At 66.0% G+C, this 225,778-nt stretch carries 212 protein-coding genes, 9 pseudogenes and 1 riboswitch (2 of these 222 running past the window's edge); of the genes and pseudogenes, 109 read left to right on the top strand and 112 right to left on the bottom strand.

The features are described from left to right. A protein-coding gene (locus tag QF031_RS02070; protein ID WP_307423429.1) for a glycoside hydrolase family 15 protein crosses the window boundary here: on the bottom strand, positions 1–1,494 show its 5' portion. The gene continues 315 nt to the left of window position 1, outside the view; the window shows 1,494 of its 1,809 coding nt (coding positions 1–1,494); the start codon lies at positions 1,492–1,494; the stop codon falls past the left edge of the window. Between the two features lie 63 nt (positions 1,495–1,557). Here QF031_RS02070 and QF031_RS02065 point away from each other — a divergent pair, with 63 nt between their 5' ends. Continuing rightward, positions 1,558–2,289 carry a DUF72 domain-containing protein gene (locus QF031_RS02065; protein ID WP_307423426.1) on the top strand — a complete coding sequence of 244 codons (732 nt, stop codon included), beginning with the start codon at positions 1,558–1,560 and terminating at the stop codon, positions 2,287–2,289. A gap of 32 nt (positions 2,290–2,321) precedes the next feature. Next, entirely contained in the window at positions 2,322–3,434 is a 1,113-nt protein-coding gene (locus QF031_RS02060; RefSeq protein ID WP_307423423.1) for an App1 family protein, read from the top strand. Between the two features lie 18 nt (positions 3,435–3,452). Here the strand turns inward: QF031_RS02060 and QF031_RS02055 are convergent, their stop codons facing one another. From QF031_RS02055 to QF031_RS02040, 4 genes are all read right to left on the bottom strand, one after another. After that, the gene (locus tag QF031_RS02055) at positions 3,453–5,015 is read right to left on the bottom strand and encodes a glycoside hydrolase family 1 protein (protein WP_307423420.1); all 1,563 of its coding nucleotides are present in this window, start codon (positions 5,013–5,015) and stop codon (positions 3,453–3,455) included. Positions 5,016–5,110: 95 nt separating this feature from the next. After that, complete coding sequence (locus QF031_RS02050) at positions 5,111–5,488, bottom strand: hypothetical protein (RefSeq protein ID WP_307423417.1); 378 nt, start codon at positions 5,486–5,488, stop codon at positions 5,111–5,113. Positions 5,489–5,592: 104 nt separating this feature from the next. After that, a complete protein-coding gene (locus tag QF031_RS02045; RefSeq protein ID WP_307423413.1) occupies positions 5,593–5,970 on the bottom strand; it encodes a J domain-containing protein in 378 nt (125 codons plus the stop codon). Positions 5,971–6,036: 66 nt separating this feature from the next. Further along, complete coding sequence (locus QF031_RS02040) at positions 6,037–6,462, bottom strand: Hsp20/alpha crystallin family protein (RefSeq protein WP_307433075.1); 426 nt, start codon at positions 6,460–6,462, stop codon at positions 6,037–6,039. A gap of 141 nt (positions 6,463–6,603) precedes the next feature. Between QF031_RS02040 and QF031_RS02035 the strand changes: the two genes are divergently transcribed. Beyond that, positions 6,604–6,921 (top strand): MerR family transcriptional regulator, encoded by a 318-nt coding sequence (locus QF031_RS02035; protein WP_307423410.1) that lies wholly within the window; start codon positions 6,604–6,606, stop codon positions 6,919–6,921. Positions 6,922–7,007: 86 nt separating this feature from the next. On the opposite strand, the gene QF031_RS02030 is transcribed toward QF031_RS02035, so the two are convergent. The 4 genes from QF031_RS02030 to QF031_RS02015 all read right to left on the bottom strand — a co-directional run bounded on the left by QF031_RS02030 (position 7,008) and on the right by QF031_RS02015 (position 11,506). Next, positions 7,008–7,805 (bottom strand): phosphatase PAP2 family protein, encoded by a 798-nt coding sequence (locus QF031_RS02030; RefSeq protein WP_307423407.1) that lies wholly within the window; start codon positions 7,803–7,805, stop codon positions 7,008–7,010. A gap of 181 nt (positions 7,806–7,986) precedes the next feature. Next, positions 7,987–9,891, bottom strand: a complete 1,905-nt coding sequence (locus QF031_RS02025; RefSeq protein ID WP_307423404.1) for a S8 family serine peptidase — start codon at positions 9,889–9,891, stop codon at positions 7,987–7,989. Positions 9,892–10,001: 110 nt separating this feature from the next. Beyond that, positions 10,002–10,868 carry an NAD-dependent epimerase/dehydratase family protein gene (locus QF031_RS02020; RefSeq protein ID WP_307423401.1) on the bottom strand — a complete coding sequence of 289 codons (867 nt, stop codon included), beginning with the start codon at positions 10,866–10,868 and terminating at the stop codon, positions 10,002–10,004. Positions 10,869–10,912: 44 nt separating this feature from the next. Next, complete coding sequence (locus tag QF031_RS02015) at positions 10,913–11,506, bottom strand: adenylate kinase (RefSeq protein WP_307423398.1); 594 nt, start codon at positions 11,504–11,506, stop codon at positions 10,913–10,915. Between the two features lie 257 nt (positions 11,507–11,763). On the opposite strand from QF031_RS02015, the gene QF031_RS02010 reads away from it, so the two are divergent. Both QF031_RS02010 and QF031_RS02005 read left to right on the top strand, forming a co-directional pair. Next, the gene (locus tag QF031_RS02010; protein WP_307423395.1) at positions 11,764–12,507 is read left to right on the top strand and encodes a GAF and ANTAR domain-containing protein; all 744 of its coding nucleotides are present in this window, start codon (positions 11,764–11,766) and stop codon (positions 12,505–12,507) included. A 68-nt stretch (positions 12,508–12,575) separates the two neighbouring features. Further along, positions 12,576–12,986 carry a response regulator transcription factor gene (locus QF031_RS02005; RefSeq protein ID WP_307423392.1) on the top strand — a complete coding sequence of 137 codons (411 nt, stop codon included), beginning with the start codon at positions 12,576–12,578 and terminating at the stop codon, positions 12,984–12,986. 86 nt (positions 12,987–13,072) lie between these two features. Here QF031_RS02005 and QF031_RS02000 read toward each other — a convergent pair whose 3' ends face one another. Then, positions 13,073–13,909, bottom strand: a complete 837-nt coding sequence (locus QF031_RS02000) for an alpha/beta fold hydrolase (RefSeq protein ID WP_307423387.1) — start codon at positions 13,907–13,909, stop codon at positions 13,073–13,075. A gap of 161 nt (positions 13,910–14,070) precedes the next feature. Here QF031_RS02000 and QF031_RS01995 point away from each other — a divergent pair, with 161 nt between their 5' ends. Both QF031_RS01995 and QF031_RS01990 read left to right on the top strand, forming a co-directional pair. After that, a complete protein-coding gene (locus QF031_RS01995) occupies positions 14,071–14,448 on the top strand; it encodes an ArsR/SmtB family transcription factor (protein WP_307423385.1) in 378 nt (125 codons plus the stop codon). 248 nt (positions 14,449–14,696) lie between these two features. Further along, positions 14,697–15,554, top strand: a complete 858-nt coding sequence (locus QF031_RS01990) for a cation diffusion facilitator family transporter (protein WP_370874551.1) — start codon at positions 14,697–14,699, stop codon at positions 15,552–15,554. 60 nt (positions 15,555–15,614) lie between these two features. On the opposite strand, the gene QF031_RS01985 is transcribed toward QF031_RS01990, so the two are convergent. The 3 genes from QF031_RS01985 to QF031_RS01975 all read right to left on the bottom strand — a co-directional run bounded on the left by QF031_RS01985 (position 15,615) and on the right by QF031_RS01975 (position 19,079). Continuing rightward, positions 15,615–16,799 carry a fatty acid desaturase family protein gene (locus QF031_RS01985; protein ID WP_307423379.1) on the bottom strand — a complete coding sequence of 395 codons (1,185 nt, stop codon included), beginning with the start codon at positions 16,797–16,799 and terminating at the stop codon, positions 15,615–15,617. Between the two features lie 13 nt (positions 16,800–16,812). Further along, positions 16,813–17,910, bottom strand: coding sequence for a ferredoxin reductase (locus tag QF031_RS01980; protein WP_307423376.1), 1,098 nt, complete (start codon positions 17,908–17,910; stop codon positions 16,813–16,815). Between the two features lie 143 nt (positions 17,911–18,053). Continuing rightward, positions 18,054–19,079, bottom strand: coding sequence for an LLM class flavin-dependent oxidoreductase (locus QF031_RS01975; protein WP_307423373.1), 1,026 nt, complete (start codon positions 19,077–19,079; stop codon positions 18,054–18,056). A 54-nt stretch (positions 19,080–19,133) separates the two neighbouring features. Here QF031_RS01975 and QF031_RS01970 point away from each other — a divergent pair, with 54 nt between their 5' ends. The 4 genes from QF031_RS01970 (at position 19,134) to QF031_RS01955 (ending at position 21,649) form a co-directional block, all read left to right on the top strand. After that, positions 19,134–19,493 (top strand): YnfA family protein, encoded by a 360-nt coding sequence (locus QF031_RS01970; RefSeq protein ID WP_307423369.1) that lies wholly within the window; start codon positions 19,134–19,136, stop codon positions 19,491–19,493. Positions 19,494–19,578: 85 nt separating this feature from the next. Further along, positions 19,579–20,781 (top strand): L-2-hydroxyglutarate oxidase, encoded by a 1,203-nt coding sequence (gene lhgO / locus QF031_RS01965; protein WP_307433071.1) that lies wholly within the window; start codon positions 19,579–19,581, stop codon positions 20,779–20,781. A 126-nt stretch (positions 20,782–20,907) separates the two neighbouring features. Next, positions 20,908–21,312, top strand: a complete 405-nt coding sequence (locus QF031_RS01960) for a YidH family protein (RefSeq protein WP_307423366.1) — start codon at positions 20,908–20,910, stop codon at positions 21,310–21,312. A gap of 4 nt (positions 21,313–21,316) precedes the next feature. Beyond that, entirely contained in the window at positions 21,317–21,649 is a 333-nt protein-coding gene (locus QF031_RS01955; RefSeq protein ID WP_307423363.1) for a DUF202 domain-containing protein, read from the top strand. Here QF031_RS01955 and QF031_RS01950 read toward each other — a convergent pair. Next, a complete protein-coding gene (locus tag QF031_RS01950; protein ID WP_307423360.1) occupies positions 21,646–22,044 on the bottom strand; it encodes a hypothetical protein in 399 nt (132 codons plus the stop codon). The genes QF031_RS01955 and QF031_RS01950 overlap by 4 nt on opposite strands. Before the next feature lie 84 nt (positions 22,045–22,128). Here QF031_RS01950 and QF031_RS01945 point away from each other — a divergent pair, with 84 nt between their 5' ends. The 3 genes from QF031_RS01945 (at position 22,129) to QF031_RS01935 (ending at position 24,800) form a co-directional block, all read left to right on the top strand. Continuing rightward, the gene (locus QF031_RS01945; protein ID WP_307423357.1) at positions 22,129–22,365 is read left to right on the top strand and encodes a DUF2630 family protein; all 237 of its coding nucleotides are present in this window, start codon (positions 22,129–22,131) and stop codon (positions 22,363–22,365) included. Further along, the gene (locus QF031_RS01940; protein ID WP_307423355.1) at positions 22,365–23,159 is read left to right on the top strand and encodes a carbon-nitrogen hydrolase family protein; all 795 of its coding nucleotides are present in this window, start codon (positions 22,365–22,367) and stop codon (positions 23,157–23,159) included. Before QF031_RS01945 ends, QF031_RS01940 begins: the two co-directional genes overlap by 1 nt. A gap of 321 nt (positions 23,160–23,480) precedes the next feature. Beyond that, complete coding sequence (locus QF031_RS01935) at positions 23,481–24,800, top strand: ammonium transporter (RefSeq protein WP_307423351.1); 1,320 nt, start codon at positions 23,481–23,483, stop codon at positions 24,798–24,800. Between the two features lie 6 nt (positions 24,801–24,806). Here QF031_RS01935 and QF031_RS01930 read toward each other — a convergent pair whose 3' ends face one another. Further along, on the bottom strand, positions 24,807–25,433 hold the full coding sequence (locus QF031_RS01930; protein ID WP_307423348.1) for a PadR family transcriptional regulator: 627 nt from the start codon (positions 25,431–25,433) through the stop codon (positions 24,807–24,809). Between the two features lie 179 nt (positions 25,434–25,612). Here QF031_RS01930 and QF031_RS01925 point away from each other — a divergent pair, with 179 nt between their 5' ends. Together QF031_RS01925 and QF031_RS01920 are read left to right on the top strand one after the other, a co-directional pair. Continuing rightward, positions 25,613–27,784 carry a transglycosylase domain-containing protein gene (locus QF031_RS01925; RefSeq protein ID WP_307423344.1) on the top strand — a complete coding sequence of 724 codons (2,172 nt, stop codon included), beginning with the start codon at positions 25,613–25,615 and terminating at the stop codon, positions 27,782–27,784. A gap of 20 nt (positions 27,785–27,804) precedes the next feature. Beyond that, a complete protein-coding gene (locus QF031_RS01920; RefSeq protein ID WP_307423341.1) occupies positions 27,805–28,029 on the top strand; it encodes a hypothetical protein in 225 nt (74 codons plus the stop codon). Here QF031_RS01920 and QF031_RS01915 read toward each other — a convergent pair. The 3 genes from QF031_RS01915 to QF031_RS01905 all read right to left on the bottom strand — a co-directional run bounded on the left by QF031_RS01915 (position 28,026) and on the right by QF031_RS01905 (position 29,628). Continuing rightward, on the bottom strand, positions 28,026–28,619 hold the full coding sequence (locus QF031_RS01915) for a J-domain-containing protein (protein ID WP_307433068.1): 594 nt from the start codon (positions 28,617–28,619) through the stop codon (positions 28,026–28,028). The two genes, QF031_RS01920 and QF031_RS01915, sit on opposite strands and share 4 nt — an antisense overlap. Before the next feature lie 166 nt (positions 28,620–28,785). Continuing rightward, positions 28,786–29,283 carry an SRPBCC family protein gene (locus QF031_RS01910; RefSeq protein ID WP_307423338.1) on the bottom strand — a complete coding sequence of 166 codons (498 nt, stop codon included), beginning with the start codon at positions 29,281–29,283 and terminating at the stop codon, positions 28,786–28,788. Between the two features lie 12 nt (positions 29,284–29,295). Then, the gene (locus QF031_RS01905; protein WP_307423335.1) at positions 29,296–29,628 is read right to left on the bottom strand and encodes an ArsR/SmtB family transcription factor; all 333 of its coding nucleotides are present in this window, start codon (positions 29,626–29,628) and stop codon (positions 29,296–29,298) included. A gap of 101 nt (positions 29,629–29,729) precedes the next feature. Between QF031_RS01905 and QF031_RS01900 the strand changes: the two genes are divergently transcribed. Beyond that, positions 29,730–30,458, top strand: a complete 729-nt coding sequence (locus QF031_RS01900; protein ID WP_307423332.1) for a Type 1 glutamine amidotransferase-like domain-containing protein — start codon at positions 29,730–29,732, stop codon at positions 30,456–30,458. A 58-nt stretch (positions 30,459–30,516) separates the two neighbouring features. Here the strand turns inward: QF031_RS01900 and QF031_RS01895 are convergent, their stop codons facing one another. Beyond that, on the bottom strand, positions 30,517–31,251 hold the full coding sequence (locus QF031_RS01895) for a GAF and ANTAR domain-containing protein (RefSeq protein ID WP_307423329.1): 735 nt from the start codon (positions 31,249–31,251) through the stop codon (positions 30,517–30,519). 412 nt (positions 31,252–31,663) lie between these two features. Between QF031_RS01895 and QF031_RS01890 the strand changes: the two genes are divergently transcribed. The 4 genes from QF031_RS01890 (at position 31,664) to QF031_RS01875 (ending at position 34,284) form a co-directional block, all read left to right on the top strand. Then, entirely contained in the window at positions 31,664–31,915 is a 252-nt protein-coding gene (locus QF031_RS01890; RefSeq protein ID WP_307423326.1) for a hypothetical protein, read from the top strand. Then, positions 31,912–32,676 (top strand): GAF and ANTAR domain-containing protein, encoded by a 765-nt coding sequence (locus tag QF031_RS01885; protein WP_307423323.1) that lies wholly within the window; start codon positions 31,912–31,914, stop codon positions 32,674–32,676. Before QF031_RS01890 ends, QF031_RS01885 begins: the two co-directional genes overlap by 4 nt. A gap of 226 nt (positions 32,677–32,902) precedes the next feature. After that, the gene (locus tag QF031_RS01880) at positions 32,903–33,097 is read left to right on the top strand and encodes a hypothetical protein (RefSeq protein ID WP_307423321.1); all 195 of its coding nucleotides are present in this window, start codon (positions 32,903–32,905) and stop codon (positions 33,095–33,097) included. Between the two features lie 146 nt (positions 33,098–33,243). Next, a complete protein-coding gene (locus tag QF031_RS01875) occupies positions 33,244–34,284 on the top strand; it encodes a nitronate monooxygenase (RefSeq protein ID WP_307423317.1) in 1,041 nt (346 codons plus the stop codon). Positions 34,285–34,386: 102 nt separating this feature from the next. Here the strand turns inward: QF031_RS01875 and QF031_RS01870 are convergent, their stop codons facing one another. Further along, positions 34,387–35,427: an NAD(P)-dependent alcohol dehydrogenase gene (locus tag QF031_RS01870; RefSeq protein ID WP_307423312.1), complete on the bottom strand. Its 1,041-nt coding sequence runs from the start codon at positions 35,425–35,427 to the stop codon at positions 34,387–34,389. Between the two features lie 204 nt (positions 35,428–35,631). Between QF031_RS01870 and QF031_RS01865 the strand changes: the two are divergent. Then, positions 35,632–36,524 (top strand): annotated as a pseudogene (locus tag QF031_RS01865) (helix-turn-helix transcriptional regulator). 29 nt (positions 36,525–36,553) lie between these two features. On the opposite strand, the gene QF031_RS01860 reads toward QF031_RS01865, so the two are convergent. Both QF031_RS01860 and QF031_RS01855 read right to left on the bottom strand, forming a co-directional pair. Next, positions 36,554–36,961, bottom strand: coding sequence for a VOC family protein (locus QF031_RS01860; RefSeq protein ID WP_307423309.1), 408 nt, complete (start codon positions 36,959–36,961; stop codon positions 36,554–36,556). A 57-nt stretch (positions 36,962–37,018) separates the two neighbouring features. After that, positions 37,019–37,762, bottom strand: coding sequence for a hypothetical protein (locus tag QF031_RS01855; RefSeq protein ID WP_307423307.1), 744 nt, complete (start codon positions 37,760–37,762; stop codon positions 37,019–37,021). Positions 37,763–37,886: 124 nt separating this feature from the next. Between QF031_RS01855 and QF031_RS01850 the strand changes: the two genes are divergently transcribed. Then, complete coding sequence (locus QF031_RS01850; protein ID WP_307423304.1) at positions 37,887–38,309, top strand: universal stress protein; 423 nt, start codon at positions 37,887–37,889, stop codon at positions 38,307–38,309. Between the two features lie 79 nt (positions 38,310–38,388). Here QF031_RS01850 and QF031_RS01845 read toward each other — a convergent pair whose 3' ends face one another. The 6 genes and pseudogenes from QF031_RS01845 to ilvD form a co-directional block, all read right to left on the bottom strand. Then, on the bottom strand, positions 38,389–38,784 hold the full coding sequence (locus tag QF031_RS01845; protein ID WP_307423300.1) for a (R)-mandelonitrile lyase: 396 nt from the start codon (positions 38,782–38,784) through the stop codon (positions 38,389–38,391). Between the two features lie 42 nt (positions 38,785–38,826). Further along, positions 38,827–40,056, bottom strand: coding sequence for an MFS transporter (locus tag QF031_RS01840; protein WP_307423297.1), 1,230 nt, complete (start codon positions 40,054–40,056; stop codon positions 38,827–38,829). A gap of 70 nt (positions 40,057–40,126) precedes the next feature. Beyond that, positions 40,127–41,024, bottom strand: a pseudogene (locus QF031_RS01835) (DUF817 domain-containing protein). Continuing rightward, the gene (locus QF031_RS01830) at positions 41,017–41,835 is read right to left on the bottom strand and encodes an oxygenase MpaB family protein (RefSeq protein ID WP_307423294.1); all 819 of its coding nucleotides are present in this window, start codon (positions 41,833–41,835) and stop codon (positions 41,017–41,019) included. Before QF031_RS01830 ends, QF031_RS01835 begins: the two are co-directional and overlap by 8 nt. Positions 41,836–41,925: 90 nt before the next feature. Then, the gene (locus QF031_RS01825; protein WP_307423292.1) at positions 41,926–42,687 is read right to left on the bottom strand and encodes a hypothetical protein; all 762 of its coding nucleotides are present in this window, start codon (positions 42,685–42,687) and stop codon (positions 41,926–41,928) included. Positions 42,688–42,806: 119 nt separating this feature from the next. After that, positions 42,807–44,666 (bottom strand): dihydroxy-acid dehydratase, encoded by a 1,860-nt coding sequence (ilvD, locus tag QF031_RS01820; RefSeq protein WP_307423290.1) that lies wholly within the window; start codon positions 44,664–44,666, stop codon positions 42,807–42,809. Positions 44,667–44,751: 85 nt separating this feature from the next. Here ilvD and QF031_RS01815 point away from each other — a divergent pair, with 85 nt between their 5' ends. Beyond that, entirely contained in the window at positions 44,752–45,588 is an 837-nt protein-coding gene (locus tag QF031_RS01815; protein ID WP_307423287.1) for a helix-turn-helix transcriptional regulator, read from the top strand. Here QF031_RS01815 and QF031_RS01810 read toward each other — a convergent pair. From QF031_RS01810 to QF031_RS01800, 3 genes are read right to left on the bottom strand one after another with little or no spacing between them, the layout of a single operon-like run. Next, on the bottom strand, positions 45,585–46,811 hold the full coding sequence (locus QF031_RS01810) for an amidohydrolase (protein WP_307423285.1): 1,227 nt from the start codon (positions 46,809–46,811) through the stop codon (positions 45,585–45,587). The two genes, QF031_RS01815 and QF031_RS01810, sit on opposite strands and share 4 nt — an antisense overlap. 44 nt (positions 46,812–46,855) lie before the next feature. Then, positions 46,856–47,803: a polysaccharide deacetylase family protein gene (locus QF031_RS01805; RefSeq protein ID WP_307423282.1), complete on the bottom strand. Its 948-nt coding sequence runs from the start codon at positions 47,801–47,803 to the stop codon at positions 46,856–46,858. A 55-nt stretch (positions 47,804–47,858) separates the two neighbouring features. Further along, entirely contained in the window at positions 47,859–49,418 is a 1,560-nt protein-coding gene (locus tag QF031_RS01800) for a purine-cytosine permease family protein (RefSeq protein ID WP_307423280.1), read from the bottom strand. Positions 49,419–49,525: 107 nt separating this feature from the next. Between QF031_RS01800 and QF031_RS01795 the strand changes: the two genes are divergently transcribed. Beyond that, positions 49,526–51,145, top strand: a complete 1,620-nt coding sequence (locus tag QF031_RS01795) for a PucR family transcriptional regulator (RefSeq protein WP_307423278.1) — start codon at positions 49,526–49,528, stop codon at positions 51,143–51,145. Positions 51,146–51,200: 55 nt separating this feature from the next. Here QF031_RS01795 and QF031_RS01790 read toward each other — a convergent pair whose 3' ends face one another. The 12 genes and pseudogenes from QF031_RS01790 to QF031_RS01735 all read right to left on the bottom strand — a co-directional run bounded on the left by QF031_RS01790 (position 51,201) and on the right by QF031_RS01735 (position 64,336). Continuing rightward, positions 51,201–52,037, bottom strand: a complete 837-nt coding sequence (locus QF031_RS01790; protein WP_370874468.1) for an IclR family transcriptional regulator — start codon at positions 52,035–52,037, stop codon at positions 51,201–51,203. A 73-nt stretch (positions 52,038–52,110) separates the two neighbouring features. Next, positions 52,111–53,367, bottom strand: a complete 1,257-nt coding sequence (locus QF031_RS01785) for an aminopeptidase P family protein (RefSeq protein WP_307423274.1) — start codon at positions 53,365–53,367, stop codon at positions 52,111–52,113. 105 nt (positions 53,368–53,472) lie between these two features. Then, a pseudogene (locus QF031_RS01780) lies at positions 53,473–54,844 on the bottom strand (MFS transporter). A gap of 282 nt (positions 54,845–55,126) precedes the next feature. Beyond that, complete coding sequence (gene fdxA / locus QF031_RS01775; RefSeq protein WP_307423268.1) at positions 55,127–55,447, bottom strand: ferredoxin; 321 nt, start codon at positions 55,445–55,447, stop codon at positions 55,127–55,129. 5 nt (positions 55,448–55,452) lie between these two features. Then, positions 55,453–56,922, bottom strand: coding sequence for an aldehyde dehydrogenase family protein (locus QF031_RS01770; RefSeq protein WP_307423266.1), 1,470 nt, complete (start codon positions 56,920–56,922; stop codon positions 55,453–55,455). Positions 56,923–56,951: 29 nt separating this feature from the next. Continuing rightward, positions 56,952–57,753: pseudogene (locus tag QF031_RS01765) on the bottom strand (SDR family oxidoreductase). After that, entirely contained in the window at positions 57,753–58,703 is a 951-nt protein-coding gene (locus QF031_RS01760; RefSeq protein WP_307423264.1) for a dihydrodipicolinate synthase family protein, read from the bottom strand. Before QF031_RS01760 ends, QF031_RS01765 begins: the two are co-directional and overlap by 1 nt. A 75-nt stretch (positions 58,704–58,778) precedes the next feature. Further along, positions 58,779–59,582 carry an enoyl-CoA hydratase-related protein gene (locus QF031_RS01755; RefSeq protein WP_307423262.1) on the bottom strand — a complete coding sequence of 268 codons (804 nt, stop codon included), beginning with the start codon at positions 59,580–59,582 and terminating at the stop codon, positions 58,779–58,781. Beyond that, the gene (locus tag QF031_RS01750) at positions 59,579–60,832 is read right to left on the bottom strand and encodes a CaiB/BaiF CoA transferase family protein (protein ID WP_307423258.1); all 1,254 of its coding nucleotides are present in this window, start codon (positions 60,830–60,832) and stop codon (positions 59,579–59,581) included. The genes QF031_RS01755 and QF031_RS01750 overlap by 4 nt, the downstream gene beginning before the upstream one ends. After that, positions 60,829–62,226 carry an FAD-dependent oxidoreductase gene (locus QF031_RS01745; protein WP_307423255.1) on the bottom strand — a complete coding sequence of 466 codons (1,398 nt, stop codon included), beginning with the start codon at positions 62,224–62,226 and terminating at the stop codon, positions 60,829–60,831. The genes QF031_RS01750 and QF031_RS01745 overlap by 4 nt, the downstream gene beginning before the upstream one ends. Positions 62,227–62,236: 10 nt before the next feature. Continuing rightward, on the bottom strand, positions 62,237–63,568 hold the full coding sequence (locus tag QF031_RS01740) for an MFS transporter (protein ID WP_307423253.1): 1,332 nt from the start codon (positions 63,566–63,568) through the stop codon (positions 62,237–62,239). 162 nt (positions 63,569–63,730) lie between these two features. Beyond that, on the bottom strand, positions 63,731–64,336 hold the full coding sequence (locus tag QF031_RS01735) for a helix-turn-helix domain-containing protein (RefSeq protein WP_307423250.1): 606 nt from the start codon (positions 64,334–64,336) through the stop codon (positions 63,731–63,733). A gap of 158 nt (positions 64,337–64,494) precedes the next feature. On the opposite strand from QF031_RS01735, the gene QF031_RS01730 reads away from it, so the two are divergent. Genes QF031_RS01730 through QF031_RS01720 form a run of 3 tightly spaced genes read left to right on the top strand, consistent with a single transcriptional unit; the run spans position 64,495 to position 68,233 of the window. After that, positions 64,495–64,977 (top strand): hypothetical protein, encoded by a 483-nt coding sequence (locus QF031_RS01730; protein WP_307423248.1) that lies wholly within the window; start codon positions 64,495–64,497, stop codon positions 64,975–64,977. Then, the gene (locus QF031_RS01725; protein ID WP_307423246.1) at positions 64,974–66,722 is read left to right on the top strand and encodes a DUF5671 domain-containing protein; all 1,749 of its coding nucleotides are present in this window, start codon (positions 64,974–64,976) and stop codon (positions 66,720–66,722) included. Before QF031_RS01730 ends, QF031_RS01725 begins: the two co-directional genes overlap by 4 nt. 50 nt (positions 66,723–66,772) lie before the next feature. After that, positions 66,773–68,233, top strand: coding sequence for a hypothetical protein (locus QF031_RS01720; RefSeq protein WP_307423244.1), 1,461 nt, complete (start codon positions 66,773–66,775; stop codon positions 68,231–68,233). Between the two features lie 329 nt (positions 68,234–68,562). Here QF031_RS01720 and QF031_RS01715 read toward each other — a convergent pair whose 3' ends face one another. The 5 genes from QF031_RS01715 to QF031_RS01695 form a co-directional block, all read right to left on the bottom strand. Continuing rightward, on the bottom strand, positions 68,563–69,267 hold the full coding sequence (locus QF031_RS01715; protein WP_307423240.1) for an SOS response-associated peptidase: 705 nt from the start codon (positions 69,265–69,267) through the stop codon (positions 68,563–68,565). A 159-nt stretch (positions 69,268–69,426) separates the two neighbouring features. Then, entirely contained in the window at positions 69,427–69,675 is a 249-nt protein-coding gene (locus QF031_RS01710; RefSeq protein WP_307423236.1) for a hypothetical protein, read from the bottom strand. A 72-nt stretch (positions 69,676–69,747) separates the two neighbouring features. Further along, positions 69,748–71,688: an ATP-binding protein gene (locus tag QF031_RS01705; RefSeq protein WP_307423233.1), complete on the bottom strand. Its 1,941-nt coding sequence runs from the start codon at positions 71,686–71,688 to the stop codon at positions 69,748–69,750. A gap of 91 nt (positions 71,689–71,779) precedes the next feature. Next, positions 71,780–72,187 (bottom strand): SRPBCC family protein, encoded by a 408-nt coding sequence (locus QF031_RS01700; RefSeq protein ID WP_307423231.1) that lies wholly within the window; start codon positions 72,185–72,187, stop codon positions 71,780–71,782. Continuing rightward, positions 72,184–72,498, bottom strand: a complete 315-nt coding sequence (locus QF031_RS01695; protein ID WP_307423228.1) for an ArsR/SmtB family transcription factor — start codon at positions 72,496–72,498, stop codon at positions 72,184–72,186. The genes QF031_RS01700 and QF031_RS01695 overlap by 4 nt, the downstream gene beginning before the upstream one ends. 155 nt (positions 72,499–72,653) lie before the next feature. Here QF031_RS01695 and QF031_RS01690 point away from each other — a divergent pair, with 155 nt between their 5' ends. Next, entirely contained in the window at positions 72,654–73,610 is a 957-nt protein-coding gene (locus QF031_RS01690; RefSeq protein WP_307423225.1) for a zinc-binding dehydrogenase, read from the top strand. Positions 73,611–73,974: 364 nt separating this feature from the next. After that, a complete protein-coding gene (locus QF031_RS01685; protein WP_307423221.1) occupies positions 73,975–74,823 on the top strand; it encodes a LysM peptidoglycan-binding domain-containing protein in 849 nt (282 codons plus the stop codon). Between the two features lie 38 nt (positions 74,824–74,861). Here QF031_RS01685 and QF031_RS01680 read toward each other — a convergent pair whose 3' ends face one another. Continuing rightward, entirely contained in the window at positions 74,862–75,170 is a 309-nt protein-coding gene (locus tag QF031_RS01680) for a hypothetical protein (RefSeq protein ID WP_307423218.1), read from the bottom strand. Between the two features lie 198 nt (positions 75,171–75,368). Between QF031_RS01680 and QF031_RS01675 the strand changes: the two genes are divergently transcribed. From QF031_RS01675 to QF031_RS01660, 4 genes are all read left to right on the top strand, one after another. Further along, the gene (locus tag QF031_RS01675) at positions 75,369–76,739 is read left to right on the top strand and encodes a pectate lyase family protein (protein ID WP_307423215.1); all 1,371 of its coding nucleotides are present in this window, start codon (positions 75,369–75,371) and stop codon (positions 76,737–76,739) included. Further along, positions 76,739–78,610: a pectinesterase family protein gene (locus QF031_RS01670; RefSeq protein ID WP_307423211.1), complete on the top strand. Its 1,872-nt coding sequence runs from the start codon at positions 76,739–76,741 to the stop codon at positions 78,608–78,610. The genes QF031_RS01675 and QF031_RS01670 overlap by 1 nt, the downstream gene beginning before the upstream one ends. A gap of 97 nt (positions 78,611–78,707) precedes the next feature. After that, entirely contained in the window at positions 78,708–79,067 is a 360-nt protein-coding gene (locus QF031_RS01665) for a VOC family protein (RefSeq protein ID WP_307423208.1), read from the top strand. Positions 79,068–79,156: 89 nt separating this feature from the next. After that, the gene (locus QF031_RS01660; RefSeq protein WP_307423205.1) at positions 79,157–79,453 is read left to right on the top strand and encodes a DUF427 domain-containing protein; all 297 of its coding nucleotides are present in this window, start codon (positions 79,157–79,159) and stop codon (positions 79,451–79,453) included. A gap of 82 nt (positions 79,454–79,535) precedes the next feature. Here QF031_RS01660 and QF031_RS01655 read toward each other — a convergent pair whose 3' ends face one another. The 3 genes from QF031_RS01655 to QF031_RS01645 form a co-directional block, all read right to left on the bottom strand. Further along, positions 79,536–79,880 carry a hypothetical protein gene (locus QF031_RS01655; protein ID WP_307423202.1) on the bottom strand — a complete coding sequence of 115 codons (345 nt, stop codon included), beginning with the start codon at positions 79,878–79,880 and terminating at the stop codon, positions 79,536–79,538. A gap of 121 nt (positions 79,881–80,001) precedes the next feature. Continuing rightward, positions 80,002–80,136 (bottom strand): hypothetical protein, encoded by a 135-nt coding sequence (locus tag QF031_RS01650; protein WP_307423199.1) that lies wholly within the window; start codon positions 80,134–80,136, stop codon positions 80,002–80,004. Between the two features lie 257 nt (positions 80,137–80,393). Further along, positions 80,394–81,305, bottom strand: a complete 912-nt coding sequence (locus tag QF031_RS01645) for a patatin-like phospholipase family protein (protein ID WP_307423196.1) — start codon at positions 81,303–81,305, stop codon at positions 80,394–80,396. 190 nt (positions 81,306–81,495) lie between these two features. On the opposite strand from QF031_RS01645, the gene QF031_RS01640 reads away from it, so the two are divergent. Both QF031_RS01640 and QF031_RS01635 read left to right on the top strand, forming a co-directional pair. After that, a complete protein-coding gene (locus QF031_RS01640; protein WP_307433065.1) occupies positions 81,496–81,969 on the top strand; it encodes a GNAT family N-acetyltransferase in 474 nt (157 codons plus the stop codon). A gap of 140 nt (positions 81,970–82,109) precedes the next feature. Further along, on the top strand, positions 82,110–82,634 hold the full coding sequence (locus tag QF031_RS01635; protein WP_307423193.1) for a flavodoxin domain-containing protein: 525 nt from the start codon (positions 82,110–82,112) through the stop codon (positions 82,632–82,634). A gap of 96 nt (positions 82,635–82,730) precedes the next feature. Here the strand turns inward: QF031_RS01635 and QF031_RS01630 are convergent, their stop codons facing one another. The 4 genes from QF031_RS01630 to QF031_RS01615 all read right to left on the bottom strand — a co-directional run bounded on the left by QF031_RS01630 (position 82,731) and on the right by QF031_RS01615 (position 86,976). Beyond that, positions 82,731–83,186, bottom strand: coding sequence for an SRPBCC family protein (locus tag QF031_RS01630; RefSeq protein ID WP_307423191.1), 456 nt, complete (start codon positions 83,184–83,186; stop codon positions 82,731–82,733). 176 nt (positions 83,187–83,362) lie between these two features. Beyond that, on the bottom strand, positions 83,363–84,421 hold the full coding sequence (locus QF031_RS01625; RefSeq protein ID WP_307423189.1) for a hypothetical protein: 1,059 nt from the start codon (positions 84,419–84,421) through the stop codon (positions 83,363–83,365). Between the two features lie 26 nt (positions 84,422–84,447). Next, a complete protein-coding gene (locus QF031_RS01620) occupies positions 84,448–85,311 on the bottom strand; it encodes a phosphatidylinositol-specific phospholipase C/glycerophosphodiester phosphodiesterase family protein (RefSeq protein ID WP_307423186.1) in 864 nt (287 codons plus the stop codon). Positions 85,312–85,527: 216 nt separating this feature from the next. Next, positions 85,528–86,976, bottom strand: coding sequence for an HNH endonuclease signature motif containing protein (locus tag QF031_RS01615; RefSeq protein ID WP_307423184.1), 1,449 nt, complete (start codon positions 86,974–86,976; stop codon positions 85,528–85,530). A 306-nt stretch (positions 86,977–87,282) separates the two neighbouring features. Between QF031_RS01615 and QF031_RS01610 the strand changes: the two genes are divergently transcribed. Next, positions 87,283–88,386, top strand: coding sequence for a type I restriction endonuclease (locus QF031_RS01610; RefSeq protein ID WP_307423181.1), 1,104 nt, complete (start codon positions 87,283–87,285; stop codon positions 88,384–88,386). A 105-nt stretch (positions 88,387–88,491) separates the two neighbouring features. Here the strand turns inward: QF031_RS01610 and QF031_RS01605 are convergent, their stop codons facing one another. The 3 genes from QF031_RS01605 to QF031_RS01595 all read right to left on the bottom strand — a co-directional run bounded on the left by QF031_RS01605 (position 88,492) and on the right by QF031_RS01595 (position 92,768). Then, positions 88,492–88,800, bottom strand: a complete 309-nt coding sequence (locus QF031_RS01605) for a hypothetical protein (protein WP_307423179.1) — start codon at positions 88,798–88,800, stop codon at positions 88,492–88,494. A 186-nt stretch (positions 88,801–88,986) separates the two neighbouring features. After that, on the bottom strand, positions 88,987–91,038 hold the full coding sequence (locus QF031_RS01600) for an ABC transporter ATP-binding protein (RefSeq protein WP_307423177.1): 2,052 nt from the start codon (positions 91,036–91,038) through the stop codon (positions 88,987–88,989). Beyond that, entirely contained in the window at positions 91,035–92,768 is a 1,734-nt protein-coding gene (locus tag QF031_RS01595) for an ABC transporter ATP-binding protein (protein WP_307423175.1), read from the bottom strand. Before QF031_RS01595 ends, QF031_RS01600 begins: the two co-directional genes overlap by 4 nt. 413 nt (positions 92,769–93,181) lie before the next feature. On the opposite strand from QF031_RS01595, the gene QF031_RS01590 reads away from it, so the two are divergent. Further along, positions 93,182–94,231: an MFS transporter gene (locus QF031_RS01590; RefSeq protein ID WP_307423172.1), complete on the top strand. Its 1,050-nt coding sequence runs from the start codon at positions 93,182–93,184 to the stop codon at positions 94,229–94,231. Here the strand turns inward: QF031_RS01590 and QF031_RS01585 are convergent. Continuing rightward, positions 94,185–95,276: an SDR family oxidoreductase gene (locus tag QF031_RS01585; protein WP_307423169.1), complete on the bottom strand. Its 1,092-nt coding sequence runs from the start codon at positions 95,274–95,276 to the stop codon at positions 94,185–94,187. The two genes, QF031_RS01590 and QF031_RS01585, sit on opposite strands and share 47 nt — an antisense overlap. Before the next feature lie 325 nt (positions 95,277–95,601). Here QF031_RS01585 and katG point away from each other — a divergent pair, with 325 nt between their 5' ends. Continuing rightward, positions 95,602–97,896 (top strand): catalase/peroxidase HPI, encoded by a 2,295-nt coding sequence (katG, locus tag QF031_RS01580; protein ID WP_307423164.1) that lies wholly within the window; start codon positions 95,602–95,604, stop codon positions 97,894–97,896. Between the two features lie 68 nt (positions 97,897–97,964). Here katG and QF031_RS01575 read toward each other — a convergent pair whose 3' ends face one another. Continuing rightward, positions 97,965–99,170 carry a GAF domain-containing sensor histidine kinase gene (locus QF031_RS01575; protein WP_307423161.1) on the bottom strand — a complete coding sequence of 402 codons (1,206 nt, stop codon included), beginning with the start codon at positions 99,168–99,170 and terminating at the stop codon, positions 97,965–97,967. Positions 99,171–99,275: 105 nt separating this feature from the next. Here QF031_RS01575 and QF031_RS01570 point away from each other — a divergent pair, with 105 nt between their 5' ends. Beyond that, on the top strand, positions 99,276–99,794 hold the full coding sequence (locus QF031_RS01570) for a GNAT family N-acetyltransferase (protein WP_307423160.1): 519 nt from the start codon (positions 99,276–99,278) through the stop codon (positions 99,792–99,794). Positions 99,795–99,830: 36 nt separating this feature from the next. Beyond that, complete coding sequence (locus QF031_RS01565) at positions 99,831–100,139, top strand: antibiotic biosynthesis monooxygenase family protein (protein WP_307423156.1); 309 nt, start codon at positions 99,831–99,833, stop codon at positions 100,137–100,139. 180 nt (positions 100,140–100,319) lie between these two features. Here QF031_RS01565 and QF031_RS01560 read toward each other — a convergent pair whose 3' ends face one another. The 4 genes from QF031_RS01560 to QF031_RS01545 form a co-directional block, all read right to left on the bottom strand. Next, positions 100,320–100,505, bottom strand: coding sequence for a hypothetical protein (locus QF031_RS01560; protein ID WP_307423154.1), 186 nt, complete (start codon positions 100,503–100,505; stop codon positions 100,320–100,322). Positions 100,506–100,588: 83 nt separating this feature from the next. Further along, entirely contained in the window at positions 100,589–102,202 is a 1,614-nt protein-coding gene (locus tag QF031_RS01555; protein ID WP_307423150.1) for an AMP-binding protein, read from the bottom strand. An 84-nt stretch (positions 102,203–102,286) separates the two neighbouring features. Then, a complete protein-coding gene (locus QF031_RS01550) occupies positions 102,287–102,946 on the bottom strand; it encodes a response regulator (RefSeq protein WP_307423147.1) in 660 nt (219 codons plus the stop codon). Then, positions 102,943–104,253: a sensor histidine kinase gene (locus tag QF031_RS01545; RefSeq protein WP_307423144.1), complete on the bottom strand. Its 1,311-nt coding sequence runs from the start codon at positions 104,251–104,253 to the stop codon at positions 102,943–102,945. Before QF031_RS01545 ends, QF031_RS01550 begins: the two co-directional genes overlap by 4 nt. A 164-nt stretch (positions 104,254–104,417) precedes the next feature. Here QF031_RS01545 and QF031_RS01540 point away from each other — a divergent pair, with 164 nt between their 5' ends. Both QF031_RS01540 and QF031_RS01535 read left to right on the top strand, forming a co-directional pair. Next, complete coding sequence (locus QF031_RS01540) at positions 104,418–105,521, top strand: FtsX-like permease family protein (RefSeq protein WP_307423140.1); 1,104 nt, start codon at positions 104,418–104,420, stop codon at positions 105,519–105,521. Positions 105,522–105,553: 32 nt separating this feature from the next. After that, positions 105,554–106,234: pseudogene (locus tag QF031_RS01535) on the top strand (ABC transporter ATP-binding protein); the annotation flags it as partial. A gap of 11 nt (positions 106,235–106,245) precedes the next feature. Here QF031_RS01535 and QF031_RS01530 read toward each other — a convergent pair. Continuing rightward, positions 106,246–106,998 carry a ZIP family metal transporter gene (locus QF031_RS01530; RefSeq protein ID WP_307423138.1) on the bottom strand — a complete coding sequence of 251 codons (753 nt, stop codon included), beginning with the start codon at positions 106,996–106,998 and terminating at the stop codon, positions 106,246–106,248. 199 nt (positions 106,999–107,197) lie between these two features. Between QF031_RS01530 and QF031_RS01525 the strand changes: the two genes are divergently transcribed. The 5 genes from QF031_RS01525 (at position 107,198) to QF031_RS01505 (ending at position 112,842) form a co-directional block, all read left to right on the top strand. Beyond that, the gene (locus QF031_RS01525) at positions 107,198–107,674 is read left to right on the top strand and encodes a sensor histidine kinase (RefSeq protein ID WP_307423136.1); all 477 of its coding nucleotides are present in this window, start codon (positions 107,198–107,200) and stop codon (positions 107,672–107,674) included. 144 nt (positions 107,675–107,818) lie between these two features. After that, the gene (locus QF031_RS01520; protein ID WP_307423134.1) at positions 107,819–107,986 is read left to right on the top strand and encodes a hypothetical protein; all 168 of its coding nucleotides are present in this window, start codon (positions 107,819–107,821) and stop codon (positions 107,984–107,986) included. Positions 107,987–108,122: 136 nt separating this feature from the next. Then, positions 108,123–110,765, top strand: coding sequence for an exo-rhamnogalacturonan lyase family protein (locus QF031_RS01515; protein WP_307423131.1), 2,643 nt, complete (start codon positions 108,123–108,125; stop codon positions 110,763–110,765). A 248-nt stretch (positions 110,766–111,013) separates the two neighbouring features. After that, entirely contained in the window at positions 111,014–111,745 is a 732-nt protein-coding gene (locus QF031_RS01510; RefSeq protein WP_307423129.1) for a polysaccharide deacetylase family protein, read from the top strand. 137 nt (positions 111,746–111,882) lie between these two features. Further along, positions 111,883–112,842 carry an SRPBCC family protein gene (locus QF031_RS01505; protein ID WP_307423128.1) on the top strand — a complete coding sequence of 320 codons (960 nt, stop codon included), beginning with the start codon at positions 111,883–111,885 and terminating at the stop codon, positions 112,840–112,842. An 84-nt stretch (positions 112,843–112,926) separates the two neighbouring features. Here the strand turns inward: QF031_RS01505 and QF031_RS01500 are convergent, their stop codons facing one another. Both QF031_RS01500 and QF031_RS01495 read right to left on the bottom strand, forming a co-directional pair. Beyond that, on the bottom strand, positions 112,927–114,939 hold the full coding sequence (locus tag QF031_RS01500) for a rhamnogalacturonan lyase (protein WP_370874466.1): 2,013 nt from the start codon (positions 114,937–114,939) through the stop codon (positions 112,927–112,929). Between the two features lie 331 nt (positions 114,940–115,270). Continuing rightward, positions 115,271–115,750 (bottom strand): Lrp/AsnC family transcriptional regulator, encoded by a 480-nt coding sequence (locus QF031_RS01495; protein WP_307423125.1) that lies wholly within the window; start codon positions 115,748–115,750, stop codon positions 115,271–115,273. A gap of 83 nt (positions 115,751–115,833) precedes the next feature. Here QF031_RS01495 and QF031_RS01490 point away from each other — a divergent pair. The 3 genes and pseudogenes from QF031_RS01490 (at position 115,834) to QF031_RS01480 (ending at position 118,332) form a co-directional block, all read left to right on the top strand. Further along, a pseudogene (locus QF031_RS01490) lies at positions 115,834–116,936 on the top strand (histidinol-phosphate transaminase). Beyond that, positions 116,933–117,622 (top strand): YitT family protein, encoded by a 690-nt coding sequence (locus QF031_RS01485; RefSeq protein ID WP_370874465.1) that lies wholly within the window; start codon positions 116,933–116,935, stop codon positions 117,620–117,622. The pseudogene QF031_RS01490 and the gene QF031_RS01485 overlap by 4 nt, the downstream one beginning before the upstream one ends. 68 nt (positions 117,623–117,690) lie before the next feature. After that, positions 117,691–118,332 carry an NADPH-dependent F420 reductase gene (locus tag QF031_RS01480; RefSeq protein WP_307423120.1) on the top strand — a complete coding sequence of 214 codons (642 nt, stop codon included), beginning with the start codon at positions 117,691–117,693 and terminating at the stop codon, positions 118,330–118,332. Between the two features lie 72 nt (positions 118,333–118,404). Here QF031_RS01480 and QF031_RS01475 read toward each other — a convergent pair whose 3' ends face one another. Continuing rightward, complete coding sequence (locus QF031_RS01475; protein WP_307423118.1) at positions 118,405–119,319, bottom strand: hypothetical protein; 915 nt, start codon at positions 119,317–119,319, stop codon at positions 118,405–118,407. A gap of 157 nt (positions 119,320–119,476) precedes the next feature. On the opposite strand from QF031_RS01475, the gene QF031_RS01470 reads away from it, so the two are divergent. Beyond that, positions 119,477–119,827 carry a hypothetical protein gene (locus QF031_RS01470; RefSeq protein ID WP_307423116.1) on the top strand — a complete coding sequence of 117 codons (351 nt, stop codon included), beginning with the start codon at positions 119,477–119,479 and terminating at the stop codon, positions 119,825–119,827. Positions 119,828–119,884: 57 nt separating this feature from the next. Here the strand turns inward: QF031_RS01470 and QF031_RS01465 are convergent, their stop codons facing one another. The 3 genes from QF031_RS01465 to QF031_RS01455 form a co-directional block, all read right to left on the bottom strand. Further along, positions 119,885–120,817: a threonine/serine dehydratase gene (locus tag QF031_RS01465; protein ID WP_307423114.1), complete on the bottom strand. Its 933-nt coding sequence runs from the start codon at positions 120,815–120,817 to the stop codon at positions 119,885–119,887. Between the two features lie 2 nt (positions 120,818–120,819). Then, positions 120,820–121,095, bottom strand: coding sequence for a hypothetical protein (locus QF031_RS01460; protein ID WP_307423111.1), 276 nt, complete (start codon positions 121,093–121,095; stop codon positions 120,820–120,822). 97 nt (positions 121,096–121,192) lie between these two features. Further along, positions 121,193–122,131 (bottom strand): LysR family transcriptional regulator, encoded by a 939-nt coding sequence (locus tag QF031_RS01455; protein WP_307423108.1) that lies wholly within the window; start codon positions 122,129–122,131, stop codon positions 121,193–121,195. 238 nt (positions 122,132–122,369) lie between these two features. Here QF031_RS01455 and QF031_RS01450 point away from each other — a divergent pair, with 238 nt between their 5' ends. The 4 genes from QF031_RS01450 to QF031_RS01435 all read left to right on the top strand — a co-directional run bounded on the left by QF031_RS01450 (position 122,370) and on the right by QF031_RS01435 (position 127,339). Next, positions 122,370–123,488 (top strand): PrpF domain-containing protein, encoded by a 1,119-nt coding sequence (locus QF031_RS01450; protein WP_307423105.1) that lies wholly within the window; start codon positions 122,370–122,372, stop codon positions 123,486–123,488. Between the two features lie 10 nt (positions 123,489–123,498). Next, positions 123,499–125,004 carry an SLC13 family permease gene (locus QF031_RS01445; RefSeq protein WP_370874464.1) on the top strand — a complete coding sequence of 502 codons (1,506 nt, stop codon included), beginning with the start codon at positions 123,499–123,501 and terminating at the stop codon, positions 125,002–125,004. Positions 125,005–125,160: 156 nt separating this feature from the next. After that, complete coding sequence (locus tag QF031_RS01440; protein WP_307423103.1) at positions 125,161–125,745, top strand: dTMP kinase; 585 nt, start codon at positions 125,161–125,163, stop codon at positions 125,743–125,745. 106 nt (positions 125,746–125,851) lie between these two features. Further along, positions 125,852–127,339 (top strand): cation:dicarboxylate symporter family transporter, encoded by a 1,488-nt coding sequence (locus QF031_RS01435; protein ID WP_307423100.1) that lies wholly within the window; start codon positions 125,852–125,854, stop codon positions 127,337–127,339. A 75-nt stretch (positions 127,340–127,414) separates the two neighbouring features. On the opposite strand, the gene QF031_RS01430 is transcribed toward QF031_RS01435, so the two are convergent. Then, entirely contained in the window at positions 127,415–128,302 is an 888-nt protein-coding gene (locus QF031_RS01430) for a hypothetical protein (protein ID WP_307423098.1), read from the bottom strand. A 167-nt stretch (positions 128,303–128,469) separates the two neighbouring features. Here QF031_RS01430 and QF031_RS01425 point away from each other — a divergent pair, with 167 nt between their 5' ends. Next, positions 128,470–129,669, top strand: a complete 1,200-nt coding sequence (locus QF031_RS01425; protein WP_307423096.1) for an N-acetylglucosamine-6-phosphate deacetylase — start codon at positions 128,470–128,472, stop codon at positions 129,667–129,669. A gap of 80 nt (positions 129,670–129,749) precedes the next feature. After that, positions 129,750–131,279 carry an HNH endonuclease signature motif containing protein gene (locus QF031_RS01420; RefSeq protein WP_307423093.1) on the top strand — a complete coding sequence of 510 codons (1,530 nt, stop codon included), beginning with the start codon at positions 129,750–129,752 and terminating at the stop codon, positions 131,277–131,279. A gap of 32 nt (positions 131,280–131,311) precedes the next feature. Here QF031_RS01420 and QF031_RS01415 read toward each other — a convergent pair whose 3' ends face one another. From QF031_RS01415 to QF031_RS01400, 4 genes are all read right to left on the bottom strand, one after another. After that, positions 131,312–131,743 (bottom strand): MBL fold metallo-hydrolase, encoded by a 432-nt coding sequence (locus tag QF031_RS01415; RefSeq protein WP_307423089.1) that lies wholly within the window; start codon positions 131,741–131,743, stop codon positions 131,312–131,314. After that, a complete protein-coding gene (locus tag QF031_RS01410; RefSeq protein ID WP_307423086.1) occupies positions 131,713–132,138 on the bottom strand; it encodes an MBL fold metallo-hydrolase in 426 nt (141 codons plus the stop codon). Before QF031_RS01410 ends, QF031_RS01415 begins: the two co-directional genes overlap by 31 nt. Before the next feature lie 129 nt (positions 132,139–132,267). Next, positions 132,268–133,146 (bottom strand): Rieske 2Fe-2S domain-containing protein, encoded by an 879-nt coding sequence (locus QF031_RS01405; RefSeq protein WP_307423084.1) that lies wholly within the window; start codon positions 133,144–133,146, stop codon positions 132,268–132,270. 116 nt (positions 133,147–133,262) lie between these two features. Next, positions 133,263–133,562, bottom strand: coding sequence for a putative quinol monooxygenase (locus QF031_RS01400; protein ID WP_307423081.1), 300 nt, complete (start codon positions 133,560–133,562; stop codon positions 133,263–133,265). 305 nt (positions 133,563–133,867) lie between these two features. Here QF031_RS01400 and QF031_RS01395 point away from each other — a divergent pair, with 305 nt between their 5' ends. After that, a complete protein-coding gene (locus QF031_RS01395; protein WP_307423078.1) occupies positions 133,868–134,356 on the top strand; it encodes a hypothetical protein in 489 nt (162 codons plus the stop codon). Positions 134,357–134,425: 69 nt separating this feature from the next. On the opposite strand, the gene QF031_RS01390 is transcribed toward QF031_RS01395, so the two are convergent. Both QF031_RS01390 and QF031_RS01385 read right to left on the bottom strand, forming a co-directional pair. Next, positions 134,426–135,445, bottom strand: coding sequence for an Lrp/AsnC family transcriptional regulator (locus QF031_RS01390; protein WP_307423075.1), 1,020 nt, complete (start codon positions 135,443–135,445; stop codon positions 134,426–134,428). After that, positions 135,432–135,671, bottom strand: coding sequence for a hypothetical protein (locus QF031_RS01385; protein WP_307433579.1), 240 nt, complete (start codon positions 135,669–135,671; stop codon positions 135,432–135,434). Before QF031_RS01385 ends, QF031_RS01390 begins: the two co-directional genes overlap by 14 nt. On the opposite strand from QF031_RS01385, the pseudogene QF031_RS01380 reads away from it, so the two are divergent. Continuing rightward, a pseudogene (locus QF031_RS01380) lies at positions 135,582–136,804 on the top strand (M20 metallopeptidase family protein). The gene QF031_RS01385 and the pseudogene QF031_RS01380 sit on opposite strands and share 90 nt — an antisense overlap. Positions 136,805–136,869: 65 nt before the next feature. Beyond that, positions 136,870–138,156 (top strand): MFS transporter, encoded by a 1,287-nt coding sequence (locus tag QF031_RS01375; protein ID WP_307423072.1) that lies wholly within the window; start codon positions 136,870–136,872, stop codon positions 138,154–138,156. A 77-nt stretch (positions 138,157–138,233) separates the two neighbouring features. Here QF031_RS01375 and QF031_RS01370 read toward each other — a convergent pair whose 3' ends face one another. Together QF031_RS01370 and QF031_RS01365 are read right to left on the bottom strand one after the other, a co-directional pair. Beyond that, complete coding sequence (locus QF031_RS01370; protein ID WP_307423069.1) at positions 138,234–139,016, bottom strand: MBL fold metallo-hydrolase; 783 nt, start codon at positions 139,014–139,016, stop codon at positions 138,234–138,236. 54 nt (positions 139,017–139,070) lie between these two features. After that, positions 139,071–139,937, bottom strand: a complete 867-nt coding sequence (locus QF031_RS01365) for a hypothetical protein (RefSeq protein WP_307423067.1) — start codon at positions 139,935–139,937, stop codon at positions 139,071–139,073. Between the two features lie 194 nt (positions 139,938–140,131). Here QF031_RS01365 and QF031_RS01360 point away from each other — a divergent pair, with 194 nt between their 5' ends. The 7 genes from QF031_RS01360 (at position 140,132) to bcp (ending at position 147,558) form a co-directional block, all read left to right on the top strand. Further along, on the top strand, positions 140,132–140,932 hold the full coding sequence (locus QF031_RS01360) for a hydroxypyruvate isomerase family protein (protein ID WP_307423063.1): 801 nt from the start codon (positions 140,132–140,134) through the stop codon (positions 140,930–140,932). Continuing rightward, on the top strand, positions 140,821–141,846 hold the full coding sequence (locus QF031_RS01355; RefSeq protein ID WP_307423059.1) for a 2-hydroxy-3-oxopropionate reductase: 1,026 nt from the start codon (positions 140,821–140,823) through the stop codon (positions 141,844–141,846). The genes QF031_RS01360 and QF031_RS01355 overlap by 112 nt, the downstream gene beginning before the upstream one ends. 152 nt (positions 141,847–141,998) lie before the next feature. Further along, on the top strand, positions 141,999–143,789 hold the full coding sequence (gene gcl / locus QF031_RS01350) for a glyoxylate carboligase (RefSeq protein ID WP_307423056.1): 1,791 nt from the start codon (positions 141,999–142,001) through the stop codon (positions 143,787–143,789). Positions 143,790–143,791: 2 nt separating this feature from the next. Next, positions 143,792–145,000 carry a glycerate kinase gene (locus QF031_RS01345; RefSeq protein WP_307423053.1) on the top strand — a complete coding sequence of 403 codons (1,209 nt, stop codon included), beginning with the start codon at positions 143,792–143,794 and terminating at the stop codon, positions 144,998–145,000. Further along, positions 144,993–146,336: an allantoinase AllB gene (gene allB / locus QF031_RS01340; RefSeq protein ID WP_307423050.1), complete on the top strand. Its 1,344-nt coding sequence runs from the start codon at positions 144,993–144,995 to the stop codon at positions 146,334–146,336. The genes QF031_RS01345 and allB overlap by 8 nt, the downstream gene beginning before the upstream one ends. A gap of 10 nt (positions 146,337–146,346) precedes the next feature. Then, positions 146,347–146,997, top strand: a complete 651-nt coding sequence (locus QF031_RS01335; protein ID WP_307423048.1) for a winged helix-turn-helix domain-containing protein — start codon at positions 146,347–146,349, stop codon at positions 146,995–146,997. 81 nt (positions 146,998–147,078) lie between these two features. Next, the gene (gene bcp / locus QF031_RS01330) at positions 147,079–147,558 is read left to right on the top strand and encodes a thioredoxin-dependent thiol peroxidase (protein ID WP_307423046.1); all 480 of its coding nucleotides are present in this window, start codon (positions 147,079–147,081) and stop codon (positions 147,556–147,558) included. 66 nt (positions 147,559–147,624) lie between these two features. On the opposite strand, the gene QF031_RS01325 is transcribed toward bcp, so the two are convergent. Then, the gene (locus QF031_RS01325; RefSeq protein ID WP_307423044.1) at positions 147,625–149,019 is read right to left on the bottom strand and encodes an MFS transporter; all 1,395 of its coding nucleotides are present in this window, start codon (positions 149,017–149,019) and stop codon (positions 147,625–147,627) included. 57 nt (positions 149,020–149,076) lie between these two features. Continuing rightward, on the bottom strand, positions 149,077–149,280 hold the full coding sequence (locus tag QF031_RS01320) for a hypothetical protein (RefSeq protein WP_307423041.1): 204 nt from the start codon (positions 149,278–149,280) through the stop codon (positions 149,077–149,079). 166 nt (positions 149,281–149,446) lie between these two features. Between QF031_RS01320 and QF031_RS01315 the strand changes: the two genes are divergently transcribed. Further along, complete coding sequence (locus QF031_RS01315) at positions 149,447–150,019, top strand: GNAT family N-acetyltransferase (RefSeq protein ID WP_307423038.1); 573 nt, start codon at positions 149,447–149,449, stop codon at positions 150,017–150,019. A gap of 229 nt (positions 150,020–150,248) precedes the next feature. On the opposite strand, the gene QF031_RS01310 is transcribed toward QF031_RS01315, so the two are convergent. Further along, positions 150,249–150,530 carry a hypothetical protein gene (locus QF031_RS01310; protein ID WP_307423035.1) on the bottom strand — a complete coding sequence of 94 codons (282 nt, stop codon included), beginning with the start codon at positions 150,528–150,530 and terminating at the stop codon, positions 150,249–150,251. Between the two features lie 244 nt (positions 150,531–150,774). Here QF031_RS01310 and QF031_RS01305 point away from each other — a divergent pair, with 244 nt between their 5' ends. From QF031_RS01305 to QF031_RS01270, 8 genes are all read left to right on the top strand, one after another. Continuing rightward, on the top strand, positions 150,775–151,887 hold the full coding sequence (locus tag QF031_RS01305; protein WP_307423032.1) for a PP2C family protein-serine/threonine phosphatase: 1,113 nt from the start codon (positions 150,775–150,777) through the stop codon (positions 151,885–151,887). Next, a complete protein-coding gene (locus QF031_RS01300; protein ID WP_307423029.1) occupies positions 151,884–153,842 on the top strand; it encodes a glycosyltransferase family 2 protein in 1,959 nt (652 codons plus the stop codon). The genes QF031_RS01305 and QF031_RS01300 overlap by 4 nt, the downstream gene beginning before the upstream one ends. Beyond that, positions 153,842–154,174, top strand: coding sequence for an STAS domain-containing protein (locus QF031_RS01295; RefSeq protein WP_307423025.1), 333 nt, complete (start codon positions 153,842–153,844; stop codon positions 154,172–154,174). The genes QF031_RS01300 and QF031_RS01295 overlap by 1 nt, the downstream gene beginning before the upstream one ends. Beyond that, the gene (locus tag QF031_RS01290; protein WP_307423023.1) at positions 154,167–154,592 is read left to right on the top strand and encodes an ATP-binding protein; all 426 of its coding nucleotides are present in this window, start codon (positions 154,167–154,169) and stop codon (positions 154,590–154,592) included. The genes QF031_RS01295 and QF031_RS01290 overlap by 8 nt, the downstream gene beginning before the upstream one ends. Positions 154,593–154,763: 171 nt before the next feature. Continuing rightward, on the top strand, positions 154,764–155,261 hold the full coding sequence (gene uraD, locus QF031_RS01285) for a 2-oxo-4-hydroxy-4-carboxy-5-ureidoimidazoline decarboxylase (protein ID WP_307423021.1): 498 nt from the start codon (positions 154,764–154,766) through the stop codon (positions 155,259–155,261). Continuing rightward, positions 155,258–155,596 (top strand): hydroxyisourate hydrolase, encoded by a 339-nt coding sequence (gene uraH / locus QF031_RS01280; protein ID WP_307423018.1) that lies wholly within the window; start codon positions 155,258–155,260, stop codon positions 155,594–155,596. Before uraD ends, uraH begins: the two co-directional genes overlap by 4 nt. Positions 155,597–155,678: 82 nt before the next feature. After that, positions 155,679–156,488 (top strand): IclR family transcriptional regulator, encoded by an 810-nt coding sequence (locus tag QF031_RS01275; protein ID WP_307423015.1) that lies wholly within the window; start codon positions 155,679–155,681, stop codon positions 156,486–156,488. 344 nt (positions 156,489–156,832) lie between these two features. Beyond that, the gene (locus tag QF031_RS01270) at positions 156,833–158,767 is read left to right on the top strand and encodes a BCCT family transporter (protein ID WP_307423012.1); all 1,935 of its coding nucleotides are present in this window, start codon (positions 156,833–156,835) and stop codon (positions 158,765–158,767) included. A 96-nt stretch (positions 158,768–158,863) separates the two neighbouring features. Here the strand turns inward: QF031_RS01270 and QF031_RS01265 are convergent, their stop codons facing one another. Beyond that, positions 158,864–159,145, bottom strand: coding sequence for a hypothetical protein (locus QF031_RS01265; RefSeq protein WP_307423009.1), 282 nt, complete (start codon positions 159,143–159,145; stop codon positions 158,864–158,866). Positions 159,146–159,275: 130 nt separating this feature from the next. Beyond that, positions 159,276–159,956, bottom strand: a complete 681-nt coding sequence (locus QF031_RS01260) for a GntR family transcriptional regulator (RefSeq protein ID WP_307423006.1) — start codon at positions 159,954–159,956, stop codon at positions 159,276–159,278. Between the two features lie 123 nt (positions 159,957–160,079). On the opposite strand from QF031_RS01260, the gene purU reads away from it, so the two are divergent. From purU to QF031_RS01220, 8 genes and pseudogenes are all read left to right on the top strand, one after another. Beyond that, entirely contained in the window at positions 160,080–160,985 is a 906-nt protein-coding gene (gene purU, locus QF031_RS01255) for a formyltetrahydrofolate deformylase (RefSeq protein ID WP_307423004.1), read from the top strand. 50 nt (positions 160,986–161,035) lie between these two features. Beyond that, positions 161,036–163,528: a GcvT family protein gene (locus tag QF031_RS01250; protein WP_307423002.1), complete on the top strand. Its 2,493-nt coding sequence runs from the start codon at positions 161,036–161,038 to the stop codon at positions 163,526–163,528. A gap of 4 nt (positions 163,529–163,532) precedes the next feature. Further along, positions 163,533–164,159, top strand: coding sequence for a cyclodeaminase/cyclohydrolase family protein (locus QF031_RS01245; protein ID WP_307422999.1), 627 nt, complete (start codon positions 163,533–163,535; stop codon positions 164,157–164,159). Then, positions 164,156–165,061, top strand: coding sequence for a bifunctional 5,10-methylenetetrahydrofolate dehydrogenase/5,10-methenyltetrahydrofolate cyclohydrolase (locus tag QF031_RS01240; protein WP_307422997.1), 906 nt, complete (start codon positions 164,156–164,158; stop codon positions 165,059–165,061). The genes QF031_RS01245 and QF031_RS01240 overlap by 4 nt, the downstream gene beginning before the upstream one ends. A 156-nt stretch (positions 165,062–165,217) precedes the next feature. Then, the gene (locus tag QF031_RS01235) at positions 165,218–166,570 is read left to right on the top strand and encodes a molybdopterin molybdotransferase MoeA (RefSeq protein WP_307422994.1); all 1,353 of its coding nucleotides are present in this window, start codon (positions 165,218–165,220) and stop codon (positions 166,568–166,570) included. Positions 166,571–167,021: 451 nt separating this feature from the next. Next, entirely contained in the window at positions 167,022–167,147 is a 126-nt protein-coding gene (locus QF031_RS01230) for a hypothetical protein (RefSeq protein ID WP_307422991.1), read from the top strand. A 22-nt stretch (positions 167,148–167,169) separates the two neighbouring features. Further along, positions 167,170–168,582 (top strand): MFS transporter, encoded by a 1,413-nt coding sequence (locus QF031_RS01225; RefSeq protein ID WP_307422988.1) that lies wholly within the window; start codon positions 167,170–167,172, stop codon positions 168,580–168,582. A 255-nt stretch (positions 168,583–168,837) separates the two neighbouring features. Further along, a pseudogene (locus tag QF031_RS01220) lies at positions 168,838–171,346 on the top strand (GcvT family protein). Between the two features lie 183 nt (positions 171,347–171,529). Here QF031_RS01220 and fdhA read toward each other — a convergent pair. The 6 genes from fdhA to QF031_RS01190 form a co-directional block, all read right to left on the bottom strand. Continuing rightward, positions 171,530–172,744 carry a formaldehyde dehydrogenase, glutathione-independent gene (fdhA, locus tag QF031_RS01215; protein WP_307422985.1) on the bottom strand — a complete coding sequence of 405 codons (1,215 nt, stop codon included), beginning with the start codon at positions 172,742–172,744 and terminating at the stop codon, positions 171,530–171,532. Positions 172,745–172,874: 130 nt separating this feature from the next. Continuing rightward, positions 172,875–174,275: a ferredoxin reductase gene (locus QF031_RS01210; RefSeq protein WP_307422982.1), complete on the bottom strand. Its 1,401-nt coding sequence runs from the start codon at positions 174,273–174,275 to the stop codon at positions 172,875–172,877. Further along, positions 174,272–175,576 (bottom strand): aromatic ring-hydroxylating oxygenase subunit alpha, encoded by a 1,305-nt coding sequence (locus QF031_RS01205; protein WP_307422980.1) that lies wholly within the window; start codon positions 175,574–175,576, stop codon positions 174,272–174,274. The genes QF031_RS01210 and QF031_RS01205 overlap by 4 nt, the downstream gene beginning before the upstream one ends. A 353-nt stretch (positions 175,577–175,929) precedes the next feature. Continuing rightward, positions 175,930–178,284: an FdhF/YdeP family oxidoreductase gene (locus QF031_RS01200; RefSeq protein ID WP_307422976.1), complete on the bottom strand. Its 2,355-nt coding sequence runs from the start codon at positions 178,282–178,284 to the stop codon at positions 175,930–175,932. A 103-nt stretch (positions 178,285–178,387) separates the two neighbouring features. Further along, positions 178,388–179,008, bottom strand: a complete 621-nt coding sequence (locus QF031_RS01195) for an MBL fold metallo-hydrolase (RefSeq protein WP_307422974.1) — start codon at positions 179,006–179,008, stop codon at positions 178,388–178,390. Beyond that, the gene (locus tag QF031_RS01190) at positions 179,005–180,111 is read right to left on the bottom strand and encodes an S-(hydroxymethyl)mycothiol dehydrogenase (RefSeq protein WP_307422972.1); all 1,107 of its coding nucleotides are present in this window, start codon (positions 180,109–180,111) and stop codon (positions 179,005–179,007) included. The genes QF031_RS01195 and QF031_RS01190 overlap by 4 nt, the downstream gene beginning before the upstream one ends. 321 nt (positions 180,112–180,432) lie before the next feature. On the opposite strand from QF031_RS01190, the gene QF031_RS01185 reads away from it, so the two are divergent. From QF031_RS01185 to purM, 3 genes are read left to right on the top strand one after another with little or no spacing between them, the layout of a single operon-like run. Beyond that, positions 180,433–180,747 (top strand): hypothetical protein, encoded by a 315-nt coding sequence (locus tag QF031_RS01185; RefSeq protein WP_307422970.1) that lies wholly within the window; start codon positions 180,433–180,435, stop codon positions 180,745–180,747. 57 nt (positions 180,748–180,804) lie between these two features. Beyond that, positions 180,805–182,475, top strand: a complete 1,671-nt coding sequence (gene purF, locus QF031_RS01180; protein ID WP_307422966.1) for an amidophosphoribosyltransferase — start codon at positions 180,805–180,807, stop codon at positions 182,473–182,475. Then, positions 182,472–183,617, top strand: coding sequence for a phosphoribosylformylglycinamidine cyclo-ligase (gene purM / locus QF031_RS01175; protein WP_307422965.1), 1,146 nt, complete (start codon positions 182,472–182,474; stop codon positions 183,615–183,617). The genes purF and purM overlap by 4 nt, the downstream gene beginning before the upstream one ends. Positions 183,618–183,689: 72 nt before the next feature. Here the strand turns inward: purM and QF031_RS01170 are convergent, their stop codons facing one another. After that, on the bottom strand, positions 183,690–184,463 hold the full coding sequence (locus QF031_RS01170) for a VOC family protein (protein ID WP_307422962.1): 774 nt from the start codon (positions 184,461–184,463) through the stop codon (positions 183,690–183,692). 163 nt (positions 184,464–184,626) lie between these two features. Then, positions 184,627–184,860, bottom strand: a complete 234-nt coding sequence (locus tag QF031_RS01165; protein WP_307433055.1) for a DUF3073 domain-containing protein — start codon at positions 184,858–184,860, stop codon at positions 184,627–184,629. A 270-nt stretch (positions 184,861–185,130) separates the two neighbouring features. Between QF031_RS01165 and QF031_RS01160 the strand changes: the two genes are divergently transcribed. Further along, on the top strand, positions 185,131–185,811 hold the full coding sequence (locus QF031_RS01160; protein WP_307422959.1) for a septum formation family protein: 681 nt from the start codon (positions 185,131–185,133) through the stop codon (positions 185,809–185,811). A gap of 42 nt (positions 185,812–185,853) precedes the next feature. Here QF031_RS01160 and clpB read toward each other — a convergent pair whose 3' ends face one another. The 5 genes from clpB to QF031_RS01135 all read right to left on the bottom strand — a co-directional run bounded on the left by clpB (position 185,854) and on the right by QF031_RS01135 (position 191,960). Then, complete coding sequence (gene clpB / locus QF031_RS01155; RefSeq protein ID WP_307422957.1) at positions 185,854–188,496, bottom strand: ATP-dependent chaperone ClpB; 2,643 nt, start codon at positions 188,494–188,496, stop codon at positions 185,854–185,856. Positions 188,497–188,681: 185 nt separating this feature from the next. Beyond that, positions 188,682–189,752, bottom strand: a complete 1,071-nt coding sequence (locus QF031_RS01150) for a sulfate/molybdate ABC transporter ATP-binding protein (RefSeq protein WP_307422954.1) — start codon at positions 189,750–189,752, stop codon at positions 188,682–188,684. Continuing rightward, positions 189,749–190,504: an ABC transporter permease gene (locus tag QF031_RS01145; RefSeq protein WP_370874550.1), complete on the bottom strand. Its 756-nt coding sequence runs from the start codon at positions 190,502–190,504 to the stop codon at positions 189,749–189,751. The genes QF031_RS01150 and QF031_RS01145 overlap by 4 nt, the downstream gene beginning before the upstream one ends. Before the next feature lie 188 nt (positions 190,505–190,692). After that, the gene (modA, locus tag QF031_RS01140; protein WP_307422948.1) at positions 190,693–191,553 is read right to left on the bottom strand and encodes a molybdate ABC transporter substrate-binding protein; all 861 of its coding nucleotides are present in this window, start codon (positions 191,551–191,553) and stop codon (positions 190,693–190,695) included. Beyond that, positions 191,550–191,960, bottom strand: a complete 411-nt coding sequence (locus QF031_RS01135; RefSeq protein ID WP_307422945.1) for a TOBE domain-containing protein — start codon at positions 191,958–191,960, stop codon at positions 191,550–191,552. The genes modA and QF031_RS01135 overlap by 4 nt, the downstream gene beginning before the upstream one ends. A gap of 118 nt (positions 191,961–192,078) precedes the next feature. Between QF031_RS01135 and QF031_RS01130 the strand changes: the two genes are divergently transcribed. Together QF031_RS01130 and QF031_RS01125 are read left to right on the top strand one after the other, a co-directional pair. Further along, complete coding sequence (locus QF031_RS01130) at positions 192,079–192,948, top strand: DUF4031 domain-containing protein (RefSeq protein WP_307422943.1); 870 nt, start codon at positions 192,079–192,081, stop codon at positions 192,946–192,948. After that, positions 192,945–193,754 carry a 2-phosphosulfolactate phosphatase gene (locus QF031_RS01125; protein ID WP_307422940.1) on the top strand — a complete coding sequence of 270 codons (810 nt, stop codon included), beginning with the start codon at positions 192,945–192,947 and terminating at the stop codon, positions 193,752–193,754. Before QF031_RS01130 ends, QF031_RS01125 begins: the two co-directional genes overlap by 4 nt. A gap of 14 nt (positions 193,755–193,768) precedes the next feature. Here the strand turns inward: QF031_RS01125 and QF031_RS01120 are convergent, their stop codons facing one another. Both QF031_RS01120 and QF031_RS01115 read right to left on the bottom strand, forming a co-directional pair. Then, complete coding sequence (locus QF031_RS01120; protein WP_307422937.1) at positions 193,769–194,185, bottom strand: YccF domain-containing protein; 417 nt, start codon at positions 194,183–194,185, stop codon at positions 193,769–193,771. A 128-nt stretch (positions 194,186–194,313) separates the two neighbouring features. Continuing rightward, positions 194,314–194,925, bottom strand: a complete 612-nt coding sequence (locus tag QF031_RS01115; protein WP_307422933.1) for a phosphoribosylanthranilate isomerase — start codon at positions 194,923–194,925, stop codon at positions 194,314–194,316. A gap of 105 nt (positions 194,926–195,030) precedes the next feature. Here QF031_RS01115 and QF031_RS01110 point away from each other — a divergent pair, with 105 nt between their 5' ends. The 9 genes from QF031_RS01110 to QF031_RS01070 all read left to right on the top strand — a co-directional run bounded on the left by QF031_RS01110 (position 195,031) and on the right by QF031_RS01070 (position 201,650). Continuing rightward, positions 195,031–195,600 carry a HutD/Ves family protein gene (locus QF031_RS01110; RefSeq protein WP_307422930.1) on the top strand — a complete coding sequence of 190 codons (570 nt, stop codon included), beginning with the start codon at positions 195,031–195,033 and terminating at the stop codon, positions 195,598–195,600. 70 nt (positions 195,601–195,670) lie between these two features. After that, a riboswitch (guanidine-III (ykkC-III) riboswitch) is annotated at positions 195,671–195,736 on the top strand. A gap of 9 nt (positions 195,737–195,745) precedes the next feature. Then, on the top strand, positions 195,746–196,069 hold the full coding sequence (locus QF031_RS01105; RefSeq protein WP_307422927.1) for a DMT family transporter: 324 nt from the start codon (positions 195,746–195,748) through the stop codon (positions 196,067–196,069). Next, positions 196,069–196,449: a DMT family transporter gene (locus tag QF031_RS01100; RefSeq protein WP_307433052.1), complete on the top strand. Its 381-nt coding sequence runs from the start codon at positions 196,069–196,071 to the stop codon at positions 196,447–196,449. Before QF031_RS01105 ends, QF031_RS01100 begins: the two co-directional genes overlap by 1 nt. A 13-nt stretch (positions 196,450–196,462) precedes the next feature. Continuing rightward, a complete protein-coding gene (locus QF031_RS01095; RefSeq protein WP_307422924.1) occupies positions 196,463–197,089 on the top strand; it encodes a nucleoside/nucleotide kinase family protein in 627 nt (208 codons plus the stop codon). A 31-nt stretch (positions 197,090–197,120) separates the two neighbouring features. Next, positions 197,121–198,134 (top strand): aldo/keto reductase, encoded by a 1,014-nt coding sequence (locus tag QF031_RS01090; protein WP_307422921.1) that lies wholly within the window; start codon positions 197,121–197,123, stop codon positions 198,132–198,134. Positions 198,135–198,177: 43 nt separating this feature from the next. Beyond that, positions 198,178–198,495: a putative quinol monooxygenase gene (locus tag QF031_RS01085; protein ID WP_307422918.1), complete on the top strand. Its 318-nt coding sequence runs from the start codon at positions 198,178–198,180 to the stop codon at positions 198,493–198,495. A gap of 4 nt (positions 198,496–198,499) precedes the next feature. Continuing rightward, positions 198,500–199,150: an MBL fold metallo-hydrolase gene (locus tag QF031_RS01080; protein ID WP_307422915.1), complete on the top strand. Its 651-nt coding sequence runs from the start codon at positions 198,500–198,502 to the stop codon at positions 199,148–199,150. 48 nt (positions 199,151–199,198) lie between these two features. Then, complete coding sequence (locus tag QF031_RS01075) at positions 199,199–200,314, top strand: permease (RefSeq protein WP_307422913.1); 1,116 nt, start codon at positions 199,199–199,201, stop codon at positions 200,312–200,314. A gap of 133 nt (positions 200,315–200,447) precedes the next feature. Then, positions 200,448–201,650 (top strand): IS30 family transposase, encoded by a 1,203-nt coding sequence (locus QF031_RS01070; RefSeq protein WP_307422911.1) that lies wholly within the window; start codon positions 200,448–200,450, stop codon positions 201,648–201,650. 71 nt (positions 201,651–201,721) lie between these two features. Here QF031_RS01070 and QF031_RS01065 read toward each other — a convergent pair whose 3' ends face one another. Beyond that, entirely contained in the window at positions 201,722–203,599 is a 1,878-nt protein-coding gene (locus QF031_RS01065; RefSeq protein WP_307422909.1) for a DEAD/DEAH box helicase, read from the bottom strand. A gap of 318 nt (positions 203,600–203,917) precedes the next feature. Between QF031_RS01065 and QF031_RS01060 the strand changes: the two genes are divergently transcribed. Next, a complete protein-coding gene (locus QF031_RS01060; RefSeq protein ID WP_307422906.1) occupies positions 203,918–204,706 on the top strand; it encodes an SAM-dependent methyltransferase in 789 nt (262 codons plus the stop codon). Positions 204,707–204,709: 3 nt separating this feature from the next. Here the strand turns inward: QF031_RS01060 and QF031_RS01055 are convergent, their stop codons facing one another. Together QF031_RS01055 and QF031_RS01050 are read right to left on the bottom strand one after the other, a co-directional pair. Then, on the bottom strand, positions 204,710–206,182 hold the full coding sequence (locus tag QF031_RS01055; RefSeq protein WP_307422903.1) for an MFS transporter: 1,473 nt from the start codon (positions 206,180–206,182) through the stop codon (positions 204,710–204,712). Between the two features lie 8 nt (positions 206,183–206,190). After that, positions 206,191–207,537, bottom strand: a complete 1,347-nt coding sequence (locus tag QF031_RS01050; RefSeq protein WP_307422901.1) for an MFS transporter — start codon at positions 207,535–207,537, stop codon at positions 206,191–206,193. A gap of 138 nt (positions 207,538–207,675) precedes the next feature. On the opposite strand from QF031_RS01050, the gene QF031_RS01045 reads away from it, so the two are divergent. Then, complete coding sequence (locus tag QF031_RS01045) at positions 207,676–208,173, top strand: hypothetical protein (RefSeq protein WP_307422899.1); 498 nt, start codon at positions 207,676–207,678, stop codon at positions 208,171–208,173. Between the two features lie 165 nt (positions 208,174–208,338). Beyond that, positions 208,339–209,301: a tRNA (guanosine(46)-N7)-methyltransferase TrmB gene (gene trmB, locus QF031_RS01040; RefSeq protein WP_307422898.1), complete on the top strand. Its 963-nt coding sequence runs from the start codon at positions 208,339–208,341 to the stop codon at positions 209,299–209,301. Here trmB and QF031_RS01035 read toward each other — a convergent pair. Beyond that, positions 209,284–209,730 carry a hypothetical protein gene (locus QF031_RS01035; protein ID WP_307422896.1) on the bottom strand — a complete coding sequence of 149 codons (447 nt, stop codon included), beginning with the start codon at positions 209,728–209,730 and terminating at the stop codon, positions 209,284–209,286. The genes trmB and QF031_RS01035 overlap by 18 nt on opposite strands. A 5-nt stretch (positions 209,731–209,735) precedes the next feature. Next, positions 209,736–211,091, bottom strand: coding sequence for a hypothetical protein (locus QF031_RS01030; protein ID WP_307422892.1), 1,356 nt, complete (start codon positions 211,089–211,091; stop codon positions 209,736–209,738). A 440-nt stretch (positions 211,092–211,531) separates the two neighbouring features. Here QF031_RS01030 and QF031_RS01025 point away from each other — a divergent pair, with 440 nt between their 5' ends. Further along, positions 211,532–212,350 (top strand): DUF1206 domain-containing protein, encoded by an 819-nt coding sequence (locus QF031_RS01025; RefSeq protein ID WP_307433049.1) that lies wholly within the window; start codon positions 211,532–211,534, stop codon positions 212,348–212,350. Between the two features lie 27 nt (positions 212,351–212,377). Next, positions 212,378–212,893 (top strand): SRPBCC family protein, encoded by a 516-nt coding sequence (locus tag QF031_RS01020; RefSeq protein WP_307422890.1) that lies wholly within the window; start codon positions 212,378–212,380, stop codon positions 212,891–212,893. Here QF031_RS01020 and QF031_RS01015 read toward each other — a convergent pair. Both QF031_RS01015 and QF031_RS01010 read right to left on the bottom strand, forming a co-directional pair. Further along, a complete protein-coding gene (locus QF031_RS01015) occupies positions 212,890–213,543 on the bottom strand; it encodes an anti-sigma factor family protein (RefSeq protein ID WP_307422887.1) in 654 nt (217 codons plus the stop codon). The genes QF031_RS01020 and QF031_RS01015 overlap by 4 nt on opposite strands. Beyond that, on the bottom strand, positions 213,540–214,040 hold the full coding sequence (locus QF031_RS01010) for a sigma-70 family RNA polymerase sigma factor (protein WP_307422885.1): 501 nt from the start codon (positions 214,038–214,040) through the stop codon (positions 213,540–213,542). The genes QF031_RS01015 and QF031_RS01010 overlap by 4 nt, the downstream gene beginning before the upstream one ends. A 199-nt stretch (positions 214,041–214,239) precedes the next feature. On the opposite strand from QF031_RS01010, the pseudogene QF031_RS01005 reads away from it, so the two are divergent. Continuing rightward, positions 214,240–214,810, top strand: a pseudogene (locus QF031_RS01005) (COG4315 family predicted lipoprotein). Between the two features lie 14 nt (positions 214,811–214,824). Here the strand turns inward: QF031_RS01005 and QF031_RS01000 are convergent. The 3 genes from QF031_RS01000 to QF031_RS00990 all read right to left on the bottom strand — a co-directional run bounded on the left by QF031_RS01000 (position 214,825) and on the right by QF031_RS00990 (position 217,097). Further along, positions 214,825–215,643 carry a hypothetical protein gene (locus QF031_RS01000; RefSeq protein ID WP_307422882.1) on the bottom strand — a complete coding sequence of 273 codons (819 nt, stop codon included), beginning with the start codon at positions 215,641–215,643 and terminating at the stop codon, positions 214,825–214,827. Further along, on the bottom strand, positions 215,636–216,214 hold the full coding sequence (locus QF031_RS00995; RefSeq protein WP_307422879.1) for an RNA polymerase sigma factor: 579 nt from the start codon (positions 216,212–216,214) through the stop codon (positions 215,636–215,638). The genes QF031_RS01000 and QF031_RS00995 overlap by 8 nt, the downstream gene beginning before the upstream one ends. Before the next feature lie 169 nt (positions 216,215–216,383). Then, positions 216,384–217,097 carry a protein tyrosine phosphatase gene (locus tag QF031_RS00990; RefSeq protein ID WP_307422876.1) on the bottom strand — a complete coding sequence of 238 codons (714 nt, stop codon included), beginning with the start codon at positions 217,095–217,097 and terminating at the stop codon, positions 216,384–216,386. A 297-nt stretch (positions 217,098–217,394) separates the two neighbouring features. Between QF031_RS00990 and QF031_RS00985 the strand changes: the two genes are divergently transcribed. Then, entirely contained in the window at positions 217,395–220,868 is a 3,474-nt protein-coding gene (locus QF031_RS00985; RefSeq protein ID WP_307422874.1) for a DEAD/DEAH box helicase, read from the top strand. Between the two features lie 63 nt (positions 220,869–220,931). After that, positions 220,932–221,975: a glycoside hydrolase gene (locus QF031_RS00980; protein ID WP_307422871.1), complete on the top strand. Its 1,044-nt coding sequence runs from the start codon at positions 220,932–220,934 to the stop codon at positions 221,973–221,975. 164 nt (positions 221,976–222,139) lie between these two features. Here the strand turns inward: QF031_RS00980 and QF031_RS00975 are convergent, their stop codons facing one another. Beyond that, entirely contained in the window at positions 222,140–223,432 is a 1,293-nt protein-coding gene (locus tag QF031_RS00975; protein ID WP_307422868.1) for an ammonium transporter, read from the bottom strand. Between the two features lie 417 nt (positions 223,433–223,849). Here QF031_RS00975 and QF031_RS00970 point away from each other — a divergent pair, with 417 nt between their 5' ends. After that, positions 223,850–225,778, top strand: the 5' portion of a protein-coding gene (locus QF031_RS00970; protein ID WP_307422866.1) for a discoidin domain-containing protein. Its footprint extends 1,584 nt past the window's final position; the window shows 1,929 of its 3,513 coding nt (coding positions 1–1,929); its start codon is at positions 223,850–223,852; its stop codon lies off the right edge, out of view.

The raw sequence follows: 225,778 nt of genomic DNA, 5'->3' as shown, positions 1-225,778 counted from the left end.
GTACCGCAGCACGAATCCGTCCTGCGTCAGCTCCCGTTGAATGGCCTCGATGGTGCCTATGACCCTGGGGTCATCGTTGGGCAGGAATCCCACCCTGGGAATCAGCAGCAGGCTTGCATCGAGCTCCGGGCGGCCGTAGGACTGGACAAACGTATTGCGCCCGGCGTCGAAACCGTTGGCCATGATGTCCTCGCGGATCTGGTCCCGCAGCGCCTCCCAGCGCTCCACCGGACCGGGCAGGCCGGATTCCCGGACGCCCTTCACCATGCGGTCCGCCGCCACCCATGCCATGACCTTGGAATGGGTGAAGTGCCGGCGGGGCCCCCGCATCTCCCACAGTCCGTTGTCCGGCTGGTCCCAGATGGTTTCGAGGTGCTCCATCAGCGCAATCTGCACATCCCAGGCCTCGTCAGTGTGCTTCAGTAGCGAGTTCCGGGTCAGCGCCAGGCAATCAAGGACCTCGCCCCACACATCCAGCTGGAACTGTTCGGCCGCCGCGTTTCCGATCCGGACGGGTGCTGAGTTTTCGTAGCCCTTCAGCCAGGGCAGCTCCATCTCCGGCAGCCGCCGCTCGCCGTGGATCCCGTACATGATCTGCAGGTCGGCGGGGTCGCCGGCAACCGCCCGGAGCAGCCAGTCCCGCCACGCGGCGGCCTCGGCGGTGTACCCGGCGGCCAGCAGCGCCTGCAGGGTCATGGCGGCATCCCGCAGCCAGCAGTACCGGTAGTCCCAGTTGCGCTGCCCGCCGGGCTGCTCGGGAAGCGACGTGGTAACGGCGGCCACGATCCCGCCGGTCGGGGCGTAGGTCAGCGCCTTGAGCGTTATCAGCGAGCGCACCACCGCCTCCTGGTACTTCCCCCTGACCGTGCACTGGGAGGACCATCCCCGCCAGAACTGGAAAGTGCTGTCCAGAACGTCCTCGGCCTCCACGGTGACCGGCCGGCCTACATGGCTCGGTGCCCAGGTGAGCACGAACGGGACCTTCTCGCCGGCGTTGACCGTAAAGTCGCTGACGGTGTGCATGTTTTCGCCGTGCAGGGGTGCGGGGGTGACAAAGTAGACCGCATCCGGGCCCGCGATGGCATGCAGCCCCCGTTTGTCCTTGCGGACCCACGGAATGATGTGCCCGTAGTCGAACCTCAGGATCAGCTCGCCATGCATCTTGACGCTGCCGCTGACGCCCTCCACGATCCTGACGATGTCAGCCACGGAGTCGCGGGGCGGCATGAACTCGGTGACCCGGACGGTTCCGTCCGGTGTGTCCCACTCGGTGTCCAGGACCAGGCTGCCGTCCCGGTAGCTGCGCCGGGTACATACCCCTCCGCCAGCCGGCGCCAGCAGCCAGCGGCCGGCGTCGGGGGTGTCCAGCAGCGCGTTAAAGCACGCGGGGGAATCGAACCGCGGCAGGCACAGCCAGTCGATGGAACCTTCCTTGCTGACCAGGGCCCCGGTTTGAAGGTCCCCAACTACCGCATAATCCTCAATTCGCGCCATGACATTACCCTGCCATACAGCGCCCCGAACGGAAGGGGAATGTCCGGGTGTAGCCTGAGGCAAATGGCAATCCATATCGGTACCTCCGGCTGGAGTTACGACCACTGGGAGAACGTGCTCTACCCGCCCGGGCTGCCCGTCCGGGACCGGCTCCAGTGCTACGTCGCCACGTTCAGCACGGTTGAATTGAATGCCAGCTTCTACCGGTGGCCGCGGGACACCACTTTCGCCGGCTGGAACAGACGCTTGCCGCCCGGTTTCAGCATGTCAGTCAAGGCTCCCCGTGGATTGACCCACTCCCGCAAGCTCTACTCGCCTGAGGTCTGGGTGGAGCGCATCGTCCGGTGCTGGCACGAACTTGGGGACAAACGGGCCGTGCTCCTGGTCCAGCTGCCGCCCCAACTGGAGCGGGACGATGCGAGGCTGGACTACTTCCTGGGCGTGGTGCCGTCCTGGATCAGGGTTGCCGTCGAGTTCAGGCACGCCAGCTGGGACTGCCCAGAGGTATATGCCCTGCTGGAGCGCCACCAGGCGGCGTACTGCATCATGAGCGGGGCAAACCTGCCCTGCATCCTGCGGACCACCGCGCCGTTCACGTACGTCCGCCTGCACGGCCCGGACCAGGAACACCTGTACGGCGGCTCCTACTCCGACGCCGGCCTCCACTGGTGGGCGGAACGGATCCGGGAATGGGACGGGGCCGGCGTGGACGTCTACGCCTACTTCAATAACGACGGCGGCGGAAACGCAGTGCGTAACGCCCAGACCCTGCGCGGAATCCTGGGCAACGGCTGATAGCGGCTGCCGCCCTGTGGCAGAGTGGTTCCATGGACACGGCTCCGCAGAACCCCGCCCAGGAAAAGGCCCGCCTGCCCCGGCAGAACACCATGGGCCGCGCCGCGCTTTCGGGAAGCCAGTTCTTCCGGCTGGCACACCGGCTCTCCGACGCGGTTAACGATGTCCGGATCCAGCTCGCCAAGCGGTGGAAGTTCGTGCCGCAGACCATCGCCTACCAGGGCTACGGTTCCACCACGCGGGTGCGGGTGTTGGGGCGGGTGCTGCTGACGCAGAAGCCGCTTCCCGGCAGCCGGGCGGAACACGAGGCAAGAAACGGCACCCAGAACGTCCGGGGCTGGCGCGCCTTCACGGGGGTGCCGCTGCAGTACAGCGACGTCGAAATCACCATTGGCGACGTCGTCACCCCCGTGACGGCGGACCGGGGCGGGCTGATTGACACCGAGGTGGACGTCCAGCTCTCCCCCGGCTGGCACACCGCCGTCCTGCGCGCCGAGGGAACGGAGCCGGCGGAGGCGCTGATCCAGGTAATTGCCCCGGGTGAGAAATTCGGAATCGTCTCCGATATCGACGATACCGTGATGGTGACCGCGCTGCCCAGGCCCTTCCTGGCACTGTGGAATACGTTTGTGCTCAGTGAACGGGCCCGCATGGCCACCCCCGGCATGGCCGTGCTGCTGGACCGGCTCACCATCGAGCACCCGGACGCGCCGGTCATCTACCTGTCCACCGGACCATGGAACGCCGCCCCAACGCTGGCACGGTTCCTGACCCGCAACATGTATCCCAAGGGCGCGCTGCTGCTGACGGACTGGGGGCTGACGCAGGACCGCTGGTTCCGCAGCGGCCAGGACCACAAGCACCGCAACCTGGAGAGGCTGGCGCAGGAGTTTCCGGATATGCGGTGGCTCCTGATCGGCGACAACGGCCAGCACGACGAAGCCATTTACTCCGCCTTCGCGGCCGGGAACCCGGACAAGGTTGCGGCCATCGCCATCCGGCAGCTGTCCGTCAGCGAGTCGGTATTCGCCGGCGGCCACTCCGAAGACGGCGACCACACCACGTCCAGGGTGCCGTGGATCTACTCCCCCGACGGCGCCGGCATCGCAAAGCAGCTCGCCATGCTGGACCTGCTCCGGGGCTGACCCGGCCGCCCTCGGTTGCTAGGCGCTGGCACCCAGCGCCGCGCCGCCGTCGGGCGCTTCAGTGGGCTCTGCGCCTTCCTCGGCCAGGACATCCGGGACCACCGCCTGGGCGATGGCAAGGTCAGCTGCTGCAGCGAGGTCGCGTTCCTCGATGAGCTCCTGGAACCAGAAGAAGGATGCCTTGGGCGTGCGCTCCAGCGTCTCGAAGTCCACGTGCAGAAGGCCGAACGGCTGATTGTAGCCGGCGGACCACTCGAAGTTGTCCAGGAAGGACCACACGTAATAACCGCGCAGGTCCATGGACTCCGCCACGCCCCCGGGCGCCGTGGCCCGCAGCGCGGTTTCCAGATGGTCGGAGAGGTACTTCAGCCGGCGCTCGTCCGGGATGAAGCGGGTGTTGGTGGACTTGTCGCGGACGATGATGTCCTCGAAGCTCGCTCCGCCCTCGGTGATGATTACGGGAGGGAGGTTGGGGTACCGCTCCGCCATCTCCTTCAGCGCCACCGCCATGTACTCCGGCTTGACCGGCCAGCCGTAGGACGTGATGTCGGCTTCCGGCCAGGCTTCCACGTGGAACGGTGTTGTCCCGCTGCCGGTTGCGCTGAGGTCGCTGCCCATCGCCTCGGCCATGCTTGACGGTACGGTGCCGCCGCCGGGTCCCGCCGCCACCTTGGTGGGCATGTAGTAGTTGAGCCCGTAGAAGTCCAGGGGCTGGGAAATGATCTCCATGTCCTCTTCAGGATGTTCGAAAGAACTGAAGAACTTGGCGGCACGGATCAGGTCAGGGTATTTGCCCGTGAGGACGGGGTCCGCGTAGAGCCTGTTCTGGCCCAGGTCCATGATTCCGGCGCTGATCCTGTCCAGCGGGTTGATCGAGTTCGGGACCATGGGCGAGTACACGTTGGTCATCCCGATCTCGCCCGGCACCTTCGCCGCGCGCAGGGCCTGGACGGCGAGCCCATGGCCCAGCAGCTGGTGGTGGACGGTGGGGAAAGCGCCCAGGGCCAGCTCCTTGCCGGGCGAATGCAGGCCAAATGCATAGCCGTTGGCGCTCACTGTTGCCGGTTCGTTGATGGTGACCCACCGGGCCACCCTGTCCCCGAACGCCTCGGCCACCAGCGCCGCGTAGTCGCCCAGCCGGTACGCCATGTCGCGGTTCATCCACCCGCCGGCCTCATCCAATTCCAGGGGAGTATCCCAGTGGTAGATGGTGGCCATGGGCGATATCCCGTTGGCCAGGAGTTCGTCCAGGAGCCTGTCGTAGAACGCCAGGCCGGGGGCGTTGGCCGGGCCGGTGCCGCCCGGCTGGATGCGCGGCCAGGAGAAGGAGAACCGGTAGGAGTCCACGCCAAGCTGTTTCAGGAGGGCCACGTCCTGCGGCATCCGGTGGTAGTGGTCTGTGGCCACCACCGGGCTGTGGTCCTCCACAATGGCGCCGGGCTTGGCAGCGAACCTATCCCAGCCCGCGGGCCCGCGGCCGTCCTCCTCCAGCGCCCCTTCGATCTGGAATGCTGCGGTTGCGACGCCAAGGGTGAATCCCGGAGGGATGAGTGCTGCCAGGTCCTTGGCGGTGATGTGCATAGCGGTCCAGTCTTTTGCTCACGGTGGTTAGGTACGTCCCACAATCTCACAGCGGCGGGCGGCTGACGAGCAGCAACTCCGTAACCGCTTCGCGGCTACTGCGAGCCGAAGAGGAACTCCTTGGCGTGGGCCACTGCCTTGCGGAAGGCGTCATTGCGCAGGGTCACCAGGTGCTCGGTGTCGCCGTCGGATGGCTCCAGGTAGCCGGTGTAGCCGGGCCGCAGGACCCAGATGTCCCCCGACGGCGGCAGGTAAAACACGCCGAACGAACGTTGCTGCCGCTCCTCGGTGGTCCAGACCGGGACCACCGCCAAGGCGGCACCGGTTTCCGGGTTGATCCACTGTGCCCGCGGCAACGGCTGTTCATGCGCCTCGGGATCCAGGAAGGGCGCGGTCCCGGCGCCCCACCGCTGCTCAAATCGTTCGTGGAATGCCGGGATCAAGTGTGAATCGTAGCGCCGCCACTCGCTCATGCAGTGTTCCGCCTCCTTGGATGAGTACTTGTTTGGGTGATGGCCCTGTTTGGGTGATGGCCCTGTTTGGGTGTGCCTGCATGGATTAGGGTCACACGGCGCGCTCAGGACCAGGGCCCGCTTTCCCACCGCACCGGAGTGATGCGGATGGCGGGCCCGGATGGTCCGGCGGTGCCGCGGACTTTCCGTACGGGAATGCTGGTGGCCGCCGCTGCAGGCAGGCTCCTGTCGTACGCGGCACGCCGTTCCGGGTCCCGGAGCACGTTGAACGCCTGCATGATCCGCAGGAGCTCGTCCCCCGGTGCGGAATCCGTGGTGTTCGCCGGCTTTCCCCCCTTCCATTGCGCGCCCCCGGGCGCGTGGCCGCCGTCCATGTCCGGATGATGGCTGCGCATCAGTGCCCGGTACGCGTGGGAAATCTGCTGCCGGGTGGCGTCCCGCCCCACCCCCAGGATGGTGTAGTAGTCGGGATTGTCAGTCATTCCAGCCTCCCTGTTCCGCGCTGCGCCCCTGCCGGAAAGGCAGGGCGCAGGCCGGAAAGCGTGGACCTAGGTACCGATCTGGTGCATGTCGCCCTGCTGGGTCTGGATCTCGATCTTGCGCGGCTTGGCCTGCTCGGCCACCGGAATCCGCAGGGTCAGGACGCCCTGCTCGTAGCTGGCCTTGATCTTCTCCGTATCCAGGGTGTCGCCCAGGATCAGCTGGCGACTGAACACACCGCGCGGGCGCTCGGACGCCACCAGCTCAACATTGGGCTGGGCAGGGTCCTGGCGCTCCGCCCGGACGGTCAGGACATTCCGCTCAACGTTCAGGTCCAGGGAGTCGATCTTCACGCCGGGAAGATCGAACGCCACCACGAATTCGCCATCCTCCTGCCAGGCGTCCATGGGCATGGCCGCCGGGCGGGCTGTGGTCCCGAAGACCTGCTGCGTGAGCCGGTCCAGCTCACGGAACGGGTCAGTACGCATCAACATCATTTCCCACTCCTTCAGCTTCCAGGTGTTGGATCTGCGCCTATCCGCCACCCCTTAATCTATGGTGGTGGACATAGATTTTTTATAGCACTCGTGGGAAACTGAAGCAAGACGCCGGACGGACAGAATTTGGGAGAACACATGGCAGAACCTGCTGCAGGACACGGTGGCCGCTCCCCCGGCTCAAGGGCCCTGTACGCCATCTCGGTGGCGGCTGAGCTTACGGGAACCGGGCAGCAGAACATCAGGCTCTATGAGACAAAGGGCCTGCTGACTCCGTCGCGTACCGCCGGGGGCACCCGCCAGTACAGCGATGACGATATTGCGGTGCTGCAGCGGATCGGCGAACTTCTTGAAGAGGGGCTGAACCTGGCCGGCGTTGCCAAGGTACTGGAGCTGGAGGCAGCAAACGTCAAGCTTCATCGTGCCCTGAAGCGTGCCCGCTCCCGGCCCCAGTAGCGGGCCTGGCCCCAGTAGCGGGTCGCGACCGCAAGGACAGGCGCGGCGACCCAACCGGCCCAGACTGAAGTTCCCGGGCGGCCGTATCACTCCCGGGGTGATTCGGCCTTTGACAGCTCTCCGGTGATGCGTTCCCCGGGGATCCTGGCTGTCCGCCAGGTATCCAGGGCGATGACGCCGCCCAGGATGAGCAGCGACAGGGAAAACGATGCCAGGGTGTCGGTGGGCCAGTGGTAGCCCAGGTACAGGCGGCTGGCGATCGCGAGGAGGATCCCGATCCCGGCGCCGATGAATCCGAAGACGGCAGCCCGGGGGTTTCTGCGCCGGGAGAAGATCAGGTAGGCGCCCACCAGCAGGAAGTCGCAGGCTCCCAGCACATGCCCGGAGGGGAAGGAAAAAGTCTGGTCCGCACCGAACAGCATCTGGTCCACCGGCGGCCGTGAGCGCTGGACGATGTGCAGGACGATCTGCGAGATGATCACCCCGGTCAGCATGGCGGACGCCAGCAGGATGGGGCGCCAGGCGTGTTTGGCCGCGAACCCCCAAATGAGGATCACCACCAGCACGATGATGGGCAGTGCGATGGGGCCAAAGAACACCGCCAGGAAAATCATGATGGCGGTCATTGCTGCTGACCGCGTTGTCAGGAGCCAGTCGTGCACGGGATGGTCTGCAACGGAAAGCCCTTCGGACTGCACCACGCTGGCCAGCGTGGCGATGAAGAGGGCCAGCCCCACCACGGCAAGGATCACCGACGTACGGTAGAGGCGGCGCCGGTCAGCAGGGTCAATGTAGCGCTCCTCCACCACGAACTTCTCGTGGAAGGTATGCCACCTGCCGGTGCCTTCTCCCGTGACAGCGGAACCTGCTGATTTCTGTGCCAATGTGCTGCCCATCCCTGTGCCCAGTAGACCGCATGCCGACTTTGCATGCCGTGGTGAATGCCTAGGCTGAAGATTATCCCGGCGAAGGGCACTTCACTCCATCAAGCGGCGGAACGCAACGGCGCCCGTCCCGGAGCGGTGGTCCAGGGCGGGCGCCGCAGCAGGTCCGGCAGGTTGGCAGCTAGAACGAGCCGGTGGTGAACTGCCCGCTTCGGGAGGCGAGCGGGTTTCCGGCCAGATCCCGGATGCCGGTGGCGCCGCCGGTCAGCGTCACGGTGTACCTGGTTTTCGCGGCCAGTGCTTGCTGGGGATCGAGGATCCACTGGTTGGTGGTGCCGTTGCGGTAGACCGACGCTGCCACCACTGCCCCTGTGGAGGCGTTTTTCAGGGTGAGTGTGGTGGTGCCGACACCCTGGACCGCTTCGCTGAAGGTGGCGCTGACGTTGCTGCTCCTGCGGACCAGGAGGGCATTGTTGCCCGGGCTGTAGCTGGTGACCGTGGGCGCGGGACCGGTGGTGAACGTCCAGCTCGTGGTGGTCAACGGCGTGCCCGCCGCATCCCGGATGGCTGACGTTCCACCCACCAGGGTTGCGGCGTAGGTGGTGTCGGCGGCCAGGTTTGCGGCCGGGTCAAGGGTGGCAGTCCTGGTGGTGCCGTTGTAGCTGACGGCGGCGGTGATGCTGCTGCCGGCAGCATTCCTCAGGACGAAGGTCCCCGCGGACACGCCCTGCACGGAAGTGCTGAACGTGGCCGACACGTTAGTGCCCACCGCCACCGCCGTGGCCCTACCGCCCGGCGCAACGGACGCGAGCGTCGGAGCGGGAGCAGGCGCAGGCGCCGGAACAGTTGCATCTGCGCCCGAATACAGCAGGCGGTTCGGGGTCCCGGCAGTGGCCCCGGTAATCACTCCGGGCGTGGCATTGGACACCAGGGCAGCGGCTACCTCGGCCGGCGTCAGTGCCGGGTTCTGGGACAGCAGGACGGCTGCGGCCCCGGCGGTGTGCGGGGCGGCCATCGAGGTTCCGGACATGGATGCCGTGGCAGTGGTGGAGGTGTAGTAGTCGGAGGTGATGCCGACGCCGGGAGCATACAGGTCCACGCAGGATCCAAAGTTGGAGAAGGACGCCTGCTTGTCGGAGGAGTCACTGGCCGCCACGGTGACCGCGCCGGGCACGCGGGCGGGGGATGCGGTGCAGGCGTCGACAGCGGAGTTGCCGGCGGCAACCACGGTGGTGACGCCGTCGTCCAGCACCGCCTGGATGGCGGTGTCCACTGCGGTGCTGGCGGCTCCGCCCAGGCTGAGGTTGGCTACCGCCGGCGTTCCGGCGGTGTGGTTTGCAGCGACCCAGTCCAGGCCCGCTATGACGTCCGAGTTGTAGCCGGACCCGCTGCAGTCCAGCACCCTGACCGGCACCAGGGTGGCGTTTTTGGCCACGCCGTACGCGGCGCCCGCCACCGTTCCGGCCACATGGGTGCCATGGCCGTTGCAGTCAGTGGTGCCGTTGCCGTCCGCCACGGCGGTCCAGCCGGCAGCCACCCTGCCGCCGAAGTCGGTGTGCGAGGCAAGGATGCCGGTGTCCACCACGTAGGCCGTCACGCCGGCGCCGGCGGTGGTCCATGAGTAGGAACCGGAGAGGGGAAGCGCCCGCTGGTCGGCGCGGTCCAGGCCCCAGGGGGCGGGCTGCTCGGTGGCGGATACCGTGATGGGGACGTCGGGCTCGACGGACAACACCTTCCCGGATTTGGCAAGGGCGGCCGCCTGGGCAGGGTTGGCGGTGACAACGGCGCCGCGGACTGCGTGCTCGAAAGTACGTCCGACGGCGATGCCCTGGGCGCGCAGCCCGGTCACCTCGGCGGCGACGTCGGCAGTCCGCGCGTACTGGACGATGTAGCGGCCGGTGGCGTTGCCGGCTCCGCCGGGAGTGGCAGGTGGGGCAGCGGCTGCGGGCAGGGACGCGGCGGAAAGGGCGACGGCGGAGAGCAGCGCCGTGAGGGCATGCAGCAGGAAGGATGGGGTACGAATTTTGGGGTCCTCGTGGTGGCTTGGCTGCCGGCTCTGACCGGGACTCGTCCAGGGAAGCGGCAAACGGTGGCTGTCCCAAAAGGATAGGAGCCGGAAGCGCTGGGCTTCCGGCTCCTTGGATGATCCTGGGCCAACTCTTGGGGATTCCTGCGGGCTGGCGTTTGTTTCTGCTTTTATCCGGCGTTGGAGACCGCGGCCACGTGGTTCCGCCAGCTGTGCTCGGGCTCGAAATTCAGCAGGCGGCGGGCTTTGTCGATGGACAGCATGGTCTCGTGCTCGCCCAGGTCCTTGGTGACTTTGACACCGGGAAAGACCTCGGCCGCCAGGCTGGCGCTTGACCGGCTCATGACGGTATCGGCGTTGGCGATGATGAAGGCTTCGAACCCCGGCTTGGCGTTTTCCAGCGCCCGTGCCACGGCCTGGGCACCGTCCCTGCCGTCGATGTACCCCCACAGGTTCCACTTCCGCAGTGTGGCGTCCGCGTCGAAGGAGGGGAACTTAGCGTAGTCGGCCTCGTCCATGACGTTGGAGAACCGCAGCCCCGTAATGCTCAGCTCAGGGTCCCACCTGGTCATTTCCACCGCCATCTGCTCTTCCAGACGCTTCACCAGGGAGTAGGTGCTTTCCGGCCGCGGCGGGTATTCCTCGTCCACCGGGATGTACGGCGGATCGATGTCGAACGGCAGTCCCAGCACTGTCTCGCTGGAGGCGTACACCACCTTCTTGATGCCCGCGCGGCGCGCAGCCTGGAACACGTTGTAGGTGGACAGCATGTTGTTTTCGAATGTTGCTGCGTCCGGAAGGATGCCCGGGGCGGGAATGGCACCAAGGTGCACCACGGCGTCGAACCCGGCATGCCGGTCATCAACGCCCAGCAGTGCGTCCACCACCTGGCCGTAGTTTCGCAGGTCCACCACCAGCAGCTCCGGGCTGCGGGCACCTACGCGGTCCAGGGTGAGGACCTGGTGGCCGTCGTCGGTGAGCCGGCGCACCACGTGCCGCCCCAGTTTTCCATTTCCGCCTGTAACGGCAATTCTCATCAGGGTTTCCTTCTGTTCGAGTGCTTTTCCGTGCGGTGTTCAGGTCAGGACGGGGAACGCGGGGCTTTCAGGAATTGTTCGACGGCGGCGATCGCCAGGCCGGTAATGGCTCCCGGGTCGCCGCTGCCGTTGACGGACACCAGGATGCCCCGGCCCGCGTACACCGAGACTACTTCATGCGTTTGCCGGTGGTAGAGGTCCAGCCGGCGCCGGAAGACGTCGATGGTGTCATCCGTGCGCCCTTGGTCCAGGGCGCGGCGGTGCATCCGCTCCTCCAGTTCAGCATCCGGCGCCTGCAGTTCAATGACGGCATCCAGTGCATGCCCCTGGGCTGCAAGCATGGCGTCGAGTTCGGCTGATTGCTGCGCTGTCCGCGGATACCCGTCCAGCAGGAAGCCCTGCAGTGCATCGCTGTCAAGGAGGCGGTCCTTTACCAGCGCGTTGGTGAGGTGGTCCGGTACGAAGTGGCCGCCGTCGAGGTACCTTGCGGCCTGGTTCCCGAGCTCCGTTTGCCGGCTGACGTTGTTCCGGAAGATGTCCCCGGTGGACACGGCGGGCACCCCGAAGTGGCGCGCGATTTGGCCGGCCTGCGTTCCTTTGCCGGAGCCTGGTGGGCCGATGATGAGGAGCCTGGTCATGTTCCTGCCCTTCCCCGAGGCGATACCCGCTTCATTGTGCCGGGTCGCCCCTTCCGGCGCCAGCATTCGCCACCATGCGGCCCTGCCCGTTGTGGGGCCAGGTTGGGCGGCGGAATGTATATAATCTGGATATCGGTTTAGCAGCAGGCCGTTGGAAAGTTCGTCGATCCAGCGACCATCACCGGCTCCCCGCCCAGTTGCGGGGCGTTTGTGTGTTGCAGGCTCGTTTTGACCTGAACGAATGGCACCAAGAAACCGTGGCCAGCAAGTCAATAGCAAAAACCGATACATCCATTACCGAGCACCTGCATGAACTGGTGCTCAACAGCCCCGACGTTGAGGACTTCCTTACCGAGCTGGCGCATGTGTCCGCACGCAACCTCTCCGAGCCGGGCGATGCAATGCTGTGCGCCATCACCCTGCTCCGGCAGCGTAAAACGGCGACCATCGCCAGCAGTAGCCAGGAAGCAAAGTCCATCGGCAGGCTTGAGCACAGCTTCACTGAGAGCCCCAGCCTGGCAGCAATCACCGGCCAGGAGACTGTCTATGCCCCCGACCTCGGCGAGGACGACCGCTGGCCGGAATACTCCAAAGCCGTAATGGCGCAGGGGGTTCGGTCGGTCGCGGCGATGCCCTTCCGGCTGGAAGGCGAAACCAAGGCCGCACTGCTGCTGTATTCCTGCCGCCCCCACCGGTTTGAGGACCGCGTACTGAAGTTCGCCGAGGATTTCGTCAGCCAAACCTCGCTGGCGCTCCGCCTTGCGGTGCGGTTTGCGCACTACAGCGAAACAGCCGCGAACCTCCGCGCCACGCTGGAGTCCCGCACGGTCATTGATATGGCTGTCGGAATCATCATGGCCCAGAACCGGTGCAGCCAGCAGGACGCGTTCGACATCCTGAAGACTGCGTCGAGCACCCGCAACACCAAACTGCACGACGTGGCCGCTGCAGTGGTGAACGCCCTGGGCCAGGGACCTGCGCGTACACACTATGACGGTTAGGGCGGCGGCCTGCTGCGAAGCGTTCCGCCGCCAGTAGACTGGTGCCAACTTTTCGCCGGGGGGCTTGAATGGAACAGCAGCGTGTTTGCCTTGTCGTGGAGGATGACGACGATATCCGGGGACTGATCAGTGTGATCCTGTCCCGCGCGGGCTTCGATGTCCTGCCCGTGGGAACGGGGGCAGAGGCCATTGCTGCCGCTGCTGATCCCCCCATCGCCCTGGTCACCCTGGACCTTGGCCTGCCGGACATGGACGGGCACGTGGTGGCCCGCGCCATCCGTGCGCTCAGCACCGCTCCCCTGCTGTTCCTGACCGCCCGGTCGGAGCAGGATGACGTGCTGGCAGGCATGGCGTCAGGGGCCGCAGGCTACCTCACCAAGCCTTTCCGCCCCGGGGAACTGAAGGAGCTCGCCGGGCAGCTGTGCCCTGCGGCGGCTGTTTCACGGGAGCCACATACACCGGGCAAATCCCACTGCTGAGCTGGCCGCCGGGACATGATCCGTAACTCCCGGCAGAGGTGACGCGTCCGACGGCGGCCCGTGCCGCCGTCGGACGCGCACGGGTGCTACTTCGAAAGGAACTTCAGCAGTACTTCGTTCACTTCTGCGGCGTGCGTCCACAGCAGGCCGTGCGGCGCGCCTTCGATCTCCACGTATTCTGCAGTGGGCAGTGCCTTGGCGAACAGGCGGCCGGTGGAGTCGATGGGCAGGATGTTGTCCGCGGTGCCGTGCACGATCAGGGCCGGGACATCGATCTTGGGGATGTCCTGGCGGAAGTCCGTGAGCCAGGTGGGCTGGGCGGCAACGGAGGCCGTGGCGCCTCCACCCGTGGCCACGTTCCAGCTGGCGTTGACCGCTTCCTGGCTCAGGCGCGGGGTCCCCAGGAACGTTTCGGAGTTGTAGAAGTTCTTGAAGAACTCGGTGAAAAAGGCATAGCGGTCGGCCGTGACCGCTTCCGTGAGTCCGTCGAACACCTCCTGCGGGACGCCGTCGGGGTTGTCATCGGTTTGGAGCAGATAGGGCTCCAGCGAGCCCAGGAACGCGGCGCGGGCCACCCGTCCGGAGCCGTAGGTGCCAAGGTATCGGCCCACCTCGCCGGTTCCCATGGAGAAGCCGACGAGTACCACGTCGTTCAGGTCCAGGGCGGTAAGCAGGGTGTTGAGGTCCGCCGCGAAGGTGTCGTAGTCGTAGCCCTCGGTGGGCTTGCTGGACTTGCCGAAACCGCGGCGGTCGTACGTGATGACGCGGTAGCCCGCAGCCAGGAGGGCTGCGGTCTGCTTTTCCCAGGAGGAGCCGTCCAGGGGGTAGCCATGGATCAGCACCACGGGCTGGCCTGAGCCGTGGTCCTCGTAATAGAGCTCGATGTCGGTGCTGTTCTCAGTACCTACGGTGATGAAAGCCATCGGGGCGAATTCCTTTCGAGACTGACCAGGCGGCAGGCAGAGTGCCGTGCCGTGCACGTCCTACTCTAGGGTGCCCGGCTGCCCGTGGGCAGGCGGTAATTTGACGACGGCGGCACCCGCCGCTGTGCGCCCCCAGCCTGACAATGTGACAATATATGCGCATGAATGCAGATAACAGTGCTTGCTCGCTGGGAACGGACAGCCAGTACGTGGAACTGGCCGTGGAGGTGTTCGCCATGCTCGCGGACGCCACCAGGGTTCGGATCATCCTGGCGCTGCGGGATGGCGAGATGGCGGTGGGCGCACTGGCGGACGTTGTGGGCAAGTCACCCGCCGCCGTGTCCCAGCACCTGGCGAAAATGCGCCTGGCCCGGATGGTGTCCACGCGGCAGGACGGGACGCGTGTGCTCTACCGGCTGGAAAACGAGCATGCACGGCAGCTGGTGGCGGATGCGATCTTCCAGGCCGAACACGCCCTTGGCGGAGAGCCAGCACACCACCGCATCACCAACCATTCTGCGCAAAGGAGTGCCTCATGAGCGGGCCGCACCAGGAGTCAACGCATACCCACAGCCACGCCCATGCGGAGGGGCACGGCGGGCACGACCACGGTCATGAGCACCCCCACGAGCATGACCACGACCACCCGCACGACCACGGCCATGAGCACCACCACGACCATGACCACGACGGGCACGGCCACCATCACCATTCGGGTTTCAAGGGCTGGCTGTTCGAACTGTTCGTTCCGCACACGCACGATGCCGCCGATTCCATTGACGACGCCATGGAGGCCAGCAGCGAGGGCATCCGGGCGCTGAAGATCAGCATGTTCCTCCTGCTGGCCACCACCGTGCTGCAGTTCGTAGTGGTCCTGTTCAGCAGTTCAGTGGCCCTGCTGGCGGACACCATCCACAACTTCTCCGACGCCCTGACAGCTGTGCCCCTGTGGGTTGCCTTCATCCTGGGCCGACGGGCAGCCACCCGCCGGTACACGTACGGTTACGGCAGGGCGGAGGATCTGGCCGGCCTGTTCATCGTGGCAGTGGTGGCCCTCTCCGCCGTCGTTGCCGGCTGGCAGTCCGTGGACCGGTTGATCAATCTCCAGCCGCTGCAGAACCTGGGCTGGGTCATGGCCGCAGGACTGATCGGCTTCGCCGGAAATGAGGCGGTGGCCATCTACCGCATCCGGGTGGGCCGCAGGATCGGTTCCGCGGCGCTGGTTGCCGACGGCGTGCATGCCCGGACGGACGGCTTCACGTCACTGGCGGTGGTGATCGGCGCCGTCGGCGTCATGCTCGGTTTTCCGCTGGCGGACCCGATCGTGGGGCTGGTCATCTCCGCAGCCATCATGGTGCTGCTGTGGGGCACTGTCCGGAGTATCGGACGGCGGCTTATGGATGGCATCGAACCGGAGCTGGTGTCGCGTGCCCAGTCCGCGCTGGAGGGGACGCCGGGCGTCCTCGGCGTCCAGCACCTGCAGCTGCGGTGGTCGGGCCACCGGCTGCAGGGCTCGGCACGCATAGAACTGGCAGACACAGAGTTGTCGCAGGCTGAGGAGGTCCTTGACCGCGCCGACCACCGGCTTCGGCAGGCACTGCCCAAGCTGGACCATATGCTCCTGGCTCCCGGCACCCGGCGGTAGCGCGACGCAGAAGTGACCCGGCCGAGGCCGGGTCACTTCTGCGTTGTGAGGATTCCGGGCCTAGGCCCGGGCAGTCTTACCAGGCAGGGCCAGCTTGAAGACCTTGGCCCACGAGGAACCTACCTGCTTCAGCAGCGGCCCCGTGGTGTACTTCAGGCCGTAGCGCTGGCAGATCTCGCGGACCCTGGGTGCCACCTCTGCGTACCGGTTGGAGGGCAGGTCCGGGAAGAGGTGGTGCTCAATCTGGTGGGAGAGGTTGCCGGTCATCAGGTGCATGAACTTGGAGCCTGAGATGTTGGCGGACCCGATCATCTGGCGCACGTACCAGTCGCCGCGGGTTTCGCCGTCCACCATTTCCTCCGTGAAGGTGTCCGTTCCTTCCGGGAAGTGGCCGCAGAAGATGACCGCGTGTGCCCAGACGTTACGCACCGCGTTCGCCGTGATAGTGCCGAAGAGGGCCTGCTTGGCCGAGCCGGTCATCATGGCCAACGCGGGCGTGGCGGCGTAGTCCTTGGTGAACTGGGTGACAACCTTCTTGCCCAGGGCCTTGAGGTCCTTGAGGAGGGCCTCCTTGGATTTGGTGCCTTCTTTGTACTCGGTCAGCTCGAGGTCATAGATTGCGATGCCCCACTCGAAGACCGGGGCCAGGATGGCGTTGAACAGCGGGTTGGCCAGGTTGATGGGCTTCCACGGCTGCTGCTCGTCCATGCGCAGGAGGTTGTATCCGACGTCGTTGTCCTTGCCCACCACGTTGGTCCAGCGGTGGTGCAGGTCGTTGTGGGTGTGCTGCCAGGACCGCGACGGCGTGACGAAGTCCCATTCCCAGGTGGTGGAGTGGATGTCCGGGTCCCGCATCCAGTCCCACTGGCCGTGCAGGATGTTGTGGCCCAGTTCCATGTTTTCCAGGATCTTGGCCAGGCTCAGCAGCGTGGTGCCCGTGACCCAGGCGGCTTTGTTCTTTCCCACCAGCAGGGCAGCACGGCCGGAAAGTTCCAGGCCGCGCTGGATCTTGATCATGCGGCGGATGTAGGCGGCGTCTTCCGCGCCGCGCTTGCCCAGGATCTCGTCCCGGATGGCGTCGAGCTCACGGCCCAGCTCCGCCACCTGTTCGTCGGTGAGGTGGGCGGCAGCCGGCGGCCGGACGGTGGGACTTCCCGATTCGGCCAGCTTTCCGGGACGCGTCCTGGAGGTGCCGGCGTTGGCACCTGCGGCGGCAGTGGTATTTGCGGGTGAGATGACAGACATACGGTGCTGCTCCTCAGAGTTCGAGGTTGACGGGTCCGGCGGCTGCCGAGACACACGTTTGGATCAGTTGGCCGGGTTCGCCGTGGATTTCGCCGGTGCGGAGGTCGCGGACCTGCCCGGCCAGAAGCGGGGTGAGGCAGCTGTGGCAGATACCCATGCGGCATCCGCTGGGCATCAGCACCCCGGCGTCCTCGCCGATGTCCAGGATGGGGGTGTCGCCGTCGGCCTCCACCTCCCGGTCGCTGGCTTCAAAGGTGACCAGGCCGCCGTCGTGCCCAACTCCGGCGTTGAAGGTGGTGTTGAAGCGTTCGATCATCAGGTTGCCGGCATCGCCGGCCACCGCGACGTCGGTGCCGGGGGCGCGCGTGGTCAAGGCCGCGCGCTTCCACAACGCCTCGGCGTCGTCCAGGAAGCTGTCCGGGCCGCAGGCGTAGGCCGCCCGTTCCTTCCAGTCGGGGCAGATCTCGTCCAGCTCGCGGGTGCTGGAGAAGTCCATCCGGCCCTGTTCACCGGTGTACCAGTGCGCCAAGCGGAAGTTGGGGAACTGGTCGGCGAGCTCGGCAAGTTCCTCACGGAACAGGCTGTCGCCGGGCGTGCGGGCTGAATGGACCAGCACGACGTCGGCATCGGGACGCCGCGGCACAAGGGTGCGGATCATGGACATCACCGGAGTGATGCCGCTGCCGGCGGTGACCATGAGGAGGGGGCGCGGATGCTCGGGAAGCACGAAGTCACCCTGCGGCGGGGCTAGGAACAGGACATCGCCGGGCTTGGTGGTACGCACCAGGGTGCCGGAGACCGCGCCGACGTCCGTGACGGTGATGGCGGGGTCCTTGCCCGCCGGGGCGCTGAGGGAGTACGACCGCCAGTGGCGGACCCCGTCGAGTTCGACGCCGATGCGGGCCCACTGTCCTGCAAGGTGGGCCTTCCATCCGCGGCCGGGGCGGAAAAAGATGGTTGCCGACTGGGCGGTCTCCTGGACCACCCGGGTAACCACGCCGCGCAGCTGCCGGGCGGAGTAGACAGGGTTGAACAGGGAAAGAACGTCTTCAGGCGTCAAGGGCGTGGTGAGGACTGAGGCCGCCTGGGCCAGCTGTCGTAGCCGGATCATGCGTTAAAGCCTAGGGCGGCGCGAGCCATATTTCTCTCTCTCCGTCATATGACCGTTCAGCAGTCACAGTGTAGTTGGGTGCACGAAGCCCCCACACGCACCTTAATAGTAACGGTTAGGTCTCACAAAAGGTTCCCAGCGTTCTATCGGCTCCATCCCAGGGCGGGGGCCACGTGGTCCGCGATATTGCCCAGCAGCTTGGCGTTGAAATCCACGCCGAGCTGGTTCGGAATGGTCAGCAGCAGGGTATCCGCCGCCTGCACTGCAGTGTCGGCCGCGAGCTGTTCCGCCAGGAGGTCGGGCGGGCCCACGTAGCTCTTGCCAAACCTTGCGGTCGTGCCGTCGATGATGCCTACCTGGTCGCGGCCATCACGCAGGACGCTGCCCGCGAAGTAGTACTTGTCCTCTTCATCAACGATCGGAAGGACGCTGCGGCTGACCGAGACGCGCGGGGTGTGGGAATGTCCTGCCGCGGCCCAAGCATCCCTGAACAACTGGATCTGTTCGGCTTGGAGTTCGTGGAAGGGAACCCCGGTGTCCTCAGTGAGCAGGGTGGAGCTCATCAGGTTCATGCCCAGTTCCGCGGCCCACACAGCCGTTTTCCTGCTGCCCGCACCCCACCAGATCCGTTCCGTCAGGCCCGGTGACTGGGGCTGGATGGGGAGGAGGCCGGAGGCAGCGCCGGCAAAACGTGGATCAGCCTGGGCAATGCCTGCTCCAGCGATGGCTTTACGGAAGACCTCCGTGTGGCGGCGGGCCATGTCCGCATCCGTCTCTCCCGGCTGCGGACGGTAGCCAAATGCTGATGCGCCTTCCCGGGCGGGCTCGGGTGAACCACGGCTGATGCCCAACTGCAGCCTGCCGCCGCTGATCAGGTCCGCCGCCGCGGCCTCCTCCGCCATGTACAACGGATTCTCGTAGCGCATGTCGATCACCCCGGTGCCGATTTCGATCCGGCTGGTGCGGGCCGCGATGGCTGACAGGAGGGGGAAGGGCGATGCCTGCTGCCGGGCGAAGTGGTGGACACGGAAGAACGCCCCGTCCACCCCCAGTTCCTCAGCGGCCACGGCCAGTTCAATCGCCTGGAGAAGGGCGTCCGCCGCCGTCCTGGTTTGGGAACCCTGGCCGGGACCCCAATGGCCAAATGAAAGGAATCCAATACGCTCCATACCTCCCCCAACTGTCCTGCCAGTGGCGGCATTCCCGGCTGGCATGATGGCTGCGTGGGCATTCCGGAAGACACCGTCAACATTTTCAAGACCATCGTGCTGTTCGTGCTGGCCGCCGCCGTGGAAATCGGCGGGGCCTGGCTGGTGTGGCAGGCCGTGCGCGAGGGCAGGGACTGGTGGTGGGCGGGGCTCGGCGTGATCGCCCTGGGCGCCTACGGCTTCGTGGCCACCCTCCAGCCCGACGCGCATTTCGGCAGGATCCTTGCCGCCTACGGTGGAGTGTTTGTGGCGGGGTCTCTGGCTTGGGGAATGGCCTTTGACGGCTTCCGCCCGGACCGGTGGGACATCGCCGGGTCGCTGGTCTGCCTGCTTGGCGTTGCCGTGATTATGTTTGCCCCGCGGAGCGGCGCCTAAAGCAGCCGGGCGGCTGATAACCAGCCTGACCGCCTAAAGCAGCCGGGCGGTGGCTAAGATCGAGCCACGACGAAAGGCGGAAGCTGTGGAGCGGGCGGATTACTGCGTTATTGGCGGCGGAATTGTGGGCCTGGCTACCGCCTACCAGCTGTTGCGGAAACAGCCCGGGGCCTCGCTGGTCCTGCTCGAGGCCGCCGAAACGCCGGCTTCGCACCAGACGGGGCACAACAGCGGGGTTATCCATTCCGGAATTTACTACGCCCCAGGCAGTCTCAAGGCGCGGTTCAGCAAGGCCGGGGCCCAACAGACCAAGGACTTCTGCCGGGAGCACGGCATCAGGTTCGCCGAGCCAGGCAAGCTGCTGGTGGCCACGTCGGCCGTGGAGCTGGCCCGGCTGGACAACCTGGAGGCACGCGCGGCCGTCCACGGTTTGGACTGCGAGCGCCTTGACCAGGCGGAACTAACCCGGCGCGAGCCCAATGTTTCCGGCCTGGGCGCACTGTTCATTCCCAGCACGGGCATCGTGGATTACCAGGAAGTGGCGCGCAGGCTGGCGGAACTTATAACGGAGGCCGGCGGACGAGTCATTACGGGAGCCAGGGTGACCGCCATCGCGGAACATGCCGACCACGTGGAAGTGGGCGCCGGCCAGGAACGCTATTCCTGCCGGCAACTGGTGGCCTGCGCCGGCTTGCAGTCGGACCGGCTGGCGGAGCTGGCGGGCATGGCAATCGACGTCCAGATCATCCCCTTCCGCGGCGAGTACTTTGAGCTGCCGGCGGCCAAATCAGACTACGTGCGCCACCTTATCTATCCGGTGCCTGACCCGGACCTGCCCTTCCTGGGCGTGCACCTGACGCCGACTATCAACGGCGGCATCACCGTCGGCCCCAACGCGGTGCTGGGCCTGGCCCGTGAGGGGTACCCCAAGTTTTCCGTGGATCTAAAGGACGTCGCCCGCTATCTGCGGTTCCCCGGGCTGTGGCAGGTGGCAAGGTCCAACGCCGCCACCGCCGTGCGTGAGGCCAGGAACTCGTTGTTCAAGGGCAGCTACCTGCAGGAGTGCCGCAAGTATGCGCCGGGCCTGGCCAAAGCGGATCTGCAGCCGTACGAGGCCGGGATCAGGGCGCAGGCCGTGCGCCGGGACGGAACGCTCCTCCATGATTTCCTGCTGGTCGAGACGGACCGAATGATCCACGTGTTGAATGCGCCGTCGCCGGCTGCCACCGCTGCCCTGCCCATCGGCGAACATTTGGCGGAAAGGGCCTTGCTTCGCCACGCGGCATGAGGATGGAAGCCTCTCCGCTTGTTTGGGGGGCCAAACGGAGAGGCTGGAACCAAACTATTAGCAAGCATGCTTAGTTTTCAAATCCACCGTCGGGCCTGGCACTACGGCCGCGGCTAAACTGGCCCGGTGATCAACAGTGAGCAGCCGTCCAGGCCAGCGGTCCCACCCTCGCGCGGAAGAATCGCCGAACGGCTGCTGCCGGGCGGCGAGGAACCGGACCCGCGTTTCACCCTTGCCAACGAGCGCACCTTCCTGGCCTGGATCCGCACCTCACTCGCGCTGCTGGCGGGCGGCATCGCCATCGAGGCGTTTACGTCCGGCGTCTTCATCGAGCCGGTCCGCAAAGGCCTGGCCGTCCTCCTGCTGCTGTTGGGAATGATGCTCAGTGGCGGTGCGGCCGTGCGCTGGCTTCGGGTGGAGCGGAGCATGCGCAACAAAGCCCCGCTGCCGCTGCCGCTCTTTGTGCCCCTGCTGGCCGGGGCAGGAGCGCTGGCCGCCGCCGTCGTACTGGTCTTTACCCTCTGGCGCTGACGCCGTGGCATCCCGCATCCCCGGCCCCCATGGTGATCCCGGCCTGCAGCCCGAACGGACCGCCCTTGCCTGGGGCCGGACCATGTTGGCCCTGGTAACGGCGAGCGCCTTCTTCCTGCGCTGGCTTCCCACGTACGGCGCGCCCATCCTGATGCTGCCGGTTGTTTCCGGCGGCGCAGCCCTTGCCATTTACCTCACCCAGCGCCGTCGATACCAGGCGAGGTCCCACGGCCTGGCCAGCGAGAGCATCGAAGCGGACCTGCCGGCGGTGCTGTGGACCGCTGTCGCGGGAGTTGCCCTGGGGGTACTGGGCATCGTTGTTGTCTTCGTCAGTTAGAACATCGGCAGGACGAAGCCGGCCAACAATGCCACCGAGCCGATCGCGGTCAGGCAGCGGCCAAGGACGGAGGCAGTCCTGCCTGCTTCCTCCGGCGTGGCGGTCTGCCACTGTGTTGGGCGCTTGGGGTGGTAGTAGATGGGCAGCGTATCCCCCACCGCCATGTCCCTGATGTCGTAAGGGGACATGGGTGCGTTATGCACCTGGTGCTTCCGGTCGAACCAGCGGAACCCCACCCCGGTGGAATCCGAGTACACCACGGCCTCGGCCACGTCCCATGGATGGACGTAGCGGCGCAGGAACCCGGTGTAAAAAAGGAGTCCCAGGCCGGCGGGCAGGCACAACCAGGTGAGCACTTCCAGGATGGGTCCTGCCATATCGAGCGCAGTGGGCATGAAGTGATGGTACAGCGCGGGGACTGGTGGCTTCAGCACCTGATACGTACCCTGAAGGAGACCGGACCGGAGTAAGGGGAAACCATGAATGATCAGGATATTTTGACGCACATCCAGGCCCTGGTGGAGGAGGAGCACTCGCTGCGCGAGGGCACGGGCGAAGGAGAGGCGCCGGACCAGGCGCGGCTCAAGTATGTGGAAGAAAGCCTTGACCAGTGCTGGGACCTGCTGCGCCAGCGCCGTGCCAAGAAGGAGTTGGGCGAAGACCCGGACGACGCCGAGGCCCGTCCCATCAGTGAAGTTGAGGGCTACAGGCAGTAATGCGTATCGCAGTAGCGCAGATCATCAGCGGCGCCGACACCGCCGCCAACCTTGAACTGGTGTGGGACTACGCGGCCCAGGCAAAGAATGCCGACGCGCAGTTGGTGGTCTTCCCGGAGGCGACGATGCGCGCCTTCGGCCACCCCCTGAAGGACGTCGCCGAGCCCCTTGACGGCCCCTGGGCCAGCGAGGTCCGCAGGATTGCCAAGGAACTGGAAATCACCATCGTGGCCGGCATGTTCACGCCGGGCCAGGACGGCCGCGTCCGCAATACGCTGCTCGTCACCGGCCCCGGGGTGGACGCTTCGTACGACAAGGTGCACCTTTTCGACGCCTTCGGCTTCGCGGAATCCAGGACCGTGGATGCAGGGGAAGCGCCGGTGACCTTCGAACTGGACGGGACCGTCTTCGGTCTGGCCACCTGCTACGACGTCCGCTTCCCGGGCCTGTTCACGGCCAATGCCACGGCAGGGGCCCAGGTGAACATTGTGTGCGCTTCCTGGGGTGCGGGCCCGGGCAAGGACGAGCAGTGGGACCTGCTGGTCCGTGCCCGGGCGCTGGACAGCACCACCTTTGTGGTGGCGTGCGGCCAAGGTGACCCCGAAACCGTCGGTGCAGGCCCCGCAGGAACAGCACCCACAGGGATCGGGCACAGCGCGGTGGTCACACCCCTGGGCAAGACCTTGGTGGCCCTGGGCGGAAAGCCCGAACTCGCCGTCGTCGACATCGATCCCTCAACTGTGGACGACGTCCGCGCCAAGCTGCCAGTTTTGGCCAACGCGCGCAGGTTCTGACGCCGGTGAAGCGTCGTTCATGGCGCCGAAACAGAAGAGACACAAAGTGCGACGACGTTCCTCACCTTCAGCGGGCCGCTTGGCCCGTCGGCACGGGGAAGTGGAGCCGTACGCGCCTTTCGTGGGCGACTGCAGTGAGGTGCTGTTTACATTTCCGAAACATGTTCGATACGTGAACTTCACGCCGGAGCGGCTTGTGTAACGTGTGCGCAACTTTAAGCGGCATTGGCTGAAACACGCCGCGCCAAAAATGGATCCCGGGGGAAATACTCCGGGATCCATTCGGGTCCCGCACCACGTTCGTTGCGAAGGGACCTACCGGTGGAAATCACTGCCCAACACGTCTGGCTGATGATTTCGGCCGCAATGGTACTGCTGATGACCCCCGGGCTTGGCCTCTTCTACGGCGGCATGACCCGTGCCAAGGCCGCCCTCAACATGATCATGATGAGCTTCATCTCCGCAGGGATCGTTGGCGTTGTCTGGGTTCTCTGGGGTTACTCGATGACCACCGGCACCGGTGTCCTGGGTCTTTTCGGCAATCCTTTCGCGAGCTTCGGCCTGCAGAACCTGATGGGCTCGCCGGACCTCCTCAAAGCCGGTTACAGCGCGACCTTCGCCATCATCACCGTGGCCCTGATCAGCGGCGCCATCGCCGACCGTGCAAAGTTCGGCGCGTGGGCCCTGTTTGTACCAGCGTGGATCACGGTGAGCTACTGCCCGCTTGCCTACATGGTCTGGGGTGGCGGACTGATGAGCGCCGGCGGCGCAGTGACCCAAATCTTCGGCCAGGTCATCGACTTCGCCGGCGGGGCCGTCGTCGAAATCAGCTCAGGAACGGCAGCGCTGGTGCTCGCCGTCATCGTGGGCCAGCGCCACGGCTTCGCGAAGGACCCCAACCACCGGCCCCACAACCTGCCCTTCATCATGCTGGGCGCCGCACTTCTCTGGTTTGGCTGGTTCGGTTTCAACGGCGGCGCAGCAACCAGCGCCGAACAGGCCGGGCTCATCTGGATCAACACCCTGGTAGCCCCTTCTGCAGCCATGTTGAGCTGGCTGGTGACCGAAAAGGTCCGCCACGGGCACCCCACTTCCCTTGGCGCTGCCTCCGGCGTTGTTGCCGGCCTGGTGGCCATCACCCCTTCGTGCGCCAACATCAGCCCGGTGGCAGCAATCGGCCTGGGCCTGGTGGCGGGAGCGGCCTGCTGCGTGTTCGTGGACCTGAAGTACCGCTTTGGCCTGGATGACTCCCTTGACGTGGTGGGCGTCCACCTCGGCGCGGGCCTGATCGGCACCCTCTCGCTCGGCTTCATCGCCCTCCCCGAGGACGGCCAAGGCGGGGGCCTCCTCTATGGCGGGGGCGCCCAGCAGCTCATCGCCCAGTCAGCCGCCGTCGTCATCACCCTGCTGTTGTCCGGAATCGGGACGGCGGTCATCGCCCGGGTCATCAACAAAACCGTCGGCTTCCGCGTCAGCCACGAGGCCGAGACGGCCGGCGTGGACCTCTCCGAGCACGCCGAGACTGCCTACGCGTTCGGGGAGATCGGTGCAGCCTTTAACCCCCTGCGCCAGGCCGCCGCCCACATCCCCACCGCTTCGGTACACGCGACGCGGCCCGCCAAGGAAGACTCCTTCGCGTAGCAGCAGCTAGTCCGCAAGGATCTTGTAAAGCGCGCGCCGCGCTTCATCCATCTTCTGGATGGCGGCAGCCCGCTGTTCCTCTGATACTCCGCTGCGGAACTGGTGGATGGCACCCATCAGTTTGCCAATGCTCTGGTGGAAGTCCCTGTCGGCACTGTCCGGTTCGGCGTTCCATGCGTTCTCCATCTCCTCAGCGTGCTCGGCAACGTAGGCCTTGCCCGCGTCCGTCAGGACGAACTCGGTTCCGCGGCCCTCGCTGAGGGCCTCGATCAGGCCTTCGTCCACCAACTGCTGCAGGGTGGGGTAGATGGAGCCGGGGCTGGGCCGCCACATTCCGCCGGTCTTGGCGGCGATGGTCTTGATCAGTCCGTAACCATTCGAGGGCGCCTCCGCCAGCAGCGAGAGGATGGCCGCGCGGACATCACCACGGCTGGCCCGCCGGCCACCGCGCCCGAAGCCAGGGCCAAAACCCGGACCAAATCCTGGGCCGAAACCTGGACCAAAACCCGGACCGAACCCAGGGCCGAAGCCGGGACCCCTGTGCCCGTGCGGACCTTTGCGGCCCCTGCCCCGCTCGAACCGTCCCCCGCCGAACTCAGGGCCGGGATTCTTGTCATCAATCATGCCTTTCATGGTGGCATCGTCCTTTCATTAATGCGGTAGTCGCTGCATATTCAGCGATACTTAAAAGATATATCGGTAACTATCGCTGGTCAACGGCCTGGCGTGACCAAATCCTGACCTTTCGGCACCTGTTTCTACCCATGGCAGGAGCGTATTCTGATCCCACCTTCGAGGACGAGGGCTGAGGAATGGCGAAGAAGCGGCAACGCAGGAGTGGTTTCAATGCGGCCCTGGGGAGGATCCTGGGGTTCCTGGCGGCAAGTGTAATGTGCGGGGTCCTGGTGGCCAGCCTGGTGGTCCCGGCCGTCGCGGCCGCAGGGATGGGGGTCAGTTCGTCCATCGGCTTCTTTGAGAAGCTGCCGGGAGACCTTACGGTACAGCCGCCGTCACAGGCCGCGAAAGTCCTCACCGCGGACGGCCAGCAGATCGCCACCTTCTATGCGGAGAACCGGGTGCGGGTCCCGCTGGACCAGATGTCGCCTTTCATCAAGGACGGCATCATCGCCATTGAGGACAGCCGGTTCTACGAGCACGCCGGCGTTGATCCACAGGGGATACTGCGGGCGGTGGTGTCCAACCTGACCAAGGGCGGCGAGCAGGGCGCGTCCACCATCACACAGCAGTACGTAACCAATGTCCTGAACGAGGCACAACTGTCCCAGGACCGGCCTGACGCCGTGGTCCTGAACGGGCAGAAGACACTCGGGGACAAGCTGCGGGAAATGAAGCTCGCCATCACACTGGAGAAGAAGTACAGCAAGGACCAGATCCTTGAGGGCTACCTCAACATCGTGTTCTTCAGCAGCAACGCGTACGGCATTGAAGCCGCAGCCCGCCACTTCTTCAGCACCACCGCGAAGGACCTCACTCTCCCCCAGGCAGCCTTGCTGGCCGGCGTGGTTAACAGTCCCACCCTCTACAACCCTGCCACCAACCCGGACAAGTCCATCGTGCGGCGCAACCAGGTCCTTGGCGAGATGCTCCGCCTGGGCAAGATCACGCAGGCCCAGCACGACGAGGCTGTGGCCACCCCCATCCAGCTGAAGATCAGCCCCCAGCAGCAGGGCTGCGCCAATGCGGCCATGGCCCCATACTTCTGTGACTACATCTCCCACCTGATCCTGAACAATCCCGCGTATGGCCCCACCGAGGCTGAACGTGAGCGGCGCCTGTACCGGGGCGGCCTCACCATTGTCACCACCCTGGACAGCAGGCTTCAGGGCGCCGCCCAGGCACAGGTAGACGGGACGGCCGGGGCCAACCCGGACCGCTGGGCGGCGTCACTGTTGAGCATCCAGCCCGGCAGCGGCAAGATCCTGGCGATGGCCCAAAACACGGTGTTCCTGCCGCAGCCTGGAAAGTTCGACACCAACCTGAACTTCAACGTGGATGCGAAGGACGCAAAGGGGAACGACCTGAACGGTGCGGGCGGCTTCCAGCCCGGGTCCACCATGAAGCCCTTCACATTCGCCGAGTGGTTGAACGAGGGCAAGACGCTCACTGCCGAGGTGGACGCTTCAAAGCGGGTTTATCCGCTTGGGTTCCCCTGGAAGGACAGCTGCGGAAAGGTGCTTGGGGCCTACAGTACGGCGCAGGCAAACCCTGCCCTTGGCGCTGCAGATGACCTGCAGAATGCCGAAGACGGGTTCTACCGGCGCATGCCCGTCAATTACGGCCTCTACAACTCGATCAACACGGCCACCTTCGCGTCGGCCGCCCAGCTGGATTTCTGCGGCATCCAAAAGATGGTTGATGCCGTCGGCCTGCACAGCGGCCTGGACAGCTCCCCCGTGAACATGCACCAGCTGGGCAACCTGCTCGGCGGCACGGGCGTCGCTCCGCTCACCCTGGCAAACGCCTTTGCCACCTTCGCCACGGACGGCCGCTACTGCGCTCCCATCGCGCTGGTTGATGTGACGGATGCAGCCGGGGCAAAGCTTCCCGCCCAGCCCACGGACTGCCACGACGCCGTCAAACCCGATGTGGCCCGCGGGGTCAACTCCGTGCTGCAGGACGTTTTGAAGAAGGGTTCGGGCGTCTGGATCAACCCGAAAGTCCAGGACAAGGTTCCCACCGCCGCCAAGACCGGTACCTCCAACAACAACGGGTCCACCTGGGTGGTGGGGTACACCACCGGCCTGGTCACCGCGTCCTTCTTTGGCGACGCGCTGGAAGGCCAGAAGCGGGCAGGCCAGAACGTGACCATCAACGGCACCTTCTACCCGCGGCTGGACGGGTACATGATTGCCGGCCCGCAGTGGGCCAACTACATGCTCAAGGTGGCGCCGCTCTATCACGCAGGCCCCTTTGCACCGCCTCCCGCTTCGATGATCGGCCCCAACCCGAATTACAAACCGTAAGCATCGACAGATGGCGCGCGATGGACCACGCCGTCCACGGATTCTGGGCTGTTCAACTCAGGGCAACGGTCCACCCCCGGCCAGCCCAGCCAAAGCCAGCCAACCCCCAGCTCGCCGGCACGTTGCTGCTCAAGTGGCACTTCCACCCGGACCATTGGGGACAGGGCTTGCGCCACCGGGGACAGACAGACCAGTACTACAACGCCGTATGCGAGCTGTATGAGGGCCTCAACTCCAGTTCCTAGCCCGTCCCCTTCCAAAGCCGTTTCCACCAGGAGCGCTCCGGCTCCGGCACGGCAGGAGCCTCCTCGACCCGGGCCGCACGCCGCCCGCGCCAGCGCTGCACTTCCTCCTCCACGTCACGGGTCTTGGTGATCACCGGAGGTCCGCCCTGCAGCTGGCGGCGGGCGTCGACCACCCGCCGGTTGAAGTCCTGGAGGAGGTCCCGGACCTGCTGCTCCGTGTACTGGGCATCCAGCTTGGTGTCAAGTTCGGCGTCCTCGCTGCGGAGCAGGATGGCCGCCGGGCCCAAACCGCTGATGTTCTCGCGCTGGATCAGCCCTTTGACCCACCAGTCGGGGTCGTAGGATTCCCCCAGCCCGGGAATCGGCTTGCCCGCATACTTGAGGTTGTCGAATTTGCCCTGTGCCATGGCGTCCCGGACCAGGTATTCCGCGCGGGCGGCGTCGTTGACTTTTTTGCGTTTCTCCCGTTCCTGCGCGTCAAGGTCATCCAGCGCGGCTTCCTCCTCGGCGCTGATGCCGGCACCGCGGTAGGAACGCAGCTCGGCTGCCCGCTCCAGCCGCTTCCGGAAATCCCCTGCGCCGCCGCCCATTGCTGCCACCGCCTTCCCTCGCTTGGTCCCACCTTCCAGTATTCAGGGCACGGCTGACACGTTCAACGCCTCAGGTGAGGGCACGACGGCGGGACGTCCCGCCGTCGTCGGCTCACCTGGCGCTGTGGAAAGGTTGGCTGCAAGGTTCCCTGCTGATGCTGGGGAATCAGGCGTTCGCGTGTTCGGCGAGGATGCTGTCGATCTGGCCGATAGCCTCCTTCATGCCCTCCTCCATACCCATCTCAATCATTTGTTCCAGCTGTTCCTCGGATTCGAAGATGGACTGGATGGTCATACGGGTGCGCTCCCCCAGAGGTTCGAGGGTGACGGTGGCATGGGAGGTGCCGTACTCGCCGGTGGGATTGCCGTCGTTGTCGGCGAACCCGTCGTTGAACTGCAGCTTCCGCGGAGGCTCGATGGAGGTGAATTCCCACCAGCCGTGGGCCTTGTCCCCTTCGGGCCCGGTCATGTAGTAGCTTGCGCGGCCGCCCGGCACGAAGTCATGCTTGTAGAACGTGGCGGGATAGGTGGGCGGCCCCCACCAGCGCTCCAGCTGGCGCGGGTCCTCCCAGAGCTGCCAGACGCGCTCCACCCCGGCGTCGAACTCGGCCACCAGGGTGAGGCTCAGCGCCTCGGGGTTCTTGTTGGAACTGATGACTGTCATGGCAATGCCTTCCTAACCTTCAGTGAGAATCCGGGCTATCCGGTCGGCCCGCTGCCGCCAGATTTGTTCATATTCGTCGAGCAACCGCCGGGCTTCCTGCACTCCTTCGTGGTTGCCCCGCACGATCTGCTCCCTTCCGCGCTTTTCCTTGGTGACCAGGGATGCGCGCTCCAACACCGCCACATGTTTTTGTACGGCGGCAAAACTCATGGCGTAGAGGGCTGCGAGACCCGAGACGGAGTACTCCCCCCCGGTGACCCGGCGGATAATGTCCCGGCGTGTGGAATCGGCCAACGCCTGGAAGAGGCGGTCTGTTTCGGTTTCGCGGAGCTGATCTACAACCATTTGGTTGTAGATTAGTCCCGCCACGGGCATGCGTCAATGGTTTTTGACGGGGACGCGCCCCCTGCGTGGAAGACTGTGGCCGTACCGGTATCTTGGGGCGCATGAGCATCTATCTCGCCGGGGCAGGCCCGGATGCGCTGGCTTTTCCGGACGTCTTTGACAGGTTCGCAACGGACGTCCGGGAGCGTGCAGGGCAGGGCCAAACTGCCCGCGTTGCCATCGCAGTGCACCACCAGGGCGGAAACCTGCAGGAGATCTTGAAGGGTTACGCGGAACCCCTGCACGCCAGGATCAATTGCGAAGCTGTGGCTGTTTCCCTGGAGCCGGGCAGGCCGGCTGATCCGGCCGCGTTTGAAGGCGTTCATGGCATCGTGGTGGGCGGCGGTTTGACGCCCGGCTACTGGGAGGGCCTGCGCCCTGCAGCCAGCGCCATCTCCAGTCTGGCCACTGCCGGCTTACCGTACCTGGGGTTTTCCGCCGGGGCCATGGTTGCGCCGCGCCTGGCGCTGATCGGCGGATACCGGATCAACGGGGTGGAGGTTTGCGGGGAGGAGTGCTCCGAAGGCCTGGATCCGGTGGATATGCGCGAGGGACTGGGGCTGGTCCCGTTCGCGGTGGACGTTCATGCTGCCCAGGCCGGCACGCTGAGCAGGGCCGTGGGAGCCGTGGCGGCTGGCCTGGCGGAGCGGGTCGTCGCCGTCGACGAGAACACAGCGGTGGTGCTGGAATCAGTGGGAGGCGAGGGTTACGGGGTGATCGGCACCGGCAACTGCTGGGACATTTGCCGTGAAGGCGGGACCGCCGTCGTGTCCGTCCGGACGGCTGGCTGATGGCCCCTCTTCCCTGATCGGTCCTCTTGGCCCTGCCGCATAGCCAGGGAGGTTTGGGTCAGGAATCGAAGTGGGTCTGGACGGTGCTGCCGGACAGTTGCTCGATCAGCTCTTTCGCGACGTCCCGCAACTTTCGGTTGCGGTTGCTGGAGACCTTGGTGAGGATCGCCATGGCCTGCTCCTGGGAACACCTGTTCTGCGCCATGATCACGCCGCAGGCCAGGTTGATTGCGGTCCTGCTTTCCAAGGCAGCTTCGAGGTCATCTGCCCGGTTTTGGGCGGTGTCGATGCGGACGGAGAGGTGCAGGGTGTTGTGGGCAGCTGCGGCGAATCCTACCGCCTTGTCGTAGACGTCGGCGGTAAAAGCACCAGGTCTGGTGGCGAAGAAGTTCAGGGCAGCACGTGCGTCACCGCTGATCTCCAGCGGCACACCCAAGGTGCTGTGGACGTTATGCCCCATCAGCTGTCGGTTCAACGGTGGCCAGCGCGGGTCCTTGCTGACATCGTCAATAATGACCGGAGTCATCTCCTGCAGGGCCCTTATGCACGGACCATCGCCCACAGCCTGCTCGATATGGTCAAGCTCGACGGCGCGTTCGCTGCTGCCGGCCGCGGTAGCGGGACGTCGGCGGAGCTTCAGGGTAACGGCGCACTCGATCGCATCACCGGCGGCTTCAGATACTGCCGCCGCCGCCAACCCTGACAGTCCGGACAGGAATTCAACGGCATTCCCGGCACCCACCAGGAGGTCCTGGAGGTCCTGGTTGTTCTCGTTGTCGGCAGCATTCAACATGGGTTACATCATACGGACCCCCGCCCCCCAGGGTCAGCCTTGCCGCAATTACTTGCCGCGGCACCAGCAGCACCGGTAACGCCGGAGCAGCAGTCAGTGCGTCGAAACCAGCATTCCAGAAAGTCGCTATATCAGAAATGGGCAGAACCGCGTAGTGTCAAAGGTAGGAGATTTCGGGATGGGGGACAGGGTCCGGAGGTTGAATGCACCGGCCGTCCCGCGCCAAGAGCGGCGGCCACCAGTCGGGATCCGCAACTCCGGGCGTAATCAGGGATCGAGGCCTCATGGCCGCAAACCATCCACCACCGGTCTTTGACGAGCGCCGAGACTTTCTGCCAGAGGGCGCCTTCATCCTCCACGGCACCGCGTTACGCCAGCCTCCGGCTGAGGCCGCCCCCGCGGAGGGAAGGCTATGAACGCCGACTGGACCGGCGGCCCGGACAACCTGCTGGAGGCAGACGAGCAGCGGCGGGCAGTGGCCCAGCGTTTCCGCCAAGGGGAGGTCCCGCTGATCAAACTGTGGACGTATTACTACGGTTTGGGCGGTGATGCCGACGAGATGTCGCTGGACGCCTACCTCAACGAGGCCCTTCACCTGCCGGCCGCTCAGGTGGGGCTGATCTCCACTGCCATGACCGAATTAAGCTCGGATGGGGACGAATGACCGGCAATGAGGGCCCGGCCCGGAATCTTGACGGCCCGGCGTCGCCAGCAACCGCTCCCCCGTTCGAACAGCTGGTGTTGGAAAGCCGGGACATCCAGGCGTTCCTCACGGAGTTGGCCATCCTGGCGTCTTCGCGGCTTTCCGCCCCGGGCAACACCATCCACAGCGGGGTCACCGTCCTGCGACACAGAAAGCCCGAGGCGGTGGCCGCAAGTGATGCCGCGGCCAAGGCGCTCGACGAGCTGCAGAACGGATTTGGCCAAGGCCCCTGCCTCACCGCCCTCCGGCGTAAGACCACACTCCTGGTTCCCGACCTGGCTGCCGAGAGCCGCTGGCGGCCCTACCTCCGAACCGCCATGGAGCATGGCGTGTCGTCAATCCTCGCGGTCCCGCTTAATCTTGCAGGGGATGCCGAAGCTGTGTTGAATTTCTACTCGGGTTGCAGCAACGGGTTCACCAGCGAGGATGTGGCAACGGCGGAGATGTTCGCAGGGCAGGCCGCGAGTTCCCTGCGGCTGATCCTGCGGATCACGCAGCTCAGCGAAGCCAGGAACGATCTGTCCGCCGCCATGCAGTCCCGCACCGTGATTGACATGGCCATCGGGGCAATCATGGCCCAGAACCGCTGCGACCGGGACACCGCCTTCAACATCCTGACCCGCACCTCAAGCGCCAGGAACGTCAAGCTTCGTGAGGTGGCCGCAATCGTCATCACGTCCATTTCCGGTGAACGAGGGATCGGCACGCACATCGACGAGTAGCCGTGGTCCCGCTCACACGTGACGAGATTCACGTGCAATAAAAGCCGCATTTGGTTGAGTACTCCCGTTCCGCATGGGCACTATTGATGGGCAGGGCCGGAAACCATCCGCCCTAAACATCCTGGTGACGCAACGAGGCCCACCGGTGAGCGCAGGCCACCGACCCTCCGAGCGCGGACAGGCCACCGCCGGCGAGAAAACCGGCCAGACAGGAAAGTACTGAACAATGACGTTTAACACTGCCGAATCCGTGACGCTGAAAATCTGGGACCGGGCGTCGCTCCATGAGACCCTCGATTCCGCGGTCTCCGACCTCTCCTCGCGCCACAACACCACCACCTGCCGCATCGCCGTCACCTGCAGCGGGCCCAACACCTTCACGCTCAGCGTGCGCGGGGACCAGCCGGCGCTGGCGCTGTAAGCAGCCCCACTAAAAGGACGCGGACGACGGCGGGACCCACCCGCCACTGTCCGCGTCCTTTTTGCTGCCAACTGACCTGCCACATCGAACGGAAACGCCGACCGGCGTAGCATTCGTCAGGTAGGCGCGGAAGGACGGGGAGACAGATGGATAGGGTGCAGCACCAGGCCAACAGGTTCAGTCCCGACTCCTTGGCGTTGCCCGTCATCCAGGCACCGATGGCGGGCGGACCCTCCACCCCGCACTTGGCGGCAGCGGTCAGCTCCGCCGGCGGGTTGGGCTTTCTTGCGGCGGGCTACAAGAGCGCCGCAACCATGCGTGCAGAGATCGGGACCGTCCGGTCGCTCACAAGGCAGCCCTTCGGCGTCAACCTGTTTGTGCCGCAGCCGTCAGTCATCAGCCCCGAAGACCTTCAGCGGTATGCCGCTTCCCTGGCCCCGGATGCTGAACGTTTCGGAGTGAGCCTGGGAGAGCCGAAGCATGACGATGATGGCTGGGACCAAAAGCTCGAAGCAGTACTGGAGCTCGCACCGGCTGTTGTTTCCTTCACCTTCGACTTCCCGGAATCGGCCGTGGTGGACGAACTCCACCAGCGCGGGGTGTACGTGATCGCCACGGTCACCGGCCGGGAAGAAGCCCTTAGGGCGCTGGCGGCGGGCGCCGACGCCCTCTGCGTGCAGGGCCCCGAGGCCGGCGGCCACCGCGGCACCTTCACGGCCGATGCACCCCCTCCGCTGGTGCCTCTTCACGGCATCCTGGGAGAGCTCTCCGACCTGGAGGTGCCCCTCATCGCGGCCGGCGGCATCGCCACTGCCGAGCACACCCGGGCTGCGCTCGCCGTTGGCGCCGCAGCAGTCCAGGCGGGAACCGCGTTCCTTTGCGCTGATGAAGCCGGTACCAAGCCCGCGCACCGGACCGCGTTGTCGTCGTCGGAGCGTTTCACCACTACGGCCATCACCCGCGCCTTCTCTGGCCGCAACGCGCGAGGCCTGCACAACGAGTTCATGCGCCGCCATGACGGCGACGCCCCTTACGGTTACCCGGAAATCCACCACCTCACCACTCCCCTGCGCGCCGCATCCGCGGCCGCCGGGGAGCCGGACTGGCTGAACCTGTGGGCTGGCATCAATTACCGGAACTGTGCGGAGGGACCGGCTGCATTGATTCTGAAAAGCCTCGCCCCGTAAAGGCTTGGCACGTACGGCTTGGCCCGCCGTCGTCCGCTTGTTAAAGCCCGACGGCGGACCGGCCCCCCTGTGGGAACCGGCCCGCCGAACGTTGGCGGTGCCTTAGAGGGTGGCGGTGTCGATCACGAACCGGTACCGGACGTCCGAGGCGAGGACGCGCTCGTAGGCATCGTTGATCTTCTCAGCCGGGATGACCTCAATTTCTGCGCCCAGGCCATGCTCGGCGCAGAAGTTGAGCATCTCCTGGGTTTCACGGATGCCGCCGATCATGGAGCCGGCGAAGGACCGGCGGCCGCCGATCAGTGCGAAGGCGTTGACGGGAAGCGGCTCGGCGGGAGCGCCGACGTTGACCAGTGCGCCGTCGAGCTTCAGCAGGCCCAGGTAGGAGCTGATGTCGAGTGAGGCGCTGACGGTGTTGATGATCAGGTCGAAGCTGCCCGCGAGCTCGGAGAAGGTGTTCTCGTCGCTGGTAGCGAAGTAGTGGTCAGCGCCCAGCTTCAGGCCGTCTTCCTGCTTCTTCAGGGACTGGGACAGGACGGTAACCTCGGCACCCATGGCGTGCGCCTGCTTGACGGCCATGTGGCCCAGGCCGCCGAGGCCGACGACGGCAACGTTCTTGCCCGGGCCGGCACCCCAGTGCCGCAGCGGGGAGTAAGTGGTGATGCCGGCGCACAGCAGGGGTGCGGCGACGTCGAGTTCGATGCCCTCGGGGATATTCACGACGAAATCTTCAGTGACCACCACGTGGGTGGAGTAGCCGCCCTGGGTGATGGTGCCGTCGCGGTCAACGGCGCCGTAGGTGCCAACGTTGCCCTTGAGGCAGTACTGTTCCTCGCCCTTCTGGCAGTTGACGCACTCCTTGCAGGAGTTGACCATGCAGCCAACACCAACGCGGTCGCCTACTTTGTGCTTGGTCACCTCGGAGCCAACCTCGGTGACGATGCCGGCGATTTCGTGGCCGGGAACCAGAGGGTACTGCTGCGGGCCCCAGTCACCGCGGACGGTGTGGATGTCCGAGTGGCAGATGCCGGCGAACTTGATATCGATCAGGACATCGTGCGGACCCACTTCGCGGCGCTCGATGGTGGTTGCCACCAGGTCCTCCGTGGCGGACGGGGATGCATAAGCCTTGACGGTAGTCATGGTTCTCCTGTGATCTGTTGGGGGGACTTTTAAAGGTTACCGGGGTTGTTCGGGGCAAACCCCGGAAACGGCTGGGCAAGGGTGGTCCTGTTGTGCCTGGTCTTCTGAGTCCTACCTTTGGCGGACTCCATGTGGAGGGTCCTGCTGTAACTGGTTCTGGCAGAACCTCCTTAGCGTTGCACCGATCGTCGTAACGTGTTCCGTATGGATAACCGAGCCGAGGTCCGGCAGTTCCTGTCCTCCCGCCGTGGCCGCATCACACCTGAGCAGGCAGGGATCGAGCCGTACGGCGGCCGCCGCCGGGTGCCGGGGCTGCGGCGCGAGGAAGTGGCGCGGCTGGCAGGCGTCAGCGTGGACTACTACACACGCCTCGAACGTGGAAACCTCAGCGGTGTTTCGGAAAGCGTGCTGGACGCCATCGCCGGTGCCTTGGAACTGGACCGGGCCGAGCACGACCACCTCTATGACCTGGCCCGGGCAGCCAACACCTCGGGCCGAAAACGTGCCGCGAGCGCGGCCGGTTCCACACCATCCAAGGTCCGGCCGGAGCTGCAGTACCTCCTGGACGCCATCACGGAGGCCCCGGCCTTCATCGGCAACAACCGCCTGGACATCGTGGCCGCCAACACCCTTGGCACGCCCTCTACGCGGACATGTACCGCACCCCGTCCCGGCCGGCCAACCACTCCCGGTTCATCTTCCTGGACCCCCGCGCGCACAATTTCTACACGGACTGGGACCGGGCCGCCAACACAAATGTGGCCATCCTCCGGCGGGAAGCCGGCCGCAATCCGCACGACAAGGGCATTGCCGAACTCATCGGGGAACTGTCCATGCGCAGCGACGAGTTCCGCACGCTGTGGGCTGCGCACAACGTCCGGCGCCATTACGCCGGGACCAAGTTCTTCCAGCACCCCGTTGTGGGACTGCTCGAGTTGAACTACCAGGTCCTCGGGCTGGAAGAGGACCCGGGGCACACCCTCACCGTCTATCCCGCCACCCCCGGCAGTCCCTCCGAGGAAGCCCTCAAGCTCCTGGCCTCCTGGGCCGTCACCGAGAACATTGTGGAAACGGCGCAGGCCAAGGTGGCTGGCTAGCAGGCTGTTTGGGCCGGTGCCGCCTGGCTTCAGGCGTCGGCGCCGGGCTCATAGCCGATGAGCCAGTGGAGCCCGTAGCGGTCGATGACCTGGCCGTCGGAGGCGCCCCAAGGCTTGGGGGCAAGGGGGTCCACCACCCGGCCGCCGGAACTGAGTTTGTTGAACCACTCGTGGAGGATTTCAGGTTCAGCGGTACCCAGCAAGGACAGCATGACGCCTTCAAGCCGGACGCTCGTGCCGCCCGGCGGGGTATCCGAGCCCGCCAAGGCAACGGTGCCGCTGAGTTCGCCGTGGGCTATGGCATCCGGAGGGCCATCCGTCCGGCCGAAATCCTCATTTGTGTGGAGGGAAAGCTCGCCGCCAAAAACAGCTGCGTAAAAGCCCAGCGCCTCACGCGCCGTGCCCGGAAAGCTGACATAAACCTGAGGTGCGGTCATTCGGCCAGCCTACAGAGGCCTTGGCATGGCGGCCTCCTTTAGGAGGTGGGGAGGCTGCTAAACGTTCGACGGCGGCCCAGGCGGCTCAGCGTCTGCCCTCCGTCGTCCTGCCAGCTCGCCGAAACGATCGACGGCCTGCTGGGCGTCACGGTACAGGGCGGGATCTGACCAGGGTGCACGCGCCCAGGCGCCCACGGCGGACAGGGCCCCGGCCAGCACAGTGGCAGGATCCTGTCCGACGGGCATTCCTTGTGCCAGGATCGCTTCCCGGTCCCTGGCCAGGGTGTCCGCCATGGTTCTGGTGCTGACCCGCTGCCAGACGTCAGAGATGCCATCCACATCCACCAGCCGCTCCCGGAGTGGCCAGTTAGCGACAAAGCGTGCCACCCAGGCCTGGTGCCGCTGCCTGTAGTCCCTTATGAACCGCCGCCTCGTCCAATTCGGGTAGGCGGTCAACACGAGCACGCATGGGACGAGGACCGCCAGCACTGCCAAGGCCCCGGCCGCTTGTCCTGCGTCCCCGTTCTGAACAGCATCGCTGTAGAGTCCAAGCATCACTCCACCGGTAATGCAGCCCAGGATCCAGGTGACGCCCAGGATCGTGCTGCGACGTCCCTGCGCCTTGGTGGGGTGGAGGGCCGGAGCCGGTTCGGCGGCAGCAAGCGCCCTGGCTTCAGTAAGGCCGGTGTTCAGGAGTTTGCTGGTGCCCGCGCCGGGAAGGCCTGATTTGTCCGGCACGTCCACATAGACCGGCGGCAGGCCCGTCAGGTCCTGCAAAGCGTGGTTGGTTATCGCACCCATATTCCCCCATTACCCCGGTACCGACTCGCCTCCGAGAGTCTACGGTTAGCCGGGCACCACGAGGGTAATCCTTAGACTGACCAGTGCATGTTTTATGCCCGGACTGATGGAGGAGTGAAAGAAGATGAGTGGAGTAGTTGTTGTAGGTGTGGATGCAAGCCCGTCCGCACGGAAGGCTGCAGAAGTGGCGTTGGACCTCGCTCAGTCGCTCGGAGCGTCACTCCATGTGGTGACCGCCTTTGAGTTGGAGAATGCCGAAACCTTTGGCGTGGGCTCGGACAAGGTGAGGATCTCCAACGCCGACAGCTCGGAGATGGTGGCCAAGTCCCTGGGAGGTTCCCGGCCCGGAGTGGAGATCACCCACTTCGCAGCACGCGGCAAGCCCGCGGATTCGCTGATCAAGGAGGCCATCCGCCTGGACGCCCGGGTGATCGTGGTGGGCAACCGCAGGATGCGCGGTATCGGCCGGCTCCTGGGCAGCGTCGCCAACAGCGTGGCGCACAACGCCCCGTGCGATGTGTACATCGCCAACACCTACGAGGACTGAGCCGACGCCTCAAGAAGGTGGGCGGACGACGGCGGGACCTCCCGCCGTCGTTCGCCCACCTTCTGCTTTGGCTGTGTGGTCAGGCGCCGTACTCCTCGTCGGTGACGTGGTCGAGCCAGGTCACAACCTGCCCGTTCCCATCGGCTTCCTGCATGGCGACGTGTGCCATGAAGCGCTCCGGGGCGGCACCGTGCCAGTGCTCCTCCCCCGGCTCGATGTAAACCACGTCGCCGGGACGGATCTCCTGGACATCCCCGCCGCGCCGCGCCACCAGCCCGATGCCATCGGTGACGTAGAGGGTCTGGCCCTTGGGGTGGTGGTGCCAGGCCGTGCGGGCACCGGGGGCAAACCGGACGTGCGCACAACCGATCGCTGACTGCTCATCGGGGTTCCGGATCCCATCGATCTGCACTGTTCCGGTGAACCATTCCTTCGGCCCGGCCCCGGTCTGCCCGCCGCTCTTCGTGTACTTCATGTTCTCCTCCTGCTATCTCTTATTGGCAAAATCTGTGGTTGCTCACGCGGTCTTGCCTGTGACCCGCGCTGTCACGAACGCGAGGACAGACGCGGCCGCGAGTACGGCTGCACCCACCAGGAAGGCGCCGCCATAGCCGGCGGAATCGAACAGCACGCCGCCCAGGGTTGATCCGACGGCGATCGAGGTTTGAACCACAGCAACCATCAGGCCCCCACCGGCCTCAGCGTCGTGCGGCATGGCCTTCGCGATCCAGCTCCACCAGCCGACGGGCGCGGACGTGGCCAACAGGCCCCACAGACCCAGGAGAACCACGACGGTGGCCAACCAGCCGCCGGTGGGAACGAGGACAGCGGCGATGACCGCCATAAGCGCGGGAATGATGACCAGCGTCCGATACAGACCCGTCCCCAGGAACCGGCCAATCAGCATGGTGCCGGCAAAACCCGCCGCACCGATGACCAGCAGGACCAGGGACACGGTGGCCACGTCGACGCGGGTCACCGTTTCCAGGAACGGGCGGACGTAGGTGAACAGAATGAACTGCCCCATGAAGAAGGAACCACAGGCTGCCATGCCCCACGCGACCGGTGCGCTCCTGAGCTCCCTGAAGATCCCGAAGACACTTCCGGACGCCTGGGTGCGCTTCTCCGCCTTCATCGAGGGCAGGCTGATCCACTGCCACACCAGAGCGAGCACGGCCACCGGCACCAGGCAGAAGAACGCACCGCGCCATCCGATGACAGAACCCAAATAACTTCCCAGCGGCGCAGCCAGGACCGTGGCGAGGGCATTTCCGCCATTGAAGACCGCCAGGGCACGCGGCACCTGGTGGGCCGGCACCAGACGCATGGCGGTCGCGGCCGACATTGACCAGAATCCCCCGATGACCACACCAATGAGGGCGCGGCCGACCATGAAGAGCAGGTACCCCGGCGCCGCGGCCACCAATGCCCCGGAAACCGCCATCAGACCGGTGAGGCCCAGCAACAGGGTCCTGCGGTTCAAGTTTCGGGCAAGCGTGGAGACTGACAGGCTGGTCAGGACGGCAAAGACACCGGAAATCGCGATTCCCTGCCCCACCATTCCCTCGGAGACCTGGAGTTCGGCGGCCATCGGCGTGAGCAGGCTGACGGGCATGAATTCGGAGGCTATCAGCGCAAAGACGCAGAGCGACATGGCGTAAACGCCGCCCCAGTTGGCCGGGTGGTGCCCGGGGCGGACGGTTTCCTGGGGCGCACTGGTACTGGTGACGGTTGTTTCGGAGGCCATGTCCTCCATCAAACAGGGCCCTCAAAGTCCTAGCGAGGGCCCTGCTGAAACGGGTTTTGCCAGGACCCCCTTACGGCAGCAACGCTCCGGACGGAACCTCCCGGCGTCGTGCGTTGCCTTTTGCCGGCGGCTGCGGCTTGTACACCCACGCCACCAGCACCACGGAGATGATCATCAGCAGGAACCAGGCCACCAGTTTCTCCAGGCCCACGGGGTGCCAGCCGCCAACTTGGCTGGGGTAGAGCCAGGCGCCGGACCAGGTGGCGATGTTCTCGGCGAGCCAGATGAACAGCGCCACCAGCAGGAACGAGACCGCCAGCGGCATCCGGAACTCCCGCCGGAACACGCGGAAGTGCATGACACACCGGCCAAAGATCACCACGACGGCGGCGAGCAGCACCCAGCGCAGGTCCCAGATGTAGTGGTGGGTGAAGAAGTTGGCGTAGATCGCCGCGGCGAGGATGGCGGTGACCCAGCGCCGGGGGTACGCCGCGAACCGCAGGTCGAAGAGCCGGTAGACGCGCACCATGTACGAGCCCACGGCGGCGTACATGAACCCGCTGAAGAGCGGCACGGCGCCGACACGCAGGAACCCTTCGGCCTCGTAGGACCAGGAACCCATGTCCGTCTTGAACAGCTCCATCACCGTCCCCACCAGGTGGAACAGGACAATGACCCCGCAGCTCCCGCAGGGTTTCAAGTTTGAATGCCACCATCAGGATTTGGATTACGACGGCGGCGATGGTCAGGAAGTCGTTTCGCGCCAGCCCGGCGGAGTCCGGGTACCAGAGCCTGGCCGCCATCAACACAGCCAGGAGTGCGACACCGAAAATGCACGCCCAGCCTTGCTTGAGGCCGAAGACCAGGAACTCGGTGAGTTTGGCCCTGGCACCGCCGGCAGGGGCCGTAGCCAGGAAGCGGCGGGCGCGTTCGTCGATCCGCTGCTCCACGGGGGTTGAGCTAAGCACTGATCCCCTGACGCTGGCTTGGGTGGCGGTTCCCCCGCAGGTCCTTTTCCAGTTCCGCCAGGCAGTAGTCCTTGAACCAGTGCCTGATGCCCTGCGGGAGCCTGGGGTAGGCCACCGCAAGGATGCGCCATGTCCGGTCGAACCTGCGCTGCTGGCGGTCACTCCAGGCAAGCCCATAGTCAGTCCGCAGCTGGGCGGGAAGGAGCCCGGCGGTGAGGAACCTCGCGAAAGGCATGATGGCGCGGTACCAAAGTGCTGTGTGCCTGGGAAAAAGCAGGCCGCGTCCAACGCGCACCCCTTCTTCGTCGGCATGGAGGGCGGCGAGCTGCTCCTCCCAGTACCGGCCGAACTCTGCCCTGTCCTTCGGCCACATGTCCGGCGGAAGCTGCAGGGCGGTCCCGATCCGTGCATAGTCCTGGTACATCGCGTCTGCGGCGTCGTCGTCGAGCGGGCCGCGGATCTTCTCGGTGATGGTGCGCGCTGTGTCGTAGAGCGTGGCCGCTACCCAAAGCTGCAGCGCAGGCTCGTAGGCGTTGTAGCCGCCGGTGGATTCATCGGCAGTACGGCGCACCGGCACGTGGGCCTGGTTCACCCGGCGGCGGACTTCCCGGGCCTGTTCCTCGGTTCCGTACATGATGGCGTAGACGTAGGTGAGCGTTCCCTTCAACCGGTTGACGGGCCGTTCGGTGAACGTGCTGTGTGCCGCCACGCCGCGACCGACGGCGGGGTTGGCAAGCTGCAGCAGAATAGCCCTTCCTGCCCCGGCGAGCAGGATGCCTTCCGCCCGATAATCGGCAACCCGCTGCACCATGTGAACAGGCTACCGGAGGGGCCGGACGGTGGGTGGGGCCCTTCGGCCCGTTGCCCTTCCGCCCTGCCGCGGTTAGCGGTCCGTCATTTACTACCCATGCCCGCGTGCGGGCCGCAGCGAGGTGATCATCTGCTTGATGTCCGCGAACTCAGCAGTATCCCGGTACTTCCTTGCCTGCTCAAGGTAGGGCAGCGACGGGTCGCCGGGCGTGGTGTTGTTGGAGGGGTCGTAGAACGCGCCGAACATGGCAGCGTTCGGCGGCCACCTGAAGAACTGGAAAATGGGGCAGGCGTCCGGCCCGCCTGGCACCGGGCCGGAGGTGATGCCGTAGCCTGCCGCCGGGGTGTTGGGCGGACCCGGGGTGGCGGCGTTCCCGCGCGTCTCGAAAATGAACTGCGGCACCGCACCGTCCTGGGCCAGCGCCGGGATGTCCGCGCTGTCCAGGACTTCGTACGGGTACCTCTCGGTGCACGTGGATCCGGTGGCCATGTTGGTGCGCAGCGTCGCCATCACCTTTCCGGCCTGGTTCCGGACCTCCGCGAACGCCCCGCCTCCTTCGGCCAGTTCCCCTGCCGGATCCTTGACGCTCCATGCGGCCGGCAGGTCGAACGCCATGGTGCCGTCCGCCGTCGTAAACGTGGTCCACTCAGCCGCGGAAGTACTGGCCGGCCCGGTCGGGTACGGCGTTGAAGGAACGTCCGACGGCGTTGGCGCGCCAGGTGTTCCCGTCGCCGTTGCCGGGGTGCCGGCAGGGCCGGACGCTGACGGCGTTGCCTGCGGGCTTCCCAGCTGTGGCGAACACCCGGCAAGGGCGATGGTGACCACGACAAGGGCAGCTGGAAACCTGTGCACCACACCCTCCTTGGGCCGGACGTTGACCCTTTAAGTGTGCCGCCGTCCTGCCGGGCGGAGGAGGGCCGGAAGGCCTGCCCTCCCCCGCCGGGGTTGACGGTACCGCCCTGGGGTTGGCGCTACCGCTCCAGCAGCGACACGTCCCGGACGGCACCCTTGTCTGCGGAAGTCGCCATCGCGGCATAGGCACGCAGTGCGGCGGAAACCTGCCGGTCCCGGTCCTTGGGCTTGTAGCCACCGTTCACCAGGAGTTTCTCGCGGCGTTCTTCAAGGACGTCATCGGAGACCTCCAGCTGCATGGATCGCTGGCTGATGTTGATGCTGATGACGTCGCCGTCCTCCACCAGGGCGATGGTGCCGCCGGAGGCGGCCTCCGGCGAGATGTGCCCGATCGACAGGCCGGAGGTGCCGCCGGAGAAGCGGCCGTCAGTGATGAGTGCGCACTTCTTGCCCAGGCCGCGGCCCTTGAGGAACGACGTCGGGTAGAGCATTTCCTGCATGCCCGGACCGCCCTTGGGGCCTTCGTAGCGGATGACCACCACGTCGCCTTCCTTGACCTGCTTGTTCAGGATCTTCTCCACGGCCTCGTCCTGGGACTCGCAGACCACGGCCGGGCCGGAGAAGGTCCAGATGGACTCGTCCACGCCCGCGGTCTTCACCACGGCTCCGTCGACGGCCACGTTGCCGCGCAGCACGGCCAGGCCGCCGTCCTTGGAGTAGGCGTGCTCCACGGAGCGGATGCAGCCTTCTGCAGCGTCGGTGTCCAGCGAGGTCCACTCGTTCGACTGGGAGAACGCGGTGGAGGAGCGGACGCCGCCGGGGGCAGCGTGCCACAGGGCCTTCGCTTCCTCCGTGGCCTTGCCGCCGCGGATATCCCAGTCGTCAAGCCAGCCGTCCAGGTCGGCGGAGTGCACGGAGTGGACGTCCTTGTGCAGGAGGCCGCCGCGGTTCAGCTCACCCAGCAGGGCCGGGATGCCGCCCGCGCGGTGGACGTCCTCCATGTAGTAGGTCTTGTCTTTGGCGACGTTCGGGGCCACCTTGGCCAGGCAGGGAACCTGACGGGACTTGGCGTCCATCTCGGCCAGGCCGTAATCCACGCCGGCCTCCTGGGCCGCGGCCAGCAGGTGCAGGATGGTGTTGGTGGAGCCACCCATGGAAATGTCCAGGGCCATGGCGTTGTCGAAGGCCTTCGCAGTGGCGATGGAGCGCGGCAGCACGGAGTCGTCGTCGCCGTCGTAATAGCGCTTCACCAGCTCGACGACGGTGCGCCCGGCTTTCTCGTACAGCGCCTTCCGCGCGGTGTGGGTGGCCAGCACGGAGCCGTTGCCGGGCAGGGCCAGGCCGATGGCCTCGGCAAGGCAGTTCATGGAGTTGGCAGTGAACATGCCGGAGCAGGAACCGCAGGTGGGGCAGGCGTTCTCTTCGATGAGGTTGATGTCCGCATCGGAGATGGATTCGTCCACGGCGTCGGCGATCGCGTTCACCAGGTCCAGGGAGCGGACGGAGCCGTCGGTCAGGGTCACGCGGCCGGCCTCCATGGGGCCGCCGGAGACGAAGACCACGGGGATGTTCAGGCGCAGGGCTGCCATGAGCATGCCGGGGGTGATCTTGTCGCAGTTGGAGATGCAGACCAGGGCGTCGGCGCAGTGGGCGTTGACCATGTATTCCACGGAGTCGGCGATCAGGTCCCGGGACGGCAGCGAGTAGAGCATGCCGGAGTGGCCCATGGCGATGCCGTCGTCCACGGCGATGGTGTTGAATTCGCGCGGCACGGCGCCGGCGGCGAGGATCGCGTCGGACACGATCCGGCCCACGGGGGCCAGGTGGGTGTGGCCGGGGACGAACTCGGTGAAGGAGTTGGCCACGGCGATGATCGGCTTGCCGATGTCGGAGTTGGCGACGCCGGAGGCGCGCAGCAGTGCGCGGGCTCCGGCCATGTTGCGGCCGTGGGTGACTGTTTTAGAGCGGAGTGCAGGCATGCTTACCATCCTGCGGGTTCGGCCCCCGCGGTGGAAGACAGCGCTGCTACTAGTAGTAGAAGTACCAGAGTAATAGTATTTGCGGGTGAACAATCCCGGGCGGCGCAAAGAACTCGGCCTTTTCCTAAGGGCCCGCCGCGACCAGGCGCTGCGGGCCGACTATGGCCTGCCGCCCGTCGGCCGCACGCGGGAGCGGGGGCTCCGGCGCGAGGAGGTGGCCTTCCTTTCCGGCGTCAGCGTGACCTGGTACACCTGGCTGGAGCAGGGCCGGGACATCAGCCCCTCCCGGCAGGTCCTCGAAGCGGTCAGCCGGGCGCTGCACCTTTCAAGCACGGGCCTTGGCTACGTCCTGTCCCTCGGGGGCTACGCATCCACAGCACCCGCCAGCCCGGCGGCCGACTCCGCCCCGCCCCACATTCAACGGCTGATGGATGCACTGGACCCCAACCCGTCCTTCGCCCTGTTTCCGGACTGGGGCGTGGCCGGCTGGAACAAGGCGTACGCGGCGCTTTACCCCAACATCGCCACGACGACGCCCGCGGACCGGAACCTGCTTTGGCTGGTATTCACCGACCCCTATGTCCGGAATCTGCTGCCGGACTGGGAAACAACCAGCAAACGGTTCCTTGCAGAGTTCCGGGCCGAAGCCGGGCAGCGGCTGGGCGACCCGGACATCCAGTACCAGGTGGAACGGCTCAAGGAAGCAAGCCCGGAGTTCCGGCAGGGCTGGGACCTCTACGACATCCTGGGCTTTGAGTCCCGCGAGCGCCTGTTCCACCATCCCGCGGTGGGAGTCCTGCAGCTGGAGCACCACCAGGTGTCCCCGTCGGACCGGCCGGACCTGCACATTGTGGTGTACACGCCGGCCCCGGGCAGCGACGCCGCAGCGCAGATGCAGTCGCTGCTCTCCGCCTCCAGCTAGCCGGTTTCGGCTGCGAGGTAAGCAAACGCCGCCACGGCCTGCGCCTGGGAAGCCACGCGGAGGGTGGGGTCGACGGCGGGCAGGAACGACGGCGAGTGGTTGGCAGGGATGTCGGCGTCCAGCGTGTCGTTCGCCACGGCCCGCCGGTAGGTTTCCGGGGGCACGGAGCCGACCACCCAGTAGACGTACGGGATGCCGAAAGCGTCAGGGATGCGGCTGAAGTCCTCGGACGCCGTCTGCGGGGCGGTGCGGTAGACGGCGTCCGCCCCGAACGTCCGGGTGAAAGCCGCCGTGACCCTGGCATTGGCCTCGGGATCGTTGCTGGTCAACGGGTACTGGTCGTAGTACTCGAACTCCGGATCCTGCGGGGAGCCCGCAGCTGCGCACTCGCCTCGCACGATCCGCTCGATGGCGGCGATCATGGCGGCGCGGGTCGCCATGCTGTAGGTCCGCAGGTTGAGCAACAGTTCCGCCCGGTCCGGGATGATGTTGGCCGTGGCTCCGGCGCTCACCGAGCCAACAGTCAGCACTGCGAACTCCCCTGGAATCGTTTCGCGGGACACCACAGTCTGCAGGCGGAGGACGATCGAGGCGGCGAGCACCACCGGATCCACGGACTTGTGCGGCATGGAGCCGTGGGCGCCGCGGCCGTGGATAGTAATCCGCACAGAGTCGCCGGCCGAGAGCACCGGACCCGGGGTGGTGCCGATCGTTCCAGCCTCGGTGGGCATGACGTGCTGGGCCAGCGCGACGTCCGGCCGCGGGATCCCTGCGGCCAGGCCGTCGTCGAGCATTGCCTGCGAGCCCGCCGCCGTCTCTTCCGCCGGCTGGAACAAGGCAACGTAGGTGCCCTGCCAGGCGCCCCGGTGTTCGGCGAGGTATTTCGCCGCGCCGAGGAGCGCCACGACGTGCATGTCATGCGCGCACGCGTGCATCACCCCTGGGACGGCGGAGGCGTAGCTGGCGCCTGTGGCCTCGGTGACCGGCAGCGCGTCCATGTCCGCCCGGGCCAGGACGCAGGGACCGGCGCCGTTGGCAAGAACGCCCACGACGCCGGTACCGCCAAAGTGCCGGACGTCAAAGCCCCAGCCGGACAGAAGGTCCGCTGCCGCGGCGGACGTTGCGTGCTCAGCGAGCCCGAGCTCAGGATTCGCGTGGAGCCGCTCGTAGAGCGGTATTTGCCAGGCAAGTTCCTGCTCCATACCGCTGTCTGTGACATCCATGTGAGTGCTCCTCCCGGCCGGCCGTGCCCGCCCCTTCGGCCACTTTAGGCCAGCACCCCCTGCCGCACCACGGCCGGCTTGAACTGTGCACCCGCGCCCGGGAATACCGGCACGTCAATCCGCGCGTGGGTGTGGACCTCGCCGACCGTGGCCTTGGTGTGCCGGGCAATGTTCTCCATGGTGGTCACCCACATGCCATCCATCGACTTCACCCGTTCCATCAGCTGCTCCAGGGCCACGGCCTTGGAGGGCCGGCCGGAGATGAACGGGTGGTTGGTCAGGACGAAGCAGCTGCCCTGGGAGTGGTGGGCTTCGGCTTCAAGCGTCCACATTTCCAGGACCTTGGCCGGGCTCTCGATCACGCCGCTGCCCGTAACGCCGGGGTAGAAGGCGTACTGCTCCCAGTCGTCCAGGGTCCAGTCCACGGGGATCTCCACGATGTCCCGGGGATCATCGGCGGCGACGGCGAAGCGGTAGGGGGCATCGCCGTCGAGCAGGCTCGAATCGTAGAGGAAGCCGCGGTCCGCCAGCAGGCCCGGGGAGTGCCAGTTCAGTTCCCACCACGGTGCGCGGTAACCCACGGGCCGGACCCCTGCCACCTTGGCCAGGGCCTCGAGGCCGCGGTCAATGTAGCTGGCCTCGGTGGCGGCGTTGATGCCCTGCATGGGTTCGTGAAGGTAGCCGTGGTGGGCCACCTCGTGCCCGCCGTCCACGATCTGCCGGACCACATCCGGGTAGGACTCGGCTGTGAAGCCGGGGATGAAAAAGGTGGCCTGGATGTCCTGGCGGGCCAGGATGGCCAGCAGCCGGGGCACCGCGATCTTGGGGCCGTAGGACTGGTGGCTCATCAGCGACATGCGCCGGGTGCTGGTGGGATCGTGGGCGATGGTGCAGGACTCGGCGTCCACGTCGAAGGTGAAGGACGCTGCGGCCTTGAAGCCCTCGGGCCAGGTGATGGGGTGCAGGGCGTCCGCGATGGCGGGCTTGTTCACGGGAAATCCTTTCGGCGGGCGCTGGGCGCCCGCCAGGTTCTTCGGGATGGTGAGCTTAGAGGGCGGGAAGGGCGGGCGTGCTCTCCGAGCTCCCTGCTTCCGGAGCGGTCGCGCCAGGGGTGGCGTCCACCTTCTGCGTGGCGCGCGGCTCAAGTGCGAGGTAGCGGATGTGCTGCCGCGGGCCGAGGATGGCGTACACCCCGGCGCTGGTCAGGCCGCCGGCCAGCCAGGACAGGTCCCAGCCGCCCAGGGCCACGGCGATGGGGCCCTGCATGATGGGGATCAGGCCGTACATGAACAGCCACGTTGCGAAGATCCCGGCCACGAGGGAGATGACGCCGGCAAAGTTGACCACCGGCAGCCGCTTGGTGCCCACGCCGTCGAACAGGCGCTCCGGCTCACCGGGCCAGCGCTTGTCCAGCCAGAAGTAGTGCACCAGCATGATGCCGCCCCAGGCGGCCACCCATGCCACCAGGCCGATCAGCCAGGCGTCGAGGACCGCTGCGAAGTCCTCCTGGAAGATGAAGAAGACGACGGCGGCGAGCGAGAAGACGCCGACGAACAGGTTGAGCTTGCGGCGGCTGATGGAGATGTCCAGGGCCTGGGTGGCCACCGAGAACGTGTAGATGTTCAGGATGTTGGTGGCGATGGGGCCATGGAGGACCATCAGCAGCACGGGCAGCGCCATGGCGCCGAAGTTCATGACGATGAGCTTGCCGGGATCGATCTCGCCGCTGTTGGTGGCCAGGCTGGCGCCCAGGACGCCGAGCCACACCACGGGGATGAACTGGCCCAGGACTGAGGCAAGGTAGACCTTCTTCTTGGGAACGCTGGTGCTGACGAACCGGGAGTAGTCCGCTGCGTAGGTGAACCAGGTGATGCCCCAGCCGATGCCGATGGCGGTCATGACCGCGCTCATGGCGGCGATCCGCTCGGAACCTTCCAGGACGGCGCCGGCCGGTCCGGCGTAGCCCCAGTTGATGTCCATGCCGAACCATGCCACCGCGGACATGACGGCCAGGATGAGGATGGTGGGCGGCACGGTCCATTTCTCGAAGGCGGCGATGGCCTTGTAGCCGAACCAGGCAATGGCAACCTGGAGGGCCATGATGAAGGTGGCAACGCCGATCTTCCAGGCGTAGTTGGGGGCTTCCGGGTCAACCCAGCCAAGGGTTCCGAAGAGCGCCATGACCAGGTCCAGGATGATCCAAGTGTTCACCGCGCACCAGCCGATGACCAGCAGGGCCTGGATGGCGGCCGGCAGGTAGTTGCCGCGCCGTCCGAATGCGGCCCGGGCCAGGACCATGCCGGTGGCTCCGGTCTTCTGGCCCAGGAGGACGAAGCAGCCAAAGAGCAGCATGCCGATCAGGTTGCCCAGCACCAGGACGGTAATGGTGTCCGCGAGTCCGAGTCCCAGCTGGATACCGAGTGCCCCCAGCACCCAGTTGATGGGTGCCAGGTTGGCGCCCGCCCAGATCCAGAACTGGCCGGATACCTTGCGTGTGCGTGCTGATTCGGGGATGGGCTGCAGCCAGGCTTCATGGTCCACGGCGCTGTGGTCCTGTGTGGCCTGGTCAGGTTGGCCGTGCGTGGCTGTTGAAAGCTTTTCTTGCATGGGGGCCTCCGTGAGGTGGATAAGTACAAACAAGGCTATGTGGCCCTCATCACAACCAACAAGATACAATCTGTCGAACAAATTCTTCTTCTACGTTACGGACTGTCGTGTCAGTGTTTCTTGGCGAAATACTCGCCCACCCTGCCCTAGCCGCCGCCAATCCGGTCCTCCATCCCGCGGGCGCGGATGCCGATGCCCAGCCGGTTCGTTGGGTCCATTCCAGCGAGGTGCTGGATATCGCCCCCCTGCTCCGCGGCGGCGAGCTGCTGCTGTGCGGCGGAATCACGCTGGCTACGGCCACGCCCTCCAAGCGCGAGGACTATGTGCACGAACTGGCCCAGCGCGGCATCGCCGCGCTGGCCGTTGAGACCGGCGGCGCGCTGCCTGAAATTCCGCCGGAGATGCTGCAGAAGGCGGAGGAGTACGGTCTGCCCGTCGTTGAGCTGCGCAAGGTGGTGCCCTTTGTGGGCGTCATGCAGGCCATCAACTCCATGCTGGTCAGCGAATCGGTGGGGCACCTGCAGCAGGCCGATGCCGCCACCCGCGCCATGGCTGCCGAGCTGGCCCACGGGGCTTCACTGGACAAGATCCTGGGCGTGCTGGCAGGGATCACCGGTTCCGCGGTGAAGCTCACCTCCCCGTGGGGCGTCACCATGGGCAGCGCGGCGCCGGAGGGCTGGGGCAGCGGGGTGGGTGCGGACGCGCGGGAGGTACCGCCCAAGGAGGGAGCAGCGGACGACGGCGGTCCAGGCCAGGGCGCGCACGTGGGCTTTAACGGGACTGTTGACGGAACAGTCATCACCGTGGACATCCCCGTGCGCGGGGTCCTCATGGGGCGCCTCGAGGTGCACGTGCCGGATGTCGCGGACCCGGCGCTGGCTCAGGTGGCCGGCGAGCGCGCCGTGGACATCCTGGGCCTGGCGCTGCTGCAGCACACGCCTCCGGGACTGCACGCCCTGGCCGGCGCTGAACTGATGCGCGCTGTGCTGAATTCCGCTCCCGAGTGGCGACTTGAGCAGCTCGCCCCCGGCGCCGGCTTCCCCACGGACTCACCCCTTGTCGTGGCGGCCATCCATGCGGCGGCCCCACAGGAGCTGCGGGGCGCCGTCGAAAACTTCCTGAGCTCGGAACGGATCCCCTGCGCCGCCTATCTTGACGAGGCCGAACTGGTGGTGATGATCGGCCTGCCGTGCACCGGGACTGCCGGCGTGCGTCGGCAGCTCCTGGAATCCCTGCAGGGGCTGGAAGGTGACCATGATGCCGTGATCGCCGTGGGGCCGCCGGCAGGTGCGGTGGCGGAGGCGGCCTGGTCACTGGCGGAGGCCCGCCGCGCCCTTGAGGTCCGCCAGATCCGGCGCCGGAATCTGTCGGCGCGCAGGCGGTCAGCGGCAGCCCGCGGCCTGGTGGTGGTTGATGCCCAGGACACCGCCGTGGAGAGCCTCTCACTGACCTGCCTCGACGCCTCCGCCCGTGAGGCGTTCGTCAACCGGCAGTTGCGGGCGGTTCTGGAACATGATGCGCAGCGTCAGTCACAGCTGCTGGAGACCCTGCAGGTGTGGCTGGACTCCGGCTGCAACACCGCCCAGTCGGCACGCGAACTGCACCTGGAGCGGCAGTCGATGCACCACCGGCTGCAGCGGATTTTCGAGCTGTGCGGCGGAGATCCGCGGGGCACGGGGCGGCTGGCGGCGCTCCACCTGGCGGCCAGGATGGCAGGGCTGCCGTAACGCCCACCCGCGCCCGTTGCCTAGCTTGTTTAGCGCTGACCGCCCGTCGAAAGCATTAACTTGCCGCCCGGCCGCCCAGCCGGGTGGTCACCTTCGCGGCGGCGGCCATGCAGGCCTCGCCCAGACCCTCGAACTGCTCCTTGGACACCCGGAACCGGGGTGCCGGAATCAGGACGGCGGCCACCACATCACCGCGGTGGTCACGGACGGGCGCAGCCACGCCCACCTCGTCCATGGACGACTCACCGTAGTTCCCCGCCCATCCCCGCCGCGCAACATCCTGGAGCCGGGCCTCGTACGCTGCCAGGCCGGCGTCGTCCAGTCCCGGGAAGGTGATGGTGCCGCTCCGCAGCAACTCCCGCACCCGCTCCGCCGGCAGGGTGGACAGAAAGACCTGGACCGAGGCGCTCATGGCGTCCCGATAGCGGGCGCCGAGGGGCGTGGTGTGCTTGATCTGGTGGTGGCTGGCGATCTGCTCCACACAAATGGCCTCGTCGCCGTTCCACAGCATCAGAGCGCTCGTTTCCCCCGTTTGCTCGGTCAGCTGCCGCAGGACCGGATAGGCGACGCGGCGTTCCTCCATCTCCGCCAGCAGCGGTCCGGCGACGGCGATAAGCCCCAGTCCCAGCCGGAACCGCTTGGTTTCCGGGTCGCGTTCCACCAGGTTTTCCTGCTCGAAGGTGGCCAGGATCCGGGAGACGCTGCTCTTGTGCATCCCCACCCGGTTGGCGATTTCGGTGACGCCCAGCAGCGGCTCATCGGCGGTGAAGGTGCGCAGGACGGCGATGGCATTGACGACGACGGAGGCGCCTTTCGCATCCGGTCCGCCGTTGGTGCCGGTCCCGCTGCCGTTGCTGTCGGAAATTTTTGCTGGAGTCATGGTGGGCACCATCTTTCCCTATCGGTGGCGGCAGACGCCGAAAGCGGCGCCGTGGTCCACGGCGCCGCTTTGGCTGTTCAGTTGGTTATCCCTCGATGATGTTGTGCTCGGGACCGAACGGGAACTTGGTGATGTTCTCCACCGAGTTGTCCTCGCCGATCACCAGGATGTCGTGCTCGCGGTAGCCCCCGGCGCCCGGCAGGCCGTCAGCCACCGTGATCATGGGCTCCATGGAGACCACCATGCCCGGTTCGAGGACGGTGTCGATGTCCTCGCGCAGCTCAAGGCCGGCTTCGCGGCCGTAGTAGTGGCTGAGGACGCCGAAGGAGTGGCCGTAGCCGAAGGTGCGGTTGGCCAGCAGACCGTGGCTGATGTAGATCTCGTTGAGTTCTGCGGCGATGTCCTTGCAGACGGCGCCGGGCTTGATGAGTTCAAGGCCGCGGCGGTGCACCTCCACGTTGATGTTCCACAGCTCCAGTGAGCGTTCGTCCGGCTGGCCCAGGAAGAGGGTGCGCTCCAGGGCGGTGTAGTAGCCGGAGGTCATGGGGAAGCAGTTGAGCGAGAGGATGTCGCCCTGTTGCAGCTTGCGGGTGGTGGCCCAGTTGTGGGCGCCGTCGGTGTTGATGCCGGACTGGAACCACACCCAGGTGTCGCGGACCTCGCGGTCAGGGAAGGTCCTGGCAATCTCGTGCACCATGGCCTCGGTGCCGATCAGGGCGACCTCGTACTCGGAGATGCCCTCGCGGATGGCGTTGCGGATGGCCTCGCCGCCCAGGTCGCCGATGCGGGCGCCGTGCTTGATGACCTCAATTTCCTCGGCGGACTTGATCATGCGCTGGCGCATGGCGTCCTGGGAGACGTCCAGGAGTGCTGCGCCCGGGAACGCGGCGGCAATCTTCTCGCGGGTCAGGCCGGGGAGGAAGTCATCCTCGACGCCGATGCGGTTGGCCTTGACGCCGCGCTGGCGCAGCGCTTCCTGCAGGCCGAAGTAGAAGTTGTCCCGGCGCCAGTCGGTGTAGACGATGTTCTCGCCGTAGGAGGTGCGCCACGGCATGCCGGCGTCGATGTTGGCGGTGACGGTGACGGAGTCGTCGGCGGTGACAACCAGGGCGTAGTTGCGGCCGAACGTGGTGTAGAGGAAGTCGGAGTAGTACTTGATGCCGTGGTAGCTGGTCAGGATGACTGCGTCCAGGTCCTTGGCGGCCATGATCTTGCGGAGGCCGCCAAGGCGGCGCTCGAACTCGGCATCCGAGAACGTGAGCTTGCCCTTGGAACCGATGTGCAGGACCTTGAGGCGCTCAAGTTCGGCAATGGAGGACGCGTTGTCAGCGGTGATAGTCACGTAGGTGTGCCTTTCTAATGGGTGCCGGCTGCTGTTGTGCAGCCGGTGTTGGTTTGCGTGATGAAGGTGGTCTTAGTCGCCGGGTTGGCGTGGCTCTCTGGCTGGTCAGAGGTGCTTGAGGGGCTTCCGCGAGGTTTCGGCGGCGAACAAAACGGCCGTCAGGGATACGGCGGCTGCGGCCACGAGGTACCAGCCGGGGGCCAGCTTGCTCTGGGTCATGCCAATCAGCAGGGTGGCCATGAACGGTGCCGTACCGCCGAACAGGGCGTTGGAGAGGTTGAAACTGACCGCGAAGCCGCTGTACCGGACCTTGGTGGGGAACAGCTCGGCCAGGAAGCTGGGCAGCGTTCCGTCGTTCAGGGTGAGCATGCCGCCCAGCAGGATCTGGACCAGGACGATCACCAGAAAGTTGCCTGTATCCAGCAGCATGAAGGCGGGAACGGTCAGGAGCATGAACAGCACGGACGCGGTGATCAGCATGCGCTTGCGGCCGAAGCGGTCCGACGCGAGGCCGGTCAGGAAGATGAAGCCGATGTAACTGGCCAGGGCGATGGTGGTGGCCAGGAAGGACTCCGTGGGTCCGAAGCCCAGTTCCTCGGAGAGGTAGGTGGGCATGTAGCTGAGGATGACGTAGAAGCCGACGGCGTTGAGCAGCACCGCGCCGCAGGCGATCACCAGCTGCTTGCGGTAGGTCCGGAACATGTCCAGCGCCGGAGCCTTGGGCGCGGATTCCTCCTGGTCAGCCAGGGCACGGAAGGCTGGGGTGTCCTCTAGCTTGGTGCGGATGTAGCGGCCGATCAGGCCCATGGGGGCGGCCAGCAGGAACGGCAGCCGCCAGCCCCATTCGTGCAGCTGGTCCGTGGTGAGCACCGAGCTGAGGAGCGCCGCGATCAGTGAGCCCAGGAGCAGGCCCGCGGCGGTGCTGGCGGGGACGACGGCGGCGTAGAGGCCGCGGCGGTTGGCCGGTGCATATTCCACCAGGAAGGCGGATGCCCCGGCGTACTCCCCTGCGGCCGAGAAGCCCTGGACCACGCGGACCAGGAGCAGCAGGACCGGTGCCAGCATGCCGATGGTTCCGTAACCGGGAATGAGGGCGATGCAGAAGGTGGAGACGGACATGATGACGATGGACAAGGACAGAGCCTTGCGCCGGCCGAGCTTGTCGCCGATGTGACCCCAGAAGAAGCCGCCCAGGGGACGGACAAAGAAGGAAATGGCAAAGACGGCGAAGGTTGCCAGCAGCGCGGTCTGCCGGTCGGCTTCGGGGAAGAACACGGAGGAAATGACTGCGGCCAGGTAGCCGTACACCGCGTAATCGAACCATTCGACGAAGTTGCCGATGAAGCTCGCGGTGACCACCCGGCGGTCGGACATCCTTGCTGGCCACAGCACTGCCTGCGCCCTGGTCTGCCCGGGCCGAAGGGTTGGCGTCAGCGGCAACCACGCCCGCCCCGGGTGAGTTTTGTTCGGTACTCATGAAACCACCAATAAAAGTTGGAGTTGCATTGCTTGCAACGTGGTTGTTTCAAGATAGGCCGTGACGTGCAGCACAGTCAATAGCTTTTGGAAGCATTAATTTCCTCCTGCTCGCTGCTGCCTGCCTCAGCTTGGCTTCCAAACCCTCAAGTCTCAAATATGGATTAAGTTGCATTCAAAGCAACATGGTTGTAATCAGAGCCAAGTCTGGCGGCTTAACATAACAGTGGCCGCCAAGCGGGAAGGCTTGGCGGCCACTGAAGGGCTAAGGCACGGACGGCTGCTACCGCGCTGGCACGGGTTCCGCAGCGATCACCGGATGGTCCCGGTGCAGGTTTCCGAGGACAGACGCGCCCTGCGGTGAGCCCAGCTCGGAGAAGAACTCCACATTGGCGCGGACGTAGTCTGCCCACTCGTCCGGAACGTCGTCGGAGTAGTAAATGGCCTCGACCGGGCACACGGGATCACAGGCACCGCAGTCCACGCATTCCGACGGGTGGATGTAGAGCGAACGTTCACCCTCGTAGATGCAGTCCACGGGGCACTCCTGGATGCAGGCCTTGTCCTTCACATCCACGCAGGGCTGGGCGATCACGTACGTCATGGCAGCTACACGCCCGTGTAGACCGTCTTGCCCCACGTGAAGAAATCCAGGGCGGACCTGCCCTGTTCACGGAACGTGTTGGTGGAGGAGTCCTTCACGCCGCCGAACGGCACGTTCAGGTCCAGCCCCGCGGTGGGCCGGTTGACCTTGATGACCCCTGCCTGGGCACGGGCCGAGAAGTCGGTGGCCAGGGCCAGCGAATCCGTGCAGATGCCGGCGGTCAGGCCGTACCGGGAGTCGTTGATGGCGGCCAGGCCTGCCTCATAGTCGGGCACTTCCAGGACGGCCACCACGGGGCCGAAGATTTCTTCTGTCACGGCCGGATCGTCGAAGGCCAGGTCGGTGAGCACCGCGGCGGGGAAGGATAGTGCCCCGGAGGGATCGCCGTCGTACTCTCCGTGCAGGAGGGTTGCACCGCGCTCGACGGCGCCGCGCACCGCTGCCTGGTCCTGCTCGAACTGCGGCTGGCTTACCACGGCCCCCATGGCGGACTCCAGCCCGTCACCGGGCGTGTACCTGGCAGCTTCCGCCACCAGGGCATCCAGGAACGCTGACCGGATGCCGGGGGTTGCGTAGACGCGTGACGTGGCAGTGCAAGCCTGGCCGGTAAGGCCGAAGGCGCCGGCCGCCACCACCTGGGCTGCCTTGCGCGGGTCCGCGTCATCCAGGACCAGAACGCCGTTCTTGCCGCCCATTTCCAGCTGCACGCGGGCGCGCCGGCCGTTGAGGATCTCCTGCAGGCCAAGGCCCACCTTGGTGGACCCGGTGAAGGACAATCCGGCAATGCGCGGATCGCGCGCCAGGGCGTCGCCCACCACGCGGCCCTTGCCGTGGACCACGTTGAACACGCCGCCCGGCAGTCCCGCGTCCTGCAGGGCGCGGGCCAGGTGGGTGGCGGACAGCGGCGTGATTTCGGCCGGCTTGATCACCACCGTGTTGCCGGTGATCAGGGCCGGTGCTGCCTTCCAGGCTGGGATGGCGATGGGAAAGTTCCAGGGCGTGATCAGGGCGACGACGCCCAGCGGTTCGCGGCGGGTGGTGATGGTGGTGTCCGGCAGGCCGCTGGGCAGCACCTCACCAGTGGCGGCCCAGCCGAGTGAGCCGAAGAAGCGCAGCACGTCCGAGGCGCGTTTCACTTCGCCCTTGGCCTCGGCCAGGGTTTTGCCTTCCTCACGGACCAGGTCCTCGGCGATGGCGGCCTGCCGTTCGATCAGCAGGTTTCCGGCGGTGAGGAGGATGGCGCCGCGGGAGGGTGCGGGCAGTGCGGCCCAGGAGAGCTGGGCTGCGGCGGCGGCGGTGATGGCCGCGTCCACGTCGTCGGCGGTGCCGCTGGGCGACAGCGCTGCCAGCTCGTCCGGCCGGGCGGGGTTCATCCGACGGGTTTCCGCCTCGCCCAGCCACTGGCCGTTGATGAGGTGCTGGGCGGTGAGGTGTGCGTGGGCGGTGATGGTGGGGTCGAGAGCGGTGGAGGTCATGGTGTTCCTTTGGAAAATGGTGGGTGGGGCTAGAGGCTGCGGATGAGGCCGCCGTCGCACCGCAGTGCCACGCCGGTGATGTACGACGCCGGCGCGCTGCACAGGAAGGCGGCAGCGGCGCCGAATTCGGCGGGTTCCCCATACCGCCGCGCGGGAATGGTTTTGCGGGATTCGAGCCGGATTTCCTCAAGTGTGGTGCCGCGGCGCTTGGCGGCGGCCTGGTCCAGTTCGGTGACCCGGTCCGTGGCGATCCTGCCGGGCAGGAGCAGGTTGACGGTGACTCCGTCCAGCGCCACCTCGGCGGCGAGGGGTCTTGAGGTAGGCGGCCAGTGCGGCGCGCCCGGTGTTGGAGATGGCGAGGTTGGGCAGTGGTGCCGCCACGCCGCTGGAACCAACGGCCAGGATCCTCCCCCACCGCCGCTCGCGCATGCCGGGAAGAGTCAGGGACACCAACGCCTGGTGCGGCTTGACCAGGGTGTCGAACGCCGCGGCGATGTCCTCGGCCCCCAGGCTGGCGGCGGCGCCGGGTTTGGGTCCGGGTCCGTTGAGGACCAGGATGTCGATCGGCCCCAGGCTGGATTCGGTCTGCGCTACTGCTGCCTCCACTCCCCCGGGAGCGGTGGGGTCGGCTTCGACGGCGATGGCGCCAAATCCGGGAAGGTTTCCGTAGGCCGCCTGCAGCCCACCCACGATCTCCTGGGCCCGGTCCCGGCGCCTGCCCACGATGGCAACCTTGGCTCCTTCCGCAGCGAGTGCCCGCGCAACGGCGAGCCCCAGGCCCCCGGTGGAGGCGGCCACCAGCGCTGTCCGTCCGGCAATGCCCAAATCCATCAGAGGCTCCCGGCGGGGGCAAGGGCACTGGACAGTTGCAGTGCGGTGGCGGCTTCGCTGAGGTGTGCGGACATGGCGCCCCGCAGGTTCTCGGGGAACCCCGCTGCCGGGGCCCGGACGCCGGACTCCTTGATCCAGCCACGTTCCCGCAGGCATTCCTTGCGAATGGCCAAGGCCACTTTGGCCTGCTGCTCGAAGTTGATGAGCGGCAGGTAAGGCATCAACTGGGCGGCCGCAGCCGCGTAGCCCTCCCGCTGCCAGGCGCGGTGGCAGGCGATGAGGGCTTCGGGGTAGGAGAATCCCGTCATGGCGCCTGCCGCTCCGGCCAGCAGTTCGTCCAGCAGGCCCTGGCCCCCGAGCCCGCCGAACACCGAAATCCCCGTGCCGGCGCTGAGCGATGCGATGGCCACGCTGGTGGGCGGCGCCTCGGCCTTGATGGCAATGACCGAGGGACTTGCCTTGACCACGGTGATGAGCACATCGGTGGAGATGGTGACACCGCTGGCCAGGGGGTAGTCCTGCAGCACCACCTTGGCTCCGGTGGCGCGGTGGATGGCGTCCAGGTGGGCGGCCACCACGTCCGGTCGTGGCGAATTGGCCTGCACCATGACGGCGGCGAGCCACGGGCCGGCTGCCTCCTGGGCTGCGCGAATTTCCTCGATGGCCGGCCGGGTGGCCAGCGCGGTCACGCCCACCACCAGCGGCAGGCTGGTGCATTCGACGGCGATCTCCAGGACCTGCCGGCGCTCCTCTGCCGTGAGTGCGGCTGCCTCACCGAACACACCCAGGACGGTCAGGCCGGTGGCGCCGATGGTTTGGTAGCGCTCCACGAGGTCCGAGAGGCTGTCCAGGTCCACGTCCAGGGTGCTGCCCTGGAACGGCGTGGCAACAACGCCCCACACTCCGGGGGCTAGGGATTCACGCTTTTCAGGCGCGGCGGATTGCGGCATGGTTGTTCCCTTTCAGGAGGAGGTAGGAAGGAAAAGTTCGACGGCGGCGGGCCGGGCCAGTACCAAAGGTTCCAGTCAGCAGCCCGGCCATACCGGGGGCCGTTTTTCCTGGAATGCACGGACGCCTTCGGCGGAGTCTTCGCTGTCCAGGGCGGCCATGAGGGCAGGCAGCCGGAGGCCGCGTGCTTCGGCGGCCGTCAGGTGCGAAGTCCGGGCAGCCATCTGCTTAACGGCCCGGACCGAGGTAGGGGCGCAGGCCAGGATCTGGTCGAGCCAGCGTTGCACCGCGGCGTCCAGCTCGTCAGCCGGAACCACTTCATTGACCAGGCCCATGGCCTGCATCTCGGCGGCGCCCGCTTTCCGGCCGGTGAGCAGCATGCCCATGGCCTGCGTATAGGGGACGCGGCGCAGCAGCTGGTGGATGCCGCCGTCGAGCGCCAGGCGCCCAACCCGGGGCTCCGTCAGCCCGAACTTCGCGCTATCCGCCGCGACCACGATATCCGCGCCAAGGACGATTTCCATCCCGCCGCCCAGTGCGTAGCCGTTGACCTTGGCGATGACGGGAATGTCCAGGGTGGCGCGCAGGCTCAGGCCCCCGAAGCCGTTGGGATCCAGGCCGGCCCAGTATTCCAGGCCGGTCTTGTCCACGGCGGAGGCGGACATGTCCGCGCCCACGCAGAAGGCGCGGGGTCCGGCACCGGTGATGACCACAGCCCGCACGGACGGATCCTGTTCCAGCTGCTCCCAGATCCCGTTGAGCCGGGCCTGCGCCGTGCCGTCAACCGCGTTGAGGACGTGCTGGCGGTCAATGGTCACGGTTGCGACGCCATCACTGACCCTGAGGGTGACCTCGTCAACCCGCTCTGCCACGGCGGTCACCGCAGGACCCCCAGCTGCTGCAGGCGGGCGATGGTGTCCGCGTCGAAGCCGTTCTCCAGCAGGACCTCCACGTTGTGCTCGCCCAGCTGCGGGGCAGCGCGCCGGATGCTGGGCGGCGTGGCGGAAAGCCGGATGGGCGCATTGAGCATTTTCACGGTCCCCACCAGCGGGTGTTCGGCCTCCACGATCATGCCGTTCGCCTCGGTCTGGGCATCGGCGAGCGCCTGTTCCAGCGTATGGACCGGGGCGTTGAGCAGCCCCTGTTCCTCCAGTTTCCCGGTCCAGTACTCGGTGGTGTTGGTGGCGATGTGCTCGCGGAAGATGGCCTGCAGGGCGGGTTTGTTCTTGAACTGCTGCTCCAGGGTGGCGAACTCGGGCCGCTGGGTGAGGTCCTCGTCCAGGCCCAGGGCGTCGGAGATCCGGGCCAACGGGTCCGGGGTGAAGCCGCCCACCATGCACACGGCGCCGTCAGTGGTCTCGAAGACGCCGCTCAAGGGCATGGCGCCCCAGTTGACCTCGTAGCCGCGGTTGAGCTGCATGCACGCCTCCTGCATCTGCAGGTGCAGCATGGAGTCGTACATGGTCACCTCCACCTTCTGCCCCACGCCCGATGCCTGCCGGGTGCGCAGTGCCAGCAGAATGCCCTGCATGAGGTGCATGCCCGTGATGTAGTCGCAGAGGGTGGTGGGGTAGATTGCCGGCTTCTGGTCATCCGATTCGCGGCGCCACATCACGCCGGAGTAGGCCTGGGCGATGGCGTCCTGCCCGCCCTTGTGCGAGTACGGTCCCACCGGGCCAAAGCCGGTGCCGGAGGCCCAAATAATCCCCGGGTTCTTTGCCTTGAGGTCCTCGTACCCGAAGCCCATCCGCTCCATCACGCCGGAGCGGAAGTTGCTGACCACCACGTCGGCGTCGGCCAGGAGCCGGTGCAGGACTTCCCGGCCTTCGTCGGTCCGGGTGTCCACCGAGACGCTGCGCTTGTTCCGGTTGATGGACAGGAAGATCGGGTTGTCCTGCCCGTCCTGGTCCGGGAACGAGTTGCGGGAGATGTCCCCTGCGCCGGGCCGCTCCACCTTGATGATGTCGGCACCGTAGTCGCCCAGCAGCTGGGTGCAGGACGGGCCCATGAACACCTGGGTGAAGTCCACAATCCGGATGCCCTCCAGCGGAAGGGGCACCGGCGAGGCAGCCGCATTGGCCCCCGCCGCCGTCGTGCATTCTTCCGTGCGCTCCACTGTTGCGGCGCTCATGCCAGGACCGCCGCGTCGGCGTCCAGGGTGGCGTTCGACGACGGGACGTCGCCGGGGTCTGCGCCGTGCCGGCGCATGCCCTGCTGGATGTCCACTGCCGCCACGTCGCGGACCAGCACGCCGGATTCGACGGCGAGCGCGGCGGCCACGCCGACGGCCTGGCCCATGGCCATGCAGGGCGGGATCTCGCGGGACATCTTCTGCGCCTCCGGGGTGGCGGAGTAGTGGCGGCCAGCCACCAGCAGCTGGTCAACTTCCTTGGGCAGCAGGGAGCGGTACGGGTAGTAGTAGTCGCGGCCGCGGGCCACGCTGTCCTGGAAGTGGCGGCGGGAGGTGACGTCGTCCTTGGTCATGACGTACTCGCCCTGCAGCAGGCGGGTCTGGCGGACGCCCATCTGTGAGGCGACGTCCAGCATGTAGCACTTCTCGAACCCGGGGAGGTTGGCGCGGACGTAGTCCACGGCCTCGGAGATTTTGTCCCGGGCGGCGAATTCGGCGGCGGTCATGTCCGCCGGGTCCACGCCGTCGAAGCCGGTCATGTGCGGGGCGTTGCACCAGACCACACCGTCGATGGGGGTCTTGAGCCACCAAAGTTCCCACGCACCCCCCAGGAGGCGCTTGATCTTGCGGTTGATGGCGCGGGCTTCCTTGGGGTTGGCCTGTTCGAACGCTTCGGCGGCGGCCGTGTCAACGTTGCCCAGCCGGAAGACCAGGGTAGTGAGGTAGTTGTCCTTGGCGTAGCTGGCACCGGCGCGGGAGGCCACGTCAATGTCACCGGTGGTATCGATGACCACGTCCGCCATGAAGGCCTGCGGGCCCAGCTTGGTTTCGCAGACAACGCCCTTGATGACGCCGTTGTCCACGATGGGGCGGGAGAACCAGGAGTGAAGGCGCAGGTCCACGCCGGCCTCACGGACCAGGTCATTGGAGACGCGCTTCCAGCCGTCGGGGTCGAACGCTGCTGCGTAGCAGATGGGCTTGGGATTGGTGTGGGAGTGGAAGTCGAAGGTGCCGTAGCGGCCCCACTTGTTCCAGAGTTCCTCGGAGGTGCGTCGGTCCTCTGCCGGCGGGACGACAGCCAGGCCAAGCTTCTGCAGCCGTTCAACGTATTCGGACACGATGCCCGTGACGGTGATGTCCTGGCCGTTGATCATGTCGTCAAGGACCAGCACCATGCCGCCGGAGGCCAGGCCGCCCAGGGAGGAGTAGCGCTCCAGGAGCGTGACCTTGGCGCCGGAGCGGGCGGCGGTGACGGCGGCGGCCACGCCTGCGGGGCCACCGCCCACCACCAGGACGTTGGAGCGGGAGATCACCGGGGCCGTGAGGTCAGCGGTGGTGGTGCTGAGCTCCAGGGAACTGGTTTTGGGCGCGGCGAAGCTGGGTGTGTTGTTCATGGGGAAGTCCTTACTTTCCGACGAAGATGCCGTTGGAGCGGCGTGCGGCGAGGTAGAAAACGATGCTGAGGATGGAGAGGACTGCTACGTAGACCGGGAAAACCCAGGTGAGGTTGAGGGACTGCAGCCACACCAGCAGGTAGGAGGCCGTGCCACCGAAGACGGCCACGCCGATGCCGTAGCCCAGGGCCACACCGGTGCCACGGATGTTCTTGGGCATCAGGGACGAGCTGACCACGTTGTAGAGGGTCATGTTCAGGACAAGGACGATCGAGCCGCCCAGCAGGACCGCTGCGAATCCGCCGATACCGGGCTGGACGTACAGGAGCATCAGGAAGACGGACGGGATGGCGAGGATCCTGGTCACCAGGAACCAGCGGGACATGGACCGGCCGTCGGCCAGCTTGCCGATGATCCAGCTGCCCACCACCAGGATGGCGCCCAGGACGGTGGTGAGGGCGAAGACGGCCGTGGGGTCTTCCTTGAAGCCGCTGCGGGCTGCGCTCGGCAGCCCCACGTTCCAGGCGTAGTTGTAGGCCTGGGCGGCGCCCACCACGAAGATGATGGCCAGGACGGAGAGCCAATGCTTGCCCACACCGGACCAAACGGTCTTGGCGGTGTTGGAGGCCCGCTCTTCTTCCTTGAGGGTTTCCGGCAGTGAGCGGCGCAGGTAGAGCACCACGAAGCCGAACACGGCGCCGATGATGAATGGTACGCGCCAGCCCCACTCCCCCATCGCCGCGCCGCCGATCGCCAGGCTGCAGACGAAGCTGACCAGGGAGGCGAGCAGGATGCCAATGTTGACGTAGAAGGACATGATGCCGGCCACGTAGCCTTCGCGGCCTTCCGGCGCCAGTTCAACGGCGTGGGAGGTGGAGAGCGGGGCTTCGATGCCGGTGGAAATCCCCTGAAGGATGCGGCAGGCCACCAGGATGAAACCGGACCAGGCGCCGATGGTGGCGTAGCTGGGCGTGACGGCGATGACCAGGGTGGTGCCGGCCATCAGCATGATGGACAGCAGCATCACGCGGCGGCGGCCGATGCGGTCCGCCAGGGTGCCGAGCAGGATGCCGCCCAGGGGACGGAAGGCGAATCCGACGGCGAACACGGCCAGCGCATTCAGCGTGGCGGAGAGGGGTTCGGTGCTGGGAAAGAAGTTGGGGCCGATGAAGGCGGACAGGAGTCCGAAGACCATCCAGTCGTACCATTCGAGCGCATTGCCCAGGCCGAGGCCCAGGAGGCCTTTGCGGACCTCGGGGGTGAATTTATCGCGGTTGCGGGGGGATGTGGTGGTGGAACGGGATGACGGTACGGCATTGTCCGTCGCTTGGATGTCTAGCATGGAAGTGTCCTTACGCTGGCGCCGGGGAGGGCGCAGGAGGGTATGACGCAGCGACGCCTGTTGGAGGAGGCGCATGATGCGAAGGTGGCAAGGATTGCCCGGGGCCACGATTGGGTCCAGACAGTTAAGGGGAAACGCAGGCGCCAGCGGGAACCGGCAGGCCTACCACTTGTGTGGTGCGTTCACCCAGATGGCTACGCATACCTCTTCGTAGCTGTTCTTGTACCAGTGGGGGGTTTCTGCCGGGTAGGTGATGGAATCGCCCTCTTCCAGGCTGTAGCAGACGCCGTCCAAGTAGACGTCCTTCCGGCCCGAGATGATGTAGCAGAACTCTTCCCCGCTGTGGGTAAAGGGTGTTGCGCTGGTGTCATGCCCTGGGGGCGTCATGATCCATTGCGCTTCGATGGTGCCGTCACGGTCCGGGGTGAGCAGTTCGTGAACCGCCTCCCCCACGGATTCGCGGGTGACGTTTTTCAGGTTCCGCCGTGCGGATCTGCGGACGACGGGTGACTTGGTTTGTTCCTGGCCGATGAAGAACCTTCCCACGGGAATGTCCAGTCCATGGGCCAGCTGGGCGAGGGTTGTGAAGGACGGGTTGGCCATTCCGCGTTCGATCTGGCTGACGATCGCCTGGCTGAGGCCGGTGACGTCCGAGAGTTTGGCCAGGGTCATGCCCTTTTCCTTGCGCATGGCCCGCACTTTGTTGCCCACCGTTGCCAGCAGTTCGCTGGTGGCCGGCGGTGCGGTGGTGCTACTCTCGGTGGTCATCGGTTGTCTTTCACTGGGTGAGCTTACTCACACAACTATAGTGAAGATTTTCGCTCAAACAACCCTTTTTCCTAATTATCTTGAAGATTCGGCTTCGCTTCGGCAGACAGGGCGAAAGACACGCGCCAAACGCGTCGCACTGGCCCCATACTTGCGCCATGGACGACACCCCAGCCGTGGAGCAGACCGTTCGAAGACCTGATCGGATCCTCCTCACGCTGGTGGGCGTGGTGGTTTTGCTGGTGGTGGTGGCCCTGGCAGTGGTCTTCACCCGCGGGGAGCCTGCCTCGCTGGATGAGGCGAGTCCCGCGGGGGTGGTCCAGCGGTACAGCAAGGCCGTGATCGACGGCGACACTCCCACCGCCCAGTCCTACCTCACCGAGGGCGCCAAAAGCCGGTGCCGCGGCACGTATACCGGTGAGCCGGCACCTGCCCGCGTTGTCCTGATATCGACGACGGAGCGCACCGATTCGGCCACCGTGAAGGTTTCGATCGTGCGGTCGTCCCAGGGCGGGCCGTTCGGCCCGTCTGAGTATGAGACGCAGGATGCCTTCTCGCTGCTCAGGGTCAACGGGAAGTGGCAGATTGACCAACCACCGTATCCATTGATGGCCTGTACCGTAGTGCCGGTGAAGCAATGAGCGCCGCCGCAGCCTCAACGGCCGCGGCGCCGGCCGGGGGGCTGGCCACCCTGCGCCGGCTGATCCTGTACGTCCTGCTGTTCGCGCTGGTGGTCATCGCCGCGTCAGGGGTGGGTGGCCTGCTGGAACGCCTCTTCCGTACGGCCACCACCCTGGTTACGGGTGACGTTGCCGGCCTGGCCCTGTCGCTGGCGTTCACCCTGATCGGCGGCCCGCTGGCACTGCTGCTGTGGTGGTTCGTCTGGCGGCGGCTTGACGACGAAGCCGAGCGCAGGGCTCCCGGCTGGGGCCTCTACCTGACGGGCATGTACGCCGTCGCCCTCATTATCGCCACCACCTCCCTACTGGATCTTGCTGCATCCTTTGTTGGCACGCGGGAGACCCCGTGGCAGTCCCCGCTGGCCAACGCGATAGTGTGGTCGGCCATCTGGTGGTGGCACCGGTGGATGTGGAAGCACCCCCGCAAACCGTCGGCACACCTCGAAGACGTGCGGGCCGTCGTCGGCTCCGTCTTTGGGCTGCTGCTAAGTGCCGGCGCCGCGATCGCTGCGCTGAGTGCGCTGCTGGATGTCGCCATCCGCGGCTTCACCGCAACCTCCATGTTTGAGCCATGGTGGTTCGGCGTCCTCAGGTCCCTGATCTGGGCCGCTGGTGGGGCGGTGGTGTGGTGGTGGCACTGGTTCCGGGAAGGCGGCCGGCGCTTCCAGACGGGTCTGGTGGACGTCACCATCATCGCCGTGGGCATTTTCGTTGCCGGTATCACCGCCGTGGGCGGGCTCGGCGTCATCCTGTTTGTCCTCCTGCGGTTGGCGTTCGACCGGAGCGATCCGCTCAACGACCTGCTTGAGCCCCTGGCCCCGGCCCTCGCGTCCACAGCCATCGGCGCACTGGTATGGCGCTACCACCGGAGCGCGTCCGTGCACCGTTCCACCCGGACCCGCCGGGCCAGCCTCCTGGTAACGTCCGCAGTGGCGCTTGCCGCGGCGGCGTCCGGTGTGGGCGTGGTGGTGAATGCGCTGCTGGCCACGGCCGCATCTCCCCTGGCCGGCGGGGCGGCCAGGACCCTGCTCCTGGGCGGCATCAGTTCCCTGCTGGTGGGAGCACCGGTGTGGTGGCTGGCGTGGAAGCCCCGGCACCAGCCTCGGACTGCGGAGGGCATTCCGCCGGGCCGGCGCGTGTACCTGGTGGCGTTTTTCGGTGTCAGTGCGGTGGTTGCGCTCATTACCCTGCTGGTGATTGGCTACCGGCTCTTCGAGTTCCTGCTGGGCGAGGTCACCGGCGGCAGCGTCCTTGACCGCATCCGCGCACCCTTTGGCCTCCTGGTGGCAGCGGGACTCGTGGCGGGCTACCACTTCGCACTGTGGCGGCACGACCGGGCACTGCTTGCCGCCGCGGCCCCCACGCAAAGGAGGGTGATCGAGCGGGTCACCTTGGTCACCGGCTATCCGCCGGGTTCCGTGGACCCCGAAGCACTGGCGCGCGGCATTGCTGAGGCCACCGGCGCCAAGGTGACCACCTGGCTGAGGGCAGACGACGGCGGCGCCGGACTTTTGCCGTCGTCCGAGCCTTCGCCCTTGGTTGGGGACGTCATCCGGCAGGTGGCTACCGAACTGGAAGCCAGTGCGGCGCAGCACGTCCTGGTCATGGCCGGGCCAGGGAACCGGCTGGAGGTGATCCCGTTGGCTGCTCCCGGCGGCGCTGCCGTCGCCAGCGGTCCTGCACGCGGCCGGGTCCTACGGCCCTAGCTGGCATTGGAAAGCGCAAGCCTACCGTTGGTTGGCAAAGGAGGCCGGCGATGGCTGCTCGTCGAATCGCGAAGCGTTGTGGTGCCGCCTCGGAACATGTCAGCAGGCGCTTCCTTGGCTGCCTGGCCGCCGTCCTGCTCGCCGCGGCCGGGTGTTCGCCTGGAGGCAGCACGCCGGCAGGCAGTCCCTCCGGCAGCCCGCAACATGGGAGCCCATCACCGGCAACCTCCGGCCCGGGAGCAACGGCGCCGCCGTCCAGGCCCTTCACGGATGCGGAACTCGCCGCCATCATCAACGGAGTGGGCAAGAGCCGCAACCTTCCGGTTCCTGCAGCCCAGGACTCCACCCGCCTGCGCAGCGGTGCGGCCGGCGGGTCCGTTCCCGCAGCCAAGACCGAGACAACGCCCGGGGACTGCATCGCCTTCATGCCCCAGGATCCCTTCACTCGCTGGGCCGACAAGGACATCAACTTCGCCGAAGGTGCCATGCCCCCGGCAGGAGGCCAGTCCGGGCCTGCCAGCACCATCATGGTCGTGCTGAGAAGTGCGGAAAAGGCGGCCATCGCCAAGGCCGACTTCGGCTACCCGGATGACCTCGTTTCCCGCTGTGGCCAGTTCGACCTCGCCTACACAGAGTCCGGCCGCACCTCCACGTACGCTGTGCAACTGCTGGCGGCTCCCCCGCTCGGGGAGAAGCAGCACGCCTTCATGCAGGTCACCAAGCCCAAAGGCCCGGGGGACTTCGGCTCCGTTGGGCTGCGCGTGCTGGACGGCACTTTGTCCGTCACACTCACCCTTGGGGTTGCCAACCTCAGTTCGGGATCCGACGCCAGGCCTGCCCTCGACGCGATGAACGGCCTGGCGAATGAGCTCATGGCCCAGGCCGGGAAGGACCTTCCGACTGTGGCGCCACCGCCTGCAAACTCCCTGTCCCCTGACCAACTGGTGGCGCTGTTCCGGGGCATGACCGGACCGGGCGGAGAACCGGTGTCCCTGCCGCAGGCAATGATCGTCGGAGCATCCCCTGGCTTCACACCTGGTGCATCATCACAGCCGCCCGACCCTCCCTGTACCTTCAATGAGGAGTCGTACGCCAAATCCCTGACTGGCTCGGTCTCCGGCCAAGGGATGATCCAGGGAGCCAGCAAGATCGACTACACAGATTTCATGGTGGTCAGCATGCCCTCCACGGCAGCCCCGCCCTACCCCTTCGACGCCCGGTCCGAACAGCTGCGGGGCTGTACCAGCGTTCAGGAAAGCTCGTTTGGCGGCGGGAGCTGGCCCTGGTCCGCCGTTTCCGAGCTGACCATGGCGCTCCCCGCTGATGCGAGCTACGCCGTGGCCTACCAGCTCTCAGACGGCACCGGGGAGTGGCACGTCCGGAGCGGGGCACGGAGGGGGACTCTTTCGATCGAAGCCAGCAGCAGGACAGCGGCCCAGTCAGAAACACAGGCCAAGGCAGACGCACTCGCCGCCTTTTTTGGCGCTGTTTTTTCACGTGCCGGAAAGTAGGCCAAGGGGCGCCGGCGTCCGGCGGATTTGCCATCCTCAAGATTTGCGCAGTTTATCCTGCTGCTGGATTAACCCTCTTCCCTTGGGATTCCGCTCTGCCTAGGGTGGGCACACAGGTTTTGCCAAGGGGGATAAATGAAAAGCACGGTTGAAGGTCTTTCAGACGCCACGAGCCAGGACGCGCAGCAGGTTGCAGCGCCGGATTCGCTGGACGGACAGCGCAAGGTGGCGGAGTGGACGTCTGATTGCCTTTTCACGATGCGTAGCCCTGTCCGCTTCACCCGGGCGGACTGGCCCTAGGCGCCAGCTGGCCGGCTCTTGCTCCGCAGTCACTCAGCCGGCTCGATTAGTTCCGGCCCGTCATTCCGCACGCTGTTCACCCTGGTGCTGACCACCCGCGGCGTCAGTACCGGCTCGGGCAGCGAGTCCAGCAGGTGCTGGATGTCTGCTTTGTCTGTGAGGTCCGGGTCCAGCCAGTCGGAAAAACGTTCACGGGGAATGATCACCGGGGATCTGTCGTGGACATGCCCCAGGGCGTCCTGGGCGGTGGTGGTCAACACGGTGCAGCTCAGGAGCCAACGGCCCGGGTCGTCCTCGGGAACTGAAGGATCGGCCCACCACTCATACAGGCCGGCGAAGCCGAGCATTGGCTCTTTCTCCGAGTACAGGTAGTTGGGGATCTTCTTTCCGTCCTCGGTCTTCTGCCACTCGTAGTAGCCGTCAGCGGGAAGAATTGCCCGTCTCTTCACCGCCGCCTTGCGGAACGACGGCTTCTCCAGGATGCTCTCGCTGCGGGCATTGATCAGCTTGTTCCCGATTTTGATGTCCTTCGCCCAGGACGGGACCAGGCCCCAGTGGGCCACGAGCAGGTGCCGCTCAATGCTGCCCTCGTCCAGCCGTTCCGCCACTATGGGCACGGGCTCGGTTGGGGCCACGTTCCAGCTGGGTGGTGGCGGGGTGCCTTCAACCTCTTTGGCGTCAAAGTAGCTCAAAAGGTCACCGGTGGCCTTTGACATTACGTATCTGCCGCACATGTGGTTTGTTCTCCCCAATGAAGCTTCGTTAGCAGTTGCCGCGTCTGTAAGGGGACGGGCCACCTGGACCACCGGTATGACTCCTGGGAGCCATGCGCCCAACACGGCCAGCGCACTGGTTCAGGTCGTTACCCGCCGTTTCAGGCCCGCCCGCTCTGGTTAGCTCGATGCGTCGCGCTCGATGTCCTCGGCAAGGTCGTCCACTTCCTCAGGCCGTGCCTTGATGCCGGCCTCCTCGAAGCGCTCCTCGAGGACGTGGCTTACGTCGTCCTGGACATGGCCCAGCTGGATGTCGTCGCGGACATCCTCGGCGATGCTTTCAGGTGTCGCGTCGGGGTCCGTTCCCGCCATGAGCTCGTCGTTGCCGTCAAAGGGGTCGTGGGCGCCGCCATCTCCGCTATCAGTCATACTCCATCGTTACCCTTCTCCTTCCGGCGGTAAACGCCCCGGCTTCCGACGCCGGCTCGAGAGTGCCCGGCCTCAACCCAGGAAGGTGCGGTGCACTTCGCTGCCGTAGCGGCCAATGATGGTCCTCTTGGCGTTCCTGAAGGCTTCCAGATCTCCGGAGCGCCCGCGCTGTTCAACCCGGCGCCTTGCCAGCTCATCCGAGATCACGTCAAGGAAGAGTTCGGCGAGCAGGAGACGTGCGGAGTCGCGGAAGCGGCCCCGGCCGTCGACGTAGAGCTGGACGGTTGGGGCTGCCGTGTTGATGATGACTTTTCGTTCCTCTTCGCTGTACACGGCGCGGTCGGTGCTGTTGTGGAGGTTGCGGAAGTCATAGCCGGTAAAAAGGTCCACCCCGTGATCGTGGCTCGCGCGCTGGACCCGGCGGTGCGGGGCCGGGGGCGTTCCAGCGGCTGCGACGGCCTGGTGCGGCGGCTGGTCTGGGCTGCGGCGGGAGGCGTCCTCGGCAATGACAACTTCACAAAGCGCCCAGTAATCACCCGCCCGGGCAGTGATTTCGCCACGCTCTCCGGCCTGCTCCCCTGTTGCAGTCCATTGAAGCCTGTGAGTGTCCCCCAGAGTACCGACAGGAACCGAAGCAGGCAGAGGGTCCAGTCCGATCGAGGACGGAAGGCCCAGTTCGAACTCCAGGGTCTCGCTCCCGGGCAGCCGGTTCGGATCCAGCAGCAGTGTTATGTGGAATGGATGCCCCGGGGGACGGTAATAGAAGGGCGTTGTGAACCGCAGGACCGCTGGCAGTGGTGTCCCCGGCCCCCGCGGGCCGTCCCCATTCGGGACAACAGGTGCCGTCTCCAGCCCCAGGTCCAGGACGGCGGCCTCATTCATATGCTGAAGCAGACGCTCGATCATCTCCGCGGTGCGCCCGGATGTGGTGGCACGTTCCAGATGGGTGAGTTTTTCTTTCTCGGCCTGGACGGCCGTAGCAACAGTCAGGCTTACCGCGTGCGAAAACGCCGCAACGAACGGGTCCTTCATGTTCAGGCCCTCGCGCTCATCGCTGATGATGGCCTTGCCCCTGCCCAGCATTTCGGTCAGCGCCGGGCACCGCACCGTGCCGAACAGATATTCCGTACCCACCTGGTTCTCATACTCGAACATCTGGCAGTCGAGCACGGCCATGCCGGACTCCACTACCAGGCCGGCGGTTCGTTCGTCGCCCTTCAGCGTCAACTCAACACCTTGGGCCCGCTTGAGCGTGACCGTGAACGCGTACTCCGCGCCGTCGACGTTGAAGCTGCCGGGCTGGTCAGGGCCCACCAGCGTGGTGGCCGGGGGCTCCTGGAAGCGGATGATGTTCCTGCTGTATTCCTCGTTGCCAGGGTGTCCGTGTAACAGCTCAACTTCGCGCCGGGCCAGTACTTCCCGCAGGTAAATGTTGTCCGCAAGGAGTTGCAGCAGAGTCGCCTGCTGGGTGATCGTGGCGTGCGGGTTATCGACCACGATGGTGACCTTGGTACCGTTGCCGCCGTCGGGAATGCCGAGCCGGGCGAAGTCCGCGGGGAAGGCCAGACGATCAGCGCCGTCGTCGTCGTAAAGATAGCCGCCGTTTTTGCCCCGGAAGATGTCGATCCGGGTGAAGCGGCCGTCGCGTATGGTCTCGATCCAGCCGTGGCCCAGGCCGAAAATTGCCTGCTTAAGCCCCCGCCCGAAGTAGCCGCGGCCTGCACCCTCACCTCGGGCCAGCGGACTGTGGGCGCCGCCGTAGCTGATGATGCTGCCAGCCTGTTCGAAGGACATGCCCTCCGCCTGGTCGCTGACCATGAGTACTGCCCCGGTGTGGTGCCGATGGTAACCGACCAGGATCTTGCCGGCCACGTCGCTGCCGGCACTTTCCAGCCGCGCATAACTGTCATCGCTGTTGGTGATGAGCTCCACCAGCGCCTTCTCAACAGATGCGAAGCGCCGGGAATCAATCCCGATCACACGCTGGTCCACTTGGATCTGGGCAACCGTCATGGTGGTTCCTTCGCTAACAACCGAAGCTAAAGGCCAACCCGAAGGCGCAGCGACGGGCCAACTACGTGGAGCGTAGCAGTAGTCAGAGCGGTCAGGACACCTCTGTGAGGAGCCCGTCGATTCGGGCCAGCAGGCCGGGCCATCCGCTGCCCATGCCTTCAATGGCCTGGCGGCCCATGGGGGTGTCGAGCTGGAAGCCCGAGTGTTCGAGGTGGAGGACGGTGCCGCCGTCCACCGGCTCAAGGCGCCAGGTGATGGTGGTGTCCAACTGGCCCTCGGAGAAGAGGAAGCTGATGTACTCGCCCGGGTCCACGGCGAGGACCTCGCACTGCTGCTGGCCCCAGGCGCCCATGTCCATGGTGAAGCGGTGACCCACCGCCGGTGCGATGTTGCCCGGCGCCCACCAGCGGGCCAGCAGTTCAGGGTTGGTCAGGGCGGCCCACACCGCCGATGCAGGGTGCGGATAGTGCCGTTCCAGCCGAATGGCGTTCTCGGTCATGTCGGTTTCTCCTCGTCCAGAAGGTCTGCCAGGGCGTCAAGCCGCTGGTTCCAGTAGTGCTCGAAGTGCTTCACCCATCCGCCGATCTCGGCCAGTCCCGCCGGCTGCAGGTGGTACACCCTGTTCCTGCCCTGCCGCTCTTCCCTGACCAGCCCCGCATCCCGGAGCACGGCAAGGTGCTCTGACGCGGCCGGGCGGCTGAGTTCAAGCAGGCCGGTGAGTTCACCGGACGTCCTGGGCCCCTGGCGCAGCTCGTCCAGGATGACGCGCCGGGCCGGGTTCGAGACGGCGGCGAAGACATCGGGAAGCACGATTCCACTATATGTCGGAATTTTCCGACGTACTTTACATCCAAACGGCCCATGTTCCCTCCGTCACATGAGGCCTACGCTGGACGCATCCAGGAGTAACGTGAAATTGCATGCAAATGCATGAACTAATCCAGCGATCCAAAGGAGAATGCCCCATGAAGGCATGGCAGTTCACCGGCACCAACAACCCACTCACCCTCAATGAAGTGCCCGAACCCACTGCCGGCCCAGGGCAGGTAGCAGTCAGCGTCAAGGCGGCCGGCGTGTGCCACTCGGACGTGACAGCCATCGATGACGCCGGCTGGATGCCCTTGTTCCCGAAACTTCCCCGCACCATGGGTCACGAGAATGCCGGCGTCATCACCGAAGTTGGAGAGGGCATGGAGCACTGGAAAGTGGGCGACCGGGTGGGCCTGTCGCCCGTCATGAGCGACGGGGACGCCCTGGGCTACGGCAAGTGGGATGGCGGATTCGGCCCCAAGCTGCTCGCCACGGACGACAATCTGGTAAAGCTGCCCGATGAAGTCTCCTTCGAGCTTGGTGCCATGGCGACCGACGCCGGCCTTACCGCCTACCACGCCATCATGGCCGTGGGCGGCGCCAAGGCAGGCATGAAGGTTGGTGTGATCGGGCTGGGCGGACTGGGCTACATCGGTGCCCGCGTGGCAGTGCTGGCAGGCGCAGAAGTGTATGGCGCCGAGGTGAACCCGGAAACACAGAAGCTCGCCGACGAAATCGGACTCGCCGGCGTGGCTGACTCAATCACCGCCTTCAAGGACAAGAAGCTGGACCTGATCGTGGATTATGCGGGCTTCGGAACCACCACGTCCCAAGCCCTCGAGACCCTGGCCGAATTCGGCACCCTGGTCCAGGTGGGCATGGGACGCCTCGAAGCGACCATCAACACCTACCCGCTGATCATCAACCAACTGTCCATCAAGGGCTCCAAGTCCGGCACCAAAGAGGACCTCGAGAACCTGTATGCCCTCATGAAGTCCGGCGAGCTGAACCCGCCGATGAATCTCATCAAGCAGGCAGACATACCGGACGCCATCGACAAGCTGCGCAAGGGCGGCGTTGTGGGCCGCTTCATCGCTGTCTACCAGGACTGACTTCCCACGCCTTTTCGCAAGCGGACGACGGCGGGCGCGTCCCGCCGTCGTCCGCTTGCTTTTTTGACGGCTGCTGCGGCGCGCTCACGGTTCATCCACCAGGCTCGCTTTTGGTCCGCCTGGACCTTGACCCGGCTGGGCCGGACTTTTTGGGGGCATTTTCATGGTGGGAACTGGAAGTACATCAAAGACGCCGTTAGGGGTGGCCCCGCTTCGGCCAGCCGCGCTCCTCGTTGTGCTGTCGCTGGGACTGGCAGGGTGCACATACACGGGGGCTCCAGCCCCTGCGGAACCGGCCGCCGCAGCTGCGCCAACGTCCCCAGTTTCGTCCCCCGCCGCAAAGACGCCCCTGGCCGGGGACACCGTGCGCGACTCCTTTGGCAATGTGGACTTTTACACCAGTGTGGGAGGCGACACCCCTGCGGCGGTGGCTGCCGCATACAAGCTTTCCGAGGCCAAGCTCTCCGCATTTAACGGCCTCCAGCCCGGAACACCCCTCGCCCCAGGCACACGGCTCCGCCTGATTCCGGCCGGGCCGGGAACCGGCGCAAGCGGCCCTGTGACCGTTGACGCAGAGGGCATCCCGACCAGCTACTTGGTGGAACCCGACGACACCCTGAGCGGCATCACTTACCGCTTCAACCTCACCGAAAAGCAGTTGGCCGAGGCGAACAAGGTGCCCTTCACCTATGAGCGGGGGAACGTCTTCTACATTCAGGCAGGAAGGCTCATCCAGCTTCAGAAGAAGCCGGTAGACAGGGGCTCCGGGTCCGGGACAGAGGTCAACAACTCGTTTGGCCAGACGATCTTTTACACCACGGTGGACGGCGACTCGTTCGACAGCCTTGGCTACAAGTTCCGGTCCACCACGGCACAGATCCTGTTGTACAACCCTTCACTGGCAGCGAATGAGCCCATCCCCGCAGGGACGAAAGTTCAGCTGATTCCTGGCGATGTGAAAATTGAAGGCGCCCAGGGAACGTTCACCGCCGATGCCAACGGGATTCCGCTGACCTACACCACGGCGCCCGGCGACATCGAACTCCAGGTTGCCTTCCGCTTCGGCGTGACAGACCTAAGGTCGGCCAACCGCCCAAGTAAGGGCGCGGGTGGGGCGTGGTACGAGTTTGCAGACTTGCCGAACGGCGAGTTGGCACCAGGCCAGACCATCAGCGTGGCACTGGACAAGCCCATCAACAAACCCGAACGCTAAGGCACGTCGCCAGCGACGTTTTCTTGGCGCTTTAACCTCTACTGCCAGCCGGAGCTGCCTCTCCGGCCCACCCGGTAACCCGCCCAGAACGCGAGCACCAGCAGTCCGGCAACCATGATGGCCAGGCCGATCTGGGTGCCCGGGCTGATGAATGCCATGCCGTTGGCTGTGAAGACCTCATTGCTCAGCGGAGCGTAGGCGAACCACCCCACGTAGCTGTTCCGGTTGCTCCACGCGACGAAGCACCCCACCACCATGGTCACCACCCCAAGCAAGGGCACGACGGCGGCAGGAACTTTGGCGCGTTTGGACGGCTGGCGTTTCCCAGGTGTTGCGTTCTCCCCCATGGAACGCGAGTCTAGCTGCGGGCGCCGTGCTGCCGGCAAATGCGGCTCCTGAAACTTCCTGCACTTCAAAAACATCAGCCTCTCCTATTGTTGAGAAACCGCTTTCTCGATATTGTCCTTGTCAGCGCCCTCCAGTGATCGGCGTCATAGTGGACCGCGGACCGGGGCGCAGTTCATTCCAATGACGGAAGAGATAACATGCGAAAACGCAGTGCCTACGTGTCCTTATCCGCAGCACTGGCAGTAGCCGGAGCCCTCATCATTCCAACCCAGGCAGGGGCAGCTCCAAACCCTGCGGCCGACCCCACTGCCCAAACCGCCCAGACACCACTGGAGCGCCAAGTCCTCGCCGAAGGCAACGGCTGGGCGTCAGAAGGGACGGGAACGACGGGCGGTTCAGCAGCCACAGACGCCCATGTTTACGATGTCAGCACCAAAGCTGAGATGCTGGCGGCCTTCGCGGAAGCCGGTACCCAACCCAAGATCGTCAGGGTCCATGGAACCATCAACGCAAACACGGCACCGGATGGAACTCAGCTGACCTGCGAAGGCTACGCCGAGGGGACCGGCTACAGCCTGGAGCAGTACCTCCGGGACTTCGACCCGGCCACCTACGGACGCAGCCAGGAGCCCGCAGGCCCGCAGGAGGACGCCCGCCGCCTGGCCGCGGCAAAGCAGGCGAAGACCATCCGCTGGGACATCCCGAGCAACACCACCATTGTCGGAGCAACCCCGGACAGCAGCATCACCGGCGCGGCGATGCGCATCAACGGCGCCACCAACGTGATCGTGCGGAACCTGACATTGCAGGATTCCGCCGACTGCTTCCCCGCCTGGGACCCCACCGACGGGGCTGAAGGCAACTGGAACAGCGAATACGATCTGCTGCAGGTCATCAACAAAGCCACGCATGTGTGGATCGACCACTCCGCCTTCACCGACGCCCCCAGCCTGGACAGCTCCCAGCCGCTCTACTTCGGCCGCCCCTACCAGGTGCACGACGGCGCGGTGGATGTCACCAACGGCTCGGACCTGGTGACCATGTCCTACAACCGGTTCTCCGACCACGACAAACTGCTCCTGATCGGCTCCACCGACTCCGCCACCCGTGGCGACCCCGGCAAACTGCGCGTCACCATCCACCACAACGTCTTCGAGAACGTGGGCCAGCGTGCCCCGCGGGTGCGTTTCGGCCAGGTGGACGTGTACAACAACCACTACAAGGTGGCGGCGGACAGCGCTATCCCCTACGAGTACAGCCTGGGCGCCGGCTTCAGCTCCCACCTGTACGCGGAGGCCAACGCCTTCACGCTGCCGGAGGGGATCACCGCCGCTGACATCATCGGCCGCTACAAGGGAACGCAGATCACCACCATCGCCAATGCGGTCAACGGCAAGATCACGGACATTCGCGCCGAGTACAACGCCGCTGCTGCGCCCGCCGACCAGCTGGCAGCGGATACCTCCTGGACGCCCACCTTCCGCACGCAGGTCCACCCGGCCCAGGCCGTACCGGCCCTGCTCAAGGACTCCACCGGCCCCATCTTCACCGCCGGGACGGACTCCTGATGGCCGCAATCCTGCCCAGCCGGCGCAGCGTCCTGGCCTCCCTGGCCCTCGCTGCCGGCACTGCGGCCCTCTCCGGAACAGGGGTGGCAACCGCCGTCGCCCAAGCCAGCCCCGACCCCTCGAAGCCCCGCACCAAGCCGGTCATTTTTGTGGTCGGTGACTCGACGTCGTCGGCCTACCAGCAGTCCGAACGGCCCCGCGCGGGGTGGGGACAGGCCCTGCCGCTCCTGCTGGGACCGCAGGCGACCGTCTTCGATTACGCGTGGTCCGGCGCGTCCTCCAAGAGCTTCGCCGACGCAGGCCTGCTGGACCGGGTGCTGGCACTGATGCAGCCGGGCGACTACCTGCTCATCAGCTTCGGCCACAACGACGAAAAGGTTGCCGATCCGGCCCGCGGGACTCTCCCTGATTCCACCTTCAAGGAGTATCTGGGCCGGTACATCGACGGTGCCAGGGCACGCGGGGGCAAGCCCGTGCTGGTCACCCCGGTGGAGCGCCGCCGCTTTGATGCCTCCGGCAATGCCAAGGATTCCCACGGTGAGTATCCGCGGGCCGTCCGCGAACTTGCTGCGGCGTCCGGCACTGCGCTGGTGGACCTGACGGCCTCTTCGAAACAGTTGTGGCAGGAGCTGGGGCCGGAAGGAACCAAGTCGCGTTTCCTCTTCCTCGCCCCGGGCCAGCACCCGCAGTACCCGCAGGGTTCGGAGGACAATACGCATTTCCAGGCCCTCGGCGCCGTGGAGGTGGCCCGCCTGGTGGCCCGCGAACTGCAATCCAAGCAGATCGTCCCGCCGGGCTACTTCCTGAACATCGGCGCCGGCACCGATCCCCTGCTGGAGATGTACTGGCCCAGCGAACGTCCGGTGGACCTGCCGGTGACGCTCGACGTCGGTCCGGGCAAGGCGTTCACGACCGTACAGTCCGCGGTGGATTCGGTCCCGAATGCCAGCCTCCAGCGGACGGTCATCAGGATCCAGCCGGGCACTTACCGGGAAGCCGTCCGGATCCCTGCCACCAAGCCGCGGATCACTTTCGCTGGGCAGGGTGCCCGGCCGGAGGATGTGGTGCTGGTCTACAACAACGCCTCCGGGACGCCCAAGCCGGACGGCAGCGGGAACTTCGGCACCTCGGGCAGCGCGTCCGTGCGGGTTGACGGGCCGGATTTCGTGGCACGGAACCTGACCATCAGCAACGATTTCGACGAGGCCGCCAACCTGGGGATGAAGGACCGCCAGGCCGTCGCCCTGCACATCACAGGGGACCGGTCGGCGCTGTCCAATGTCAGGCTGCTGGGCAACCAGGACACCTTGCTGGTCAACTCCCCCGGCGCGGGCGTCCAGGCCCGCTTCTACTTTGACAGCTGTTATGTGGAAGGGGACGTGGACTTCATTTTCGGCCGCGGCACCGCCGTTTTCAGCGGCTGCCAGATCAAGAGCCTGGACCGGGGTTCCACGACCAACAATGGCTACGTCACGGCCGGCAGCCAGGACCTGTCCATCAAGTACGGGTACCTTTTTGACCGGTGCCGGCTTGTCTCGGACGCGGCCGCCGGCTCCGTCCACCTTGGCAGGCCGTGGCATCCCAGCGGCGACCCGAAGGCGGTGGCCCAGGTCCTGGTCAGGGATTCCTGGCTTGGCGCGCACATCTCGGGTACGCCGTGGACGGACATGAGCGGCTTCTCCTGGCGCGAGGCCCGGTTCCACGAGTTCAACAACCGCGGACCGGGTGCACAGGTGACGCCTGACCGCCCGCAGCTGCCCGGGCCGGAGGCGGGCAGCTACACGGTCAGGACGTACCTGCAGGGAACGGACGGCTGGGCGCCCCAGCTTGAAGGGTCGACGGCGGACTGCAGCGTGGTGCCGGTCGCCTAGTTATGGAAGGGAAGGTCCGGTTCCGCCGCGGAACCGGACCTTCCCTTTCGCCGTTCCTGCCTAGCCGGGCCGCTGCGGCGAGGTTTAGGCTGGGCGGATGTTGACCATCGGAACCATCGTCCTTGGCGTCAACGACGTCGCCGCCGCCACCAAGTTCTGGCATGACGCCATTGGCTATGTCCCCCGGGAAGAAGGCGACGAAACGTGGGTGACCCTTGTGCCGTCGTCGGGCCCTGGTGCGGAGCTGTCGCTCATGCTCAGCGAAACCCCTGTCCAGGACCACCCGCGGATCCACTTGGACCTCTATGCGGGTGACCAGGACGCGGAGGTGGAGCGCCTGGTCACCCTCGGTGCCAAACGGGTGGACTGGGACTCGTACCCGGAGGACCCAGACTTTGTGGTCCTTGAGGATCCGGACGGGAACCGGTTCTGCGTCATCGACAAGAGCCCGCGCTAGGGGGCTGCGGGGAACAAGCGCGACTCCCAGGCCGTTGGCATCCCTACAACCGTCACCTTTTGCGGGACGGAAGCGACGGAAGGGAACTCATGGTCAGGGCTATCTGGAACGGAAGAGTCATCGCCGAATCCGCGGACACCATAGTGGTGGAGGGCAACCATTACTTCCCGCGCGACGCCGTCAACGCCGACTACCTGCGGGACAGCGGCAAGAACACGTTCTGCCCGTGGAAGGGCACGGCCAGTTACCACACGCTGGAGGTTGACGGCGAGCTGAACGAGGCCGCGGCCTGGTACTACCCGGACGCGAAGCCGCGGGCCAAGCACATTGAGGACAGGATCGCGTTCTGGCGCGGCGTCACCATCGAGGACCAGCAGGCGGAATAAGCGGACGACGGCGGGTGGGCACCCGCCGTCGTCCGCTCCACCGGTGTTGTGGCCCAGCGCGCGCCATTGAGCGCCGGGCCGGCTATGCGGCGAGCGGTGAGTCGAACAGCTGCTCGGCAAGCCTGATGAGGTGACCTGGAGCGCCGCACTCTCCGTCCCGCTTGTCGCGGCCCAGGAACAGGGCGGTCCCGCGGATGGTTCCGTCCAGGTCGATTCCGGCCTCGCGGATGAGCACCTCGGCGCGGGGATTGGTGGCCAGCCTGTTTGCGTGGGTGTCGAGATAGACGAGCCAATCAGTGCCGGCAAGGAGCCCGACACCTCCTGACGCAACCTTCTGGAAGGCCGTCTCATCAAGCTCGATCGGCCTGAGGTGCACCGGCTGGGTGAGTCGGGTAGGGACCACTAAAGCGTTGTGGGAAGTCATCATGGTTCGTATCCTTCGGCTGATCCCCGGCGTTGTGCGGCGGTCTGCGGCTGCGCCGGTGAAGCTGCCGGTTGGCGCGGGCGGCCGCGGGCTAGGAGTCCCGGGCGGCCGCCCGCTGGCATGGTCAGCGCTGGTTTTTGCGCGGTTTTACAAAATTAAGTTCGTTGTCTTCGCTTTTTGCTCTTTTTTCGGCTCGTTTTTGCAGGATCGATTTGCCGGCTTTTTTCGCGGCGCCGCTTTTGGGGGATTTTCCGGACATCCGAATCACACCTTTCCGTGCATTGCGTTACCGGATACCATACCTACTTTTATTTTTTTATCTAGTCCTGTGTGGGCCGCGCTCGCCGCGGATGCTGGCTACGTGAGGGACGCCGCGGTGGCATCACGGAACTGGTCAAGGAGGTTTCACGAAATCGACTGCGATGCCATTTTTGGCCTTTCTTTTGAAATAGCCGATAAAAGTACCGAAAGCCTTACAAGAGTGAACAAAGACAGCGCTTTATTTTGCTGCGACTGTCACCGCCAGAATTCGGCGAGTTGCCCGGCGCGGGCTTTGCCTTGGTTGTATCCGGCTTCAGCGGCGGCTGGCCGGAGTGACAGGTCCATCGCGTTGGCACCGAACATGTGCTCGTCTTCGCTTTCCGGGAAAATCACCTCAACCCTGCTCCCTCCGGCGCGCAACTCCTCGACCTGGACAGCCAGCTGCATGCCCCACTCCAGCGGCATCCTGGTCCTGCCTCCGAAGGGCGACAGGACCAGCACGCGCCCGCACCCGGCGGCCAGGTCGGCGTTCTCGTTGCACCGGTAGCCGCCGTCGATATAGCTCTTGTCCCCTATCCGGTACGCAGAGGCGCTGGAGCAACTGGCGGCGACGGCGTCCACCAGGCCGATGCCGCTGTAGCGGTTGAAGACTGCGGCCTCGCCGCTTCCCGCGTCCACCGCCGTGATCAGCAGTTCATGCTCTGCCCATTCCTGCCGGGGAAGCCGCGCCGCGACGGTGGCCCGCCACCGCTCTGAGCCGTCGTAGTCCGCCGCGAGGTCGAGTGCCGCCGCGCCCATCCTGCGGCGCATGTCGGCCGCGTCCGTGGAGGCCGCGATGATCCTGCCGGTCCGCTCGAGGTGGCTGGGCACGGGGCGAGCGGAAGCCTGCGTTCCCAGAGGACAGGGCCGCCGCGGGAGCGGAGTGTCAAGGACGGCGCCATACAGTTCGGCCAGGCTGGCGCCGGCGATCTGGGCGGCGGCCGTGGATCCGGCAGAGGTTCCGATAACCCTGTCGGCCCTGGTCATGTCCGGCCCGGCGCCTGCCAGGCCGGCCAGGACGCCGATCAGCCAGGCGTTGCCTGTGGAGCCGCCGCCACCGAGGACCAGGGCGCGCTTTGAAGAAGCAGCCGGAGCAGTGCGCAGAGTTGAAGTTGATGTTGTGTTCATGGGAGTCGCCTTTCGCGAATGTGCCTGTTCGGCGCTCCCGGTGGCGGCTGGTTCAGCCGTGGATCGTGGGTTGCGAGGGAGCACCCATTACGGATACAGCGTTCATGGGTCTCACCTCCTGGAGTCGGGTCACGATCAGGGGAATCTTGGCATACGGCTGACCGGGGACGCAACGGGTAAATTTGAAGCGATAATTTCGATTGACCGGGACAGCCCCGCGCGCGCTGACGTTCACCAGCTCCTGAGCGAACACCTGGCCGACATGTTCGCCACCTCGCCCGCCGAAAGCGTGCACGCCCTGGACCACGCCGCCCTGTCCGCCCCTTCCATCACGTTCTGGACGGCTCGTGAGGACGGCAACCTTTTGGGGTGCGGCGCACTCAAGCTCCTGACCTCCCCCACCGGCCCGGGGAGGCACGGCGAGATCAAATCCATGCGTACCACAACAACGGCCCGGGGACGCGGCGTGGCCACGCTCATGCTCGGGTACATCCTTGACGACGCCCGTACGCGGAACCTTGAGCGCGCCTATCTGGAGACCGGAACCGAGGACTACTTTGCGCCTGCGCGGCGGCTGTATGCCCGGCACGGGTTTACGGAGTGCCCGCCGTTTGCCAATTACGTGCTGGACCCCAACAGCGTGTTTATGGAGCTTCGGCTCTAAGACCTGCGCGGCACGTAGGAAGGCGACGACGGCGGGTGGGCGCCCGCCGTCGTCCGCTCCGGGACGTTAGCCCCTACGCCCGTCAAGTTCGACTTGGCAAAGTGGTGCGGGTCGGGTCCGGACACCACGAGGAGGCCAAGATGGCCAGCATCTACATTGCGTACGGCACCACTGAAGGCCAAACAGCCAGGATCGCCGAGTTCATTGCCGACGTGCTCCGCGCGCACGGGCATGAAGCTGAAACTGCAGACATCAAGGACGCGGGGGACGCCATTCCGTCGGGGTGCGATGCGGTGATGGTGGGGGCGTCCGTCCACATGAGCAAGCACGAGGAATACGTCAAGGACTTTGTCCAAAAGAACCGGGAGACCCTGGAGCGTCTCCCGTCCGCCCTCTTCTCCGTCAGCCTGGCCGCCCACGGCGACGCGGAAAACGCCGAAAGCTATGTGGAGGCATTCGAGCAGGAGACGGGCTGGCGCCCATCCCAGGTGGCGCTGTTCGGCGGCGCGCTGCTCTACACGCAGTACAACTTCATTAAGCGCCTGGTCATGAAGAGAATTGCAGGCGGCAAGGGGGCGCTGGATACGGATACCTCGAGGGACTACGTGTACACCGAGTGGGACGGCGTGACGCGGTTCGCCGAGGACTTCATGGCGCGGCTCTAGCAGCATAAGCCCTGAGCTGGGACGAACGGACGACGGCGGGTGCGCCCCCGCCGTCGTCCCGTTCCGCTGTCCATGACTGTCCGGCGCGCCGACGTCCTAGACCTCTTTGCGCCAGCCGCCGGTTTCGCTGCCGCGCGATTCGATGAAGTCCTTGAACTTCCGCATGTCGGCCTTGACCTGCATGTCGTCGATTTTCAGTGCTGCGCCGGCCTTTTCAGTGGCGCTTTCCGGCGCCCATTCGAAATGGACTTTGACCTTGGTGTGGGTGGCGTCCAGGGGCGTGAACCTGATGATGCCGGCGTGCGACTTGCCGTCGGTGCTGCGCCAGGCGATCCGGTCATCAGGCGCCTGGTCGACGATTTCCGTGTCAAACTCCCTTTGGACGCCGCCCACTTTGGTAACCCAGTGGTTGGTGGTGTCGGTCAGCTGGGTCACCGACTCGACGCCGGACATGAACTGCGGAAAGGATTCGAACTGGGTCCACTGGTTGTACGCGGTCCGCACCGGAACAGCGACTTCCACCGTCTCTTCAACCTCTTCAACGTGTGCCATCTGCTTCCTCCTTATGACGGACGGCCGCAATGGCGGACTGGCAGCATGGGCCAGCCTGCCAGTCGGGCAGCCGCCACCTTTGCACGATAAATCCGGCGACTACCCGTGTCCAGACCCTAAAACGAAAGCGGACGACGGCGGGTGGGCGCCCGCCGTCGTCCGCTTTCGTTGAGTGCCTACTGGCTGAAGGGGACCTTTTCCCAGCTGAGCACGTCGGCGCCTTTGGCGCTGTTGCCAGCCACAGTGAAGCGGACGTAATCCACGGCGTTGTTGGCGCCGTCCACCGTGATGCGCTGCAGGTTGTCCGCGGCGGGTGAGCCGTAGATGTCCAGCCAGGGTGAGCCCGCGGCGAGGGGCTGGTTTGCGGCGAAGACGTGGCTGTCGCCGTTGACCAGGTAGACCGGGGCGTCGAAGTGGTTGGTCTCCTCAACAATGGTCTGCACGATCCCGCGGAAGCCGGAGACGGTCGCCGGGTTTGCGGTGGCGTCGGCCAGGAGCGACGGATCGAACATGTCGGCCTGCTGCATGAGGACCACGGCGCGGTCGTTGCTGCGCCTGGCCTCAGCGAAGGTCTGGTGGATCTGGGCGATGACCGCGTCCGTGCGGTGTTCCACCTCGGCGAGCTGTTCCGGCGTGGGTTCAGTCTTGCCCAGCCCGCTCCACGGCAGGAGGGAGTTGTTGCTGCCCTGGACGTTCAAGACGGAGAAAGCCACCCGGTTCTTCTCGAAACGGACGTCCTCCGGGAGGCCCAGGTTCTCCTGCGACTTGACCGGCATGGTGGCGCCCAGCGTCTTGCCGGGATGGTTGAAGAAGACTTCCCGGATCTTGTCCAGGCGCTCCAGCGGATTGTAGGCGCCGTTGTTGGTGCGGTGGCAGTCCACCCACTCGTTGTCGCCGGGCGTGTAGACCAGCGGGTGGGTGAAGGTGTCGAACTGGCTGCGGATGTAGGAAAAGTACTCGTCCGAACAGACGGAGGAACCGTTCTTTATATCGCCCACATGTGCTACAAACTTCAGTTCCTTGTCCGCGTTGAGGTCCTGGATGCGGGACGGGAACTTGGTGATCTCGGCGGCGCCGTAGGGGATGTCGCCGATGGCGGCAAAGGTGAAGGCCTGGTTACCGTCGGTGCTGTTGTCCGCAGTGTTGGCTGATTCGGCGAAGGCGGGCTGGGACGCCAGGAGGCCGATCGCCAGGGTGAGTGCCGCCGTCGTAAGTTTCGCTGTCTTTGAACGCATGGTGATGCTCCTGATTCGGGGGCTGGTTAGAACGTGCGGGCGGTGAGGAACTGCTGCAGGCCGGCGAGGTCGTCGGTGTTGATGTGATCCGCGCCGGCGTCGGCCAGTTCGGTCCAGACGGCGTCGCGGGCTGCGCCGGGCTGGTCCGGGGTGGCCCAGAAGCGGACGCGGTGGTCGTTGGCGTGGGCCGTGGACACGAAGTCGCGCAGTTTGGCGCGCTCCGCCTCGGGCATGGGGCCGACGCCCTGCCAAGTGAAGAGCTTGGTCCAGTTGTCACTGACCAGCGGCATCAGGGCCGCGGGCAGGCCCGAGGTGAGGTCCGTGGCGCGGCCGTCGTAGAAGCTGAAGCGCTGGGTCTGCGCCCGCATGGTGGCCAGCGGGCGGTTGCCGCTGATGACGGCGGTGACCGGGCCGGTCTTGACGTTGCCGTTGGTGTAGCGGCTCATGATGTCGCGATGCTCGGCGAGCTCGCGCTCGATGGCGGCGTAGGTGGACTCGCCCTCGCTCTTGATGTCGATCAGGAGCTGCAGGCTGCCGTCCCACTTGGGGTAGACGCTGTGGCCGGGCTGGCTGCGGACCAGGTCCTGGAGCGGGTCGAGGTAGAGGCTTTCCAGCGTGACACCCTGTTTGGCGTCCGCCAGGTTATGGGCTACGCGCAGCTCGCCGTCCACCAGCCACACGTCAGCCTCGACGCTGGTGAAACCGTGCTCCAGTGCGTCGAACAGAGGGCGGTCATGCTCGTAGTCGTTGTGGGCATGGGTGCCGGCGAGTGGCTGGCCGACGACGGGCGCCGGATTGGGTGCCTCGGCCCCGGCTTGGGCGGGGGCTACGGCTGTCCCGGCCAGGGAGCCGAGGATGGCGACGGCGGCGAGGGTGCTTTTCACGAACACGGGAGTACTCCTGGTACCTCGGGGATGTCCGCCCGGTGCTGGGGTGTTCCGGGCGTGAGGGTGCGTGAAAAGACTGCTGTGCTTGGCGAAACGGTTCAGGGCGTCTTGGTTGCGTCGTGGTGAACGGAGGGGAACATCAACATCGGGGTGGGCATGAGTTTCCCAGCCGTGATGGAGCTGGCGGGTGTGTCCCCGGGCAGCCCAACTAACCGTTCGCTAGGAGACCGCGAGATAATCCACAACCAATACCTCCAGCACGCTGGCCTCTTCCGGAAGCCAGCCCGGCGGCCAGAGTGTCGGTTCCCGGTCCGGTTGCTCGGTGTTGTACTGACGGCCACTTGGAGAAGTCCAGCCCGGTGGCTCATTCCTGGAAGCTGGACCAGGACTCCAGCGGGTTCGGTGCTTGAGCCGGTGATGCTTGGGGCACAACTGTCCCAGATTGCTGATCCCCGTGGTGCCTCCGCGCTCCCAGGCCCTGAGATGGTCCGCCTCATTGTCTTGGCTGTGGTTGCTGCAGCCGGGGAAGGTGCATTTTCCATCCCGCATCCTCAGCCACCGCTTGAGCGACTCGGTGAGCCGGTAGTTGGTGCGGCCAAGTTCAAGCGGAGCTCCGTCGCGGGGATCCACCAAAACCCGGTAGAACGAGTTGGCCCCTTCCGCGACCAGTTTGCGCGCCATCGATGCGGGGATGGGCCCGTAGTTGTCGAGTTCTGCGGGTTGGTCCGTTGCACCGAGGAGGGAAAAGACCGGCACTGTGACCAGCACATCAGCTTTGAGGGATGGCCCAGGCCCGGCGAGGTCCCCGGTGTCACCGAGCAGCAATTTTGCAGCCACGTCTGCCCTGAGCTGGGTAAGGGTTCTCGGCTCTTCCGGTCCCTGCAATCCACGGGACAGGGCAGACGTCCTGTTCCAGACTGCACAGGCCTTGTCCGCAGCCATGTACAGCGAAACCCAGGCCATACCGTCCCGGTCCGGCGAGTACTCCATCCGCCGATCCGCAACGGACTTCACATGCCTGATCGTCAGGGACTCGGGGTGATGGCGTTCCCGCCAGGCACGTACTTTCCGACGGAAACGGCCCGGGACCAACTCTCCGGCAGATGCCCCCCGTGCCGCGTTAGGCGCCTCCGGGTCCAGGAAGTGAGCTTCCAAGGCAGTTGTAGCTGAAGCGTCCAGGCTGCTGGTTTCGTCGACCATGATCTGGGCATGCCGCCAGGAGACGGCGCCAGCCTCCATGGCGTTGAGCGTCGCCGGAAGAGAGGTGGTGAGCGCATGGGCGTCCTCCAACAGCGCGGATGCGGCACCTTCGCCGATAGTGAGCGTGCAGGCGACTTCGGCGACGACACTCATGTCCCGCGCCGATGATTCAGAAGCGCTTTCCGCCGGCGCTTCCATGGCCGCTGCGGCCTCCGAATACTCTGCGAGCAGCCGCACTTTCACGGCCGAAGTAGCAGCTTCGATTCGGGCCACGATGCCCAGGCCGTCCAGCCAGGAACCGGCAAGTTCCCGAAGCGGATCATCACTGTCGACGCCGTGAGCACTATCCGCAGCTTCCGAAGAACCGCTCAGGGCTCCTGTTAGTTCGTCCACCAGCCCGGTCAGGGATGCGACGGCACCGGCGAGTCCGGCCGCGCCCTTCGCATCCACAACCGTTCCGGTTTCCATAACTAAAAGACTGTCACGGGGGTCTGACATTTTGAGTTGGGTGCCTTTGACGCTGTCTCGGCGGAGGGTAGGCCGGAGCAAACAACGGCGGGAGGATACCAACCGGGGACCCTATGCTCCTTCTGGAATTGGGACATTCAATGCCCACGGTCAGTTGGCCTTCGTTGAGGAAGAGTGCAACATGAAGGCAGCACCAGCCGATTGCGTGTAAATGTCGCCGATCGGATGTAGGTTTTGCAACATCAGCTTGAAAATGCCACCGGATACGAGGCGGTGTCCGGGTAGAGGCCTTACTGGGGGTAAGACATGGAATTTGCGGAAAAGCTTTCGGCTCTGGCGGCAAAGGTGCGGCAGCAGCGCGGAGTGATTCAAACGGAGGAGGCGACTAAGAACGCCTTTGTGATGCCGTTCATTTCAACGATTCTCGGATATGACGTATTCAATCCTCTGGAGGTGGTCCCAGAGTTCATTGCCGATGTGGGGCTAAAGAAGGGCGAAAAGATCGACTACGCCATCGTGAAAGATGGCGAAGTCCAGATCTTGATCGAGTGCAAGAAGTCCACTGAGCCCGTAAAGATTGAACATGCCTCACAGCTTTTCCGGTACTTCGCTGTGACAAACGCACGCATCGCAATCCTGACTAATGGCGAGGTGTACCAGTTCTTCACGGATCTGGACGCACCAAATCGGATGGATGCCAAGCCGTTTCTCGTATTGGATCTGAACGATATCGACCAATCACTGATCCCCGAACTGCAAAAACTGTCCAAGGATGTCTTCGACCTGGATTCGATCATCAGTGCCGCCGGTGAACTGAAGTACATCGGCGAACTGAAGCGAACACTCGCTGCACAGTTCAAAGAGCCTGAAGATGACTGGGTCAAGTTCCTGACGGCAAGGGTCTATTCCGGACCGTACACGCAGAAGGTCCGGGAGCAGTTCACCACGCTAGTGGGGAAGGCCACGAAGCAATTCCTCAATGACCAAGTCAACGAACGGTTGAAGAAGGCCCTTGGCAATCCGGGATTCCCGCAGACCGAGGACACAACCGTGCCGACAGCCGTCACCAGCGCACCAGTCGCGGAGGCGGATCTTGCCGAGGCCGACGGCTTGGAGACGACGCTTGAGGAAATCGAGGGCTACCAAATTGTGCGCGCTATCGTCTGCAGCGAGGTGAAGCCAGTCCGTATAGCGCAGCGTGACGCTAAGTCGTACTTTGCTGTGCTCCTCGACGACAACAACCGCAAGCCCATTGCGCGACTGCACTTCAACCGAACCCAGAAGTACATCGGCATCTTCGACAACAACAAAGAAGAGCGCCGAGTGCCCATCAACTCACTTGAGGAGATCTACGAGCACACGGAAGCACTGCGGGCGACGGTCAAGAGCTACCTCCAACCGCAAACATAGGTTGCGGCGTTGATTACAGAAGGACTTGCCGATCCACGGACCCTGGAGTGGAACGCCGTTGGGTTCGAGTAGGCGGACGACGGCGGGCCACCGCCTGTTCTGCGGTCAGCCCGCGCCCTGGCCCTCGTGCGCCGTCTCCTCCAGGATCCTGGCTGACGGCGCTGCGGTCATCAGTTGCCCTATCACGTCGGGGTTGTCCCACACGTCGCGACGGAGCCCATTCAGGAAGCCGTCCGCAGCTTCCTTGGTATCGAAGTCAAGGAGTACGGCAATGCTGTTCTGCTCCTGGGTATCCCGGAAAAGCCGGACAGACCTGGCGCCAGAGGAAGCGCGGCCTGCAGGATCACTGTCGAATACCTTCTTGAAGGCCTCGTAATCCCGGACTGGGTAGCTGATCTGCAAGGTGAACATCATTATTCCTTTCTTCGGGCTGGGTCAGGCAAAAATAGGCCTTCCCGTGTCATCCCGATAGTGCCGGAGGGCCCCGCTGCCCCGGCTGCCTTTCCATCGCCCTGCAAGGCCGACCCAGCCGCCGTCGGACAGACAGAACGGGGCCTTTGATATTGATGCCCACCGCGGCGACGAGCGGAAGCGAGCCCCCTAAACCTCCGCCACAGGCGCCGCGAACTGCGCCTCGTACAACCGCGCGTAAGCGCCACCTGCGGCGAGCAGTGAAGCGTGCGTCCCCTGCTCCACGATCTGCCCGTTCTCCATCACCAGGATGAGGTCGGCGTCGCGGATCGTGGACAGGCGGTGCGCGATCACAAAGGAAGTCCGGTCGGACCGCAGCGCGCTCATCGCCTTCTGAACCAGCACCTCGGTCCGGGTATCCACGGAGGACGTCGCCTCGTCCAATATCAAGACAGAAGGCGAAGCCAGGAACGCCCGCGCAATCGTCAGCAGCTGCTTCTCACCCGCCGATACGTTGGACCCCTCGTCGTCCAGCACCGTGTCATACCCCTCCGGCAGGGACTTCACGAACCGGTCCACATACGTCGCCCGCGCGGCCTCCAACACCTCTGAAGAGGAAGCAGACGGCCGTCCGTACGCGATGTTGTCCCGAATGGTCCCGCCGAACAGCCACGTATCCTGCAGCACCATCCCCATCCGCGAGCGCAGGTCGTGCCGGCTCATGGTGGTGATGTCCACGCCGTCCAGCGTGATCCGCCCGCCGTCCAGCTCGTAGAACCGCATCATCAGGTTCACCAGCGTGGTCTTACCAGCCCCGGTCGGTCCAACAATGGCCACCGTCTGCCCCGGCTCCGCCACCAGGGACAGCCCACTGATCAGCGGCTTGTCCGGCGAATACGAGAACGACACGTCCTCAAACACCAGCCGCCCGCGGGAAGCACCGTCCGGACTCTGCAAAACAGCAGGATCCGCTGACTGCTCCTCCGTATCCAGCAGCTCAAACACCCGCTCGGCGGAGGCCACGCCGGACTGCAGCAGGTTGGCCATGGACCCCAGCTGCGCCAGCGGCTGCGTGAACTGCCGCGAGTACTGGATGAACGCCTGCACATCGCCAAGCTGCATCGCCCCGGACGCCACTTGCAGGCCGCCCACCACGGCAATCCCCACGTACACCAAGTTCCCGATAAACGTCATGGCAGGCATGATCAGCCCGGAAATAAACTGGGCCCCAAAACTGGCGGAATACAGTTCTGCGTTCTTTTGCCGGAACCGCTCCCCCACCTCGCGCTGCCGTCCGAACACCTTCACCAGCGCGTGCCCGGTGTAAGTCTCCTCGATCTTCCCGTTCAGTTCGCCGGTGTTCTTCCACTGCTGCACGAACAGCTTCTGCGAGCGCTTGGCGATCAGCGTGGTGATCCCCAGCGTCAGCGGAATGGTCACCAGCGCGATCAGCGCCAGTGTGGGCGACAGGATGAACATCATCACCAGCACACCCAGCACCGTCAGCACCGATGTCACGGCCTGGCTGATGGATTGCTGCAGGCTCTGCGAAATGTTGTCCACATCGTTGGTCACCCGGCTGAGCAGCTCGCCGCGCTGGATCGAGTCGAAATACCGCAGCGGCAGCCGGTTGATCTTCGCCTCAATCTGCTCGCGCAGCCCAAACACCGTCCGCTGCACCACGCCGTTCAGCACATAAGCCTGCCCCCACATGAATGCCGACCCCAGCACATACAGCACCAGCGCCCACGTCAGCACACTGGCGAGCGCAGCGAAGTCGATCCCTGCGCCCGGCGTCAGCGTCATGGCGCTGAGCATGTCCGCCTTCTGGTTCTCCCCCGACGCCCGCAGCATCGCAATTAGCTGCGCCTGCGTCATCCCCGGCGGCAGCTGCTTGGACACCACCCCGGAGAAGATCAGGTTGGTGCCCTCGCCCAGCAGCCGCGGCCCGATCACCTGCAGCACCACGCCTGCCACAGCCATAGCAAGCACCAGCACCAGCCAGAGCCGTTCCGGCCGCAGCGTGCCCAGCAGGCGTTTCGCGGAGCCGCTGAAGTTCATTGCCTTCTCCGCCGGAACATTCATCCCGGCAAACGGTCCGCCATGCCCGGGGCCGCCACGGGGCCTTGGGATGCGTACGACGTCGGCCTGGCCGGCGTTGCCCCCGCCTGCAGTTCCAGCGGGTCCGCCTCCGCCCGGATTGGCTCCACCGGGCCGGGTTCCTCCGCGGTGCGTGCTCATACCGTCTCCTCCGCTGCCAGCTGGGACGAGACGATCTCCCGGTACGTCCCGGATGTCTCCAGCAGCTCATGGTGCGTCCCGTGCGCAACGATTCTGCCGTCGTCGAGCACTAAAATCTGGTCCGCATCCACGATGCTGGACACGCGCTGGGCGATGATCACCAGCGTGGCGCCGGCGGTGCTGCGCTTGAGCGCCTGGCGCAGCCTGGCGTCGGTGCCGGTGTCCAGGGACGAGAACGAATCGTCAAAGATGTACAGCTCAGGCCGTTTCACCAGCGCCCTGGCGATGGCCAGCCGCTGCCGCTGCCCGCCCGAGACGTTGGTGCCGCCCTGGGAGATGGGCGCGTCCAGCCCCTCCTCCATCTGCTCCACGAAGTCCCGCGCCTGGGCAATCTCGAGCGCGGTCCACAGCTCCTCCTCGGTGGCGTCCGGGTTGCCGTACAGCAGGTTGCTGCGCACGGTCCCGGAGAACAGGTAGGGCCGCTGCGGCACCAGGCCGATGTGCCCCCACAGCAGGTCCGGGTCCAGGTCCCTGACGTCCACTTCGTCCATCAGCACCGCCCCCGAGGTCACGTCGAAGAGCCGCGGCATCAGGTTCACCAGCGTGGTCTTGCCCGAGCCGGTGCTGCCGATGATCGCCGTGGTCTGCCCTGCGGGGGCGGTGAAGCTGATGCCGGAGAGGACGGGGTGCTCGGCACCCGGGTAGGCGAATCCGACGTCGCGCATTTCCAGCTCGCCGCGCCGGACCGCGCTGGTGACCGGCTGCTCCGGCGGAACCACGCTGGAGCTGGTCCCCAGCACCTCGCCGATCCGGTCCGCGGACACCGACGCACGCGGGATCATTACGGCCATGAACGTGGCCATCATTACGGACATCAGGATCTGCATCAGGTAGCTCAGGAACGCGATCAGGGTGCCCACCTGCATGGACCCGTCCTCGATCCGGAAGGCACCGAACCAGATCACCGCCACGCTGGAGACGTTCAGGACCAGCATGACCGTGGGGAACATCAGCGCCATCAGCCGCCCGGCGCGGAGGGCAACATCGGTGACGTCGGTGTTGGCGCCGGCAAAGCGTTCCGTTTCCATGTCCTCGCGCACGAACGCGCGCACCACCCGAATGCCGGTGAGCTGCTCACGCAAAACGCGGTTCACGGTGTCGATCCGGGCCTGCATCTTCCGGAACAGCGGCACCATCCGGATGACGATCAACCCGACGGCGATCAGCAGCACCGGCACACACACGGCAATCAGCCACGAGAGTTGAGCGTCCTGGCGGATGGCCATGATCACGCCGCCGATGCTGAGCATGGGCGCGGCCACCATCAGCGTGGCGGACATCAGCACCAGCTGCTGGACCTGCTGAACGTCGTTAGTGGAGCGGGTGATGAGGCTGGGGGCGCCGAACCTGGTGACCTCCTGCTCCGAGAACTCCCCCACCCGCTCAAAGATGGCGCCGCGCAGGTCCCGGCCCAGCCCCATCGCTGCCTTGGCACCGAAGTACACGGCCACCACCGCGCACGCGATCTGCGCCAGCGTGATAAGCAGCATGACGCTGCCGGTGGACATGATGTAGCCGGTATCGCCCCGGGCCACGCCCTGGTCGATGATGTCCGCGTTCAGCGTGGGCAGGTACAGCGACGCGATGGACTGCGCCAGCTGGAAAACCACGACGGCGGCCAGCAGCGGCCGGTGCGGCCGCAGGTATTCGACGAGCAACTTCCAGAGCAAGGCGGCTCCAACCTGACGGAGTGTCCACATACGTGGTGCGAGGGTCAGTTTACGTCCGGGAGGAGCAGTTGATCCTTGCAGTTGGCTGGGAAAAATGCAGGTTCTCCCACGGCGTAGTCAACGGACGCGCCGAGGATTAGGAGGTGTCGGTGGGTACGTCAGTGTGAGAGAACTGGAGGGGGCGTCATGAACGCGCCACCGCACCGAAGGATGGAAGAACCGACGCATGTTTGCCACCACACGGAATGCCCCGCACCGCACTGCCAGGTTCGGCCTTGCCTTCATCGGCGTCCTGCTCATCGCGGTCAACCTCCGGGTGTCGTTTGTCAGTGTGGGACCGGTACTCGTCAACATCAGCAGCGACCTTGGCCTGTCCAGTGCCGCAGCGGGATTCCTAACCGGCCTCCCCCTTATTGCCTTCGCGGTCTTCTCGCCCCTGGCCCCCGGATTCGCTTCCCGCCTGGGCCCTGGACCGGGCACTGTGGCTGTCCCTGCTGATCCTCGCCGCGGGCATCGTGCTTCGTTCCCTGCCCGTGCCTGGCTTTATCTGGGCGGGAACGATACTGATCGGCGTGGCCATAGCGTTCCTCAATGTCCTGGTGCCCTCCCTCGTCAAACGGGACTTTCCGTTGCGGGTCAGCCAGGTCACCGGAAGCTACACCGCCACCCAGGCGGCCTTCGCAGCGGTGGGGGCCGCCGTCGTCGTTCCCGTGGCCCAAACGTCCCCGGCGGGGTGGCGGCTTGCCCTGGGAGTCTGGGTGGGACTCGCCCTCATCGCCATGGCGGTGCTCCTCCCCTGGCTGCGCCGGCACAGGACAAGCGCCGCGCATGCTGCCCAAGCGGAAGCCGCATACCGGTCACCCTGGGGCTCAGCCCTGGGCTGGCAGGTGACGCTGTTCATGGGACTGCAATCGATCGCTTTTTACGTCCTGATGGCATGGCTGCCCACCATCGAGCAAAGCCGCGGGGTGGCAGCCACCACGGCCGGCGTGCACTTGTCTGTTTTCCTCCTGATCAGTGTCTTCGCCAGCCTTGGGGCGGGCGGGATCCTGCACCGGGGTTCGGATCAACGGCTCGTATCCTTCACGGGCGGGGCGCTGGCGTTCGTGACCTTTCTTGGCCTGGCACTCGCACCGGACCTCATCCTGCTGTGGGTCGTTCTCGGCGCCCTCGGGTGCGGCAGCCTTATTGTCATTGCCCTGTCCCTGTTCAGCCTCCGGAGCGTGAACCACCCGCAGGCAGCAGCACTGTCCGGCATGGCCCAGTCCGTGGGGTACGGCCTGGCCGCGGTGGGCCCGGTGGCTTTCGGCGCACTGCACGACGCGACCGGAGAGTGGACCCTTCCGCTGCTCGTCACCGCCGGCGCCATGGCAGTGCTGGCGTTGATGGGTCTGCTCGCCGGCCGTGACCGCGTGATCAGGGAATCAAGCGATCGGCGCGGTAGCGGTCAAACAGTGCGGTGAATGCGTCCAGCGTCCGCCGATAGCCCGTAAACCCTGCATCCCTGCTCTTGCCCATGTCCGTGACCACCTCGATGTTCCGCCCCAGGTCGCCGTCGGTGTGCCACCAGCTCGCAACGCGGCCCAGGTCCGGTTCGCTGAGGTTGTTCTCCTCGGCAATCCGCCGCCACTGGTCCTCCCGGCCAGCCATGGACCGTTCGAGCGGACGGGGCTCTCCCTGGAACCCCTCCCACTCCACGCCGAAGTAGGCTGCGAGTTTCGGCCACATCCAGCGCCAGCGGAAAACGTCGCCGTTGACGATGTTGAAGGCCTCGTTGGCGGCCGCGGGGGTGGTGGAGGCCCAGAGCATGTGCTCGGCAAGCAGGCCTGCATCCGTCATGTCAGTGAGGCCGTTCCACTGCGTTTCAGACCCCGGGAACACGAACGGCTGCCCGCTGTCGCGGCACAGGGTGGCCTGCGCGGCGAGCGTCAGGCCCATGTTCATCGCGTTGCCCACCGCATGCCCGATGACCGTGTGGGCACGGTGCACGGACCAGGTGAACCCCTGCTCCGCCGCTGCCGCCCAGAGTTCATCCTCCTGGGCGTAGTAGAAGTTAGCCACCGGAAGGCGCGGTTCCTCTTCGTGAAAGGGCGTGTCCGGCATTTCCCCGGCGGCGTAGGCTTCGAACGGTCCCAGATAGTGCTTGAGCCCTGTCATCAGGGCAACATGGGCCACCTCCTTGCCCCGCAGTGCGGCAAGCAGATCCCGCAGCATGGCGGCGTTGACGGCGATGTTCTCTTCCTCAGTGTTCCGCCGCGACCAGGCCGTAAAGAAGACGTGGGAGGGGTTCTCCGGAGCAAGCACAGCGGCCAGGGAGTCAGCCGAGGTCAGATCGGCAGAAAGCCACGTGACGCCGGCGCGGTCGGGTCCAGGCCAGCGGGACAAAGCAAGGACCGTCCAGCCTTCGCCAACCAGGTTGTCCACCAGGGCGGAACCTGCGATTCCGGTGGCCCCCACTACCAGGGCCGTTCGTCCGCTGCCCGCTGCTGTTCCTGATCCGATGGTCATAGTGCTCCTCTTGGTTGGGGTGCTGGTGTGTCCGCGCGTCAGCACGGCCTCACGCTTCGGGCGGAGGCCGCACGCTGCGCCGCGCCGGGAACCTGGGGCATCAAGGGCCCACTGGCGACAAGCCGCCGCGTCCGGCAGATATTCCATACGTGGGAATGTCTTGGGGAGCGTTGGGCGGGATTTGTTCGGTCAGGGCGACGACAGGCAGGGTTTCACCCATGGCGTAGGTGTGACTTGCGCTGTCACCCGTCCATGTTCAAATAGGAGGGTTGCACCGGCTGCCCGAGTCCAACGGCGGCCTCGGCCCAACGGAAGGAAAAAGCACATGACCGAACCCCAAGACCATCCCCCGGTCCCCACTCCCGGGAGCGCACAGGGCCTGGACCAGAAGGTTGAAGGCGGGTGCCCGGTGGCCCACGGCAGCGCCACCGCCCAGGGCAGCGAGAGTGAAAACCCGGCGATCGATTCTCCGCAGCCCAAGGGACACCGGCCGCGGACAAACCAGGACTGGTGGCCCAACCAGCTGGACCTCTCCGTGCTACACACCCATGGCCAGGCAAGCAACCCCCTCGACCCCTCCTTCAGCTACCGGGAGGAGTTCCAGAAGCTCGACGTTGACGCCCTCAAGAGGGACATCACCGAGGTCCTCACCACCTCGCAGGATTGGTGGCCGGCAGACTTCGGCCACTACGGCGGCCTGATGATCCGCCTGAGCTGGCACGCCGCCGGAACCTACCGCGTCCACGACGGCCGCGGCGGCGCCGGGGACGGCAGCCAGCGGTTCGCCCCGCTGAACAGCTGGCCGGACAACGCCAACCTGGACAAGGCACGGCGGCTGCTGTGGCCGGTCAAGCAGAAGTACGGCCAGAAGCTTTCCTGGGCCGACCTGCTGGTCCTCGCGGGCAACGTGGCCCTGGAGTCCATGGGTTTCAAGACGTTCGGCTTCGCTTTTGGCCGCGAGGATGTGTGGGAACCCGAGCAGATCTTCTGGGGTCCGGAGGACGCCTGGCTCGGCGACGAGCGGTACGTCGGCGAAGGACAAATGTCCGACGAGGTGGGTTCCACCGAGATGGGCCTGATCTACGTCAACCCCGAAGGCCCCATGGGCAACCCGGACCCGGTGGCTGCGGCCGCGTTCATCCGGGAGACGTTCAAGCGCATGGCGATGAACGATGAAGAGACTTTTGCGCTGATCGCGGGCGGCCACACGTTCGGCAAGACCCACGGCGCGGGCCCCGCCGATGCGCACGTAGGCCCCGAGCCGGAGGGCGCCGACCTGGAGGCGCAGGGCCTGGGCTGGCTCAGCACCTACGGTTCCGGCAAGGGCGGCGACACCATCACCTCGGGACTGGAAGTCACCTGGACTGATAGGCCCACGCAGTGGAGCAACCGCTTCCTGGAGATCCTCTTCGAGTACGAGTGGGAACTGGTCAAGAGCCCCGGCGGCGCCCACCAGTGGGTTGCCAAGGACGGCCCCGAGATCATCCCGGATGCGCACGACCCCAACAAGAAGCACCGCCCCACCATGCTGACCACGGACCTGTCGCTGCGCTTCGACCCCACCTACGAGAAGATCGGCCGGCGCTTCCTGGAGAACCCGGACGAATTCGCCCTGGCGTTCGCCAAGGCCTGGTACAAGCTCCTGCACCGCGACATGGGCCCCGTGGGCCCGCACATGCTGGGCCCCTGGGTTCCCGAGGCGCAGCCGTGGCAGGATCCCGTTCCCGCCGTCGACCATGAACTGATCGACGAACAGGACATCGCCCAGCTCAAGGCGAAACTCCTTGACTCCGGCCTGACCATCCCGCAGCTTGCGGGCACCGCCTGGGCCTCCGCCGCCACCTACCGCAAGACAGACCGCCGCGGTGGCGCCAATGGTGGCCGGATCCGGCTGGAGCCGCAGCGCAGCTGGGAAGCCCACGAACCTGAGCAGCTGGCCACGGTACTTCCGGTGCTTGAGCGCGTCCAGGAAGAGTTCAACTCGGCACAGTCCGGCGGCAAGAAGGTTTCGCTCGCGGACCTGATCGTCCTGGGTGGCGCGACTGCCGTGGAAAAGGCCGCGTCCGACGCCGGGTTCCCCGTCACAGTGCCGTTCCGTCCGGGCCGCACCGACGCCACAGAGGAACAGACCGACGTCGAATCCTTCCAGTATCTGCAGCCGCGGGCGGACGGTTTCCGGAACTACCTGCGCCCCGGCCAGAAGCTCCCGCCGGAAACCCTCCTGCTGGACAAGGCTTACATGCTGGACCTCTCGGCGCCGGAGATGACCGCGCTGGTGGGCGGCATGCGTGCTTTGGGCACCAATGTGGGCGGCTCCAGCCACGGGGTGCTGACGGACAAGCCGCAGGTCCTGACGAACGACTTCTTCGTCAACCTGCTCTCCCCCGGCACCAAGTGGAAGGTCTCCGAATCCGAGGAGAATGTCTACGAGATCACCGATGTTGCCACCGGTGATCTGAAGTGGACGGCCACCCCAGTGGACCTGGTCTTTGGCTCCAACTCCCAGCTGCGCGCACTGGCCGAGGTGTACGCAAGCGAGGACGCCAAGGAGAAGTTCGTCAACGACTTCGTGGCGGCCTGGACCAAGGTCATGGAACTGGACCGCTTCGACCTGAACTGAGCCCAGCCCAACGATTGACGCGCCGGGCCGGCCGCATTCCGCGGCCGGCCCGGACCGTTTAACGTGCTTTAGTGGTCAGCCGGAAAGCTGACCACGGCTGTGGTTCCGCCACCCGGGGTTTCCCTGAGGCTCAGCACTCCGCCGTGCGCCCCGGCGATGCGGCGGGAGATGGCCAAACCCAGGCCGGAACCCTGTCCGTCGCCCTCCCGGCGGAGCCGGACCAGGGGCTCCAGCACGCGCTGCCGGTCCTCGGGAGCTATCCCCTTGCCGTTGTCCGCCACCATGACGGTGACCCCGTGATAGTTCGAGATTCCGCTGATCCGGATTCTCAGCTCCCTGTCCGGGCTCGGATAGTTCACTGCATTGGCCACCAGGTTCTGCAGGAGGGTGCGCAGCTGGCCGGGGTCCACAGTGAGCTTCAGGTCCTCGCTGTCCAAGGCGGACCCGGGCCCCAAGGACAAGCCCAGATCGTTGGCCACGTCCGCAGCCACATTTTGGAGGGACACGTGCTGCCGCTGGAGGCTTCCGCCCATTCGTGAGTAGCTGAGGACGTCTTCAAGCATGGCGAGCATCCTGTGCCCACTGGCACCGATGAGCTGGAAATATTCTGCGGCCGGATGGTCACCATCCACGTCGTCCTCGCCCATCTCCACGTACCCCAGCATGGTGGTGAGCGGGCCACGCAGGTCGTGGCTGACACGGCCGGCGAACTCTGCCAGCTTGGCGTTGCTCTCGCGGACCTCCGTCAAGGCGGTGTTCAGCTGCAGCGTCCGCCGCTGGAGTTCAAGCAACTGCACTGCCTGGCGGGCCAGGATCTCCAGCATGTCCTGCTGCTCACCGCTTGGGGCCGCAGTTGAATCGGAGAATACGCAGAGGGATCCAATGACGAATCCTGACGGCGTTTCCAAGGGAACCGAGGCATAAAACCTTACGGCGGCGATCTCGCCCGTGACGAAGGGGTTTGCCGCGAAGCGCGGGTCCAGGGAGGCATCCGGAACCACGGTCGACTCGCCTGAGAGGAAGACCTTCGAACACATGGAGTCCTGCCGTGAACAGATCCCTGCGTCAATCCCGACGGCGGCAACCTGGCGTTGCTCGTCGGACGTAACAACGTTTATTACCCCGTAGGGGACGCCACAGAGTTCGGCGGCGAGCTCAACGAGATTCCTGAGGGGCTCAGGAGACAGTTCCGGAACTGCTGCCAGCGGAGCCTCGTTGACCCGGGTAGCAAGGCCGTATTCACTCAGTAGCTCATCCCGCTCAGCCGGATCCATCAGAGTTGCTGTTGTCGAGTGAGTGTCCGCCACTAATCGTCCCCCTTCCGGACCGCCAAAGGGTCCCCGGGGAGATAGTACAGGCCAGCACAGTAGGATCCTGTAATGGCCCAACTCATCATCCCGGACCCATCCCTCCAGTCTTCCTGGCTGGAAGGAACTGCAGAGTTCCAAGGTGCACACCTGGACGGTGCAGGCGCCGCAGGCTGGGCGCTGGAAGATCTCAGGAACCCGGAGGCCTTTGCCCACTTCGTCGACGTCCTGGTCAAAGATGCCCTGCCGGGGACAGCGCGAAAGCCCGGGTACGTGCCCTGCACCTACCTTTGGATGGTCGACGGCGGCACATTCGTTGGCTCGCTGGCCATCCGGCATGAGCTAAACGACTACCTCCTGAACGAAGGAGGGCACATCGGCTACAGCGTCAGGCCCTCCGCCAGGCGCCGCGGCCACGCCGCAAAGGCGCTGGCTGGCGCGCTTCCGGTCGCGCGTTCACTGGGGATCGAGCGCGTCCTGCTGACCTGCGATGACGATAATGCGGGTTCACGGGCAACCATCGAGAAGAACGGGGGCCAGTACGAGGACACGCGCAAAGGCAAGCGCAGGTATTGGATCGCTACCACCTAATCAAGCATCGGTGTGCTCATCTGCCAGACTTGCCGGGTGATCACTGAACATGCCCTGCTCCCGGTCGTTCCGGGCCAGGAAGAGGAATTCGAAGCCTCTTTCGATCAGGCCCGCAGCATCATCGCTTCGATGCCGGGTTTCGTCTCGCTGTCCCTGTCTCGCTCCATCGAATCCCCCAGCACCTACCTGCTGCTCGTAGAGTGGGAGACCCTGGAGGACCACATTGTCGGCTTCCGGGGATCCGCCGAGTACCAGCAGTGGCGCTCTCTGCTCCACCGCTTCTATGAGCCGTTTCCGCTGGTTGAACACTTCAGCCCGGTGGAGTGCCAGCACGCTGAAGATTAGGCAAAGTGGGGGGAGCCCCCGCGCGAGTCTGGCTCCAGCGCGAGGGCTCCTGATGCTTCCTGCCGGGGAATTGACGCGGAAGCAGTTAAAAAGTTACCGCCCAGTAGCTTGGCCAAATGCCGGAAAGCAGGATGTTGGGCCATTCTTGATTCAACCTTGAGCCACGAGCTCAAGGGACCCTTAGTCCGCAGGATCGGCCGCAGCGTCCGGGTCCTCTTCCGGTTCGAAGGTGTTGGGCGCAGCGCCATCAGAAATCCCGACGCCGTCCTTCCCGCCCGGGATCCCGCCGTCGGCGTTGCCCTTGCTGGCTGCCGCGCCCTCCTGCGGCTCATCCTCAGGCAGTGAATCAGGTGAATTGATGGACATCGCTCCTCCTTCTGTGGCTGGGCCTCCACGCTAACAGGCCGGAATGGAAAATGGGCCCGAGTACCGGGAAGTTTTCCCCTCCCCTAGCTGCCGGGGGACGCCGTCCGCTGCTGCCTCAGGATGTAGCGCTGCAGCTTTCCCGACGGCGTCTTTGGCAGGTCCGCAACGAAGTGGATGCGGCGCGGATAGGCATGGGCGGCGAACTGCGTCTTGACCATGGTCTGGAGCTCGGCCACCAATGCGTCACTGCCGGTGGTCCCGGCCGCCAGGACAACGTAGGCCTCAAGGACTTCTCCGCGCAGTTCGTCGGGAGCGCCCACCACGGCGCTTTCCAGGACCGCCGGGTGCGTGGCCAGGACGCTTTCCACATCAAAAGGGCCAATCCGGTATCCGGCCATGATGATCACGTCGTCGTCGCGGGAGGAGAAGAAATAGTAGCCGTCCTGGTCCACCATGCCCGCGTCACCGGTCAGGTACCACTTGGCGTCCGCGCTGAACCTTTCGGCCGTCTTCTCCGGCGCGTCCTGGTACCCCCTGAACCACATCATGGGGCTCTCTGCCACGTTGACGGCTACGCGGCCCAGTTCACCCGGTTCGGCCAGCTCGTCGGCGTTGTCCTTGAGCACCGCGCAGCTCCATCCCGGCAGGGGGCGGCCCATGGAACCCGGCCTCAGCTCCGACCTCACGTCATCATGCCAGGCGTTGATGATCATCATTCCGTGTTCGGTCTGGCCGTAGTGGTCCCGCACCGGAACACCCAGCACCTCCCGGGCCCAGCTGATCACCTCGGGGGTCAGCGGTTCGCCGGCAGAGGAGGCGCGCCGAAGCTGGAACGGCCCGGTACCGGCGCCGGTTTTCGCGCGCATGGTGCGGTACACCGTGGGAGCTGCCGCGAAGTTGGTGACGGAGAAAGCCTCCAGCACTTTGAAGCTGAGTTCCGGGGAAAACCCGGGGCGCAGCAGGAGGTTCCGCCGCCCCGCCGCCATCGGCCCGAGGATCCCGTAGTACAGGCCGTACGCCCAGCCGGGGTCTGCGGCATTCCAGAAGACATCCTCTTCACTGACGTCCAGGCCCAGTTCCACGTACTGCCGGAAGGCGGCCAACGCCCGGACGGGCACCGGCACACCCTTGGGGGCGCCGGTGGTTCCGGACGTAAAGATCAGCACCAGGGCACCGTCACCGCCCACAGTTTCTGCAGCGATCCCCGGTTCCTGTCTGGCCAGGAGCGGAGTAAGCGCGAGGTCCGGCTGCGATGCTTCTGCACCGGCAACCACGACGGCGGCCCGGGTTTCCCGGATCTTCGCCCGCTGATCGGGGTCCGTGATCACGGCCTTTGCACCGGACGCTGTGAGGCGAAGTTCGATTGCCGGCCACGCGAAGGCCGTGAACAGGGGCACATGGACGGCCCCGCGCCGCCAAATGGCCAGGAGCATGACCACGAGGTCTGCGGACTTTCCCATCAGGGTGGCCACCGCATCTCCGGGACCGATCCCCAACTCTGCCAAGGCCGCGGCACCCCGTTCCGAGCGCTCCCTGAGTTCCCCGTAGGTGATGTCCTCCGCGGAGAGGTCGGCGGCAACCACCGTGAAGGCGACGGCGTTGGGATCGTGGCTGTCGCAGAGGAGCTCGGCTGCGCAGGCGTCCGGCGCGCCGTAGGTGGCAAGAAGGGCATCAACGGCTGGAACCGGACGGGACATTCGTTCTCCTTTGAACAACAGCACCTGGAAACGCAGTGGAATAAACGTACTGCACGGGACCCCGCCGTCGCGCGCTGACGAAAGTCAGCCCCTGGCGCCCGGTGGGCGGATGATGCGCCGCTGGGTGGCGACGGCGATCGCAGCCGTTCGGTTGTCCACGCCGAGCTTCCCGTAGATGTGCACCAGGTGGGTCTTAACGGTCGCTTCGGAGATATAAACCTGCCTGGCGATTGCGCGGTTGGACAGACCGGTGGCCAGCAGTTCCAGCAGCTGCACCTCGCGCGGGGTCAGGGAAGTTCCCGGGTTGCTGATCCGGTCCATCAGCAGCGCGGCGGCGCGTGGCGCAAGCACGGTGCCGCCGGCGGCAGCCTGCAGGACCGCCTGCCGCAGCTGCTCGGGTGGCGCGTCCTTCAGCATGTACCCGCTGGCTCCCGCTTCCACCGCGGCCAGGATGTCCGCGTCCGTGTCATACGTGGTGAGGATGAGCACCGGCGGCGGAGTATCCAGCTTCCGGATCTCGGCAGTGGCTGTGACACCATCCATCCCCTCCCCCATCTGCAGGTCCATGAGGACCACATCCGGCGCCTCGCCCAAAGCCACCAACCGTGCCAGTTCCTTCAGCGCAGCCTGGCCGTCAGCAGCCTCGGCGGCAATCGAGATGCCCTCGAACCCTGTGAGCATGGCACGAAGCCCGGCGCGGACCACGGGGTGGTCGTCCACGAGCAGGACCCGGACCTCGCTCACCGTTCCTCCACAGGCAGCCGGATTGCGACCACCGTGCCCTCGCCCGGCGCCGACTCCACGGCCAGCAAGCCGTTCAGGGCCGTGACGCGCTCCCGCAGCGAGCGCAGCCCGAAGCCGCTGCCGTCCGCTGCGTCCGTGGCACCTTCCGCAACGGACGGATCGAAACCCGTGCCGTCGTCGTACACGTCCATGGTCACCTCGGTACCAAGGAAGGCAAGGCTGACGACGGCGGCCGTCGCCCGTGCGTGTTCGCGCACGTTCGCAAGGCTCGCCTGCGCCGCCCGCAGCAGCGTGACCCGCACCGTCTGGGGGAGCTCCTGCGGCTCGCCGTCCACCTCAAGCCGGCAACGCAGCGGCACCCCGGAAGCCGCCGCGCCGGCCTCGGTGTTGTCGCAGAGCCGGCGCAGCACCTCCACCAGCGAGGTGCCTTCGAGCTGGGGCGGGGTCAGGCCGCGGACAAAACTGCGCGCCTCGGCCAGGTTGTCCGCCGCAGTCTGCTGCACCAGAGCCAGCTGGCCGGACGCGGTGGCGGTGTCTCCGTCCGTAAGTGATTGCCCGGCTGCGCGTCCCAGCAGCACGATGCTGGACAGTCCCTGCGCCAGGGTGTCGTGGATTTCCCGGGCCAGCCGTTCCCGCTCCGCCAGCACGCCGGCCTCATGCTGGGACCGCGCCAGCTCCTCCCGAGTGCGGCGCAGCTGGTCCGCGGCCCGCCGCTGGTTTTCGGCCTCGCGGTACAGGGCTGCGTAGGCGAGGCCGGTGATGACCGAGAATACTGCGCCGAGCACAGGCCCGACGACAGCCGCTGCATGCGGCACGGGGGCACCGCTGACAGCCCACTGCGACGCGATCACCGCCGCCGTCATCAGCGCAATGATCAGCAGCGCCGGCCGCCGGGGCAGCAGGTGCAGGTGCAGGAAGAAAATGGGAAAGGCCAGCCAGGCGAAGTCGGCGCTGCCTGCAAGCAGAAATGCCCACAGCCCGGTGACCACGCCCAGCCAGGGCAGGGCGTAACGCCGTGGGTTGAATACCAGCCGTCCTTCCGCGTGGCGCTTTTCCACCACGGTGCCGGCCAGATACGCAGCAGCGAGGACGACGGCGGCGCCCGCCCAGACCCAGCGCAGGGAACCCCCGGCCATCAGCGTCCGGGCCAGGGCTACGGCCAGCAGCAGGGCGAATCCGGTGTGCAGGGTGACGCGCAGGACGCGGAGGATGGCCGCCGACGACGCATTTTCCAAGGCGCCCAAGGGTCCGCTGGACTTGCTGCCGCCGGCCGTCTCGACGGACGGCGGCAGGGGCGTGGCAGGCATTTCCCCAGCTTATGCCGGGAGCACGTGCAGGGGATCAACCGAAAGGTTGACTCACGCATCAACCATTCCACTCCCGCGGATCAACCGTCCCTGCGATGCCCGCGCAGGCTCCGGCCGGAAGAGTGGAAGGACGAGAAGAAACCCCTGCTGAGAGAAGAAACAACGTGTTCCTGGCAATCCGCGATATCCGCTTCGCCAAAGGCCGGTTCGCCATGATGGGCGGCGTCGTAGCCCTGATCACCCTGCTGCTGGTCATGCTGTCCGGCCTGACCGCGGGCCTGGCCGAACAATCCACGTCCGCCATCGGAAAGCTGGGGGCAGCAGCCGCAAAGCCGGTGGACAGCATCGCGTTCGGCGCCCCCGGTTCCGGCGCCCCCAAGGCGTCCTACACCGAAAGCTCTGTGACATCCGCCCAGGTGGACAGCTGGAAGGACCGGCCCGGCGTCCAGTCCGCCGAGCCCGTGGGCATCACTCAGACCCGCGCGCAGGCGGGCGGGGGTTCCGGCACGGCAAACGTGGCGGTGTTCGGGGTGTCGGCCGGCAGTCCGCTGGCGCCTGTGGAGGTGTCTGCGGGCACGGCTGCGGTGGGGGCGTCTGTGGCGAAGGCGCTGTCGGTGGGCCAGGGCGACAAGGTGTCCGTCGGCGGCGTGGAGCTGTCGGTCGCCGCGATGGTGCCGGACCAGTGGTACGCGCACACCAGCGTGGTGTGGACGGCACTGCCTGCCTGGGCCAAGGCGGCACACGTGACCGACGGCCGCCAGCTGGCCACCGTCGTCGCCATCACCTATGCGGACGGAGCCACCGTGGATGATGCCGCCGCGAACGCCGCGGCAAACACGGTGAGCGAGTCCCGCACTGGATCCTTCCAGGCCCTTGGCTCCTTCAAGAGCGAAAACGGCTCCCTGACCCTGATGCAGGCGTTCCTGTATGGGATCTCGGCGCTGGTGATCGTCGCCTTCCTGACCGTCTGGACCATCCAGCGCACCCGCGACATAGCCGTCCTGAAAGCCATGGGCGCGCCCAGTTCCTACATCCTCCGGGATGCCATGACCCAGGCCACCATTGTGCTGCTGGCGGGCGCCGGAGTCGGCGGAGCCGTGGGAGTTGCCGCGGGGGTTTTCGCGGCCCAGGCTGCCCCCTTCCAGCTGAACGTTGGCACCACGGTGCTTCCCGTCGTCGGGATCGTTGCCCTGGGCCTGGCCGGTGCAGCGCTGGCCGTCCGCCGCGTCACCAAAGTCGACGCGCTCCTGGCGCTCGGCGGCAACTAACCCCTCATCCCTCCTTTGAAAAGGAATTCATCATGACCACAACTGTTCCCCTGAACCTGGTCAACGTCACCCTCGAATATCCCGACGGCGGCGGCACCACCACTGCCCTGGACCGGGTCAGCCTCACAGCGGAAGCCGGTCAGCTTGTGGCACTCGTCGGCCCCTCGGGGTCCGGAAAGTCGAGCCTCCTGGCCACCGCCGCCACCCTGGTCCGCCCAACCAGCGGCCGGGTGATCATCGACGGCACCGACACGGCCGGCCTGAAGGACAAGGAGCTCACGGCACTGCGGCGGGCGAAAGTGGGCATCATCTTCCAGCAGCCCAACCTGCTCCCGTCACTCACCGCCGTCGAACAGCTCATCATCAGCGACCACCTGCGTGGGCGGTCCGCCAAAACGGCCCGGACCAGGGCAGGCGAGCTGCTGGATGTCGTCGGGCTTTCAGCGAGCGCGGGCAAGCTCCCGCACCAGCTCTCCGGCGGCCAGCGCCAGCGAGCCAACATCGCCCGGGCTCTCATGGGCAGTCCGAAAGTGCTGCTGGTGGACGAGCCGACGGCGGCCCTGGACCATGAGCGAAGCGCCTCGGTGGTCCGTCTGCTGCGGCAGGTGACCACGGAGTTCTCGGTGGCCACGGTGATGGTCACGCATGACACCGAATTCGTGCCGCTGACGGACCTGGTGGCCAGCATGCGGGATGGCCGGTTGACGGCCCCCGGCCCTGGCACTCACCCCAAATGGTGCACCGTGAACGCCGTCAGGAAGCCCACCGATGCGGTCAGCCCGGTGAGGTTGTGGTGCTCCTCGAAGGCCTCCGGAATCATGGTGTCCGCCAGCATGGCCAGGATGCCGCCGGCGGCAACAGCCGTTATGAACGCCACCAGTTCATCCGGCGCGTTCTCCAGGGCCACGTACCCCAGCAGCGCGGCCACCCCGCTCAGGATCGCGATGACGCCCCAGAGCCCGAACACGTAATTGCGGCTCCGGCCGGCCTTCTTCATGCCGGCGGTACCCGACAACCCCTCCGGCACGTTGGAAATGAAGACGGCCGCCAGCATGGCCGGGCTCACCGCTCCTCCGGCAAGCAGGCCGACGCCCAGGACCACGGATTCGGGCACTCCGTCCAGCAATGCTCCGACGGCGATGGCCGTGCCGCTGCCCGGGTCCTCCTTTTCGGAGGGCTGCTGGGCGCCGGACCGCTTGCGGTGCTTGGCGCCTGCCCTGGCCAGGAGCATGTTGGCACCGACATACACCACTGCGCCGGCCAGGAAGCCGGCCGCCGTCGGCCACAGCCCGCCGCCCTTGACGGCCTCGTCAACAAGCTCAAAGGCAAGGGCGGAAATCAACACACCCGCGCCAAACGACATGATGGTGGAAACGACCTTTGACGGTATGGACCACCGCCAGGACACAGCGGCTCCCAGCACCAGGGCCGCGCCGGCGCCGGTGCCCCATACAAGTGACATCAACCAATTGGGCATACATGTTCCGTCCCCAGCCCGGCCGAAATGAAACACAAGGAGCAGCCGGGCCGCCATCCCGGTGCTTCTGGGACAGGCTCCGCCGTAGGCCACACGCCGCACCCGGAATTGATGGGATCTTGAGGTAAACCTTGCCGACCCTAGACGTTGCAGGTCCACGCTTGAGCCATAGGACAAAGCTTTTGGGGAGCAGGAAGTCATGGGAAGCAGAACAGCGTTGGACAACGAAGTCACAACCGTAGGCGGCGTGCTGACAGACCGGCGGCCGCTGGACTTCCACACGCTGGGGGTGGCCGGGTGCATTGACCGGCTCACAGCACCCCTGCGGCAGCGCGGGACCGTGGTTCACTGGGACACCCCGCACTGGGGCATTGAGATCCCGGCGGATTCCGCGTCCCTGCTGTACCAGTCCGCCCGTGAGGTACTGAGCAACGCGTTCAAATACTCCTCGGCTCACACTCTGGGCATCCAGCTTGCAGCCGTTGACCACGGCATCCGTCTGGTGGTGTCCGACGACGGCACGGGCTTTGACAGCAGCCTCGCCACCTGCGGGCGGCATCACGGGTATGGACTCCGCCTCATGTCGGTCGCCGTCCAGGAAGCCGGCGGAACGGTGGACATCACCTCCAGCCCCGGCCGGGGCACCAGCGTCACAGTCACCCTGCCGCTGGACTGACGCCCGCAACGAAAAGCGGCGCCCGGCATACGGGGCCAGCTGCGGCCAGAGTGGGTGGATGGTGCTTGACAGGCCCGGGTGCGGGGCGCTGAATGAGGATGCCGCAAACGAACGTTCCCAGCCCTACTCATGCCAGGAGCAGCCATGACTGAAAATCCAGCCAAGGACGACGACGACCGCGTCCACAACGAGGCACCGGCGGAAGGCGACCCCAACGCTGACCCCAACGGCCTGCGCGTCCACCCCCAGGACCCCGCAGAAGGAGCGGATCCCGCAGACGGAACGGCGGGCGACGGCGGCGCCAGCAAGTAGCTTTTACTGTCCGGGATTGATAGACCCCTTGCACGCCTTCCACTGATCTACTACGTTGTAACTCGGGCCGAGAAAGCGCTTTCCCATTGTCTCAGGCTCAGACACGCAGCAGCAATCACCAGTGGAATTGGATGACATGACGGACAGCACCCTCATCAGGTGGATCGACGGGCAGGCCCCGACGGAAATCAGCGGCGGAACCACATGGGGCATGCCATTCGCCCGCGGCACAGTGCCCGGGACAGAGGCCCTGACAGTCACGGACGCTACCGGCACGAACGTCCCCAGCCAGGCGTGGCCGCTGGCAACCTGGCCTGATGGATCCTTGAAGTGGGCAGGCATTGCCCTGCCGGCGACAGATTCACCGTCAGACACCTACCGCGTGGCGGCCGACGGCGGGACAGCCACCGCCGCCAGCCGGCCGCCGTCGGACGCTTCCTCAGTCACGGTCACCGAAGGTGCCGACGCCCTGACCGTGGACACCGGGGTCCTGCAAATGGTGATCCACCGCAGCGGATCCACCCTGTTCACCAGCCTGACCCGGGACGGCCGGGAAGTTGCCCGCGACGCCACGCTTGTGAGCCTCCTGCAGGACGGCATTCCGGAAGGCGCCGGAACGGTGGGCCGCAATCCGTTCACCGGTGAGGTCACCGCTGTCGTCCTCGAACAAAGCGGACCGGTCCGCGCCGTGGTGCGGCTGGAAGGCAACCACCGCCCCGACACGCCTGAAAGTGGAAGGCGGGCCTGGCTGCCGTTCACCGTGCGCTTCTACTTCCACGCCAATGCCCGCAGCGTCCGCATGGTGCACTCCTTTATCTGGGACGGGGACGCGGAGCGGGATTTCCTTGCCGGACTCGGCGTGCGCTTCACGGTGCCGCTGGAGGACGAGCTGCACAACCGCCACATCCGTATTGCCGGAGCCGACGGCGGATTCCTCACTGAGGCGGTCCGCGGCCTCACCGGCCTGCGCCGCGACCCCGGCGCGGAGGTGCGCGAGGCCCAGATCACCGGCCGCCCCACTCCCCAGCTGGACACCTGGAACCCGGAAGTCTCCAACCGCCTGCACCTGATTCCCGCGTGGGGCGATTACACGCTCAGCCAGCTCAGTGCGGACGGCTTCGAGCTCCGCAAGCGGACCGCCGCCGGCCACGGCTGGGTGGGGATTTCCGGCGGGACCCGCTCGGCTGGCTTCTGCTCGCTCAGCGACACCCGGGGCGGATTGGGCGTGGGGGTCAAGGACTTCTGGCAGTCCCACCCGGGGCAGCTGGATATCCGCGGCGCCGCCACCGGCCAAGCCTCTGTGACGGCCTGGCTGTACTCACCCGAAGCGCAGCCCATGGATCTGAGGTTCTACCACGATGGCCTGGGGCAGGACACGTTCGAGGAACAGCTCGAAGGCTTGGAAATAACGTACGAGGACTACGAGCCGGGGTTCGGCAACCCGGCCGGCATTGCCCGCACCCATGAGCTGACCCTGTTCGCCTATGAAGCCACCCCGCCAACCGAAAGCCTGGCCGCGGACGCTGCTTCCGCGTCCGCCCCCGCCCTGCTGCAGGCAACCCCGGAGTACCTGCACTCCGCAGGCGTGTTCGGCGACTGGGCCCCGGTGGACCGCAGCACCCCGGCACGGGCGAGCCTGGAAGACCGGCTGGACTTCCTGTTCGACTTCTACGCCGGACAAGTGGAGCAGCGGCGGTGGTACGGGTTCTGGAACTACGGCGACGTGATGCACACGTACGACTTTGACCGGCACGTGTGGCGCTACGACGTGGGCGGCTACGCCTGGGACAACTCCGAACTCTCCCCTGACCTCTGGCTGTGGTACTCCTACCTTCGCTCCGGCCGGGCGGACATCTTCCGCTTTGCCGAGGCCATGACCCGGCACACCGGCGAAGTGGACGTCTACCACCTGGGCCCATGGAAGGGCCTGGGGTCGCGGCACAACGTCCAGCACTGGGGCTGCAGCGCCAAGCAGCTGCGGATCAGCACCCCGGCCTACCGCCGCTTCTACTACTACCTGACCGCGGACGAGCGCACCGGGGACCTGCTCACCGAGCTGGTGGACAGCGACCAGAACTTCCTGGGCCTGGACCCCGTCCGCAAGGTCCGCCCGGACGCCGCCACCTACCGCCCCAACCGGGGCGCCCTGGGCGTGGGTCTCGGCACGGACTGGGGTTCGCTCGCGGCCACGTGGCTGACTGACTGGGAACGCACCGGCAACCCCCGCTCCCGCGACCGGCTGCTGGGCACCATGGCGGACATCGGCGCGCTGAAGTACGGCTTCCTCACCGGCGAGGCGCTGTATGACCTGGACACGGGCCGGTTCGATACCGGGCGGGAGCAGATTTCCGTTTCACACCTCAGCGCCGTGTTTGGACTGGTGGAAATCTGCAGCGAGCTGGTGGACCTGGTGGATGATCCGGAGTTCGAGCGGGCCTGGCTGCAGTACTGCCGCCTGTTCCTGGCCACCAAGGAGGATCAGGTGGAAGCGGTGGGCCAGCCGCTCGAAGGCATCTATCTCACGCAGGCGCACAGCCGGCTCACCGCGTATGCGGCCGCACGTTTGCAGGACCGTGACCTTGCAGCGCGGGCCTGGGAGAGCTTCGCCGAGGGCGGTGAGCACCTGAACCACCAATCAGCGTTCTCCCTGAGGAAGATTGAGCCGCCTTGCGTGCTGCTGCCCGTGGACGAGGCGCCGACCGTCTCCACCAACGACACCGCCCAGTTCGGCCTTGCAGTCATCCAAAACCTCGCCTTGGTGGGCGACCACCTGGACTGACGCAGCATTCCCGGCCAGAACCAACGACGGCGGCACCCGCCTTGCCATTCCCCGCCAGGCCAAGTGCCGCCGTCGTCCGTCTTCCCCGCCCTTGGAAGCGGAAGGTAACGGCTGGGTAACGGAGCTCTTGCGCGCTAACAGAAGTTACGCAGTCGACGCACGGCGCCTGTTTACACCCCCTTTAAGGCAGCCCTATGGTGCTCACCTAAACAAGGTTGAAAGCAACCTTGGGAAGGGAAAAGAGCACCATGAAGAGCAAGATTGCAGTCATGGCTTTGGCTGCCCTGAGTCTGATCCTGGCCCTGATCGCCGGGGGCCCCGCCGCTTCGGCCCAGGCTGCAGACAAACCGCTGATCGGCTTGACCTTCGATGACGGGCCTTCGGCCGAGCGCACCGCCTTTGTCCTCGACGTCCTCAAGGAGAAGAACGTCAAGGCCACGTTCTTCCTCCAGGGCTCCCACGTGCAGCAGTACCCCGACCTCGTCCGGCGGATCAAAGCCGAGGGACACGTGATCGGCAACCACTCCTGGGACCACGCCAACTTCCCTGACCTGACCCAAGCGAACCAGAAGCAGGAGGTTGACCGTACCAATACCGCGATCAAAGCGATCACCGGCACCACACCCACGTTGATGCGCTTCCCGTTCGGCAACAGCACCTCCTACGCGCTGAACTACCTCAGGAACATCGGCATGAGCGGCGGCATCCAATGGCACTGGGAGGTCGGCGAACCCGGCGATTACGAGTGCCCCGGCGCAGCTGGAGTCCAGAAGTACGTGCTGGATGAGGTTGCCCCCGGTGCAATCATCCTGCTCCACGACGGCAATGACGTCTTGTCCTGCCCGGCGTCGCAGTGGAACTACCTGTCCAGCACCATTGACGCAATCCGGGCCGAGGGCTACGAATTTGGCGTCGTGGCTCCTTCCTCTAAGCCCAGCGCGCTGAACGAGGGTTCCTACGGCGTCGTGGTGGCGCCTTAGGCAGGCCCGGCACCGGCGGTTTCACCTTTTGCACCGCCCGCTCTGGAAACCGGAACGACCAAAAGGTATGTTGGTAAGCATGCTGATGAATTTGGCTAACACTCATCAGCTTCCGGTAACAGAGCAAAGGAGACGTTATGAGCACGAAGGTGGAAAAACGCATTCTGGTGAACGTACCGGTGGGCACGGCCTACAACCAGTGGACACAGTTCGAGGAGTTCCCGCACTTCATGGGCGGCGTCAAGAGCGTCACGCAGCTCAGTGACGACCGGCTCGAGTGGGTGGCCGAGATCGGCGGAATCCGAAGGCAGTGGGAGGCCAAGATCCTGGAGCAGGTCCCGGACCGCCGGGTTGCCTGGGCCGCCACCGAAGGCGCCACAAACGCCGGCGCGGTGGATTTCGAGGACGTGGGAGGCGGCCAAACCTCCATCCAGCTGACCCTCGAATACGAGCCCGAAGGCATGATCGAGAAGGTGGGCGACAAGCTTAACGTCGTGGACCGGCAGGCCGAATCGGACCTGCAGAAGTTCAAGGAATTCATTGAGGACGAGGGCTACGCCAGCGGCGCCTGGCGCGGCGCCGTCAACCCCGGCGCCACTGTGGGGACGCCGGGCGTAGAACACGCAGGTGCCTCCCGCGGCGATTCCGGCAAGGCCGGCGTCTCCGGCAAGGTTGCGGCCGGCGTTGGCGTTGCGGCGGTTGCGGGAGCGGCAGCTGCAATGGCGGCCAGCGGCAACAAGGACAAGACGGAGACCGCTGACGTGACGGTTACGGAAACCACCCCCGTGGTCCCGGCAGAACCGGTTGTACCCGCAGAGCCCCTCACCACCGGGGCCACCACGGGTGCAGCGGACGCGGGCACCGGAGTACCTGCAGCGGGTACGACGGCGGCTGCCGGCTCCACCGGTTCCGTTGCCGACCTGGACGACAGCCGGATCGGCCACCAGTTCGATCAGACCAACGGCCTGGTGGATGCCACCGGCGAGTCCGACGAGACGCTGGAAGGCGAAAACCTGAGCGCCGGTGAACGGCGCGAGGGCAACCGCGGAACCGAAGGCGGACTCCCGCCCGTCGGCGGCAACCTCGGCGGCCACTGACCCGCCCGGCTGCTGACCCGGCCCCAAAGCAAGCGCCGCCCGCCTTCCCCCAAGGCGGGCGGCGCTTTGCTGTCCGGAGCAGGCTTACTTGGTCTTGCTGCCTGCGTAGAAGACAGCCGGCATCGCAGGGGTCTCCATGCCCTCGCCGATGAAGAAGCTCGGATGCGGCGGCTGGTTGTAACCTACGGTCTCGCGGGCCACCGCGGTGCGGTACATCGAATCGTGCATCAAGGTGCGCAGCCGGATTTCGGTGGGCGAGGTGCTGGTGTAGATCCTCAGTTCGGTGCTGTCCGAGGACGGGAAGACCAGTTCCTCGCGCCAGTCACCCAGCAGGTCCGCCTGCAGTGACGGATTGCCCTTGGTGCCGTTATTGGTGCGGGCGCCGGTGGCGGTCAGCAGCCTGTCGCTGGTTTCTGTTTCCCAATTCCACTTGGAGATGGTGGGAACGCCCACCTGTGCGGCGGCGTCGAAGTCGTGGTCAACGATTTCCCGCAGCAGGTCGCCGTCCCACCAGGCCATGAAGTTGGCGGCGGGGATCTTGTCCGCGATCCGCTCGCCCTTGGCAGACATCAGGTAGCCGACCGGCGAATTCCAGGCGGCGTCGCCGCCCACGGCCCAGCTTTCGGAGCCGGGGAACCGGGGGTCAATGTCCCCGGTGGCGCCGCGGCCGGTGTCCTTGACGGCGGGGATGCTCCACAGCACTTCACCGGTGGCGGCGTCCCGGAAGGTGGCTCCGCGGTTGCCGCTCTGGCTCATGCTCTCGTGCACGGCGAAGGTCTCCAGGCCGGGGCGCGAAGGGTCCAGGTCGCCGGTATGGATGGCGTCACCGTGCCCCAGCTTGGTGTTGTACAGCGGCGTGCCGTCATCGTCGATGGTCATGGAGCCGAAGACGAACTCGTCCTTGCCGTCCTGGTCCACGTCCGCCACGGACAGGTTGTGATTGCCCTGGCCCTTGTACTCGGCTCCGGCCACGTCGGAGTCGAACTTCCAGCGCTTGACCAGCTTGCCGTTCACCAGGTCATAGGTGACCAGCACTGTGCGGGTGTAGTAGCCGCGGCTGAACATCATGGACGGGTGTTCACCGTCCAGGTACGCCACGCCGGCCAGGAAACGGTCCACGCGGTTGCCGTAGTTGTCACCCCAGGCAGCAACACTGCCGCGCGGCGGATCGTAGGGAACAGTATCCATGATGGTGCCGCTGGCACCGTTGAACACCGTGAGGTACTCGGGACCGGACAGGATGTACCCGGCACTGCTGCGGTAATCGGCAGCGGGGTCACCAATGACCGTGCCCGCATTGTCGGTGGTGCCGTCCGCGGTCTTGAACGCCACTTCGGCCTTGCCGTCGCCGTCAAAGTCATACGCCAGCATCTGGGTGTAGTGGGCACCGGCGCGGATGTTGCGGCCCAGGTCGATCCGCCACAGCTTGGTGCCGTCCATCTTGTACGCGTCGACGTACACGTTGCCGGTGTAGCCGGACTTGGAGTTGTCCTGGGCGTTGGACGGGTTCCAGAGCTGGATGATCTCGTAGGCGCCGTCGCCGTCCAGGTCCGCAACGCTCGAGTCATTGGCACTGTAGGTGTAGGGCTTTCCGTCCTTGCTGACGCCGTCGGCCGGCTTGTCCAGCTTGATGGGCAGGTAGTTCTGCGCCAGCGGGCTGAACTCCGCGCTGAGCTTGTCCTGCCCGTTGCCGTTGCCCACGGTCTTGATGACGTACTTGGAGTCGGCCGTGCCTTCCGGGTCCACATAGGTGGTGGTGTCCCGGATGGGCTCGCCGGTGATGATGACGCCGTCGCGGAGGACCTGGAAGCCGACGCTGTCCTTGTCCAGGCCCAGCATCCGCCATCCGAGGGTGACGCCCTGGTCGGTCAGGACGGCAACGGGGGCGCGGTCCAGGTTCTCCACCTGCCGCGAAAGGCCCGATTTTGCGGTGCCGGCCGGGGCGGCAGGGCTGCCGGCACCGGGATCAGCGGCAGCGAACGGGACTGCGGTGAAAGCCAGGGCAGCCGCGGTGAGGGTCGCCGCTGCTGCAGCGGGAGCCGCTTTCCATGCCCTTCCTGCCGGGGTTTTCGGGGAACACATTGAGGGTTTTGCCAAAAGAACATCTCCTTTGATGCAGCGGCAGCTGAGTCTGCAGCTGGTTTTGGAACGTTTCATTAGTAGCGGGCTACACACCCTTCGCGAGTGATGTGAGGGGTGCGGGCTACGAGGAAACGCTTTCTGCCCTTCAGGTTTATCAGTGCCTGACAAACGCGGTCAAGAGTTTGACAGGAAGTTATTGGGAGAATTTGTTCTATTACGATTGCTTCTGCACATCCGACGCCCGCTCACCTTTGACCCCCATTTCCCGCACGCCCGCTCACCTTTCGCGGCGTCCCAGGAGAACCCGTCATAGGTGAGCAGGGGCGGGCCCGGCTGCTAAGGGCCGCTACTTCCGCGCGGCTGCCTGAAGCAGCGGCACCGTGCGGGCGGGCATCACTTCCACCAGGGACATGGCAGTGCTGGTCCGGACGACGCCGTCAATCGCCAGCATCGCGTTGGTAATACGGTGCAGGTCGGCCGGGTCCCTCGCGGCCACCTTGGCCATTAGGTCGGCGTCCCCGGTGGTGGCATGCATTTCGATGATTTCCGGGATGGTTTGCAGCGCCGCCACGGCAAGGTCGCTGGAGGACTGGCTGATGGAAATCGAGATGAAGGCAATGAGCGGCAGGCCCAGCGCCTCCGTCCGTACCCGCTGACTGAAGGGGGCCAGGCTCCCGTCGCTGGCCAGGCGGCGGAGCCGGGCGTGCACGGTATTGCGGGCCACGCCCAACGTCCTTGAGAGGGACAGGACGGTTGCCTGCGGGTCCCGGTCGAGTGTGAGGAGGATCTCTGCGTCCAGCGCGTCAATAAGGTGCATAGTGAGCATTTTGCCACTGGAAAGCCCTGGAGCAGCGGGATCTGTCCTGCTCGGTCCGTCTCTGTTGCGCAGACGTCCTGAATTACCGCACCATGCTGTCCATGACCAGCACCCTTCCCGAAGCCGCGGCACCCGAGGTCCGCGCCGCCGTCGCCCTACTCCCCGCCTACGTGGCCGGCAAGAGCGCGCAGTCGGAGCTGACCGCTGCGCTGGCCTCTAACGAAAGCCACTTCACTCCCCTGCCGTCCGTCGTGGACGCGATCGCCGCCGAGACCGGCAGGATCCACCGGTATCCCAGCATGGGTGCGGTGGAGGCAAGGGAGGCCATCGCCCGGCACATCGGGGTCAGCGCCGATGAGATTGCCGCCGGCCCCGGAAGCTCCGGCGTACTGCAGCAGATCATCTCCGCCGTCTGCGGGCACGGCGACGAAGTGGTGTACGCCTGGCGGTCCTTTGAGGCCTACCCCATCCTGGTGGCGGTGGCCGGCGCCCTTTCGGTCCCCGTGCCGCTGTTGGCCAGCGAGCACCACGATCTTCAGGCCATGGCGGCTGCCGTCACCGGGCGCACCCGGCTGGTGATCCTTTGCTCGCCGAACAACCCCACCGGCGTGTCCATCAGCCCGCAGGCACTGGAAGAGTTCCTGCAGTCCGTGCCCCCGCGGGTGCTGGTGGTGCTGGATGAGGCCTACGTCGAGTTCCAGCGCGGGCCCGGCCTGGACTCGCTGGATTTCTACCGACGGTACCCCAACCTCTGCATCCTGCGGACCTTCTCGAAGGCGTACGGGCTGGCAGGCCTGCGGATCGGCTATGCGATCGCCCGCCCGGACATTGCGGAGGGTCTCCGCCGGACCGCCATTCCGTTCGGCGTGAACCGGATGGCGCAGGCCGCTGCGGTTGCCTCGCTGGCTGCCGGGGACGAGATCCTGGAGCGGACCGAGGTGGTGGCGCAGGAACGGGCACGGGTGATCGGGGCCCTTCGCCGCTGTGGCTGGATGTGCCGGACAGCCAGGCCAACTTCTACTGGCTCCGCGCCTCCGACGAGTTGCGGGAACAACTCCTCGCAGCGTTGTCCCAGGCCGACATCCTTGCCCGCGGCTATGCCGTTGACGGTGTTCGGATCACCCTGGCGGATCCGGTCACCAATGACCGCGTGCTCGCGGTCCTGGCCAATCGGGAAAGGTTTGCGGCCCGGTGAGCACCTCCACGGAAGTACCCGCTGACGCAACCACCGCTGCCCCGGCGCGGCACAGGGAAGAGCCGACGGCGGGAGGTTCCGCGCCGCCGTCGGCCGCCCGTCACTCCCCGGTTGAGGATGTCCTGGGAATCCTGACCGGCACCTTCGCCGCATCACTGGGGCTGTTCCTGCTCAAGGCGAGCGGGGCGGTGACGGGCGGTACCGCCGGGCTGGCGCTGCTGCTGAGCTATTCGGTGGCGCTGCCGTTCGGCGTCATCTTCTTCTCGGTCAACCTGCCGTTCTTCGCGCTGGCGGTGTGGAAGAAGGGGTGGAACTTCGCCCTGCGCACGGGTGCGGCGGTCGCCTTGGTATCGCTGATGGCCAGCCTTCATCCGGCGGCCCTGGGGCCACTGCACATCGACCCGGCATATGGCGTGCTGGGCGGAAACCTGCTGGCCGGCGTCGGGCTGCTGATCCTGTTCCGGCACCAATCGAGCCTGGGAGGCTTCAACATCCTGGCCTTGCTGCTGCAGGAGAAGCTGAAATGGCGGGCAGGGTACGTGCAGATGGTGCTGGACGTGGCCATCGTGCTGGCCTCACTCGTCCTCGTGACTCCGTTCATGGTGCTGCTGTCCGCAGCCGGCGCCACCCTCCTGAACCTGGTCCTCGCCCTGAACCACCGGCCCGGGCGGTACACGGGAAAGTAGGCCACGGCCTGGCCTCTTACTTCCCAACCGTGTGAAATATCTAAGCAGGGGCCGGTGTTGCCGCCCATATGACAACAATCGGAATCATCGGTGCAGGACATATTGGAAGCCAGGTTGCACGGAAGGCAGTGGAGCTCGGCTACGACGTAGTCATCAGCAACTCCCGGGGGCCGGAAACCCTCCAGGACCTGGTGGCCGAGCTTGGCCCGAAGGCCCGCGCAGCCACCTCAGCGGAAGCGGCTGCCGCCGGCGATTTCGCCGTGGTCACAGTGCCGCTGAAGAACTACAAGGACGTTCCGGTGGAGCCGCTGGCCGGCAAGATTGTGATCGACACCAACAACTACTACTGGGAGCGGGACGGCCACATTCCCGCCCTGGACAACGGCGAAGCAACCACCTCCGGGATGCTGCAGGACCACCTCCCCCAGTCCAAGGTGGCCAAGGGCTTTAACCACATCATGGCCAAGGACATCACCACTGACGGGGCTCCGGCCGGCACGGACAACCGCCGCGCCCTTGCCACCGCCAGCGATTTTCCGGAAGCCGCCGACCTGGTGACACGCCTCTACGACGAATTCGGTTTCGACACCGTCAACGTCGGGCCGCTCTCCGAGAGCTGGCGCGTGGAACGGGACCGTCCGGCCTACGTGAAGCGGCAGAACGCTGCGGAACTGAAGGGCAACCTGGCCAAGGCGCCCCGGACCATCTGATTCCGGCTGGGTTTCAGCCCCCACGGAACTGGCTGGCAGTCACCCCTGCCAGCCAGTTCCTGCTCTAAGTACTCACTTCCGGGCACGTACCAGGACCACTTCGAACGGGCTGGGCGGCTGGTTGAACTGTGCGTTCACCGCCGCGAGCGTGTTCCCGAACAGGGCCACGGTGGTGGGGATGTTGAAGGCGCCGCTCTTGATGGTGTCTTCCACTGTGCCGGACGACAGGTCCCCGGACAGATCGATGCGCGCTATTTGGTTCAGCTGGTTCTGGACCGCCCACAGGGTGTCGCCGCGCACCAGGATGCCGTCCACGAAGGGAACGCTGACTCCGTCGATGGCTGCGCTCTCCCCTGTCTCAGGGTTGACCGTGTACACCGCGCTGTCAGCTGTGTGCGCCACAATCAGCACTTGGCCGTCGTCAGCCGAGGCAATGCCATTGAGGTTGAAGCCCGGCGTGAGGTCCGCGGCCGGCCCGCTCAGTTTGAGCGTCTCAACCGTGCCCAGTTCGCCGTCCTCTCCCACGGGCAGGAAGTAGAACTCTGCGGCAGCCGAGTTGGTGAACCAGGCACCGTCGTTGGTGAGCGTGACGTCATTGATGAACCCCGGGGCCAGGTTGAAGTCGGCAACGGGCTTGCCGGTGTCGGTGTTGTAGACAAAGGCCTTGCCCGTGCCTCCGCCGGCGACGAACAGCAGGTCATGGCAGGGATCGGCCTTCATGCCGACGGCGGCGCGTCCGGCCGGAGCGTCGATGAAGCGGGTGGCGGTACTGTCGCGGATATCGCCGCGGAAAATGTCGCCGGTGGTGAGTTCCCCTGCATAGAAAGTCTTGCCCTCCCCGGCCGCGATGCCCTCGGCGGAGGTGGCGCCGTCGAGCACTATCTCCCCTGAAGGCGGCGCCGACCACCCCGGAAGTGCCGGGGCAAGGAGCAATGAAACAGAGGCAATAAGGCCGGCTGCGGCGCGGCGGCGGACTGTTCGGCGCATGCTTATTCCTTAGTCTGGCGTGATGCGCACGGGGCCCACCTGCGGCAGGCTCCGCACGATTGGTGCTGCCAGTTTAAGCCCGGGTGGAGGTCGTCCGAAGGCATCGGGCTACCCAATCTGCTTACAATCGAACCCTCTGACCACTACCGAGGGACCCATGAAGAAATTCGCCACAGCCCTGTTTGCCGCCGGCCTCGTCGCTTCTGCCACGGCCTGCACCGCCACTCACCAACTGACCACCGCTGAAACCTGCGAGCGGATCCAGGCCGTTGTGTCGAACCCTGCCAACAACGCCGGCAAGACGGGCATGAACAACCTCGCCAACCAGATCCGCCCCATCCACGCCGTGGCCTCGGACGACCTCAAGCCCGCCCTGGCACAGATCCTGGCCTACACGGACGAGCAGGCCAAGGAGAACCCGGACAAGGACAAGCTGGCCGATCTCCAGTCCGGCTACCAGGAAGCGGGCAGCACCTACAGCAAGTTCTGCGGCCAGGCAGGCGGCTAGACGTCTTAGCGAAGGGGCCGGCTGCCAGTCCAGGTGGCCGGCCCCTTTGATCGTTGCCTAGAGCGTTGCCGGGTCCGTGTTGGCGCCGCACAGGACAACGGCAACGCGTTCATCCCCGGCCGGCACATATGCACCGGACGTCAGGGCTGCGTAGGCGGCCGCCGCTCCATGCTCCACCACAATCCGGTAGTCGTTCCATAGTGCGGAACGTGCGGCAACGATCTGTTCGTCCGTTACCAGGACGCTGACGACGCCGCAGCGGACCGCGACGGAAAAGCCGATCCCACCTACGCGGCGGGCACCCAGGGAGTCCGCCGCAACACCGGATACAGCCACATCCAACGGTGCGCCCGCAGCGAGCGCAGCGTGCAGGGTGGGCGCCGCTTCGGGTTCAACGGCCACCACCTTGGCGGAGCCTTCGACGGCGGCTGCCACTCCCGCCATCAGCCCGCCACCGCCCACGGCCACCAGGACGGTATCGACGTCCGGCAGCTGTTCCAGCAGCTCCGAGCCCACCGTGCCGGCGCCGGCAGCGATTTCGGGCTGGTCATAGGCGTGGCAATAGACCGCGCCGGTTTCCTCCGAGTGGGCCACGGCGGCCTGGTAGGCGGCCGCGTACTCCGCACCGCCCTGGACCACGGTGGCGCCGATGGCCTTCAGTTTGGCCACTTTGACGGCTGGCGCGGCTTCCGGGACGAAGACGGTGGCCGGTACGCCCAACTGTTTCGCGGCATAGGCGTTGGCCAGTCCGGCGTTTCCGCCGGAGGCCACCACGATGCCCACGTCCGCCCGCAGTTCCCCGCGCTCCTTGCTGGCCAGGAGGCGGTTAAGGGCGCCCCAGGCCTTGAACGTTCCGGTGTGCTGCATGAACTCGCATTTGAACCAGACCTGGCCGTTGAATACTCCGGGGTCGGCCTGCAGCAGGGGCGTTTTGCGGATGAGGCCCGCGGTCCGGCGTGCCGCCTGGTCGATGTCGGCGTGGCTGATCATGCCTAGACTTCGTCGTCCCAGGTCCCCTGGTCCTTGAGGGCGTCTTCCGGCTCGGGTTCCGTGGCCGCTTCTTCACCGCCCACGTAGGAGGCCGGCACGGTTCCGGCGGCATGGGTCTGCTGTTCCTCCCGGATGTTTTGCGCGCCCGGCTGTTCCAGGTGCTGGCCGGACTGGGGTGCCTTTGTGGCTTCGTCCCTGCCCTCGTTTTTAGCTTCGTCCGGGTCGCCTGGCCCGCGGAGGTCTGCGGTGTTCTGGGGATCGTCGCTGGAAACGGTCATGGTCCTGCCTTTCACCTGGGAACTGCTCTGAAACGGTGCCTGTTCTGAAACTGGCATGTTCGGCCGGGCGATCCCAGCCAGACCCTCAGCCTACGGTCTAGAGGTAGTCTCCGGCCCGCTCCCGCGCGATTTCCAGCAGCGTCGAGTGAAAGGCGACCTCCGCCGGGGCGTAGACCTTGTCCTGCCGCTGGGCCAGCAATACCCGGCGAAGCGGCGCGGCCTCGCCCAGGCTCAGCACCCGGACATCAGGGTGCTGAAGCGCCACGGCAGTCTTGGGGACCATCGCCACTCCCATGCCCACGCTGACCATGGCCTGCGCCTCCTGGTAGTCATTGGCTTGGAAGGCGATGGCTGGCTCAAAGCCTGCGTCATGGGCGGACCGCTGCAGTACCTCAACCACTGGGTGGGCCTCCGCGCGGACGATCCAGGATTCGCTGCGCAGATCCTCCATGCTGACCTGCTCCCGGTCAGCGAGCCGGTGGCCGCGGGCCACCAGGACCACAGTGCTCTCCTGGAACACCTCTGTGACCCGGATGGCGTCGTCGTGGAAGGGATTCCAGGGGTAGTCCCAGAGCAGGCACAGCCCGGTGACCCCCGATTCCAGGTCCGCCACGAGTTCGTCAAAGCGGGCACTGCGCAGCGACAGGCCGATGGCCGGATAGCGCTTCTTGAAGGCCCGGATGACGATGGGCAGGAAAGACCCTGCCAGCGTGGGAAACGTCCCCACCGTCAGGGAGCCCCGGTTGAGCCCTGCCAACTGGTTCAGGTCAGATTGCGCTGCCTGCATCTGCCTGACGATCTTGCGCGCGTGTCCTGCCAGCATCTGGCCAGCCTCGGTGGGAACCACGCCACGCGAACGTCGGTTCAGCAGCGGCTGTCCCACCTCCTGCTCCAACTTCCGGAGCTGCTGCGACACGGCCGACGGACTGTACATCTTGAGCTCCGCCGCGGCCGTGATGGATCCCTGCTCCACCACCTCCAGCAGCAGGGCCAGACGGCGGATGTCGAACAAATGGTCTTCTTCATCGTGAAGCAACGCTTATTCCTTCTCCGGTTTTTGTTCAAGCGCTGAAGGAGGACGCTAATCGCCGTCTTCCTGCGGGATGTCTGCAGCCTAACTACCCGGTTAGCCGTGCAGGATCGCCATAATCCTCAACGATTGAAGCAATGCTACATCCCTCTTCAACTATTGAACATTGTCTTAATTTGTGAGCTGGCTCATTCTCGTTTCAGGCGCCAAACGAAAATCAGGCACGAGGAGATGTGGGACAACAATGAGGTTTGAAGCGGAATGGATGCGCGGCGGCACCAGCAAGTGCTGGGTGTTTGAAGCCGAGCACCTTCAGGAAGGCGGCGCCGGGCTGGATGTGCTGTTGCCGCGGCTGTTCGGGAGCCCCGATTCACGGCAGATTGACGGCGTGGGCGGAGCCACCTCCACCACCAGTAAGGCAGTGATCCTGCACCGCCCCACCGGCGACGGCGTGGACATCGAATTCACGTTCGCCCAGGTGGGCATCGAGGAAGCCGCCGTGGACTGGGGCAGCAACTGCGGCAACTGCTCAGCGGTGGTGGGCCTGTACGCCATTGAAAAAGGCTGGGTACTGCCCGACGGCGATGTAACCCGGGTGGTTACCCGCAACACCAACACCGGGCAGGTCATCGTCCAGCGTGTTGCCACTCCATCAGGTGAGCTGCCGGACGTTCCGGCGGCGCACATGCCGGGCGTTCCCTTCCCGGGATACCAGGTTGGGCTGGGGTTCCAGGATCCTGCCGGGAAGACCACGGGCTCGCTTCTGCCCACCGGTGCTCCTACCGACACCATTGCAGCAGGCGGGACGGGCTGGACCGTCTCGATGGTCGATGCCGGCGCCCCGGTGGTGATAGTGCAGGCCGCTGACCTGGGCCTGGACCTGGCCAGCTACGAGAGCTGGCAGGCCGCCGTGGAGAAGCAGCTCGACGTCCTGGAGCAGATCCGCCGGCAGGCAGCAGTGCGGATGGGGCTGGCGGCCACCACCGCCGGTGCCGCCCGCGCCATTCCCAAGCTCGCCGTCGTCGGACCTCCCACTGCCACCGACGGCGGGTGCGATCTGAGCGTCATGATGCTTTCGATGGGCAAGCCGCACCCCGCGCTGGCCATCACCGGGAGCATCGCCCTGACCCTGGCCGCCCGGACGCCGGGAACTGTCCTTCATGCCATCACCGGCGACGCCGTGGGCGCCACGCTGCGCCTCCGCACCCCGGCCGGGGTGATTGAGACGTGGAGCGAGGACCACGGCGGAAGCCTGCTGGTCGGCGTCGACCGCACCGCCCGCACCATCGCCACCACCATCATCCATCTCCCCGAGGTTTCCGGCAGCGGTGCAGCTGCCTCCCTCGCGGGCGCTACCCTCTGAGGAGACCATCATGACTAAGACTGCATTGACCAAAGACTCGCCGGCCAAAGACGCTCCAATCAAAGAGGCGGAACTCGGCGTGGATCCTGCGCGGGAAACGGCTCCTGCCAAGGAAACGCGGAAGGAGCGCCCCGCGCGCACTTCCTCCCGGCGTCGTATCCTGCTGTGGACGGTGGCCGGTGTGGCCATCCTGGGTGTGCTTGCCCTCGTGTTCGGCGGCGTGTTCAACCAGGCGGCCGCCCCGAGCCCGGAGCCTTCCATGACTGCTGTCCAGATCATCCCGCTGGTGATCCTCGTGGTGATGTTCGTCGTCGCCACCAAATGGCCGCTGAACATCGGTGTGATGGGGCTGGTGGCCTCATTCGGCGTCGGCTATTTCATGCTGGGGATGTCGGACAAGCAGATCCTGGCGGACTTCCCGGCCAGCATCGTCCTGACCATCATCGGCGTCACCTACTTCTTCAGCATGGCGCAGCGGAACGGCACCATCGACATCATCGTCAAGGGCTGCGTACGGATGGTCCGCGGAAAGACCCTGCTGCTGCCGTGGGTGTTCTTCCTGATCGCCGCCGCACTGACCTCGCTGGGCACGTTCTCGCCTGCTGCCATCGCACTGCTCGCTCCCGCAGCCATCGGATTCGCCTACGAATCCCGGATCCACCCCGTGGTCATGGGCGCGTTCATCATCAACGGCGCCCATGCCGGTGGGTTCTCCCCGCTGTCCGTTGCCGGCGTGCTGGTGCATGACATCGCCCTGAAGAACGATTTCCCCATTTCCCAGGGCGGCCTGTTCATCGCCAGCTTCGCCCTGAACCTCATCCTCTCGGTGCTCACGATCGTCCTGTTCGCCCTGATCGGCAAGCTGCGCGACGGCGCTGCGGGCCAGCACGTGGACATCGATACCTCCGCCACCGGACGCCCGCACGGCCAGCAGATCCTGACCCTGGTCCTGATCGCCGTGATGCTGGTGGCCACCCTCGGCTTCCACCTGCCCATCGGCTTCGTGGCCCTCTCGGCCGGACTGCTGCTGGCGTTCATCAACATCAAGGAGCACAAGACCTTCATCGGCGGAATTTCCTGGTCCACCGTCCTCCTGGTGGCCGGCATGATCACCTACGTCTCCCTGCTGGAGCACGTGGGCGTCATCGATACCCTCGCCGAGCAGGCCCTTGCCCTGGGCGCCCCGCTGCTGATCGCACTGGTCCTCTGCTACGTGATCGGCGTCGGTTCGGCCTTCGCTTCCTCCACCGCCCTGCTCACCGCGTTCATCCCGCTGGCCGGCCCCCTCCTGGCTACGAGCTCGCTCAGCGCCTCCGGAACCGTTGCAGCACTGGCCATCGCAGCCACCGTCGTCGACGTCTCCCCCTTCTCCACCGACGGCGCCCTGGTGGTGGCCAACGCCCGCGAGGACGACCGGCAGCGGGTCTACAAGCAGCTGATGTTCTACGCGGGCGGCGTGGTCCTGGTGGCCCCGGCCCTGGCCTGGGCACTGCTGGTTCCCACCGGCATCATGTAGTTCTTCTTTCATAACCGGGCGGCCCGTCAGCATCTGCTGGCGGGCCGCTTGGTTGTCTGCCCGGTTAGGACGCCCGCATCCTGCCTAGCCGTTTGTTCCTTTTCCGGGACATTGGGCCTGCCTCCGGCGTTAAACCGAGCGGCGGGAGGAGGCCGGATGATCATTGTGCTGACGGGCATCGACGGCTCGGGAAAGTCGACGGCGGCACGCGCCCTGGTTGCCTCGGTGCGGGCCCGGGGCGGGCGGGCTTTGCTGGTGAACAACCATGCAGGCAGGCGGGTCATGTCCCTGGCCTCTGCCAGGCTGGGAGTGCGGCTGCCCGCCCGACTGACTGACGCCGTCGAAACCATCTTCCGGGTGGGCAACGTGCTGCTTTCACACCTGCGCGCCAGCCGGTTCAAGGGACTGGTGGTCATGGACCGCCACCTTCACTGCCAGCTCGCACTGCGGCACGCAAAAGGGCTGCCGCGCGGGCGCTTCCTTCCCTGGCTGCTGACCCGCCTGCCGCAACCAGACGCAATCTTCCACTTCGTCCTTGAACCCACCGAGGCGCACCGGCGCGTCGCTGCCCGCGGAACGGATGCCGAGAGCCTCGATGACCTTGCCGCTTTCGACAGGGGGTACCGGGAACTGCCGGAATTCGGGGGCTTTATTCATGTACCCGCGTCCGGCACCGCGGAAGAAGTTGCGGCGGAGTTGGACACGCGGTTGGCGGCTGCATCAGTCACAAACCCACATTAGAGTTCCGCATAGCGGAAATAGGTTTTCCTCTTGCGGAATAATGTGACGAGGATTACTTTGGAAACAGCCCCGCAAACGGGCTGTTCCCAATTGATAGGCAAGGTCAATGAAGATCCCCAACCCTGAGGCACTGAAGGCGAGTTCGGTGCCCGCGAAGAGGAAGCCGCTGTACAAGTCGCTCTTCTTCCAGATTCTGATCGCCGTCGTGGCAGGTGTCCTCATCGGGCATTTCTGGCCGGACCTCGGATCCCAACTGAGGCCGCTCGGAGATGGCTTCATCAAACTCATCAAGATGATCATCGCGCCGCTGATCTTCCTGGTGATCGTTACCGGAATTTCAGCCGTAGGCGACGTCAAGGCGGTTGGAAGGGTCGGGGTTAAGGCCCTGCTTTACTTCACGGTTGCAACACTGTTTGCGTTGGTTTTTGGACTGATCGTGGGGAACATCGTCCAGCCCGGTGCAGGCCTGAATATAGATCCGTCCACACTGTCCCAAGCTGACCTGGACGCTAAGACCGGCTCCGCAGCCCCCAAAGATGCCGCGTCCTTCATCCTCGACATCATCCCCGCAAGCGTCATCGGGGCATTCGCGAGCAATAGCCTCCTGCAGGTCCTCTTCTTCTCCGTCTTTTTCGGTGCCGCAATCGTGGTGATCGGGCGCGAGAAGTGCCTGCCGGTCATCAACGTCATGGAAACCGTCCTGGAACTGATCTTCAAGATCATGGCCTGGATCATGAAGGTGGCCCCGCTCGGCGCCTTCGGAGCCATGGCATTCATCATCGGCCAGTACGGGCTGGACACCCTGAGCACCTACGCGGTCCTGATCGCAGCCTGCTACGGCGCGGCGCTGGTGTTCATCGGCCTGCTGTTCGTTGTGGCATGGGGTTTCGCCCGGGTGCCGCTCTGGCAGTTCCTCAAGTACACCCGGGAGGAATTCCTTCTAGCCCTGGGCACTGCGTCAACCGAAGCAGTCATGCCCCGGATCATGACCAAGCTGACCAACGCCGGCTGCTCCAGGGCCACCACTGGCCTCGTGGTCCCCACCGGCTACTCATTCAATCTCGACGGCGCTGCGATCTACCTTTCGATCTCACTGCTGTTCCTGGCCCAGGCCTTCGGCCACCACCTTGATCTCGGCCAGCAGCTGGCGGCGCTCGGAGTGCTGCTGCTGACATCCAAGGGCATGGCAGGCGTCCCAGGTTCGTCCTTCCTGGCCCTTTCCGCCACAGCGGCGGCCCTCGGCATCTTCCCGGTCGCCGGCGTCGCGCTTCTCCTCGGAGCCGACCGGCTCATGGACTCAATGCGCGTGGTGGTCAACCTGCTGGGCAACTGCGTCGCTACCTTCATCGTCTCCAAGTGGGAGGGCCAGTTCGACCGCAGCGTCATGCTGCGCGCCTTCAAGGGCGAAATCACAAACCATGACTCTGCAATCCTGCTTGGCAAGGAAGAGGATTTTGAGGGCCAGGAACTGCAGCGGCTCTCGGAGGGGCAACAACCCTCGCCCCGGTTCAGCGGCGCACCTGCCCGCGATGTTGTTGCCGAGCTTCCGGTTGATGCCGGTGCCAGCGCCGGGCTGGGCGGCAAAGCCAAATAGGCCGCGGAGCACTGAAAGGGGCGGGCCGGGACTGTGAAGTCCCGGCCCGCCCCTTTTGAATGGTTGGTTTGGCGGCTACCGCGAGGAAGTCGGGGAGGCCGACGACGAGGCGCCGCTGCCGGTGGACATCGTCGACGAAGAGGTGGGCGAGGCGGTCGACGAGGCCGAGCTGCTCGGCGAGGACGTGCTTGTGGAGCTGGACGAGCTGGTGGAGGTGGCACTGGATGTTGCGCCGCCGCTTTCGGCCTTCTTCAGCACGTCGTTAATCAGGCCCTCAAGTTCCTTCTGGTCCTTGTCACCCAGGTCGCTGCCGCTCTTGGTGGCAACCACCAGCAGGCGGCCCTGGGCGGCAGAGACCTGCATCAGCTTCTGCTGGTTGTCGCCGCTGCGGGTACTGACCGTGGCGAAGGTCTTCTCTGCATCAGTGTCAGCCTGCAGTTCCTCGCTGGAGACGTCGTACTTCTGCCCCAAAGCCGAGACGGAGAACTTGGCGCACTGGTCCATCTTGTCGCTGATGTCCGTCAGGGTCTTGACGGCGTCGGGGCCGTCGCTGCCGGACTGTGCGGACAGGGTGCGCGGCTGGTTGCCTTCGGAAAGGGCCACGGCAACATCACCGTTTTCCACTTTGTCGAGCAGGCCCGCGGTGGCAATGTCCTTGCAGTCCTTGGGATCAATGGTTGCGGTGCTCATCAGCAGGTTGGCGATGTTTCCGCCCTGGTCAACCTGCTCCTTTGAGTACAGCTTGAGCTCATTGCCGTCGTCATCCTTCATGCCGGAGATGAGGTCCCGGAGCTGGTCTTCCGAGTACACCTTTGCCTCCGCGGTCTTGCTGGCAGAGGCCGACGCGGATGCCGAGGTGGTTGCCGTGCCTGACGGGCTGGCCGTACCGCCGCCTCCTCCCGAGCAGCCGGCCAACGCCAGCATCGCCGCAGCAACTACTCCAAGCGCAGAAATCTTTCGCATCAGGTCAACCTCCGAAATAGACAGCATGCTTAGTACTTCCACTGTAGAGGTTCCCATTGGGAGTGTGAAATAACGGGCACAACTTGGGCTGATGCCGCAGACGGGAGTTGTGGGCGTTCCCTCACTAACCTGCAGTGGAATAATCCGTGGCGGGAGGCGGGTGAACCATGAACAACGAGTTGGTCCTTCGCGGGCGGATTGTCACCGCCACTTTGGAGATACCGGACGGGGTAGTAGCGGTCGACGGCGGCCTGGTCACCTTCGCGGGTCCGGCATCAGAATTTTCCGGGGTTCTTCCAAAGGCTGGCCCAGCGGGCCAGATCCTCGTGCCAGGACTGGTGGACCTGCACTGTCATGGGGCTTATGGTTCGGACTTCTCAGAGGGCGACCTGGACAGCGCAACCAGGGCCGCCCACTATCTGCATAGCCATGGCACCACCACCCTGCTGGCCAGTGTGGTAACCGCGAAGCCCCGGGAGCTGATAACCACCCTCCAGGTGCTCAAGGAACTGACGGAGCGGGGCCTGGTGGCTGGCTCCCATCTCGAGGGTCCTTTCCTCTCGCGCCAGCAGTGCGGCGCCCACGATCCGGACCTGCTGCTCATGCCGGATGCGGACCTTCTGGAACGGCTGCTGGCAGCGGCAGGGGGTTCCCTCGCGTCCATGACGCTGGCGGCCGAACTGCCTGGCGCCCTGCAGCTGGTTGACCTGCTGTGCGCCCGCGGCATCATCCCGTCCTTGGGCCACACCGCAGCAGATCATGAAACAGCTGCCGCTTTTCTTGCGCGCTCGGCGGCTGGACTGGATTCTTCGGTTCGTGGTGATGGCGGGATCCGGCCCACTGTGACGCACCTTTTCAATGCGATGCCTCCGCTGCACCACCGCTCCCCCGGCCCCGTCTCGGCCAGCCTCAGTGCGGCCCGGGCCGGCCAGGCAGTGGTGGAGCTGATCGGCGACCGAGTGCACGTGGCGCCCGACGTGGTGAAGCTGGTCTTCGACCTTGTTGGTGCCGGGAATATTGCACTGGTGACCGATGCGATGGCCGCAACGGGACTGAACGACGGGAAGTACCGTCTGGGGGCGCTCTCCGTGACCGTGAGCGACGGCGTGGCCCGGCTGGATGGTACAGGTGCCATCGCCGGCGGTACCGCTACGCTGCTGGACGTCGTCCGCGCAACCGTGGCGGCGGGAGTTCCCCTTCGTGACGCCATAACTTCCGCGTCGGCTGTGCCGGCGTCGGTGCTGGGACTTTCCGGGCAGGCAGGTGACCTGCGTGCCGGCATGCGCGCGGACGTGGTGGTTCTGGACCAGGATCTGCAGTTGGGTGGCGTGCTGCGTGGGGGTGCGTGGGTACGCCAGGCCGGGTGACACGGTGTTCCGGCCCGTAATTCCAAGCTCCTGAGTACCCTGTCCCTTTTAATGTCAGTGCCTCGTTGGATGATGTGTTCATGGGAATTGGCAGCGGTGTAGGGGTGGCTTCGGAGGGTGTTTCTGCCTCTGTTGCTGCCCTTGATGCGCTTGCTGTCCTTGATTCGCTGGACCGTGAAGATGCTTTCCTGGGCGCCGGTGTCGGTGTTGGTTCCGGTGTTGATGTGCTGGAGCGGCGGTATGGGATCCGGCTGGAACGGCTGGAGGTTATCTCCCGATTAGAGGCACAGCTCGCGGCGGTGAAGGCACGGGACGTCACCGAAGCTGTCGGGTTCCAGCAGGCCATGACCCCGCCGGACGCCTCGGTGCAGGACCGCACCTACACCGAAATGTCCGTCGTTGAGGAGATCGCCGGGGTCCTGACCATCAGCTCCGCAGCGGCCGGCGCCTTCGTGGACCAGTCCCGGCGGGTCTGCTCCCTGCCGCGGGTGTTCGAGGCCCTGTCCGCCGGGGCGATGTCGTGGCAGCACGCCCGCGTTGTTGCGGACGAGTCCGAGGGCCTTGACCCTGCGGGGGCGGCCGGGTTGGTGGCGCATTTCTTCGACCCCGACGCCCCCAGCCCGGCCCGGGGTGCGGCACCCGGTGAGCTGGTGCCGTCCCGGTTCCGGGCCAAGGTCCGTGCCTGGCGGGAACGGCACCACCCGGAGTCGATCGAGAAGCGGCATGCCAAGGGCGTGGCTGACCGGCGGATGGAATACACCCCCGACAAGGACGGCATGGCCTGGGTCTCGCTCTACCTCCCCGGAGACACCGCGTGCGCCATCTGGAACCGCGCCACCGCCACCGCCCGCGGGTTGCAGGGCCCCGATGAGCCCCGCACCCTCGCCCAACTCCGCCCCGACATCGCAGCATCCCTGCTCCTCGGCGCCGGGCACACCACACAGACCGGGAAACCCACAGAGGTCGGACAGGTCCCCACCCCGCGGGCTGATGTCCTGGTGATGGTTCCCGTGTTCGCCCTCTTCGGCGTCACCGACGAGCCCGCGATCCTGGATGGTTTCGGACCGATCCCGGCGTCCATGGCACGCAAACTCGTCGGCGACGGGGCGGACTCGTTCTACCGGGTCCTGGTCGATCCCCGGGACGGGGCGCCACTGGAGATCGGTCGGAAAAACTACCGGCTCACCGAGGCCATCAAACGCTGGATCAGACTGCGGGACGCCAAATGCACCTTCCCCGGCTGCACCAACCGCACCCCCGACAACGAAACCGACCACCTCACCGCCTGGGAACACGGAGGAACCACAGGGATCAGCAACCTGGCACAACTCTGTCCCAAACACCACCGGCTCAAACACCACAGCCAATGGCAACCAGATCCAGTCACCCAGAAAGACCCGCCCGGTTGGACCTCACCAACCGGCCGCCACTACAAACCCGAACAACCCGACCCGGAACCAACCCACTGGCCACCCGGCATCCTGCCAGCCGAGGGCAGCCTGTTGTCCGAGCCCAGCCGCCCGTCGAGGGACGTCCTCCCATCGATCCGCAGCATCCCGTCCGGCCGCAGCCTGTTGGAGGAGGCGCTCCTACAACGGGTCGCGCGCTAATTCGACGCGCATGCGGGCGGGCTCGCGGTGCTTCAGATTGGCTTGGGCGCTCCCGCCAGTCGCCGGCGAACCGACATCCGTTGCGCCCGCTCCTTGTTGGCCAGGGCCCTCAACCGGGAAACAGCACCGAGGGCGAGGGGCTGTCCATGGCCCGGCGCCAGCAACCGGGGGCCCAACTCGGCGAGCCGTGTGACGGAATCCATTGACTGCTTCCAGTTCCAAGTGGTGTACCAAGGGGGCCCGGCCAGATCCGGTGCTCCGAGCAGAAACCCGTAGGGCGAGTTCAAGTTCACAGTTACTACTGCATCGCCGGTCATCAGGACACCGTCATTGGATCGCCAGTAGGCAACATGCCCCGGGGTGTGGCCGGGGGTGGGAACGGCAACCCACCCCGGTAGACCCGGTATTTCCCCGCTCAGTGGCAGACTGCAGGCTACGTCCGTGATGTCGCCGGCGGCTTCCATCCGCCGCCGCGCTCGGGCCGCAGTGACCACATGAACGGGGCGATGATCCATCGGTCCAGCGGTACCGAAAACTCAGGGATGTACTTGCCGGCCACCGAGGGCAATTCTGCTTTGTGGACGTACACCGGCACCTCCCAATGCCGCGCAAGCGCACCAGCAGCGCCGGAGTGGTCAGGATGGACGTGCGTCAGGAGAATCGCTGAGGGTGCATTGCCGGGTCCGAGCACTTCGTCCACAGCCCGCCGTACAGGTTCCGCACTGCCGGCCCATCCGCAATCAACCATCGCCCAAGCGCCACCGGACCGGACGAGGTAAAGGTTCGACGCCAGGGGACCGGACCCGGCGGTGATCATCATGACACCGGAGGCAATCTCCCGCGGTTCGGTTACGCGCATCGTTGGGCCTTCACACGACAGGGTGACAAATCAGTGTTCGGAGCTTCACCTGGCACGCACTCCCCTGGACCCCGCCATGGACCCAGTCTTGCGCCGCCCACGGTCAGCAAGTAGTGCCGAACGGCCTTTTTAGCCGTCTGCCCCGGGCAGGCATACCTCCACAAGCTCCCCACTGACGCGGGTCTCAAAAAGGGGCTGCCGGGAGGTTGCCGGGCCGGCTTTCACCTCTCCGGTACGAAGGGAGAAAGTGCTCCGGTGCCATGGGCAGACGACGCACGGGTCCCCGCCGTCGTCCTTGATCTTGCCCTCGTGAAGCGGCCCGGACAGGTGGCTGCAGACGTCGGACAGTACGTTGACGGTGCCGCCCTCGCGGTGCACCAGCAGCGGGATACCGGAGACGTCGCGTTTGTGGAGACCGCCCTCGGGCAGTTCCGCCAACGGTGCCAGTGGATGCCAGCCGGCAGGGAACCTGTGCGGGACGTCCTCGCTGTGGTTTACCCCTGCGGCCTGGCGGTATGAGAGATGGCCGCCGAGGAAACCGCCGACGCCCACCGTGGCAAGTCCAAGGTAGGCAAGAACCTTGCCGCTGCCCTGGCTGCCCTTGGCCCGCTGGACCAGTGACGCGATGTAGAGGCCCGTTGCCGTGACATTGGCCGCGGCGTGCACCAGGCCAACCCTCTGTTGCTGGCTGTGCAGCTGGGTCCAGTCAGTAAGCCCTGCCAGGGCCGACGGGAGCACGCTGGCAGTGCCCACGCCAATCAGCAGCCTGGCAGATTTTTCACCACCTGGAACGGCATCAAGCACACCGGCTGACACCCAGGCACCAATGGGGACCTGCACGGCAAGGGGGTGCACTGGGTGCCCGATGGGGACGCCGTGCAGGATGTCGCGGGCCCATTGCGGTTTGATGACCTTTTTGACGGCTTTCCTGACGCTCTTGGCCAGCGGGTCAAGCCATTCGGCGTCCTCGAGGCGGGTGACAAGCTCAAGTGCAGGCAAGGGTTTCATGTGACCTCCCTTACCCCGATGCACGCGATCCACTCGTCATGGACACCCCGTTTTGTGGCAAGGGCATTGGGGGAAGCGTGCCGTGGTAACCAGGTGAACAGCGCTGGGCCCAAGGGTCACCGCAGTGGCGACCCCAGGACCGTGAACCGGTGCCCTCCCATGTCCCCGGACAGCAGCGGCATGGCCTCAGCGATCGCAGCCCGGGTGCTGTCCAGTTGCAGCGACGCTTGGTGGGCCTCCGCGGATTCCCAGAGCTCAGAAACGAACACGGTGTCCGGGACGTCATCGTTGATGCCCACCTCATACAGCAGGCAGCCGGCTTCCCGCATCCCCGGCTTTGGCCGCATCAGGATGGCAACGAGGGCGTCGCGCTGCCCCGGCTTGGTCCCAAGAGTTCCCACGTTCGCAAATGTCATACGAACAGTGTGGGGCAAGAGCAAGCCAAGCGGGAACCGCTCCGTAGCCACCGGAAAACCCCTAAGTAGGGGAGATGGTCCCCTAGTGCCCCCTGGGTGGTAGGCGGAAGATTAAACCACCGGGTCACCGCATCAGATCAAGCGGAAGGATCCGGAGTCGAAGCCACCCGCTTTGGCGGGCGCGCTGTTTGAAGTTGGAAGGGCAGGCTGCGGACGCCACACTGGTCCTTCACGAACATGCTCGATTATCGACGGCCTAAGGCTGCCCACAAAGGTCAATCGCGCCCTTTGAGGAGCAACAAGAAATGTCCAACACTCACATCAACCGTTCAACCAGGGCAAAGGTTGCCATGGTTCCGGTCCTTTCACTGGGTCTGCTCGGGGCTTCCCTGGCGTTGGCCGCACCGGCCAACGCGGAAACAAGCCGCTCCGGTTGCACTGTTGACCCCCAGGATCCAAAGGATCTCCGAGGGAACAAGGTCGATTTCCGGATCAAGGTGGACTGCAACGGCGAAAAGACCGTTCAAATCCGCCAGCTGCGTTACGAGGACGATGCTGGTCCACGCCGCACTGACGACTTCCTTGGCCGAACAGTCTTTACTGAGAGCTTTGAGCGCCACGACCGCTCAAGGATCCTCCTCAGCGTTGACCGCGTGCCCAACCTTGACCGCCGGGGTTCAGAAGAGGTCTACCACCTCGTCTCATTCCGCGTGGAGAACAAGGGCGGACACTGGTCGGACTGGACGCCATGGGAGAAGAGCGCCGTAGTGGAAGTACACCGCGGCGGGAAGTAGACCTTTCAGGTCAGATGCAGTGCGGAACCAGGGACCAAGGTGCCTGGTTCCGCACTGTGTCTGCCGGCTTCAGTCCGCGGCACCCAGGCTTCCGGCATGGACGACGGCGCCACTCGCCGTCGTATCTTCCTTCAGCATCCAGCCCACCCGCTTGACCGTCCGCAACATCACTGCGCTCTCCACTATCTCAATGCCCGGCACCTTCTGCTGCAACGCCAGTTCCGCGGACATCACGTCGGCAAGCGTGTGCAGCCACATGATGATTACGAAGTTCGTGGGACCCGTGGTGGAGGCGCTCAACCGGACATTGCTGATGGTGCGGATCTCGGCGGCGGCCGCGTCGTGCTGGCCAGCCGGCACGTTCACGAACCACTGGCAGGTCACCGGAAAGGATGAATAGCGCTGGGCGATCTCACACCGGAAGGACAGGATGCCGCTGGCGAGCACCCGGTTCAGCTGCCGCTGGACAGTGGCCGGGTGGCGGCCCAAGGCGCGGGCGATGTCCGCCGCGGTGGTCCGTCCGTTCCGCGCCAGGAACGGCAGCAAATCAAGATGGCTGTCCGGAAGCTGGGCCGCCTGCGCGGAATCCGGCGCAGGCGGGGAAACCAGCGTCCGCAGGGTGGCAAGCTGGGAACGGCTCAGGACGTTCAGCCGCCAGTCGTCACCACTGCTGTGCAGGCGGGTGCACAAGGCCACCTGGTACTTGGTCAGCCCTTCCACGGTCTTAAGGCGGGAAATGATCTTGGCGCTGAACTCCTCCAGCGAGCGTGTGATGACGGTGAGCATCAGATCGCGGTTGCTGGCGGCCTCCTCCACCGTGACGATCTCAGGGACGGCCGCCAGCTCCGCCGTAACGCTGTCCCGCAGGTTCATGTCGCAGTCCACCGCCACGTAGGCCAGGAGCATCTGCTTCGGGTCGCCGGCGAGGTGCGCCGTCACCCACGCGGCGCCCTGCGAGGCCAGCCTGTCCCAGCGGGCCGCGAGGGTAGTTGCATGGACGTCCAGCACCTTGGCGGCGTCAGCCCAGCCAAGCCTCGGCGCAGCCTGCAGCACCTGGATCAGGGCAAGGTCATCCTCACTGAGTTCCACCCATGCCTCCTTCCCAATGCATGAATCCTGACGCGGTCGTGCCCTTCCAGAATAATTCCAGCGCTTTTCCGGAATGTGAACCACGCCACTTCAGAATAGTCCCCAAGCCCTGATGCCCATTGCCAAGGAGTAACAAGTGACCATAACCGCCGACGCCAAGGACCTGCAGGATGACCTGGTCCGCCTGCGCCATGACCTGCACCGGCAGCCGGAAATCGGGCTCCACCTTCCGCGCACCCAGGAGAAGGTTTTGGAGGCGCTGGACGGACTCCCCTTCGAGATCACCCTCTGGGCAAAGAGACGACGTCGGTCACCGCCGTCCTGCGTGGCGCCAATCCTGACCCCGCCCTGCAGCGTCCCGCGGTCCTCCTCCGCGCAGACATGGACGGGCTGCCCGTCCAGGAAAAGACCGGAGTCAACTTCACGTCACAGGCCGACGGCGCCATGCACGCCTGCGGCCACGACCTGCACACGTCCATGCTCGCCGGGGCCGCTACCCTCCTGGCGGAGAAGCGGCACTTGCTTAGTGGCGACGTCGTCCTCATGTTCCAGCCTGGCGAGGAAGGCTTCGACGGCGCCAGCTACATGCTCCGGGAAGGTGTCCTGGACGCCACCGGAACCCGGGTCCAGGCAGCTTACGGGATGCATGTCTTCTCCTCGCTGGAGCCGCACGGCACCTTCTGCACCAAGTCCGGCGTCATGCTCAGCGCCTCCGACGGGCTGGAAGTTACGGTGCTCGGCGCCGGCGGCCATGGTTCGGCACCGCACTCCGCGAAGGATCCGGTCACAGTGGCAGCAGAAATGGTGACGGCCCTGCAGGTGATGGTCACCCGGCAGTTCAACATGTTCGATCCCGTGGTCCTGTCCGTGGGCGTGCTGCACGCCGGCACCAAGCGGAACGTCATCCCGGAGTCGGCCCGAATCGAGGCGACCATCAGGACGTTCTCTGAAGCCTCCCGCCAGAAGATGAAGGACGCCGTGCCCCGCCTGCTCAAGGGGATCGCCGCCGCACACGGCGTGGACGCCGCCGTCGAGTATATCGAGGAGTACCCCCTCACCATCACCGATGAGGACGAAACCCACACGGCCGAAAAGGTCATCACGGAGCTTTTCGGCGAACGCCGCCTCTCCCGCTGGGCCACCCCGCTCAGCGGCTCCGAGGACTTCTCCCGCGTGCTGGCCGAGGTGCCCGGCACCTTCGTGGGGCTCAGCGCCGTCATGCCCGGGGGTGACCCCGCCGCCTCGCCGTTCAACCACTCGCCGTATGCGACGTTCGATGACGCGGTGCTGGCGGACGGGGCAGCACTCTACGCGGAACTCGCCATCTCGCGGTTGGCCACGCTGTCGCGGACCGCCTAAGTTCCCCCTCCCCATAACCGCCAGCAGTGCAGGCGCCTTCAAACCACCCGATCAGGAAGAAGACCATGTCCGTTGCAGTAACCAAGCCCCAGACTGGACGCATGTCCACCGCCAAGACCGTCGTCGGCACCGGCATCGGCAACGCCGTCGAGTGGTACGACTGGGCCATCTACGCCACCTTCACCCCCTTCATCGCCAGCCAGCTCTTCAGCAAGGAGGACCCGGCGTCGGCCGTGCTGTCCACCCTGGCGATCTTCGCCGTCGGCTTCGTGGCCCGGCCTTTTGGCGGATTCCTCTTTGGCTGGATCGGTGACCGGATTGGCCGCAAGTCCTCCATGACCCTCGCCGTCGGCCTGGCCTCGCTGGGCAGCCTGATGATCGGCATCGCACCCACCTTCGCCAGCGTCGGCGCGTTCGCTTCGCTGATGCTGCTGGCGGCCAGGCTGGTACAGGGCCTGGCGCACGGCGGTGAGCTGCCGTCGTCGCAAACGTACCTGTCCGAAATGGCACCCAAGGAGCACCGCGGATTCTGGGCAACCCTGATCTACACGTCCGGGACGGTGGGCATTCTGTTCGGCACGCTGCTGGGGGCCGTACTCAACATGGCGCTGAGCACCGAGGCGATGAACGCCTGGGGCTGGCGCGTGCCGTTCCTGATCGGCGCGGCCATGGGCCTGTACGCCCTGATCATGCGGTCCCGCCTGCACGAAACGGAGGCCTTCCAGGGTGAAGCTGCCACCGGAAAGCGGGCCCCGATCTGGCCGCAGATTGTCCGCTACCGCAAGCAGGCACTGCAGGTGATCGGGTTGACGGTGGGCCTGACGGTGATCTACTACATCTGGGGCGTCGTGGCACCAAGCTACGCCACCACTGCCCTGAAGATCGACCGCGGCGAGGCGCTGTGGGCGGGCGTCGTCGCCAACATCGTCTTCATCGCCGCCCTGCCGGTCTGGGGAAAGCTGTCCGACCGGATTGGCCGCAAGAAGGTCCTGTGGGCCGGCGCCATTGGCTCGGGTCTGCTGCATTTCCCCATGACCTGGTTGCTGAAGGACTCAGCGTGGCAGCTGGCGGTGAGCATGTCCGTGATGCTGGTATTCATCGCCGCGAGCGCCGCCATTGTCCCGGCGGTGTACGCCGAGCTGTTCCCGACGTCCATCCGCACCGTTGGCGTGGGCGTCCCCTACTCGATCTGCGTGGCGCTGTTTGGCGGCACGGCCCCGTACCTGCAGCAGTGGCTGGGCTCCTCACTGGGCGCCCCGCAGGTTTTCAATGTGTACGCGGTGCTGCTGCTGGTGGTCAGCGCGGCGTTCGTCTTCACCATCCCCGAGACCAAGGGGAAGGACCTGCACTGACTCTCGGCCTGCCAAAAGGTCCCCGGCGCGCTTTGCTGCGCCGGGGACCTTTTTGTTCATGCGTGGCGGCGTCCGGCCTAGTGCGCGCCGATCCTCCATGCCTCACGAACCGCTGCTTCCGCTCCTTCTTTCCACGGCTCGCCGTGCCCGGGCAACAGCGTGGTGGCACCCGTTGCCGCAATGGCCTCCAGTGAGGCCAGCGCCTGCTCCGTGTCCTTGGTGGCGGCGGATGCCACGATCTGCGGACCGGCCTTGCCGGTGTACGGGTCCAGCGTCACCAGCGCGTCGCCCGTGAGGAGGACGCCCCGGTCCGGCAGGTGCAGGATGCAGTGCCCGTCCGTGTGGCCAGGGGTATGGACGACGTCGGGACGCCCGGTGAGCGCGTCGGCCACCCCGGTGCCCAGCGGCCTGGTGTCGGAGACACCCTTCACCGTCAAGGCGCCGGCTGCCGCCATCCGGCTCAGTGCCGGCAGGGATTTGGGATGCGTGAAGGGGTAGAGGAAGCGGTTGCGCTGCGGCTTGTACCGGTAGGGGTGTGCTGCCAGGCGGGCGTCCTCCGCGTGGACCAGGACCGGGATCCCCCATTGCTTGCGTGCGCGAAGCGCAAAGCCGACGTGGTCGAAGTGCCCGTGGGTGAGGACCAGCGCCTTGACGTCCTGTGGGCGCCGGTTCCGTTCCGCCAGGAGCTGCGTGAGCATGGGCCACATGCTGGGCAGGCCCGCATCCACCAGGGTCACACCGTGGTCATCCTCGACCATGTAGCAGTTGACGTTCGCGTGGGTTATCAGGTGGACGCCGTCTGCGACGTTGGGGACGATCATGGCGGAAACTCCGTTCGCGTGGGCAAAGTACTGGGTCACAGCAACTCCTAGGTGCAAAGAGCAAGTACCCAGGAACGGAATGCCTAACGCAGTTCAGCCCGCCTGCGGCAGCACCAGCAGGTAGCCGACGGGCAGGCCGCTGCTCCACCGCCGCGGCTCGCGGACCACAAACTGCGTGGCCAACTGCTCCGGCGCCAGCAGCGCATTCGGCGCGGGCGACGGACCCCACTGCCCGCTGCCATAGGGATACAGCGGGTCCAGGACATGAACGCCGGTCACCGAAAATTCCGGGAACTCCCGGGGATCTCCCACCGACTCGAAGCCGCTCATCACCCACGCATGCCGGCCACTCCACATCACAAGCCCAACAGGCCGCCCCGTTTCAGCAATGGCACGCGCAGCCGTCCGCAGTGCCTCCTGATAGTCAGGAATGCTGACGACGCCATAGGGCCCCATCCCCGATGCAGTCAGCACCTGCGCCCAGCCAAACGGGTTGGCACCGTTGAACGAGTCGGACGAGCGGGCCCGGGCCATTTCCCACAGTTCACCCTGCTGGCCACTGTCAGCCCAGGTTCCCCCGCCGGTGTCGTCGATGAGATTGTGTGCCATCTGGATGCTCGCGGCCACACACCAGTCGAAGGTGTACTGCGGAACGAAGTCCCCCTCCCGGTAGAGATTGAGCGCGAACGGCTGGGGAGCAGCAACGGGCGCCGGGACCTGCGTGGGGAGCGGCGTGGGAAGCGGCGCTGCGGGAGTTGCCGCCTCAATGGGTGCCGGAGGGGCTGCCGCGGCGGTGCCTGCCGGGGCTGACGCGGCGCCAGAGGGTGGGGCTTCTGCGGCAGCAGCAGGCGTGGCAGGGGCGCTCACCTGCTCCTGGAGGCCGACCGTCGGGGTGCACGCCGCAAGGAACCCCGCCAAAGAAACGAGCCAGGCCAGGAGACGCAGACGGGCGCCGGTCATAGTCGCTCCAATTCCATTCCCGGAGACGGGGCTTTCCTCCTACCAGTGTCCTGCCCGAGCCTCCCCTTGACTACCCCACCCCACCTTCCCTACACTTTTCATAAAGCAGAATCTAAATTCCACAAAGCGGAAACGGTGACGAAGCCGGAAGCACTGGAAGATAGATCAAAGCCCCTCCCTCGGAAGGACCTACGATGACGTACACAGTGAACTGCTCCATCCTCCTCACGGAGCTGCCCCTGCTCGAGCGCCCCGCGGCCGCCAAGGCGGCAGGCTTCGACGCGGTTGAGTTCTGGTGGCCCTTCGAGACCTCCGTCCCGGCGGATAGCGAGATCACCAGGTTCGAGAACGCCATCAGGGACGCCGGCGTCCAGCTCACCGGCCTGAACTTCAACGCCGGCAACATGCCCGGCGGTGACCGCGGCCTGGTTTCCTGGAAGGGACGCTGCTCCGAGTTCAAGGACAACATCGACGTCGTGGCAGGCATCGGCGAGCGCCTGGGCTGCAAAGCCTTCAACGCCCTCTACGGCAACCGGCAGGACGAATTCACGCCCGAAGAGCAGGACGAACTGGCCGTCAAGAACCTGGCGGCAGCAGCCGAAGGCGTCGCCCGCATCGGCGGCACCGTCCTCCTCGAACCCGTCAGCGGCGCCCCCAAGTACCCGCTCCTCACCGCCGACGACGCACTCAAGGTCATCGCCCGCGTCAAGGAGGAAACTGGTGCCGCCAACATCAAGCTCCTCGCCGACTTCTACCACCTGGCAGTCAACGGCGACGACGTCCAGGCCGTCATCGAAGCCCACGCCAAGGACTTCGGCCACATCCAGATCGCGGACAACCCCGGCCGCGGCGCACCTGGCACCGGCACCCTCCCGCTCGGCGAGTGGATCGCCCGGAGCCGCGAACTCGGCTACGAAGGCTACATCGGCCTCGAGTACAAGGAACCGCAGGAAACGGCCTTCAGCTGGGCCATCCGCGAGCGCATCAGCAACTAGTCCCCACCACAGACTTTCAAGAAAAGAGAACCATCATGAGCAACGTTGCAGTCATCGGACTCGGAATCATGGGCCTGCCCATGGCCATCAACCTCGTCAAGGCCGGCCACGCCGTCACCGGTTTCAACCGCAGCCAGGACAAGATCGACAAGCTGGTCTCCGAGGGCGGCAAGGGCGCCTCGAGCATCGCGGACGCCGTTAAGGATGCCGACGTCGTCATCACCATGGTGCCGGACTCCCCCGACGTCGAAGGTGTGGTCGGCGGCAAGGACGGCGTTTTCGCCAACGCGAAGCAGGGCGCCCTGTGGATCGACGCCTCCAGCATCCGCCCCGACGTCGCTGTCCGGCTTGCCGCAGACGCCAAGGAAGCAGGCATCCGCCCCCTCGACGCGCCGGTTTCCGGCGGCGAACAGGGCGCCATCGACGCCGTCCTGTCCATCATGGTCGGCGGCGACAAGGCCGACTTCGACGACGCCCAGGACGTCCTCAAGGCCGTCGGCAAGACCATCGTCCACGTCGGACCGTCCGGCTCCGGCCAGACCGTCAAGGCTGCCAACCAGCTGATTGTCGCGGTCAACATCGAGGTCCTCGGCGAAGCCATCGCCTTCCTCGAGGCCTACGGCGTGGACACCGACGCCGCCCTCAGGGTCCTCGGCGGCGGCCTGGCCGGCTCCAAGGTCCTGGAGCAGAAGGGCCAGAAGATGCTGGACCGCAACTTCGACCCCGGTTTCCGCCTCGCCCTCCACCACAAGGACCTGGGCATCGTCACCTCCGCCGCCCGCGAAGCCAACGTCGCTATCCCGCTCGGCGCCATCGCCGCCCAGCTCGTCGCCGCCACCGTCAACCAGGGCGACGGGGCACTGGACCACTCCGGACTCTTCAAGCAGGTCCTCCAGCTCAGTGGCAGGAAATAGAACCGGCCTGAAGTAGGGCACCCCGGCAAAAGCCGGACCACAGCAACACAGCGGGAACCCGCCGGCGAACATCATCAACGACGGCGGTTCCCCCACCACACCCTTTTTCAGCCCCAACCGCGGGGCGAACCCCAGATTTCAAGGAGCACCCCATGAGCAAGATGCGTACCGTTGATGCCGCGGTGGCCATCCTGGAAAAGGAAGGCGCCATCGAGGCGTTCGGCCTGCCAGGCGCTGCTATCAACCCCTTCTATTCGGCAATGCGCGCCCACGGCGGCATCCGCCACACCCTGGCCCGGCACGTTGAAGGTGCCAGCCACATGGCGGACGGCTTCAGCCGCGCCAAGGACGGCAACATCGGCATCTGCATCGGCACCTCCGGCCCCGCCGGCACCGACATGATCACCGGCCTCTACGCCGCGTGGGCAGACTCCATCCCTATGCTCTGCATCACCGGCCAGGCCCCCGTGGCCAAGCTGCACAAGGAAGACTTCCAGGCCGTGGACATCGAGTCCATCGCCAAGCCCGTCACCAAGATGGCCATGACCATCCTGGAGCCCGGCCAGGTTCCCGGCGCCTTCCAGAAGGCCTTCCAGCTGATGCGCTCCGGCCGTCCCGGCCCCGTGCTGCTGGACCTGCCCATTGACGTGCAGCTGGCCGAGATCGAGTTCGACATCGACACCTACGAGCCCCTGCCCGTCGAAAAGCCCAAGGCCTCCCGCAAGCAGCTGGAAAAGGCCTTGGACATGCTGCTCGCCGCCAAGCACCCGCTGATCGTGGCCGGCGGCGGCATCATCAACGCCGGCGCCTCCGCGCAGCTGGTGGAGCTGGCCGAGACCCTCAACGTTCCGGTCATCCCCACCCTGATGGGCTGGGGCACCATCCCGGACGACCACCAGCTGATGGCCGGCATGGTGGGCCTGCAGACCTCGCACCGCTACGGCAACGAGAACTACCTGCAGAGCGACTTCGTGATCGGCATCGGCAACCGCTGGGCCAACCGCCACACCGGCGGCCTGGAAACCTACACCGCGGGCCGTAAGTTCGTGCACATCGACATCGAGCCCACCCAGATCGGCCGCGTGTTCTCGCCGGACCTGGGCATCGCGTCCGACGCCGGTGCGGCGCTGGCCGGGCTGGTTGAGCTCGCCAGGGAGCGCAAGGCGGCAGGGTCCCTGCCGGACTACACCGCGTGGGTTGCCGAGTGCCAGGACCGCAAGGCCTCCCTGCACCGCAAGACGCACTTCGAGAACATCCCCATCAAGCCGCAGCGCGTCTACGAGGAGATGAACAAGTGCTTCGGCCGCGACACCACGTACGTGTCCACCATCGGCCTGTCCCAGATCGCCGGCGCCCAGATGCTGCACGTCTTCGGCCCCCGCAAGTGGATCAACGCCGGCCAGGCAGGCCCCCTGGGCTGGACCGCCCCGGCAGCGCTCGGCGTCGCACGTTCCAACCCGGACCAGACCGTGGTGGCCCTCTCCGGGGACTACGACTTCCAGTTCATGATCGAGGAACTGGCCGTGGGCGCACAGTTCAACCTGCCGTACATCCACGTGGTGGTGAACAACTCCTACCTGGGCCTGATCCGCCAGTCCCAGCGCGGCTTCAAGATGGAGCAGAACGTGTCCCTGGCGTTCGAGAACATCAACAGCTCGCACCTGTCCGAGGAGACCCGCGGCTACGGCGTGGACCACCTCAAGGTGGCCGAGGGCCTGGGTTGCAAGGCCGTCCGCGTGGAGGACCCCAATGACCTGGGCGCCGCGTTCGACAAGGCCAAGGCCCTGATGGGCGAGTTCCAGGTTCCCGTGGTGGTGGAAGTGATCCTGGAGAAGGTCACCAACATCTCCATGGGCGTGGAAATCAATGCCGTGAACGAGTTCGAGGAACTGGCGGAATCCGCCGCCGACGCTCCCACCGCCATCCTGGCGTTGCAGGCATAACCATGCGGATCGTGATTGCCCCGGACAAGTTCAAGGGATCGCTGTCAGCCCCGGAGGTGTGCAGGCACCTGGAAACGGGCCTTAGGGCAAAGTGGGCGGCGGCAGCAGCGAACAATCCTTTGGACGTGGTCCGGATTCCGGTGGCCGACGGCGGCGAGGGCACCCTCGACGCCGCCGTCGGCTCCGGCTTCACCCGCCGCACGGCAACGGTCAGCGGCCCCACCGGGCAGCCTGTCGAGGCCGAGTTCGCGGTCCGCGGGCATGAGGCAGTCATCGAGATGGCCGCCGCATCCGGGCTCGCCCTGGTGCCAAGCGTCCGGAAGGGCGGTCGCCCGGACTCCACGGATGCCACCGCGGCCAGCAGCCTTGGGACCGGCCAGCTCATCCGGGCAGCGCTCGACGCCGGCTCCCGGAGGATTATCCTCGGCGTGGGCGGCAGTGCCAATACCGACGGCGGTGCGGGGCTCCTTCAGGGGCTCGGCGCCAGGCTCCTCGACAGCAGGAACAACGAACTTCCGCCGGGTGGGGCGGCTCTGGCAAACCTGCACAGCATCGACTTCACGGATTTCGAGCCCCGCCTGGTGGACACCCGCTTTGTGCTGGCATCCGACGTGGACAACCCGTTGCTGGGCGCCCAGGGCGCTGCGGCGGTGTTCGGTCCGCAGAAGGGCGCCACACACCAAGACGTCGGCATGCTCGACGCCGCCCTGGCCAGGTTTGTCGAAGTCCTGGCCAGGGAAATCGGATTCCGCGCCGTCAAGGCAGCCGAAGCTCCCGGAGCCGGGGCAGCCGGCGGCGTGGGCTACGCCGCCATCGCCGTCCTGGCCGCAACGCGGCGGCCAGGCATCGACGTCGTCCTTGAATTCACGGGGCTGGCGGACCGCCTGGCCGGCGCCGACCTGGTGATCACCGGCGAAGGCAGTCTGGACGAGCAAAGCCTGCTCGGCAAGACCCCCATGGGTGTTGCCCGCGCGGCGGCAGCCCAGGGCGTTCCGGTCATCGCCGTCTGCGGCCGGACCACGCTGGACCAGGGCCAGGCTGAAGCCGCCGGCTTCGAGGACATTCATGCTTTGACGGCGCTCGAAACCGATGTAAACAGGTGCATAGCAGAGGCAGGACCGCTGCTGGAGCAACTGGGCACCCAGATCAGTGCGGAGCTGGCAGCCGACAGGACTGCCGCCGCAAGTACCAAGGAGGACCTCCGTGTCTGAAGAACGTTTTGACCTGGTCATCCGGGGCCGGCGCATCCTGACCACCGCCGGCATCGCCCCGCGGGAGGTGGGCGTGCGCAACGGCAAGATTGTGGCCATTGAGCCGCTGGGCAATGGCCTGGCCGGCGCCGAGGTCATCGAACTCGCCGATGATGAAACCCTGCTCCCGGGATTGGTCGACACCCACGTCCACGTCAACGAACCCGGCCGCACCGAATGGGAAGGTTTCGCCTCCGCCACCCGCGCAGCTGCGGCCGGCGGCGTCACCACCATCATCGACATGCCGCTGAACTCCGTCCCGCCCACCACCACGGTGGAGAACCTCAAGCTCAAGCGCGAGGTGGCCGAGGACCAGGCCTTCATCGACGTCGGGTTCTGGGGCGGCGCCATCCCCGGCAACAAGGCGGACCTGCGCCCCCTGCACGACGAAGGCGTTTTCGGCTTCAAGTGCTTCCTCCTGCACTCCGGCGTGGACGAATTCCCGCACCTGGATGCGGACGAGATGGAAGAGGACATGGCGGAGCTGAAGTCCTTCGACTCGCTCATGATCGTCCACGCCGAGGACTCGCACGCCATCGACCGCGCACCCCACCCCGGCGGCGACCACTACGAAACCTTCCTCGCCTCCCGCCCCCGCGGCGCCGAGAACAAGGCCATCGCAGAGGTTATCGAACGGGCCCGCTGGACCGGTGCGCGTGCGCACATCCTGCACCTGTCGTCGTCGGACGCACTGCCCATGATTGCCAGCGCCAAGCGCGACGGCGTCAAGCTCACCGTGGAGACGTGCCCGCACTACCTGACTCTGATGGCCGAGGAAATCCCGGACGGCGCCACCGCCTACAAGTGCTGCCCGCCCATCCGTGAGGCCTCCAACCGTGAACTGCTGTGGCAGGGCCTGCAGGACGGCACCATCGATTGCATCGTCTCGGACCACTCCCCCTCCACGCTGGACCTCAAGGACCTGGAAAACGGCGACTTCGCCGTGGCCTGGGGCGGCGTCTCGTCCCTGCAGCTGGGCCTGTCCCTGATTTGGACGGAAGCACGGCACCGCGGCATCCCGCTGGAACAGGTGGTGTCCTGGATGGCAGAGAAGCCCGCCAACCTGGCCCGGCTCACCAACAAGGGCCAGCTGGCTTTGGGCTACGACGCCGACTTCGCCGTCTTCGCCCCCGACGAGGCGTTCGTGGTGGACGTGTCCAAGCTCAAGCACAAGAACCCCATCACGCCTTATGACGGCAAGGCATTGTCCGGCGTGGTGCGCAAGACCTTCCTCCGCGGCGCCGCAGTGGACGGCCAGACCCCCACGGGCAGGCTGATCCGCCGCGGCGGCGTATAAAGGGCGCGCCATGGCAGTGGAAGCGCACTATCCGGGGGCGGGGGGCCGGCCAGGATTTGTCTCACGCAAGGCCGCTGCCCGCGGCCTCGCCGTATGGGTGGTTCCAGCCGAAGGAACCAGCCCGGAACTCCTGCGCCACGCCGCCCAAATGGTCCTCCAACGGGCCCTCGAAACTGCTCCGGAGGCGGAAGTCCATTGGCCTGCCGCCGGAGCCCCCACGTCCGCCGCGGAGGGAGCCGTAGCCGACTCCTCTCCGTTTCCTTCCGCGGCGGAGGCAGCCGGCCCGGCACTTGCAGAGGACGACGGCGGCACGCGCCTGCCGCCGTCGGCCGGCCCCGTCAGCCGGGTGGCCGTGGACCTTGCCGCCGAGACCGTCCTGCTGGACGGCCGGCCGGTGGCGCTGACCGGCGTCGAATACAAGGTGCTGCGCTACCTGGTGACCCACCTGTCCCGCACAGTAGGCCGCGAGGAACTGCAGGAGTTCCTGGAATCGCTGGATTTTCCCGGCGCCACCGCACGTTCCATCGACGTCTACGTGGGCCGGATCCGCAAGAAACTGGGCAATGCCCGCCATTCCGTCGCCACCGTGCGCGGGGGCGGATACCAGTTTGTCCCGGGCCCGCACGCGGCCGTTCGGGGACCTGCGGAATACTGCATATGACGCGCTGGTTTGTATGAGTAAGCGGCAACCCGCTTCACTTGATGTTTGGCCATCACTGACCGAGTCTTACAAAGGAACGCCATGAGCCCCACCCTGACCACCAAGCTTCAGCCCGGCACCCCGGCTCCTGATTTCACCCTCCGGGACGCCCAGGGCCGGGAGACCTCCTTGGCCGATTACCGCGGCAAGAACGTCATTGTGTACTTCTACCCGAAGGCCGCTACCCCTGGCTGTACCACCGAGGCCTGCGACTTCCGCGACAGCCTCGCCTCCCTGCAGGGCAAGGGCTATGAGGTTGTGGGCGTCTCCCCCGACGCTCAGGAAGCCCTGGCCGGCTTCAGCGGCGACTTCTCCCTGACCTTCCCGCTGCTCTCCGACCCCGACCACGCGGTTGCCCTGGCCTATGGCGCCTGGGGCGAAAAGCTGGTCCACGGCGAAATCCACGAAGGCATCGTCCGCTCCACGGTTGTGGTGGACCCTGAAGGAAACGTGACCCTGGCCCAGTACCAGGTCCAGGCCGACGGCCACGTTGCCCGCCTCAAGGAAGCCCTGGGACTCTAAACCCTCCATCACTTCCTGCAGCTTTTCCCCGGACGCCCCAGCACATAATGCTGGGGCGTCCGGTGTTTAACCTGCGGCCTTTGTCTCTGCCGCCACCTGCGCATAAGACGCAGAGACCCGGCGGTAAACCGGGGTCAGGAAGGCCAGCAGGGCGGCCGCAATCATGATGAGCCCCGCCACGAGGAACACCAGGGCTATTCCCCGGGAGGTTCCCTCACCCAGGAGCGGCGCCAGGACGGCGGCACCGTCCGCGGACCTCGCATAAGGGATGATCCAGAACTGGGCAACGGGAGCAATGACGAACGCCGTGACCGGTGCCGCGGCGGACTCAAACGCCATGGCGAAGCCAAAGACGCGTCCTTGCCGCTCCAGCGGCACCACCCGCTGGATGACGGTTTGCTCCGCCGCCTCCACGAACGGGACCAGCACCAGGTACAGCCAGATTCCCAGGATGTAGAGCCAGGCCCATTCGCGCAGCGTAAAGACCGCACCGAGCACCCCCATGGCCGCCACGGCTATCAGCAGGGTGCGCAGCGGGTTGGCCCCGAGCCCGAACTTGCCAATCAGGGCACCGCCGATGATGAACCCAGTGGACCCGATCGCAAACACCGCGCCCCACATCTCCACCGAAAACATCTCCAGCCCGTACGGATCCATCAGCGCCATGTAGACGCCGCCGATGAAATTGTTGAACGTGGAAAACAGGATCAGGGCGAACAGCCCCGAGATGGCCAGCACCGCCCTCCACGAGCCCCGAAGGTCGAATCCGCCATGGGCGTCAGTGGCCGCCGCCCGCAGCTCCTCAGGCATCCGCAGGGTCAATAGATGCGCCGCGGCCAGCGCAGTGAGCACCAGTGCTACGGCGATGGTCCACCCCATGCCCAGCAACCCGACGGACAATCCGGACAGCAGGGAGGTGACGATGAACATCAGCCCCTGCACCATCCCCACCAACCCGTTGGCATTGGCGCGGCGTTCAGGCTCGATGAGGATGCTGACGGTGGTGGACAAGGCGATGTTCCGCAGGTTTTCCACCACGGCACCAATCAGGATGATCAAGGTGAAGATCCAGAACCACGGCTGCCCCAGGTCCAGCAATGAGGCCGCAGGCGTGAGCAGGAACATCACCCCGGACAGGACGAACATCACCAGGCTGAAGCCGGCAGCAAAGCGCATGACTGCCAGCTTCCGGTAGCGGTCCACGAACGTGCCGAAGCTGATGCTGGACAAGGCAATCAGAAGCATGTAGGCGCCGCCCACCACCCCGGTGGCGATCACATTGCGCGTCTCCAGGTACAGCCAGAACGTCAGAGCGAACCACAGGTAGCTGGTGGTGATGTTGGCCAGGGCGGTGTTGACCAGGATGGCAGCGAAAGTGCGGGCACGCTCAGCCGGGCCTCTTACGGAAGTGTCCGAGGTTCCTGGATCCGCAGCGGCGTTGCCCGGTTCCTGCTGGGTCATGCGTCCCAGTGTAGTGACGCCCCGGCCGCACGGACACGGTCAGAATCAGTGAATGCGTCAGCGCTTGTCGCGGTCCTGGAATTCCTCATCCAGCTCATAGTGGCGGAACTCAGTTTCGCGGTTCGACTCACCGTCGACCACCATTTCGTGGTCAAGCTGACGCTGGATCCGACTGTCCAGGACCTGTAGCTCGTTGTCCGATACGGATACCAGGTCCTCCGGAAATTGGTCTTCCGGGGTGAGGTGCAGTTTTTCGCCCATTGAACCTGCCGTGCCTTCCTGCCGTTGCTTGGTTGCCCAGTTTACCGCTGCTCCTTCGCCACCGTACCTTTCTGTAGCAAAGCAGTCGCGCAGGGAGCTGCGACTACCACCCGCCAGGATCACGCCGGACGTTGTGCCGCGTCCAGCCCGGTGACAGGATGGCCGCATGGTGATCGAGGTGGGCCCAGCCACGGACTTTGAGGACGTCAAAACGCTGGTTGGTCCCAAACGGCCCGACGCCACGGTCTGCTGGTGCCTGAGCTACCGCATTCCGTCGAAGCAGAACGTGTCTCTCCGGGGAGAGGAGCGCGGGGAGCTTGTCAGGCAGCTGGTAGCCCAGGATCCGCCGCCCGGAGTCTTGGCCTACGACGGCGGCGAACCAGTCGGGTGGGCGGCAGTCCACCCGCGGGCGGAGACCAGTTTCGCGCGCAACCGTAAGATCCCGCACGTTGACGACAAGGATGTCTGGTCGGTTTGGTGCCTCCGGGTCCGCCCCGGCCACCGCGGAAAGGGCATCTCGCACCAGCTCGTGGCCGGCGCCGTGGACATGGCACGTTCCTATGGGGCACCCGCCGTCGAGGGCTATCCCGTAGATAACGGCGGCAGCAAAGTGGACCTCACCATGGCCTATGTTGGAACACGCAAACTTTTCGAAGACGCAGGCTTCACGAAGGCCGCGGACACCGCCTCGGTGCTGAACGGCTTTCCACGGGTGCTGATGCGGCTGGAACTGCCGTAGGCAGCGGCTTCAACGGAACCCTGAACCTATCTGTGGCGTCCCTACTTTGGTGGCGCCCCTACTTCCGGCGCCAGTACTTGCCCCAGTCAACCTCCATGGCCCACAACGCCAGAAGCAACGCGTCCATGGTCATCAGCCCCGCCAAAAGGTACGCCCAACCTGCCAAAGCACCCACCGCAATCTCCTGACCTGGTATCCCCCAGCCAATCGATTGGACTAAGTGTGGCATTTAGAGCGCCGCTATGGAATGCCCTCCACCCGCAGTTTTGAAGAGGACTTCGAGCCGGTGGTGCGCTTCGGTCTCCAGCTTGAGCCTGTGGGTAAGCCTTTCCACCTGCCTGGACATGTCCTCCCCCACCTGCAGCCGGTCCCCGGGCCAGCTCGATACCTCCCGCGATTCGGCCAGCGCATGCTCAAGTTCCCTGGCAGCGGCGCGCACCTTCCGGGAGTGGAATAGGACGCGCAGCAGCGCCTTGGCTTTGTCCGTCCCGTTCCTTTTGACATATTCCATTGGCTTCCCCGCCTTCCGCAAGCCGTGCAGCCTCCGCGGATCGTCGTCGTACCCTGTTGCCTGGAGAGTTGCTGCCGTCCTTCGAGTGTGACCGGCGTTCCTCAACGTCCCGGCAAGCAGGCGCCAAGATTTCCGCAAGATCTGCTGGGTGCGTCGTCCTGCATTTGCACCTGTCAGCGAAGTCACCGGAAACTGTGAAGCCTAAGACATGCCCTGTGCACCTTAATACTGTAGAAGTAGAGCTATGGTCTCTCCCTCCGAATCCCGCCGTGCGGTTGTCATCGAAGATGACCCGGACATCCGCGGACTGCTGGTCCGCGTCCTGGTCAAGCAGGGCTTCGATGTGACCCATGCGGGCGCCGGCCTGCCGGGCGTGGAGGAGGTCCGCCGCCGCAAGCCGGACCTGGTGACACTGGACCTGAACCTCCCGGACCTTGACGGACTGGAGGTGTGCAAGCTGTTGCGGGAGTTCTCGGACGCCTTCATTGTGATGCTCACCGCCCGGGCAGACGAACTCGACAAACTGACCGGCCTGGATAACGGCGCCGACGAATACATCAGCAAGCCTTTCAGCCCCCGCGAACTCCAGTCCAGGATCAATGCCCTGTTCCGGCGGCGGCCTTCCCCCGCGGCCGAATCCGCTGCCCGGGGCGAACTGGAACGCGCCACGGAGGTGCAGCAAAGCCTCTTGCCCAAGGAGGACATCCGTGTGGACGGCTACGACGTTGCAGGCCTCTTCCGGCCCTCCCGCAACGTGGGCGGTGATTTCTACGACTGGTACCAAACCCCGGACGGACTCCACCTGACCTTCGCCGACGCCATGGGCAAGGGCATGGGCGCGGCACTGATCGCTGCCACCGTCCGAGCCGTCATGCGCTCCACCGGCCTGCGCCAGGACCTCGACGCCGGGTTCGCCTCAGCCAGCAAGGCGATCGCTGCGGACCTGGACTCCTCCAACTCCTTCGTCACCCTTTTCCACGCCCGACTGGACGCAGCGTCCGGCAAGGTCAGCTATGTCGACGCCGGACACGGCCTTGCGCTGCACGTCCAGCCCGTGGGCCCGGCGAACCGCCTCCCCACGGGCGGGCCACCGGTGGGCGCCTGGCCGGGGACCCAGTGGCCGAAGGCAGAGCTGGAACTGGCCGAGGGCGATTCCCTGGTGGTAGTCAGCGACGGCATACTGGACGTCTTTGAGTCGGTAGAAGACTTCACCGACGCTGTCCAGCAGGCCACGCAGGCGGCCGGTTCAGCGCAGGAAGCCAGCACCTCAATCCTCGCCCTCGCCCCGGCCGAAACCACCGAAGATGACGTGACAGTGGTTGTGGTCCGCCGGCTCCGCGCGGAGGTGGCCGAGTGACCCGCTTCTGGACCCGCCTGGTGGTGGTGCTGACCGTCCTGACCGGCCTGAACTACATCGCCTGGCGATGGGCGGCGTCCCTCAACTGGGATGCCTGGTGGATTGCCCTCCCCCTGGTGGTGGCAGAAACTTACAGCCTCATCGACGTCATGCTTTTCGGCATGACGGTGTGGAAGCTGAAGATCCGCAAGGGTGCGCCGCAGCCACCGCACGATGCCACCGTGGACGTCTTCATCACCACCTACAACGAAGACCTGGACATGGTCCTGACCACCGCCCCTGCGGCCCAGAAAATCCGGCACCCGCACAGCACCTGGATACTGGACGACGGCGCCCGGCCGGAACTCAAGGACCTGTGCGAACAGCACGGCCTGGGCTACGTCACCCGGAGCGGGGACTGGACCAAGGACCTGCCCCGCCACGCCAAGGCCGGCAACCTGAACAACGCCCTCATGGTCACCCACGGCGAGTTCCTGCTGATCCTGGACGCGGACCAGATCCCGGAGCCGGACATCCTGGAAAAGACCCTGGGCTACTTCAACAACCGCCGCGTTGCCCTGGTCCAGACCCCGCAGTACTTCAGCAACGTACCCGCCGACGATCCGCTCGGCAGCCAGGCACCGCTGTTCTACGGCCCCATCCAGCAGGGCAAGGACGGCTGGAACGCCGCCTTCTTCTGCGGCTCCAACGCCATCCTTCGCCGCGAGGCCCTGATGCAGCTGGGCCTGGTGGGCTACGTCAAGGAGACCGAGAAGAGCATCCGCCGCGCGCTGGCCGCATCCCGGGCAGCCATCAAGCAGGCCCGGAAGTCCGCGGACGTGGAGTCACCCCTGGTGGCGGAGGTCCTGGACGAGGTGGAGGCCGCCACCGGCGAAGCCCAGGAGGAAGTGGACGCCGGCCGGCCCCTCAGCGAGGTCACTTACCGGGTCCGGCGCCGCGTGGACGCCGCCGTCCAGACCCTGGTCCAGGCCGACGTCGCAGCCCTGCAGGCAGACCTCAAGGAAATCGCCGCCATGGAACTGGCGCACGTGGGCGAATCCGGCGTCCCGGTGGTGGCGGACGACGCCGTCCAGCGGATGTCCGCCCGCGACTGGTCCCCGCTGGGCGCCCTGGAATCCGTCCAGGCCGTCCTGGACGCCCTGACCGTGGAACGCAGCAACGAGGCCCAGCCCGTCATGCCCCTGGCCACCATCTCCGTCACCGAGGACATGGCCACCGCCATGCGCATGCACGCCATGGGTTGGGAGAGCGTCTACCACCACGAAATCCTGGCCTATGGCCTGGCGCCGGAAGACATAGCGACCATGCTGACGCAGCGTCTCCGCTGGGCCCAGGGCACCATCCAGGTGCTGCTGCGGGAGAACCCGCTGGTGCAGAAGGGCCTCAAGCTGGGCCAGCGCCTGATGTACTTTGCCACCATGTGGACCTACCTCAGCGGGTTCGCAGCGGTCATCTACTTCGCGGCCCCCATCATCTACCTGCTGCTGGGCATCCTGCCGGTCAGCAGCCTCAGCTGGGACTTCTTCATCCGGTTCATCCCGTTCATGGTGGTCAACCAGCTGCTGTTTGCCGTGGCGGGCCGGGGCATCCCCACGTGGCGCGGCCAGCAGTACAGCCTTGCGCTGTTCCCCACCTGGATCAAAGCATGCACGACGGCGGCCCGGAATGTCTGGTTCGGCCGTCCCCTGGGCTTTGCCGTCACCCCCAAGGCGCGCCAAAGCGGGGGACCCAGCTGGAGCCTCATCCGGCCCCAGGTTGTGGTGTCCGCGCTGCTGGCGCTGGCCGCCGTCGTCGGAATTGCCCGCCTGGTGACCGGCCTGGCGGAACCGCTGGGCACTCTGGTCAATGTCGTGTGGGTGGTCTTTGACCTGGTGGTCATGAGCATCCTGGTCCGCGCCGTCCTCTACAAGGGATATGAGCCGGCCGCAGCACCTGCAAACAGAGAGGAATCCTGATGGAGTTCAGTTATGAGGTCAAAGACTCGTACGCGGAGGTCAAGGCGGATGGGCGGCTCAACATGGTCTCCGCGCCCAAGCTGCGCGAGTTCGTGACGGATGTGATCGCGGGAGGATCCAACCGGATCGTGGTGAACCTGGAAAACACCGCGTTCATGGACTCCTCGGGCCTGGGCGCACTGATCGGCTGCCTGAAGGCTGCCCGCCAGGCCGGCGGTGACCTGCGGATCGCGGCGGTGCAGCCACAGGTCAACATGGTCCTGAAGCTGACCAGCATGGACAAGGTCCTCACCGCCTACCCGACGGCCGGGGAGGCGTTCAGCAATGACTGAGGTCCTGGCTTCGCGCAGCTTCCGGGGACCCGCGGCAGAGGACGCCATCGAGGATGTCCACAACGACCTCGACAGCCTCTGGCTCGACGTTCCCTTCGTCAACGAGATGGACCAGATGACGTTCACGACGGCGGTCATCGAATCCGCGTCCAACATCGTCCAGCACGCCCAGCCGGCCGGGGAAAGGGAGGTGGAACTGGGTGTGGATACCACCGTGCAACCGGCTCTGCTGCAGGCGCGGGTCAGCGCCTACTACGCCAAGCCGCCGTTCGGCCCCATGGAGCCGGCCACGCCGGGCGAGGACGCCGAATCCGGGCGCGGCCTGGCACTGATCGAGGCGCTGGTAACCACGGTGACGTTCGAGCGGCAGGACGGCACCAACACCTGGGTTCTATCCCGGACCTCATCGGAGGATTAGGGTCTGCGGGACCGCTTGACAGGGCAACGTGCCTGCACTTGAATATTACGTATGCTGAAATAACAGTTCCATGATGCGGAAGCCTGCCGTGCCGGACAGGCGCCGGGTACTCCGGCCTCCGCATAGCCGTCACCATGGATGCCAGCATCACCTTCAAGGATTACGACCAGCATGAAGCTTGCCGAATTCAACAGCGCGGATTCCGCCGCCGCCCAGGCCACCCTTCGGCCCTGCATCGACATCAGCCGCTGGGTGGAGGCGGTGGCCGGAGCCCGGCCCTTCGCCGGCCGCAATGAGCTCCTGGAGTTCGCCGCCCAGGCCGCCACCCCGTTTACCCCGGCCGAGGTGGAATCCGCCATGGCCCACCACCCCAGGATCGGGGAACGCCCGACGGCGGCCAGCACCGAGGCGTCCATGTCCCGTTCCGAGCAGGCCGGGGTGGACCCGGAAGATACTGCTGTTACCGACGCCCTGGCACGCGGGAACCGGGAGTACGAGGAGAAGTTCGGCCGCGTCTTCCTGATCCGGGCAGCCGGACGCAGCGCGCAGGACATCCTGGCGGCGCTGAACCAGCGGCTCACCAACTCCCCCGAAGAAGAAGACAGCATCGTGGCCCAGCAGCTGCGCGAAATCGCCGTACTCCGGCTCGAAGGACTGATCAGCGAATGAGCGTCTCCCATGTGACCACCCACATCCTTGACACCGGCGCCGGGCGCCCGGCGGCGGGCGTCGCCGTCGTCCTTTCACGGCACGACGGCGGCGCCTGGCGTGAGCTGGCAACCTCCAGCACCGACGCGGACGGCCGGGCCAAGGACCTGGGACCGGAGCAGCTGGAACCCGGAAACTACAAACTGAACTTCGCCACGGGCGCCTACTACGCGGGCCTGCAGACGCAGACATTTTTCCCGGAAGTGGACCTCGTCTTCGAAGTCACGGGCCCCGAGCACTACCACGTGCCCCTGCTCCTGAGCCCGTTCGCGTACTCCACCTACCGCGGCAGCTAGCGGGCCCTCCCGGGCTGCCGCAGCCCAGCCGGCCTGCCCGAATGTCACGGCCATCACATTAACCGGCATAGGATCAGGAAGTATGGCTTCGAATAGAGACACTGAATCCGATACCGAGGCGGAAGGCGGACAGTCCGGCGGCGTGCAGTCCGTGGAGCGGGCCCTGACCGTCCTGGAGATCCTGGCCCGGGAGGGACATGCGGGTGTAAGCGAAATAGCCGAGGAAATGGGGATCCACAAGTCCACCGTGTCCCGGCTGATGGGTTCGCTGGTCACGCGCGAGATGGTCCACCAAAACAGTGAACGGGGCAAGTACCAGCTCGGTTTTGGAATTCTTCGCCTGGCCAGCTCCATTCCCGGCCGCCTGAGCCTGGTCCGCGAGGCGAGGCCCGTCCTGGAGAGCCTGGCGGAAGAGTTCAAGGAAACCGTCAACCTGGCTGTCCTGCGCTCCAACTACGCCGTAAACGTGGACCAGGCCATGGGCCCGTCCACCCTGGCCACCTACGACTGGGTGGGAAGCCTGACCCCGCTGCACGCGACCTCCAGCGGCAAGGTCCTCCTGGCGGCGCTGGAGGCGGACCACCGGGACCGCATTTTGAAGGAGACGGGCCTGACTGCCCGCACCGCACGCACCATTACCTCCCGCAAGGAGCTGGACGCACAGCTGCTCGAGGTAGCGGCCAAGGGGTATGCGGTGGTGCGGGAGGAGTTCGAGATCGGCCTGAATGCCGTGGCAGTGCCCGTCTACAACCACCAAGGCGTCGTGATCGGTGCCCTCAGCATTTCGGGGCCGGCATTCCGGTTCGACCCGGAGAAGATCCCGGGCCTGCTGAAAACCCTCAAGGACGCGGGACTCAAAGTCAGCGCCAACATGGGTTACACGCATCGCTGAGAGCCGCCAGATTCAACACGGCAATGACCCCGGGTTCGTTTGGACCCGGGGTCATTGCCGTCTTAGCGGTGCCGGAACAAAGTGCACTTCACGCAGCGGGGCTTGACCGACATATATTCCGCGTAAAAAGGGTTCACGGCACGGCATCCTTGACTTTGAAAGTGACGTACAGCACTCTTGTTGCTTAGCGCGAACTCTGTTGATCTTTGCGGAACACCTCCCCCACAGGGCTAAAGACCCTGACCCCGCTGGCGCCCGGGCCAACCGGCAATTCCTCTTCGGATTGCGCTGCCCACAGCCAGCACTAAACGCAAGCCCATGGACTAGCCAAAGGACCCGCTTTCATGGCCATTAACAGTGACCTGAGCTCCGCCAAGCCAAAAGTGCCGCCGTCAGGGGACGTTTCCCCCGAGCCGTTGGACGCCTATCAAAAGGAAGCGACGGCGGCCCTTCCCGCCGTCAACGAACACGAGCAGATTCTGGAGGAACTGAGGCAAAGCAACAGGGAGCAGGCCGTCTCCCAGCGCCGCAACCGGAAGCTGACGCTGGACAAGGCAACGTTCGGCATCACCGGCGCCATTGCCTTGGCCTTCGTGGTGTGGGGGTTTGCCGACAAGGACAGCCTGGCCACCACTTCAAAGGACGCCCTGGACTGGGTCATGGAGTACACCGGCTGGCTCTTCATGGTCCTCGCGTCCCTGTTCGTCGTCTTCGTCCTGTGGTTGGCCCTGGGCAAGTTCGGCAACATTCCGCTCGGCAAGGACGGCGAGAAACCCGAATTCCGAACAGTGTCGTGGATCGCCATGATGTTCGCCGCCGGAATGGGCATCGGCCTGATGTTTTACGGAGTGGCCGAGCCGCTGTACCACTTCGTCTCTCCCCCGCCCGGGACCGTTGACGGCCGCACCCCCGCAGCCATCCAGACGGCCATGGCGACTTCGATCTTCCACTGGACCCTGCACCCCTGGGCCATGTACGCGGTGGTGGGCATTGCCATGGCCTACGGCACCTACCGGCTGGGACGCAGGCAACTGATCTCCACTGCTTTCACCTCATTGTTCGGCATCAGGACCGTAGAGGGGCCGGTGGGCAAGGTCATCAACATCCTGGCCATCTTCGCCACCCTCTTCGGCACCGCCGCGTCACTGGGTCTCGGCGCCCTGCAGATTGGCAGCGGCTTCACCTCCAACGGCTGGACAGGCGAGATTGGAACACCCGTGCTCGTGGGCATCGTGGCGATCCTGACGGCGTGCTTCATCGCGTCCGCCGTGTCCGGCATCAGCCGCGGAATACAGTGGCTGTCCAACGTCAACATGGTACTTGCGGTGGTCCTCGCCGCCATCGTGTTCGTGGCTGGCCCCACTCTTTTCATCCTCAATCTGATCCCCTCGGCGGTCGGCGACTACTTGCGGGACCTGGCCGAAATGTCCTCCCGGACCGAAGCCGTGGGCGATGAAGCCCTGCGGACCTGGATGTCCGGCTGGACCATCTTCTACTGGGCCTGGTGGATCTCCTGGACGCCCTTTGTGGGCATGTTCATCGCACGGATCAGCCGGGGCCGGACCATCCGTCAGTTCGTCACCGGCGTACTGCTGGTCCCCAGTGTTGTCAGTGTCATCTGGTTCGGCATCTTCGGCGGTACCGCCTTCCATATCCAGCAGGAAGCGGACAAAGCCGGCACTCCTGGCCTGATGACCGTCACCGACGGCAAAGGAACCATCGATTTTGACGGCGCCCTGTTCAACCTGGTGAAGAACCTCCCCCTGCCCGGGTGGATGATTGCGGCCGTGATCGTCCTGGCCATGGTCCTGGTGGCAATTTTCTTCATCACCGGCGCCGACTCCGCCTCCCTGATCATGGCGTCGCTGAGCTCCAACGGCAGTTCCGACCCCAAGCGCGCCCTGGTCATTTTCTGGGGTGCACTCACCGGCGCCGTGGCCGCCGTCATGCTTCTGGCGGGCGGTGACAAGCCCTCCGAAGCGTTATCAGGGCTGCAGCGGATCACCATCGTCGCGGCCCTGCCCTTCGTCATCGTCATGCTGCTGCTCTGCTTCGCCCTCACCAAGGACCTGCGCAGGGACCCTCTTTCCTTGCGCCGCCGGTTGGCGGACTCCGTGGTGGAGCGGGCTATCCGGACCGGTGTCGAGCAGCACCGGGGTGTCCAGTTTGAGCTTGTGACAAAGCATGAATGTGCCGAGGGATGCGCCCAAGGCACAAACTGCACCGGTACAGGCCCGGACGTGGAAGAGCCGGAGCCGGAAAAGGCCGCCATGCGGTAGCAACGTGGAACGACTGGAGCCCCGGCACGTGCAGCGCCGGGGCTCCATGGTTATGGCCTGCCTTGGGAGCTGCAGCTCCCAAGGCGCCGGGGAGGGCTAAACCCAGATTTGGTAGCCGGATGACTTGTCGAAGATGCGCCGGGTGCTGATGCCCTCGGCGGCTATCCAGAGCACCGAGCCGTCCTCGGCAGCCTGGTCCACCACCCCGCTGGCCACGTGCTCCCCCTTCAACCACACCTCCACGCTGCGGCCGGGCAGGCGCGCCCAGTCGGCCCGGAGGCCGAGAGCCTTTTTCGACGTACCCCCGGCCTGCCCATCCTGTTCGAGGTCGAGGCCCGTGGCCGCAGGTTGGGCTTCAAGGGTTGCCTGGGAATTCACTGGTCACTCCGATCACCGGCAGCGTCGCCGCTCGAATCCAATCGCTGATATTTGATTGATATATCAATCTGGACCCAGTGTATGGTGCAGGTCACACTTCGTGTCAACAGGTGCCCGTGGACAAATGCCGTCAGGCTTTGAAAAGCGCCTCCCGGACCGCACGCTCGAATCCGCTGACGTGGACGCGGGCAAGTTCTGCGGCCCGCTCCTCATCCCCGTCGATGACGGCGCAGAGCAGATCGAGGTGTTCACGAACATGGTGGGACAAGTCCGGCAGCCGGTCGATGACCATGCACCAGATGCGCGTCGCCAGGTTGTCATAGCGGATCAGGATGTCCTCGAGGTGCGGGTTGGCAGCGGCGGCGTAGATGCCCTGGTGCACCCGGGAATCCAGCTGCAGTGTCTCCGTCACGGTTGCCGCCGACACATCGAACGCCTCAACCTTTTCGAGCGTGGCACGCAGCTCGTCCCGGACCGCAGGGGAAGCCACCCGTGCGGCACGCGCCGCAGCGAGGGGCTCGAGCTGGGCGCGGATCTCCGAAATGAAGGAAAGGTCAGTCACGTCCACCCTGGTGGCGAAGGTGCCCCTGCGGGGATAGGTCTTCACCAACCGGTCCAGTTCCAGCCGCTTCAGGGCTTCGCGCACCGGAGTCCGCCCCACACCCAGGTTCTTGGCCAGGAGTTCGTCGTTCAGCAGCTCGCCGGGTTTGATTTGAAGGGTCAGCAACCAGTCGCGGATGCTCTCATAGGCGACGTCGGCCAGGGATTTCCTCCCCATGTCGTCCGCCACCGCCAAAGCTTCGAATGCCACGCTGAGCCCCTTCTTCCGCGACCAGAAAAAAACTATTGACCTCGCCTATGGACCAGTATACGCTGGCACCCAATCTAATATATCAGTCCGTCACTTTTGAATATATCTAGAAGGAGGAGGGGCATGACCCTCATCGAAGCAACCTCAGCAACCATCACCCTGCCGGCGCTCAAGGAAGAGCAGACGCAGAAGTTCGTGCTGACCCTTTCCTGCAAGGAGCAAGCAGGAATTGTGCAAGCCGTCACCACATTCCTGTTCGAGCGTGGCTTCAACATCGACGAGCACCAGCAGTTCGACGACAGCCTGCGCGAGACACTCCACCTGCGCACCGCGTTCTCCGGTTCCCCCAACCACACGCCTGCCATGCTCGAGGAAGAGTTCGCGGGCATCGCCAGCCGGTTCGACATGAAGTTCAGCTTCCACGACCAGACCCCCAAGCGCGTCCTGGTCATGGTGTCCAAGTTCGGCCACTGCCTCAACGACCTCATCTTCCGGTGGCGCGGCGGCAGCCTGGGCGGCGAACTGGTGGCAGTCGTTTCCAACCACGAGACCCACCGTGCGATGGCGGAAGCCGCCGGGCTCCCCTTCATCTACGTCCCCGTCACCCCGGACACCAAGGCCGATGCGGAGCGCCGGCTGCTGGAACTGGTGGATGAGTACGAGGCCGACCTCGTGGTCCTGGCCCGCTACATGCAGGTGCTCTCGGACGACCTTTGCCGGGCACTGGAAGGACGGGCCATCAACATCCACCACTCCTTCCTTCCCGGGTTCAAGGGCGCCCGCCCCTACCACCAGGCCTACGACCGCGGCGTCAAGCTGGTGGGCGCCACCGCCCACTACGTCACGGCGGACCTGGACGAGGGCCCGATCATCGAGCAGGAAGTCATCCGCGTGGACCACACCTATGGCCCGGCGCAACTGTCCACCGTGGGCCAGGACGCCGAGGCGCTGGCCCTCTCCCGCGCCGTCCGCTGGCACTGCCAGCACAGGGTGCTGAAGGACCAGACCAGCACCGTGGTGTTCCGGTGAGCACCGGCGCGCACGCAGACAGAACCCGTAAAGCAGCAGGAGAGACCCCCTTGGAATCGTCGCCACGCATTGTCATTATCGGAGCCGGCATCGTCGGCACCAACCTCGCGGATGAACTCGTCACGCGGGGCTGGAACAACATCACGGTCCTTGACCAGGGACCGCTCAACATGCCCGGAGGATCCACCTCGCATGCCCCGGGGCTGGTCTTCCAGACCAACCCTTCCAAGTCCATGGCGCTGTTCGCCAAGTACACCGTGGAAAAGCTGCTGTCCCTGACTGAGGACGGAATCAGCTGCTTCAACCAGGTCGGCGGCCTCGAAGTTGCCACCACCGAGACCCGCCTGGCGGACCTGAAGCGCAAGCTCGGCTACGCCCATGCGTGGGGCATTGAGGGCTCCATCCTCTCCCCGGCCGAGTGCAAGGAGCTCTACCCGCTCATCAACGACGAGGACATCCTCGGCGGCCTCCACGTTCCCAGCGACGGCCTCGCTTTGGCCGCCCGCGCGGTCCAGCTGCTGATCAAGCGCACCGAGGCGGCCGGCGTAAAGTACATCGGCAACACCGAAGTTACCGGCATCGAGCAGTCCGGCCGCCGGGTCACCGGTGTCCAGACGCCCGACGGCGTGATCCCGGCAGACATCGTTGTCTCCTGCGCCGGCTTCTGGGGTGCAAAGGTCGGCGAGCTGATCGGCATGTCCGTCCCGCTGCTCCCGCTGGCCCACCAGTACGTCAAAACCACCCCGGTCCCGGCGCAGCAGGGCAAGAACGAGCTGCCCAACGGCGCTTCGCTGCCCATCCTGCGCCACCAGGACCAGGACCTCTACTACCGCGAGCACGGTGACCGCTACGGCATTGGCTCCTACGCCCACAAGCCCATGCCCGTGGACCTGGACGAACTCGGCAGCTTCAAGCCGAACGAGATCAGCGAGCACAACATGCCGTCCCGGCTGGACTTCACCCTCGAGGACTTCCTCCCCGCCTGGGAGGCCACCAAGCAGATCCTGCCGGCCCTGCGCGAAAGCGAGATCGAGGACGGCTTCAACGGCATCTTCTCCTTCACCCCCGACGGCGGCTCGCTGGTGGGAGAGTCCAAGGAACTCGATGGCTTCTTCGTCGCCGAAGCCGTCTGGGTCACCCACTCGGCGGGCATCGCCCGCGCCGTCGCCGAACTCCTCGTGGATGGCAAGTCCTCCATCGATTTGGGCGACTGCGATATCCACCGCTTCGAGGACGTCCAGCTGACCCCCGAGTACGTCAGCGAAACCTCGCAGCAGAACTTCGTGGAGATTTACGACGTCCTGCACCCGCTCCAGCCCAAGCTCTCCCCTCGCAACCTGCGCGTGTCCCCCTTCCATGCCCGGCACAGGGAACTCGGCGGCTACTTCCTCGAAGGCGCCGGCTGGGAACGGCCCTACTGGTTCGAGGTTAACGCCGATCTGCTCAAGGAAATGCCTGCCGAATGGCAGCCGCCGGCCCGCGACGCCTGGTCAGGCATGTTCAGCTCCCCCATCGCCGCGGCCGAGGCCTGGAAGACCCGTACCGCCGTCGCGATGTACGACATGACGCCCCTGAAGCGCCTCGAAATCTCCGGACCCGGCGCCCTGAAGCTGCTGCAGGAACTGACCACCGCGGAAATGAACAAAAAGCCCGGAGCCGTCACCTACACACTCCTGCTGGACGAGCAGGGCGGCGTCCGAAGCGACATCACCGTCGCCCGCCTGGACGAGCAGACCTTCCAGCTCGGCGCCAACGGCAACATCGACACCGCCTACTTCGATCGGGCGGCCCGGCACCAGACAGCAAGCGGCAGCGCCGAAGACTGGGTCCAGGTCCGCGACACCACCGGCGGCACCTGCTGCATCGGCCTCTGGGGCCCGCTGGCCCGTGAGGTTGTCGGAGCGGTCAGCAGCGACGACTTCACCAACGACGGTCTGAAGTACTTCCGGTCAAAGAACGTCGTCATAGGGGGCGTCCCGGTCACCGCCATGCGCCTGTCCTACGTCGGCGAACTGGGCTGGGAACTGTACACCAGCGCTGACAACGGCCAACGCCTCTGGGATGCGCTCTGGAAGGCCGGCCAGCCGTTCGGCGTCATCGCCGCCGGGCGTGCCGCGTTCAGCTCGCTCCGCCTGGAAAAGGGCTACCGCTCCTGGGGCACGGACATGACCACCGAGCACGACCCCTTCGAGGCCGGCCTCGGCTTCGCAGTGAAGATGGCCAAGGAGAACTTCGTCGGAAAGGCGGCGCTGGAGGGACGCACCGAGGAGAACTCCGGACGCCGCCTGCGCTGCCTCACGGTCGACAACGGCCGCAGCCTGGTGCTGGGCAAGGAACCGGTGTTCTACAAGGACCAGGCAGTCGGGTACGTTACCAGTGCCGCCTACGGCTACACGGTTAAGAAGCCGATCGCCTACTCCTACCTGCCCGCCGAGGTCTCCATCGGTGACTCCGTGGAGATCGAGTACTTCGGCCGCCGGATCGTGGCTACCGTGACCCAGGACCCGCTGTACGACCCCACCATGTCCCGGCTGCGCGGCTAGCACCATGATCAGTTCAGAGACAGTCAGCAGCTACCTCACCCGGTTGGCCGCAAAGCAGCCGACGCCGGGCGGTGGTGCCGCTGCGGCCCTGCACGCGGCCCAGGGCGCAGCCCTGGTGGCCATGGTGGCGCGGTACACCACGGGAGCCAAGTACGAACGGCACTCCGCCCTGGTGGACCGGATTACCACGGCAGCCGACGATCTCGTCGGTGAGGCGCTAAGCCTGGCCGACGCGGACGAACGAGCCTTCCAGGCAGTCATCGAGTCCTACAAACTCCCGTCTGACACTGACGAGCTCAAGGCCGCCCGCGCGGCCGGGATCCAGTCCGCACTCATCCAGGCGGCACAAACCCCTGCCCAGCTCGTCAAGCTGTCGGGCGGGATCGTTGACCTTGCCAGCGAGCTGTTCGACGTCGCCAACGCCAATGTCATCAGTGACGTGGCAGCGGCCGCCGATGCCGCCCGCGCAGCTGCCACCACGGCGCGCGTCAACATTGACATCAACGTCGTGGCGATCAAGGATCCGGAGGCACGCGCGCTGCTTGCCCAACAGACGGACGGCATTGAAGAGAAGGTGGTCCTGGCGGCAGATGCCCTCTCGGCCCGTGTTCGCGAAAGGATCCTGGGTTGAGCACCGCAGTACTTTCCGGAAAGCCTTTGGCCGGTTTGTTCCAACAGGAGGTCCAGGACCAGGTCCGGTCGCTTGAACTGGACGGCGTCCGTCCGGTCGTGGCGGTGGTCATGGCGACCGCCGATGAGTCAACGCGCTGGTACGTCCGTTCCATCGAGCGGGCAGCGGAGCGCGCCGGAGTCACCTGCCGGACCATCGACCTGGGCCATGATGCAACGGAACCGGTGCTGGCCAGCGTCCTGCGGGACCTGAGCGGTGAACCGTCCGTGAACGGCATCATCCTGCAAACCCCGCTGCCGGCAGGGGTCCGGACCGACAACCTGGTGGGCCTTATCACCCCGGACAAGGATATTGACGGCGCCAATCCGGTCAGCCTGGGACGCCTGGCCGTCGGTCAGCCGGCCTTTGCTCCCGCTACCGCCCGCTCCGTCATCGAAATCCTCGACCACTACCAGGTTCCCGTCGCGGGCAAGGACGTGGTGGTGGTGGGCCGCTCCGCCGTTGTGGGCAAGCCGCTGTCCCTCCTCCTGCTGGCACGCGATGCCGCCGTGACGGTCTGCCATTCCAGGTCAGGCCCGCTGGAGCGCTACACCAAGGATGCCGACGTCGTGGTGGTCGCAGCCGGCCGCGCCGGGCTGCTGACCGGCAGCCACGTCTCCTCCCGGACAGTAGTGGTCGACGTCGGCACGAACGTCCTTGCCGACGGCTCGCTGGTGGGAGATGTGGACGAAGCCAGCGTCACCGGGACCGCCGCGGCGCTCACTCCGGTTCCCGGCGGCGTCGGCTCCGTGACCACCGCGCTGCTGCTCCTGCACACCGTGGAGGCCGCACGCAGGCAATCGTCCTCCGTGCCGCTGCCGGCCGAAGCCGTGGAGGCCCAGGTCCTGGAAGCCGCGGGCTAGGAAAGGCACAGCGTCAGCAACGGGTGTCCCGTTTTTCGTAAAAGGTGCTTCGGTGGGCCTAAGACCTGGGGAGGTATTCCTCATCGAAGCACCGTTTTCGGAAAACGGGGCCCCGTAGCCGGCACTTGCCGGCGAGTTAGCAAGGAGGAGGCCCGGATGCCTGCCAATGGAACGACAGCCATCGTTTCCAGGAGTACCGCCGTGCCGGGTCCCGCCCCGGGGCCTGTTCCGGAAACTGGATGCATACCGTGGTCCGAGGCGCGCCATGTCGCCTTCGGCTCGGCCAATCAGCTCCCGCCCGTGGCCGTCCCGCTCGCTGAAGCCATTGGGCGGACCTTGAGCCGGGACGTCACCGCACTCCAGGACCTGCCGCACTATGCCTCGTCCGCGATGGACGGTTGGGCCGTGAACGGACCCGGCCCCTGGCTGTTGGCCGGACCCGGCCAGCACATAGCCCTGCCCCGTGAGGGCAACAGATTTTTACCTGCAAACAGTGCGGCCGTGATTGCCACCGGCGGCCTGGTACCCCACGGTGCCGATGCCGTCCTGCGGAAGGATAGCGGCCTGGCTGCACGGGACACCAACGGCAACTACGTCCTGACACTCCGCCCGGAGGCGAAGGCCGGCGAGCCGCGCAGCGGCCAACACGTCCGTCCATCTGGGCAGGAAGCCCGGTCAGGGGACGTCCTCCTTCCTGCCGGCACTGTCCTTAATCCCGCGCATGTGGCCCTGGCTGCGGCGGCAGGGCACGACGCTGTGCAGGTCCGCTCCCGGCCCGCTGTCGCCGTCGTATTAACCGGGGCTGAAGTGGTGACGCAGGGGGTTCCGGCTCCCGGGCAGGTCCGGGACATCTTTGGCCCGCAGCTCGGAAACGTGGTTTCCCTCCTGGGTGGCAGTGCCGGCAGCCCGCAGAGAATCGGTGACTCCTTTGACAGCTGGCTGGATGCCTTGGACAGCCCCGTCCTGCCCACCGGCGATGCTGATGTCATCATCACCACCGGCGGCACCGGGAAATCCGGCACGGACCATTTCCGTGCCGCCGTCGGTGCCCTGGGCGGACAGCTGCTCGTGGATGGCATAGCGATGCGTCCCGGCCATCCGGCCGTGCTCGCCAGGCTTCCTGACGGGCGGTTCGTGATCGGTCTTCCGGGCAATCCCCTTGCAGCCGTGATGGCCCTGCTCACTCTCGGCGCACCCCTGATCGCTTCGCTTGGGGGCGCGCAGCTGCCTCCGCTGCAGCTTGTAATGTCCGGCCGCGACGTCGAGGGGGACACGGGGAGGACACGCCTCCTCCCCTGCCGGTTCCTGTCCGGCCTTGCATTCCCGGTCGGGCACACCGGCCCCGGCATGATGCGGGGGCTTGCCTGGGCCGAAGCGGTCATGGCCGTTCCTCCCCAGGGCGTTGACTCAGGGGGACCGGTTCCCGTGCTCCCGCTTCCGTGGGCAGCACAACCAGAAACCGCAGGAACACCCGGGGCGCAAGGACGAAGCATCGCATGGCACGCATGACCCAACGCCGGAAGATCCACCGCTTCCGCCTTGCCCGGCCACGCCCGGAGGCTACCATCCCGTGACGCAGAGGTTTGCCCTGCTTACCCGTCACCAGGCGCTGGGTACGACAAACCGGGGCGGTCTCCCTATCCCCATGGGTAGGGCATTCGGCATGCGCCGAAGCACTCAGCAGAAAGGATTACGTACTTTGCCTTCCACGGGTAACACTCTTGACATTGAGTGTGAGCTGGCGCACGCTTTTGTTGCATAAAGCGAACGTTGTTGATCATCCCGGAACGAAACTCGCCCGGAGATGCTCCTCCAGTCCCCCGGCTCCCCCGTGATGGCCTTGGGAAACAGCCGAACGAATTCATGATGGCCGATCCGGAAAGGGGCCCTGGCCCCCCATCGGCCGCACAACGTTGTCAGCATCCTTGCGGCAGCGCTAGATCACCAAAGGAAACTGTCTATGACTATCAAAGGTGGCAGCACCATCGATCAAAGCAGCGCGGAGCGCCGGAACCTGGGGGCGGCGCCGAAATCAGTCTGTGTGTCCAGGAAACGGCCCTCGGGTGCCGTCAGCGCTTTGCGCTGAAGCCAGAAGGGAACGAATCTCAATGATCAATCCGACCAGGACGACGGCCTCCGTCGACACCTCCACATCAAAAGAGACCAGCTCCAAGTTCAAACGCCGCTTCATGGTGCGGCTTGTCGCGGTCTTCATCGGCGGAATGTTCCTCGATGGTTACATCCTCGGAATCATCGGCCCCGTCACCGGATCCATGCGGTCAGATCTCCAGCTCGACGCACTATCGCTGGGCATGATCGCTGCAGGCCCCCTGGCCGGTATTTTCGTCGGCTCCCCGCTGGCCGGCTGGGCTACTGACAAGTTCGGACGCAAGCCAATGTTCCTCGTGGACATGGGCCTGTTCCTGCTCGCCTCAGGAGCCCAATTCTTCGTAACCTCTGGAGACGGCGCCGTGATCCAGCTGGCCATCATCCGGTTCATGATGGGCGTCGCGATCGGCGGCGAATACTCAATTGGTGGGCCACTGCTGTCAGAGTTCTCCCCGCCCAAGCTCCGCGGGCGGCTGCTCGGGCTGACCCTGATCGCCTGGTACGTCGGTTTCATGACGGCATTCATCATCGGCACGCTCCTGCACGACGCCGGCACCCCATGGCGCCTAGTACTCGGCACGAGCACGATACTGGCATTCGTTCTGTTCCTCGCCCGCATAGGCCTCCCCGAATCGCCGAGCTGGCTCATTACGAAGGGTCGGCACAAGGAAGCACTCACGATCGCACACCGATATATCGAATCGCCGCAGATGCACGACAGCATCACCGGAGAGATGGATCTGAGGATGCTCCAGGAGGCCCAAGCCGCGGAGAGTGGGACCAAAATCAAGAACGCCTCCTTCGGAATGCTGTTCTCGAGGCAGTACTGGCGCGCCACTGTCTTCACTGCAGGTTTTTGGTTCTGCGCGGTCACTCCGTACTTCGCGATCGCGACCTTCGCCGACGAGGTGCTCAACCAATTCGGCTTCGGCGGCGGCTGGGCCGGTGGAGTCGGACTGTCCGCACTTGCGGTCGCGGGCGTTGTCACCAGCGTACTTCTGATTGACAAGCTCGGTCGCCGAATCCTCACTGTGCCCGGGCAGTGGCTCTGCGCGGGCATCCTGCTGGTCATCGGAGTATGGGGGAACGCACCAGCGATCCTCGTGCTCGTCCTGTTTCTCGCCTTCTCCTACTTCAATGCCGGCTACACCACGATGACCCAGGTCTATCCGGCCGAGGTATTCCCCGGCCACCTGCGCGGCGTCGGCATGGGCTTCGCCGCATCCTTCAGCCGCATCGGAGCCGCACTCGGCACCTTCGCCCTGCCATGGGCGATCGCCAACATCGGCATGGGCGCAACCATGGTCGTAGCCGCCGCCGTCGCATTACTCGGCGCAGTCCTCTCGCAATGGCTCGCGCCTGAGACGAAGGGGCGCACCCTCGCCGAGATCTCAGCAGACTTCTCCCACTGACACCGGGACCGCACGGTCACACGCCACCGGATAACCGGACCTGCATAAAAGAGGCCTTCGCCGCACCAGCGGCGGAGGCCTCTTTGCTGCCTTTCGACACAGCATTGCCTGCCCTCGCAACAAAGCAGGAAATCCTTGACATCCGATGTGAGCTGCGACACCCTGTTGCATATAGTGATGCGCGTTGCTCATGGCGAAGCAAACTCCATCACCCGGTCAGGCGGATTCCAGCACCAACCAGGAGAACCCAACATTATGAGCGCATCACCCCGTGTCGTCATCATCGGAGCAGGCATCGTCGGCACCAACCTCGCCGACGAGCTGGCAAGCCGCGGCTGGAACGACATCACCGTCGTCGAGCAGGGTCCGCTGGAGCTCGCAGGCGGCTCCACGTCCCACGCCCCGGGCCTCGTGTTCCAAAACAATCCGTCCAGGACCATGACGGAATTCGCGACCTACACCGTGAACAAGCTCCTCGCCCTGGGCAAGGACGGCCAGTCCTGCTTCAACCAGGTGGGCGGCCTGGAGCTGGCAACCACTCCCGAGCGCCTGGCCGACCTCAAGCGCAAGATGGGGGTAATGACCTCCTGGGGTGTCGAAAGCAGGATCGTCGACGCCGACGAATGCGAAAAGATCTACCCGCTGCTGAACACCGGCAAGCTCACCGGTGGCCGCGAGGTCCTGGGCGGCCTGCTCATCCCCACCGACGGACTCGCATTGGCGGCCCGGGCCGTGCAACTGCTGATCGAGCGCACGCGCGAACGCGGCGTCACCTACCGCGGTTCCACTACCGTCACCGGCATCGCGCAGGAGGGCGGCAAGGTCACCGGCGTCGAGACGTCCGACGACGTGATCCCGGCTGACATCGTGGTGTCCTGCGCAGGGTTCTGGGGCCGGGAACTCGGCCGGATGGTGGGCCTGGAGGTGCCCCTGCTGCCGCTCGCCCACCAGTACGCCGTCACCACTCCCCTTGCCGAACTCGAGAACGTCAACGAGCTTCCGAACGGCGCCGGCAAGCCGATCCTGCGCTACCAGGACAAGGATCTGTACTACCGCGAATGGGGCGACCGCATCGGCATCGGCAGCTACGCCCACCGCCCGATGCCCGTGGACATGTCGGCACTGCCGAAGGTCCCTGCCGAGGACATGTCCGACCACCGCATGCCCTCCCGCCTGGACTTCACCCTCGAAGACTTCGTGCCCGCATGGGAGGACAGCCAGGACCTGCTGCCGGCACTGCGCAGCACCGAAATCCAGGACGGTTTCAACGGCATCTTCTCCTTCACCCCGGACGGCGGCCCGCTCATGGGCGAGACACCGGACCTCGAGGGTTTCTTCGTGGCCGAGGCCGTCTGGGTCACGCACTCGGCCGGCGTCGCCAAGGCCATGGCAGAGCTGATCATCGACGGCCAGCCGCAAACCGACCTGCACGGCTGCGAGCTGACCCGGTTCGAGAAGGTGCAGACCTCCGACGCGTACGTCAGCGAGACCTCACAGCAGAACTTCGTGGAGATCTACGATGTCATGCACCCGCTGCAGCCACGCGAATCGCCGCGCGACCTGCGCGTCAGCCCGTTCAACGTCCGCCAGAAGGAGCTCGGGGCGTTTTTCCTGGAGTCCGCCGCCTGGGAGCGCCCGCACTGGTTCGAAGCCAACCGCAGACTCCTGGCCGAACTGCCGGAAGAATGGCAGGCCCCGGAGCGCGACGAGTGGTCCGCCATGTTCCACTCCCCCATTTCCGCCGCCGAGGCGTGGAAGACGCGCACCGCCGTCGGACTTTATGACATGACGCCGCTGAAGCGGCTCTCCGTCACCGGCCCCGGCGCCCAGTCACTGCTGCACCGGCTCAGCACGGGCAACATCGCCAAGAAGCCGGGCGCCGTGACGTACTGCCTGCTGCTGGCCGACGACGGCGGCATCCGCAGCGACGTGACCGTGGCCAGGCTCGCTGAGGAAGAGTTCCAGCTGGGCGTTAACAGCAACGTGGACTTCGATTACCTCCGGGTGGAGGCCCGCCGGCAGTCAGCGGCCGATCCCTCCCAGTGGGCGCACGTCACCGACATCACCGGCAGCACCTGCTGCATCGGCCTGTGGGGCCCGCTGGCACGCGAGGTCATTGGCAAGGTCAGCGACGACGACCTCACCAACGACGGCCTGAAGTACTTCCGGACCAAGCAAATCTCGGTGGGCGGCATCCCTGTCACCGCGATGCGGCTCTCCTACGTTGGCGAACTCGGCTGGGAGCTCTACACCACCGCCGAATACGGACTGAAGCTGTGGGACCTGCTGTTCGAGGCCGGCCGCGAGCACGGCATCATCGCTGCCGGACGCGGCGCCTTCAACAGCATGCGCTTGGAGAAGGGCTACCGGCTCTGGGGCACGGACATGACCACCGAGCACGACCCGTACCAGGCCGGCCTGGGCTTCTCCGTGGCCAAGGACAAGACCGGGTTCGTAGGCGCCGAGGCCTTGGCCGTGCGCAAGGAACAGCCGGCGGCCAAGACGCTGCGCTGCCTGACGGTCGACGACGGCACGTCAGTGGTGCTGGGCAAGGAACCGGTGTTCGTGGCCGGGGAAGCCGTTGGGTACGTCACCAGCGCGGCCTACGCCTACACCGTCCGCAAGCCCATCGCCTACGCCTGGCTGCCCACCGGCCGTGGAGATCGGGGACTCCGTGGAGATCGAGTACTTCGGCCGGCGCGTAGCCGCCACCGTCAGCGCTGAGCCGCTGGTGGACCCCGGCATGGAGCGCCTGCGCGGCTGACCTCCCCAACCAAACCAGGTGGTTGGGCCTGCTTGAGACCGGCAGGCCCAACCACCTTTTTGTTGCCCCCGAACACCCCAATTCCGAACCGCCGTATTGGTCCCGGCATGACAATGGCGGCACCCGTACCGAGCGGGGTGCCGCCATTGAACCTTGCCGTTCCTTACAAACGGAAACCAGGCATCAGTTGTTGAGGTAGCCGTTCGGGTCCAGGACATACTTCGTGGCGGCACCGGCGTCGAACTCCGCGTACCCGCGCGGGGCATCGTCGAGCGAAATGGCCGTAGCATTGACCGCCTTGGCGATCTGGATCCTGTCGTGCAAGATCGCCATCATCAGCTGCCGGTTGTACTTCATCACCGGGCACTGGCCCGTGGTGAAGGACAGGGACTTGGCCCAGCCGGTGCCCAGTGACAGGGAGAGGCTTCCCTTCCGGGCGGCCTCGTCCGCAGCTCCCGGGTCGCCCGTGACGTAGAGGCCGGGAATGCCCACGGAGCCGCCGGCAGTGGTGAGGTCCATCAGCGAGTTAAGCACCGTGGCCGGTGCTTCCTGGGCGCCGTGGCCATGTCCGCGGGCCTCGAAACCGACCGCGTCGATGCCGGAGTCGACTTCCCGGACGCCGAGGATCTGCTCGATCTGGTCGGCGGGGTCGCCGTTGGCCACGTTGACGGTCTCACAGCCAAAGGAGCGGGCGCGGGCCAGGCGGTCCTCGTTCAGGTCGCCCACGATGACCACCGCAGCTCCCAGCAGCTGGGCGCTGGCGGCCGCGGCAAGGCCCACGGGTCCGGCACCGGCCACATAGACGGTGGATCCAACGCCGACGCCAGCCGTGACGGCGCCATGGAAGCCGGTGGGGAGGATGTCGGAAAGCATGGTCAGGTCCATGATCTTCTCCAGCGCCTGGTCCCGGTCGGGGAAGCGCAGGAGGTTCCAGTCGGCGTACGGAACCAGGACGTACTCCGCCTGGCCACCGACCCAGCCGCCCATGTCGACATAGCCGTAGGCAGAGCCAGGACGGTCCGGGTTTACGTTCAGGCAGATCCCGGTCTTGCGCTCTTTGCAGTTCCGGCAGCGCCCGCAGGAGATGTTAAAAGGTACCGAGACGATGTCCCCGACCTTGATGAACTCGACGTCGGGCCCGGTCTCGATGACCTCGCCCGTGATCTCGTGCCCCAGGACGAGGCCGGCGGGGGCGGTGGTCCGGCCGCGGACCATGTGCTGGTCGGACCCGCAGATGTTGGTGCTCACGGTGCGCAGGATGACGCCATGCGGAACCTTCCTGCCAATATTGGCGGGATTGACGCCGGGCCCGGCCTTCAGTTCAAACGAGGGATACGGGGTGTCGATGACCTCGACGACTCCGGGCTCCTTGTACGCAACGGCTTTGTTACCTGACATGGGCATGCTCCTTTGGTTGGCGTTCGATTGCAGCAGAAGGCCTGACGCTAAATGCCTCAGGCCTTCCGTGTGGTCCTACTTTTCACTTGCGGTGAATCTTGGGGGCGCACGGCTCCCGCCGTTTCAAGGGCTAGGCGTCGATCACCATGTCGGTGCGCGCTGTGGAGCAGCAGGGAAGGAACTTACCGGCATCGATTTCCCGTTTGCGGATTCCGCCCTGGTGGTTCATGTCGATCTCCCCGGACAGCTTGACCACCTTGCAGGAGCCGCACATGCCCTCCTTGCAGTTGGCGCCGATCCGGACACCCGCGCGCTGTGCCACCTCAAGGATGTGCTCCTCAGGGTCGATCCGCACATTGATCCCGGTGCGCATGAATGACAGCGTCAGGCTGCCCGTTCCCACGGTATCGAAGCTTGAGGCGTCGGGGGTCTGCGCCTCCGGGACCACAGCCGGGGTGCCGGCGGGGGCCTCCGGGGTGGCGGCTTCCAGCGCGAGTCCGGTGGCCTGCAGGGTTCCATCCTCGTCGTAGCCGGGCTCATACATCCCGAACGCCGCAGGCTGGCTTTCAAAGTAGTCCTCGGCGGACTCGGCAATGTCCTCGGCGATCTCCCCTGCGATGTCCGCCGCCAGGGCGAGTTCGGCCTGGTATTCAAGGAGGGTCTGCCGGTCGCCGGAAAAGAACTCCATGTAGATGGAGGTGTCGTCGACGCCCACGTTCCTGAGCAGCTCGGTGGCAGTGTTCAGGTACCCCTCGGGTCCGCAGGCGTACACCTGCCGGCCGTTGGCGTCGGGCGCCACCTCATCGATCATTGTTGAGGTCAGACGTCCGCTGAAGCCTTCCCAGTCCTGGGGCCTGCCGCGGTCGCCCAGGGCGTAAAAGACCTTGATTCTCGAGTCCACGGAAGCGATGTAGGCGAGCTCGCGGTGAAAGGCAAAACCGCCTGCTTCCGCGCCGTGGTACAGCACCACCACGTCGGCCGTTCCCGGCAGGGAGTGGATGGTCCGCACCATCGACATGATGGGCGTGATGCCGGCGCCGGCGGCCAGGAAGAGGTACCGGGCGCGCCGGTCGGCATCAGGCAGGTGGAACGCCCCCACGGGTCCCAGCATGTCCAGGACGGTGCCGGGCCTGACGTTCTGGTGCACCCAGGGTGAAACCAGCCCGCCGGCGTCGCGCTTGACGGTGACGCTGAAGGTCCACGGTTCCGTGGGCGAACTGGACAGCGAGTAGCTGCGGTCCACCGGTTCCTGGTCCTCGCCGTTTACGGGGAAGGCGATGTTCACGTACTGGCCTGGACGGAACGCCAGCGGGGCGCCGTCGCTGCGTCGGAACACGAACGTCATCATGCCGCCCGCTTCGGGAACGGTCTCGACGCATTCGGCCATGAACTCCTGCGGATGCCACGGCCCCAGCGCCTTGGCTGCGCTGGCCGGTCCTTCGATGCTGCCCATCACCCGGTTCCACGGCATTTCAAGGCCGCGGATGCGCTGTGGTTCCTGGACTGGCGTCTCAGTGAGGACGTCAATCATGCCAAGTGCTCCTGCACGCGCTGGACGTACCAGTTGATGAAGGCCTCCACCTGGTATTCGCTCTTCATGTAGGGGCCGGGTTCGTAGGCGGGGCTGGCGGCACCCTGCTGGCACAGCTCAACGAATGCCTTGTCCTGGATGTTGGTCTGCTTCCAGGTGTAGGTGAGCTTGTCGAGGTCGTAGTCGACGCCTTCCTCGGCGTCGTCGGCCACCAGCCAGGTGGTGCGGACCAGGGACTGGTGCTCGTTGATGGGGAAGACGCCGAACGTGATGACGTGGTCGCCCAGGAAGTGGAACCAGCTGTTGGGCTGCAGGTGCATGGAGCAGCGGCCCAGGCGGAAGTCCCGCAGGTCCCCGAGCAGCTTCTTGGAAAGCCTGCGGCCGTCAGCCGAGAACGATTCGCCTTCTCCGTCAAGGGATTCGCGGGAGATGCGGATTCCGGCAATGCGGGTGTCGAGTTCCTCAACCACCTCGTAGGGCAGGCTGTAGCGGCGGCACCGCTCCTCGAGGGAGGATTGTGCTTCCTTGTTGCGGTCCCATACTTCCTCGAGGTGGGTGGGGATCAGGCCCTCGGTCAGGCCCCAGGTGGGGAAGAGAGAGCAGGCGAGTTCCGGGTGTCCGTCGCAGTGGTAGCACTCACGGTTGTTCTCCATGACGAGCTTCCAGTTGCCCTCTTCGATGATGTTCTGCTGGTAGGCAATTTTCGTCTTGGACAGGTCGTGGGGTGCGAGGTAGGGCTCGAAGATCTTGGCGGTTTCGTCGAAGTCTGCGGGCGGAACGTCTGCGATGCAGACGAAGATGAGCCCGGCAACCTCGCGGCTGTGGGCGCGCTTGAGGGCAAAGCAGTTCTTGTCGAACTTGGCTTCGCCGGGGGCGGAGGCGTGGATCAGGTTGCCCTCGGGGGAATAGGTCCAGGAGTGGTAGCCGCAGACCAGGTTTCCGGTGGAGCCGGCAGCTTCGGTCAGGACACGTGCACCGCGGTGGCGGCAGACGTTGTGCAGGACGTTGACGTCACCTTCGTCGGTGCGCAGCACGATCAGGGAGTAGGGGCCGTAGTCCACCGTGATGTAGTCCCCCGGCTCCGGAAGCTCGGCAACGCTGCCGGCAAAGATCCAGTGCTGGCCGAAGATGGCCTCCATGTCGAGCTTGAAGATCGTCGGGTCGGTGTAGAAGGGGGCATCGAGGGAGTAGCCGGTGCGCCGCAGGGCGAACAACTCCGTAATCTCAGCCAGCTGCTCGGCAGGCAATGTTGACGCGAGCTTTCCGCGTGCGCTGAGGGGCGCGTTCACTGAGGTAGTCATGGGTTTCCTCCCGATAGGGCTGGGTAGTGAGCGATTTGCGGTGATTACGGAGCAGGTAGGGCAACAGGGGGTGTCAGGACGTTCTGTTCCTGAATGTGGGGAGGTCCATCAGCAACAGAAGCGATGACTCCAGAAGAAAACTGGAAGCACCCAACGCAACACCAATCACCATATGCAACAGTGTGACTCCTGCCACGCTCGGGTGTCAATCAATTTCTGATATGACGAAAAAGAGTCGGATTAGCGGCGTACCGCCCCAGAACCAGTGCCACCCACCAGCATCAGAACGGCGGCACACCGGGCTACCGGTGTGCCGCCGTCGCGGGCCTTCTGATGTGGATGTAATAGCGCGGCTAAGCCGGCGTCCCTGCCAGCTCCCCTGCAGACGCCAGGGCCTCCGCCACCTCACCCCGGTGCGGCTCGAAGCGGACAAACATGGCCTTAAAACCTGGGGTGTTGGACACGCGGGCCACGTTTTCCTTGTGGACCAGGGCGTTAGCCTCGGGGAAGTACGCGGCGGCGCAGCCCTTTGCGGTGGGGTACGCCACCAGGCGGAACTTGTCTGCCCTGCGGTCAACGCCCTGGAAGGTGCTGATGACGTCCACGAGTTCCCGGTCCTGGAAGCCGGCCTCGGCGAGGTCCTCCGGATGGATCAGGATCACGCGGCGGCCGTCGGAGATGCCCCGGTATCGGTCATCCAGGCCGTAGAACGTGGTGTTGTACTGGTCGTGGCTGCGGATAGTCTGCAGGACCAGGTGGCCCGGCGGCGGCGTCAGGTATTCCAGCGGGCTGACGGTGAAGCGGCCGCGGCCAATGTCCGTGGCGAAGGAGCGGGTGTCGCGCGGCGGGTTGGGCAGCACGAACCCGTTCCTGGTGCGCACCCGGGCGTTGAAGTCCTCGAAGGCAGGCAGGACGCGGGCGATGTGGTCGCGGATCACGTCGTAGTCCTCGGCCATGCCCCGCCAGTCCACGGGGTGCTCCGGCCCAAAGGTGGCCTCGGCCATCCGGGCCACGATCACGGGTTCGGCCAGCAGGTGCTCGGAGACCGGCGTTAGGCGGCCTTGGGTGGAGTGGACCACGGACATGGAGTCCTCCACGGACAGGAACTGCGCGCCCTTGGGGTGCTTGTCGTCCTTGTCCGTCCGGCCCAGCGTGGGCAGGATCAGGGACGTGCGCCCGTGCACCACATGCGAGCGGTTGGGCTTGGTGGAAATGTGCACGGTGAGGCCGATCCGCTGCATCCCCGCTTCCAGGGCTTCGGTGTCCGAGCAGGCAAGCGAGAAATTGCCGCCCATCGAGACGAACACGTCCACCTCATCGCGTTCGAACGCTTCCATGGATTCGACGGCGTCGTAGCCGTGGTGCCGCGGGGAAGTGATCCCGAACTCCGTATCCAGCGCTGCGAGGAGCCATTCCTTGGGTTTCTCCCAGATGCCCATGGTCCGGTCGCCCTGCACGTTGGAGTGTCCCCGGACGGGGCAGGCGCCGGCGCCGGGCTTGCCAAAGTTGCCCTGCAGCAGCAGGACGTTGACCATCTCCTTGATGGTGTCCACGGAGTGCGGCTGCTGGGTCACGCCGAGCGCCCAGCAGAAGATGGAGGCCTTGGACGCCACCAACATCCCCGCCACCTTTTCGATCTGGGTCCGGGACAGGCCGGTGGCCCGTTCCGTCTCGTCCCAGTCAAGCTGCGCACGGGCCACGCGGTAGGCGTCGAACCCGTCGGTCTGCGCGGCAATGAAGGAATGGTCGACGACGGTTCCCGGGTTTTGTTCCTCAGCCTCCAGGAGCAGGTGGCCCAGCGCCTGGAACAGCGCCAGGTCCCCGCCCACCTTGATCTGCAGGTATTCGTCGGCGAGCGGGGTGCCGCCGCCCACCACGCCGGAGATGGTCTGGGGGTCTTTGAAGTTGAACAGTCCGGCCTCGGGCAGTGGGTTCACGGCCACCACCTTGCCGCCCTTGTCCTTGCATTCCTTCAGCGCCGACAGCATGCGCGGGTGGTTGGTGCCGGGGTTTTGGCCCACCACGAAGATCAGTTCGGAGTCGTGGATGTCATCCAGGGACACGGTGCCCTTGCCGATGCCGATGGTCGGATTCAGCGCCGATCCGGAGGACTCGTGGCACATATTGGAGCAGTCCGGCAGGTTGTTGGTGCCCAGTGACCGCGCGAACAGCTGGTAAAGGAACGCGGTCTCGTTCGCCGTGCGCCCGGAGGTGTAGAAGACGCTGCGGTCCGGCGTGGTCGCCCGGAGGTGCTCTCCGATCAGCTCGAAGGCGTCAGCCCAGGAAATCGGTGAGTAGTGGGTGTCGCCCTCCCGGATCACCATCGGTTCACTGAGCCGGCCCTGGTTCCCCAGCCAGTACTCAGTCTTCCCTGAGAGTTCGGCAATGGAGTGCTTGGCCCAGAACTCCGCGCCCACGGTCCGCAGCGTGTTCTCCTCGGCCACGGCCTTGGCACCGTTCTCGCAGAACTCGGCAGTCTTGCGCTTCTTGTCCGACTCCGGCCACGCGCAGCCCGGGCAGTCGAACCCGCCGCGCTGATTCAGCCGGAGCAGGGACTGTGCCGTCCGGGCCACACCTGCCTGCGCCACCGCGCGCTCCAGGGCCACCATGACGGCTTTGACCCCGGCGGCCTCGGTCTTGGGCTTGTGGACTTCGAGGTTGTCCTCGTTGATGTCCGCGACGGGGGCAGGCTGCTTGCCGAACTTCATCGTTCCAACTTTCTTACCGACTCATGCTTACCGATCGGCAGTGAAAAGCGCGCCGGACGTTTCCGGCGCGCCTTTCACTGGCTTACTGCGTTGGTTCCTGCCGCTACTGCGGAACCTTGGCCAGGGTTTCCTGCTCCGCGCTGATGGTGGTGTCCTCGCCGTGGCCGGTGCGGACGACGGTTTCGGCCGGCAGCGTGAGCAGCCGTTCGCGGATGGACTTCAGAATGGTGGGATAGTCGCTGTAGGACCGGCCGGTGGCACCCGGGCCGCCATTGAACAGCGTGTCCCCGGTGAACACTGTCCCTTCGCTTTCGAAGTAGAAGCAGGTGGACCCCGGGGAGTGGCCGGGCGTGTGGATCGCCTTCAGGGTTGCCCCGCCCACTTCGAAGACGTCACCGTCGGAGTGGTAGCTGTCCGGCTTGGTGTCAGGGTAGACCTGCTCCCACAGGACAAGGTCCTCCTGGTTCAGGAGGATCGGCGCGCCCAGGGCGGCGGCGACTTCCCGGGCGGCGCCGATGTGGTCGTTGTGCGCGTGGGTGAGCAGGATTGCCTTGACCTTGCGGCTGCGGACCTGGTTGATGATTGCGGCGGCGTCGTGGGGCGCGTCGATGATGATGCATTCCTCGTCGTTGCCAACGATCCAGACGTTGTTGTCCACGTCCCAGGTGCCGCCGTCGAGCGAGAACGTGCCCGAGGTGACCAGGTTCTCGATGGTGACGCTCATGCGGACGCCCCTGCAGCCTGGATCTCCACCACTGAACGCAGGACCTTGCCCTCGTGCATTTTGCCGAAGGCCTCCTCCACCTGGTCGATGGTGATGCGCTCGGACACGAACGCGTCCAGGTCCAGGTTGCCCTGCTTGTAGTGCGAGACGAGCATGGGGAAGTCACGGGAGGGCAGGCAGTCGCCGTACCAGGAGGACTTGAGGGACCCGCCGCGGCCAAAGACATCCAGGAGCGGCAGTTCCAGCGTCATTTCGGGCGTGGGGACGCCCACCAGGACTACGCGGCCTGCGAGATCGCGGGCGTAGAAGGCCTGCTTATAGGTTTCGGGACGGCCGACGGCGTCAATCACCACGTCCGCGCCGTGGCCTCCGGTGAGGGCCCGGATGGCATCCACCGCGTCCTCCTGCTTGGAGTTCACGCCGTGGGTGGCGCCGAGGGACTTGGCCATCTCAATCTTGTTGTCGTCGATGTCCACGGCGATGATCGTCGTCGCGCCCGCCAGCTTGGCGCCGGCGATCGCGGCGATGCCTACGCCGCCGCAGCCAATCACTGCAACGGACTCGCCGCGCTTGACCTCACCGGTGTTGATCGCGGCACCGATGCCGGCCATGATGCCGCACCCCAGCAGCCCAACCGCGGCTGCGTCGACGTCCGGGTCCACCTTGGTGCACTGCCCGGCGGCGACCAGCGTCTTCTCCGCGAAGGCACCGATGCCCAGCGCCGGGGAAAGGACAGTGCCGTCCTCCAGGGTCATCTTCTGGGTGGCATTGTGGGTGTTGAAGCAGTACTGCGGCTGGCCCTTGGCACAGGCGCGGCACTCGCCGCAGACGGCCCTCCAGTTCAGGATGACCCGGTCCCCGGGCGCTACGGACGTGACATCCGGGCCAACCGCGCTGACCACACCGGTGGCCTCGTGGCCGAGCAGGAACGGGAAGTCATCGTTGATGCCACCCTGCTTGTAGTGCAGGTCCGTGTGGCACACACCGCAGGTCAGGATGTCCACGAGCGCCTCCCCCGGGCCCGGATCCGGCACCAGGATGGTCTCCAGGGACACCGGGGCATTCTTCTCCCGGACAACGACGGCTTGAACTTTGTGGACCATGGTTCTTGTGTTCCTTTCCTGGATCCGGCCGGATCCGGTGAGTGGGCACCAAGTGCCAATCTAGCTGACATGCCACGTCGGGAGACCACGTCACGCCACTTCGGCGGCCGCATACAATTGCGTATTACACAACAAGATGCACATAGCGCCTATGGAGAATATGGCAGTGGTCACACTCCATGTCAATAGATATATCAGTTGCAGGCCAGCGGCAGCACCCCTCCAGATCCCTTGCCGCGGTCTCTTGGACAAGAAGCGTGGCTTCCGGCGGAGCCGACATCCCGCTGCGCGCCCGAAAATTCCGGCGGTAGGCTGGATGGCATGGCTTTTGAAGAAACCCCTGCCGAGCGGCGCGAAGTGACCGTGCGCCGTGCACCCAAGTACGTTCCTTTCCTGATCCTGGGTGCCCTGGTGGGCGTTGTTGCTGCCGCAGTGGTGGCGTATGCGGTTCCGGGCGACGCCACCTTCGACCCCGGCGCAGTCTTTGGTTTCTTCCTGGTGATGTTCGCTGCTGCAGGTGCCATCCTTGGCGCCGCATTGGCGCTGGTGCTGGACCGCCGCAGCGTCAAGCGGCAGGAGAGGGCCGTGGTGGAAGCTGTTCCGGATTCGGAGCCCGATACCGATCCCCAGGGATAGCAGGTCACAAACCGGTGGCCGGAAAAGACATACCGCATATCGTGCGATAATCGATCAGTGGCACGCGGCGACGGAAAACTTTCCCATGATCTTCTCCCCGGCGAAAAAGGCCCCCAGGACGCTTGCGGCGTCTTCGGCGTCTGGGCACCCGGTGAAGAGGTAGCAAAACTTACCTATTACGGGCTGTATGCACTGCAGCACCGCGGTCAGGAGTCGGCTGGCATAGCCACCAGTGACGGCAAGCGGATCAACGTCTACAAAGACATGGGCCTCGTGTCCCAGGTCTTCGACGAAACCACCCTGAACACCCTGACCGGGCACCTGGCCGTGGGCCACTGCCGTTATTCCACCACCGGCGCCAGCCACTGGGCCAACGCCCAGCCCACGCTCGGCGCCACCGCCACGGGCACGGTCGCCCTGGCGCACAACGGCAACCTGACCAACACGGCCGAGCTGAACGCCATGATCACCGAACGCACCGGTGGCCAGCTCACCGGCGAAATGAAGCAGGGCAACACCTCGGACACCGCCCTGGTCACCGCCCTGCTGGAGGGCGAGCCGGGCAAGACCCTCGAAGAAACCGCCATCGAACTCCTGCCCAAGATCAAGGGCGGTTTCTGCTTTGTCTTCATGGATGAAGGAACCCTTTACGCCGCCCGTGATACCTTCGGCATCCGGCCGCTGGTCCTGGGCCGCCTGGAGCGCGGCTGGGTTGTCGCCTCCGAACAGTCCGCACTGGCCACGGTGGGCGCCAGCTTCATCCGGGAGATTGAGCCGGGCGAGTTCATCGCCATTGACGAGGACGGTGTGCGCTCACAGCGGTTCGCGGAGCCGACGCCGGCCGGCTGCGTTTTCGAATATGTCTACCTTGCGCGTCCGGATGCCGCCATCGCTGGCCGATCCGTCTATGAGTCCCGCGTGGAGATGGGCCGGCAGTTGGCCCGGGAGAACACCCAGGCGGCAGACATCGTCATCCCCGTGCCCGAATCCGGCACCCCGGCAGCCGTGGGGTACGCCGAGGAATCCGGCATTCCGTTCGCACACGGCTTCGTCAAGAACTCCTATGTGGGCCGCACCTTCATCCAGCCCTCGCAGACCCTCCGGCAGCTGGGTATCCGGCTCAAGCTCAACGCCCTGGAGTCCGTGATCCGCGGCAAGCGCGTCGTGGTGGTGGATGACTCGATCGTCCGCGGCAACACCCAGCGCGCCATCGTCCGGATGCTCCGCGAAGCCGGTGCCGCGTCCGTTCACGTCAAGATCTCCTCCCCGCCCGTCCAGTGGCCCTGCTTCTACGGCATCGACTTCGCCTCCCGCGCCGAGCTGATCGCCAACGGCGCCACTATTGAGGAGATCTCGCAGGCCATCGGCGCCGACTCGCTGGCCTACATTTCCGAAGACGGCATGATCGAAGCCACCCGGCAGCCGCGGGAACGGCTGTGCACCGCGTGCTTCACGGGCAAATACCCCATCAAGCTGCCCGACGCAGACAAGCTGGGCAAGAACTTGCTGGAGCGTACCGACCTGGGCGGCCTGAAGCCCTCGCCATCAGCCCTTCCCGGCTCCACCGCCGCCCTCTCCGTCGATTCCCATGAGGACCCGGCGGAAAAGTCCGGCGCCACCGGCTGCGATCCCGGACCGGATTCCGAGTTTGAAAACCTGCTGACCGAAGCCGACCTCGTGCCCGACGTACACGCCGCCACCAGCGCCGACAAGAAGGACTCCGTATGACCTCCGCCAACACCGCCGCAGACAACGCCGGCATCACCTACGCGTCCGCGGGCGTGGACGTCGAAGCCGGGGACCGCGCCGTCGAGCTCATGAAGGACGCCGTCAAGGCAACCCACAACTCGTCGGTGATCGGCGGGGTGGGCGGCTTCGCCGGCCTCTACGACGTCTCCAGGCTGCTGACCTACAAGAAGCCGCTGCTCGCCACCTCCACGGACGGCGTAGGCACCAAGGTCGCTATCGCGCAGGCCATGGACATCCACGACACCATCGGGTTCGACTTGGTGGGCATGGTGGTGGACGACATCGTGGTGGTAGGCGCCGAGCCCCTGTACATGACCGACTACATCGCCTGCGGCAAGGTGGTTCCCGAGCGCATCGCCGGGATCGTCCGCGGCATCGCCGCAGCCTGCTCCGTGGCCGGCACCGCCCTGGTGGGCGGCGAGACCGCGGAGCACCCAGGCTTGCTGGGCGAGCATGAGTATGACGTTGCCGGTGCCGCCACCGGCGTCGTGGAAGCAGACGCGCTGCTGGGCCCGGACCGGGTCCGTGCCGGCGACGTGGTGATCGGTATGGCCTCTTCCGGCCTGCACTCCAACGGTTACTCCCTGGTGCGCCGCGTCATCAACCACGCCGGCTGGGCCCTGGACCGGCAGGTCTCCGAACTGGGGCGCACCCTGGGCGAGGAACTCCTGGAACCCACCCGCGTTTACGCCGCCGACTGCCTGGATCTGGCCCGCACCTTCCCGGTCAGCGCCGGCGCGGCCGTCCACGGCTTCAGCCACGTGACCGGTGGCGGCCTGGCCGCCAACCTGGCCCGCGTCCTGCCCCAGGGCCTGGTGGCCACGGTGGACCGCGCCACATGGGAACTGCCCGCGATCTTCAAGCTGGTGTCCGAGCTGGGCAACGTGCCGCTGGCCGACCTGGAGCGCACCCTGAACCTCGGCGTCGGCATGGTGGCAATAGTGTCCCCCGAAGCAGCGGATGCTGCGGTCGCCCGCCTCAACGAACGGGGCCTGCCGTCCTGGATCATGGGCACGGTTGCTGCTGATTCCGACGCGATTGACAAGTCCGGGCCCGACTACGTGCAGGGCGCCAAGGGCGTGGACGGCGGCGCAGTCCGCCTGGTCAACTCCTACGCCTAAAGCCTCCCATCGAGTGCTGAGTATTTGTCGTTTTCACGCTCGGGAGCGACAAATACTCAGCACTCGATGCATTTAAGTGACCTGGATCAGGTTGAGGATGCCGCCCTGGGGGTCCCTGATGGTGGCCAGCGAACCGTCAGCGGGTTCCTCGTCCGGCTCCACCAGGACCTCGCCGCCTGCTGCTTGGGCTGCCGCTGCCGCCGCCGCAACATCTGCCACCCCGAAGTAGATCTGCCAGTCAGCCTCCTCGCCTTCGTCGGCAGGAACGACGCCGGCCACCTCTTTGCCGTCAATGAGCAGCGTGCTGTAGCTGCCGCCGTCGTCCTGGGGATACTCGGTGACCTCATGCCCGAACAACTGCTGGAAGAAGCCGACGGCGGCCCGCGGCTCGGGTGAGAAGAGTTCCGCCCAGGCCAGCGCGCCCGGCTCGTTAAGGAGATGGCTGCCGTAGTGGCTACCGGCCTGCCAGATTCCGGTGGTTCCGCCGCCCGGCGGGGCCAGGAAGCCCAGAACGCCCGTGTCGCCCACCTGCTCCGGCCCAAACTGGGCAGCACCGCCGGCATGGCGCGCCTCCTCGAGCACATCCCCGGCATCCTTGGCGGCGAAGTAGACGTTCCACTTTGCTGACGTCCCCGCCTGCAACTGCAAGGGGTTTTGCGGCGCGATGGTGGCCACCAGGTGCCCGCGGAGAAATGCCTGCGCATAGCTGCGGCCATCCGGAGTGGGAAAGTCCTGGTACGTCCAGCCGAAAATTCGGTGGTAGAAGTCCTTCGCGGCTGCAACATCGGGCGTCTGCAGATCCGCCCAGCAGGGCTCACCGGTGGCGTACATGGTCCGAACAGTCATCCGGACAGGTTACCAACAGGCGCCGCAAACAAACACGGAAAGCCCGCTGCCGCACCGGAAATCCGGCATAGCAACGGGCTCCATGACGTAAGCGGTCACCCGAATCAGGTTAGAAAAAAGAGATCACAGCAGCCGGGCCAAGGGCCAGACCGGCTTGCGACAACTAACCGATGCGACGGTGGTTTACCTCGTCGTCATCGTCATCCAAATCATCCGCGTACTTATCCACATAAGCCGAATAGTCCGGTTCGACCGGTTCATTCGAGTAACGGCTCGTTGAACGACTGGCCGGGCCCGTCAGCTCACGCTGAAGTGCCGAGTAGTCAGTGTTCGGGGAGTAGTACTTAATGTCCCGAGCCTGCTTGGTAGCTTTTGCCTTTTGACGGCCGCGCCCCATGGCGTGACCCCCTTTTGTACTTGGACCGGAGGTGGTCACCTTGGCGATCGGTGAGGCCCCGGAATGTTTGGTCAATTTGTCGTACACCTAGATTACATGCTTTCGGCGGGCCCCGCTTGCCGCCGCGACGCCCGGACGGCCGGGTGGGGTACCATGACGCGCTCCGCCCGCAGGATTCCGGCATTTTTCTTCGGTAGAGTCGCTTAGGAACCGCCAATTTTATCTGGCCGTGGGCGAGCCGCGGAACCAAAACCAGGAGGATGCGCACCCGTGAACCAGCAGGACATCCCGCCAAAACCCTCCTCGCCCCCACGCACCGGAAGCCTGCCAAAGATCCCCACCCGGGACGGTGCCTCGGCCCCCGCCCCGGACTCCGTCACCTGGTCCCAGCCGCGTCACGAGCCCGCCGCGGAGAAGCGCCCCAACCGGCGCCCCGCGCTCTGGAAGGCGGCCTTCGTCGTCGTGATCCTGGCCGTGGTGGGCTCGCTCGTGTGGCTTGCCGTGTGGCTGAACTCTTCGCCGGGCGCCGAAGCGCCCAAAAACGCGGCGCCGGGCGTGCTGCAGACCGCCGTCACCCCGCCTGCTACTCCCCAGCCCCTCCCCCGCGAAGGGGTGGCGCCCGCGGCGTATGCGGTAGGTGATTGCTTCAAGGATTTCGATCCCCAGGCGCTTGCGTCCACGCTGGTACCGTGCGACACGCCCCATTCGGCCCAGCTCGTCGCCACCCTCCACTACCCGGACAACGCTGAGTACCCGGGCGCGGACCCGCTGAAGGCCAAGGCGCTGGAGGTCTGCCAGGCGACGAAACTCAGCCCGGCGGCCAAGCAGTTCCCGCTCAACTACCAGCGCAGCTACCCAAGCACCACCAGCTGGGGATCAGGCGACCGCCGGGTGGACTGCTACGTCGCGGCCGACGGCGGCAATGTGATCAACGCAAGCGTGCTGCCCTGACGGTCACCCGCCAAGGCAGCACACTTCGCGTAAACGGGAGGTTTAGTCCTTCCGCCGCACCGACAGCCCTGAGCTGGGAGCGCCGGTCAGCGTATCGACGCCGGATGCGGTCAGTTCGCCGAAGTCCGGTGCGGTGTCCACCAAGACTGTGTCGCCGTCGCTGATCTCGCCGGCCAGGATGGACTTGGCCAGCCGGTCGCCGATTTCGCGCTGCACCAGGCGGCGAAGCGGCCGGGCACCGTAGGCGGGGTCGTAGCCGGACAGTGCCAGCCACGCCTTGGCGCCGTCGGTGACGTCGAGGGTGAGCCGCCGCTCGTGGAGCCGCCGCCCCAGTTCCGCCACGTGCAGGTCCACGATGTGCGCAAGCTCTTCCACCGTGAGGGCGTCGAACAGCACCACTTCGTCCAGCCGGTTCAGGAATTCCGGCTTGAAGGACGCGTTCACCGTGGCCATCACGGCATTGCGCTTTGCCTCTGCGTTCAGCGACTGGTCCACCAGGAACTGGCTGCCCAGGTTGGAGGTCAGCACCAGGATCACGTTGCGGAAGTCCACGGTGCGGCCCTGCCCGTCGGTGAGGCGGCCGTCGTCGAGCACCTGCAGGAGGATGTCGAACACCTCGGGGTGCGCCTTCTCCACCTCGTCCAGCAGCACCACGGAGTACGGGCGGCGGCGGACGGCCTCGGTGAGCTGGCCGCCCTCCTCGTAGCCCACGTAGCCGGGAGGCGCCCCCACCAGGCGGGCGACGCTGTGCTTCTCGCTGTACTCGGACATGTCGATGCGCACCATGGCGCGCTCGTCGTCGAACAGGAAGTCAGCCAGGGCCTTGGCCAGCTCAGTCTTGCCCACGCCGGTGGGGCCCAGGAACAGGAAGGAACCCGTGGGCCGGTTGGGGTCGCTGATCCCGGCACGCGCACGGCGGACGGCGTCGGACACGGCCTGCACGGCCTTGGCCTGGCCGATCAGGCGCCGGCCCAGCTCCTCCTCCATGTGCAGCAGCTTCTGGCTTTCACCCTGGAGCATGCGCCCTGCGGGGATGCCGGTCCAGGCCGAGATGACCTCGGCGATGTCTTCCGCAGTCACCTCCTCGGCCACCATCTGTGCAGGCTTGTCCGTGACGGCAGCCTCTGCTTCGGCAGCGGCCCTCAGTTCGCGTTCAAGGGCGGGGATTTCGCCGTACTGGATACGGGACGTCGTCTCCAGATCACCTTCACGGTAGGCCTTGTCGGCTGCCGACCGCAGCTCGTCCAGCTTCGCCTTCAGGTCGCCCACCCGGTTGAGGCCTGCCTTCTCGGCTTCCCACCGGGCATTCAGGGCCGACAGTTCCTCTTCCTTGTCAGCCTTGTCCGCGCGCAGGGCCGCGAGCCGCTCCACGGAGGCCGGGTCCGATTCCCCGCTCAGGGCCAGCTCCTCCATGGTGAGGCGGTCCACCTGGCGGCGGAGCTGGTCGATTTCCTCGGGGGCGGAATCGATCTCCATGCGGAGGCGTGAGGCCGCTTCGTCCACCAGGTCGATGGCCTTGTCCGGCAGCTGCCGGCCGGAAATGTACCGGTTGGACAGGGTGGCTGCCGCCACCAGGGCGGAGTCGGCGATGGATACCTTGTGATGCGCCTCGTAGCGTTCCTTGAGGCCGCGGAGGATGCCGATGGTGTCCTCCACACTGGGCTCGCCCACATACACCTGCTGGAAGCGGCGTTCCAGGGCCGCGTCCTTTTCGATGTTCTCGCGGTACTCATCCAGGGTGGTGGCACCGATCAGCCGCAGCTCTCCCCGGGCCAGCATGGGCTTGAGCATGTTGCCGGCGTCCATGGAGGAATCGCCGGTGGCACCGGCTCCCACCACCGTGTGGATCTCGTCAATGAAGGTGACGATCTGGCCATCGGAGCCCTTGATTTCCTCAAGGACCGCCTTCAGCCGTTCTTCGAACTCACCGCGGTACTTGGCGCCGGCAACCATGGAGCCCAGGTCCAGGGAGATCAGGGTCTTGCCGCGCAGGCTCTCCGGGACGTCGCCGGCCACCATCCGCTGTGCCAGGCCTTCCACCACCGCGGTCTTGCCAACGCCGGGCTCACCGATCAGCACGGGGTTGTTCTTGGTGCGGCGGGACAGCACCTGCACCACGCGGCGGATTTCGGAGTCACGCCCAATCACGGGGTCCAGCTTGCCGGCGCGGGCCACGGCCGTGAGGTCCGTGCCGTACTTCTCCAGCGCCTGGAAGGTGTTTTCCGGGTCCGGGCTGTCCACCTTGCGGTCACCGCGGACGCCCGGCAACGCAGCGAGCAGGGCCTCGTGGGAGGCGCCGGCATCACGCAGCAGCCGCGCAGCAGCATCATTGCCGGCAGACAGGCCCACCAGGAGCACCTCGGTGGACACGAAGCTGTCGCCCAGCCGGTCAGCTTCCTCCTTGGCGTGCTGGATGGCCTGCAGGGCGGGCCGGGACAGCTGCGCCTGCTGGCTGGAACCACCGGACGTTGCGGGCAGGGCCTTGATGGCGCTGCTGGCCTGGACGCTGACGGAATCGGGGTCGGCACCGGTGGCGCGAAGAAGAGCGACGGCGACACCCTCCCGCTGGTCCATCAGCGCCTTGAGGAGGTGGGCCGGTTCCACCTGCGGGTTGCCGGCCGTGGAGGCGTTCATTGCCGCGGCCGAAAGAGCCTCCTGGCTCTTGGTGGTGAATTTGACGTCCAAAGAGAGCTCCTTTCGGGGGCTTGTTGACTAAGTTGAGTCTACTACGCTCAACTTTGGACGGCGAGGTCCTTTAGCCATGTTTGCCCACGGCGAAATGACTGTCCAGAGCCTGAGGTCCTTTCGGGAGGGCGGCGCACCTCGGGGGTTCGGCGAAGGCCTGTGCGATGAAGAGGCCCCGGGTGGGCCTAGGTTCCGTACACCGAAACGGCAGCGGCCTTGACGACAAAGTGCACCCTCATCCCGGGAACGAGGCCCAGGTCTGCGGAGGCGGCGGGGGTGATGTCTGCGGCAAGGCCTCCGGCGCGGACACGGACCTGGTCCCCGTGCGGTTCAAGGTCGCTGATGGTGACGGCGAACGAGTTCCGCGGGCTCCCGTGTGCGTCTGCCAGGAACACGGAAACGGCCGACGGCGGGAACACGGCGGCGCCGGGACCCCCTTGCTTGGGCAGTTGGCCGGGTTCCCCGTCGCGTTCCTCGTCGTGGCCGGCGATCCTGAGGCCGCCACTGGTCCGGACCCCAGCACCGTCAAGGGTGCCGGGCAGGAAGTTCAGGCCGGCAAGGCCGGCAGCAAAAGAGCTTCGCGGGCGCTCCAACACGGTCCGGGTTGACCCCTCCTCCGCGACCCTTCCGCGTTCCAGGATGACCACGCGGTCCGCGAGCATCAGCGCATCCAGCACGTCATGGGTGACGATGATGGCCTGCCGCCCGGCGAGGACATGTTTGAACACGCGGCGCAGCAGCGGCGCGGAGTGAATGTCCAGGGCGGCCAGGGGCTCGTCGAGCAAGAGGAGCGCAGGATCCGCGGCGAGCGCCCGCGCCACGGCCACCCGCTGGGCCTGGCCGCCCGAGAGTTCGGCAGGACGGCGTCCGGCAAGATGTTCCGCTTCGACATCAACCAGCAGGCGCAGGGCCTGCTCCCTGGCCTCCCGCTTCGACGCGCCCCCGCTGCGGGGGCCAAAAGCGACGTTTTCCAGAACGCTCAGGTGGGGAAAGAGCAGGGGTTCCTGGGCGAGCAGGGCGGTGCCGCGGTTGTGCGGGGGAAGCCAGGTGCGTTGTCCGCCGTCGAGGTCGAAGAGCGTCCTGCCGTTGAGTTCGGCCCGGCCGGTGTCCGGCCGCAGCAGCCCGGCGATGCTTGCCAGCAGGGTCGACTTGCCGGCGCCATTGGGCCCCATGACCGCCACGGTTTCACCCGGCTGCACCTCCAGGGTGACGTCGAAATCCCGCCCGGCCACCGCCGCCTGGAAGGACAGCGTCACTGGACGTTCCCTCCTGCGGGGGCGGGCGCCGTCGTCCGTTGCACTGGTACGGCAGGGCGCGCTGCCGGGCGGCGGTAGGCGAGGGCAACCACCGCCACGGCCACCGCCACCAGCACCAGGGACAGGGCGACGGCGGCGTCCGGGTCCGTTTCGCGCTGCAGGTAGATCTCCAGCGGCAGGGTCCGGGTCACCCCCTGCAGGCTGCCCGCGAAGGTCAGGGTGGCGCCGAATTCACCCAGGCTGCGTGCGAAGGACAGGACGGCGCCGGACGCCAGGCCGGGCAGGACCAGCGGCAGCGTGACGCGGCGGAAGACGGTGCCGGGCCCGGCCCCCAGGGTTGCGGCCACTGCCTCGTACCGGGAACCCGACGTCCGCAGCGCACCTTCCAGGCTCACCACCAGGAAAGGCAGCGCCACGAACGTCTGGGCCAGGACCACCGCCGTGGTGGAGAAGGCGATCTGCAGGCCGAGCACGTCCAGGGTCCGCCCCAGCAGCCCCTGCCTCCCGAACGTGTAGAGCAGGGCGATGCCACCCACCACCGGCGGAAGCACCAGCGGCAGGAGCACCAGCGAGCGCAGCAGGCCCTGCAGGCGGAAGGTGCCCCGGGCCAGGACCAGAGCCAGCGGGACGCCCAGCACGACGCACAGCAGGGTGCTCGCTGCAGAAGTCCGCAGGCTCAGTCCCAGCGCCGTCAGCGACGGCCCCGATGTCACCAGCCGAATGAACTGTGCCCAGTCCACCCGCAGCACCATGGCCAACAGCGGAAGCACCACGACGACGGCGGCCAGGACCGCCAGGACCCGCACCCAGGCGGGGATGCCGGAGGACGCCGCGGCCTGGGTGCGCAGACGTGCCGGGGGCAGCGTTCGTTGCCGCCCCGGCAGCCGCTGTGTCTCTTGCTCCTGGGCCTCCTCCTGCCGCGTCCCATTCCGTTTCCGCATCACTTGCTTCCTGCACCAGCCTTGGCCGGATCGAATCCTGCGGCGGCCAGGACCCGCTGGCCTTCCGGTCCTGTGACCAGGTCAAGGAAGGCCCGGGCGGTGGCCTTGTTCCGGCCGTCGGCAATGCCTGCAATGGAATACGTGTTGACGGCAGCCCCTGCTTCCGGGAAATCGATGCCCGCGACCCTCGATGCGGCGGCCCTGATGTCCGTGCCGTAGACCAGCCCGGCATCGGCCTCCCCGGACATGACCTTGCCCAGGACGTCGGTAACCGCGTTTTCCTCACTCACCGGCTTGAGCGTAAGCCCGACCGCCTCCGCCACCTTGGCAGTAGCAGCCCCGCAGGGGACCTGCCGGGCACAGGTGACCAGCTTCAGGTCCGGCCGGACCAGGTCCTTCAGCGACGCGATTCCGGCTGCATTGTCCGGCGGCACTGCGATGGCCAGGGTGTTGGTGGCGAAATCCCTCGGCGTTCCGTCCGCGAGTCCCCCGTCCTGCACTTTCTTCATGTTGGTGGTGTCCGCCGAGGCAAAGACGTCGGCAGGCGCGCCCTGGCTGAGCTGGCTGGCAAGGTCGGAGGATCCCGCAAAGCTCAGGGTCACGTTCGTTCCCGGGTTTTCCGCTTCGAACGTGCGGGCGAGGTCAGTGAAGGACTGCTTCAGTGAGGCAGCCGCAAAAACGGTGATGGTGCCGCCGGGCTTGGTATCGGCACTGTTTCCCGCGCCGACATGCTGGCCGCCGGTACCGCCTGCGGCACAGCCGGAGAGGACGGCCAGCAGCAGGATTGCCGGCAGGACGGCAATCCGAAGGACGTGCGCGCGGAACCTTGGCCCCGCAGACCGGACCGACGCCTGGGTCATGCCGTGGCCTTTCCTTTCGGGGATTCGATGATGACCGTTGTTGCCTTTACAACGGCGGTGGCCACCGCGCCCGGTTCGAGGCCCAGGTCGCGGACCGCCTCGCTGCTCATCAGCGACACCACACGGAACGGGCCGCACTGCAGTTCCACCTGTGCCATCACCTTGTCCGTGATCACGTTTGTCACCAGCCCCACGAAGCGGTTGCGCGCGGAACTACTGCCGCTTTTCGGGTCGTCGGGCAGCTGGGCCAGCTTCTGCGCATGGGCCGCCAGCTCCAGCCCGTCAACCACCAGCCGGCCCGAGCTGTCCCGGAGCGGCGTAAGGGTTCCATTCTCGGTCCAACGGCGGACGGTATCGTCACTGACGCCCAGGAAACGGGCGGCTTCGGAAACGCGAATAAGGGACATTTGCCGATTCTAGTCCGCAGATGCGGAATCAGGAACCGCATAGAGACGCACAGACGGACCTACGCCCACCTATGCGGGTTGAGGCTCCCGGGAAGGACCTCAGCACTAGACTCCTTCCATGGCCATCTACATCGACCCGCCGCTCTGGCCTGCCCACGGAACCCACTTTTCCCATCTGGTCTCGGATGCTTCTCTGGACGAGCTGCATGCCTTCGCGGCTGACGCCGGGATCCCGGAGCGGGCGTTCGACGGCGACCACTACGACGTACCGGAACGGCGCTTCGACGAGCTGGTGGCAGCCGGCGCGGTGTCAGTGGAAGCCAGGGTGCTGGTCCGCAAACTCATTGGAAGCGGACTCCGGATCCCGGCACGCCGGCGGAACAAGGCACTGAAAGTCCCGCTGCTGAACCGCTGGGAGGCCATCATGCCCGGCCGCGACGCACTGTTCCTGGATCTGCTGGACCGGTGGAGCGAACCGCAGCGGCATTACCACGGCTGCACCCACCTGCTCTCCGTACTGGAGGCGCTCGACCTGCTCACCGAGCCGGAAGAGGCGCCACGCACCGTGCTGCTGGCGGCCTGGTTCCACGACGCCGTGTACCGGGGCAGCGCCGGCCAGGATGAGGAGGAATCCGCGCGGCTCGCCGAGGAACGCCTTACCCACGCCGGCCTGCCCGAGGCAGAGGTGGCGGAAACGGCGCGGCTGGTCCGGCTGACCTCGGACCACCGGCCGGAACCGGGCGACGACGACGGCGCCCTCCTCTGCGACGCCGACCTTTCCATCCTCGGCGGCGAACCGGAGGAGTACGCCCGCTACGTGGCCGCCGTCCGGAAAGATTACGCGCACATCGGCGACGCCGACTTCGCAGCCGGCAGGGCCGCCGTCGTGCGCCAACTGCTGGAACTGGACCCGCTTTTCCACCACCAGCGCGCCCGGGACCTGTGGCTGGACGCCGCACACCGCAACCTGGAAAGCGAGCTGACGTGAACGGGCCCGGCTCCAGCCCACGACACGCCTACTCCGCCAACGCGGCCCACCGGCAGCTCCCGTTCGCGGTAAGGCTGGACTGGGGGCTCGCCGGGGCCCTGACGGTGGCACCCGGGGCGGACATCGCGATGGTGGTGGACGTGCTGTCCTTCACCACCTGCGTCAGCGTGGCACTGGACCGTGGCATCGAGGTGTTCCCCTACCGGTGGCAAGACACCAGCGCCGAGGACTTCGCGGCCCACCACCAGGCACAGTTGGCCGGCCCCCGCAGCGGCGGTGGCCTCAGCCTGTCCCCCGCAAGCCTCCGCAGTGCGGGATTGCCGGAACGGGTGGTCCTGCCGTCCCCCAACGGTTCTGAGCTGTGCCACGCGCTGGCAGGGGAAGTGCCCCTGGTGGCCGCAGTTTGCCTGCGGAACGCGGCGGCCACGGCGGACTGGGTTTCCGCCAACCTCCCGGAGGACGCGGTGGTGGCCTTGGTTGCGGCCGGTGAACGCTGGCCGGACGGCACCCTCCGGCCTGCCGTGGAGGACCAGATCGGGGCCGGTGCGTTCATCGCCGGGCTGGCAGCTGCCGGCAAGGGCGGCTATGAGGCCGGGGACGGCAGGCACGGGTATGCACCGGAGGCCGTGGCGGCCATGGCTGTGTATGAATCGGCCGAGCCGCGCCTGCGGGAAATGCTGCAGCAGTGCTCCAGCGGCCGGGAACTGTCCGGGGCGGGCTACGCGGGGGACGTGGACATCGCCGCTGAGCTGGATCAGAGCGACTCGGTGGCGATCCTGCGCGACGGGGCCTTCCGGCCGCTTTGACGGAAGGGCGGTTCCTAGCGGTACGTCCTGACGGTATAGCTGCTCACAAAGGGCGTACTGGTGGGCACGATCTGCTTGCCCAGCGGCATCAGGGACACCGGGATGAGCTTCAGGTTGGCGATGGCCAGCGGAATTCCGACGATGGTCATGGCCATGGCGAACGCCGTAACCACGTGCCCGATCGCGATCCAGATTCCGGCCACCACCAGCCAGATCACGTTGCCCAGCAGGGAGAAGACACCGGTGCCGCCGGGCTTGTCCACCACCATCCGGCCAAAGGGCCACAGGGTGTAGGCGGCGATCCGGAACGAGGCAATGCCCCACGGGATGGTGACGATCAGCAGGCAGCAGACCACGCCGGCGAGGAAATAGCCCAGGGCCAGCCACAGGCCGCCGAAAACCAGCCAAATGATGTTCAGAAGTGTCTTCATGCACCCATTGTGCCCCCAGCCCTCTGACAAAAAGGTGGGGGACTCCCCTGATCCTGCCCTGATACTGATCCATGCCACCTTACGGGGGCGGGCGTGCCCGCTACACCCCGCGGCTGCGGGCAGGTCCGCTAAACCGTGGCAGCGGCCTTGGCAGCCTGCACGAACGCGCGGACCTTGGCCAGATCCTTCACACCGCGGGACGCTTCCACACCGGAGGAGACGTCCACGCCCCAGGCATGTGCTGCCGTTGATGCCTGACCCACATTGGCCGGTTCGAGGCCGCCGGCGAGCAGCCAGCTGCGGCCCTGCAGCACCGGAAGGGCTGCCACGGAGGCGTAGTCCCAGGACTCACCGGAACCTGGCACGGCGGCATCAATGAGGAGCATGTCCTCACCCCAGTCTTCGAGCTCATCCGGGCCGGCATCCAGGGTGATGGCCCTGACCAGCTTCATGCCGGCGTCGTGCACTGTTGCCACGTCCGCGCGCGACCGGGCACCGTGCAGCTGGATCCATTCCAGCCCGGCGGCCCGTGCAATGGCAATGGCGTCGGCCACGGGCTCGTCGCGGAAGACTCCGATCGGGGTGACCCGCTCCGGAACCCCGGCCAGCAGGGAGGCCGCCTGTGACGGCGTGACAACCCGGGGGCTGGCGGTGAGAACGAACCCCACAGCGTCAGCGCCGGCGTCCACTGCTTCGCGGACCGATTCGGGCGTGCTGAGACCACACACTTTGACGAACATTCCCGGGCTCCTTCAGGCTGTTTTCGTGTTGACCCCCCGGAGGAGAGTAGCAGGGACGGGACGCAACTGCGACGAGCGGGCCTGGTGGGGAACTAGGCTGGGCTGATGCAGATCATCCGCTTCGCAGAGCTTAGGGCCGAACCATGGCGCAACGGCGGCGGGGTGACCAGGGAAATCGCACGCCAGGGCTCGGAAGACGGCGGCTTTGATTGGCGGGTCAGCATCGCGGACGTGGCCAAGGCAGGGGACTTTTCGGCGTTCCTCGGCATGGAGCGCGTCCTGACCGTGATCGACGGGGAGCTGCTGCTGCTCACCGTAGACGGCGCCGAGCACCCCCTGGAGAAATACCGCCCGTACAGGTTCGACGGCGGCGCGGCCACAACGGCCAAGCTGCCCACCGGGGACATCCGGGACCTGAACGTCATTACCCGCACGGCTGCCTACAGGGGTTACACCTCCATCATCGAGCTGTCCAAAAAGCGCGCCCACCCCGTGTTTGAGGGGCAGTTCGGCGTCCTGCTGCAGGGGCAGGCGAAAGCAAGCCAGGGCGGCGGGGAGCCGGTGGTGCTGGGCCGCTATGACGCCGTGATGGGCTCCGACGCCGACTCCCCGGAGATTCTGGGCCGCGGCTTCCTGGCAGTGGTGTCCATCGACCCGATGGATCCTGCGGCCTAAGCAGCAGTGCAGGTGGTGGGGTCGCGCACCACTGCTGGCCCGCCGCCGTCGTGCGTTGCTACGCTGGGAACCAAGGCTCGGCACCCGAGCCTCCGGACGACGGTTCAGTACCCGGCACGCGACAAGACTGGCCAAAGGATCTGTCATGTCGTGGATCATCCTCATTCTCTCCGGCGCGCTTGAGGCCGTTTGGGCAGCAGCGCTGCACCGGGCCGCCCAGGTTTCCGGGCGCCGCCGCCTCGCCCCCGCCGCCCTGTTCCTCGCGGCCGTCGCTGCGAGCACCGGCGGCCTTGCCGTGGCCATGCAGACCATACCAACCGGCACCGCCTACGCCGTGTGGGTGGGTGTGGGCGTGGTCCTCACCTCCGCCTATGCCATGGCCACCAGGGTGGAACGCCCGACGGCGGCGCGCCTGCTGCTGCTGTCCGGCATCGCCGCGTGCGTGGTCGGCCTGAAGGTGGTGGCGTGATGCTGCAGCGCACCCTTCCGTGGCTGGTGCTTCTGGCGTCGGCCGTCCTCGAGGCAGTCTGGGCGACGGCCCTTGGCCTGTCCGAAGGCTTCGGCAAGCCCCTGCCCACCGTGGTCTTCGCTGTCACTGCGACCCTGAGCATGCTGGGCCTGGGCATGGCGATCCGCAGCATTCCGCTGGGCACCGCCTACGCCATCTGGGTGGGCATCGGCGCGGCACTGACGGTCAGCTGGGCGATGGCCACCGGGGTGGAACCGTTCAGTGTGGTGAAGCTGCTGTTCATCGCCGGCATCGTGGGCTGCGCCGCCGGCCTGAAGGCACTGCCGGCAAAGGACGCGGCGCATGGAAAGGACACACCCGCAGAGCCGGCCCGGCAGTGACTAGGCTTTTGCCATGGACTCCCCCGAGATCGCCCAGGCCGTCGACGCGCTGCGGCGCAGAATGGTTCCAGGCACGCGGACCATCCTGGGCATTGCCGGGGCGCCGGGGTCCGGCAAGTCCACCTTCGCCGCCTGGCTGCAGGAGCAGTTCAGCCCGGAAAGCTCCGTTGTGGTGCCGATGGACGGCTTCCACCTGGGCAACGCGATCATTGAGGGAACGCCGCTCAGGGAGCGGAAAGGGGCCATCGACACGTTCGACGGCGGCGGGTACCTTTCGCTGCTGCGCCGCCTGGTGCGGCGGGACGAGGCAGTGGTGTACGCGCCGGAGTTCCGCCGCACCATTGATGAGCCCGTAGCCGCCTCCATTGCCGTCCCCGCCGACATCCCGCTGGTGATCACCGAAGGCAACTACCTGCTGGCGGACCTGGAGCCCTGGAAAGAGGTGCGGGCCCAGCTGGACGAGGTGTGGTTCCTGGAGACCCCGCCCGAACTCCGGCTGCAGCGGCTGGTGGACCGGCACGTGTCGTTCGGAATGGAGCGGGCGGCCGCCCTTGCCTGGGCCACCGGGCCCGACGAAGCCAATGCCCGGCTGATCCAGGCCACCCGCCCGGCCGCCGACCGCGTCATACCCTGGCTGTAACGTCATCATCAGGAAACGAACAGGAGCACCCATGGCTAACGTCCCCACCAATCCCGTCAACCCTGTCCCGCTCGGCGACGGCCTGGCCGTCAGCCCCCTCGGCTTCGGCGGCATGGCCCTCACCCCGGTGTACGGCGAGGTGGACCCCGCCGAGGCGCTGCGGACGCTGCACCACGCCGTCGACGCCGGCGTCAGTTTCATCGACACCGCGGACATCTATGGCGGCGGCAGCAATGAAGAACTCATATCCCAGCTGCTCAAGGACCGGCGGGACGAGGTCCAGCTCGCCACCAAGTTCGCCCTGGTGGGCACACCCACTGACGGCTACACGGACATCCGCGGTGATGCTGAATACGTGCACCAGGCCGTGGAGCGGAGCCTGCAGCGGCTGGGCACGGACGTGATCGACCTTTACTACATGCACCGCCGGGACGTGCGTGTCCCCATCGAGGAGACCGTGGGCGCCATGGCCGAGCTGGTGAAGCAGGGCAAGGTCAGGCACCTGGGCCTGTCCGAAGTGACGGCACAGGAACTGCGGGATGCGTCGGCAATCCACCCCATCGCCGCGGTCCAAAGCGAGTGGTCCATCTGGAGCCGCGACGTGGAACGCAACGTGGTTCCCGCCGGAGCCGCCCTGGGCGTCGGCTTCGTCCCCTACTCTCCCCTGGGCCGCGGCTTCCTTACCGGAACCGTTGATACCTCGAGCCTGGGTGCCAAGGACTTCCGCCGGAGCATCCCACGCTTCGCCCCCGATGCAGCAAGCGCCAACCAGGCGGTGGTGGACGCAGTGCGCTCCGTGGCAGACCAGCTGCAGGCCACGCCCGCGCAGGTGGCCCTGGCATGGCTGCTGGCACAAGGCAAGCGGCTGGGCCTGCCGGTGGTCCCGATCCCCGGTACCCGCAAAGCCGCACGTATCGACGAAAACCTCGGTGCGCTGTCCCTGGACCTCACCCCGGCGCACCTGGAGGTGCTGGACTCGGCCTCGGACGCCGTCGTCGGCTCCCGTTCCGCGGACCCCAAGTGGGTGTCCGAGGGCCGGGAATAGCAGTCCCTTCCACCGCCAATCCTGACCGACCCCAAGGAGCCCCATGCCTGCCATCGTCCACTTCGAAGTCCGGTTCAACCCCGACTACCGCGCTGACGCCGCCAAGTACCTGTCCGAAACCCTTGCCGCCACCCGTGCCTGGCCCGGCAACCTGGGCATCGAAGCACTGGTGGACGACGCCGATCCCTGCCACTTCCTGGTGGTGGAGACCTGGGCCACCACCCAGGACCATGACGACTACGCAGCGTGGCGTCAGACGCCGGAGGGCAAGAGCGCGCTGCACGAGGTACTTGCAGGGCCGCCGTCCAAGCAGGTCTATTCGGAAACGCTGCCGCTCGACCTGCAGCCGTCCCTGGACTGAGCCCATGGAGTCACTTCTCTACGACCTGCCGGCCCTCACCATCCGCAGCATCTCGGTCAGCGGGATGGACAACAACGTGTACCTGCTGACGGCAAAGGCCAGCGGGGCACAGCTGCTGATTGACGCCGCCGACGACCTGCCCGCCATCCAGCAGCTGCTGGCCGACGGGGCCGCGGACACGTCCGCAGCTCCGCGGCTGGCCCTGATCGCCACCACGCACCAGCACTGGGACCACGTCCGGGCGCTGGAGGAACTGGTGGCGGCTACGGGGGCGCGGACAGCTGCAGGGGCGGACGACGCCGATGCGTTGCCGGTTCCCGTGGACGTCCGGCTCAGCCATGGCGACGTCGGCAACTTCGATGGTTTTGATGTGACCGCACTGCACCTGCGGGGACATACGCCTGGCTCCATCGCTTTTGTGTACCAGGATCCGGAAGGGCGGGCGCACATCTTTTCCGGTGACTCGCTGTTCCCGGGCGGGGTGGGCAACACGCAGAAGGACCCTGAACGGTTCAACCAGCTTCTGTCCGACGTCACGGAGCGGCTGTTCGGCGCCTACCCGGACTCCGCCGTCGTCCATCCCGGGCATGGCAAGCCAACCACCTTGGGTGCCGAGCGGCCGCACCTGGAAGAGTGGCGCGCCAGGGGCTGGTAACGCTCAACCAGCTGCCACCAGCTCCCACAAGGAAGGTTCCGGGAACGTATGAAGGACATTGCCGTAGGCGTCGAACCCCAAGACATCGGGCAGCTGGACCAGAGGAGCGCCGCCGAAGCGGCCCGGCATCGCCGGCGCGGCGTGCTTGTGGGCACGCTGGCCACGGCCGGGATAGCCATCGCGGTCCTCACCTGGGCCAAGTGGTATCCCTACGCCTTCAAGATCCCGGTGGTGGCCGACAGCCACTCGCTGGGAAACTCCGTCCTGTCCGGCAAGGCAAGCGCGCCGCCGTCCCCGTCGTGGACTTCGACCGTCGAGTACAGCCTCGCCTACATGGGGTCAATCTGGCAGGCGCTCGTGGCAGGCCTGCTCGTGGCCGCGGCGGTGGAGGCGTTTCTTCCAGCCAGCCGGCTGCTCGCACTTTTCCAGGCAAGGCGTGGCCCGGCCGTGAGCACGGTCTCCGGCGGGCTCCTGTCGATGTCGTCGATGATGTGCACGTGCTGCGCGGCACCTGTCGCCTTGAACATCCGCCGCAGAGGGGTTCCCGTAAGCTCCGCGCTGGCGTACTGGCTGGGCAACCCGGTGCTCAATCCGGCAGCACTGGCATTCATGGCCTTCGTGCTCCCCTGGCAGTTCGTCGCCGTCCGCGTCGGCACGGGCGTGATCCTCGTCTTTGGCATCACGCTGCTTGTTGGCCGCCTGGCGGGCGGGACCAGCGTCGCCGAGCCGGAGGACGAACCCGCCGACGCCGGAACAGCCGCCGACGCGGTGGGCAGGTTCGCCAAAGCCTTGGTCGGGTTGGCGGTGCGCCTCCTGCCGGAGTACGCGGTGGTGGTGATGCTTCTTGGCGGCTTCCGTGGCTTACTGTTCCCGGACGCCGGCACGCTCGCATCGTGGGGCGTTCTCGCAGCCGTCCTGCTCGCCGTCGTCGGAACCCTGTTCGTGATCCCGACGGCGGCGGAAATCCCCATCATCGGTGCCTTGATGGCTGCCGGCGTTGGAATGGGACCCCTGGGGGCGCTGGTGCTGACCCTGCCGGCCCTGAGCCTGCCCTCGATGCTCATGGTCCGCGCGGCCTTTCCCGGCCGGGTCATCGTAGCCACGGGGCTCGCCGTCATGGGCATGGGTCTGGTGGGCGCGCTCGCCATGACCGCACTGACCTGATCAACCGGCACCCGCGGCCTCTGATCCCGGCTGCCAAGTCCCCGTTAAAAGCATCGAGTGCTCCGCAGTTGTCGTTCAGAACCTGGCGGATTCATATGGTCATTGCAACAGGGCCATTTGAAGGGGTGTTGCGGTGCCAGCGGGATATGTTTTTGGGAATGAGATCCGGGACGGTTTCTTTGCTTTGCTGCGGCAAGGAGCCTCAATCCAAGAGGCGTGCCGCGTGTCGGGGTTGTGGTCCTCAACGGTGCGGCATTGGGTCCGGAAGATGGGCCCTGTGGAGATGTCCAAGGGCAATCGTGGAGGGCCGGCAGGGGCGCCGTTTCCGGATGGCGCCCCTGGCTCGGGCAGGTTAAGTCTGTCGGAACGGGCGGTGATCATGGTGCGCCTGCGAGATGGCTGGTCCTACGCGGCGATCGGCAGGGAACTGGGCCGGGACCGGTCAGTGATCTGGCGCGAGGCCAGGCGGAACTGCTGCGATGACGGAACCTACCAGTCCGACGTCGCACAGCTAAAGGCAGGTCAGAACGCCCGCCGGCCCAGGGAACACAAACTCGCCCATAAACCGCTGGCCCGCTTCGTGGAGTCCGCCATGGACGAGGGCTGGTCCCCGCAGCTGTGCTCGCTGGTCCTGGCCGGTGCTTTCCCGGACGATAAGAGGATGCAGATCAGCCACGAGACGATCTATCAGGCCATCTACGTCCAGGGCCGCGGTCATGTCCGCCAGGACCTGTACCGGCAGCTGAGCACCGGCCGGGCCAAACGGGTCACTGACGGAAAGGGCCGGGGCCGGAACAACAGCCCGTTCAAGGACGCCCTGAAGATCTCCGAACGCCCTGCTGAAACCGCGGACCGGGCCGTTCCCGGACACTGGGAATGCGACCTGATCCTCGGCTCAGTGGCCAGCAACTCAGCGATCGGGACCTGCGTTGAACGCTCCACCCGGTACACCATGCTGCTGCACCTGCCCAACGGCCACAGCGCAGACGAGGTCGCCAAGGCCATGATCACCGCGTTCGCCGCACTGCCTGCGGACCTGCGCAAAACCCTTACCTATGACCGCGGCGTTGAGATGGCCCGCTACGCCCAAATCCAGATCGCGATCGACACGGACATCTACTTCTGCGACCCGCACTCACCCTGGCAACGCGGAACCAACGAGAACACCAACCGGCTCCTGCGGCACTGGTTCGCCAAAAGCACCGACCTGTCCATCCACACCGCCCAGGACATCAAACGAGTTCAGGACAGCCTCAACAACCGGCCACGCCCCACCCTCGGCCTCGCAACACCCAAGCAGAAATTCAACGAACTCCTCCTCGCCGCAGCAGCCTAACCGTTGCAACGACCACTTGACTTTCCACCTCCTAAACGACAGTTGCGGAGCACTCGATGGGCTAGGCGTTGCTAGCGGCCGCGGCGCTCATTGGACGCCGGTGCGGACGCGCGGCGGGGGCCGCTGCGGGCCGGACGGCCTGAACCGCCGTTGCCTGAGCTGCCGCTGCCCGAGCCGTAGGAACCGCCTGAGGTTCCGCCGGTGTTGGAAGACCAGACGGCTTTGCTGCCACCGCTTGCCGCTGCGCGCTGTCCGGTGGCCGGGCGCCCGCTGCGCTGGCCACCGCCGGACGCCGGGCGTCCGCCCGAGGCGGGACGGCCGGTGCCGCCGCGGGGAGCGGCGCTGCGGGTGATGCGGGAATCGCCGCGGCCCTCTGCTGCACGTCCGTCCGATCCGCGGCCGGCCGATGAGCGGCCACCTGCTGCGGGGACGTCGTTGCGGTGGGTGCCGGCAGCGGTGCCGCGGCCGCGGGCATTGCGCCGCGCAGCTGCTGCTGCCACTGCGCGGTCCTCGTTCTGCTCCGCGTTGCGGTCAAATGCTGCGCGGGCTTCGGTGCGGCCCTCGAAGGCAACGGCGCGGCGCTCGGCGCGGGGTACGTCCGTCCGAACTGCCTCGGCTGCAACCTTGCCGCGTCCGCCACGGCCGCCGCGTCCACCGGCGGTGGGTGCAGCCTGGCGGCGTGCGCGCTTGCGCTCCGCGTTGGCGCCGGTGGAGGTGCCGCCGCCCTGTTTGGGGGCCTTCGCTGCCAGCAGTGCGGCGCGGGTGCGGGGGTCGACCTTCTCGGCGATGCTACCAACGAGCTCCGCCACGATGGGCGAGCTGGCCGTGACGCGTTCAAAGCTGACGTCCACGCCGGCGGCCTTCATGAGCTTCTTCACGTCGGTCTGCTGCTCGGGCAGGGTCAGCGTGACCACGGTGCCGTCGGAACCGGCACGCGCGGTGCGGCCTGAACGGTGCAGGTACGCCTTGTGCTCGGTGGGCGGATCCACGTGGATGACCAGTTCGACGTCGTCAACGTGCACACCGCGGGCTGCGACGTCGGTGGCCACCAGGACGCGGACGTCGCCGTTGGAGAACTCAGCCAGGTTGCGGTCACGGGCGTTCTGCGACAGGTTGCCCTGCAGGTCGACGGCGGGGATCCCGGCGTCGGTCAGGGTCTTGGCCAGCTTGCGGGCGTGGTGCTTGGTCCGCATGAAGAGGACGCGGCGGCCGGCGCCGGAGGCGAGCTCCACGATCAGCTGCTTCTTGACGGTCTGGTCGTTGACCACCAGGACGTGGTGCTCCATGGTGGTCACCGCGGCCTGCGGATCGTCCACGGAATGGGTCAGCGGGTTGGACAGGTAGCGCTGGACGATCTTGTCCACGCCGTTGTCCAGGGTGGCGGAGAAGAGCAGCCGCTGGCCCTGGCTGGGCGTCATGTCCATGAGCTTCTTCACGACGGGCAGGAAGCCGAGGTCTGCCATGTGGTCGGCCTCGTCCAGGACGGTGATTTCCACGGCCTCGAGGGTGAGGATGCGCTGGCGGATCAGGTCCTCCAGGCGGCCGGGGCAGGCGATGACGATATCGACGCCGGCGCGCAGCGCCTTTTCCTGCCGTGCCTGGGAGATGCCGCCGTAGATCACGGTGGTGTTCAGGCCCGCGGCCTTGGCCAGCGGCTCGATGGTGGCGTTGATCTGGGTTGCCAGTTCACGGGTGGGTGCCAGGACCAGGCCCATGGGGCGGCCGGGCTTGCGGAAGTGCTTGGCTTCCCGCTCAGCGAGTCTTGCTACAAGCGGGATAGCGAAAGCGATGGTTTTACCGGATCCGGTCCGGCCGCGGCCCAGGACGTCACGTCCGGACAGCGTGTCCGGAAGGGTCTTGACCTGGATGGGGAACGGTTCAACGATTCCCTGCGCGGAAAGGGTGTCTGCAAGGGCCTTGGGAGTACCGAGGGCAGCAAAAGTAGTCATGTAGTTTTTTACGGTCTTTCTGGCGGTATCCGGGCGGATATCGGCCCCCGATGCCGGTTGGACCAGGGGTTTCGCCGAAGAAAAGTCAGGTGATCAAACCGGGCGCTGTAAATAAGGACAGCCGGCCGGGACCAAATGGAACGCGTTCATCGACGCAGGATGTGCCTCTCACATGAAGAAAGCCCACTCCCCGGAAAGGATCTCCAGACGCGGAGCAGGCGGCATCACTGCACATCAAGTTCCATCAGTCTAGCATCCCGCCGCCCGGTTCCCGTGCCCGGCGTTGCCATCAGGGGCCGGGAGGGGCAGGGTTGACGCATGAACGAACACCCCGAGCAGCACCAGGACACGCACCAGCAGGACGCACACGGGCACCAGCCGCAGGGGTACGAAGCGCACGGTAATCATGCGCACGACGGCGGCGGCCCGCCGGAGGCGGCCGGCGGCGGAATGGATGCCGCTTCAGTGTGGGACGAACGCTACCGCACCAAGGCCCGGCTCTGGAGCGGCAAGCCGAACCCGCAACTGGTCCGTGAAGCCGGCGGCCTGCGCCCGGGGAAGGCTCTGGAACTGGGCTGCGGCGAAGGCGCCGACGCCATCTGGCTTGCCCAGCAGGGGTGGTCCGTGACCGCCGTCGACGTTTCCGCCGTGGCCCTGGAACGGGCGCACTCGCACGAGCTGGCGGAGCTGGCACGGGAAAGCGTCCACGCGTCCAACGGGGAGGTGGGGAGCCGGATCAGCTGGCAGCTGGCAGACCTGACGCAATGGCAGCCGGAGGCTTCCTACGACCTGGTGACATCGCAGTTCCTGCACTCCCAGGAGCTCGACTGGCGGGTTCCCCTGCGGACCGCGGCCTCAGCGGTGAAGCCGGGCGGAACCTTACTGGTGGTGGGCCACCACCCGGACCGGCTGCCGCCATGGGGCAACGACCACCACAAGCACCGGGACATGTTCTACACAGCGGACGACCTGGTGCGGGAACTGGGGCTTGGCGGTCCGGAGTGGCAGCTTGAAGTCCTCACCAGCCGGGAGCGTCCGGTGACCGGACCCGAAGGGCAGGAAACAACCATCGCCGACGTCGTGGTGCGCGCCACCCGCCTCGCCTGACCGTCAGGTGCTGGGGCGGTCGGTGACGCGCGGCGCCGCCAGCGCCGCGGCGACGCCGATGACCGCGGTGAAGGCGAAGACACCCGCAAAGGAGTGGACCGCCGTCGTGAATGCTGCGAAGACAATACCGGTCGTGGCCAGCGAAAGCGCGCCGCCAAGGGAGTCGGAGATGGACATGGCGGAGCTGTTGAAGCCTTCGTTCTCCTTAGTGGACAGTGCCAGGGTCATCACGCTCAGGCGCGGGTAGAGCAGGCCCATGCCGCCGCCGGCCAGGACCCACCCCGCAATGGCGACGGCCGGCGGCCAGTGCAGCGCCGCGGTGGCCAGCGCCAGGAGCACCGCAGCCAGGACCATCAGCGAGCCGGCCTGGACCGCACTTTGGTGCGGCAGCCGGGAACCGAGCCGGCCCTGCACCGCCGCAGCACCGGCCCAGGCCAGTGCACCTCCCGTGAGGGTCAGGCCCGCGAGGGTGGGCGGGAACGCGTACTGGTCGATCAGCAGATAGGGAAGGTAGACCTCCGCACCGAAGAACGACGCCGAGGCAAGGCCGCGTGCCAGGATCACGCTGGGCAGCCCCCGCCGGGCAGCCAGGGTACCGCGGGGCACCAGGGGCCGGACGGCCACCAGGGCAAGGACGACGGCGGCGGAGGCCAGGAGTGCCGTGGCGGCGGGAAATGCCGGGATGCTGACGTCGGCCGAGAGGTTGAGGGCCAGCACCGCTATCGCCGCCAGTGCCGCCCATCCCAGCCGGCCCAACGCCCACGGCGGCACCGGTTGGGGTGACTGGCCCGGGTCTTTTGCGTGGCCTGGGTCTTTCGGCCGTCCGGCCTCGTGGGACTGGCCGTTTCCTTCGCGCTCCTCCAGGCCTGCGTGCTCATCCAGGCCACGCAGCACCGGCACGATCATCGCCAGCGCGGGGATGACCAGGACCACCACGCCCAGGAACACCCAGTGCCAGCTGAAAACCTGGGCCACCACGCCGGCGGCGAAAGGCCCTACGAGGGAGGGGACTACCCAGGCGGCCGAGAATGCGGCGAAGATCCGGGGGTGCAGCGTGCCGGGGAAGAACCGGGCCACGAGCACGTAGAGCGCGACCGTGAGGGCGCCGCCGCCGAGGCCCTGGACCAGGCGGCCCGCGACGAGCATAGGCATGGACACCGACGTGCCCGCGATCAGCAGGCCCAGCACGAACAGCGCCACGGAGGCATACAGCGGCATGGCAGGCCCGCGCCGGTCGGACCAGTTGCCGGCTCCCACCATGCCGATTACGCCCGTTGCCAGCGGCCCGGCGAAGGCCAGTGCGTACAGGCTTCCGCCGTTCAGCTCCCTGCTGACCACGGGCATGATGGTGGTAACGGCCAGGGACTCGAAGGCAACCAGGAACACCAGGGCGCACGTACCGACCGTTACCCAGAGGTACGGGGCCCGGAAGATTCCGCTGGCGGTACGGGGGCCCGAGAGCGTGGAATCCTGCACGGCAGTTCCTATCCCACGTAGCGGTTCCGGCCGGAGCGGTAGCCGAAGACCGCCGCGAGCAGGCCCACCACCATGAACAGGATGCCGGCAGGGACGAAGGACCCCGTGGCCTGGTGCAGCTGGCCGACCATGAGCGTCCCCGTGGAGCCCACCCCGTAGCCGACCCCCTGCATCATGCCCGAAAGGTGGGCAGCGGTGTGCCCGTCGCGTGTGCGGAGCATGATCAGGGTCAGCGCGGCGGCGGTCAGGCTTCCCTGCCCCAGCCCCAGCAGTCCGGCCCACACCCAAATGAGGTCCAGCGGTCCCAGGATGCTCAGCACGAATCCGCCGCCGGTCATCAGCGCCACCACGGTGTTGATGGCGCGCTGGTCCCGGAACCTTGCAGCCAGGGCGGGGGCGAACAGCGAGCCAAGCATCTGCAGGACAATGCACACGGCGACGATCAGTCCGGCGGTGGCGCCGTCCACGCCCCTCTCACGGAGGATGGGCGCCAGCCATGCGAAACCGCTGAAGGACATCATGGCCTGCAGCACCATAAAGATGGTCACCTGCCAGGCGACCGATGAGCGCCACACGTTCACACCATCCCTGACCGCCTGGTGCCTGACAGTCCCCTGCCGCAGTGCCACGGGCAGGAACAACAGAAGGACGACGGCGGCGGGCACGGCCCAGACCCACAGTGCCTTGGTCCATTCCCCCGTCGCCGTGTAGACCGGGTAGGTGAACCCGGCTCCCAGCGCGGCGGAGGCACAGATGGCGGTGGTGTAGAGCCCGCCCATGAGCCCCAGCCGGTGCGGGAAGTCGCGCTTCACCAGGCCGGGGAGCAGCACGTTGCACAGCGCGATCGCCGCGCCGCAGGCCGCCGTGCCGACCAGGAGGGCCGGCAGGTGTCCGCTGCCTGCCAGACCGGCCCCGGTGTCCACCGGCCGCAGCAGCAGCCCTGCGGTCAGCAAGGCCATGGCGCCCAGCAGCACCCGCTCGGCCCCGAACCGGCGTGCCAGGACCGGGGCGAGCGGCGCAAATACGCCGAGCAGTGTCACGGGAACCGTGGTCAGCACCACCACGGACCAGCCGGGCAGCGCCGCCTGGGAGGTCACCTCCGGAAGGACTGCGGAGAGGCTGGAAAAGACGCTTCTCAGGTTCAGTCCGATCAGGACCAGGCACACGCCCAGGTAGGCCAGGGCGCGCCGGCTGCCCACCCGGGTGGGCTCCGGCGCCGGAAGTTCATCGATTTCTGCATCCACCAGGGTACTGAGCTCCACCAGGCTGCTGCCCGCCCTGGCCCGGCCCTGCGGTTCCCCGGAGTCAGCCCGTCGCTGCTGCATGCCCACTTCGGCATTCGTTGCGTCAGTCATCCGCCCATTCTTGCAGGCGGGCGGCGGTGTGGAGTTATCCACATACGGGCCCGCGCTCCTTCCGGCGCGCGTGCCCGGATTCATACGTTGTAACCAGCCGCGGCCACGCACCTGGCCGCACCAACCAACGGGAGCACCATGGAAACCACACCGCCACCAGAACCCCGCCCCGCACAGCTGGAAAGCGCACGGCGGGAGAGCCGGCCGCCGGACAGCGGACTGCGGGAAAACACATCGCTGGAACCCGTACCGCTGGACGGGGTGGGGCCGCCTCCCGTCCAGGGCGGCCCGGACCAGCCGCAGCCGGGTGCACCCAAACGTAAAGGAGCTAACAGCCTGGTCCTGGCGATCATTGCCCCTGCAAGCATGATTCTCACCGCACCGGTTTCCATGTTCGCCATGTTGATGACGTATTCGGACGATGGCTCTTCCAGCAGGCGTTGGGTAACTCCCCTGGTGCTGTTCAGCCTTCCGCTCCTCTTTGCCTCGCTCGCCCTGCGGCTGGCAATCCCCGCCCTGAAGGGGTCGCCACCGGGATCGGGTGAACGGTCAGCCGCGGCCGTTGCGCTGTGTCTCAGCGGCTTGGTCTTCGCTTTGGCATTGGGTCCAGCGCTGGACAACTTGGGGCTGTTTTGACCGCGCACCGGATCTGAGTGGCGCCAAACTGCTGATTTGTGTGGTGCCAAGCTGGTGCACGACGGCTGCAAGCCGGCCCAGCACTGACCCATCTGCTCTTGCCACCCCGCCCCAGCCCTGACCCTGCTGCTCCTGGCACCCCGCCCCGGCGCTATTCTGGAAGGGATGAGCGAATCCCCTGAAAACCCCCAGCAGCCGCATGTCCCGCGGCCTGTCACGCCCGGAACCCAGGCCTCCTTCGGCACCTACGGCGGCCGCCCGGTCAGCTTCGTCCGCCGCGGCACCCGCCTGCAGGGCCGGCGGCAGGCTGCCTGGGCAGAGCACTCCGAGCGGTGGGCAGTTGACGTTCCACGGCACGTAGCCAACACCTCGGTCCACCCCGACTACACCTTCGACGCAGTTGCAGAATTTGGCCGCGAGGCCCCGCTCATCGTCGAGATCGGTTCCGGCCTTGGCGACGCCATCTGCCACGCGGCGGAACAGAACCCGGACACCAACTTCCTGGCGGTGGAGGTCTACACCCCGGGGCTGGCCAACACCATCATCAAAATCAACAGCCGGGGCCTGAACAATGTCCGCGTGGTGGAAGCCAACGCACCTGAAGTGCTGGCCACCATGCTCCCCGAAGGCTCGGTCAGCGAACTGTGGGTCTTCTTCCCGGACCCGTGGCACAAGTCGCGGCACCACAAGCGCCGGCTCATCCAGCCTGAGTTCGCCAGATTGGCGGCACGGGCCCTGAAACCGGGAGGCCTGTTCCGGATCGCCACCGACTGGTCCAACTATGCCGTCCACGTCCGGGACGTCATGGCTGCGTCGGCCGACTTCGAGAACCTGCACAACGGCGAGCGCCGCGGCCCCGAAAGCCCGCTGACACAGGTGTGGCAGTCGGGCGTTGAATCCGTGGTGGGCGGAGCACCCGTCCGCGAAGGACGCGCCCCCGTGAGCACCGAACATACCGGTCCTAATGAAGGCGTGGACGAAACTGGCGGCTGGGCTCCGCGCTTCGAGGGCCGGATCAGGACCAGTTTCGAGGCGAAGGCCCATGAAGCCGGCAGGCTGATCTTCGACCTGTGCTACCGCCGCCGCCAGGTACCAAAGGGTGAAGGCTGCTCAGCCCACGCTGATTGAGCCCACGATCTCCTTGAGCATGTCCAGCCGGGGTTCTGTCTCCGCGTTCAGGTAGGGCCAGATGACCACCACGCCCATGAAGCGCCCGCTCTCCCAGATACCTGCCGTGGCGGCCACCTTGGCCGGCCCGCCGTCGTCGTCATATCCCACCACCACGGCGTAGGCAGCCTTGCCGGGGAGGTTGAGCTCCCCCTCCGCCAGGAGGGTGCCGCCGCGTTCCTCAAGGTAGAAGCCTGCCATCAGGTGCGCCCAGCCGTTGGCCTGCGGGGCATCCCGCACGGACGTGTCGTCCTTGATGACGGTGACCAGGACGCCGTTCAGCAGCCCGTACTGTTCGCTGTTGGGCCCGGCGGTGGAGTCGTCCAGGACCTGGGTGTGCTCGGGAAAGTCTGCGGTGAAGCCCAGCGGGGATTCGATGTGCACTGACATTGGTTTCAGAGCCTCTCGAGCTTGGTGTCGTTGGGGACCTTATAGTACGTGGAGACGTTCGTGGTGGCCTGGTTTTCGGTCTTGACCTCCACCTCGCCCGCCTTCAGGTCGAAGCCTGCCTCGTTGGTAGCGGTGACAACGGTGTTGACCTGGACGGTGGCGGAGCCTGCCTCGTACAGCCGCGCCGCGTCACGGGCGGCGCCGGTGTCATTGCCCAGGGCAACGTTGCGCAGGTAGCTGTCGATGATGGGGCGGTTTTCCCGGGAGTAATCCACGTCGATCCTGACAGTGCCCTGGCTTCCGGCAGTGACGGTGGAATCGAATTTGGCGGCCTCGGTCTTCACACCGGAGGTGACGCCCTGCGCCACGGTCCCCTCCATGGACACCGAGACGGAGTCGATGTTGTTGCCCTTGTCCATGTTGACCTGCAGCCCGCCCTTGCCGGAGGCCTCGAAGACCCGGCCGTCAAGTTTGAGCTGGCCCTGCGCGGAGACCTCGCCGCTGGCCGTCGAGGTTCCGTCAGTCAGGTTGCGCTCGTAGGCGAGGTCCAGCTTCGCCCCGCCGGACGCCGTGCCGGCCTCGCCCTTTGCGTCGAGGGAGAACGTGCCTTTGGCCTTGTCAGCCTGTCCCATGGAACCGTTGTCCTTGGCAGCGTCATTGATGGTGTCCAGGACGTACCCGGGCGGATTGCCCGCCACATCCTTGATATCGCCGATGCTGTCCGGCGGCAGGTCGCGGTACATCTGTTCCCGGGCAGCCATCGCTTCCTCGACGCTGCCGAACGTGTACTCCCGGGATACCTCACCGGTCAGCGTGGCACCGGCGGTGCCGGTGGTGTCATTGACGCCCAGGCCCAGGTTTCCGTACACCTTCATGGTCGCGGACCCGTCCGCGTTCTCCACCACCTCGGTGCCTACCTCTGCACCGCCGTGGACCCAGGCGACACGCGCCTCGATGGAGGCCTTGCCCGTCTCCGAGTAGACCGGAATGTCCGCCTTGGCCAGTTCCTGCAGGTGCTGCTTGGCCAGCTGCTGTGCGGAGGCGGGGATGCCGCCGTCCATGCGCATTAGGTCCTCGGCAAAGGGGCCATCGCTGCCTTCGCCCTGGATGAGGTACTTGCGGTCGGCGTCGGACAGCCCGGCCCACCACTTTGCCTGCTCCTCCGGGGTGGCGTTGAGCATGCGGTCCAGCCCTGACGCCAGGTCCCGGCGGTGCTCCGCGAGCTCCCTGGCTGCTTCAGCCTTTTCCTGGAACCATTCCTTGGCCTGCGCGGCCAGGGTAGCCAGCCGGTTCCAACTGCTGCCGCCGGAGCCGCCGCTTCCGGCAGTGGAAGCCTTCTCCTGCTCATCGGCGTGCTTCATTAGGATTTTGGAGTTTTCCCGAAGGCTTGCCACCACTTTGTCCAGGCTGGGCCGGTGGCTGGCGCTCCACTCCTGGCGGAAGCGCTCGCTGTCCCGGCCCTTCCACGGCGCCGACTGGATCTGGCTCTGCAGTGAGCCGGCACGCGCTGCTCAGCAAGGACGCTGCCTGGTCCGCCGCCTTGGCCAGCGCCCGCAGCTGGCTGATGTCTGCGCCGTAAAAAGTCATGGTTCCCCCGGGAAAGAGTGCGGTTCGTGTCAATCGCTGGTCCTCATGGTTGCACAGGTAACGGAACCCCGCGATGGGGATCCCTCCCCATCACCACAGGTCCGTGAGCGAACTGTTCCGGACCCGGTTGGCGTGGCACGATTTCCCTTGTAAGAAGGGCACGCACACCAGCGCACTACCGCGCCTGCTCAAAGGAAAGACAATAAAAGAAGAAATCAAACAGGTGGTCGACAAGGCCGAGGACGTCACGAATTCCCGAGTCCTCGAGATCCTGGCCCGGTCCGGGTTTGCGGCCAGCGGCATCCTGCACCTGCTGGTGGGTGCCATTGCCGTCCGGCTGGCCGTGGGCGGTACGGGCAGCGCCGACTTCAGCGGTGCGGTGGCCGAGCTGGCGACCATGCCGGTGGGCCCCTTCCTGCTGTGGGGCAGCTTCGCCGCCTGCGCCGCGCTGTCACTCTGGCAGGCGGGCGATGCGATCTTCGACTTCAACCACCAGCCCACCAGGAAAAAGGTCAAGAACAAGGCCAAGCCCACGCTGCAGGCGATTGTGTATGCCATTCTGGCCCTGACCGTCTGGCACTTTGTTACGGGGACGGGGACAGGCGGGGACAACCGCAAGGCCACCAGCGACTTCACCATCGCCATGATGCAGGCCCCCGGTGGAGTGGCTCTGCTGGTCCTGATCGGCTTGGCCGTGGCAGTGACGGGCGTGGTGTACGGCATCCGGGGACCGAAGAAATCATTCGAAAAACAGCTGCGCATGCCGTCCCCCGGACCGGCCAGGACCGCAGTGACAGCCTTGGGTGTGGCGGGGTACGTGGCGAAGGGAACGGTGCTGCTGCTGGCTGGCCTGCTCATCGTCATCGCCACCATCAAGGAACATCCGGAGGACTCCACGGGCCTGGACGGCGGCCTGCGGGCACTCCGCGACCAGCCGATGGGCCCCTATCTCCTGGCGGCCGTGGGAGCCGGGCTGGTTTGCTACGGCGCGTACATGATCATGCGGGCCCGGCTGGCCAAAATGACCAAGTAACCGCGCGCCGCGTGGTTAGGTTGAAACATGCCCCAGGTACGTGCCGAGCGCCTAATCCGCATTGACCCGGAGACTGCGTTCGCCTTCTCGCAGACCACCGGTGAGTTCCGGCTCAAGTGGGATCCGTTCATTTCCGCTCAGGGTTTCCTCGATGGAGCACAGGCGCCAGGTAAGGGCGTCCGCACCCGTACCAGGTCGCGGCTTGGCCTGGCCATGGTGAGCCAGTACGTCTCCTACGCGCCGCCCCGGAACGTGGGCATGACGATGCTGTCCGGCCCGTGGTTCTTCACCAACTTCGGCGGCGGCTGGCGTTTCACGTCCGACGACGGCGGCACCCGGGCAGTCTGGAAGTACACCTTTTCCTGCCGTCCGGCCCTGCTCCGGCCCGTCATGGAGCGGATCGGCACCTGGCTGCTGGGGTATGAGATCGAACGGCGGATCGAGGCCTTCGCCCGCGCCTGCGAGGACGAGGCGCTGGTGGCGGAGTTCAGGGCACGCCGAGTTCAGGACACGGGGAAGCCGGGCCACTCCGCGGGCGCCTAGGGAACCGTAATCACCGCCACGGCATGCTGGGCACCGTCACGCAGCTCCACGCTCGAGATGCTCCCCAGCTGGATGGGCGTTGCCCCGGTGACCTTGACCTTTCCGCTGGGGGTGGCCGTCCAGGCACAGGCGCGGTCCTCCCCGCCGGCGCGGTCGCGCACCCACAGCGAGAGCGTCCCATCCGCCGGCAGGCTGCTGCCGCTCACCGCAAGCTCTGTTCCCCAGGTCTTCCGGGCCATATCGATGTTCACCTGCAGCCCTCCCCCGGATGCCACGGAATAGGTGGCGTCCGGGTGCGGCGGCCTGACGAGCAAAGGCCCCACCGCCAGGCCTACCGCCAGGCACGCGGCGGCGAGCGCGCCTGCCAGTGCTGCCCACCGCCGTCGTAATGTCCGACGGCGGTGGGTCAGTTCGTCGAAAAGCCGGGCGGGAACGCCGGGGCCGGCCGCCGCTGTGCCGGGTGCTGCGGTCAGCGCCACCGCGTCGGGGACCGGAAGGGAGTCCAGGAGCATGGGTACTTTCTCCAGCACCGCGAGTTCCTTGCGGCAGCCGGCGCAGCCCTGCAGATGCCCCTCGAAAAGGGTGAGGTCAGCAGGATCGAGGCCGCCCAGCACATAGGCGCCCAGCAGGTGGTGCGGGTTGGTGCTCACCGTTCCACCCCCATTTCGTCCAGGATGGTGCGCAGCGCCCGGAGGGCGTAATAGGCGCGTGACTTGACCGTGCCGCTGGGGATGTTGAGTTGGACGGCTGCCTCGTTAACCGTGAAGCGGCGGTAATGCAGGGCCACCAGGACATCCCGGTGTTCCTTGCCCAGCCGCAGCAGCGCCTCCTCCATCAGCACCCGGTTGAGCAGCTCATCCACGTGGCCCATCACCTCGACCGGATCGGTGGGGCTGCCCTCCAGCGCTTCCAGCGGGCGGCGCTGGCTCCGGCGGTAGTTGTCGATCATGATGTTCCTGGCTGTGCGGTACAAGTAACTGCGGAAGCTGCCATTGACGTCCGGGGCGTGCTGCCAGACGCGGAGCACCGTTTCCTGGACCACGTCCTCTGCAAGCTGCGGATCGTGGGTGGCGCTGAGCACGAAACGGCGCAGGGCACTCCCGTGCTCACGGTAGATGGCCTCCACCACGTCGTCGTCGAGCGGCATCCCACTCCTCCCCTCGCTCCTGCACTCCCGGCTGTTACCACGACAGGACGCAGGATTCGGTTCAATCGAACATCACCCCCGCGTGCGTGTGAACCATTCTTTACCGGGAGGCGTCCTAGGGGTAGGCGTCCGGTAATGAGGGGCCGGGCGTCTACCGACGGGGCACAAGCCACGAAAGCACACAGCATAGGAGCGCACCATGAAACATCATCTCGGGGCAGGGTTTGCCATCCTGGCCTTGGCGGCAACCCTCAGCGGTTGCGGCAGCAGCAGCGGTACAGCCCCGGCAGCCACCAGCCCGGCAGCAGGGAACTCAAGCAGCGCAGCGGGCAGCACCTCTTCCGGAACATCCTCCTCGAGCCCTTCCGCAACCTCCGCGTCACCGTCGCAGGCAAGTTCCGCCGTCGACCTTAAGACGGCTTCCTCTGCGGCAGGCAGCATTGTGGTGGACGCGAAGGGGATGAGCCTCTACTTCTTCACCAAGGACACCAAGGACTCCGGCACCAGCGCCTGCACCGGCTCCTGCCTCGTCCAGTGGCCGCCGCTGACCACCGCCGCGGGTACGCCAACGGCAGAGGGCGTGACCGGGAAACTGGGCACCATCAGCACCCCTGACGGCAAAAAGCAGGTGACGCTGAACGGCATGCCGCTGTACTACTTCGCAAAGGACACCAAGCCGGGCGACACCCTGGGCCAGGGGCGTCGGCGGCGTGTGGTACCTGTCGGATCCGTCGGGCGCGATGATCAAGGCAGCCGGCCAGGGCTACTAGAGTGCGGTTCGCCCCTACTTCAGCGGAACGTCCTGGGCCTTGCCCGGAAGCGGGATTTCGGTGGGCACGGGAACGGGCAGCTTGGGGCCTTGTTCCAGGCCCTTCCTGACGTCCTCCGGAACATTGCTGGGCAGTGACGGTTCGGTGGGGGCCTGCGCCGGCTTCTGCGCGGCCGTGCCATGGCTGGGCGTGTTCCCCGGCCGCGCCGGAGTGCTCGACGGCGGCACGGCAGCGGGTGCCGAAGCGTGCGCGGGTGCCGCCGGGACGGCGGCCGGGCTGCTGGTTGCCGACGGCCGGGCAGGCGCGGGCAGGGGCGCGGGCACCTGCTGGGTGCCGTGGCCGGCGGGGTCCGCCTTGGGTCCGGTCACGAAAGACGTGACGGCGTGGTTCAGCTGGGTGAAGGATTCGCGGAACCCCTGGTCCGATGCGGCGGCGACAGCGCCGCCGGCCGCGAGCGACGCGGCCACCGACAAAGTGGTAAACGTGATGCGGCGCTTGGCCCTGCGGCGGGCAGCGAGTTCATCGGCCGGCTGTCCCGCGCTTTTTGTCCCTGCCTTGTTTGGGGCCGTCCAGTGCTGCCCTGCCCCTGCGTGAGCACTTTCTTCAGCAGCAGCAGGGCCGGCGGCCGGAAGCACGGTGGTGGTGGCCGTGGTGGCCGCAGTGGCTGCGCCTGCCATCAAGGCCGCAATCTCGGCGGAGGGTGCCGGGGCCTCTGCTGCGAGGGCACGCAGGTTGACCAGGGTATCGCGGAGCTGGCCGTCGTCGTCCATTCCTGCCTCCAGCAGGAACTGGTCGACGGCGGCGTCGTTGTGGGATCCTGCGGTATCACTCATGATTCGCCTGGTTTCTCTTGAGCGTTTGTGCCTTGAGGTTCTGCAGGGCCCGGCGCTGGAGTTGCTTGATGGCTCCGGCGCTCTTGCCCATGATGGCGGCCACCTGATCGATGGACAGGTCGGCCACGACTCTAAGGGCCAGGACCTCCTGGTGTTCCTCGCTGAGTCCTTCCAGCATGGCCGCGGCTCCGCCGGTGAGTTCAACGGCGTGGTCTTCGGCTGACGGCGTGGTCCGGCCGTCGTGCTGGGGGTCGTATGGTGTGATCTGCGGCCTGCGCTCCAGCCGGCGGTAGTGGTCCACCATGCGGGCGTGGGCAATGGAGAAGATCAGGGATTTCGCGCCCTGCAGGCCGCCCGTGAGGTTGCTGATCCTGGGGTATAGGGCGAGAAAGACGTCCTGGGTGACGGCCTCCGGGTCATCAAGTCCGCGCGCCTTGAGGTATCCCTGCACCGGGCCCGCGAAGGTTCGATAGGCAGCAGCAAACAACGCGGCCGGATCGGTTCCGGCTGCGTTGTCGAATATATCGATCTCTTCTTGGGCCAAAGTGTCTAGCACCAGCGGCTCCTCCATCCCGGGATCCGGCTCACGCCTTGTCCCGGTTTCCGGTACGGACTGCCAGTCCCCGTGGTCATGCGGCTGCTTTTTGCGGGCCTTTCAGGGGCGCTCTGCCAAAGTGGCGCACCCGCGCTCGGCTGCCCGGACTGCGGCCGAAGCCGCAGTCCAGACTAGCCAATGTCCCTTAGCGGGCCGAAACTGACGGCACGTGCACCGTGTTGCCGTCCGCAGCCGGAACAGCGGGAACAGCGGGAACGGCAGGAACGGTGGTTTTGCCGTCGATGCCCGGGACGGCCGGTACGGCGGGAACAGCAGGAACCTCGGGCTTCTCAGCCTGGACGGACACGGAACCCTTGGCTTCGGTGCCGGCCTTCGCGGCGGCGTCAACCTTGGTGACAACATCGGCGCAGTAGCTCTTGATGTTCGCCTCGCCCTGGGCAGCGATGGACAGCGAGGAGAACGCCTTGGAGGAAGCGTCCAGGCCGCCGTGGGTGAAGGCGGTGCAGAGGCCCAGGGCAGCGGGGCCGGCGGCGTCAACGGCGGTGTTGGCCTCTGCGGATTCCGTTGCTTTTGCGCTGACCGTCTCGTCAGAGGCCTCAGCCGTAGCGGAAGCCTTGGCGGTGGCCTCCCCGGTGGCTTCAGCGGTGGCTTCTGCGGTCTTCAGGGCGTCGGTCACTGCGGCGGTGGCGGCGGGAGCCGGGGTGGCCTGGGCGTCAGCAGCTGCTTCCGCTGCAAGCTTGGGGGCGGGTGCACCGAAAACCTCGTGCGCGGCCTGCTGGGCCTGGGCGGGGAGGACGCCAGAGACGGCGGCGGCACCGGTTCCTCCTACTGCCAGGGTTCCGGCGGCCAGGACTCCGGCGGCAACTTTGCTGGTGGCGAGAACGGTGAACACAGACATTTACTTCTCCAAAACCTAGACAACACATTGGGCTGGACCCGCCGGGCGGGCCCATCACGGACTACATCGCCTACGGCTGCGGAAAGGTTACGGCGGGCACGGATTTTCTTTTTCTGCGCCCGAATCGCCGGAAGGGTTCCGGATTCGCCGTTCCGCTCCAGCTGTTTCGCAGCGCTCCCGCGACCCGTGGAGCTGCGGCGCCCGGCGGCAAGGACGTGCGCTGAGGCGAACTAAGATGGATCAGATAGCCACCCACCGGACCCTGCTCCGCCGTGACCTGCCGAAAGTAGTGCGTACATGCCATCCCAACCGGACGAAAGTGCGGACCTGGCGATACAGACACCCGCCATCAATGACCGCTCCCTGGCGGCCGGGTTGGCGTATGCCATGGCCAGCAGGGTTTCGGGCATATCGTTCGACGGCGGTACGGGGCTGTTGCTGGGAAAGGTCCGGGGCGGCGCGGAGGTTCCTTACTCCACCACGGCCAAGCTGGTCCGGAAGGCGGGCGGCTGGAGCTGCACCGTGGGCGTTTGCAGCTGCCCGGTCCGCAAGGACTGCAAGCATGTGGCTGCCCTGCTCTTCGCCGCCGAGGACAACCCGTCCATCCGGGTGCAGCTGCTGGCGCCGTCCACCTCCACGCAGGTATCCCGTGCCCCGTCGGCCGCCCTCTCCGACTGGGAGCAGGCCCTCAGCCCGCTGATCTCCCAGCCCGGTGCCACCGCTTCCACCGGCGGGGTCCCCCTGGCCCTGCAGTTCGAGGTGGAGGAACCGCCGCCGCATTTCTCCTACACCGGCCGTCGGGACCCGGTGCGCGGGGTCCGGCAGCTCAAGGTCCGGCCCGTCATCATGGGCGCCAAGGGCAAGTGGATCCGCGGTGACGTTTCCTGGAACACCCTGAGCTACCTGAACTTCCGCCGTGAATCGAACCAGGCGCACGTGGAATGGCTGCAGGAGTTCCTGGCCGCCCATTCGTCCGCCGCCAGCCGGATGCACAACTCCGCGGGCCTGTGGCTGAGCCTGAACTCCTACGCGGGCAGGAACCTGTGGAGCCTGTTGACCGATGCCAGGAAGATGGGGCTCGCCCTGGTCCACTCGCGCGGCACCGAGCCGGTCCGGCTCGCGGAGGCCCCTGCCGCCGTCGGGCTTTCCCTGAGCCGGTACGGCACACAGGTGGCCGAACCTTCCGCGGCGGATCCCGGCGCAAAGGCAAGGGACGGGGAGTCCGACGGCGGGCTGGAGCTTTCGCCCACCATCACCGTTGAGGGGGCTGAGGTTGATCCGTCATCCGTGGGCACCATCGGCCGCCCCGCGCACGGCCTGTTCTTCACCTCCGGCGAGGCCGCCCTTCCCGGCGTCCCCGACCCCAACGGAACCATCACGCTGGCGCCGCTGGAGAACGGCCTGAGCGAGGAGCTGCTGGCGTTCGTCACCGCCGCAAGCACCCTGCACATTCCGGCCAGGGACGAATCCCGGTTCCTCACGGGCTTCTACCCGAAACTGAAGCAGACGGCCCGGGTCACGGCGCGGGACGAGTCGGTGGAGCTGCCCGAACTGGCGGTCCCCACCCTGTCGCTGCTGGCCAGTTACGGGGCGGACCACCGGGTGCGGCTGCACTGGGAATGGCACTACAAGACCGGCAAGCTGGTCACCGCGCAGCCCCTGTGGCGGCACCCGGGCGACCAGGGCTACCGCGATGACACGGCGGAGTCCCGCATCCTGGAAGGCATCGGCCAGCCGTGGGACGTGGTGCCCGCGCTGGGCGAATCCGCCACGGGCGGCTGGGGCACTCCCCGGCTGGCGGCCTCCGCCGAACTCACGGGCCTGGACACGCTGGCCTTCACCGAGGAAGTGCTGCCGCGGCTGCGGGAGGCCCCGGACGTGGACGTGGAGACAGTGGGCGATATCGCCGACTACCGCGAGGCCGAGGAAGCGCCGGTGGTGTCGATCTCCACCAAGGCCACGGAGCAGCGCGACTGGTTCGACCTGGGCATCCAGATATCGCTCGAAGGCCAGCCCGTGTCCTTCGCCGCCGTGTTCTCGGCGCTGGCGGCCGGCCAGACCAAGATGCTGTTGCCCAGCGGCGCCTACTTCTCTTTGGACCTGCCGGAGCTGCACCAGCTGCGGGCGCTGATCGAGGAAGCCAGGTCGCTGCAGGACAACAAGGACGCACCGCTGCAGATCAGCCGGTTCCAGGCGGGGCTGTGGGATGAGCTGGCGCAGCTGGGCATCGTGGACGAACAGGCCGCGGCCTGGCGGTCCGCGGTGGGCGGGCTCCTGGAAGGCAGAGTGGACGGCTTGCCGCTGCCGTCCTCCCTCAATGCCGAATTGCGCCCGTACCAGCTGGAGGGCTTCAACTGGCTCAGCTTCCTGTACAAGCACGGGCTGGGCGGCGTCCTGGCCGACGACATGGGCCTGGGCAAGACCGTCCAGGCGCTGGCATTGATGTGCGCCGCGAAGGACCTCGCCCTTTCGTCCGGAGACCAGGCCGACGCCGGGGCTGCCGCCGGCGCTGCAGGCGAGCCCGCCGCCGTCGCGCCCTTCCTGGTGGTGGCGCCCACCAGCGTGGTGGGCAACTGGGCCGCCGAAGCCGCGCGCTTTGCCCCTGGCCTCACGGTGCGCACGGTCGGCGAGACCTTCGCCAAGAGCGGCCAGGACGTGGCGGACTCACTTGGCGGGGCTGACGTCGTCATCACCTCCTACGCCCTGTTCCGCATCGACTACGAGGCCTACGCCTCCCGGACCTGGGCCGGGCTGGTGCTGGATGAGGCGCAGTTCGTGAAGAACCACCAGTCCAAGGCCTACCAGTGCGCGCGCAAGCTGCCGGCGGCGTTCAAGCTGGTCATCACTGGCACCCCGCTGGAGAACAACCTCATGGAGTTCTGGGCTTTGACGTCCATCGTGGCGCCGGGCCTGTTCGCCAGCCCCAAGCGCTTTGCCGAGTACTACCAGAAGCCGGTGGAGAAGAACGGCGACAAGGGGCAGCTGGAGAAGCTTCGGCGCCGCGTCCGGCCCCTGATGATGCGGCGCACCAAGGACCAGGTGATCAAGGACCTGCCGCCCAAGCAGGAGCAGATCCTTGAGGTGGTGCTGAATCCGCGGCACCAGAAGGTGTACCAGACGCACCTGCAGCGTGAGCGGCAAAAGATCCTGGGCCTGATCGAGGACGTCAACAAGAACCGGTTCACCATCTTCCAGTCGCTGACCCTGCTCCGGCAGCTCAGCCTGGACGTGTCGCTGGTGGACCCTGCGCTGTCCGCCGTCCGCTCCAGCAAGCTCGACGTATTGTTCGAACAGCTGGAGGACCTGGTGGCCGAGGGTCACCGCGCGCTGATCTTCAGCCAGTTCACCGGGTTCCTGGGGAAGGTCCGGGAGCGGCTGGACGAGGAGGAGATCGAGTACTGCTACCTCGACGGCAGCACCCGGAACCGTGCCGACGTGGTCAGCGAGTTCAAGAACGGCAGCGCCCCCGTGTTCCTGATTTCGCTGAAGGCCGGTGGTTTTGGGCTCAACCTCACCGAGGCCGACTACGTCTTCCTGCTCGATCCCTGGTGGAACCCGGCCTCCGAGGCGCAGGCCGTGGACCGCACGCACCGGATCGGCCAGGCACGGAACGTGATGGTGTACCGGCTGGTGGCCAAGGACACCATCGAGGAAAAGGTCATGGCGCTGAAGACGCGGAAGTCGCAGCTGTTCGCGGACGTCATGGAGGGCGACGCACTGTCCGGCGGAGCCATCACGGCCGAGGACCTGGCCGGGCTGTTCAAGGAGTAGGGCGCGCCGGGCGTTCGGCGCCTATGCTGGTTGCCAACACAAAAGTACAACGTTGGAGAAGGCGTGGCACAGCAGAAGACGTCCCAGCAGCAATCTACTGAAACGACAGAAGCCGCACCAACGCCGCCCCTGCGCCCCGGTGCATTCCGGGTTCCATACCGCGACCCCGTCTGGGACGGCCCCACGGACCCGATCCTCGTCGCCGACCACCTCAAGGGCGAGTGGGTCCTCTTCTACACCCAGCGCCGCGCCACCGCGCCGGGACTGACGGGGGTGGAATGGGTGCACGGAACCGGCATCGGCGTCGCCCGGTCCTCCGACGCCGGCGCCACCTGGCGCTACCAGGGCACCGTGGAGGGACTCGTCCCGCCGGGAACGGAACTGCCGGCAACCCTGTGGGCGCCCGACGTCGTACGCATTGGCGACCGCTGGATCATGTACCTGACCGTCCTTGGGGGCCGCCGGACCGACTGGACCGGACAGGCGGAAATCGTCCAGTTCGCCAGCCACGACCTGGAGAAGTGGGAGTACCTCGGCAGGATCGGACTGGACTCGCCCCGCGTGATCGACGCCGCCGTCGGCAGGTGCGGGGACGGCCGGTACCGGCTTTGGTACAAGGACGAGGCCCGCGGTTCCAACACCTACAGCGCGGTCAGCGACTGCCCGGACGATCCGTCGTCGTGGAAGCTGGAGGGGCTGACGATTCCGGGCAGGCCCCATGAAGGACCCAAGGTCTTCCGGCTCGGCGGCAGCTACTGGATGACCGTGGACGAGTGGCGCGGCCAGGCCATCTACCGCTCCGCGGACGCGGCCGGCAACTGGGTCCGGCAGGAGCACCTTGGCGGCCTGATCCTCACGGCGCCGGAGACTGTGGACGGAAGGGCCGTCGTCGGACGCCATGCGGACGTGGTGCCCCTCTTGGACGGGCCGCCCGGTGAAACGTCCGACGGCGGCGGGCAACGTGCGCTGTTGGTGTACTTCACGCACCCTTACTGGGGCGGTGAGGACATCGACACGATGGCGGCGGACCCGCGCATCCGGCTCAGCCATGTCCGGGCGGCGGTACTGGAGGTACGCGACGGAAACCTGGTGTGCGTCGAGCATTAGCTACCCAGGGCGCGACGAAGGGCCAAACCCTGGAACTATAAGCCGGCAGCTGCCGGCACCGGTCCAAGGTTTGGCCCTGACTCGTGCGCTGGGACGCGTGTCCCGCCACGCGGGACACGCGTACCGGGCGCCGCCCCCAGCAGGCGGGCGCCCGGCAGTTTTCGCTAGACCCGCTGCGGCGCGCCCAGCTGCACCGGATCCTCGTCCGTCAGGTAGGCCAGCTCGGAGTGCGCTGCGAGGTCGATGCCGCGCAGTTCGTCTTCAGGTTTGATGCGGAGGCCGCCCATGGCTTTGTCCAGGATCTTCGCCAGGACCCAGGTGGCCCCGAAGGAGTAGGCCAGAACGCTGACGGTTGCGATCGCCTGGACGCCCAGCAACGCGAACCCGCCGCCGTAGAACAGGCCGCTGACACCGTTCGGGGCCTTGTCCGTGGCGAAGAGGCCGATCAGCAGAGTCCCCAGGATGCCGCCCACCAGGTGGACGCCCACGACGTCCAGGGAGTCGTCGAAGCCCAGCCGGAACTTCAGTTCGATGGCCAGCGAGCAGACGGCCCCGGCAAGCGCACCGATGGCCACGGCGCCCAGCGGGCTGACCGCACCACAGGCCGGGGTGATGGCCACCAGCGCGGAGATCAGGCCGGATGCGGCGCCCATGCTGGTGGCTGCGCCGTGGCGGGCCCGTTCCACGAGGGCCCAGGCGAGCAGGCCCGCGGACGCGGCTACTGCTGTGTTCAGGAAGACCACCGCCGCGGACTGGCCGGCGGCGAGGGCGGAACCGGCATTGAAGCCAAACCAGCCCACCCACAGCAGGCCGGCGCCCAGCAGCACCAACGGCCGGCTGTGGGGCTTGGCGTGTTCCACCTTGGGCCAGCCGGAGCTTTTGCCCAGTACCAGGGCCAATGCCAGTGCGGCGGCACCGGCATTCATGTGGACCGCGGTTCCACCGGCGAAGTCGATGGCCTTGATGCCGTTGGCGATCCAGCCGCCAACGGTGCTTCCGTCCGCGGAGTTAAAAGCGAACACCCAGTGCGCGATGGGGAAGTAGACCACCGTGGCCCAGATGCCGGCGAACAGCATCCAGGCGCCGAATTTCATGCGCCCGGCAGCAGCCCCGGCAACCAGTGCGGTGGTGACGCAGGCGAAGAACAGCTGGAACACGGCAAACAGGATGACCGGGATGGACGCGGAATCATCCTTGGCCAGCAGCTGCCCCATGCCCGGGAACTCGGTAACGTCACCGGTCAGCCCCAGTCCGCCCACGGAGTTGCCGAAGGCCATCGAGTACCCGAAGAGTGCCCAGAGGACGGCCACCAGGCTGGCACCGCCGAAGCACATCATCATCATGTTCAGAATGCGGCGCGACCCCACCATGCCCCCGTAAAACAAGGCCAGGGCGGGGATCATCATGCATACCAGCGCCGAGCTGGCCAAAGTCCAAGCGACATTTCCCGAATCCATGGGAAACCCCTTTCGAGATGCGAAGACAGGACGGTAACTTGCCGTTAGGGCCGCTCCGCCGGAAGGGACGCGGGATCAGGAACCACGTTCAGCGGGGGTTGGCTGTTGGCGTCTGCTATCAGAGTATGGCGGTCGTTTTGGGTTGGGTTTCCGGCGTGTTAAATGGTGGTTTCAGTCATCCGCCCGCCAGCCCCAGCTGCCCCACGGATTGCGGCTGGCCTCTGCGCGGCCTCCTGCCACAGCTTCGGGCCCAGCGTCGCCTGAGAGCAGCTTTGTTCGATCACGAGCGAGCGTGTTCGAGTGCCTTGTTGCGGCTCCTTCCCGCCCATAGTCTCGCTGTGCCGCCGCTTCCCGATACCCCAGCTTCCGGGGCGGGCGCCGGCGCCGGAAACGCACCCGAGACTGTGAGGTACAACGATGACGTTCTCTTACCGACGAACACTAAGGCCGGTGGCCGCGCTGGCGGCCGCGGCCACGGCAGCAGCAGGCCTGGCTCTGCTGCTGTCCGGGCCGGTGACGGCGGCCGAAGCCACGCCGGTGACCATCACCCCCAACCCGGCAAGCCGCGGCGAAGCCTTCGAAGGTTGGGGAACCAGTCTGGTCTGGTTTGCAAACGCGACGGCGGGCTACTCACCCGAACTGCGCGAGGAGCTGTACCAGAAGGTCTTCGGCGAAGACGGACTCAACCTCAACATCGCCCGCTACAACGTGGGCGGCGGCAACGCGTCGGACGTGGCCAACTACCTCAACGACGGCAGCGCGGTGGAGGGATGGTGGAAGCCGGTCACAGACGCGGCCCCAGACCAGCCGGCGTCGAACCTTTACAATCCGGACGGAAGTGTCGACAAGACCCAAGCCAATAAGCTCGCGTTCCTCAAGGCTTGGAACCCGGACGACCCCGCGTCTTACAACCCCGCCGCTGACCAGAACCAGCGTTGGTGGGTTGAACGCCTCGCCGCGGACCAGCAGATCACCCACTGGGAAGCCTTCAGCAACTCGCCGCCGTGGTTCATGACGAAGAGCGGCTATGTGTCCGGCCAGGTCAACACCAGCAAGGGTGAAAACCTGTTGCCCGAGGCGGAAAGCAAGTTCGCCGCCTACATGCGTCACGCCGTCGAACTTCTTGAAACCGGCAGCGGCATCAAGGTGGACACCATCGATCCGTTCAATGAGCCAAACTCGGGCTACTGGGGCACGGACATCAACGCCGCCACGGGCAAGCCGCCAACCACGTATACCCAAAAGCAGGAGGGCGCTCTGATCTATCCGGCCGCGCAGGACCGGGTAACTAAACTGCTCGCCGGGGAGCTCGCCAAAGGCAGCACGGACGCCGTCATCTCCGCCATGGACGAGACCGATCCCACCAAGTTCATGACCAACTGGAACGGCTACAGCCAGGAAGCCAAGGATGCCGTTTCGCAGCTCAATGTCCACACTTACGGCACCAATGATCGACGCCGGGTCCGTGACCTGGCGAACGCAACCGACAAGCCACTGTGGATGAGCGAGGTGGGCGGCTTCTGGACCGGCAACCCGGCGCTCGGGGACTCCACCAGCGGTTGGGACCGCTCCAACATCACCAACGGCCTGGGCATCGCAGGCCGCATAGTCAACGACCTGCGCGAACTCGACCCCAATGCGTGGGTCTTCTGGCAACCCGTAGAGGACACATACAAACAGGAGAAGGCGGACAAAGGCTGGGGCTCCATCTATGTCGACTTCGACTGCAACTACGCCGGCAGAGAGGGCTACTCGAACAGACGGCTCAATGACGGCGCTGCGCTGGACGCAGCAAAGTGCAAAGTCCTGACCAACCAGAAGTACAACACCACCCGGAACTTCACGCATTACATACGTCCCGGCGACTTCCTCATCGGGAATGACAACGCCAAGACCGCCAGCGCCCTCCGCGCCGACGGCAACGGTGCCACCCTGGTCCACTTCAATGACACCCCGACGCCGGAAAAGGTCACCATTGACCTGAGCCGTTTCGGCAGCATCGCTCGCGGCGCCACCGTCACCCCGGTGGTCACCACCAAGTCACCGCTGGACGACATCGAACGGAACGCCCTGGTCAAAGGTGCACCGGTTGGCATCGACACCGCAGCTAAGTCAGCGACGCTTGAGGTTCCCGCCGCGTCCGTGGTGACGTTCGTCGTCGACGGCGTCAGTGGGGTTTCTGACGACGCCGCCCCTGTGCGTGACGGCCACAAGTACCACCTCAGTGGTGAGGCGAGCGGCAAGTTCCTGACGGCGCGCACGAATGGCTCTGCCTCGATTGAGGAATTGGGTACGGATGCTGCTGGTGTGGCTCCACAGATGTGGACGTTCACCGCCGTGAACAGC

This window comes from Pseudarthrobacter defluvii, assembly GCF_030816725.1.
In the GTDB taxonomy this organism is placed as follows: domain Bacteria; phylum Actinomycetota; class Actinomycetes; order Actinomycetales; family Micrococcaceae; genus Arthrobacter; species Arthrobacter defluvii_A.
This window is presented reverse-complemented; position numbering and strand designations above follow the sequence as displayed.

Coding starts and splice junctions, on each gene's coding strand:
- QF031_RS01185 (WP_307422970.1), top strand. CDS start 180,433: ATGGCTTTTGAAGAAACCCCTGCCGAGCGGCGCGAAGTGACCGTGCGC.
- QF031_RS01990 (WP_370874551.1), top strand. CDS start 14,697: ATGGAGGCCAGCAGCGAGGGCATCCGGGCGCTGAAGATCAGCATGTTC.
- QF031_RS01000 (WP_307422882.1), bottom strand. CDS start 215,643: ATGAGTGATACCGCAGGATCCCACAACGACGCCGCCGTCGACCAGTTC.
- QF031_RS01745 (WP_307423255.1), bottom strand. CDS start 62,226: ATGAACAACACACCCAGCTTCGCCGCGCCCAAAACCAGTTCCCTGGAG.
- QF031_RS01170 (WP_307422962.1), bottom strand. CDS start 184,463: ATGACTGTTCGGACCATGTACGCCACCGGTGAGCCCTGCTGGGCGGAT.
- QF031_RS01095 (WP_307422924.1), top strand. CDS start 196,463: ATGGACTCCCCCGAGATCGCCCAGGCCGTCGACGCGCTGCGGCGCAGA.
- QF031_RS01360 (WP_307423063.1), top strand. CDS start 140,132: ATGACGTACACAGTGAACTGCTCCATCCTCCTCACGGAGCTGCCCCTG.
- QF031_RS02000 (WP_307423387.1), bottom strand. CDS start 13,909: ATGGCTTTCATCACCGTAGGTACTGAGAACAGCACCGACATCGAGCTC.
- QF031_RS01860 (WP_307423309.1), bottom strand. CDS start 36,961: ATGACCGCACCTCAGGTTTATGTCAGCTTTCCGGGCACGGCGCGTGAG.
- QF031_RS01445 (WP_370874464.1), top strand. CDS start 123,499: ATGACTAAGACTGCATTGACCAAAGACTCGCCGGCCAAAGACGCTCCA.
- QF031_RS01840 (WP_307423297.1), bottom strand. CDS start 40,056: ATGGCCTCCGAAACAACCGTCACCAGTACCAGTGCGCCCCAGGAAACC.
- QF031_RS01105 (WP_307422927.1), top strand. CDS start 195,746: ATGTCGTGGATCATCCTCATTCTCTCCGGCGCGCTTGAGGCCGTTTGG.
- QF031_RS01625 (WP_307423189.1), bottom strand. CDS start 84,421: ATGCGTTCAAAGACAGCGAAACTTACGACGGCGGCACTCACCCTGGCG.
- QF031_RS01680 (WP_307423218.1), bottom strand. CDS start 75,170: ATGGGGGAGAACGCAACACCTGGGAAACGCCAGCCGTCCAAACGCGCC.
- QF031_RS01345 (WP_307423053.1), top strand. CDS start 143,792: ATGCGGATCGTGATTGCCCCGGACAAGTTCAAGGGATCGCTGTCAGCC.
- QF031_RS01905 (WP_307423335.1), bottom strand. CDS start 29,628: ATGGTTGTAGATCAGCTCCGCGAAACCGAAACAGACCGCCTCTTCCAG.
- QF031_RS01375 (WP_307423072.1), top strand. CDS start 136,870: ATGTCCGTTGCAGTAACCAAGCCCCAGACTGGACGCATGTCCACCGCC.
- uraH (WP_307423018.1), top strand. CDS start 155,258: ATGAGCGTCTCCCATGTGACCACCCACATCCTTGACACCGGCGCCGGG.
- QF031_RS01615 (WP_307423184.1), bottom strand. CDS start 86,976: ATGGAAACCGGAACGGTTGTGGATGCGAAGGGCGCGGCCGGACTCGCC.
- QF031_RS01010 (WP_307422885.1), bottom strand. CDS start 214,040: ATGCCGCTCGACGACGACGTGGTGGAGGCCATCTACCGTGAGCACGGG.
- QF031_RS01570 (WP_307423160.1), top strand. CDS start 99,276: ATGGCCCAACTCATCATCCCGGACCCATCCCTCCAGTCTTCCTGGCTG.
- QF031_RS01305 (WP_307423032.1), top strand. CDS start 150,775: ATGGTCTCTCCCTCCGAATCCCGCCGTGCGGTTGTCATCGAAGATGAC.
- QF031_RS01335 (WP_307423048.1), top strand. CDS start 146,347: ATGGCAGTGGAAGCGCACTATCCGGGGGCGGGGGGCCGGCCAGGATTT.
- QF031_RS02015 (WP_307423398.1), bottom strand. CDS start 11,506: ATGACCAGGCTCCTCATCATCGGCCCACCAGGCTCCGGCAAAGGAACG.
- QF031_RS01030 (WP_307422892.1), bottom strand. CDS start 211,091: ATGAAGCACGCCGATGAGCAGGAGAAGGCTTCCACTGCCGGAAGCGGC.
- QF031_RS01870 (WP_307423312.1), bottom strand. CDS start 35,427: ATGACTACCGTCAAGGCTTATGCATCCCCGTCCGCCACGGAGGACCTG.
- QF031_RS01520 (WP_307423134.1), top strand. CDS start 107,819: ATGACTGAAAATCCAGCCAAGGACGACGACGACCGCGTCCACAACGAG.
- trmB (WP_307422898.1), top strand. CDS start 208,339: ATGAGCGAATCCCCTGAAAACCCCCAGCAGCCGCATGTCCCGCGGCCT.
- QF031_RS01610 (WP_307423181.1), top strand. CDS start 87,283: ATGGAATTTGCGGAAAAGCTTTCGGCTCTGGCGGCAAAGGTGCGGCAG.
- QF031_RS01725 (WP_307423246.1), top strand. CDS start 64,974: ATGAGCGCCGCCGCAGCCTCAACGGCCGCGGCGCCGGCCGGGGGGCTG.
- QF031_RS01810 (WP_307423285.1), bottom strand. CDS start 46,811: ATGGATGTCACAGACAGCGGTATGGAGCAGGAACTTGCCTGGCAAATA.
- QF031_RS01400 (WP_307423081.1), bottom strand. CDS start 133,562: ATGACATTTGCGAACGTGGGAACTCTTGGGACCAAGCCGGGGCAGCGC.
- QF031_RS01525 (WP_307423136.1), top strand. CDS start 107,198: ATGGGAAGCAGAACAGCGTTGGACAACGAAGTCACAACCGTAGGCGGC.
- QF031_RS01665 (WP_307423208.1), top strand. CDS start 78,708: ATGTTGACCATCGGAACCATCGTCCTTGGCGTCAACGACGTCGCCGCC.
- QF031_RS01645 (WP_307423196.1), bottom strand. CDS start 81,305: ATGAACACAACATCAACTTCAACTCTGCGCACTGCTCCGGCTGCTTCT.
- QF031_RS01090 (WP_307422921.1), top strand. CDS start 197,121: ATGGCTAACGTCCCCACCAATCCCGTCAACCCTGTCCCGCTCGGCGAC.
- QF031_RS01555 (WP_307423150.1), bottom strand. CDS start 102,202: ATGTCCCGTCCGGTTCCAGCCGTTGATGCCCTTCTTGCCACCTACGGC.
- QF031_RS01430 (WP_307423098.1), bottom strand. CDS start 128,302: ATGCGAAAGATTTCTGCGCTTGGAGTAGTTGCTGCGGCGATGCTGGCG.
- QF031_RS01275 (WP_307423015.1), top strand. CDS start 155,679: ATGGCTTCGAATAGAGACACTGAATCCGATACCGAGGCGGAAGGCGGA.
- QF031_RS01730 (WP_307423248.1), top strand. CDS start 64,495: ATGGACGACACCCCAGCCGTGGAGCAGACCGTTCGAAGACCTGATCGG.
- QF031_RS01560 (WP_307423154.1), bottom strand. CDS start 100,505: ATGTCCATCAATTCACCTGATTCACTGCCTGAGGATGAGCCGCAGGAG.
- QF031_RS01875 (WP_307423317.1), top strand. CDS start 33,244: ATGGATAGGGTGCAGCACCAGGCCAACAGGTTCAGTCCCGACTCCTTG.
- QF031_RS01130 (WP_307422943.1), top strand. CDS start 192,079: ATGGCCATCTACATCGACCCGCCGCTCTGGCCTGCCCACGGAACCCAC.
- QF031_RS01700 (WP_307423231.1), bottom strand. CDS start 72,187: ATGACCGAGAACGCCATTCGGCTGGAACGGCACTATCCGCACCCTGCA.
- QF031_RS01850 (WP_307423304.1), top strand. CDS start 37,887: ATGAGTGGAGTAGTTGTTGTAGGTGTGGATGCAAGCCCGTCCGCACGG.
- QF031_RS01980 (WP_307423376.1), bottom strand. CDS start 17,910: ATGATCCGGCTACGACAGCTGGCCCAGGCGGCCTCAGTCCTCACCACG.
- QF031_RS01470 (WP_307423116.1), top strand. CDS start 119,477: ATGAAGAAATTCGCCACAGCCCTGTTTGCCGCCGGCCTCGTCGCTTCT.
- QF031_RS01075 (WP_307422913.1), top strand. CDS start 199,199: ATGAAGGACATTGCCGTAGGCGTCGAACCCCAAGACATCGGGCAGCTG.
- fdhA (WP_307422985.1), bottom strand. CDS start 172,744: ATGTCAGGTAACAAAGCCGTTGCGTACAAGGAGCCCGGAGTCGTCGAG.
- QF031_RS01415 (WP_307423089.1), bottom strand. CDS start 131,743: ATGGAAGCCGCCGGCGACATCACGGACGTAGCCTGCAGTCTGCCACTG.
- QF031_RS01480 (WP_307423120.1), top strand. CDS start 117,691: ATGACAACAATCGGAATCATCGGTGCAGGACATATTGGAAGCCAGGTT.
- QF031_RS01020 (WP_307422890.1), top strand. CDS start 212,378: ATGCCCCAGGTACGTGCCGAGCGCCTAATCCGCATTGACCCGGAGACT.
- QF031_RS01085 (WP_307422918.1), top strand. CDS start 198,178: ATGCCTGCCATCGTCCACTTCGAAGTCCGGTTCAACCCCGACTACCGC.
- QF031_RS01365 (WP_307423067.1), bottom strand. CDS start 139,937: ATGACCGGCGCCCGTCTGCGTCTCCTGGCCTGGCTCGTTTCTTTGGCG.
- QF031_RS01600 (WP_307423177.1), bottom strand. CDS start 91,038: ATGAGCACGCACCGCGGAGGAACCCGGCCCGGTGGAGCCAATCCGGGC.
- QF031_RS01945 (WP_307423357.1), top strand. CDS start 22,129: ATGAATGATCAGGATATTTTGACGCACATCCAGGCCCTGGTGGAGGAG.
- purU (WP_307423004.1), top strand. CDS start 160,080: ATGACCCTCATCGAAGCAACCTCAGCAACCATCACCCTGCCGGCGCTC.
- QF031_RS01120 (WP_307422937.1), bottom strand. CDS start 194,185: ATGAAGACACTTCTGAACATCATTTGGCTGGTTTTCGGCGGCCTGTGG.
- QF031_RS01975 (WP_307423373.1), bottom strand. CDS start 19,079: ATGGAGCGTATTGGATTCCTTTCATTTGGCCATTGGGGTCCCGGCCAG.
- purM (WP_307422965.1), top strand. CDS start 182,472: ATGACCTCCGCCAACACCGCCGCAGACAACGCCGGCATCACCTACGCG.
- QF031_RS01045 (WP_307422899.1), top strand. CDS start 207,676: ATGGAAACCACACCGCCACCAGAACCCCGCCCCGCACAGCTGGAAAGC.
- QF031_RS01210 (WP_307422982.1), bottom strand. CDS start 174,275: ATGATTGACGTCCTCACTGAGACGCCAGTCCAGGAACCACAGCGCATC.
- QF031_RS01325 (WP_307423044.1), bottom strand. CDS start 149,019: ATGACCCAGCAGGAACCGGGCAACGCCGCTGCGGATCCAGGAACCTCG.
- QF031_RS01675 (WP_307423215.1), top strand. CDS start 75,369: ATGCGAAAACGCAGTGCCTACGTGTCCTTATCCGCAGCACTGGCAGTA.
- QF031_RS01405 (WP_307423084.1), bottom strand. CDS start 133,146: ATGAAACCCTTGCCTGCACTTGAGCTTGTCACCCGCCTCGAGGACGCC.
- QF031_RS01425 (WP_307423096.1), top strand. CDS start 128,470: ATGAACAACGAGTTGGTCCTTCGCGGGCGGATTGTCACCGCCACTTTG.
- QF031_RS01915 (WP_307433068.1), bottom strand. CDS start 28,619: ATGGGCGGCGGCGCAGGGGATTTCCGGAAGCGGCTGGAGCGGGCAGCC.
- QF031_RS01450 (WP_307423105.1), top strand. CDS start 122,370: ATGAGGTTTGAAGCGGAATGGATGCGCGGCGGCACCAGCAAGTGCTGG.
- QF031_RS01505 (WP_307423128.1), top strand. CDS start 111,883: ATGAGCACGAAGGTGGAAAAACGCATTCTGGTGAACGTACCGGTGGGC.
- QF031_RS01885 (WP_307423323.1), top strand. CDS start 31,912: ATGACCGGCAATGAGGGCCCGGCCCGGAATCTTGACGGCCCGGCGTCG.
- QF031_RS01065 (WP_307422909.1), bottom strand. CDS start 203,599: ATGACTACTTTTGCTGCCCTCGGTACTCCCAAGGCCCTTGCAGACACC.
- QF031_RS01660 (WP_307423205.1), top strand. CDS start 79,157: ATGGTCAGGGCTATCTGGAACGGAAGAGTCATCGCCGAATCCGCGGAC.
- gcl (WP_307423056.1), top strand. CDS start 141,999: ATGAGCAAGATGCGTACCGTTGATGCCGCGGTGGCCATCCTGGAAAAG.
- QF031_RS01145 (WP_370874550.1), bottom strand. CDS start 190,504: ATGGTGCTGCGGGTGGACTGGGCACAGTTCATTCGGCTGGTGACATCG.
- katG (WP_307423164.1), top strand. CDS start 95,602: ATGACCGAACCCCAAGACCATCCCCCGGTCCCCACTCCCGGGAGCGCA.
- QF031_RS01735 (WP_307423250.1), bottom strand. CDS start 64,336: ATGACCACCGAGAGTAGCACCACCGCACCGCCGGCCACCAGCGAACTG.
- QF031_RS01845 (WP_307423300.1), bottom strand. CDS start 38,784: ATGAAGTACACGAAGAGCGGCGGGCAGACCGGGGCCGGGCCGAAGGAA.
- modA (WP_307422948.1), bottom strand. CDS start 191,553: ATGACCCAGGCGTCGGTCCGGTCTGCGGGGCCAAGGTTCCGCGCGCAC.
- QF031_RS01585 (WP_307423169.1), bottom strand. CDS start 95,276: ATGACCATCGGATCAGGAACAGCAGCGGGCAGCGGACGAACGGCCCTG.
- QF031_RS00995 (WP_307422879.1), bottom strand. CDS start 216,214: ATGGAGGAGCCGCTGGTGCTAGACACTTTGGCCCAAGAAGAGATCGAT.
- QF031_RS01060 (WP_307422906.1), top strand. CDS start 203,918: ATGAACGAACACCCCGAGCAGCACCAGGACACGCACCAGCAGGACGCA.
- QF031_RS02035 (WP_307423410.1), top strand. CDS start 6,604: ATGGCAGAACCTGCTGCAGGACACGGTGGCCGCTCCCCCGGCTCAAGG.
- QF031_RS01545 (WP_307423144.1), bottom strand. CDS start 104,253: ATGCCTGCCACGCCCCTGCCGCCGTCCGTCGAGACGGCCGGCGGCAGC.
- QF031_RS01855 (WP_307423307.1), bottom strand. CDS start 37,762: ATGGGTGCGATAACCAACCACGCTTTGCAGGACCTGACGGGCCTGCCG.
- QF031_RS01790 (WP_370874468.1), bottom strand. CDS start 52,037: ATGGTGCCCACCATGACTCCAGCAAAAATTTCCGACAGCAACGGCAGC.
- QF031_RS01410 (WP_307423086.1), bottom strand. CDS start 132,138: ATGCGCGTAACCGAACCGCGGGAGATTGCCTCCGGTGTCATGATGATC.
- fdxA (WP_307423268.1), bottom strand. CDS start 55,447: ATGACGTACGTGATCGCCCAGCCCTGCGTGGATGTGAAGGACAAGGCC.
- QF031_RS01940 (WP_307423355.1), top strand. CDS start 22,365: ATGCGTATCGCAGTAGCGCAGATCATCAGCGGCGCCGACACCGCCGCC.
- QF031_RS01165 (WP_307433055.1), bottom strand. CDS start 184,860: ATGGGGCGCGGCCGTCAAAAGGCAAAAGCTACCAAGCAGGCTCGGGAC.
- QF031_RS00985 (WP_307422874.1), top strand. CDS start 217,395: ATGCCATCCCAACCGGACGAAAGTGCGGACCTGGCGATACAGACACCC.
- QF031_RS01235 (WP_307422994.1), top strand. CDS start 165,218: ATGCCTGCCAATGGAACGACAGCCATCGTTTCCAGGAGTACCGCCGTG.
- bcp (WP_307423046.1), top strand. CDS start 147,079: ATGAGCCCCACCCTGACCACCAAGCTTCAGCCCGGCACCCCGGCTCCT.
- QF031_RS01740 (WP_307423253.1), bottom strand. CDS start 63,568: ATGCTAGACATCCAAGCGACGGACAATGCCGTACCGTCATCCCGTTCC.
- QF031_RS01295 (WP_307423025.1), top strand. CDS start 153,842: ATGGAGTTCAGTTATGAGGTCAAAGACTCGTACGCGGAGGTCAAGGCG.
- QF031_RS02055 (WP_307423420.1), bottom strand. CDS start 5,015: ATGCACATCACCGCCAAGGACCTGGCAGCACTCATCCCTCCGGGATTC.
- QF031_RS01910 (WP_307423338.1), bottom strand. CDS start 29,283: ATGACAGTCATCAGTTCCAACAAGAACCCCGAGGCGCTGAGCCTCACC.
- QF031_RS01195 (WP_307422974.1), bottom strand. CDS start 179,008: ATGAGCGTCACCATCGAGAACCTGGTCACCTCGGGCACGTTCTCGCTC.
- QF031_RS01760 (WP_307423264.1), bottom strand. CDS start 58,703: ATGCCGCAATCCGCCGCGCCTGAAAAGCGTGAATCCCTAGCCCCCGGA.
- QF031_RS01510 (WP_307423129.1), top strand. CDS start 111,014: ATGAAGAGCAAGATTGCAGTCATGGCTTTGGCTGCCCTGAGTCTGATC.
- QF031_RS01750 (WP_307423258.1), bottom strand. CDS start 60,832: ATGAGCGCCGCAACAGTGGAGCGCACGGAAGAATGCACGACGGCGGCG.
- QF031_RS02050 (WP_307423417.1), bottom strand. CDS start 5,488: ATGAGCGAGTGGCGGCGCTACGATTCACACTTGATCCCGGCATTCCAC.
- QF031_RS01395 (WP_307423078.1), top strand. CDS start 133,868: ATGTCCAACACTCACATCAACCGTTCAACCAGGGCAAAGGTTGCCATG.
- QF031_RS01200 (WP_307422976.1), bottom strand. CDS start 178,284: ATGAAGTTCGGCAAGCAGCCTGCCCCCGTCGCGGACATCAACGAGGAC.
- QF031_RS02020 (WP_307423401.1), bottom strand. CDS start 10,868: ATGAGAATTGCCGTTACAGGCGGAAATGGAAAACTGGGGCGGCACGTG.
- QF031_RS01080 (WP_307422915.1), top strand. CDS start 198,500: ATGGAGTCACTTCTCTACGACCTGCCGGCCCTCACCATCCGCAGCATC.
- QF031_RS02060 (WP_307423423.1), top strand. CDS start 2,322: ATGGACACGGCTCCGCAGAACCCCGCCCAGGAAAAGGCCCGCCTGCCC.
- QF031_RS01310 (WP_307423035.1), bottom strand. CDS start 150,530: ATGGAATATGTCAAAAGGAACGGGACGGACAAAGCCAAGGCGCTGCTG.
- QF031_RS01895 (WP_307423329.1), bottom strand. CDS start 31,251: ATGTTGAATGCTGCCGACAACGAGAACAACCAGGACCTCCAGGACCTC.
- QF031_RS01930 (WP_307423348.1), bottom strand. CDS start 25,433: ATGAAAGGCATGATTGATGACAAGAATCCCGGCCCTGAGTTCGGCGGG.
- QF031_RS01720 (WP_307423244.1), top strand. CDS start 66,773: ATGGCTGCTCGTCGAATCGCGAAGCGTTGTGGTGCCGCCTCGGAACAT.
- QF031_RS01205 (WP_307422980.1), bottom strand. CDS start 175,576: ATGACTACCTCAGTGAACGCGCCCCTCAGCGCACGCGGAAAGCTCGCG.
- QF031_RS01225 (WP_307422988.1), top strand. CDS start 167,170: ATGATCAATCCGACCAGGACGACGGCCTCCGTCGACACCTCCACATCA.
- QF031_RS01110 (WP_307422930.1), top strand. CDS start 195,031: ATGCAGATCATCCGCTTCGCAGAGCTTAGGGCCGAACCATGGCGCAAC.
- QF031_RS01435 (WP_307423100.1), top strand. CDS start 125,852: ATGAAGATCCCCAACCCTGAGGCACTGAAGGCGAGTTCGGTGCCCGCG.
- QF031_RS01100 (WP_307433052.1), top strand. CDS start 196,069: ATGCTGCAGCGCACCCTTCCGTGGCTGGTGCTTCTGGCGTCGGCCGTC.
- QF031_RS01515 (WP_307423131.1), top strand. CDS start 108,123: ATGACGGACAGCACCCTCATCAGGTGGATCGACGGGCAGGCCCCGACG.
- QF031_RS01530 (WP_307423138.1), bottom strand. CDS start 106,998: ATGCCCAATTGGTTGATGTCACTTGTATGGGGCACCGGCGCCGGCGCG.
- QF031_RS01655 (WP_307423202.1), bottom strand. CDS start 79,880: ATGATGACTTCCCACAACGCTTTAGTGGTCCCTACCCGACTCACCCAG.
- QF031_RS01920 (WP_307423341.1), top strand. CDS start 27,805: ATGGACCACGCCGTCCACGGATTCTGGGCTGTTCAACTCAGGGCAACG.
- QF031_RS01925 (WP_307423344.1), top strand. CDS start 25,613: ATGGCGAAGAAGCGGCAACGCAGGAGTGGTTTCAATGCGGCCCTGGGG.
- QF031_RS01320 (WP_307423041.1), bottom strand. CDS start 149,280: ATGGGCGAAAAACTGCACCTCACCCCGGAAGACCAATTTCCGGAGGAC.
- QF031_RS01420 (WP_307423093.1), top strand. CDS start 129,750: ATGGGAATTGGCAGCGGTGTAGGGGTGGCTTCGGAGGGTGTTTCTGCC.
- QF031_RS01630 (WP_307423191.1), bottom strand. CDS start 83,186: ATGGCACACGTTGAAGAGGTTGAAGAGACGGTGGAAGTCGCTGTTCCG.
- uraD (WP_307423021.1), top strand. CDS start 154,764: ATGAAGCTTGCCGAATTCAACAGCGCGGATTCCGCCGCCGCCCAGGCC.
- QF031_RS01035 (WP_307422896.1), bottom strand. CDS start 209,730: ATGTCAGTGCACATCGAATCCCCGCTGGGCTTCACCGCAGACTTTCCC.
- QF031_RS01890 (WP_307423326.1), top strand. CDS start 31,664: ATGAACGCCGACTGGACCGGCGGCCCGGACAACCTGCTGGAGGCAGAC.
- QF031_RS01715 (WP_307423240.1), bottom strand. CDS start 69,267: ATGTGCGGCAGATACGTAATGTCAAAGGCCACCGGTGACCTTTTGAGC.
- QF031_RS01705 (WP_307423233.1), bottom strand. CDS start 71,688: ATGACGGTTGCCCAGATCCAAGTGGACCAGCGTGTGATCGGGATTGAT.
- QF031_RS01230 (WP_307422991.1), top strand. CDS start 167,022: ATGACTATCAAAGGTGGCAGCACCATCGATCAAAGCAGCGCGGAGCGC.
- QF031_RS01270 (WP_307423012.1), top strand. CDS start 156,833: ATGGCCATTAACAGTGACCTGAGCTCCGCCAAGCCAAAAGTGCCGCCG.
- QF031_RS01900 (WP_307423332.1), top strand. CDS start 29,730: ATGAGCATCTATCTCGCCGGGGCAGGCCCGGATGCGCTGGCTTTTCCG.
- QF031_RS01575 (WP_307423161.1), bottom strand. CDS start 99,170: ATGGATCCGGCTGAGCGGGATGAGCTACTGAGTGAATACGGCCTTGCT.
- QF031_RS01950 (WP_307423360.1), bottom strand. CDS start 22,044: ATGCCCACTGCGCTCGATATGGCAGGACCCATCCTGGAAGTGCTCACC.
- QF031_RS01245 (WP_307422999.1), top strand. CDS start 163,533: ATGATCAGTTCAGAGACAGTCAGCAGCTACCTCACCCGGTTGGCCGCA.
- QF031_RS01635 (WP_307423193.1), top strand. CDS start 82,110: ATGGCCAGCATCTACATTGCGTACGGCACCACTGAAGGCCAAACAGCC.
- QF031_RS01770 (WP_307423266.1), bottom strand. CDS start 56,922: ATGACCTCCACCGCTCTCGACCCCACCATCACCGCCCACGCACACCTC.
- QF031_RS01830 (WP_307423294.1), bottom strand. CDS start 41,835: ATGGTGCAGCGGGTTGCCGATTATCGGGCGGAAGGCATCCTGCTCGCC.
- QF031_RS01605 (WP_307423179.1), bottom strand. CDS start 88,800: ATGATGTTCACCTTGCAGATCAGCTACCCAGTCCGGGATTACGAGGCC.
- QF031_RS01995 (WP_307423385.1), top strand. CDS start 14,071: ATGAATGCAGATAACAGTGCTTGCTCGCTGGGAACGGACAGCCAGTAC.
- QF031_RS02005 (WP_307423392.1), top strand. CDS start 12,576: ATGGAACAGCAGCGTGTTTGCCTTGTCGTGGAGGATGACGACGATATC.
- QF031_RS01670 (WP_307423211.1), top strand. CDS start 76,739: ATGGCCGCAATCCTGCCCAGCCGGCGCAGCGTCCTGGCCTCCCTGGCC.
- QF031_RS01495 (WP_307423125.1), bottom strand. CDS start 115,750: ATGCTCACTATGCACCTTATTGACGCGCTGGACGCAGAGATCCTCCTC.
- QF031_RS02040 (WP_307433075.1), bottom strand. CDS start 6,462: ATGTTGATGCGTACTGACCCGTTCCGTGAGCTGGACCGGCTCACGCAG.
- QF031_RS02045 (WP_307423413.1), bottom strand. CDS start 5,970: ATGACTGACAATCCCGACTACTACACCATCCTGGGGGTGGGGCGGGAC.
- QF031_RS01115 (WP_307422933.1), bottom strand. CDS start 194,925: ATGTTCGTCAAAGTGTGTGGTCTCAGCACGCCCGAATCGGTCCGCGAA.
- QF031_RS01690 (WP_307423225.1), top strand. CDS start 72,654: ATGAAGGCATGGCAGTTCACCGGCACCAACAACCCACTCACCCTCAAT.
- QF031_RS01985 (WP_307423379.1), bottom strand. CDS start 16,799: ATGTCTGTCATCTCACCCGCAAATACCACTGCCGCCGCAGGTGCCAAC.
- QF031_RS01290 (WP_307423023.1), top strand. CDS start 154,167: ATGACTGAGGTCCTGGCTTCGCGCAGCTTCCGGGGACCCGCGGCAGAG.
- QF031_RS01315 (WP_307423038.1), top strand. CDS start 149,447: ATGGTGATCGAGGTGGGCCCAGCCACGGACTTTGAGGACGTCAAAACG.
- QF031_RS01190 (WP_307422972.1), bottom strand. CDS start 180,111: ATGGTCCACAAAGTTCAAGCCGTCGTTGTCCGGGAGAAGAATGCCCCG.
- QF031_RS00975 (WP_307422868.1), bottom strand. CDS start 223,432: ATGGATTCGGGAAATGTCGCTTGGACTTTGGCCAGCTCGGCGCTGGTA.
- QF031_RS01135 (WP_307422945.1), bottom strand. CDS start 191,960: ATGTCCCTTATTCGCGTTTCCGAAGCCGCCCGTTTCCTGGGCGTCAGT.
- QF031_RS01050 (WP_307422901.1), bottom strand. CDS start 207,537: ATGACTGACGCAACGAATGCCGAAGTGGGCATGCAGCAGCGACGGGCT.
- QF031_RS01475 (WP_307423118.1), bottom strand. CDS start 119,319: ATGCGCCGAACAGTCCGCCGCCGCGCCGCAGCCGGCCTTATTGCCTCT.
- QF031_RS00990 (WP_307422876.1), bottom strand. CDS start 217,097: ATGTCTGTGTTCACCGTTCTCGCCACCAGCAAAGTTGCCGCCGGAGTC.
- QF031_RS02065 (WP_307423426.1), top strand. CDS start 1,558: ATGGCAATCCATATCGGTACCTCCGGCTGGAGTTACGACCACTGGGAG.
- QF031_RS01460 (WP_307423111.1), bottom strand. CDS start 121,095: ATGACCGTTTCCAGCGACGATCCCCAGAACACCGCAGACCTCCGCGGG.
- QF031_RS01710 (WP_307423236.1), bottom strand. CDS start 69,675: ATGACTGATAGCGGAGATGGCGGCGCCCACGACCCCTTTGACGGCAAC.
- ilvD (WP_307423290.1), bottom strand. CDS start 44,666: ATGCCTGCACTCCGCTCTAAAACAGTCACCCACGGCCGCAACATGGCC.
- QF031_RS01440 (WP_307423103.1), top strand. CDS start 125,161: ATGATCATTGTGCTGACGGGCATCGACGGCTCGGGAAAGTCGACGGCG.
- QF031_RS01880 (WP_307423321.1), top strand. CDS start 32,903: ATGACGTTTAACACTGCCGAATCCGTGACGCTGAAAATCTGGGACCGG.
- QF031_RS01650 (WP_307423199.1), bottom strand. CDS start 80,136: ATGTCCGGAAAATCCCCCAAAAGCGGCGCCGCGAAAAAAGCCGGCAAA.
- QF031_RS01800 (WP_307423280.1), bottom strand. CDS start 49,418: ATGCAAGAAAAGCTTTCAACAGCCACGCACGGCCAACCTGACCAGGCC.
- QF031_RS01465 (WP_307423114.1), bottom strand. CDS start 120,817: ATGATCAGCCACGCCGACATCGACCAGGCGGCACGCCGGACCGCGGGC.